This is a genomic window from Neobacillus sp. S1227 (assembly GCF_055385255.1).
In genome coordinates this window covers 2495770-2726455 of the sequence record NZ_AP038276.1, presented here as the reverse complement: position 1 = coordinate 2726455, position 230686 = coordinate 2495770, and the positions used below count along the sequence as shown (strand labels likewise).

The following is a 230686-nucleotide window of genomic DNA, read 5'->3' as shown; positions in this document are numbered from 1 at the left end:
GGCATCAGCACGCAAAAGTTGCATGCACGCGGACCAATGGGTCTTAAAGCCATCACGACTTCAAAAGCAATTGTACGCGGAACTGGACAGATCCGAGCCTAAAACGCATTTTTTACATTTGGAAACAGAACTAGACAAATTCTCAGACCATGGGGGAAAACCCTGGTTCGGGCTCCAATGACAGGCTATTGGCGACCCTAATTTGTTTGGATTCTTGGTTTCGGGCTCCAATACAGGCTATTGACGACCCTAACTTGTTTGGATTCCCGGTTTCGGGCATCAATACAGGCTATTGACGACTCAAGCTTGATAGAATCGCTGGTTTCGGTCGTCAATACAGGTTGTTGGCGACCCTAACTTGTTTGGATTCTTGGTTTCGGGCTCCAATACAGGCTATTGGCGACCCTAACCTGATTAGATTCCTGGTTTCGGGCATCAATACAGGCTATTGGCGACTCAAGCTTTATAGAATCGCTGGTTTCGGGCTCCAATACAAGTTGTTGGCGACCCTTACTTGTTTGGATTCCTGGTTTCGGTCGCCAATACAAGCTATTGGCGACCCTAACCTGATTAGATTCCTGGTTTCGGGCTCCAATACAGGCTATTGGCGACTCAAGCTTTATAGAATCGCTGGTTTCGGGCTCCAATACAAGTTGTTGGCGACCCTTACTTGTTTGGATTCCTGGTTTCGGTCGCCAATACAAGCTATTGGCGACCCTAACCTGATTAGATTCCTAGTTTCGGGCTCCAATACAAGCTATTGGCGACCCTTACTTGATTAGATTCCTGGTTTCGGGCTCCAATACAGGCTATTGACGACTCAAGCTTGATAGAATCGCTGGTTTCGGTCGTCAATACAGGTTGTTGGCGACCCTTACTTGTTTGGATTCCTGGTTTCGGGCTCCAATACAGGCTATTGACGACTCAAGCTTGATAGAATCGCTGGTTTCGGTCGTCAATACAAGTTGTTGGCGACCCTAACTTGTTTGGATTCCTGGTTTCGGTCGCCAATACAAGCTATTGGCGACCCTAACCTGATTAGATTCCTGGTTTCGGTCGCCAATACAAGCTATTGGCGACCCTTACTTGATTAGATTCCTGGTTTCGGGCTCCAATACAAGTTATTGGCGACCCTAACTTGATTGGATTCTTGGTTTCGGGCATCAAAACTGGTTTCGTATATAACTTTTTAAAGCAACTAAACTTATAAAATTTTTTTCCAAAAGCAGTATGCTTACCTCCTTTCATAATAGACCATTATTACACTCAAGTTTTTATATTCCTCAACTCTTCGATATTTCAAATTATTAATCCTTTGTTACAAAACAACAATGTTTACATAAACCTACTTTTGTTATAATTAGTAGTACAAACATACATTCTGTTGTTAAAAGGCCGGTGATTCCGTGGAAGAAATCCATATATCAGTTAGAGCCCTCGTCGAATATGTCTTTCGCAGCGGCAGCATTGATTTGCGGTTTCGTTCGACATCAACGCTATTAGAGGGGACAAAAGCTCATCAAAAAATACAAAAGACATATAAGGAAGGCGACCAGAAGGAAGTCTATCTTCGTGCCGAGATTCCTTTCGAAGAACTAAAATATGTTATTGATGGACGCTGTGATGGGCTGCTTTTCAATGGTGAAGAGGTAACCATCGATGAGATTAAATCATTTTCCCGCCCTATTGAAGAACTAGAAGGCGAGGGCTATCCAGTCCACTGGGCACAGGCAAAAATGTATGCCTATATGTACTTAATGGATCACCAGCTAACGGAAATTGATGTACAGCTTACATATGCCCAGGTAGATACCGAAGAAAAGAAACATTTTAAAAGAAGATACATGTCAGAGGAACTAGAGACATTTGTCTTCGACGTTATAAAAAGCTATGCACCATATGCAAGCTGGCAAACAAAACACCGTTCAAAAAGGAATGAAACCAGCAAAGAGCTGCGGTTCCCATTCCCATCTTACCGGGAAGGCCAGCGGAAATTAGCTGGTGCTGTTTACAAAACCATTGCTGAAAGGAAAAATCTGTTCGCCAAAGCCCCCACCGGAATCGGCAAAACCATTTCAACCTTGTTTCCGTCCGTAAAGGCCATAGGTGAAGGTCACCTTGATAGGATCTTTTATTTAACAGCTAAAACGATAACCAGAACAACAGCTGAAGAAGCCTTTGCACAAATGCGCAAAGGTGGTCTATCCGTGAAAAGTATCACGATTACGGCAAAGGACAAAGTTTGTTTTAAAGAAGAAACCAATTGCCAAAAGGAATTTTGTGAGTTTGCCAATGGTTATTATGACCGGATTAATGATGCCATTCTTGATATTTTGACGAATGAAAACGAAATGACTCGAGGTGTAATAGAAGCTTATGCCCGCAAGCATAAGGTTTGCCCATTTGAATTTTCGATTGACCTAACCTATGCTGCTGATGCTATTATTTGTGACTATAATTATATTTTTGACCCTCTGGTTTCCTTAAAAAGGTTGCCTGAAGAGCAAAAGAAATCCACCGCCATCTTGGTGGATGAGGCTCATAATATGGTTGACCGCAGCCGGGAAATGTATTCGGCCTCGATCAATAAAGACATGTTTCTGCAATTAAAAAGAGATTTCAAAGGTCTGAATAAACCTATTTACGATGCAGCCAATAAAATTAACGCCTGGTTTATTGCCTTAAAAAAAGAAAATAAGAATGAATTCGTGCTAGAAAAGCTGGATGAACCCTTCTCAGAACTGTTGGAATCATTCGCAGCGGAAGCGGAAAAGGTTTTGGCGACAGGGAGCACCCCTCCTTTATTAGATGCATACTTTCAGGTGCAATCCTTCCTGAGAATCCTCACCCAGCTGGATGATCACTATGTCATCTATGGTGAGAAGAGTAAAAACGATGTAATCATCAAGCTGTTTTGCATCGATCCTTCAATACTGCTTAAACAAATGGGAAAAGGATTTCGTTCCAAGATATTCTTTTCAGCAACTCTCGAACCAATGACCTATTATCAGGAAATTCTTGGCGGGGAAGTGGAGGACTATAAGATTTCTGTGCCATCCCCATTTTCCAAAGTACAGACCGAGGTTTATGTCAAACCATTATCAACCCGATACAAAGACAGGGAGCAAACCTCTGAAGGGATTAGCTCGTTAATCCATTCATTAGTACAAAGCCAGCCGGGAAATTATCTTATCTTTTTTCCTTCCTATCAATATATGATAAACGTTTATGAACAATTTCAGCGGGCAGGCGGCGAAACCAAAACCCTTGTGCAAACAATGGGCATGACAGAAACGGAAAAGGAGGAATTTTTGGCTTGTTTTCAACCAGAATCATTAGATACATTAGTAGGCTTTGCCGTTCTTGGCGGCATTTTTTCCGAAGGCATTGATTTAAAGGGTGACCGGTTAAATGGGGTGGTCGTTGTAGGTGTTGGGCTGCCACAGTTATGTTTTGAACGGAATCTCATAAAAGATCATTTTTTCAAAAAAAATAAAAATGGCTATGATTATGCCTATGTTATCCCGGGGATGAACAAGGTCCTTCAGGCAGGCGGGAGACTGATACGTTCAGAAACGGACCAGGGTACCATCGTCCTTGTTGATGACCGTTTCCTTCAGCGGAAATATCAAGCGCTCATGCCGGAGGAATGGCTTACGTATACGATTATTTAAAGCACTTTTTGCCAGTTATGGAAAAGGTGCTTTTTTTATTGTGGAATTTTTGCAAATTTGATGACAAAATTAGAATCTTTATCATATAATTAACAAAAAGTTGCACGAGGTAAAAACTTTGAAGGTGGTGCAATAGTGATGGATGAGCCAAAACTTGTTAAGTTGGTTAATGGTGAAAAAGGAAATATTATAAGAATTACTTCTATAAATCTAGATGGTGTCATGCGAAGAAGATTATTAGATTTAGGGTTTGTTGCGGGTGCATTGGTTGAGGTTGTTCGGAAAAGTCCGCTTGGCGACCCGATTGCCTTTCGAGTCAGTCAAACAACCATTGCCCTTCGCAAAGAAGAAAGTGCGAAAATTGAAGGGGAGCTGGTTTCCAGTGGGAAATGAATATCGAATTGCTTTAGCAGGTAATCCGAATACTGGTAAAAGCACATTGTTCAATGCCTTGACTGGCCTTAGACAGCATACAGGAAACTGGGCTGGGAAAACCGTCTCAATGGCCCAAGGAAGTGTCCCATTTAAGGATAAAGTGTTTCAGTTGGTTGACTTGCCGGGAACGTATTCGCTTTTTTCCAATTCCAAGGATGAAGAAGTGGCCAGAAATTACATCGTCTTTGAAAAGCCGGATGTTACTCTGGTAGTCTTGGATGCGACTTCTCTTGAGAGAAATTTGAATCTTGCTCTGCAGGTTTTGGAAATGACCGAGAATGTTGTTATTTGTATAAATTTGATAGATGAAGCAGAAAAACAAGGCATCAAGATTAATGAAAAATTGCTAATGAACCGTTTGGGAGTACCAGTGATAAAAATTTCTGCCCGTAATAAAATCGGTTTTCCTCTGCTTTTGGATACAATTGACCGAATTATTACAGGTGCAATTGAATGCCATCCGGTACAAATGAAATACTCTGATGAAATTGAGGAACAAATTCAAAGAATAGAACCAAAAGTCCGAGAGATGGTTGGCGGCCGCATTTCGTCGCGCTGGGTATCATTACGTCTCCTTGATGGGGATGAAGCCCTCTTGAATGAATTAAATAAACGGTTCGTGCCGGAAGGAGTGAGGTAAATGCGCATTCAAGAGCTTTATAATGAAGCTCAGCAGCTGTCGACGGCAAAGATGCGGGACGATATCGTGCAGCAGCTTTATGATCGAAGCCAACAATTATGCCGTGAAGGGGTTTCTTATACCAAATCCGATCGAGACATCAGGACGGAAAAATTGGATGCCATTTTCACCTCGCCGATTCTTGGGTTTCCGATTATGATTGTCATGCTTGGCTTGGTGTTTTATATCACGATTGCAGGGGCCAACATACCTTCTTCGATGCTTGCAGAGTTCTTTGGCTCGCTTGAAAAATATATAACTAGCTTTTTTACATTTATTCATGCTCCTGCATGGGTGAATGGGATTCTGGTTCTTGGGTTATACCGCGGCACAACTTGGGTAATCAGCGTCATGCTGCCGCCGATGGCCATCTTTTTTCCAACGTTTGCATTATTGGAGAATTACGGCTACCTGCCGCGCGTTGCCTTTAATATGGATCGGTTGTTTAAAAGGGTTGGGGCCCATGGGAAACAGTCACTTACAATGGCGATGGGCTTCGGCTGCAACGCGGCAGCCGTTATTTCTACGAGAATCATAGAGTCTCCCCGGGAGCGGATGTTAGCTATCCTGACTAATAATTTTGTTCCTTGTAACGGGCGCTGGGGAACGCTGATTGTTCTATCCTCGTTGTTTATGGCAGCCAGTTATACAGGAGGAGTGAAATCCCTTGTAACAACTGGGGTCCTGATAGGAATTGTTATGTTTGGGATCATTGTTACCTTTTTTGTCTCTTGGGTTTTATCCAAAACAGCTTTAAAGGGGGTTCCAACACATTACACATTGGAATTGCCGCCATACCGCAAGCCGAAAATTTTTGATACCGTTATTCGTTCCTCGGTGACAAAATCCTGGTCGGTATTGGTGAGAGCAGTAAAGGTCGCTGCTCCAGCAGCAATCTTAACCTGGGTTTTTGCCAATATTTATATTGGTGACACCAGTATATTAATGTATGCCGTACAGTTTTTAGATCCATTTGGAAAGCTGCTTGGGCTGGATGGCTATATCATGATGGCCTTTATCCTCGGACTGCCGGCCAATGAAATTGTTTTTCCAATTTTACTGATGGGTTATTTATCTACCGGTTCCTTAACAGAGGTTGATAGTCTAGTTGCTTTAAAAAAGATTTTAGTGGACCATGGCTGGACCTGGCTGACGGCTTTAAATATGATGTTATTCTCTTTACTTCATTATCCATGTGGTACAACGCTGTTAAATGTCTATAAGGAAACGAAAAGTAAAAAATGGACTTTCCTATCGTTCCTTATTCCAACTGTCATTGCTATCATTGTTCCATTAGTTATTACCCAAACTGTTAGATTATTGGGTCTAATATAAAACTGTTTAAAATCCATCCTTATCTGAGATAATGAATAAGGATGGATTTTTTTATTGGGAGGAGACTTAAGATGAGTAAAGTAGAAGTAGGCGAAATTTTTACAATCAGTGATGATGAGAACCAAGAGGAACAGGAAGTCGAAGTTCTCGGAGTCATGACACTTGAGGGAACTGATTATGTGGCTGTGGGATTTGTAGAGGATATTCTCGAAGCCGGAGATGAGGATATTGATATCTTCTTCTTAAAAGTAGATGATGAGGGCGATTTTTCAGCCATTGAAAGCGACGAGGAGTTTGATAAGGTTGTCGCTGCTTTTGAAGAAATGATGGAAGCTGAAGAGGAAGATGAGTAATTTTTGATCTAAAGCCTTGTTAGGGAGTTATCTGTAGTTCATAGCGACCTTAACAGGGTTTTAATATTTTGTTCAGTCGTTAGGAATGGATTATAACTCCCGTAGACAACTTTTGAAGATGGTTCAGTAGTTATAAAAAAAACATACTCTTAGGAGGAATTTGTTTTTGGAAAAATTATGTATGAATAAAAAAATACTTGGCATAATGTTAGGGAGAATAAGATTCAAAGGAGAGACGAAATGCCTATTGAAGAAGGTGCCAAGTTTCAAATTTCTCAAGGTGCACAAGGTTTGTTTAACTCCGCAGATTTATTAACGGTCATTTCAAATAATGGCGTAACCGTTCAATTTACACTGGGGGAAGGAAAGGGTTATGGGGCGATGCCCGTTGACCATATGAACTATCTTCTTAAGAGATCAAACCTGACAAAAATTCAAAATAAACGAGCTTTATTAAGTCCAAGCGAAGGCACTGAAGAACATATTAGTTAGATGGAGAGGGATAAATAATCTCTCTCTTTTTTATTTTACAGGGGTAGGAAATGAACTATAAATCCAGAATATTTAATGGGATAAATATACAAAAAGGAAAGGTGAAAACTGATGAATTTAAAAAAACATCGATTAAATGAATCTACACTAGCATACATAGACGAAGGCGCTGGGAATCCTGTTGTACTTCTGCACGGTTTCTGCGGAAGTTCCCTGTATTGGGAAAAAGTAATTCCTGAACTAACGAAACAATTTCGTGTCATCGCCCCTGATTTTCCAGGTCATGGGAATTCTTCACCACTAAATCCCGGATTTTCAATAGACGACCTCGCAGAAAAAATAAAAGAATTATTAAATGCGTTAAACATTGAGAAGGTGACGATGTTCGGCCATTCCTTAGGGGGTTACATAACGCTTGCCTTTGCCGAAAAATTTAATTCTTATTTAAATGGTTTTTCCCTTGTACATTCTACTGCCTTTCCGGATACAGATGATGCGAAAAAGGGAAGAGAGGCAGGTGTTTCAAAAATAAAGGACGAAGGCATTCATACTTTTATTGATGGGTTGGTTCCGAAACTTTTCTCACCGGAACATCTAAATGAGAACTATGTTGAAAATGCTAAACAAATTGGCTACACCACTTCACCACAAGGGGCTATGGATACACTCTTAGCAATGAAAAATCGTCCTGACCGCAATCATGTATTACAAAATACCGAGGTACCTGCCATATTAATTGCGGGAGAACAGGATCAAATTGTCCCAGTTGAAAAAACATTTTCGGTTACACAAACAAACATTAAGCATGCAGTAATAAAAAAGGCAGGGCATATGAGCATGTACGAAAATCCAGAGGAGCTTATTAGACTCATCACGACATTTTCTTGACAATCCCGACAATTCGGTAATACTTAAAGTTAGATATATATTTTTTTTGGAGAGAGGAGTTACGTATGAAATTACTAACCTTTAAAAAAGACAATGAAGTCAAGCTTGGTATAAAGATAGACAATGGCATCCTTGACCTAAATCAAGCAGGGCTCGATTTAAATCTCGAAGATTTAGTAAAAAATGAAAACGGACTGTCACTTGTTAAAGAAATCATCCATAACACGGAGTCAGGAAACTACTTAAGTGAGGCAGAAATCGAATTTCTGCCGCCATTACTGAACCCGGAAAAAATTATATGTGTGGGCCTTAATTATCAAAGCCATGTTGAAGAAGCTAAGCTGGCAAATGTACCTGAAAACCCTGTTTTATTTAGTAAATTTAACAATGCTTTAGCAGCACACAGTGAAAATATTCCACTGCCTAAAGTTGGGGAAAAATTTGATTTCGAAGCAGAGCTTGTAATGGTGGTAGGGAAAGAGGCAAAGGATGTTTCAGAAGAGGAAGCTCTATCCTATGTTTTCGGCTATACAGCAGGAAATGATCTATCGGTCCGTGACCTGCAATTTTTGACAGGCCAGTGGCTGATTGGAAAATCACTAGACGGATTTGCTCCGATAGGGCCGTATGTTGTCCCATCAGAAGAAGTTGATCCGTTCAATTTAAACATTGAATGTAAGGTAAACGGTGAAGTCCGCCAATCATCCAATACAAAACATATGATCTTTAATTGTGCAAAAATAGTAAGCTACATATCAAAGCATATGACCTTGAAACCTGGTGATTTAATTTTCACTGGAACACCTGAAGGAGTTATTTTGGGATTGCCGGAGAATGAGCAGGTATGGTTGAAACCTGGTGATAAAATGGAAGTCACAATTGAAAAAATTGGGACATTAAGGAATATCATAGCCTAATTCATTTATATTACAGAAAAAACAAACCTCAAGATTTTATGATCCTGAGGTTTGTTTTTAATAAATACTATTATGTTCAGAATCAGTAGAAGTTGCAATCAGGATGACTGCTTTTTGCTCTCCAATATTTTTAACAAAATGCGGGACACTCGCATTCCAGCTAAAGGAATCACCTTCCTCCAGCATGTAGGAATCTTCGCCTTGTTCAGCAAGAACCTTGCCTTCCAAGACCAAATGAGATTCTTCACCCTCATGGGCATTTGCTTCCCCCATTGATGCTCCGGGTGGAAACTCCACACTCATCAATCTTAATCCGCCAATTGATGCGATATGCTCAATTTTTAATTCATTAAAAGAAGAAAAGGTCCGCTCATTTTTTTTGACAACTCGCATGTGCTGTTTTTTTTCTAATAATAGATACGGTAATGGGACTTCTAAATAATTAGCAATTGTTTGCAAAGTATTGATCGATGGAGAGGTGTTATTATTTTCAACATTGCTAATAAATCCTTTTGAAAGACCGGTGCCTTCACACATTTGGGCAATTGTTATTTTTTTCCTGTTTCGAATGGCGCGTATTTTCGATCCAATATCCAAGTTTTTCACCTCTTATGTTTTCTTATATAGAACTTATTTATATATTAGCAAAAAAACAATTGACAATCCACATAGTCTGTTGTTATCTTATAAATAACAAAAGTTCATATTTAGAAACAAATTTCTTTTTTTGTCTATGTGTATTCTTATATGAATCTTTGTTTATTATTTAAATACCGTAACACTTAATTCTTTCGGGATTAGTATTTACTTCTATAGATAACCTATAGATACCAATAATTAAATTTATTAGAAAGGGTGATAGATTTGAAGTCATCATTGACTTACGCACTTCTTAAGCCAGAGCAAGTTGATCCCGATAAATCATATCCAGCATTATTTTTGATGCATGGTATGGGCAGTAATGAACAAGATTTGCTGCCGTTGGTCACTGGTTTGGAAGAGAAATTCTTCATTTTCAGTATCCGTGGTCCATTAGTACAGCCACCTGGATTCGCGTTTTTTACAATTGAAGGCTTTGGAAAACCGCACCGCGAAGTTTTTGATGAGACAATAGGGAAGATCTCCCATTTTATTGATGATGTTTTGACAGAATACCCAGTAGACCCAAATAAGTTATATTTAGCCGGTTTTAGTCAGGGAGCAATTCTTTCGATGTCCCTCGGAATAAAGCTGGGTACCCGTATTAAAGGCATCGCCGCTTTAAGTGGGTATATTCCTGGATTTGTGAAAGAAGAATATGAAAAGAATCCGGTAGATGAACTTTCGCTTTTTATTTCTCACGGTGAATTTGACCAGATCCTGCCATACCAATGGGGTCTTGAAAACGAGGAATACTTTAGGAGTTTAGGTGCAAAAGTCCATTTCCAAACGTATCCGGCAGGACATACTGTCACATTGAAAAATCAACAAGATTTCACAAGATGGTTAGTAAACACACTAGAAAAATAAAAATATATAGGAGAGATGAGAAATTGTTGAAAAAATACGAGGTTAGTACATTCATTTTACGTGTAGTTCTAGGATTGACATTCTTTGTCCACGGATTTGTTAAATTTCAAGGCGGAATCGAAAATATTGCCGGTTGGTTTGCAAGTATTGGTCTGCCAGGTTTCATGGCATACGCTGTAGGGCTGCTGGAAGTAGTCGGAGGAATTGCCTTAATTGCCGGATTTGGAAGCAGAATCGTTTCCGCTTTATTTGTATTGTTAATGGCTGGTGCCATTTTTAAAGTAAAATTAGCAGGCGGCTTTCTAGGTAATGGGCAAGGTGCTGGCTATGAATTAGAACTAGCGTTTATGGCCATGTCATTATTAATTGCCATCAATGACAGCAAGATGTTCGCTCTCGACCAGCTATTATTTAATAAAGAAAAGAAAGACACTACTATTAGAAAAGCGGCTTAATTAAAGGAGGAATAGTTATGCTTCCATCATTATTTATTGCACATGGCGCTCCATTACTGGCAATTGAAAACAATGAATACACACAGTTTTTAAATCAATTAGGAAAAAATCTTCCTCGCCCTAAGGCGATTGTGATTTTTTCAGCCCATTGGGAATCCCGTTTGCAAAAAGTAAGCGATGTTGAACAATATAGTACCATTTATGATTTTGGGGGATTTCCTCCTGAATTATATACAATTCAATATCCTGCACAGGGAAATCATGGACTTTCGCAAGAAATAATGGATTTGTTTGCTGCAAATGAGGTTCCATTTGAAACTGAAATGCAGCGCGGCCTCGATCACGGCTCATGGGTTGTCCTTCGAATGCTGTATCCGGACGCTGATATTCCGGTGATAGCGATGTCGGTAAATCCCCAACTGTCACCTGAGGAACAGTATAAAATCGGTAAAACCTTAACCAGCCTAAGAGAAAAAGATATCTTAATCATCGCCAGCGGGGGAACATCTCATAACTTAAGAGCTGTCAATTGGGCCGACAGCGGAGTGGACCAATGGGCTCTTGAATTTGAAGACTGGCTTGCCTACCATTTGAACCATTGGGATCTAGACTCTTTATTCCAATATGATACTTTAGCTCCAAATGCGGAATTTGCCGTTCCTCCATATGGAAGAGAACACTTTATCCCGCTGTTTTACGCAATGGGTGCAGCCGACAATGAGAAAAAAGCAGCCTTGCTGCATAGAAGCTTTCGATATGGAAACCTGACACATAGTGTTTGGCAATTTGGATAATTGGTAATAAAACAAATGCATTATCTAGCCGACAGTATAATGACTATGAAAAAAATAGGTCATTTCACTGTCGGCTTTGGTATTATATAGGAAGTATACATATCAGTTTTTTGGAGGAGAGTTTTATGGCGAAGACTATCTTCACAAACGGAAAAATCTATACGCTAGATGAACGGCAGCCCACGGCAGAGGCGGTTGTTGTTGAGAATGGAAGAATTGTTGATTTGGGTCCTCATGATGAAATTATCCTTCAATGGGGACGAGGTGGGTCTCGTGTCGTTGATTTGCAAGGGAGGATGGTTACCCCTGGACTGATTGACAGTCATCTGCATCTATCAGGCGTAGCATTTCATTTCTTAGATTTGAATTTAACAGGTGTAAAATCAAAACATGAAATGCTCGATAAACTAAGGGAAAAAGCAAACAGCGTTCCGCCAGGTAAATGGCTTTTGGGAATGGGCTGGGATGAGAATTTGTTTACCGATGGCGGAATACCGACTCTTGAAGAGCTGGATTATGCTGCACCGCATTGTCCGATTTATTTAAAACGGATTTGCCACCATGCCTTTCTAGTAAACAGTAAAGCTCTTGAAGTGTCCGGTTATCAACCTGCCATTGAGGTTCCTGTCGGGGGAACGGTTGTATTAGATCCTAGTACGAAAAAACCGACAGGAATGATTTTGGAATCAGCATCTAAACTGTTTACCAAACATATTCCGGAGAAAAGCTATGAAGAGTTAAAAAGCGGTTTAGAGAAGGCAATGAATTATGCAGTGAAAAAAGGTTTAACAAGTGTCCACACGAATGATCCAGCCTATTTTGGCGGATTAGAGCAAACCTATAGAATGTATGATGAATTAATTAATCAGGAAAGTAATGCATTACGCTGCAATCTATTGATCGATTATCCTTACCTCCAAGCATTGATAGATAAAGGAATGTATGCCGGTTATGGGAATGAGAAATTGCAAATCGGCGCTATCAAAATCTTCGCAGACGGCGCGTTTGGCAGAAGAACAGCGTTATTATCTGAGCCATATCATGATGAACCTGATGCGTATGGGGATGCAATGCTTAGCCAAGAAAAACTATATGAAATCGTGAAAAACGTAAGAGAACATGGCATGCCAGCTGCCATACATACAATTGGTGATCAGGCATTGGAAAATGTTTTGGATGTCCTGGAGCAATTCCAAGCGGTCAAGTATCGTGACCGGATTATCCATGTTTCTTTGGTAAGGCCAGATTTGATTAAGAGATTGGCGGTGCCAAGCCGAATTGCTGATATTCAACCAAGATTTGTGGTCGGAGATTATCCATGGATTAAGGAAAGATTAGGGGAGAAGCGGGAGCAGTATTTGTATGCTTGGAAAAAGCTGCTTTCTGCTGGTGTAATATGTGCCGGGGGTTCAGATGCTCCTGTTGAACCAGTGGATCCTCTGTTAGGCATTCACGCTGCCGTTACCCGCAGAGCACCAAGGGATTCACATGAAGGCTGGAATGCCGGAGAAAAGCTATCTATTCAAGAAGCATTAAGATTGTTTACGGTTGGTGGTGTCTATGCTACCAACGAAGAAACTCTAAAAGGAACAATTTCTAGAGGAAAGCTAGCGGATATGACAGTTTACTCGAAAAATCTATTCGAGCTTGAAGACCCGGATGAACTGCTGCAAACTGCGGTTGAAATGACGATTATTGATGGAGAAATACAATAATAACCCCACGAATTCAAAAAATCTATAAAAAGTCAAAACTCCTCCCCAATTAAAAATGGGGAGAAGTTTTTTAACGATCTCCATGTTCTCCATCAACTGAAGTAATCCATACATCTTTTCCATCAATAAAGAAAGCAATCATTACCGATCCACTTTTATCAAAAAATGGCACCATGGCAACTATATGTCCTTCATAAATAAAGTCAGTGACCTCAATCGTATTTGCGCCATTCCAATTGTATCCATCATTTTTCAACTGGAACTTTGTATCCTTAAATAATTGGCTGCTAATAAGGTCTGCTACTAATTTATTTCTATCTGCTCCTTGAATTAATGGTACGCCGCATCCGCAATCCTTATCAGGTTTTGCTGCATTTGCAGTATTTCCTGATGCCGAAAACAAGGAAAGTGAAATCAATGCAGCACAAATAATTGTAAAAAATTTCTTCATTAATTTTTCCTCCCTTTATAAAATCTCAATTACTATCTTTCTATATATTTCGACAATCTCCTTCAAAATACCTGATGATATTTTCTACACATACCAACATTTATGCCAAAATTGTGTCCGTCACCCTAATAGTTGTCAATTTATCCTAAATAAGGTCTAATAGAATTAGTATGTTCGTATTAAAGGGGAATCGTGTGTGGTTTTTTTTACAGGAGTATTAGTCATCTATAATTTACTTTTGTTCTATATCGGATGGAATGGCTGGAAGTGGCTGAAAACATTTATTGTTGGAAAAAAACGTTTATTGTTTTTCTACTGGCTGGTCCTTATTTTTGTTGCCTATACCTTTGTGTATGCTCGTTTTTTAGATGATAGTGCTGTATTTACTTGGCTTGGCGGAATTTGGCTGGGTATTTTTTATTATTCAGTTCTCCTGCTTCCATTTGTAAATCTTTTTGTATTTTTAACACGGTTTACCCGTTTTCAAAAAGAAAAGGTTGTAAGATGGTCCGGTTTTACCACAGTATTGATAATTACCGGATTATTTGCATTAGGCTTATACAATGCCTTTACTCCTGTCGTAAGAACCTATGAAATCGACATTCCAAAGCATATGGAAGGGGTAAAAAATCTTAACATTGTCATGGCATCCGACATGCATTTTAGTGAGATGTCGGGGGCAAACCATGCAAAAAATCTCGTTAAGCACATCAATGCTTTGAAACCTGACCTTGTGCTGTTTCCAGGGGATATTATTGATGATGATGTGGATCCTTTTCTCGATAAAGGTATTCCGGATATTTTAAAAAAGATAAAGGCACCGGTTTATACGTCTATGGGGAATCATGACCGGGAGGACCCTGGGATTGACCTGATTAAAATTTTTAATAACAGTGGTATGAGGTTAATGGCAGATGAAGTAATTGTATTAGATAACGGAATTACCTTGGTTGGCAGGAAAGACCGCGGTTATCAGGATGTGCTTAGGATGAAGCTTTCCTATTTAATGAAAAAGGTGGATTTATCAAAACCAGTTATTCTCCTTGACCACCAGCCGTATGATTTGGATGTTGCCGAAAATAACGGAGTAGACCTGATGGTGTCCGGACATACTCACCGTGGACAATTGTTTCCGGCTAATTTGATAACAAATAAGATTTATGAAAATGATTGGGGCTATCTAAAAAAAGGACAGCTACATTCGATAGTCACGTCCGGATATGGTTTCTGGGGAACGCCCTTAAGAATTGGTACTCAGTCTGAAATTGTTCAACTAAAAGTGAAGTTTACAAAATAAAGAAGAACCAAATTGGTATTTTTTCTAAAAAACCCCAATTTGGTTCTTTTTCTATTTATTATCGGGCAGGAATTTTTCATTAGAATAAAGAAAATATTGTTGGAGCCAAATTGGTGTTCTTAGGATGTTTGATTTGGAGGAATTTATGATTTTAGACGATTCGGTTGTCCATTTTTTGCGAAAAACAGAACCACTTTATATACATTTCGCTGTCGCCAATTCTGAAGGGCGTTCCTATTCCGTTCGGGGGTTTGGTGTGCAAACAAATGAAGGGAAGGACCAACTTAAAATTTTCATACTTAAATCACAAGCAAAGAAGGTTCTATCTTTTATTCATTCAGGTTCTGGAAAAATTTCGTGCTTATTTACGGATGGTTTTACGAATGAATCCTATCAAATAAAAGGGAGATTTATAGAATCAAAATTGGGGGTAGAAGAGGATAATGAACTATTATCAAGCTATCGGAATGGCAGCCTTAAGCTCTTTCCAAAAATGTATGCCAAATTTCCCTTGTCTGCATCACTTTGTGACTCCATTACGTATTATCCAGAAGAAGTTTTTGTTCAAACACCCGGCCCATATGCAGGGAGAAGGTATTTAAAAGGAGTGGACACCCATGATTCCTGAGGAAATGTATCCTGCCTTAATGGGGGTAGTACCTGCAACCATTATCACGAGCAATCAAGAGGGAGCTCCCAATATCACAAATATTGCTAGAGTGTGGTTTGTTGATTCTCATCATGTGGCTATCGCTAACCATATGTTAAACAAAAGCATTCAAAATTTGTACGACAATCCATATGCCTTTATTCGGACCATGGACACTAATACATTTACGACCTGGGAGCTCGAAGTGGAATACGAGGGTTCGAATTCCGATGGGGAAATTTTTTTGGAAATGAAGAAGCAGTTTGAGGTTCTCTCAATGATGCTGGAATCTGGCAATCCCATCACTTTAAAAAGTGCTGAGGTATTCCGGGTACTGTCAGTCCATAGTTGCGACGAAGAAAATAGTCATTTGATTTCAAATACCGATTTATTTAATCCCTTACTTGAACAATTAGAGAAAAAATTAGGCTGGGATTCCTTGGGAGTATGGATAGTGGATGAAAATTCTGATGAACTACTTCTTGTTACAATGCGCGGATTGGATGAGGAATTTGCAGCTACAGTTCTGAAACGGGTCGTGCAGTTGTCTCTTCAACAAAAAAAGCCACTACGGATTTTAAATATCCGATCACAGTTTCAATATGCGGCTACCACCTTTCTTCGTCTTCAGGCTGGTCAAGAAAATTTTACTAGCCAAGACTATCGTAACATCCATCAACATTATGTTGCTATTCCGCTTATAGGTGATGACGGGACAGTCAAAAAAGCTGTCATCGGCAGTCAAAGTAATGAACCGGAAAAATTTCGTATTTTTGATGAAGAGGTCTTAGAGATCTTTTCGAAAGGATTGGAAAAATTAATTAAAAAAACTAGTGGAGTTACTGACATAAACGAGCGCTTGAATGTTATTGTACAGGAGCTTGAACATGTTCTTCTAATGGTTTCAAAATATACTTCTGTAGTGAAGATTCCTTTAAGTCCAAGGGAAACCCAGGTTGCGATACAGGTCGCAAAAGGACTTTCGAATGACCAAATCGCTCAAACTTTGTTCATTAGTAAGAGGACGGTCACCACCCATTTGGAGAGGATTTATCAAAAATTAGAGATAAGCTCCCGTGCTGCCTTGACAAAGTATGTTCATGAAAATGGTCTAACAGACACCTCCGCTTAAAATTACGTATTTTAACCGATATTTTTCATTTGGCTAACCACTTATAATAAGTTCAAGACTTATGAATAGGTGGTGTTTTTTTATGGAATGGATTGTTTTATTACATGTTGTATCGGCAGTTGTCGGGCTTGGCCCAGCTTATGCCTTTCCTTTGATTTTAAGGAAGGAAAAATCACTGGAGGAAGTAAAATGGATGGCGGACCTGGTGACAAGGTTAGAGATCCTTCCAAAAATATTTGGTGGGTTAACATTGCTAACCGGGATAATATTGGTATGGCTTGGAGATTACGGCACGTTTTTTACGATATGGATTGTGGCCGCGCTCATCTTATTTATATTAGCAGAAGTGGTCATCATTGGATTTCTTACTCCTGCAGCTAAAAAACTTGCCTTGACTCTCACCAAATTAACCGAACAAGGCGAATCCGAAACAAATCCAATAAGTTTAGACCTTTTATCAAAAGTGCGAAACTACCATATTACCTCCTGTGTGATTGTATTGGTGATTATTGCTCTGATGGTCTTAAAACCGGTATAAGGAGAGGCGAAAAATGGATCAATGGACAAAAAAGTATTTATCAATATTAAACGTTGAGGCAGCTGGACCAAGCTATCAATTTTTGCAGCGCTTAGTAGAGGCTCATTTGCATCGCATTCCATTTGAAGTATGCAGTAAATATTATTATTTCTCCACTAAGAAAAGAAATGAGTTTATTCCATCTAAGGAAGAGTTCTTGGATAATTTTCTTAAACGAGGCTTGGGAGGAAACTGTTATATTTTAAATATTCATTTCGGAGAGCTGCTACTATCTCTGGGATTTGAGACAAAATATGTCCGTGCTAGAGGCGGGAATAACCATTTAGCATTGATGGTGACGATCGAGGGTAAATCCTATTATACAGATGTCGGGTACATGGCCCCGTTGTTTGAACCGCTATTTATTGAGAAGGAGCCTTATTTGGTTCGCTGCGGTGAAGAAATTATTATAAAAAAAGAAAACAAGTATGAATATCTGCTTGATAGGAGAACTGGCGAGCAAAGCTTTGTCAAGAAAACGATAGAATGGTATCCCGTACAGCTTGAGAGTTTCATAGAAGATATCATCCATTCTCATCGGGATGAGGAGGAAAACCCATTTATGCGCAGGATCGTGGCCACCATCTTTAAGGAACGAGTAAGCTATGCAGTCATGAATTCGAGACTAATCATCAAATCGGACCAGCATATCCAAGTCCAGGACTTCGCAGATAAGGACGAATGGTTCAACATGATGCAATCAACCTTTAACCTACACAAACAAGACCTTGAGTTTGCGCTAAATTTCCTACAAGAACGTAATGTCCTGATTTTTAATTAGATATAAACTATAAGGAGGTGTCAAGCGATATGAAAAAATTACCATATTTCTTGACACTTTTCTTTTTCATAGATTAATATGTAAACGCATACACTTTTTTCTATATGCCTATTTTTCTGAACAATAGAATAGGGAGGGGTTCATTGTTGAATATTAGTGAAGTTTTGTTTCAAACAGCAAAGGAAATGCCCAATCATGCTGCTATTGTATTTCGGAATGAGAAAATTACCTATCGGGAGTTATCTGATTGGGTAAAGGAAAAAGCAGCAGGACTGCGAAAATATGGAATTACAAACGGTTCTCATGTTGGTTTGATGATGGCCAATAAGCCGGAGTATGTAATTGCCTATTTTTCCTTGCTGGCAATTGGCGCCACTGTGATCCCTCTTAATCCTACCTTCAAAGAAAATGAAATAACCTATATTCTAAATGATTCCGATGCAGTTGCCCTAATTGTTGATGAAGTTGGCTTTGGGGAAGTGCAAAAGGCTCACAAGTCTCTCTCGTCGGTAAAAACTATCATCACATTAACCAAAACAGAAACCTATGTCTCGTGGGAAGAGGTCTACGGTGAAACAACAGATTTCTTCATAGAACCAAAAAATCAATATGATAATGCCCAAATTATCTATACTTCAGGGACTACCGGCAAGCCGAAAGGGGCATTGATTACACACGGAAATCTGGGCTGGATGTCAGAAACGAGTGCTGGGCTTTTGGAGCTGACGAAGGAAGACCGGGTTCTTGTCGTTCTCCCATTATTTCATGCGTATGCAAAGCTGCAGGGCCTGCTTATCTGCGTGTTAAGAGGAGCTACGATCTACTTAGAAGAACGCTTTATTCCAGATCTTATCCTACAGAAGCTTGCAGACAACCAAATTTCTATTTTCCTCGGTGTTCCTACCATGTACACGATGTTTATCCATTCACCAAAAATAAAAGAATTAGATTTTTCCAGCCTAAGACTTGCAGGTTCAGGCGGTGCCAGCCTCCCTGTTGAAATTCTAGAAAAAGTGGAGGAGGAAATGGGTGTTCAAATCGGCGAAGGATATGGCCAGACCGAAAGCACGGTCATGATTAGCTGTTTCCCTAGCGATATTGAAAAGGTCGCTGGGTCCGTCGGAGTACCCGTTCCTGGTATCGAACTGCAAATAGTCGACCCTAATGGCAGGGAAGTCCCTGTTGGCGAAGTAGGGGAAATTATTTTTAAAGGGCCTAATGGCATGAAAGGCTATTATAAAAAGGAAGAAGCAACGAACGAGACAATAAAAGACGGCTGGGTCTATACCGGAGACCTTGGCAGGAGGGATGAGCGGGGATACCTTTATATTGTCGACCGAAAAAAGGACATGATCATCCGCGGCGGCTATAATGTCTATCCGCGTGAAATAGAAGAGATACTGTATACTCACCCAAATATAGTAGAGTGCGCAGTAGTTGGCGAATCAGACCCTATTTTTGGAGAAGAAGTAGCCGCTTACGTTGTGACGAAATCGGAAATCACACCAGACGAGATCACTAGTTTCTGTAAACAGCAGCTGGCTCATTACAAGATTCCTAGAAAAATTTATTTTATGAAAGAACTTCCGAAAACAACAACTGGAAAAATTCTTAAAACACCGTTAAAAAAGTAATAAATCTCCAATAGTTTGTTCTTTTTTCAATAGGACAAGGAATATCCTCTAAGGTAAATACTCAGGAAATGAATGGTAAAAAGTTTGGGAGGGAATTTATTTGAGAGCTGCACAAATTATTGAGCAAAAACAGCCATTAAGAATTGGAAATGTCGTTGATCCATCACCCGGTCCACATGATGTGATTGTCAAGGTAGAAGCAAGCGGTGTGTGCCGCAGTGACTGGCATGCGTGGATGGGAGACTGGGCATGGCTCGGCCTGAGTCCAGTGCTGCCGATTATACCAGGCCATGAATTTGGGGGAGTTGTCGAAGCCGTCGGAAAAGAAGTAAAAAACTTCAGGCCGGGCGACCGCGTGACGGCACCCTTTCATGAAGGCTGTTCACACTGCCCAAGCTGCTTAGGCGGGCATTCTAACCGCTGTGATAACCTGCAAATTTTTGGATTCGCCCATGATGGTGCCTATGCGGAATATGTAAAGGTTCCGAATGGTGATTTCAATTTGGTCCCACTCCCGGATGAAGTTGATACAGTTACAGCTGCTGCGATTGGCTGCCGCTACATGACGGGCTTCCATGGTGTGGTGCGTGCCAACTTGAAGCCAGGAAATTTCCTGGTGGTCCACGGGGCAGGCGGTGTAGGGTTGTCATCCGTTCAGGTTGGAAATGCGATTGGCGCCCAAGTCATTGCGGTAGATGTGGATGATGCCAAGCTGGAAATGGCCCGTAAAGAAGGCGCGGTTGCTACGGTTAATGCCCGAGATGAGAATGTGGTGGCAGCTGTAAAGGAAATCACCAGGGGCGGTGCCCATGCATCTATTGAAGCGCTGGGAATTCAGGAAACAATCCTTAATTCTGTCCTTTGCCTGCGAAAGGGTGGCCGCCATGTCCAAATTGGCTTAACAACCCATAATGAACAAGGAATTGCCGGTCTGCCGATAGATGCAATTACGGCGATGGAATTAGAAATCGTTGGAAGCCTTGGGAATCCACGGTCGGAGTACGATGGATTATTGTCATTGATTGCCCAAGGCAAATTAAATCCACGTTCCCTCGTATCAAGGGAGATTGCTCTAGACCAAGTGAATGACGTCCTCAATGATATGACAAATTTTAAAACATATGGGTTTAATGTCATAACAAAATTTAAATAAGTTTTGATTTCAATAAAAATGGCCTGGTGTCTGCCGGGCTATTTATTATGTGAAAATCAGCAGGGATATTGCATTCCTTGTTGAAATAGTTTAATAGGTACTGAAAATTTTAAAAGGAGGGACAACATAATGATTTCAACCTTAAGATTCCCCAAAAGATCATATACCGGCTGGGGATCCATTGCAAAGCTTTATGAAGAACTGGAGGAAATGAAACCTAGCCGTATTCTAGTAGTTACCGACCAAACCCTTGTTAAAATTGGATTGGTCCATCAATACTTATCTCCTTTAAATGAACAATATGATGTCAGCCTTTATACTGATGTTGAGCCAGAACCATCACTCGCTTGTGCTGAAAGATTGGCGGCGTATGCTCGCGAAGGCGGGTTCGATTGTGTTATCGGTTTAGGCGGCGGCAGTGCATTGGACTTGGCAAAAATCGCTGCCGTCATATCGCAAAATGAGGGGAATACTGCAGATTACCTTAATCTCTCTGGTACGCGGAAGCTAAAAACTAGGGGCGTCATGAAAATATTAATCCCTACAACTTCTGGAACTGGCAGTGAGGTAACCGATATTGCCGTTGTTTCGCTAGTAGGGACAAAGGATGTTGTCACTCACGATTTTTTACTAGCTGATATTGCCATAGTCGATCCCCAATTAACCCTATCTGTTCCAAAAAGAATAACTGCGGCTACCGGAATTGATGCCTTAACACATGCTGTTGAAGCCTTTCTTTCTGTTAATGCAAACGAGGCAACAGATGCACTTGCCATTAAAGCTGTCGAAATAATCGGCGGATCATTAAGGAATGCAGTTGAGAATGGGGATGACCGGGAAGCAAGAACTGCGATGAGCTATGGCAGTTATCTTGCTGGACTGGCCTTTTTCAACGCAGGTGTCGCCGGTGTTCATGCACTTGCCTATCCGCTCGGAAGCCAATTTAAGTTACCACACGGTGAGTCCAACGCTGTGTTACTTCCGTATGTCATGAAAATGATTTCTCCAAGCTGCCGTAACAAACTGAATCGAGTATGCAACATATTAACCGATCACATTGAAGAACGGTCTGAAGAGGAAATTTTAACGTTATTTTATAAACTGGTTGAAAGCGTCGGGCTTCCAACGACACTAAAAGAATATGGCATACCAGAATCCAGTCTTACAAGCTTAACTGAAGATGCAATCAAACAAAAAAGGCTTCTGGCCCGAAGCCCAAAACCTCTTGGCAAAGATGAAATCTATCAAATTTATCATATGGCTTTTAACGGCTTAAAGTAAAGGTGGTTTTTTCATGTATTTGACCGTGATCGAACCAAGGGTTTCTGAAACGGACGGTGTCGGCCATATCAATAATACGACGATCCCAATTTGGCTGGAGGCAGGCCGAAATAAGCTTTTTAAATTATTTAACCCGGATCATACATTTCATGATTGGAAGATGATTATTTTAAAAATAAATGTCGAGTACGTCGCACAAATTTATTTTGGAAAAGACGTAGAGGTAAAAACGTGGGTGAAGAAAATCGGTAATTCCAGTTTGGAGCTATACGAGGAAATTCATCAAGAGGGCAGGTTATGCACGATTGGTACTGCAGTATATGTAAATTTTAACCTCCAAACGCAGAAATCCGAACCAATTCCTAATGATATCAGACAGGAACTGGAGCTTCATTTATACGAAAGTATTTAATCATGAGGGGGAATTTAAGAGTGACACCTCGTAAAATGAAATTTTGGGGATGGGGCTATGAAGATGGCCTGTCCCCTCAGGTTCAGAATCAAGTGGAAGCAGCAATGGCAAAGCGGTTTGGAGTAAGTGAATGGAAGAAGACGCCGCCGCCAGCTATCAACGAAATATCTCTAATGCAGCCTCGCATAAGCATCCCACAATCTCTTCAGCATCTTTGTACGAATGATACCCACGAGCGCTTATCGCACACTTATGGAAAATCCTACCGGGATGTCGTGAGGGCTTTTCGCCGTGATTTTACGAATGCCCCAGATATTGCAGCATTTCCCCGAACGGAAAATGAACTTATTAATATTCTAGACTGGTGTAACGAAATACAGGCTGCCGCCATTATTTATGGCGGTGGAACAAGTGTTGTAGGAGGGGTAGAACCTGAAATCAATGACCGATATTCGGGTTCAGTATCGATTGATTTAAGGAATTTTAATCAAGTCCTTGAGGTTGACAAAATTTCGCGGGCTGCACGTATGCAGGCGGGAATTCGCGGACCGGCTATAGAGAAGCAATTAAAGGAGCAGGAATTAACTCTTCGCTTCTTCCCACAGTCGTTTGAATTTTCCACGTTGGGAGGTTGGATTGCTACCCGTGCAGGGGGCCATTTTGCCACCCTGCACACACATATCGATGATCTGGTACAATCGCTCCGTGTCATCACTCCAAAAGGCGTGATTGAAACAAGAAGGCTTCCCGGTTCTGGTGCAGGACCAAGCCCTGACAGGATGTTTATTGGCTCCGAAGGTACCCTTGGAATCATCACAGAGGTGTGGGTCAGACTGCAGGACCGTCCTGTTTATCGAACCGCGGCATCAGTACGTTTCCCGGATTTCCAATCTGGAGTGAAAGCCGTCCGGGTCCTAAGCCAATCTGGCTTATATCCTTCCAATTGCCGTTTGCTTGATGCAGGAGAGGCGCATGACTCTGGGGCGGGGGACGGACAATCTGCTGTACTTATGCTAGGCTTTGAGTCGCATGATCATCTTCTGGACGTTTGGATGATTAGGGCCTTGGAATGCTGTAAGGAATTTGGGGGAGTACATGGACAGGATGTTATAAAAACTAGAAGGGATTCTTCCGTTGGCAAGGAAGGAGACGTAGGTACTTGGCGAAATGCCTTTATCCAGGCGCCGTATCTAAGGGATGTCCTTGTCGGCTTAGGGATTATCGTGGAAACTTTCGAAACAGCGATAACATGGGACCGTTTTGAGGCATTTCATACCGGCGTAATGGAGGCCGCGCAAAAGGCAGTTAGAGAGATTTCCGGCCATAACGGATGGGTTACATGCCGAATCACACATGTGTACCCTGACGGACCGGCACCATATTACACCGTTAAGGCTCTCGGGAAGCCTGGCGGTGAACTGGAGCAGTGGGACGAAATCAAAGCAGCTGTGTCTGAGGCCATCATCAGTCTCGGCGGCACAATTACCCATCATCACGCAGTCGGCCGTGATCACCGGCCTTGGTATGACAAACAGCGGCCGGACCTGTTTGCCTCTGCATTAAAATCCGTGAAACGCACACTGGACCCTGGATATATTCTAAACCCGGGAGTGCTCATAGATTAGGTTGCATTTAAATGGCTCTATGCTACCGAAATGATGATTTTTTCAAGCATTCGAGCTCATATAAAGCCCCTCTGCTACCGAACCGATAATTTATTCAAGCATTCGAGCTCATAAATAGGGGCTTTGCCCCAATGTAACGATAGGATAGAAATACTTTTGATTATAAAATAAAAGTGGCCCGCCCCCGGTGCTCAAAAGCAGCAATGCAGCAGGGTCAGGCCGTTTTTCCTTTTATTTTACAGTGTAATATTTTATCGGGTCCTTTTCGGATTCCTTTAAGACTTCTGAGATTGTGTTAGTGATGCTTTCCGGTCCTTGGGCATCAAGACCGGTCTCCCACATCATCATTCCACCCATGCCATGTTCAAGGGCCAATCTCGTTTTCTTCTTCATTGTCTCTTCACCATTATAATAGTAGGTTGTTCCGTTCATTTGGACTGTATCAGCTCCAGCATTGGCAGGATTTTGATTTAAAATTGCTCCGAACGAAACCTGCTTGATTTTTGGATCCTCAGGCTGTGCATAAAGAGGAACTCCTAAAACCAATTTCTCTTTGGAAATATTATATTTATCAAAAAGCCCTGTCCAATAGCTTACGATTTTTTCAGTAAATGGATATGGGGATAAGTTAGCAGCATGGTAGCCGTCATCCCATTGTCCGTCATAGGCCATGATGTTAACGTGGTCCACGTATTGAAACATTTCAGGCTCATATTTAATAAAGCCAATTTCAGATAACGTTACTGTATGAATCATAGAATAAACTGCAATTGAAAGCTCTTTGTTTTTAGGGTGAAGCTGTTCGCTTAATTCTTTCGCAAACTCGGACAGATATTGAGCATCTTCTGCAGAACGAGGGTGTTCAAAATCGATGTCGATCCCATCCAAATTTTCTCTATCCGCAAATCCAGTAAGCTCATTTACTAGTTTTGTCCGCGAGTCCGGATTAGAAATGGCCGTTTTGAAATATTCATACGATTCCCCGCCTCTAATGTGATACCATCCACCAATGGCTAAAATCGCCTTCGTATTATGTTTTTTCGCATTTGTGACCATTCCCCGCAAGTTTCCAAGTGCTGTATCGCCGTTAAGCAAAATCCCGCCATCCTTGGTCGGATGAACAAATGAGAAAATTACATGGGACAACTTGTCATATTCGACCGTATTTGGGTCACGAAAATCTTGTACATATCCAATGAGAACTTTTGAGTGCGCTTTTTCCACTTCAGGAACTGCTTTTTCTTGTGGTTTTAAAGAAGATTTGGGTGATTGATCTATTTTTACTACTTTTGAATCATGATGATTTGCGGAAAAGAACAATCCAGCTGCAATTCCTCCAATAAAGGTAAATAAGATTACCAATGCAAGGAGGATTTTTCGTTTATTCATCGCTAACCTCCTCCTATAAAAATATGACATTAAAAGTTTAACAGATTAGGAGGAAGGAGTGGATGGTAATATCTTGTAGGTCATAAGTCCAGAAAATTCTTATTACACAACACGAATTATGTTGCAATTTGTAAATGTAAGCCATTTCCAAAGAAATAAATAGACTGGTGCCAATTGGAGTGAAACGTAAACCAGCCTACAAAGTTGAAGAGTTAAAAGTTTGATCCATTGAAGAAAAAAATTATAGATTGTTTCAAATTAAATCAATGGGACTGGTTGGCTGGTTTATGAATAGGGAGTTCGTGCAAAGTAATTTAGGAGGAAATGAAAGAAAGCAAAGAACAGATGCTCTCTGCTTTCTAAATAATTATTTTGCAGTGTCCCATGGTGTTAAATCATAAGAACGTCTAACGGTAGTAAACTTGCTGCCAAAGTATGGATCTGCTACCGCGGTAGGATTCAGGATATCATCACCATCTGGTTTTTGACCCTTTTCCGTCCAATTAACCAAAGCATCAAATGCATTAATTTGTTCTTCGTTTGTAAATTCACAGTGTCCAATACCACGAATCGCGCGGGATACCAGCAATTCCTCCTTGCCTTTTTCTGCAGCCCTCTTCGCGTATATCTGCTCCATAGAGAAAGGCACATAAAGGTCACCAAGTGTATGCAAGGAAACAGTAGGAACCTTTAAGTCGCCTGTAACCTTAGGAATCGCAGCTAAACCATTATTATGACGTCCACTTGGATCATTTGAAATCCTAATTACACTTTCATTCAGAGCCTTTTCTTCAGGTGTTAAATTAGGATCACTGTCAAGTTGATAAACAGAGTCCGTATTGTTGATAACATTACCTGTGGCTTCTCCATAAGCAAGGTTTGTTGGCATACGTTGAAGTAGAAAATCGTCAAACATATGCTCATAAGCAACTTCAAACAATGGGCGATCTCCGCCGGATAGGTTCTCGGTTACTTTTTCTAATTTAAAACCTTTTTCGGTTAAATTTTTAAATACATATGATCCTGATGGGTCCTTTACTAATCCTTCCCCTAATATTGTTCTTAGTTGTGGAACCGTGACATTAAAGTAATTATCATCTGCCACAAACTGTTGTTCAGCTTTTGATTTTCCTGCCAATGATTGTGCCACAAGCCCATAATCAGTAAAGAAATCAAACAACTCCGAGTCTCCCAAAACCCCGCACATTGGCAAGGCGCCATCGACATCGCCGTACTGCTCAGCATAAACCCCTGTTACATGCCCACCCATCGAGTGACCCATGATGTAAGTACTTGTAGGATTACCGACTAAATTCCTAAACAAACCATTCAACGCGTGGGTGTCCTTTACACCGGATTCAACATCATAACCATTCGTACTATAGCTTGATGCCGCCCAAGCATATCCTTCTTGAAGTAGTTCTGCACGAATAGAAGGTGCACTTACCGTCAAAGCTGGCCCCGTTCCCCGATACCCATGCGCATATAACACAAGCTTCCCGTTCCAGTTTTTCGGCACTTCAATCCAATACCCGGCACCATTATGTATGCCTTTGAAAATTTTCGCATCCTCAAATCCCGCCACTGGTTTAATCGAATTTAGTTGCTCCTTATCAACATAAAAGTTTTTCTTATTCTGCCCATTAGGAACAAAAAACTCTGGCGGTTTAATATTCAATGAAGTGGATGAATCAGATGGTGAAGGCTGGTCTGCAAATGCGACGGAGCTAAGTACAGATAGAGAGAGAGTTGTAGATAAAACGGCTGCGAATCCTTTTTTTCTTTTTTTCATGAAACCACCCCTAGACATTAGAATTTTGGGAATATTACGACTAATATTCAACCATTCTGAGTATAAGACAAGCCTTTTATTTCGTATATTGAAATATTTCTACACGAAATAACAGCAGGAAACAGGTTATGATAAAAAAAAATAAATTATGATAAGTAAAATTTTATTTTTGGTGAAAGAGGTAGAAAATTCAAGCCATTTGGATTATTTAAAAAATAGGGATATTATCCCATGACGGAATGTTCCGAAAATATATAATGGTAAGTAAGTATTCACTAACCGAAAGAAAGGGTGAAGAATTTGGGATCGCAATCGGGTACCAAAAAGAAAATAATCCAGGAGGCACGCAAGCTCTTTGCCGAAAGAGGTTACAACGGTGCAACGACCGCCGAAATTTCCAGACGTGTTGAAGTTTCGGAAGCTGCTCTATATAAGCATTTTAAGAGCAAAAAAGATATTTTCCTTGCTTGCATAACTCCGTCTGTTTTTGTACCCCCCAAGATGAATTCTGATCATAATCCTGATCTGGTCAGAGACGTCATCAAAGCAAGGATAGAAGTAATCCGGAGCAATCTGGACAGCTTCAATATCCTTTTCAGGGAATCGCCCAACCATCCAGAGCTTGCAAGGATGTTTATGGAGCAAATTTATATTCAGGACAAAAGCATGGAACAGCTGTTGCAAAAGATATCCAACGGAAATCTCACCCCAGTCCAAATCCTTCTATTTGAATTAGGAATCACTAGCGCTATTTGGTCCATTCTCAACTTTGAAAAACTCCAGGAAGAAATCATCTCAGAAAAATTACCACTCGATCATATCGATTACGAAATCGCCGATGTTGTTTTATACGGTTTAATAGGTAAAAGGTGAGTAATTAACAGAGAGGAGCTTCTTATGGAAAATTATATGCGGATTCCGCAGCCAAAAACGTATGGCCCTTTAGGAAATATACCATTAATCGATAAAGATTCACCGACGCTGTCATTTTGGAAAATCGCCGATGAATATGGACCGATTTTTCACTTTGAAGCTTTTGGTTTTAACATGCATTTTGTATCAGGTTATGAATTAGTTGCCGATGTCTGTGATGAATCGCGGTTTGACAAAAGTCTCTCAGGAGGGTTGCATTTTCTGCGTGCTTTAGGAGGAGACGGCTTATTTACAAGTAAAACAAAAGAGCCGAATTGGCAGAAAGCCCATAACATACTAATGCCAGCCTTCAGCCAGCAAGCAATGAAGGGGTATCATGCGATGATGGTTGACATCGCCCAGCAGCTTGTACAAAAGTGGGCTCGTTTAAATCCAAATGAGAGCATTGATGTACCCGATGATATGACGCGTCTAACCCTTGACACGATCGGTTTATGCGGATTTAATTACCGCTTTAACAGTTTCTATCGGGAAACCCATAATCCATTTATCATTAGTATGATCCGGGCACTTGACGAAGCAATGCACCAAAGCACAAGGCTTCCTATTCAAACCCAGCTGATGGTAAGAACCAAGCGGCAATTTGAACGCGACATTAAGTCAATGTTTTCTCTGGTGGATAAAATCATCGCTGAACGCAAAGAAGGCGGCGACCAAGGGGAAACTGATTTGCTGGCCAGGATGCTGAATGTCAAGGATCCGCAAACAGGAGAGCGGCTTGACGATGAAAATATCCGGTTTCAAATCATTACCTTCTTGATTGCTGGACATGAAACCACAAGCGGTTTGCTTTCTTTTGCCCTATACCTGATTCTAAAACATCCAGAAGTACTGAAGAAGGCATATTTGGAAGTTGACCAGGTACTAGGCGATTCTATTCCTTCGTATCAACAGGTCCTCGACCTTAAGTACATTCGGATGATTTTAAATGAAGCTTTACGTCTTTATCCTACTGCGCCACAATTTACTTTGTACGCAAAAGAGGATACGGTCATTGGCGGGAAATACCGGCTCAAAAAATTCGACCATGTGTCCGTCATTTTACCAAAACTTCATCGCGATAAGGATGCATGGGGGGAGGATGCTGAAGTATTTCGTCCGGAGCGGTTTGCAGATATGACGAATATTCCCGCACATGCTTATAAGCCATTCGGAAATGGGCAGAGAGCGTGCATCGGTATGCAATTCGCTCTTCATGAAGCAACACTTGTGTTAGGTATGATTCTGCAGCGTTTTGACTTGATCGATCATATGAATTATCAATTAAAAATTAAGCAAACCTTAACGCTGAAACCGGATAATTTTAAAATTCGCGTAAAATTGCGCGAAAATAAAAGAATCGATACATTTGCTTTATCTGCCCAAAAAGTGGCATCCCCTAAAAATGAACAAGAAGCTCCATTGTATTCACTTGTTGGCGTGAATAATAGACCGTTGCTTGTTTTATATGGTTCCAATATGGGAACAGCGGAGCGGGTTGCACATGAACTTGCTGGTATTGTCCGTTTGCATGGGGTAAGAAGCGAGGCTGCTCCCCTAAACGAAAGAACTGGCAAGTTACCAACTGAAGGTGCCTGTATTATTGTCACCTCCTCCTATAATGGGAAACCGCCGCGAAATGCCCGCCAATTTGTCCAGTGGCTGGAACACCTGGAAACAGGTAGTTTAAAAGGTGTCCAGTTTGCAGTATTTGGGTGTGGCGATCACAACTGGGCGAACACCTACCAAGATGTGCCTCGTTATATCGATGAACAGCTTGCCCTTAAAGGAGCTATCAGATTTTCAGAGCGGGGGGAAGGTGATGCAGGCGGTGACTTTGAGAAGCAATTGGAAGAATGGAAAAAACGGATGTGGCAGGATGCCTTCAGGACTTTCGGAATTCAAATGGATAAAAAGGCTGACAAACAATCCAATACAATCTCTTTACAGTTTGTGAATGCTGTAATGGCTTCACCACTGGTTAGTAAGTACGAACCCGTACAATCTTCAGTTATTGAAAACCAATTACTTATTGATGCGGAAAGTGTAAGTAGCATTAGACAAATTGAGTTTACGTTGCCTGTAGGGGTAACCTATCAGGATGGGGATCAGCTCGGAGTTTTTGCATGGAATCGCAAGGAAGTCGTTGGGCGAATTTTAAAACGGTTTGGATTAAACGGGAAGGATCATGTGATTATCACCTGCAGCGCACGAACAACTTCCCATCTTCCATTAGATAGACCAGTGAGAATCTTTGATCTTCTAAGTCAAAGCGTGGAAGTGCAGGAAACTGCAACTCGAGCACAAATTAGTGAATTGGCCGCCTACACAGTTTGCCCTCCGCATAAGCGGGAATTAGAAGCATTATTAGCAGATGGGGTATTTGAAGAACTTGTTTTGAAAAATAAAGTTACTATGCTCGACTTGCTAGAAAAATATGAAGCCTGTGAATTACCGTTCGAACGTTTCTTAGAGCTATTGCCTTCACTTAAACCAAGGTGGTTTTCGATAACAAGCTCTCCAAAGGTAAGTCCGAATCAAGTAAGCATTACTTTAAGTGTTGACCAAGTGGCTCCAAGACAGGAGGGGGTTGAAGCCCAGAAAATAGATTCTGCATTCTTATCGGATTTAATGCCAGGTGAGGAAATCTTCTTGTTTATAATGTCCCGTGAGGTAGGCAACCACTCTATGGAAACCGGCAATATCAATTAGATTAAAAAAATGTCCCTGAATTCTTTAAGAGAACCAGGGACATTCTTTCTTCATCGCATTTGTCTATAGGGAGCCTTCCTATGGACATTTCCTCTTCCTTTCCCAGCGGTTTTGTCCGTAGGGAGCCTTCTTCCGGACATTTCCTCTTCATTTTCGCCATATTTTGTCCATAGAAACAATTTAACAAGTGCTCAAGTCTGGCAGTTTATTTCAAAAACATCCTCAACATCTTAAGCCCATTCTTAAAGTTCGGATAGCGAAACGGGATATCAAAAAGGGTGGTTTGCTTTAGGACGCTTTTCTTATGGGAGAAGGTATCAAAGCTGCCTTTTCCGTGATAAGAGCCAATCCCGCTCGGTCCGACACCACCGAAGGGCAGGTGAGGAGAGACAAAGTGATAGACAGTGTCATTCACACAGCCGCCGCCAAACGATACGCTGTTAAGAACCGTCTGCTGGACCTGGTTATTTTCCGTAAAAATATATAGGGCTAGCGGTTTTGGATGATTATGGATGCCATCAAGCACTTCTGATAAATGGCTGTATTCCATAACAGGAAGAATCGGGCCAAAAATTTCATCCTGCATAATTGGAGCATCCCAGCTTATATTCGTTATAACAGTCGGCTCAATCGCTAGCGTTTCCGAATTTGTTTTACCCCCATAATATAATTGACCATTATCCAGGAAGCCTTCCAGCCGCTTGAAATGACGCTCACTAACAATATGGGTGAAATCGGGGTTACGTAACGGATTATCTCCATATAAATCTTTTATTGTATTTTTAAACTCGCTTAGAAATTTGTCTTTGACATTTTTATGAACATAAAGATAATCGGGGGCAATACAAGTCTGGCCGGCATTCGTGAATTTGCCCCAGGCAATCCGTTTGGCAGCTACCTTAATATTGGCATCATCATGAACAATACAGGGGCTCTTACCGCCCAGCTCCAACGTAACTGGTGTTAAATGTTTCGCCGCAGCCTCCATGATGATTTTCCCAACGGGTACACTTCCAGTAAAAAAGATATAATCAAATTTTTCTTCTAGGAGCGCTGTGCTTGTTTCCACACCGCCTTCAACCACTGAAATATATTCTTCAGGAAAAAGTCCATTGATCAGTCTTGCCAATACCTCAGACGTTTTGGGTGTTAATTCAGAAGGTTTTAATACAGCACAATTCCCCGCTGCAATCGCACCGATTACTGGTGCAATGGCCAATTGAAATGGATAATTCCACGGGGCGATAATCAACGTCACACCATATGGTTCGGAATAAATGTAGCTCGCAGAACCAAAATGTGTCATTGGCGTTTTGACACTTTTTACTTTAACCCAAGTGCTTAGGTTTTTAATTGTAAAGCTCAACTCAGCAAGGACAAATCCAATTTCTGCAGCATATGCATCAAGCTCGGATTTATTTAAATCCGCCTTTAGCGCTGACATAATCTCTTTTTCATTTTCTTTAATGGCATCTTTTAATTTTTTCAAGGCAGCCAATCGGAAAGAAACATTCTTTGTTTGTTCCTTACGGAAAAAGGCCTTTTGTTTATTTACTAAGTAACTGTAATTTTCTTTAGTACCGGCTTCATTTAATAGGGGGGAGGAAATACTCATATTCACATCTACTCCTTTATCAGATGATAAAGCTTTAATAAATCATTTTTATAAAGAATCTTTGGAACAGGATAAAGAGGATTTGCTTCTTTGAAAGACCGTTCCACCATGAGCGGAATATCCTTTTCGATGATTCCGTTAACCTTGGTCGGGATCGCCATTTTTTCATTAAGCTCTTTAATGGCATCAATAAATTTCCGCGCTTTTTGTTCAACCGTATCGGAAGGTTTTGTTATTTTAACCAAATCTGCCAATTCTGACAACGGCTTATGGGCGGATTCCCCATAATACTCCAGTACGTATGGGAGAATAATAGCATTCGCCAAACCATGGGGAACCTGATAAAATCCGCCTAAGGTATGGGCGATAGCATGGACGTAGCCGACATATGCCCGGGTAAAAGCGATTCCGGCCAAATAAGCAGCCTTTTGCATGTTCGTTCTAGCCTGAATGTTCACACCGTTTGTATAACATTCATAAAGATTTTCAAAAATTAACTGAACCGCCTCAATACTGCACTGTGTTGTTTCTTTCGTATTGCTTTTTCCAATATACGCCTCTACCGCATGCGTTAGTGCGTCAATTCCGGTTGCGGCAGTGATATGGGGAGGAAGCTTAACAGTAAGAAGCGGATCTAATACAGCATAGTGGGGGATAAGAGCTGTGTCCATTATCGCGTACTTTTCATGTGTTTCGCTGTTAGAGACAACGGCTGCAAGTGTCGCCTCACTTCCCGTTCCTGCTGTCGTCGGGATGGCGAACAGCGGGGGGATTCTTTTCAACACCTTTAGGACGCCCTTCATTTGTGGGATGCTTTTTTTAGGCCTTGCCACACGGGCCCCGACACCTTTTGCGCAATCCATTGGCGAGCCGCCGCCAAATGCAACAATTCCCTGGCAGTTGTTTTCCTTGTACATTTGAAAGGCTTCTTCAATATTTTCTATTGTCGGGTTTGGGACTGTATTATCATAGATGAAAAATTGGACACCCTCATTTTTTAAAGCTTCTAAAAAAGGCTCCATCAGGCCAACGGATACAATCCCTTGGTCGGTCACGATTAAAACGCTTTCAATTCGCATACCTTTAATAAAGCTTGGAAGTTTACTTAGGCTATTTTCTCCTTCAAATAATTCGGGTTTTCGCCAAGGAAGTATATAAGAGGCCGCTTTCATTCCACCCTGATACGTTCTGCAGTATAATTCGTACATCAAAAATCCCCCGCTTTCAATAAAAAATATAAGACCCAAAATACCCAAAAAACCAAAAAATATATACAAACTATATATCGCAAAAACGAAGGGAACGTCAAGAGAATATTAAAAAAATTCTGAAATATACTACCTTTGCAGTATATGGACTGAGATTGATATTAAACCAAAAAACTATCTATGAAACTAAAAATCAGCCAAAATCGGCTGATTTAACTTTTTTCAATGAAATTAATTAATAAACTTAATTCGCCAGCATTAAGCTCGCTAACATTGTCAATGAATTGCTGAACGAGTCTCACCATATCCGGACTTAATTCCTCACCAACAGATTGAATTATCATACCAACAACAGCGCCTGTAAAAACCATTAACTGCACCTTAGCTTCCTTGGATGCATTGATTAAGTTTACCGTTAAGTCCTTTACGTTTTTTCCCAGTGTATTCAAGTACAGTAGCAAAATACTAAGAAAGTAGGCACAAAACTCCAGCTTAACTTCTACATGTTTCATGAGCGTAATGATTTGATGAATTGCTGCCCGTAATGGCAGATTTTGCGGATTTTCCACTAATTTGATGACCTCTTGAAGGATGGATTCCCACTCTTCTGCATTCGATAGCTCTCTACGGTCTTTTTGAAAAAAGCTTTCTGCAATTTCGGTGGGGGAGAAGACAACGAGTGAACGGCCAGCTTCATTCTTATTCGTGGAATACGTTCTTTTTACAAGCCCCTGGTTTTCCAATTCTTTTAAAACATCATAGGCTGTCCATTTGCTTACTCCGATAGCTTCAGCAACCTTAGAATAATGGACAGGGTTGTTTGTTTTCTTATATTGACGGTAGATATGATCAAGGAATTCCTGACGCCTTTTTGTTAGAGACAAACTTTTTTTCACCTCAGATCTATAGATGGTAACTTATGTAATTAAATTTCATGATAACATGTATTATACCATTCACACCTTATTATAATGGACAAGATTTATTAATTATCATGGTTGACATTTTCAAAAAAAGGAGTATAGTTACTATCTTGTGAGCAGGTATATTACGTTTTTTCTTGTTTTGTTCATAGTTTGTTCATATTTACCATTTAAGATAATTACTAGGCTAAATAGTATTAATCACATATAGGAAAATAAATAAGAGTATGCAATAATGATTAGCTAAAAGGAAGGTGTTTAATAATGAAACTAAAAGGTCAAGGTATTTCTCAAAAATATATTGGCTTTTTCTTTTTGGCCGTCATTCTTCTTTGGATTAAAACATATATTACCCAGTTAACTCAATTTGACTTAGGGATCCAAAACTCTATTCAGAAGTTTTTATTATTTTTAAATCCATTAGGGTCGGCGTTAATATTTTTAGGAATTTCAACATTATTTAAAGGCAGAAAAAAATACATTTCACTGATTGTCATTGATTTTCTATTATCGTTCTTATTGTTTGCCAATGTAGTGTACTATCGTTTCTTTAATGATTTCATCACGTTGCCAACATTGACGCAAACACAGAACTTTGGCGATGTCAGTGGAAGTGTGTCATCTTTATTGAAACCATATGATTTCTTATTCTTTATAGATACAATTCTATTAATTGCCTTACTTGTTTTTAAGATTGTAAAAGTCGAGAAGAAAGATATGAGCCGTCCAAAGGTTGCTGCCTTGTTTTCGTTGGCACTTGCTATTTCTTGTGCGAACCTGTCATTAGCAGAGGCAGACAGACCACAGCTGCTAACAAGAGGCTTTGACAGAAATTACATTGTTAAATATCTTGGTATGTACAATTATACTATTTATGATACGGTGAAAAGTACGACAGCTTCGGCTCAACGGGTAATGGCAAGCACTGACGATGTTACTGAGGCAAAAAACTATACCAATTCCAATTACGCTGCGCCAAACCCAACATATTTTGGTGCTGCTAAAGGTATGAACGTCATTTATCTGCACCTTGAATCAACACAAAACTTCCTAATTAATTATAAGCTTCACGGGGAAGAGGTTACACCGTTTTTAAACTCATTAACACGAGACCAGAATACCCTTTATTTTGATAACTTCTTCCATCAAACAGGACAAGGTAAAACCGCTGATGCTGAGTTTATGCTGGAGAACTCATTGTTCGGCCTGCCGCAAGGTGCCGCCTTTACGACAAAAGGCATGAACACATTCCAATCAGCACCCGCAATTTTAGGCCAGCAGGGTTATACATCTGCAGTATTCCATGCGAACTCAGGAAGCTTTTGGAACCGCAATGAAATTTATAAATCTTTTGGCTACGATAAATTTTTTGACGGAAAATATTATCACGTAAATACTGAAGATCAAGCAGAATATGGAATGATGGATAAACCATTCTATGAACAATCAAAACCAATGTTGGAAACATTACCAGAACCGTTCTATACGAAATTTATTCCAGTTGCTAACCACTATCCTTATAAAATGGACCAAAGCTTAGCAACGATTGCACCGGCAGAAACTGGCGATGCATCAGTTGATGATTATTTCCAAACAGCGAGATATGAAGATGAAGCTTTAAAAGACTTCTTCGACTATTTAAAGCAAACAGGATTACTTGACCGTTCTATTATTATTATGTACGGTGACCATTACGGAATATCCGAAAATCATAACAAAGCAATGGCACAAGTATTAGGGAAAGACATCACCCCATTTGAAAGTGCTGGCCTGCAGCGTGTTCCATTATTTATTCGTGTCCCTGGCATCCAAGGGGGAATTCATCATGAATATGGCGGCCAAGTCGATATCCTTCCTACACTGCTTCATTTGTTAGGAATTGATTCAAAACAGTATGTCCAGTTTGGTACTGATTTATTGTCAGAACAGCACGACCAGCTTGTTCCATTCCGAAATGGCGATTTTGTAAGTCCAACAATTACAGCTGTTAGAGATAAATATTACGACTCTACAACAGGGTTAGAACTTTCACAAGATAAATTGGATGAGGCTAAGAAGTACCACGAGATCGTGGACGAAAAGCTGGCAGAATCGGATAAGGTCGTAAATGGAGACTTATTGCGTTTCTATACACCTGATGGCTTTAAACCAATCGACAGAAGTAAATATAAATATAGCAAGGATCAAGAAGGTTCTTCTAAATAAAAGACGCTCTCCGGGTTTTGGCTCGGGGAGCTTTTTTGCACTCGCTACTTGTAAATTTTTGCACATTTTTACACTTATTAGACAATAGTAATGTTAAAATAATTCTTGTAACAATTAAATTAGGGGGGATTTTAGATTGGATTCTAAGTTTTCAAAGCCGAAAGGATTCGGAGAAATACTCGATCATACATTCAGTTTAAGTAAAAACAGATTTAAGGATTTCTTTATGATATTTCTCTTGCTTTTAGGTCCTGTTTACTTGTTACAAGCCATCATATTATTAATATCAGGAACAAGCTTCTTTAGGGAAGCGAAAGGCAGCGGTGATTGGTTTGAACAATTCATGACCAGCTTTGAAAACCAAGGAACCTTTGACGCTGGAAGCTTTGGGGCTGACATTGGAATGGCGGTGATTGGACTAATCACAGTTATTCTTGGTCCAATCACTGAGGCAGCTATTCTTTTTGCCGTGAATCATATCCGCAAAAATGAGGGGTTTACTGTCAAGTCGGTTATCAAGCAAGCCCTATCACGGTTCTGGCCAATGCTGGGCAGCAGTATTTTATTCGGATTGCTTGTCTTTGGTATCATGCTCGTTCCTATTTTACTCATCGTCTTTTCAGGAGTAATTGGCTCCTTGGCCAATCCTGTTTTAGGCATATTATTAGCTATCGGATTATTTCTAATCTTTGCACCAATAATAGCTTACTTATTAACGCGCTGGAGTTTTTATTTCGGGTCGGTAGTTCTTGACAGACAGTCACCAGGATTCGGCAGAAGCTGGAGATTGACCAAGAAACGTACATGGCCGCTTATGGGACTTTATATAATTTTTTATTTAATCATTAGTATTATCAGCTTCTCAGTGGAAGGGACAATTGGGCTAGCTTTAGGAAATAGCGTATTGTTTACCATAATTTCAAATCTTGTGACCTTAGTTACAACAATGATTTTCTCTGTTGGATATGCCGTGATGTACCTAGATTTAAAAGTGCGCCACGATGCCGATGATTTAAAGGAAATGATTGAAGACTATGATCGTACCTCTTTTTTTAATTAGGTGATTGAGATGCTTACTACTGAAAAAGCACGTAATCAACTAGAGAAAATTTTGAACGAAAAGGAATATCGGGTTTATGACAAAGCTTCTAAAGGACTTTTCGCTGAATGGTGGGAAAAGGCTAAGCAGTGGATTGCCGACAAGTTAGCAGGTTTGTTTCCATCAATTAACTCCGCCGATAACGCCGCAAGCTCTATTTTAATCGTAGTCATTATTGTGGTCATCGTTTTATTGGTTTTAGCAGTATTTTTTCTGATTCGTCATTATAAAAGAGAGCGGAATCTCCGAAGCAAAAAACCGCTTCAATCTTTAAAGGAACTAAATTGGACTTATCAAAAGCATTTAAAAGAAGCAGAAAAGCTGGAGACTGCAGCCGATTATTCAGGTGCAGCACGACACTTGTTTTTGGCCTTGCTTCTTTTCTTTCACGATAAAGGATGGCTTGAAGCAAGAAAATGGAAAACCAATTGGGAGTACTATGAGGAGCTTAGAAAAGAGAACAAAAATCGGGCCGGTCAATTTTTCTATCTTGCACATTTTTTTGACGAAGTGACATATGGCGAAAGAAAGGCATCCAAAGAGGAATACCGGCAGTTTCAATCTATTGCTTTGAGTTTGTTGCCGGAAGTACACAAGGAGGGAGGGGGAAACGTTGCACAAGGCTAGAAGGGGTTGGTTATGGTTATTTATATTAGTGGCTGTTTTTGTGCTTTTTAGCTATTTCACCTATACTCCAAAGCCAAGAGTATATCCAAATTACGTAACTGAATCTCCTTCCCCAACTGGGACAAAGGGCTTTTATACATATTTAAAAAAGGAAATGAGTGCAAAAAGCTGGAACCATTCGCCTTCTTTATTGCCAAAGAATAAAGAGAAGCAGCTATTAATCATAGTGGAGCCTGGGGATTTTACTGAAAAAGACGAAATCGCCGCCTACCTCGATTTTATGAAGGGGGGCAATTCAGTTCTTTTGCTCGCTCGGGATCCCGATGGTCTGTTTGATTTAAAGACAAAAGCAGTAGAAGAAGTTCCACTACCTTCAGAAGCCTTGAAAATCTACGGACAGGAAGCCAAAGCGCAAAAGGCAGAGGTCCTATCCGACGTTCGGCTAAAGCCCCGAAACGGTGAGGATATTTTATTGCATGATAAATTCGGACCTGTTGCATTGAAACGTTCTGTTGGTAATGGCCAATTAATCGTCTCAATTACACCAGAATGGATGACGAATGGCAAAATTTTAAAAAACGACCATATACCACTTCTGATTTCGCTGGTTAATGAAACCAACTCCAAGACAGTTCTGTTTGATGAATATGTTCATGGGGAGCAAACAACTTCAACATTTGTATCTGCTTTTCCAAAGTGGTTTGTACTGTTGATGCTTCAGGGAATATTGATCACTTTCATTTGTCTTTGGAAAAAGGGTAAACGGTTTGGCCCCATTGTGGTACCACGGGAAGAGATGGTTCGTTTTAGTGATGAAGGAATTCGCGCGGTAACAGCATGGTATCTTCGGGGAAGACGCTTTCAGGATTCATTGTTGATTCAAGCTGATTATGTGAAGCAGCTACTTCAAGAACGGTGGCGGGTTCCGTATCACAAGGACTGGCAGGATATGGCGGAAGAATTAGAACCCAAGTGGACGGGAATTCAAACTAAAGAGATTCGCTCATTTCTGCATGAATTGGCGATGATTCTCGATAAAAATAAAATCACTAAACAGGAATATTTGCTATGGTCCAGAAAGTTAGACCAGTTGCAGAAAGAGGTGGAACAAGGGTGAGGACAGAACTTACATCCCTATTGGAACAGTATGAAAGGCGAATTTTAGGACAAAATCTCAATTTACGATTGTTATTATCCGCGATTCTAACAGGCGGCCATGTCCTGCTCGAAGGGGTGCCTGGCACTGGGAAAACTCAAATGGTCCGTACTATTGCAGGACTGCTTGGCGGGGATTTTAACCGAATACAGTTTACACCGGATTTGCTGCCAAGTGATATCACCGGCAGCATGATTTACAACATGAAAGAAAGCTCCTTTCAAACATTGAAAGGTCCTATTTTCACCAATATTTTATTGGCCGATGAAATTAACCGGACACCTGCAAAAACACAAGCCGCCCTGCTTGAGGCAATGGAGGAAAAACAGGTAACCATTCAAGGGGAAACCTACATTCTTCCAGACGTTTTTTTTGTGGTTGCGACACAAAACCCACTCGAATTTGAGGGAACCTATCCGCTGCCAGAAGCCCAGCAGGACCGTTTCTTATTTAAACTTCAAGTTAATTTTCCTACCTTTGAAGAAGAGAAAAATGTATTAAAACAAGTGATTGAGAACAACATGGACAAGACTCTAGTTTCTCAAATATTGGATTTAGCCACCTTTGTGGCGATCAAAAGAGAGATTGAAGGTGTGACAATAAGTGATAATGTCCTTGATTACATAATGAAAATCGTCAGGAAAACGCGGGATACGGATATGATTCGCTTCGGTGCCAGTACCAGGGCTGCGATTTCGATTGGGAAAGCTGCACAGGCATGGGCCTACTTGTCAGAACGAAATTATGTGACTCCGGATGATATTAAGATGGTTGCGAAGCCAGCTTTGCGTCATCGGATTCAGTTATCTCCTCATGTGGAATTGGAGGGAGCAACCGTTGACCAAATCATCGAAGAGCTTGTGGGCTCGGTTCCTGTTCCAAGATAGAGGCATACTCCCGACAAAGCGGCTGATTCTGACTTACCTTGTGCTGACTATTTTTTTAACACTGGGGATAGTAAGGGATCTATCATGGTGGTTTGTCATTATGGTTAATATTGTTGTCTTATTCATTAGTTTGGCTGATTTATTATTCTCAGCGAAAAAAACACAGCTTTTCTTCAAGCGGACCATAACGGAGGAAATGGAACGGGGACTTACCTATCCGATTACTATTGAGGTTCGCAATAATTCTCCATATTTACTTATCTACCGATTCCTTGATGGTCTGCCGCAAACCTTTTCAAAGCCGTTTCCTATATCCGGAAGGGTACCGGCGGACTCAGCCAACGTCATTACCTATGAAACGGTACCTGCTGTGAGGGGAAAATACGATATCAAAAGGCTGTACTTCCGTTATCGAAGTGTAATCGGCTTGTGGGAAAAGCAAGTAACAGTAGATTTAAATGATTCAGTGAAAGTAATTCCCGATCTGACGGAAACAAAGCAGTATTTAGAAAACGCTCAGCATTATTTATTGCATGAAGGCTTGGAAATTCGAAAGCAGCAAAGCGGTGTTGGGGAATTTTCGAAAATCAGAAGCTTTGTCGTTGGTGATGATCCGCGGAAAATTAACTGGCGGCAAACCGCTAAGCTTCAGGAAGTGATGACAAACGAATATGAACCGGAACATGGTAAGTACATTACGATTTTGCTTGATTGCGGACGTATGATGGGGGCAGAACTGAAAAAAGGCAACCGCTTAGAAAAAGCCCTAGAAGCTGCCATAACTGTTGCCGCTGCTGCTCTTCAAAAAGGGGATTATGTGTCCGTTCTAGCTTTTTCAAATGAAATTAAAGCTTTTGTTCCGCCGGCAAAAGGGATGGCCCATCTGCAAACCATTCTCCAGTCCATATATCATCTAAAAGTTGATGCAGTAGAATCCAATTATGCAGCGGTTCTTCAATATTTGGAAATGGTGCAAAAGAAACGAAGCCTGCTTTTATTATTTAGTGATATACAGACATTTCTACATGAAGAAAACGCCCTTGTCTACCTTAAACAGCTTCGAAAGCGGCATTTATTTTTCATGATCGGGGTTGAGGACCGAACTCTGTTGAACAGAACAAAAGCGGAGCCAATTGATGTTCAAGCGGCCATGTTAAAAAGCATTGCCCAGCAGCAAATGCTCTTCAAAAAGCGGGAGAAAAGCAAATGGGAAAAGCAGGGCCTGCCAATGATAGAGGCCCGCGAGGAAAAGTTAGCAGTTACTGCTGTCTCCCATTATATGGAGATAATGAATAAGAATCTTTTATAGCATGACTGAGTTTCAGTTTTCCAAATACAATATAAAGAACTAAACCCAAAATAGTCAAAATAGCCACTATATATTTAGTTTCAAGCGAGATAGCTGCCGGTGTAATAAAACCTTCAATGATTCCGGCGATGACGAATAAAGGTATCGTTCCAAGCAGCAGCTGAACAGAGCGTTTTCCGTGTTCCTTCAATTGGTACCCTCTTGAAAACGGGCCTGGTACAAAGAGCTTATAGCCCATTAACAGCCCAGCCCCGCCGGCAATAAATATGGCTGTAAGCTCAATCATTCCATGGGGAACAATATAGGCCCAAAAATCATAGGCTTTGCCGTGATGCCAGAAAAGCGCTGCAAGTGCTCCAATGATAATGCCGTTGTAGATAAGCAAATAAATAGTTAATATTCCAAAGGTTATACCACCAGCGAAAGCTAGTATGGCAACTTTTATATTATTCGTCATGATACTAGCCGACATGAGTGAGGAATCGACTGCACCATCCCTGCTTCCGAGCTGTTCTGGGTCAACGCCTCGGGCAATTTCCGGAGAGAGAATGGAATAAATATGGAGTGGGTCATTCAAAATGGAAAGGAAGCTTCCAATCGCGCCTATTACAAACAAGATCATCGCCGCCACAAAGAATTTCCATTGTTCTAGTAATAAGCCGATAAACTTGGCGGAGAAAAAATGACGAATTTGTTTGATGCTTGATACTTGGTCTTTGTATAAAAGATTATGCGATTTTGAAACAAGTCCATTCAAATATTGCGTTACTTCGTCATTAGGATAATACGTTTGGCTGTAAGAAAGATTTTGCGCCGCTTTCTGATATAGGCGTGAGAAGAGTGTAATGTTTTCTCCGCTTATCGTCTTCCTGCCCTTGCTTAATAGTCCGATTAACTGTTCAAGCTGTTTCCAATCTTCGCGATGCTGCTTTATAAATTGTTTAACATTCATTTTTTCACCATCTTTTACCGTATACTTTTCTTCTATTCCTTATTATAGTAATTTTGTAGAAAAATAGAAAACTTTATCATCTAGAAAGGGGAGTACCCTGTTGAATCATGAACAAATGGATATTAAAACACCTGAATACGTCTCACTTCAGTTTAGCCTTGCAGGATTAGGCAGCAGAGCGGCAGCATTTATCATAGATCAATTAATCTTAATGGTGTTTAATATTTTGTGCATTATTTTGGTTATATTTATCATGAGGGGATTGTCGTCATTCCCATTTTTTTTAGAAGAGAATACTGTCCCTTTTGCGATTGCGATTATTGTCATATTTATTATTAATTGGGGCTACTTTTTTGCCTTTGAATTTTTCTATGGGGGCAGAACCCTGGGCAAGAAATGGATGGGCATCAGGGTTATTCAAGAAAATGGACACAGCATTACCTTGCTTTCAAGCTTTATCCGCAATCTAATCCGAATTGTAGATTCTCTGCCAGCGGGGTATTTTCTTGGAATGCTGATGGTGTTTTTTCATTCCAAGCATAAGCGGCTAGGTGACCTAGTTGCGGGGACGATTGTGGTACACGAACGGGGTACTAAAGCTAAGAAAAAGCCTTCTGGAATTGAAAAAGAAATTCAAAACAGAGGTCTTTCCAAAGACGATTTAATCTTAGATGAATGGGCGCTAAGATCGTTAGGAATGAAGGACTGGAAGTTGATTCGAACATATGCCGATCGCTTTGTCCAGCTGCCGGTTATAGAGCGGAAACAACTAACCGGACAAATCGCTGAGATTATGCTTCCAAAAATCGGTGTGGAAACAACTGGACACAGTGATATAGAACTTGAAAACTTACTCCTATTACTTTATTTACATTTGCGTGAGGAATGGGAGTTTGATCTTTAAAGTTAATTGCTGAGAGCCTGCATTCTATTCATATTAAGAGGAGTAACAAAACGGGCAGTGATTACGCTGCCCGTTTATTGTTATCGGTGACTATTTTATTGAATTGGGTACGGAAACTGGCTAGAGTAATTGCTAAATTGTTGATGGGCTTGATTGATCTTCTGCTGTTCCTCTGCCTCAAGTTTATACCATCCATTTTGGAACATGAGTTGGAAAAACTCCCGGCTGCTCTGATGAGTTTCATTTAACATTTGCAATAGATCGGCATGCAGCTGCTGATGGCTTGCTTCACGTACAGCGATATTTAAACTGTCTGTGATATATTTGCAGGTGCTAAGTGCATCATTTAAAAAATCACGATCGTTCATTTCTGGCCCTTTTACTTTTGGCAATTGACCTGTTGGTGGATTGGCTATCTGGTTAGGTTTCTGAGATTGCTGCATTTGCTGGCCTTGGCCTTGCTGCATTTGTTGATTCTGTTGCATTTGCTGGTTTTGCACTTTTAAATACCTCCATTCTAATGCATTTGCTGTTGCTGGGCGTTTTGCAGGCTTGATAATACAGCATTATTATTTACTTCTAGATGAGACAATAATTTTTGATAGTGTTGCTGATGCATTTGACCCGCATTATCAAGGGCTTGTTTTACCTGTGGATTAGTTGCATGCTCGGCTAGAAAATGTAATTTCTTAAATGCCAGAAGCTCCCAGGACATAGCATCTTTTAAGTACATAAGATCTTTGGTTGTGATCGCCCGAGGCGGTTCAGGAAACGGTACTTGATTGGTTTGCACCTAAAAAAACTCCTTTCATGATTTCATTCAATTCATGTTTATAATGAACTATTTTCCTTTTTATTATGTAAATATCATTTTCATGGCGCTTTTTGTCAAATCCATGCGACTTTTGTTGTGTTTGAAAAATAAGAGTCGAAAAAAATAGGTTTGGGATGTATAATAATAACTTGTGATACTAATAGAATGTGAAAGGAGACTGTCTTAATGGAATGGACATTAACCATTTTGTTTGTTGTATCCATTTTGCTGCTGATATTCTCAATCCTGAAAGAACGTCAAACTGCTAAGAAAAACCATAAAGAAATTGACCTTGTTCATATATCTGTGATGAAAGAAATAAATGGGATGCAAGAATCACTTCGCAACATGGAACTTGATTTGGAAATCGTCACAAAAGAGACGGGAGTTCAGCTATCCACAGAGGAAAAAATATTAAAGCGTGAAGTACTTGACTTGTACAGACGCCAATACTCTATTGATAGCATTGCTCAAGAAAAACAGGTTTCGGAAAATGAAGTCAAGCAGATTATCGCTGTCTACCAATCATCACAAACTGAAGGGAGACTGGCTGCAAATGAGGGTTAACCTAATCAGCAGTTTTTCAGCGGGTCTTTTATTGGCGACAGGTATCTGCACGATTGCTTATTTTTCAAGCGACAGCAATATTTCAAAGGCGGCAGGACAGCCAGCATCAAATCAGGCTTCTGTATCAAAGGATGCAATGAAAAAGCAGCTGACCGACGCTGGATATATTGTGCAAACAAAAGAAGAGTATAACAAAAATCTGGATGCCGCAAAAAACGGTACGGCTCAACAAGAGGCTGCCCCTCCAGCGGATACACAGCAGCAAAATGTATCACAAGCAGTTATTAATGTTGCAGACGGGATGACAAGCATTGATGTCGGGAGAATGCTAGTATCAGCGAATCTTGTTCCTGATGCTTTCCAATTCTCAAAAGATATCGAGGCGAGAGGACTGCAAAACCAATTACGACCTGGTACATATACCGTTGACAGCGGGATGTCATATGACCAAATCATCGCGGCAATTTTTCATTAGAAAGAAAAAGACACTTTCATCGGAAGGTGTCTTTTTTCAAGACTATTTTTCGATGGCACGCCCGGCATCACCAAAGGAGGCCTTTCCTGATCTGACGAACGTGAAAGTGAGGGGCTTTACCTAATGGCTGATGGCTTGGGTAATTCGGGGATAGCCGCGAAGTTAAAAATAAGCGGTAAAACAGTATCCAATTATGTCACAAACATCCTAAATAAACTTCAGGTGGCTGACCGGGAGGAAGGCAATCGAATTGGTAAAGGAATCACGTCTAGGGAGAGATGACGAGGATTAAGATACAAAAAGACACTTTTCACCTGTTGGAAAAGTGTCTTTTTGTGGCTAACGTAATTTATTTACATATTCCTGTACCATATCTGGTGTAACATTTTTTCTAATCGATATTATCCGTAAATTTATCTTATTCATTCTATTTGTCACTTCATTGATTTTATCCGTAGAAAAGGGTTTACCTTGTTTGCATAATTCCACTGCTTCTTCAATATACATTTCACGCTGCTGATCCAGAGCCAAAAACTCCTGATACGATTTATTTTGATTTTCTGCATGCTTGATTAAATCCTTATGTACACTCATGTTTTCACTCCTAAAAAGACGATATATTAATAATATCACCCTTTTGGACGCTAAACTAGTATTTTAGCTGAGTGTACTTTTTACCTCAGAAAAGCTATTGCTTCACGCTGTAGTGACAAATACCATGTTGTTTCTTCATTGTTATTTTCTTTTTCGCTTCCAAATAATCCAGATGGCCGATAATTTCCGACATAACTAAAGAAAATTGTTCATTATAGGTATTTTTATATAACGCCTGTGCAATTTCATTGGCTGTAGAATGACCTGATTGGATATATTTCAAGATGAGCCCAGATTTTTCTTCAATCCTCTCTAATCTCTTATGAATTAATACTTTCGGATTTTGAATGACCGCTCCATGGCCAGGGTAAACAGAATCAATATGGATAGCAGCACATTTTTTTAAGGAATCAATCTGCTGCTTAATGGTTGGCAATCTATTCCCGTTTTCATCAGGCTCAACAATAGCATTACTTGAAATGTGTTCAATCAATAAATCGCCGGCAAATAACTGCTTTCTTTGTTCATCCAAAAATGCCAACTGATCAGGGGAATGTCCAGGCACTTCCAAAATAGTGAAACCAAGGAATTGATTGTCTGTTATTGCTGTAATTTCTGCACGCATTGCTTTACCCTTATTACGCAGTAAGGATTTCTTTAAATAAGCAATTTGTTTCTCACCAGTTTCCCCGCATCCCATTTCATTATAAAGATTTGCAAAAAATTCAACCCGCATTTCCATAAAATCTTTGTCTCGTTTTAAGCGGGGAATGGAAAGGGGAGAGGCATATACAGGAATGGGATGGGCATCGACAATTTTGTCTACTAAACCAACATGATCAATATGATGGTGTGTTAAAATTATTTCGGTTAAATCCTGTAACACCAAGCCATTTTGATTCAGTGCCCGGTTTAGTGCCTCCCAATGGGAGTCGGTATTATACCCAGCATCGATTAATGATAACGATTTTTCTTGTTTAACAAGAAAAAAATTGACTGTTTTTAACCCTCCAAGCTTCTCCGGAATTGAAATCGGTATGACCAAGCTGCAATCCTTTTTTATATCTAACAAAATGTACACCTCACTAGTCTCAATCAAATTTTATATATTTTTTGAACGTTTGTTTAAAACAATAATATTCATATTATACAAAAAATTCTAAAAGATGTATAGTAAATGTATCGTAAATATTAATACCGATTTAAAAAAGCGCACTTTCTCCCTGAAAGAGAATGTTCGTTTTTTTAAATTAATACGTTGACAGTATACCCATTAGGGTATAGAATCAATATTGTTCGAAAGCAAATATGAATTTTAAAAGGGTTAATGCCCTCTTTTATTTTTCAAAAAATTATACCCTTGTGGGTAATTTAATAGACAATAGGGAGGAATTCTTAATGAATATTACAAAGCTTTTAGATGCAAAAGGACTGGCATGTCCAATGCCGATTGTGAAAACAAAAAAGGCAATGAAAGAGCTGGAATCAGGCCAAGTGTTGGGAATCCATACAACTGATAAAGGTGCAAAAAATGACTTAACCGCATGGGCCAAGTCTGGTGGACACGAAGTAGTAAATTTTGAAGAAGAAAATGGCGTCTTAAAGTTCTGGATAAAAAAAAGATAAATTTTTTATCCAATAATATACCCTTGCAGGTATAAAACAGGAGGATTACAATGGCAGAAAAGAAAAAAACAACGATTGTCTTGTTCAGCGGTGATTACGATAAAGCAATGGCAGCCTATATTATCGCAAATGGTGCTGCTGCGTATGATCATGAAGTCACCATTTTCCACACATTTTGGGGACTGAACGCTCTTCGCAAGGATGAAAACCTTCCCGTAAAAAAAGGCTTTATGGAGAAAATGTTCGGGAAACTAATGCCTCGAGGCGCTGACAAAATGGGCCTTTCTAAAATGAACTTCGCTGGATTCGGTCAGAAAATGATCAAGGATGTTATTAAGAAACATAACGCCTTGGAACTGCCGCAATTAATTGAAATGGCACAAGAACAGGATGTAAAACTGGTTGCCTGTACGATGACAATGGATTTATTGGGTCTTAGAGAAGAAGAACTTATGGATCACATTGATTATGCAGGAGTTGCGGCGTATTTGGCAGATGCCGAAGATGGTAATGTAAATCTGTTTATATAGGAGGATGCACGATGAGAGAAATAACTTCAAAAGAAGTAGAGAACTTATTAAGCGAAGGAAAAAAAATTAAACATTATTGATGTTCGTGAAGTAGATGAAGTGAAAGCCGGAAAATACCAGGTGTTATCAATATGCCATTAGGGCTGGTTGAGTTTCGTATGCATGAGTTAGACAAAACAAATGAGTATATCATGGTATGCCGTTCTGGAGGAAGAAGCGGCCATGCCAGTCAATTTCTCGAAAGCTGCGGTTTTAACGTCATTAACATGACAGGCGGAATGCTGGCTTGGGAAGGTAAAGTAGAATAATTTTTTCAAAAAATACCCTTGCAGGTAAAACGGGAGGACAATCATGAAGGCAAATTTCGTATTAGATGCTAAGGGCTTGGCATGTCCAATGCCCATCGTGAAAACGAAAAAAGCAATGAACAACCTTGAAGCAGGGCAAGTTATCGAAGTTTTAGCAACCGATAAAGGCTCAAAAGCGGATATGAAAGCTTGGGCTGAAAGCACTGGCCACCAATATTTGGGGACTATTGAAGAAGGTGAAGTATTAAAACATTATCTGAGAAAGTCTTCAAACGATGAAACACTTGAGAAAAAACATCCAAATGTCATAAATAACGAGGAACTTGAAAAGAAACTTAAATCTGCCAATGACAACATTATTTTACTTGATGTAAGAGAATCGGCAGAATACGTGTTTAATCATATTCCAAAGGCATTATCAATTCCTTTAGAAGAATTAGATGAGCGTTTATCTGGGTTAAATAAAGAAGATGAAATTTACGTGATTTGTCGGACTGGCAACCGCAGTGATTTTGCTGCACAAAAATTAGCGGAACAAGGCTTTAAGAAGGTAATTAACGTTATACCCGGTATGAGTAAATGGACAGGAAATACCACCGGATTAAATAATTAATTTTTTTAGGATAAAATATACCTTAGGGGGTAATAAAAGATGGCAGTAACTGTGATGACAGCAAAGGAAGTAACGAAAAAAGTCTTTTACAAAGAAAAACTGTTTATTTTCGATGTCCGTAATGAGTCTGACTTTCAAGATTGGAAAATTGAAGGTGACAACTTCCAGTACTTAAATATTCCATATTTCGAATTACTTGATGGTGTAGAAGAAATTCTAGACAAAATCCCGACTGATCAAGAAGTATTAGTCGTTTGTGCGAAAGAAGGGTCTTCCGTTATGGTGGCGGAAATGCTATCTGATGCTGGTTTGGATGTATCTTACCTACAAGGTGGCATGAAAACTTGGAGTGAGCATCTTGAGCCTGTTAAAGTTGGAGACTTAACTGATGGTGGCGAACTATATCAATTTGTTCGAATCGGTAAAGGCTGTTTGTCTTACATGGTAGTTTCAGGCGGCGAGGCAGCGCTGATTGATGCAACAAGGATGACGGATATTTACCTTGATTTCTCCAAAGAAATTGGGGCAAATATTACTCATGTATTTGATACACACCTCCATGCTGACCATATTTCCGGCGGCCGCAAAATTGCCGAAAAAACAGGTGCTGCGTACTGGCTGCCCCCAAAAGATGCAACTGAAGTTACGTTCGAATATCAAGCACTTGAAGATGGTAATCATGTTACAATTGGAAATACTACGATTGATATTAACGCCCTATATTCTCCAGGGCATACAATTGGTTCCACTTCCTTTGTTGTGGGCGGCAAATTCCTACTCTCGGGTGACATCTTATTCATAGATTCAATCGGCAGACCGGACCTTGCCGGAAAGGCAGAAGATTGGGTTGGCGATTTAAGAGAAACTCTGTATAAACGATATAAAGAGCTATCAGAAGATTTGGTTGTTCTTCCAGCCCATTTTATGATTATTGATGAGCTAAACACAAATGGCAGTGTATCAGAGAAATTAGGGGAATTGTTCGCCAAAAACCATGGTCTTAATATTGAGGATGAAAATGAATTCAGAAAGATGGTAACGGAAAACCTGCCGCCACAGCCAAATGCGTATCAAGAAATCCGTGAAACCAATATGGGAAGAATAAATCCGGATATCGACCAGCAGCGGGAAATGGAAATCGGTCCTAACCGTTGTGCGGTTCGATAATGAGGAGACTTAACAATGGCTAAGGCTTCATTTTTTTTATAAACTAAAATACCCATGTAGGTATAAATCGTTAGGAGGTTTCCATGCAATATTTTAATTACATCATCATTGCTTTATTTATAATTTTTATCATTAGACGGTTCCTGCCAATAAAAGGTGTTACGAATATTTCAACTGCGGAGTTAAATTCAATCTTAAATGATAAAAACAAACAGTTTGTTGATGTCCGAACACCAGGAGAGTTTAAAGGAAACCATATTAAAGGATTCAAAAATATTCCCCTCCACCAACTTGCACAGAAAGCTGAGAAAGAACTGTCTAAAGAAAAAGAAGTGGTTCTGATCTGTCAAAGTGGCATGAGAAGCCAGAAAGCAAGTAGCCAATTAAAAAATCTGGGTTATAAAGTAACTAATGTTAGAGGCGGTATGAGTGCCTGGCATTAACAATAATGGGTTCCGATTAGAGGTCACTTTCCTAAAAAGGAGGACATCATGGATATCAGTTTACTCATAACGCTTTTCTTAATTGGCTTCGTCGGCTCTTTTATATCAGGGATGTTGGGAATAGGAGGAGCCATAATCAATTTCCCGATGTTATTGTATATTCCTGCACTTCTTGAAGTTGGCCATTTTTCAGCACATGAGGTTTCCGGAATAACAGCCATTCAGGTTTTCTTTGCCACAATAGGCGGTGTTATGGTATACCGCAGGGGTGGATTTTTGAATAAAACTCTTATAGCTTATATGGGAATTAGTATTTTATTAGGAAGTTTTATCGGGGGATTCAGTTCCACTCACATGCCGGAAAGCGGAATCAACATCGTATATGGTATTTTAGCGTTAATTGCAGTGATTATGATGTTTGTACCTAAGAAGGGCGTAGATGATATTCCGCTCAGTCAAGTGAAATTTAACAAATGGCTTGCTGCCATGTTTGCTTTCATTGTAGGAATTGGGGCAGGTATTGTCGGTGCAGGAGGGGCATTTTTATTGGTGCCGATTATGCTTACCGTCTTAAAAATACCGACGAGAATGACGATTGCCTCATCTTTAGCGATTACACTTATTTCTTCAATCGGTGCAGTCACCGGAAAAATATCAACGGGTCAAGTGCCAATTGTACCAGCAATCATCATGGTTGCAGCCAGCCTCCTTGCCTCTCCGATAGGTGCAAATGCCGGAAAAAGGGTGAATACGAATGTTTTGCAGATAATCATGGGGATATTAATCTTGGCAACTGCAGTGAAGACTTGGATGGAAATTTTATGATAAAAGGGTCAATTTGGCCCTTTTAATATACCCCTTGTAGTATAATAGGTAAAAGCCTAAAAAGGAGGGCCCATGCAAGTAATACAAATTGGTTCACTTTCTATTTCGCTTAAATGGCTGCTGCTTGGGGTCTGGATATTGATCGGCCTCTTCGTCACCAAATTTTGGGTTAGAAAAACATATGAAGGAGTCAAAGCTCAAAAGTTCTGTTGAAATTGGAATAAAAGAAGGAAACAAAGCTCCAGATTTCCAATTTAAAAATATAGAGGGACAAGAAGTACAATTGTCTGACTGTAAAGGGAAGAAGGTAATTTTAAACCTATGGGCAACTTGGTGTCCGCCATGTAAAGCAGAAATGCCTCATATGAAAGATTTCTATCAGAAACAAAAAGGGAAAGATGTTGAAATTGTAGCTGTAAACTTAACCACAACTGAGAAGAAACCTGAAAGCGTTGAACAGTTTGTGAAGGAATACGGTTTAACCTTTCCTGTCTTACTTGATGAAAACGGAGAAATAGGTGACGTGTTTAAAGCCATTACGATTCCAACTAGTTATTTCATCGATGCAAATGGTATCATTCATGAAAGAATTGTTGGCCCAATGGATAAAGAAATGATGAAAGATTTGATTAATGGTATGAAATAAATAGGCGGCTAATCTTTTAAGCATTTTATTACTTTCTAACCCCACGATAGGTTAAAATAAAAGGTGATTATTAAACAGGAGGCATTGAACATGAACATCACTGACCAAGCTCGTGATCTGTTAAAACAAGTGTTCAAAGGAGAAAATGTCAACAACATTCGAATCTTTTTTGAAGGCTATGGCTGAGGGGAGCCAAGAATTGGACTGGCTCTGGATGAGCCGGATGCAGACGATATAATCGTCACAATAAATGGAATCACAGTCGCAATTGACCCTATCATTGAACCTAATATAGAAGGCCTAACCCTTGACCGAAGCGGAGATGGAAAAGGCATTTCTTTAATTGGCAATACGGGTGCCTGCTGTTAGTAAAAAAGACCTTTCTTGGTCTTTTTTGTTTTTATCGACATGAATTTGGAAAAGAATGTTTAGGAGCGGGAGATAAGTTGATACACTGGAGAGAAGGGAGGAGAAATAAACGCGTATGGAGATGAATACGAATGAAACATTTGCTAAGAAAATCCTTACAGCGGCAAATGGGTATTTGGATGTTGGGTTTACACATTCATTGAATCCATATAGCGGCTGTGCCTTTTCGTGCAGGTACTGTTACGTTAGGGAAATGCCTATCCAACGATTTAAAGGAATTCCATGGGGAGAATGGTTAGACATTAAAACAAATGCAGCGGAGAATTACCGGAATGAAATGATAAAACTTCGCAAAAAAAACAAACCGGTGAATATTTTTATGTCTTCTGCAACAGATCCGTACCAGCCAATGGAACGCAAAGCAGGGATTACACGGGGCATACTGGAAGAAATGCTGGAAAACCCTCCTGATTTTCTTCAAATCCAAACACGGAGCCCACTCATCACAAGAGATATCGATTTATTGCTAATATTAAAAGACAAATGTAATACCCTCGTTTCCATGACGATTGAAACAGATAGGGAGGACGTAAAACAAATTTTCGCACCACATGCACCTGGAATTAAATTGCGGTTAAAAGCGTTAAAAGAAATACACGATGCCGGAATATCCACCCAAGCCTCAATTTCTCCCGTTTTGCCATTTACCCCGAATTTTCCAAAAGTTTTGGATGGCATCGTAGATCATATTTGGCTTGATACGCTTAGTATTGGTGATGGTTCGATGGGAAAGCGCTCGGCAAGGTTAGGAATGCCGGCAGTGTTTGAAGAGCACGGATTATCGAAATGGTATCAAAAAGATTTACATGTAAGGGTCGAAAAATTTTTGAAAAAATATTTTCCTAGTGAAATGATAAGAGTTTCTAAAAGTGAAGCTTTTTTAAAATAAATAAGACCGCCCATTTTCTGGGGGGTCTTATCGTATTATTGAACTGCAGCTTTTTTGGACCCTATTGGCCAGAAATAGCCGATAACCGCACCAACTACTGCCGGTAATATCCATCCTAGACCAATACTATAAAGCGGCAAATAGTCAATATACGAAGCTTTAATGGCTTCGAATATAGAAATAGCTGCCCCAGGCAAGCTCCCAACTAACGTGCTGTATCCATCGAAGAAACTTACACAAAAAGTAAGGAACATAGACGCAGCATATACACTTTGCTTATGTTTAAAAAATGATGAACTAAGCGTCAACAAAATTAGAACAATCGCCAAGGGATATAAGAGCATTAATACTGGAACGGCATATTGAATAATATTGTTTAAGCCAAAATTGGCGATGATAAATGATACAAGACATAGAATCAGTACGAACATTTTATAACTTACTTTAGGAAAAACACTATTGAAAAATTCACTACAAGAGGTAATGAGTCCAATGCTGGTTTTTAAACAGGCTAGAACAATAATAACTGCAAGGAGGATTGCACCGAATTCCCCAAAGTAATGATTAGCAACCTTTGCAAAAATTAACCCGCCATTATCGAATGTACCGATCGAAGATACGCTCGATGCCCCCATATAAGTAATGAGGCCGTATATCAGCATCATTAGAGCCATGGCGAAAATGCCTGATTTCCATGTTGCTTTTGCAATTGTCTTCCTATCGGTAATCCCTTGTCCTTTAATAGCATTGATGACAACAATACCAAATGCTAATGAAGCAAGGGCATCCATCGTGTTATACCCCTCTTTAAAACCAGTTATAAATGCCAATTGACTGTAATCACCCGTTGGCGTTCCAAAGTGGCCCATAGGTTTAACAATCGCGATAATTATTAATAAGAATAAAAATACTAAAAATGCAGGTGTTAGATACTTTCCGATATAGTCAATAATTTTTGCAGGATTTAATGAGAAATAATAGACAATAGCAAAAAATACGAAGCTAAAAAGACCAAGATATAAACTTGCCTGCTCTGGATTAATATATGGTTCGAAACCGACCACGAAAGGTACTGTTGCTGTTCGTGGAATCGCGAAAAAAGGGCCAATGGTTAAGTATAGGGCCATTGAGAAGACGACTCCAAATTTCGGATGGACCCGTCCAGCTAATTCACGAAGTCCATTACTTCCGGATAGCCCGAATGCTAAAATCCCCATAAACGGCAAACCAATTGCTGTTACAAGAAAACCAATTAAAGATGGCCAAAAGTTAGTACCGGCTACCTGTCCCATCTGAATAGGGAAGATCAAATTTCCTGCCCCAAAGAACATACCAAACAGCATTGTACCGATGACTGCGTATGTAGAGAATGATATTTTTTGATGCATACATGTTGCTCCTTCTTGATGAATTTTATTTATTTTAACACCATTTAGACTTGTTGGCTATCTTGAAATGACTGCTTGAAAGGGGGATTAAACATTTTTAAAAGATCAACAGTTACATTTGCTGAATAGGTGAAGAAAGGGGAGCTATAGTTAGAAAAGTTAATCGATAGGGGGATTAGCTTTTTAAAAGATTGAGCTCTTTTTAGGATAATATTTCTTTGATTAGGTAATTGTAATAATGTCATTTATTCACACTTTGGAAGGGTGTTTTTTTATGGAAAGAAAACTCTTAAATATACTCACAGCCTTATGTTTTATTTCTTTGCCATTTCTATTTAAAGGACCAAAAATGAGAGAAAATCTCCTAATTCTTTTCGCGAAAGGAGTACTTGCAACTCTTGTTGATGCTTATGTTGTTGGAACGAAAAGAGTGGAATATCCAGTTCGGCCTTTTCCAAAAATTTTTAAAACTAATATTGTTTATGATATATTGTTTTTCCCGATTTTGAGTGTTATTTGGGTTAAGATTTCATACAATGATAAATTTCCGAAGATTTTACTTAAAAGTTTAATTTTTAGTATTCCTATGAGTTTTGCCCAATGGTTTATGGAAAAGAACACCAGATTGTTTAAATGGAATAATTGGTCCCCATTCCATACTTTTGCGAGTGTTAATTTTACTTTATTTACAATTAGAGGTTTTCTTGGTTTATTAAAGAAAATTGATCAGTTTAAAGGAGGGCAAAATATAACCAAATTAAATTAGTTTCGTATTTGTGAGAGCCTTATGTGTTCCACACCCTGTAGTGAGTGCTTTACAATCTAAGTAATATTGTTCGGTAGTAATTTTTATTAACATTAAACCCCTGATTTCCTAAATAAAATAGGAGAGCAGGGGTTTTTATAGTTATTGGTTTTTATGGTTATTGGGCTTTTATAGATAAAAGGGGACTTAATTTTATTCAAGTTCCCTCTTTTAATTTAAACAGGGGAGAATTATTTTAAAGTTTTCAGCCATGCTGCCATTGCTGGCGCGTCCTCTTTGGATATCAAGCCAGATGGCATACCGCCTCGGCCATGTTGGATGATGTCCTCGATTTCCTTACCTGATAAACGGGAACCGACCCCTTTTAAAGAAGGCCCAACTCCGCCTTGGTATTGATCTCCGTGACAGCCGGCACAGGTGTTCTTATAGATGGCTTCACCGTCCACTTTGGATACCGTTCCTTTTCCTTCTTGGCCTTCATTTTTTGCAGGCGTTTCATGTGCCTCTTCTTTCTGTTCTTGCACATTACTGAGTACAAAAAATCCGCCAATTCCTATCACTAAGATGGCCAGGGCAATCAAAAAAGTTTTCATAAAATCACCTTCTAATAATATTTTTTTGGTACAAGAAATGAAATTTTGCACAAACTTAATCTAACCAGTCATTCGAAAGCATATTTGCTGAAATACCCTTTGATATAAGTATGGGCAGTTAAATAGAAACTACGCATGAAATAAGAATCCTTTGCATCAAAATCCCCAATTCTTTTACTATTCTGCTGTCATTTACCACTATGGGCAAGAGTGGCTCGACAATGCGAAGGGAAGGAAGAAGTGTATAGAAGTCAAAAGACCGCTATATACGATGTATCCATTTTGGAATTTCCTTGTTTTTTTCGGAGTTTCTCATCGTTATTTTAAGACTTGCATGTAGCTGGACATTTAAGAGGGAAGAGCCGGATATGCGATGGTGGGCTATTTTTATTTAATTACGTAAAATATAAATTTGACGAAATAATCCTTAGGAGGTAAAATATTGTAGAGGTGTTATTATGGTAAATCCAGCAAAACAGGAAAATTTCAAAAAACTCCAGGCAATGCTTAATGAACTCCCTTGGTATGTTGAAGAATACATAAATCATAAATTACGAAAATTATCTACTGCATCGTTGTTCAACTATTGTCACGACTATAAAATCTTCTTCAATTGGATGATTAGCGAGCAATTATGGACCGGGAGCATCAAAGATATCCCGTTGGAACGCCTTGAAAAAATGACAGTCATTGAAGTTGAAGGATTTTTAAATTTTCTTCATTACGAATTAAATAACAAAGAATTAACCGTTAACCGTAAATTATCTGCGTTGAAATCCCTGTTTAATTACCTGCAAAACATCGCGGAAACACCGGATTTGGAACCATATATTAGTCGGAATGTCATGGCGAAAATAGAGTTTAACGAAGTTAAGGAAAGTTTGGAAACGAAGGCAAATAAAATGGAAGGCAAAATTCTTCTTGGGGATGAATATGAGCGATTTCGTCTCTTTGTCGCCCATGAATATAGCGAAATCAATAAAGAAAACAAAAAAATCTTCAATTTTCATCAATTAAATAAAGAACGTGATACTGCAATTGTATCACTGATTTTAGGTTCTGGATTACGGCTTTCTGAGCTAATTGGGTTAGATCTTGAAGATATTGATTTCAGTAAGTATTGTGCACGAGTGATTCGCAAAGGAAATAAAGAACAATTTGTTTATTTTAGCCAAACAGCCATGGATGATTTAAAGGAATACTTGGCAATCAGGATTCCTAAATACCAGGTTGATAAAAATATGAAAGCATTATTTGTGGCTGCTCCGATAGGTCCAAAAGGAAAAACAAGAAGGCTGACAGCGCGAGCGGTGGAAAAATTAATTGAAAAATATGCAACTGCGTTCGGTAAACCATCATTATCAGTCCATAAATTACGGCACTCATTTGCAACCAGATATCATGCGGAAATCAATGATGTGCCAAAATTACGCCGGCAATTAGGTCATTCATCGATTCAAACTACGATGATTTATACGCATATTAAGAATGATGACTTAAAAGTTGCTGTTGATAAGATGGATATGCCGAAGGAACAAATAGATTAAAATGATATGAAGGCTGTATTAAATAGCAGCCTCCCCCTTTTTTAAATTCATTTTACCAGTTTACATAATATATTTATAGTAAATTTTATTTGTGGTATCTCAATTCCAGAGTATACTTAAGATAGTGAGACAAAACAAAATTTTTAGTTATTATTTTTTCAGCAATTAATTTATTGATAATAGATTTGCTGAATATACCTTCATATACTCATATTTCTTTCCTTGATTCGCAGCATAAATTAATAATCATCTAAATCACTTTAGCCCCCTAATAAATAATAAATTACAATAAAATTGACTTTATGTTTGAACTTATATTTTGCTTATTTGGTTTGCCTCTTCCCTAAAAATACTTAGTTAGTTTCGTCCGAAAATCCAACAATTGTATAATTGTTGAGATCTTGCTAATGCACTTCCATCAGCGATTTGAAAAATGCCTCCCCTCCTCCCTCTTTGTTTTTGGCTCTTTTCGTAAAGTTTTTGTTTTTGGGAATAACACTGTCCGTTCCTTTCCGCTACAGGCGCTCAGCAAACCGGCGGGGAGGAAGTCGAGCCTCCTCGACGTTCCGTCTGCGGGGTCTCGACCTTTCCTCTATTTCCCGCAGGAGTCAAGCGCCTTTCGCTCCAATCCACTCGCTGTTTTCAATATAGTTAAAAGCAACAATCTCTTAGAAAAGAGCCTTGTTTTTTCTCTAAGGAATGATTACAACATCTATCTCTAAAATTTAGAATGTTATCTCCAGTACAACAAGTCAGCTGGTTGTTGTAAAGTAGCTTAGGAAACACTCTGCCGCTATAGTAAGGCGGTGTTCTTTCTGATAAACAATTGCAGGTTCTACAAATAGGGAGAAATCCTCAATTTCCAGTGTCGTAAGATCCTGATGAAAAGAACCGTAAATTTCCGACTTCGGAATGATATAAATTCCTATTTCTAAAGTGACAAAACTCAGCAAAGTTGATATATCCATGCACTCGATGACAATATTAGGAGAAAATTGATGCATATGGAATTGGTTTAATATAGTCTCATACATTGTATACCCTTTCATAAGACCAAACATTACAAATGGATACTGAATAAATTCTTCCAATCTCACATTATGGTTAGAGAATTTAGTTTTCCAGTTTGTTGGAATCACCACAACAAAAGGACTATTAGGCAAACGTCTCACATAATACTCCTGAAAATTCATAGGAAGCAGCATAATGGAAAGATCAATTTCACCTTTTAGCAATAAATTTTGAAGGTTTGATGAATCCCCTTTCAAAATTTTTATTAATACCATCAGGATAATTCTCTCAAAAATCTCGAATATTTTTCGGGAGAAAATTAACATAGCTTGAGGCTACACCTATAGTCAGGGTTCCGCGAATTCCCTCTTCCATTTCCCTTATTTCTTGTTTTATATCTTTGATATCCCGCAATATATTTAATGCATGATAATATAAAAATTACACTATTTATTGTTCGGAAAAAAACTGCCTCACAAAAAGCAGGTATTTCTGCAGTAGAAGCAAATTCTTCAATAAAATAATGTATACTTAAAAACATAAAAAAAATAAATATATTTATTGGGGATGATCCTATGTTCAATCGGATTCTTGTAGCCATAGACGGTTCCAAAATGAGTGAAAAAGCATTACAAACCGCTTTAAAATTTGCTAATGAAAGATATACTAAAATTGGTGTTATCCATGTGGAGAAAAATTTGCAAATCGTCGATGGGATTCCAATAAAAACTATTGATAATATTTATACTGACCAAGAGACTAAAGGCCGTGATCTTTTACAACAAGCGGTTACTCTCGCAGAAGAAGATGGAATTGAGATTGAAACCCATTATGTAATGGGGGAACCGGCGATTCAAATTGTTAAAAAAGCAGATGAATTAAACTATCAGCTGATTGTCATAGGAAGCAGAGGGTTGGGGAATATTAAAGGGTTAATGCTCGGAAGCGTAAGCCAGAAAGTTTCCCAGCATGCGCATTGTCCTGTTTTAATAATTAAATAGTAGAATAAAAGCGCTGCACAAAACCGTCTTGTGCCAACAGTTCTTGATGATTCCCTCTGGTCTATTCTCTGCCTACTCTCACTTTTTAATAATGAATTATTACGGGAATCAGCTATCAACTTATGTGGAAATTTAATATAGCAATGAAATAAAAAAGGGCTGCCCCTTAAAGTTACACTTTTGGGACAGCCTCTTTTTTATTATCGTATTTTTTGTAAAAAATTGCAAAAGGACAAAAAATTTATCATATCGTAAGACCTTTTTAAACTAACTATTTCTTTAATATAATCATTGCGGTGTATTTTGTATCTGGGTAAACCCCATATTCTGTATGTGCGCTTACAGCAAGAGGAACAGAATTGTATTTAACATCAATAAGCTTTCCTGCCTCTAATGTGCCAAGAAAATCATTAACAAGCAGAATAAGTTCTGCAAAGTCTGTACTTTGAAACCCTTTTGCCTCGTACAATTATTCTCCCTCCCCTTATATAAATTTCAACTGTATACTTTAATAAACATAAGAAAAAATCCCTTTCTAACAAAAGGGGTTTCATAAAGAATAGGTGTGAAGGTAAACCTTTGAAATAATGCATTTATCCTACCTTGTTGGTTAATAAATCTATTGCTTGATTTTCAGTTATACCTCTAATTAAACCAAGTTCACTAATAAAAATCTTTCGTGCACTCTCCAGCATCTGCTTCTCGCTAGAATTAAGCGATTTATTTTTGTTTATTCTCATTAAGTCCCGTACAACTTCTGCGCCTTCTTGGATATTACCTGATTTAAGTTTTTCCATATTAATTTTGTATCTTTCTTTCATCGAAAGGGTTGTATCGGTCGCACCATAATAAAAAATATCCAGTACGTTTTCAAGTGTAATCATATCAGTAGCTAAACGAATTCTTGATTTTTCTACTTTTGAAATAGGAATCATGACTTGCATTTTATTGATTCGCATATTTATTATATAATACTGCTGCTTTTCACCTTGAATTTCCTTTACTTCTATTGCTTCAATAACTCCTGCTCCCTGCATTGGGTAAACGATGCAATCACCAACTTGAAACAAGTAACCACCTCCAAATTTAGTACATCTTAAGTATAGCACACCACCCTCAAATAACAAAATTTTTAATTATATCATCTATTTTAAGTCGATGTCAATACTTTTCCCCTGGACTATTAGTAAAAAAACAATGGGCTAGATGCCCATTGTTCTGTATTTAGTATTTTGAATTAATGATTATTTTCCATTTCTAAAATCAAAGTTTCAATTTGTTCCTGTGAAAGCTTTTCACGTTCAATTTCAACATCGTTACCGCATCCAATCAAAACTAGATCATCATGATTTGATAATGGTTTTCTTCCTCTTGGTACTGATTCTGTGTATTTTTTCCATTCACCATTAATCTTAGCTAGTGAAACATCACCTCTTCTCATCATCAAGCCATCTATACTTTTCGGCATCTTTAAACCTTTAATAAATTGTTTTTTTGAGAAATAAAATTCTTCTTCCATTTTTTCATCTCCTTAAGGTTAATAGTATATGTCAATTACGCCATAAACCATTTATGAATATTTATCGTTCGGTTACTAAACTGCTCGGCTGCTTCAATAGGTTCCAAAATAGCCGGCTATTTCAATTTAAATGCACAAAAAAAGCGCTAAGGCAGCTGCTTCACTAGGAAAGCAGTCCTTAGCGCTTTTTTAACATTTATCCTGCATCTTTCATTCGTCCACCAGAAAACTGACTATTATATAAATCTGCATAGAACCCGTCTTTTTCCAACAATTCTTGATGGTTTCCCTTTTCAATGACTCGGCCATTGTTCATGACTAGAATGATATCTGCATCGCGGATAGTTGATAGTCGGTGGGCAATGATAAAGCTTGTGCGTCCCTTCATCAAATGATCCATCGCCTTTTGAATCTGGACTTCGGTCCGGGTATCGACGCTGCTAGTGGCCTCGTCAAGGATTAACATTGCTGGATCTGCAAGAATTGCCCTTGCAATCGTTAAGAGCTGCTTTTGTCCCTGAGAAATATTCGAAGCTTCCTCATTTAAGATGGTATCATAGCCATCAGGCAATGTACGGATAAAGTGGTCTGCATTAGCAGCTTGTGCAGCGGCAACAATTTCCTCTTCTGTTGCTCCATCCCTGCCATACGCGATGTTGTCACGAATTGTGCTGTTAAATAGCCATGTATCCTGCAGCACCATTCCAAATAAGCCGCGCAAATGCTCTCTCTTCATATCCCGTGTATCAAGCCCATCGATCAAAATATTACCGGAATTGATTTCGTAAAAACGCATTAATAGATTAATTAGTGTTGTTTTACCCGCTCCGGTCGGACCAACGATAGCAACCTTTTGCCCTGGGCTTACTTCAATGGTCATATCCTCGATTAATAATTCATTTTCTTTATAACCGAAACAAACATTCTCGAATTGGACCTCTCCCTTTGGATCCGCAAGCTTTTTTGCAGTGGCAGCTTCCGGAATCTCCTCTGTTTCATCGAGAATTTCAAACACCCGCTCTGCGCTCGCCACCGTTGACTGAATCACGTTGGCAATCATTGCGGTCTGGGTAATCGGTTGGGAAAATTGTCTGGCATATTGGATAAATGCCTGAATATCGCCAATTTCAATCGCTTTTTTGGTAACCAATATCCCGCCTGCCACAGATACAAGTACATAACCGATATTGTTTATAAATGACATGAACGGCATAATCATTCCTGACATAAATTGTGCCTTCCAGCCAGCCTGATAGAGTCTTTCATTGATTTCTTCAAATTGTTCAATCGACTTTTGCTCCCGGCCAAATACCTTAATAACCTTATGGCCGGTATACATTTCTTCAACATGTCCGTTCAGCTGGCCAAGCGCCTTTTGCTGTCCCTTGAAATAGGTTTGTGAACGTTTGGCAATATTTGCTGTCGCAATAAAACTAAGCGGCAGTGTCACCACCACGATCAATGTCATTAGCGGACTAATCGAAAGCATCATAACAATTACACCAATTAGGGTAACAACTGAGGTAATCAGCTGGGTTAAGCTTTGCTGCAAGGTGGTACTGATGTTATCGACATCATTTACCGCCCGGCTTAGGATTTCACCATGGGTGCGTGCGTCAAAATATTTTAATGGCAGACGGTTCAGCTTTTCTTCTACTTCCTTACGAAGCTGGTAAACTGTTTTTTGTGCAACTCCTGCCATTATATATTGCTGAATGTATGCAAAAACAGCACTTATAATATAAAGCCCTATTAATAATACAATGATATGCCCGATGTATTCAAAATCAATTTTTGCTCCAGGCACACCACGAAATTTCATCATCAAGCCTTCAAACAACTTGGTTGTCGCTTTCCCCATAATTTTTGGACTGACAATGGCAAATATAGTACTGATGATGGCCGTGATGAGAACCGCTATAAGCTGTATTTTAAATGGAGTTAAATAGGTAATTAACCGCTTCAATGTTCCTTTAAAATCTTTTGCTTTTTGAACAGGGGCACCCATTCCCATAGGACCAAATCCGCCGCCAGGGCCCCGAGGACCAGGTCCTTGTTGAGGTCTATGATTCTGTGAATCTTTACTCATGCGATTTCCTCCTCAGAAAGCTGAGACATGACAATTTCACGATAAACTTTGCTGTTTTCCATCAGCTCTTTATGTTTGCCAATTCCAGCAATTTCGCCATTATCAAGGACGATAATCTGGTCCGCATCAATGATGGTGGTAACGCGCTGGGCAACAATTAACACAGTAGAGTTCTGTGTTTCATCTTTTAATGCAGCCCGAAGCTTGGCATCTGTTTTAAAATCTAAAGCGGAAAAGCTGTCATCGAAAATATAGATTTCCGGTCTTCGGACAAGCGCCCGAGCAATGGATAAACGCTGTTTCTGTCCGCCCGAAACATTTGTTCCACCTTGGGCAATCAGCGTATTGTAGCCTTCAGGCATTTCATCAATAAACTCTGCGGCTTGGGCAATTTCAGCAGCATGACGCACTTCTTCATCTGTTGAATCTTCTTTGCCGTATCGAATATTTTCCGAAATAGTCCCAGTAAAAAGAACGGCTTGCTGCGGGACAAAACCAATTTTTTTACGAAGTAAATCCTGATTCATTTCTTGTACATCGATTCCGTCAACCAACACTTTGCCGCTGCCAGCGTCATAAAAGCGAGGAATCAAATTAATAAGCGTTGATTTACCTGAGCCGGTTCCGCCGATAATCGCGGTGATTTCACCTGGTCTCATTTTAAAAGAAATATTCGAAATAGCAGGCATTTCAGCTCCTGGATAGGAAAAGCTGACATTCTGAAATTCAACCTCCCCATTGCTGCTTACTGGGATACGGGGAGTTGAAGGATTTTTAATATCAGCCGTTGTATCTAGCACCTCAATAATTCTTACTGCTGATACAGAAGCTCTTGGGATCATTACAAACATCATCGATAACATCAGGAAGGAGAACATGATTTGCATTGCGTATTGGATAAAGGCCATCATGTCGCCCACTTCCATGTGTCCATTACTGATGCGGATGCCGCCAAACCAGATAATCGCTACTGTTGTCAGATTTAGGATAATCATCATCGTCGGCATCATGACGGCCATCAGTTTATTGACTTTTATCGCGGTTTGGGTAAGATCCCAGCTGGCTTCGTCGAATCGCTTCTTTTCATGCTCAATTCGGTTAAAGGAACGAATCACACGAATTCCAGTTAAATTTTCCCGTAAGACGCGGTTAAGGTTATCAAGTTTTACCTGCATCGCTTTAAATAATGGAATGGCATTTCTTTGTACAATTAAGATTATGAGGATTAATATCGGAATAGCCACAGCAAGTACCAAAGAAAGTTTTGAGTCTTTGGATAAAGCCATGATGATGCCGCCGATGCACATCATCGGAGCCATGACCATCATTCGGAGCATCATGATTAACACTTGTTGTATTTGCGTAATATCATTGGTTGTCCTCGTGATGAGTGATGCTGTTCCAACTTGGTCAAATTCCTGTAAAGAAAAATCCCCGACATGGGAAAAGATTTTGCTTCGCAATAATTTTCCGAAACCTGAAGCGGCTTTGGCGGAAAAAAAGCTGGCACTGACAGAACAAATCATGCCGCCCGCTGCGACGAGGAGCATAAACCCGCCAATTTTCCAAATATAATGCGTATCGCCGGTTACTACACCCTTATCAACGATATCCGCCATTAATGTCGGCAGATACAGTTCAGACAAGGATTGCAGAAGCACTAATACTAAAACAAACATAATAGGAAACTGAAATGGTTTTAGGAATTTTGCTAATTTAAGCATTTTGGGTCATCTCCATTTCTTATTGACGATAGGTATGCTCGAAATAGGTAAAAACTTTAGTGAGAAGCTCAGCAAGCTTCTCACTATCGTCTTCCCCTAAATAATCAATTAAACCTGCAAAGGTTTCGGTAAAAGCTTTTCTTGCTTCGTTGGTTACCTCGATGCCTTTTTCTGTTAGGTGAATATTAACAGCTCGTCGGTCAACTGGATCGGTGTTGCGTTTAACAAGGTTATCCTTTTCAAGTTTATTGACAATCTGAGTAACTGTTGGAGACGTAACCCTAAGAATACTGCTAATCTCTGAAACCTTCATATCTGATTTTTCCTCGTTTGTTTCATGCCTTATTGCCAAAAGAACCTTGATTTCACTGGGATTATAACCGGCTATTTGCCGATCATGCCATCCAGATCTTCTAAACTGTGAAAACGCCCTCAGAAGTTTTTGCGTGGTATTTGCATTATCATCTGTCATTTTTTCCACCTCCCGCAAAATAGATAGGTTACTAATTTATTTACCAACCTAAGTATAATTCGTATACAATTTCACGGTCAATCAAAAAACACAGGGATTCCTGTGTTTTTATCCTAAACCTCTTCTTTTTTTACTTCCACCTTAACTAATTGCCAATTTCCATCTGAGTAAGACCAAATAGACTCCACAAATGCAATGGTATCTGCATTCGCAATTCCGGTAACTCTCTGAATACCTTTTAACCCCAATTTTCCCGCATCTAATTGGATCGGTTCAAGACTGTTAAAAGGATTCACCATTAATTCGGTTGGTTCATTTAGTTTCCCTTTTCGATAAAGCCCCATTTTTTTATAATAATCCTTTCGATCTCTAAGGTCGAAAAGATATGATTTACCTGTAGCGTTAATTTTGATTTCTGCTTTATAGCCATCTAAAAAATGGGTTTCCATATCAAGAGGCTCAGATACTGTTAAATCTTTTTTTTGAAAATCTTTAACGGTAAATAAAAATGTATCAACGATTCCTCCACTGCCGCCAGTATTTACAGTGGCAAATACATCCTTAACACCATCATGATTAATATCTGCCAGCAGCAGTGCTGCCTTTTCTCCACTTTCCAATGGAATTGTTATAGTTTTCCCATCAGAACTATTTATGTCAATGAAAATTTCTTTTAGGTAACTATTTTCATCATCCTGGTAGGGTTCCCCCTTTAATTGGATGACCTCGTTTTTTCCATCACCTGTAATATCTTCTTCCTCTTTCGATATCGTAATCACCTTTGCACTTTCTTCAATGGCATAAACAACTGTAATGGCAGAAAGCGAAACCATAAAAAAAGCAAAAACAGCTAAAAGCGTTTCTTTTTTCACTTTAATCCCTCCCCATACTGATTATTATCAGTATGCCCAAGAATGGAAAAAAGATGAAAAAAAGGACCCCCTTTTTTAAGAGAGCCCTTATGAAAATATTATTCACCCGGAATTACTTTACCTTCGACCTTCCAAACTCTTGTCACCTTTCCATTTTCTCCTTCATCTAGAATGAAAGAACCATTGGAGTAGCGGTCACTGAATTTTATCTCAGAGGTTATTATTGACTCAATATAGCCTTTCTCTGTCTGTATATATATTTCATCCTGATCCTTAGCGGCAACATAGCCCATTATTCGGTGAGGGTTGGCTTTTAATTCACGAAGAATCACAACACCCCGCTTTGCACGGGTTGCTTTATCAAATTCTCGCAGCTTCATTCGTTTCAATGCACCGCGCTGAGTAGCAACGACGATTGATTCGGTACTGTTTGGCTCAAGAACCTGACCGCCAACCACGTAATCACCATCTTTGAGATTTATTCCTTTCACCCCGGCGGCCCGCTGTCCAACAATGCTTATTTCTTCCTCGTCAAACCATAATGCATAACCTAAATGCGAAATAAGGAATAATTCCTTTGTACCATCTGTTAAATGGACATTAATTACCTGATCATCATCTTTCAGATTCACGCCCACCAGCGGTTTGGAATAGCGCTGGGCATGATATTGCTTCAATTCGGTTTTCTTAACCATACCGTTTCTGGTAACAAAGATAAGGAACGCGTTTGTATCAAAATCCTTTACCGGTATAGCTTGGACAATATCTTCATCCCGGTCAATTGGAATAATGTTCGCGATGTGCTGGCCCATGTCCTTCCAGCGGATATCAGGAAGTTCATGAACTGGGCAATATAAGTAATTCCCTTTATTCGTGAACAAGAGTAGAACATCCTGTGTATTCATATCAAGCTGTGCTAAGATACGGTCTGATTCCTTCATGGCAAAATCCTGACCATTGGAAGCGGCATAAGAGCGCTGGCTTGTCCGTTTAACATAACCATGTTCCGTAACCGTTACAATGACATCCTCACTAGCCACCATAACTTCCAGGTTGATTTTCAGCTCTTGAATTTCTGCTTCAATTTTCGAACGGCGTTCATCAGCAAAGCGTTTTTTCAATTCTTTTAACTCTTTTTTAATAACGGAAAGAAGCTTTTTCTCGCTTTCTAATATGCTAGTCAGTTCTTCTATTTTTTTGGCCAATTCTTCCGCTTCATTTCTTAAAGCAGTAATATCAGTATTTGTTAAGCGATAAAGCTGTAAAGAGACAATCGCTTCTGCCTGAATCTCTGTGAACGAGTATTTCGCGATTAAGTTATCCTTAGCATCACGCTTATCTTTAGAAGCACGGATAGTGGCGATTACTTCATCAAGTATAGATAAGGCCTTCATCAAGCCTTCAACAATATGTTGACGTTCCCTTGCTTTGTTTAAATCAAATGTCGTTCTTCTGGTCACAACTTCTTTTTGATGTTGAATATAGGCATCGAGCAGTTCGCGAAGCCCCATTTGTTTTGGACGTCTATTATGGATAGCAACCATGTTAAAGCTGTAGGAAATTTGCAGGTCGCTGTTTTTATATAAAAAGTTCAAAACTCCCGCTGCATCGGCATCTTTTTTAAGTTCAATGACGATTCTAAGGCCGGTTCGGTCTGTTTCATCACGAACTTCTGAGATTCCTTCGACTTTACGGTCGAGGCGGAATTCATCGATTTTTTTCACGAGATTGGCTTTATTGATCTCGTACGGAATTTCCGTGACAACGATTTGCTGCCGGCCGCCGCGGACATCTTCAATTTCCGCCTTCCCGCGAACGATGGTTTTTCCTTTACCTGATTCATAAGCTTTTTTAATCCCATCGACTCCTTGGATAATTCCGCCGGTTGGGAAATCAGGTCCTTTGATCACTGTCATTAATTCATCAACGGTGATGTCTGGGTTATCCATTTGCATGATGACACCGTCAATGACCTCACCCAGGTGATGGGGGGGAATATCTGTCGCATAACCTGCTGAAATTCCTGTAGATCCATTAACAAGGAGGTTCGGGAACGCTGCTGGCAAAACGGTTGGTTCCTTAGACGTATCGTCAAAGTTCGGGATAAAATCAACCGTATCTTTTTCAATATCACGCAAAAGCTCAGCAGCTATTGCCGACAGACGTGCTTCGGTATAACGCATTGCTGCCGGCGGATCCCCGTCAACACTACCGTTATTTCCATGCATTTCCACTAGGACATTGCGAACCTTCCAGTCCTGGCTCATGCGAACCATTGCTTCATAAACGGACGAATCGCCATGCGGGTGGTAGTTACCAATAACATTACCTACTGTTTTGGCGGCTTTACGAAAGCCTTTGTCATGGGTATTGCCCTCGACATGCATCGCATATAAAATTCTTCGCTGTACCGGCTTTAATCCGTCTCTAGCATCTGGCAGAGCGCGGTCTTGAATAATGTATTTACTATAGCGTCCAAAACGGTCGCCGAGGACATCCTCTAGAGGTAAGTCGCGGAATTTTTCGCTTGCACTCATCCTTCAACCTCCTCCTCTATTACAGTGATGTTCTCATTTTCTAAAATCGTATCATCTTCTTCCAATCCGAAAGCCACATTGCTTTCAATCCATTTCCGGCGGGGTTCAACTTTATCGCCCATCAGTGTGGTGATCCGGCGTTCTGCTCGTGCGGCATCGTCGATTTTTACGCGAATCAGTGTCCGTGTTTCTGGGTCCATCGTTGTTTCCCAAAGCTGATCGGCATTCATTTCGCCAAGACCTTTATAACGTTGAATGATATAGCCTCTGCCAACCTTTTTGATAGCTGATTGCAATTCATCTTCATTCCAAGCATATTCGATGATTTCTTTCTTACCTGTCCCGCGGCTGACTTTAAATAACGGCGGAAGGGCAATAAATACTCTGCCCGCTTCTACAAGCGGCTTCATATAGCGATAAAAGAACGTCAGCAGGAGCACCTGGATATGCGCTCCGTCCGTATCAGCATCCGTCATGATAATGATTTTGTCGTAGTTGATATCATCAATATTAAAATCAGCCCCAACACCGCCCCCGATGGCGTGAATAATCGTATTGATTTCTTCGTTCTTAAAAATGTCGGAAAGCTTGGCCTTTTCCGTATTGATGACCTTTCCTCTTAATGGCAATACGGCCTGAAAACGGCGGTCACGCCCTTGTTTCGCAGAGCCGCCGGCAGAGTCACCCTCCACCAGGTAAAGCTCATTTTTTTGTGGGTTGCGAGATTGGGCAGGTGTCAATTTCCCTGACAATACCGTTTCGGAGCGCTTGCGCTTTTTCCCGCTTCGCGCATCTTCGCGCGCTTTCCTTGCTGCTTCCCTTGCTTGATAGGCTTTAATCGACTTTTTAACAAGCAAGGAACTGATATCTGGATTTTCCTCTAAAAAGTAAGAAAGATGCTCTGAAACAACAGAGTCAACAGCAGATCGTGCCTCACTTGTACCTAATTTTCCTTTTGTCTGCCCTTCAAATTGTAATAGCTCTTCAGGGATCCGAACGCTAACAATTGCTGATAGCCCTTCACGAATATCAGCACCATCAAGGTTTTTATCTTTTTCCTTTAGCAAACCAACCTTGCGTGCATAATCGTTAAACACCCTAGTCATGGCCGTTTTTGCGCCAACTTCGTGAGTACCGCCATCCTTTGTGCGGACATTGTTGACGAATGACAGGACATTTTCAGAATAGCCATCATTAAACTGGAAGGCAAAATCGACTTCAATTCCATTTTGTATGCCTTCGAAGCTGGTAACCGGATGAAGGGAGTCCTTCTCCTCGTTTAAGTAGGCTACAAACGCCTCTATTCCATTTTCGTAATGGAAAACTTCATGAAGATTGTTTCGTTCATCGATGATTTCTATTTTAAGCCCTTTTAGTAAAAAGGCTGATTCGCGTAATCGTTCACCTAAAGTTTCAAAATTATACGTGGTTGCCGAAAAGATGCTTGGATCCGGCTTAAAATGAATTGTCGTTCCACTTTGATTAGTTTTGCCGATTTTTTCGAGTGTTGTAACAGGTTTGCCGCCATTTTCAAAACGCTGTTCATAGACAAAGCCGTCTCTTTTGATGGTGACAGTTAACCATTCTGACAATGCGTTAACGACCGAAGCACCAACCCCATGTAAACCGCCGCTTGTTTTATATCCGCCTTGGCCGAATTTTCCCCCGGCATGCAGTACCGTTAAGATTACCTCTGGTGTTGGTTTCCCCATTTTATGCATACCCGTTGGCATCCCGCGGCCTTTATCGACGACACTTATCGAATTATCCTTGTGTATTTTGACAATGATGTGTTCCCCAAAGCCTGCAAGCGCTTCATCGACAGCGTTATCGACAATCTCATAAACGAGATGATGCAGACCTCGCGAATCCGTACTGCCAATGTACATTCCAGGACGCTTCCTGACTGCTTCGAGCCCTTCAAGTACCTGTATGGCATCATCGTTGTATTCAAAAGCTTGTTGATTTCTTGCCACTAAAAATACCCCTTTCATCCCTACAAAAAGAAAACAATTCTAAAACACATTCCTGCTATCTATAAAAAATGTATTTTTCTTTCCGTAATCCATACTAGAACAAATGTTTTGTTACTTAATTTTACCATAAGTTCATTTGGCGTCTATGCTTTATTTTAGCGATTTATTTCGATTTAGCAAATAAGTAATTTTAAACAATCGTTTTGTGTACGGTTAAATTCCCTATATATTGGGCAGAAAAAAATAAAAAGCTGCCAGTAATGTTAGCAGCTTTTTTTCATGTTATCTTGATCTAGTTAAAGCATGGATAACCTTAATGCACCGGTCCATAATGACAGTGTAGCCCTTTTCCTTTAAAAATTCATAGGCTTCTTCATTCTCGAGGCCTTGCTGCGCCCAAAATACGTCAGCATCGATTTCGACAAATTCCTTCGCCACATCGAATAGTTGCTCGGAGCGGCGGAAAACATTGACAATATCAACATGGCCTTCAATATCCTTTAATGACTTTACAGCCTTTACACCGAGCACCTCATCGACCGTCGGGTTTACGGGAATAATCTCGTAGCCCGCCTTTTGCATAACCTCGGACACTTGATAAGAAGTCCTGTCAGGTTTATCGCTTAAACCGACCACAGCAATCCTTTTCGCTTTTTTTAAAATTGCACCCATTTCTTCAAGGCTTGGATATTCTAGTGCCATTATCTTCACTCCTACAAACATTATTTTCCTTATTGTATCTTTATTTACTAAAATTATAAAGAAAACTCGCCTAAGGGCGGTTCATGAGGCGTAGATTCACTTATACTTATTAGCTAAAATGAAAAGCTTCCAACAAATTAGAAGCCAACTTAAATCGGGTTCAATTCAAGTCTGACAGCGGAAGTAACCTTAGGTACCGAAATGGATACACTGACCCCCTCACCATTATTTTCAATAGAAATATTGCCATTCATATTTTCCAGCATGGTTTTTGACATATAAAGCCCAAGTCCAGTTCCGTTCCTTCTCGATGTAAAATATGGGTCAAATACCTTAGCTAGCAAGAAAGGTTCAATTCCTCCTGCGTTATCTTTAAATTCTGCCGAAATATACCTATCTGTTTCGCAAATTTTTATGATAATTTTTCGATTTTTAATGTCCTTCTCCACAAAAGAGTCCCTAGCATTCATTAAGAGACTTAGGACAATCTGACTGAAATCATTTGGGTACCCAAATGCCATTTGCTGTCCCCTGTACATAAAGTCCACTTGGATCCCGTGGTTTTTGAGACAGATGGAAAAGATTGACAACGCATCCTCAATGGCTTCACTGACTGAGAACAGATTTTTCTCAAGATTAGGCTTATAGAATTTCCGAAAATCATTAAATGTTCTCGACATATTTTCAAGCTGAATCATGCTTTCTCTTGTAAATCGATCGACATATTGACCGTTTATTTCACCGTATTCCAAGGCTGCTCTAATATCTTGAATTAACATTAATAAACTGTTGACAGGCTGGCGCCATTGACTGCCGATGCCTGCAATCATTTCGCCCATCGCTGCCATTTTTGCCTGCTGGATTAAAATAAGATCTTTTTCTTTATTCTTGGCGATTTCCTCTTGTAACCGGTTTTCTAACATTCTGTTGATTGCTTCATATTGTTCCGCCAACTCTTGATAGTTTGTATTTTCCTTTTCATTTCTCATGTTTTTTCACCCCTTAGTGAACATGGAAGATATGGTAAAACCGACCAAGTTGATTACTATTGGCCGGTTATTCTTTCAGTTTCTATATTTATTTTAGCTAAATTGTAGAAAAACAGATACATACCTTACCACGAATTAACAAATGGTTTGAAAATTCTCCATATTTCTGTAAAGAAATTGCCTTTAAATCTTCCTAATTTATTGGATAAAAAAACAAAAAACCGGCACATGCCGGTTATTCGTTTTTGGTGATATTTTTTTCAGAAAGGATGTTAAGAGCAGTCCATGCAGTTTGGTCAGCGAAAGTTCTTGACCAGCTTCCGACTCCAGCTAAGTGATATTTCACTGCCAACTCAGCCCGCTTCTTTAAGGACATTTCATCTTCAATCCAAATTTTATAATTGGCCTTCTCTGTTTCAACATAATACTCGGCATAATTTTGCCCGCTTTCCTCATCATAGGCAGGCTGCAATTCCCGTTCGGCGAGCCACGCCTTCACCTTCTCCATAGAAAGAGCCTGAGCGGTGACCTTTATAGTTCCATCAGCATTCGTTTGTTCTTTCCATAGCCGTGCATACAATGGAACCCCTAATATAAGTTTCTCCTTCGGTACCTCAGTCAGCAGGTTTTGCAAATTGCGCTCGACCCATGGAAAACTCGCTACACTGCCAGGACCGGTAGCTGCGGTATGTTCATCATATGCCATGATCATTAAATAATCCGCAATGTCGGCAAGCTTTGGCCTTTCATAGAAAGAGGACCAATTGTTATTCTCGCCTGCGGCAAACGTAATATCCATCGATACCGTTAATCCCGCTTCATGCAAATATGGGGCTGCTTCCCGTATTAATTGTGTAACCAATGGTCCGTCCTCAGGATTTACATTTTCGATATCAAAATTGATTCCTTGCAGCTGATACATTTGGCTGAAATAAACCAATTGTCGAATGATCTTCTGTCGGGTTTCAAAATCTTTGAAAGCTTTGTTCGTCAATACCGGGTCAAAGGAATTAGAAAATACACCCCACACTTGGATTCCCTTTGCCTGAACCCACTTGCTATATTCCAATGATGCTAGGTTTTTGATGGAACCATCTTCGCCCGCTAATGAGAACCAAGTTGGAGAAACCACATTAATTCCCGCCATTTCAGAAATCGCAGCGGCAGTTGGATTCTTTGTATAAACGGCTTCCCATGTTAAATGGATCGGCCCGTCTATTTTCGACAGTTGAAATGATTTACTTTCACGGACAATCGAAATTATCCCGGATTCTTCTTTTTTCACATACTTTTTCTTGATATAGCCGCTGATACCGTTTGCCTTCCTGACAAGATAAAAACCTTCCTTTTCTCCCTCGATTGAAACAGCTTCCTTTTTGTTCATTTCGGCGGTATAAGGGGATTGCCACGACGCTTCTGTCCGTAGCCTGAGTTTTTCCCCTGTGATATCTTTATCTATAATTCTTCCTGTTTGATATGTTTCCCCGTCCTGCTGTATCCAAATGGCTCCGGTTTGTGGAAGCCTGAGATACTGAATCGGGTAAAAAGCAATAATGGAGTCAAGATTCAGATAAATATCGCCGTCCATCGATTTAATAGGCGAAAGCTGTAAAGAAACAGGCTTTTCATTAACAAAATACGTTAACGAATCTGTCGGCATTTGCACGACTTTATCTTTAGTGGTGATAATGACGGATTTCGATTTTTGATCATAGGTGATGGTGTGGTCAATACTCTCTTTAAAAAAATGGAATGGAACATAGATATTGTTCTCTTCGATTAAAGCATTGCCTTGCTGTGCTCCCTTAAATAAAATAGGGCTGCTTCCGTTAAAATAGACTTTTTTCTCTTCTGATACAAAAGGATAGAAAAATAAAAAAATCGAGGAAATGATGAGGATTATACTTCCCGCCAATCCTCCCATCAGCCACCTTGATGAAGCTGGCTTACCTTTTTGATATTCTATTCGAGCCATAAATATTGTTCCTCCCCAGGTACTATCGTACGGTATGAAATATCAAATGGGAAGACATTTTTATAGGAGTTTTGACTTATAAACTATGTAAGAGATAGTGTTTTTTCAAAATAACATGGTAAAATAGAAGAACTGGATTCTTTTTTTGGAGGAGAAATAGTTAATGATTCAAATTATCGTAGTTTTAGTCCTTGCCTATCTGCTTGGCTCCATCCCCTCTGGCCTAATTGTCGGGAAAGTTTTTTATAAAACCGATATTCGCCAGCATGGCAGCGGCAATTTAGGGGGAACCAATACATTTCGAACACTTGGAGTGAAAGCCGGATTAGCCGTTACCCTTGCTGATATTTTAAAAGGGACTTTAGCAGCAGCACTGCCCTATCTGATTCATGTTGATATGAACCCACTGATTCCAGGTGTACTGGCTGTTATTGGACATACATACCCAATCTTTGCTGGGTTCCGAGGCGGTAAAGCGGTTGCTACATCTGGCGGCGTCATTTTGTACTGTGCCCCCATCTTGTTCGCGGCTATAGTAGTTGCTTTCTTTATAAGTCTTTATATTAGCAAATATGTTTCTCTATCATCAATGATCGCCGGAATTATCGGTATTCTTTATGTCATTACAATGGGGTTTATACAGGAATGGGACATTCCATTGCTTATCGTAATTACTCTGTTAACATCGTTCGTTATCTACCGGCACCGTGCTAATATTCGCAGAATCGTGAATAAAACAGAACCGAAAATAAAATGGCTGTAAAGGAACCTCATTGGTTCCTTTTATTAATTGGCTCTTTACTCATATATTGTTGCTTTTAACTATATTGAAAACACCGAGTGGATTGGAGCGAAAGGCGCTTGACTCCTGCGGGAAATAGAGGAAAGGTCGAGACCCCGCAGACGGAACGTCGAGGAGGCTCGACTTCCTCCCCGCAGAAAGCAAGTGCCTGTAGCGGAAAGGAACGGACAGTGTTATTCCCAAAAACAACAAACTTTACGAAAAGAGCCTATAATTTTCATATAAATTTCATATTCCTTCCATTCAGTAAGTAATTTATAAAGTAAAATAAAAATAGGAAGATAGCTTACTGACTGGAGGGAAACAAGATGAAAAAATCTGCCCAGGACTATATTTACACAACTGTTGTTTCCAATAGCAATGACGTAAATGAGTTTATAATTGAATTTTTATCTGGTGAAATGAGTGAAGGTTCTCCCGTAAAGGTCACGAGAAATTTTGAAGAATTAATCGAGTTTTTTGAGAAAATGGAAGATTAAATAAGACAGCGGAGCCAGTATTTTGGGGCTCCGCTTTTTTTGATATTAAAAAAATTCAACTACACCCTATGAACCGTCCAAATGGACTCGCCAATCGACCTAGTTTTCATTTATACCCTTAATAATTGAAATTTTTTATTGCCCATTACATCTTCAACATAATCGAGCTTTGTATGATCAAAATACACATAATCCTTTTCATGTATGATAACAATCAGATCCTCAAATTCAAACGTGAGGTCTCCTTGAATTTTCCGCTCCTCCAGAGACAGATTTAACTTTGGCCCCCCTCAGCCGATCCCCATACTTAAACGCAGATAAAGTTCCTCATCTACCGTTTTCTTCTCGTTTTTAACGTTTTTAATTAACACTCGGTAGGCCGCTTCCGTTACTTTAAACAATTTAATCACATCCTGTAAAAAAATGTTGTCAAAATATGTTTTAATTTGCCAGATAATAATTTATAGTATTATCAAAGAATAAAAAAGATACACAGAACAATTACACCAAATTAATAATAGGAGAAGAATATGACGAAAAAATCCATTATTCCGTCCTTGTTGATTATTATTGGCTGTTCTCTCCTTGCCACTGTCCTTCTGATTAAACAACAAAGCCAATCTAATCATACCGCAAAAGTTTACGCTACAACAATTCACAAGTCCCGGCCCATGGAAAACCTTCAGCATTCGTTGACTCAAAAAATAACGGTTGGTGCAATCGGGGATATTCTAATTCACAGCCCTGTATATCAGGATGCCTTTAACGGGGCGAGCTATAATTTCGATCCAATTTTTGAAAATGTGAAAGCGTTTTTAGAAAAACCCGATGTGCTTACCGCTAATCAAGAAAGCGTTCTTGGCGGCACAGAACTTGGTCTTTCCAGTTATCCGACCTTTAATAGTCCACACTCGGTTGCCGATGCCTTAGCCATGAATGGAGTTGATATTGTATCCAATGCAAACAATCATTCATTGGACAAGGGTGAACGTGGGATTCAGTCCGAAGCGGCTTATCTAAATGCAATTGGTCTCCCCTATGTCGGCAGCTTTGTTGATGAAAAGGATAAGGAAACATTGAGAATTATTGAGAAAAACGGGATTAAACTCGCCTTTCTTTCTTATACATACGGAACCAACGGAATTCCTGTACCAAAAGGAAAAGATTATCTAGTCAACTTGATTAACCGCGATCATATGCAAGAAGAAATTCATCGTGCCAAAGACAAAGCAGATGTGGTAGTTGTAAGTATTCATTGGGGTAATGAATACCAGCGAATCCCGACCACCGACCAAAAGGATCTGGCCCGCTTTCTGGCAGGAGCAGGGGCTGATATCATCTTCGGCTCTCATCCGCATGTTCTTCAGCCGATGGAATGGATTAATAATCCAGACGGCAGAAAATCATTTGTAGTTTATTCGTTAGGCAACTTCATTTCCGCCCAATACGGTGATTATAAAGATATTGGCGGAATGGCCGAAGTTGAAGTTACCAAACAGACGATGGACCAAGGAAGTTCACTTGTCCTTTCAAATCCTAAATTTTATCCTACATTTGTAACGAGGAATCCGAATCGTGATTATCGTGTGGTGCCTCTTGAGTCAGCTGGGACGTTTGGTCTTTCGAACGCTGAGCAAAAATATCAAGAAATCCAGCAGCATATGGTACAATGGCTCCGATAAGTCGGGGCCTTTTTATATAAGTAAAAGGCGTATGGGGGGTTTTATGGTGCTGCAAAAAAATGCCATTGGCAGCATTTTAGGCTTTATATTTATGATCATGACTTTTCTTTACACCAGAAGCATGTTTACTCAATTTTTTGCTTTCATGATCGTATTGCTGCTGTTCATTGCCTTTTTGAAGGAACAAAGCAGATTACTCACGTGGGTCCTGATAACGTTTTTTCTTGGAAATCTGATAGTCGGTTACGCTAGCCAATTTCTTGAACATTTTCGATTGTCTGCCTTTTCTTTTGTAATGTTTAATCAACTTTTAATGCTGATCCCAATCTTCATGATTCACTATGTTTCAATTAAATTTAAGCGAAAAATGTCCATCTACTTTGGGAGGCCTTCTGTTTCTTCTTCCACCCAAGTTTTTTATTTGATACTTTCTATCGTTATTTTATTTAGCTTTCCCATCCTTTTTTATATGAAAAAAGTTCCCTTCAATGGGCATTCCTTTTTAAGTATCCTAGTATTCTCGATAACCTATGCTATATTGCAAGAAGTATTGTGGAGAGGGCTTCTCCTTCCCCATTTTAGGCTCAGTTCAGGCAATAAAATAGGGGTCATCATGACAAGCATCGCTTTTGGCTTCAGCACTTCATTATTTAGCCAAACCTTTACAGTAACCATCCTGTTTATTTTAATCGGATTACTTTTTGCTATTATTACGGTAAAAACAAAAAGTATTTACCCTGCTATTTTTCTTCATGCATCGCTAATTGCCTTACTATTAGTCAGCGGGTTGATGGTGCTTCCTGTATAAATGAAAACTCGCCGATTGGCGAGTTCCATAGGATAATGAGGTGTAGTTGAATTTATACTTATTCGCGAAAATAAAGGCCCACTTACAATTCAAGTGAGCCTTTTTCATGTTCCCAAATATGATCTAGCTGTCCTTCTTGTCTTAAAATATCTTTTTGCCGAGGGCCAATTAAATCAAAATGAGAATAGCCATCCTTGCGGTGATGGATCCATTCCTTCTTTAACCCATATTTCGTTCCCCAGTCAGCGAGCTTATCCAAATCCTCGCAGCCGACCTTTGTGACAGTATTATAGCCGGGGAAGCGGTCATCAAGCCAATAATGAGTAAGAAAGGCGATTTCTCCAGAATCGATTTTTCTTTTCCATTCATCAATGTCCCGTTTTTTAATGCCAAACGCCAATCTTATTACCTCCTGGGTCTGTGATTAGTCCCGCTTCTTTATTTCCTCGTATTTCAAGTACCATTCTGGAAATGCTTTTTTAAATGATGTCGGCCGGAAATTTTCTTTTTTTACAATAATGTGGGTGGATGTACCCTCAGCGCATACTTCCTCATTTCCATTTATGATTATATAGCCGTAAATTGTCTTAATTCCATCGTTATGGGCGACCCATGTTTTTACGAATGCTTGATCGCCGTAACGTAATGGTTTTTTGTAGGTGATTTGAATATCATAAACCGGCGCGTAGTAGCCGGCTTCCTCCATGGATAAATAGTTGTAGCCAAGGTCTTCAATTAACGCTGTCCTTCCCAATTCAAAGAACTTCAAATAATTGGCGTGGTAAATAACGCCCATCATATCTGTGTCCGCATAGTACAGATGTATTTCCCTTTTAGAAATAAAATAGTTCTCCATTTCTTTCTCGTCCCCTTCATCGTATCTTTTACTTTATCTTTTTAAGCGCCGCCTCTACATCCTCCTCTTCAAGGAACTGTGCTTTTTCCAATAAATCTTCGCTGTGTTCTAAATTGATTAATCTTTTGGCCTGTGCCTGAATCATTTCATCCACCAGGTTTTCTGCCATCCGTCCGTTTCCTTTATAAGCTTCCTTCTCAATAGTCTGTATCAGCATACCCTTAGCTTTTTCTGTAACTTTGTATTGATAATTTCCGGCATAGGAAACGATAATCTCCAGCAGTTCCTCAGGTGAATAATCAGGGAAAAAGAAAAACTTTTTAAACCGTGAACGGAGCCCCGGGTTGCTTTCTAATAATTCATTCATTTCAACAGGATAACCTGCTAAAATAACAACCAAATTATCATTATGCTTCGTCATTTCATCAACAAGCGTATCGATTACTTCTTTTCCAAAGTCTCCTGCTGTAAACCCAAGCAGGGTATAGGCTTCATCAATGAACAGGACCCCGCCAAGAGCCTCCCTAATTTTCTTCTTTGTCTTACCGGCCGTTTGCCCTACATATCCTGCAACAAAATCCGCTCTGCTCGTTACAATTAAGTGACCTCTTTTTAAAATGCCGCATTCCTTTAATAGCTCCGCATAGATTTTAGCTACAGTAGTTTTTCCGGTTCCCGGATTGCCGGTAAAAACGGAATGTAGTTGAATCGGTACGGTCGGAAGGCCATTGTTACGGCGGAATTGCTGCATTTTTACAAATGAAACTAATGAGCGAATTTCTTCTTTTAATGGCCCAAGACCTATCAAGGCATTAAGCTGATCCTGCGCTGACGCTTTACCCTCAGGCTGATCTAAAAGAAAATCTTCTTTTGTTAAAAGGATAAATTTCAAAATTCCATCTTCACTCTTGTTTTCTGATCCTTTTTTAAAAATGGCATCCAACACGAGATTACGAGCTGCTCTTGCATTTCCGAATGACTCGTCCACCCGCTCGCGGTCAAGACGATGATTGATTTCCACTTTTGCTTCGTCTGTTAACAAATAGTCATTATCAGCAGCCGCCATTTCTGCGATTTGGATTAACTCTTCATTCGAATAATTTGATAAATGAATCATATTAGATTGTGGGAAACGGCTGCGAAGTCCCATATTGGCCTCCAAAAAGCTGCGCATTTCTTCAGTATATCCTGCTAAAATTACCGCAAATTTCCCGCCAAACTCCTCACTTGTCATCAAGGCAACCAAAGTGTCGATGGCTGCTTGTCCATAGTCATTTCCAGTCTGGCCTTCCCGCTTCAGACTATAGGCCTCGTCAATAAATAACACGCCGCCTTTTGCCCGTTCCACCACAGCTCGGACGTTTTCTTCGGTTTGGCCGACAAAGGATCCGACAAGCTGCGAACGGTTGGTCTCAACCACTTTTTCCTGCGGGAGGACGCCCAGTTCATGATAGATTTTAGCAAACAGCCGGGCTACCGTTGTTTTTCCAGTACCTGGATTCCCAGTTAAAATCATATTTAGGCTGAATTCATCCGTTATTTTAAAGCCAAGCTCTTTCCGCTGTTTTTGGTACTTTAACACTTGATAGAAATCATTAACTCTTTTTTTAACCGTCACCATACCAACCATATCATTCAGCTGATCTAGCGCCTTTTTTTCTGACAAACCTACAGGATTATTTTCAACAAATAACTCCTGCCATTTTACTTTAATATTTTCGACGTTGGCTAAATGATTTTTTAAATCCTCATAGTAGACGGAGGTATGGAAAACACCAGTAATCGATTGATCATATTCTTCGGCAGCCTTTAATAATTGGGCGGTCTCTCCAATGGCCGAGGATAATAATATATAAAGCTGATGATACGGTTCAGTCTGATCCATCTGTGAAGGGGTTCCAGACTTTGATTCAAGGTCATTCAGTGCGTCCTCTGCTTCGGTTAAAAAGCTTTTACATATCTCTATGTATTCCTCAGCTATTTTCTTTTTTGCGGTTCGGTTATCGGTTTCCCTTATTGGCGGAAAGATGAGTGGAGCGATTATATCCCTCATTTTTTTCCAGTCAGCTTGAAAAAGATATTCCGCTGCTTTTTTATTCTTAGGGTCCAACTGGATAGCTTTTTTAAGCATTGGGACGGCTATGCTGTCCTGCTTATTTCGTCCAAGTCTTGATAATGCTGCTGTGGTCAAAAGGTCCGATAAGATTATAGGATTTCTTTCTTTTTCCAAGGCAGCAATAATTGACCCCTCATCCTTGATAGTTCCGTTTTGCTGAAGTTCCATCTTCCAATTCTTTATTTGGTTCATTTCATGTTTCAATAGGATCAACTCTTCATAAGAAATTCCCTTCTATCTTAACATATCAGGCTTGATAACTTAAAATTTGGGAACTAATTGAAAACTCGCTGATTGGCGAGTCCGTGAGGACAGTTCATGAGGCGAAATTGAATTTGAATTTTATACTATCTCATTAGCAATAAAAAGGACCGTCCGTAATGAACTGGTCCTTCGCTTTTTTATCCCTGTGTGTTATTAGCTTCATCCTTAATTTCTGAACGGAAAGATTCGATGCTTTCCTGTCTGCGCTGATTTTTTTCCTGAATTTGCCGGCGCTGTGTTTCACTGTCAGTAAAAGACATGGACTCTTCAGCCGCTTCCATATTTTGAATCGTATTTTCAATCATGTTTTGCAGTTTTTCAACATTATCGCTGCGATCATCCGGGTTTGGTTTGTTGTTATAAGGCATGTTAATTCCTCCTAAAAAGATTGTTCATGTTACAAATATAGTTTGTATCGAAGGCTAAAAAATATCACAGAAAAAATTGTTTGATCAAAATAAAAGACCCTGCGCAAGTGTGCACACGGGTCTTGGATTTCTATATTTATTCGCCTTTTGTTTGCATAACCTGGGCGTGTTGGCCGGATGTATCGCCCATTTGATTACCCTTATTAGCATTTGAACGTCTTGGCTGCGTCCCCACATGTGTAGGACGGAAGCGTTTTGTTTGATAACCTTTACCCATTCTAATCCCCCCTTACTAACATTTTGTCCAAAGGGGGCAGATGAATGAATGGTAAACTTTTTTAATTACTCAGCTTTACCGAGGCGCTTTTCTTCAATGCGCTGTTCAATTTTTTCCATTGCAGCACTGTCTTTTAAAAGTTGTGATTTATTTTCAGATACTAGTTCTGCAAAAGAACGTTTTCTTGGCTTTCTCATTTGTATCACCTTCCTTATGTCCTATTCTAACAGTTATTATCACCAATAACGGTTTAAATTATTACAACTTTTTGAAAATTTAATTCTTTATTTTTTTTATAAAGAAAACTAACCGATTGGGTATCCTCCTAAGGGCGAAAAACAGAGGCGTAGTTGCACTTATGCGTTAAGAATGTTAATACATTCTTATTAACCAAAAAAAAACGCTGGATGTTTAATCCAGCATTTATTTCAACTTGCTTATATATTCTTTCATTTCCTCAAGCTTCATGGAACCAACGAATTTATTTTGAATGACTCCATTGCTATCAATAAAATATGTCGATGGAATTGATAGGACTTGATATTTTTCATTTACTGCATCCTCAGCGTCAAGCAGGATTGGGAACGTTATTTTATATTCATTCACAAATCCTTGAACGTCCAATTGCGGATCGATATTTACCGCTAGGATGGTTATATCGTCACCCGCTTCTTTATGAAGCTGTTCCATATCAGGCATCTCTGCTTTACATGGCGGACACCATGTCGCCCAAAAATTCAGCATGACTTTTTTACCTTTTAAATCAGTTAGCTTGACAGTTTCTCCAGTCAATGTCTTTAGTTCAAAATCAGGTGCTTTGGCGCCGATTGCCGGGCCGTTTTGAGCAGCTGCTGTCGGGCTAGCGGTTTCGGGTTTCTCTGCCTTTTTATTTACTGCTTGGACAATTGCTACGGTTAATAATGATATCAATAACACGGCAGCAATGACTTTCTTCATCATCCCGAATCTCTCCTTTATACATAATCCAATTACCCTGATTTTACACTATAAACTCAGTTGAAACAAAGCTTACATATTTCGATTTTGTGACAGTTAAGGGAAGAGCCCTGAAGCCCTTACCCAATTAAATTCCTTTTCTGTTTTATCAATTCATTAAATTCTTTATCTAATATAGGATATTTTGGATCTTGGCGGTCAATAAGTGCTAACTCCCCAAGTACTGCGGCAGTTTTGTTTTCAATTACCATTAAGATTTCTTTTTGGTTTCCTTCAACTTTTTCATTTTCTTTTTGAAGAAACTCCTCCGGTCCCATTTCAAATCGTTTTATTTGCTGATCCTCAAACACCAAAAGCTGATTACAAAGTTTATTAAAAAAATAATAATCATGAGAAACTGTGATAATTGTCCCAGTAAACTCAGACAATGTTTTTTCAAGCTGTTCTCTGCTGGGCAAATCTAAATGATTAGTCGGTTCATCTAGAATTAGGACATCATAGTCCTTCAATAACATGTCAACAAGCTTAACCCTGGTGCGTTCACCAAGACTTAACGTTCCAATGGGTTTTGTAATGAATTGTTCCTTAAGCCCCAGGTTGGCAAGCATGGTTCTTGCTTTAAAAATGTGATTTCGGTCGGATAATTCCAATACTTCGATTACAGTTTTTTCAACAGGTAGATCAGCGACATCCTGGCTTAAGTAGGCAATTCTTAACGAATCGCTCTTCCAAAATTCTCCGTCAGTCCGTGAAACCAATCCCATAAAAATTTTGATTAGTGTGGTTTTCCCACACCCGTTTTCGCCTAGGAGTCCAATCCGCTCCCCATAATTAATGTAAAATTGAGAATTTCGGAAAAGGTATCTGCCTTCAAAAGCCATGGACAGTTTTTTTGCCTCAATGATACGCTTCCCTCTTTTTCCGTGGCTGTCAAACTCAAATTGAACCTTTGCTTCTTCTAGAGGTTTTTCTACCTTGTTTTTGTCTAGTTCACTCTGCAGTCGTTTCATTTTTGACTTTATTTGTGCTTCCCGCTTCTTTGCTTTGACCCGGTGATATTCCTTAAAACCTTCCTCTTTTGTGGAGTTTCTATGCGCTTTATCCGACCAGGATTTTAATTGATCCATTTGCTCTTCTACCCGCTCAATCTGGCGCTGTTGCATTTCGTACTGATGCTTTTGGTTTGCTATTTTGCGCTCCTTCTCCTTATGGTATTCACTATAATTACCTTGGTAAAACTGAAGCTTTCCAGCCTCCAACTCAAAAACCCGGTTAACCGTTTGATCAAGAAAATGTCGGTCATGTGAAATAATCAAAACAGAACCCGGGAATTTTTTTATTTCAGAAATTAACCAATTAACGCCTTTAAAGTCTAAGTGGTTTGTCGGTTCATCCAAAATTAATAGGTCCGGTTTTGAAGCCCATATACTTGAAAGAGCAAGTTTTAGCTTTTCTCCGCCACTTAAATTCTCCAGCCTTTCGTCCTGCCAATTTTGAACCTTTTCCAACCCTAACTTGCTGGCGTACTGAAAAACCTCAACCTCACATATTTTTAAAGATTCCTGAAAATCATTTACTTCATAATCAATTGATTGGGAAAGGCAGCCGATTTTCACATCAGGTAATTTTTCTACGTGGCCCTGATCCGGAACCTCTTTCCCCAAGATGAGATTGGCCAATGTTGTTTTGCCGCTGCCGTTGTAACCAACAAGACCTATTCTATCGCCAAATTTTATTTCAAACTGGATATTATCTAAAATTCTTCGTATATGAAAACTCTTTTCTAATCCTTTTACACTTAAAATAACCTTATTTTTATTCATAAAAAAACTCCCTCCATGAACCTGAAGAGAGAGAAATGTCTTATTAAAAGCAACAAAAAATAAACCTATGTGAAGGTTATTAGGAGCTTATAATCAGGACATTAAAAAGGACAGACTTATCCTATTCTTCAGGTTCAACATTTTTCGTTTATTCGAATCATGCTCTGAAAAATAAGATTAAAACTTCATCGGTCCCTTGTTCATTCCTTTACGATTGATTACTCCAATTTTAAGCAAGTATAAGCAGGATTGTCAACAAAAAACAAAAATGGATTACTTCTGATTTTTGTTATTATTCACTCGTTGTGCTCGATTTTGATCTTCTTGATTATTTAAATTGTCTGGTTGCCTTCTAGAAACTTTTCTTTGATTAGGCGAATAATAATTTACATTATTGGGTCTTACTTGTCTAGATGACTTGCCGCAGCCACATCCCATATTACTCACTCCTCTTTTATGGTATTCAAAAAAAGTATTATGTGTTATTATATGACGCTAATATGTGAGATGCTTGGACAGATATTCCATTTTGAGGAAAACACAAAAAACACCATGCGCAATCACGCATGGTGTTCATCATCAAGGATTAACCTTGTAATCTTTCACGAAGTACCATTTGCAGGATACCGCCGTGACGGTAGTAGTCGATTTCAACTTCTGAGTCAAAGCGTACGACAACTTCAAATTCTTTCTTGCCGCCGTTTTCATCAGTAGCAGTAACTTTTACTAGGTCACGTGGTTTTACATTCTCGTCCACTTGAACTTCAAATGTTTCCTTACCAGTTAAACCAAGCGATTCAGCGTTGTCGCCCTCTTTGAATTGAAGAGGAAGAACACCCATCAATACAAGGTTTGAACGGTGGATACGCTCAAAGCTTTCAGCAAGAACAGTTTTGATGCCTAATAGGTTTGTACCTTTAGCTGCCCAGTCACGGGAAGATCCCATACCGTAGTCTTTACCGGCAAGAACCATTAAACCAGTTCCTTCTTCTTTGTACTTCATGCAAGCATCATAGATAGACATAACTTCGCCTGTTGGCCAGTAAGTAGTGAAGCCGCCTTCTGTACCAGGTGCGATTTGGTTACGGATACGGATGTTTGCAAATGTACCTCTCATCATGACTTCGTGGTTACCGCGACGGGAGCCGTAAGAGTTGAAGTCACGAGGCTGAACGCCTTTTTCTAATAAATATTTACCAGCTGGAGTGTTTTTGCCGATTGCTCCTGCAGGTGAAATATGGTCAGTTGTAACAGAGTCGCCGAACTTACCAACGATGCGAAGACCAGTTAATGGCTCAACTTCTCCTGGATCTTTAGATAAACCTTCAAAGAATGGAGGATTTGCAATATAAGTTGAATCTTCATCCCAAGTATATAAAGGCTCGTTGCTAGTTTTGATTTCATTCCAGCGCTCGTTATCACCAAACACGTTCTCGTATTCTCTACGGAACAGTTCAGGTGTAACAGTTTGTTTTACTACTTCATTTACTTCAGCAGTAGTTGGCCAGATATCCTTGAAGAAGACGTCATTACCGTTTTTGTCTTTGCCGATAGGGTCTTTTTCAAAGTCAATGTTGACAGTACCAGCTAATGCATAAGTAACTACTAACGGTGGTGATGCTAGGTAGTTAGCTTTAACAAGCGGATGGATACGTCCTTCAAAGTTACGGTTACCTGAAAGGACAGAAGTAACTAATAGGTCGTTTTCCGCGATTGTTTTTTCAATTTCCTCTTTTAATGGACCGGAGTTACCGATACATGTTGTACAGCCGTAACCAACAAGGTTGAAGCCAATTTGCTCAAGGTATGGAAGCAAGCCGGAATCACGCAGGTAACCTGTAACAACTTTAGACCCTGGTGCCAAAGAGGTTTTAACAAACTTCGGAACTTCCATGCCAAGTTCAACAGCTTTCTTAGCAACTAAACCTGCACCCACTAGAACATATGGGTTGGAAGTATTTGTACAGCTAGTGATGGAAGCAATTGCTACCGCACCTGTTTTAATTTCAGCTTCGTCACCATTGTTGAACTTAATAGTTGCAGACTTTTCAAGCTCATCAGAACCTAAACCGAAGCCTTGGTTTCCTTGAGGAGCAGAAACTGCCTTCACGAATTCGTCCTTCATTTTTGAAAGTGGAATCAAATCCTGCGGACGCTTAGGACCGGAAAGGTTTGCTTCGATTTCAGCAAGGTTGATTTCGATTACATCTGTGTATACTGGCTCTTCAGCAGCATTGAAGAATAAGCCATTTGCTTTGCAGTATTCTTCGACCACTTTGATCGCTTCTTCATCGCGGCCTGTTAAGCGCATATATCCAAGGGATTCGTCATCAATTGGGAAGAATCCGCAAGTTGCGCCGTATTCTGGAGCCATGTTTGCGATTGTTGCACGGTCAGCAAGCGGCAGTGTTGAAACACCAGAACCGAAGTATTCTACGAATTTCCCTACTACACCATGCTTACGAAGAACTTGAGTAACTTTTAAAGCAAGGTCAGTTGCAGTTGCACCGTTTGGAAGTTCGCCGGTTAATTTAACCCCAACAACCTCTGGTACTGGGAAGTAAGAAGGCTGGCCAAGCATGCCTGCTTCTGCTTCGATACCGCCAACGCCCCAACCAAGAACGCCGAGACCATTGATCATTGTTGTATGAGAGTCAGTACCTACTAGTGTATCTGGATAAGCTTCAAGTTCGCCGTCAACTTCAGCAACATGAACAACATCAGCCAAGTACTCAAGGTTAACTTGGTGAACGATACCAGTTGCAGGAGGAACTGCGCGGTAGTTATTGAATGCTTTTTGCGCCCAGCTTAAGAATTGATAACGCTCAGCATTACGTTCAAATTCTAAATCCATGTTAACTTTTAATGCATTTTCGTTACCATATGCATCAACCTGTACAGAGTGGTCGATAACAAGGTCAACAGTTTTTTCAGGATTGATTTTGTCTGGATCGCCGCCAAGGTCTGCCATTGCTTTTCTTAAGGAAGCAAGGTCAACGACTGCAGGAACACCAGTGAAGTCCTGAAGGATTACACGGGAAGGCTTGAAAGGTACATCCACCTCTTTAAGCTCATTTGTTCCCCATTTTGCAAGATTTTCAACATGCTCTTTTGTAATAACACGTCCATCATATTGGCGGAGCACGGATTCAAGTAATACTTTTACGGAATAAGGCAATTTGGACACGTTGCCAATGCCTGCTTCTTCCAATGCGTTTAGACGGTAATAGTGATAAGTCTTGCCGTTTACGTCAAAGGAAGAACGTGCGTTAAACACATCATTTTTCGCCATGGTAGTAACCCCCTTATACGTCATAAAAATACAAAAATCGAAAAGTTGAAAAATCCCCATCCGGCTTTTACTTTTCTCACAAAAATAATCTTAATACAACCGATTACATAAGTAAATAACAAGAAAGTTATTGTGATTGATAAGTTTTTCTTATAGTTTTTTATGTAATTTATTCGGAATATTTCAAAAAAACTATCATTACCTATGTAAAATTATCTTTTGCCATCCGAAGGATTCCCTCTTACATTATGGCAAAAAAACTTTTATTTGTCATTAATTTCGTCCAAATGGAAATAGTAATTTTATCAGGAGGTGAAGGTTAATGGCAAAAAGAAAGGCGAAGCATGTCATTCCAGGTATGAATGCATCAGATGCACAAGGTATGGGTGCAGGCTATAATGAAGAGATGGCCAATGAACCCCTTACAGAAATGGAAAGACGGAACAATAAAAAACGTAAAAAGAATCAGTAATGATATGCATAGTAATATGACTCAAAAAAGCGGGACGGGATTCCCGCTTTTTATTTTAATTGAAGTCATTAACTTCAGTAACAATTTGTTTGAGGTCCTGCTGGAATCTCTCAAGCTGGGCCTTTTGTGTTTCAGAAGCCACTTCGAGCGCGTTCTCAATTTGCTGATAAGCCTCATTTACTTCGTTTTTTAAATGCTTTAATTGATGTCCATAGTTAGCACTGTCGCTGACAATCGTTTCGAATAGTCCCTGTGCATTCTCGAACCCCTGCTGAGCAGCTTGAAAAGCTTCCTGTTTATTCTTGTTATAAGGATTTCTTTGCATCTTTAGGATTCCTCCTTAAATTGTTTACCCATTAAACTGTACAGAACGAAAAAAAATATTCAGCACATAAAAAGAAGGATTGACCGCATCCTAACTGATGAGGAGGGATAATAATGACTAATAAAAATGACGGGACAGATATGCGCAGAAATGCCCCAAAACAATCCGGCCAGCCGGAGCCTTTAAGCGGGTCGAAAAAAGTGAAAAATCGCAACCATACACGTCAAAAACATAATTCAAGCCATGATATGTAATATAACGATTAGCTAAATCGAAAAAAGCATCGATTCAGAATCCACTGAAACGATGCTTTCGTTTTTCTCAAATATGTTTTAATGTATCTAGCAGCTGCTTCTCTTCCTCCTCAGTAACAGTCCGTAGATCAATTAAAAATTCATCCTTTTGAATTCTGCCAATTATAGCAGGCTTCGATTCCGTTCTCAACTTTTTAGCAAGCTGCTCGGCCGTTAAGGATTCATGCCTTAGGGCTATAACTCTTGCAGGCAATTCCACATCTGGCATAGTGCCTCCTCCGACCTGACTTATGGCTTGAAAAATATTTGCCTGAAAAGCAGTTGTCCTTTGTAACAAATTTGTAACAAAGTTTGCTGCCCTTTCGTCTAATTCATTGACAGAAATTAATAAATCACGGATGACCGGAATATTTTTCATTGTCTTTTCACCACGGGCATAATCTAGTAATGTACCCTCAAGTGCCGCAAGTGTCATTTTATCTACCCGCACCACCCGCGCAAGCTGGTGTTTTTTCAATCTTTCAATAATGGCCTTTTTCCCAGCAATAATTCCTGCCTGCGGGCCTCCTAACAGCTTGTCACCACTAAATGTAACAACATCCGCACCCATTCCAATTACTTCTTTGACTACCGGCTCATCCCCAATTCCATGGTTTCTTAGGTCAAACAACGCACCGCTTCCTAAATCCTCATAGAAAAGGACATCGTCCTGGGTTTTTGTAAGCTGAATTAATTCCTCTGACTCAACCGACTTAGTAAAACCTATTACCTTAAAATTGCTGGTGTGGACTTTCATGATAATAGCCGTGTTGGGTGTAACTGCATTTTCATAATCATAAAGGTGAGTTTTATTAGTTGTCCCAACTTCGATTAATTTCGCACCGCTCTCTTCCATAATAGAAGAAATTCGGAAGGATCCGCCAATTTCTACTAGCTGTCCTCTTGAAACAATGACCTCTTTATGTTTGGCCAGAGCTCTTAAGACGATGTAAACCGCAGCGGCATTATTATTCACGACCATCGCCGCTTCGGCCCCAGTAATCTCTTTAATCAAGGCTTCAACATGACTGTGGCGGGACCCCCGTTCCCCCTCAGCAAGCTTATATTCTAAATTGGAATAGTTTTGCGCTACTTCCACTACATGTTGAATTGCTGCATTGCTTAACCTGGCCCTGCCAAGATTGGTATGTAAAATCGTGCCTGTTGCATTAATAACTTTTTCTAATGTATAAGAAAGCTGTTTGTTAATTTTATCATGCAGCTGTTGAAAAATTTCATCTATAAACTGTTCCGTTCCAGGCAATGGACTTTGCCACTTTTGGCGGATAATTGCTTGTCTTGTCTCATCCAGAATATCTTTTAAATGACTAGTCAGGGCTGCTGCATCAAGCTGATTTTGTTCAATCAGCTTTTTAAACAGTGGGTGATGTTGAAGCTCATGTACAGGTGGAATGCGTCGCAAGGTTTCTTTCATTGCAATAAAATCTCCTTAAAATCCTTCTTTTGTCCTATTATAACATTTTTAACATTTTTCGGCTCCTTGAATAAAATGAAACGTGTAAGGAGGAATACTATTTTGAAAAAGAAAAACCTGCCTCGAAATTCTGTTGTAGATTTTGAGAAGATGGAAAAATGGTTAACAAATTATTTTTTGGACCCATTTACAACCCATTGCGATTTATCTCAATTTAGAATTGATATCTACGAAACCGAAACGGATTGGATTGTGGAGGCTTCATTAGATGAATATGTCAGTTCGGAGATTAAAGTAAAAACTGATAATACACAGCTTATCATTACAGCACAAAAACATTCTTACGCTTTCCCATCACGACACAAAAAAAAGACCCGCACAATTGACTTTCCTTTCTTTATTATCAATCATTGCATAACCGCTTCCTTTCAAAATAATGTTTTAGAGATCTTTATATCAAAATTAAATAATGGTTCAGGAAAAAATCGGTATATTACGTTGCCTTGATTTATTTTTTTATATTACAGTTTACATAATAAAATTACCGGAAATAAAAACCCTCACGTTTGTGAGGGTTTTTATTATTTTGACTCCATGATTTTAATGATGTCCTCTGTATCTGGGAATAATCCTATTTCATCCTTTGAGTAGATTTTTTCCCCGTTCACGGTAACTTCGAAGATGCCCCCCGAGGCTGGAATCAATTCCACTTTTGAAATATCACGCCGGAAATGCGTGATTAGTTCCTCCGCGAAACTCGCGGCTTTTGGTGCATAGTTTCACTGCATGCAAAATTCTACAATTACGTGAAAGTTTTTCATTGATGACCTCCTGCTTTCAATTATGTATATGGTTATGGTAGAAACATTTTACCTTTTCAATTATTATTCCGCAAATGTTTTGCACTCATTAATATAATCGGTATACTATTTAATGGGAGGTGTACATAATGAGTGAGCAGGAAAAGATTCGCCTTACCTCTTTATCATCTAAAGCTGGTTGAGGCTGTAAAATTGGTCCAGAGGACCTGACGCAAGTTTTGCGTCTTTTACCAAAACAAGACCCTGTTCCCGAATTGCTTGTCGGGAATGAAACAAGCGATGATGCAGGTGTGTATCAATTAACAGATACGATTGCCCTGATTCAAACAGTAGACTACTTTACTCCAATTGTGGACGACCCATATATGTTCGGCCAAATTGCAGCCGCAAATTCATTAAGCGATGTGTACGCGATGGGTGGCGAGCCGAAGACTGTATTGAATATCGTCGGCTACCCGATTAAAAAACTCGGAGCGGATATGCTTGCAGATATTTTACGCGGTGCTGCAGATAAAGTTAAAGAAGCTGGGGCCCTCACGGTAGGCGGCCATTCCATCGATGATCAGGAACCTAAATTTGGGTTATCCGTGACAGGAATTGTTCATCCGGAAAAAGTTTGGAAAAATGTCGGCGCAAAGCCAGGAGATATCCTTATATTGACAAAACCAATTGGCGTTGGAATTTTGACAACCGGGATTAAAAGAAATGCTGTAACTCAGGAGCAAGAACAAGCCGTGACGGAAACAATGGCAATGCTGAATAAAACCGCTGCTGAAGAGCTCTTCCCATATACTCCAAGTGCTGTGACCGATGTGACCGGCTTTGGCTTGTTAGGACACGGAAGCGAAATGGCACGAGGCAGTGATGTGAGCTTTGAAATTTCATTTGACCAAGTGCCTATTCTTGAGGGAGCCATCGAATTAGCGAAAAACGGTGTCGTCCCTGGCGGCACTAAGTCTAATCATAAATGGATAGCTGATGACGTTGTGTACGAGGACATTCTTCCTGAAGAGCAGCTTGTTTTATGTGATGCCATTACCTCTGGGGGATTGCTAGTCTCAATTAGCGAAAGGGATGCAAAGCATTATATGGATAGCTTACATTCACGTGGATTGGCAGATGCCTCTATCATTGGACGAGTAATGGAGAAAAAAGAAAAATTAATTTATGTAAAAAGGTAACAGCGAAGCAATTTGGGCTTCGCTGTTTTTTGATTAGCTTGAGATTTTCAATTGAAATTTTTTGCTTAATTTATCAAGCATATCTTTGGTCATTTTGTCTAAATCATAGTCGTATTTGAAGCCCCATTCTTGCTTAGCAGCGCTGGAGTCGATAGAATTTGGCCAGCTGTCGGCAATTTTTTGACGGGCTGGGTCTACATTATAGTATATTTTAAAACCAGGGATATATTTTCTTATACTTGCCGCAATTTCCTCAGGGTCGAAGCTCATCGCGGACACGTTAAAGGAATTGCGGTGTATTAACTTAGAACCATCCGCTTCCATTAAATCCACGATGGCATTCAATGCATCTGGCATATACATCATATCCATATAGGTTCCTTTATCGATATACGATGTATACCGTCCATTTTTTACTGCTTCATAATAAATTTCCACCGCGTAATCGGTAGTCCCGCCTCCAGGGAGTGCCACATAAGAAATTAATCCAGGGAAACGCAAACCGCGTGTGTCAACACCAAATTTTTCAAAGTAATAATCAGCCAAGAGCTCGCCAGCTACTTTATTCACACCATACATGGTGGTAGGTCGCATAATCGTATCCTGTGGCGTATTGTCTTTCGGTGTGGTTGGACCAAAAGCACCGATTGAGCTTGGCGTAAAAAATTGTGCATTCATTTCGCGTGCAGTCTCTAGCGCATTTAATAGTCCGCCCATATTTAAATTCCAGGCAAAGACTGGTTTCGCTTCGGCAGTAGCGGATAACAGCGCTGCTAAATGCATGACCGTATCAACTTTATATTTCCGGGCAGTCTCCAACATAGTTTTCCCATCTGTCACATCAACAACCTCAAATGGACCGCTTAATGCCGCTTCGCTGTTGTTTTTCTTAATATCGGTGGCGATGACATTGTCAGCCCCGTAAATATCTCTCAGCTTTAAGGTTAACTCTGAACCAATTTGACCTAAAGCACCTGTTATTAATATGCGTTTCATCTATATCATCCTCTATCCGTAAAATCTTTAAATAATTCCTAAGTCCTTACCAACTTTTGCATAAATGGCGATGGCCTTATCAAGCATTTCTTTCGTATGGGCTGCTGTCGGCATATTTCGGACCCGCCCTGTCCCGCGAGGAACAGTCGGGAATACGATCGCCTTGGCATAAACCCCTTCTTCATTTAACCGTGTGCTAAAATCCTGGGTTAATTTTTCATCGCCGATAATACATGGAGTAATTGGTGTTTCACTGTTTCCAATATTAAAGCCTAAGTTCTTTAAACCTTTTTTCAAATAGTTTCCGTTTTCCCAAAGCTTTTTATTAAGCTCAGTACTTTCCATTAAAATCTCAATTGCACGTTTGCTTGCGGCCACATCAGCAGGTGTTAAGGAAGTGGAAAATAAGAACGGACGGCTGCGAACCTTCAGCCAGTCAATTAAGTTTTGCTTTCCAGCAACATAACCACCGACAACTCCGATTGCTTTTGATAAAGTACCGATTTGAAAATCGATTTTATCGGAGAGTCCAAAATGTTTGACCGTCCCTGCACCATCACCGAGAACACCTGAACCATGGGCATCGTCTACATAGGTAATCAAGTCAAATTCCTCAGCAATTTTCACGATTTCCGGCAACAGCGCGATATCCCCGTCCATCGAAAAAACACCATCAGTAATGACCATTACTTTGTTATACTGACCGGATTCCACTGCTTCTTTGGCTTTGGCGCGCAAATCATCCATATCAGAATGGTTGAAACGGATTATCTTTGCTCTTGACAATCTGCAGCCGTCAATAATAGAGGCGTGGTTAAGTTCATCAGATAATATTGCATCATTTTGATCCATGACAGCGGAAATAGCAGCCATGTTACAATTAAAACCTGATTGATATGCTATGGCTGCTTGTGTATGTTTAAACTCAGCTAATTTTTCCTCCAGCTCCAGATGAAGCTTGAGAGTTCCATTAATAGTCCGAACAGCTCCTGCTCCTACTCCGTATTTTTCAAGCGCTTGTGCAGCAGCTTTTTTCAACCGTTCATCGGTTGCTAATCCTAAATAATTATTGGAAGAAAGATTGACAAGTTCCTTGCCGTTAATCGTAATCACCGGTCCATTTGGACTTTCTAGCGGATCAATGACATTATAAAGGCCTTTTCCCTTTAAATCTTCAAGATTTTCGTTTAAAAAATGCTCAAGCTTTTTACTGGACATATCATATCCTCCTTTATCATGCGAAACGATGTTTATGTATTTTCAAAAAATACAATTGTCCTCCTGAGGTGGACATTCAAATTCCATATAAACCCTGTTATAAAAGGATTCATTTACTATACTTTATCACATTCCCACAAGAATGTTCACCCCAGGTGGACATTTTTTTAAAAATTATTTTTTATTATATTGCCCAATTGGCCCGTAAAAAAAAGAACCCTTCCACGTTGGAAAGGTTCCATAAGTTTATATACCTGTCGGCCAAGTCGCTAGCAGCCTCTCGCTTTTTTCACGCTTTGAGGTTAATAAGTATTCAAGTGACTGGCAAAGGAATTTCCGCGTTTCATTTGGCTGAATAACATCGTCAATCAAATGCTTAGCTGCCGCTTTGTATGGTGAACTATCGAATGACCAAAGTTCCAAAAGTTTTTTCCGTTCTTCGCTTGGATTTTCAGAACGGGCCAATTCGCGGCCAAACACGACATTCACCCCGACTTCTGGTCCGGTAAAGTTAATTTCCGCGCTAGGCCAAGCGACGACTAAATCACCGCCCATTCCCGGACCGCACATATTCCCGTATGCAGCACCGATACTTTTACGGATGACAACCGAGATTTTCGGTACAGTCGACAAAGCCAACGCCTGATTCCAGACCATAATTTTTGTCGGCATTTTCGCCTTCTCCGCCTCACTGCTAATGCGGAAACCCGGGGTATCGTGCAGAAAGATCAGCGGGATATGATAGGAATCACAAAGGCAAATAAACTCAGTCGCCTTTTGACACTCATGCGGGCCAGGTGCTCCGGCAAATTGGTTTGGCTGGTTGGCGATAATTCCCACTACATGCCCGTTCAAATGAGCGAACGATGTAATCAAGCCTTTGCCGAATTTCCGTTGATATTCGTAAAAGATGCCGTCATCCACAATCGTTTCAATAATTTTTTTCATATCATAGACGCGGTTGTTTTGCTGCGGCAGTATATTGAATACCTCATCCACCAAGCGGTATGGATCATCATTCGTCTTTCGCATTTGCGGGCGTTCACCGCTGTTTTGCGGCATGTAGGAAAAAAAGGTTTTCATTTGGTCAAAGCATTCTTCTTCCGTCGCCCCATCATCATCAATTTGCCCAGTAAAGCGATTATGAATATCGACTCCGCCTAAATCTTCCGGTATCATCCTTTGCCCGTTTGCGAGTTCTAGCATCCTTGGCCCTGCAATCGCCATACAGGTTCCTTGCAGCTGGGTGACGAAATCGGAAGACACAGCAGTCCAAGTAGGACCGCCAAAGCTGTCTCCCAAGATGGCTGTCATCGTCGGCACTTGGCGGTGAACTGTCAGCATCTCACGCGGGAAAAGTTTATCGCTGAAACCGTCTGAACCCATTCCATCTGGCATCCGCAAACCGCCGCCTTCGTGCAGCGCAATCAACGGAAGGCCGTTTTTAACCGCAAACTCATGGATGCTTTTGGATTTTCGCATGTGAACGGCACCTTCCGTCCCGGCAAAAACTGTCTTGTCCCCGGCCTGAATGACAGCTGATCTGCCATTCACTTTACCGACACCTATGATCAGTCCATCCCCATAGCTTTTATGTTCGGTTCCCTTAACATCGGATGTATTTAACATGCCAAGCTCCATAAAGCTGCCGGCGTCAGCAAACTTTTCAATTCTTTCGCGTGCAGTTAATAATCCACGTTCGTGCTGGGCAGCGATTTTATCATACCCACCACCTAAAAGTGCCGCTTCTTTTCTTTCCTGTAAATCCTTTGATAATTTTTGTAATAACTCCATTGTATATTCTCCTACTCTTCTTTTAATAATTTTCTCAATACCTTTCCGGATGATGTTGCTGGCAGTTGATCAATGAATTCTACATAACGTGGATATTTATACGCAGCCATGTTTTCTTTTGCCCAGGAGATTATCGCCTCAGGAGTCAAGCCTTCCTTATTCGAATCCTGCAGCACGACAAATGCTTTGACAACCTCCCCTTTTACAGGATCAGGAACGCCGATTACCGCTGATTGGCGAATAGCCGGATGCAAATTAAGAAGTGCTTCGACGTCTTCCGGAAAAATACTATAGCCTGAGCTTTTTATCATTTCTTTTACTCGTCCCATGAAATACAAATATCCATCCTCGTCAAGGCGTCCGATATCACCGGTATGAACCCAACCGTCCCTAAGTGTTTCGGCTGTTGCTTCCGGCCGGTTTAAATACCCCTTAAAGACCCCGGGATTTTTAACGACAATTTCACCCTGCTCGCCAGAAGGCACTTCCTCACCTGTTTCGATATGAAGGATACGAATTTCAGTATCGAAAGTAGGGATTCCACAGGAACCAAACTTCACCTTATCCTTTGGCATGAACGTGTCACATGTATGGGTTTCACTTAAGCCATAGGAGGCCTCGTATAACGGACAGCCCTTCGTAACCGCTTTCCATTTTTCCGAAAGCTCTTGCGTGACCTGAACTCCAAAGCTAGTGGCCAGATTGGTTGTTAAACTGGACAAGTCTCTCTTAGCAATGCCTGGAATTTGTAAAATTGCCCAATTCATTGGGGCGATGCTATACCAATAGGAAACACGGTACTTTTCTATGGCATCAACCGTTGCAAGCGGATCAAAACGAGTAAATAAAACACAAGGCCTGCCTGAATAAACGGTTGAATTTAGCCCCATCAACATTCCGGCAATATGGCATAATGGAGCACTTGCCAATAAGATTTCGTCGTCCTTCATACCACTTGAATGGACAGCGGATGCAGATTTAAAAAGGGCATTACCAAATGTGAGCATAGCTCCCTTTGGGCGTCCGGTAGTTCCGGAGGTAAAGACCATTAACCCAATATCATTCCACAAATCAACTTGCTCAGTTTGTTCGTAAGGATTTTCAGTTTGAAGGATCGTGGTGAAATCATCTGTTTCTGTGAGGTGCTGTTTTGGTACAAGCAATTCTTCTGGAAACTTCCATTCTGGCTGGTCTGGGAGAAAATCTTGATAGTTAGCTGTCACAATAAAGCTCAGGTTGCGGGACTTTTCCATTGCTTTTTTGACAAGAGGGTAAATTTCTGCACCAGTTACAATCCCTTCGATTGGTGCTTCTTCGAAATAATAGGCCAGTTCGTTTTCTTTAAACATTGGGTTCAGCGGCACAACCGTTCCACCCAGTTTTTGTATGGAGAAATGAGCGATTATATATTGCGGACAGTTTTGCAAATAAATGGCGACGCTGCTGCCTTTCTTAACCCCTTTTTTATGTAAATAGCAAGCCAAACGATTCACGTAATCCAAAAGTTGTCCCCAAGTGACTACTTGTCCATAAAAAATATAGGCTGTGTCATTTGGGCGCTCGTTCCCATGTTGCTCTAAATAAGAATAAAGCGGTTTTTCACCTTGTAAATAGGTAAAGTTGGCAGGTACATCAGCTGGCCAATATGGGCGGATTTTTTCAACCATCTTTCATTCCTCCAATTATTCTTTATATGAAAATTATGACTGGGTCCAAACATCCTAACCGTTCAGTATCTTTTAGAGATATTATTTACCTTTTCATAATTTTCTGATATATACGTACATTTTAATAGTAACTGAAATAGGTTAATTGTTCAATCCTTCTATTCTACTTACGAAGCAGGTTCATTAAAATACGAACAAAACGAAAAAAATATTAGCACAATATTCGCTTTTTGCGAAAAAAGTGATTGATTTCTCATTTTACCGTGATATAATTTGAAATGAATTCAATAAGGCTTCACTCATATAATCGCGGGAATATGGCCTGCAAGTTTCTACCGAATTGCCGTAAACAATTCGACTATGAGTGGGTAATGAGAACGGATGCTTTTCTTACTAAGCGTACTTCCATTCTATTCCTTTCGGACACCAAGCCCAAAGGCCATTACCTCACTCAATTTGATGTGGGGACGGCCTTTGGGTTTTTATTTTTAATAAATGGGGGTACATCATGAGACTATTACAGGAAAAAATCAAAAATGACGGGCAAGTTTTATCCGATCAAATCCTAAAAGTTGATTCATTTTTAAACCATCAAATTGACCCAGAATTAATGCTCGAAGTCGGAAAAGAGTTTGCCGAGCGATTTAAAAATGATGGTATTACCAAAATTGTCACCATTGAATCTTCGGGTATTGCCCCTGCAGTCATGACCGGCCTGCAGCTGAACGTTCCAGTTGTTTTCGCCAGAAAAAGAAAATCACTCACCTTAACCGAAGGATTGATCACTGCTTCTGTTCATTCCTTCACGAAGCAGGAAACTAACGAGATTTCGATTGCGCAAAAGTTTTTAAATCCACAGGACAAAGTCTTAATCATTGATGACTTCCTTGCCAACGGCCAGGCTGCCCTAGGCTTAATTAACATAGTCAACCAAAGCGGAGCCGAAGTGGCTGGTGTAGGAATAGTCATCGAAAAGTCTTTCCAAGACGGTGCTAAAATGCTAAGCGACCAAGGAGTAAGGGTTGAATCTTTAGCCCGCGTTGCTTCCCTCGCAAACGGTGAAGTTACTTTTAAATCTGATAAAGTAGAGGAGCTAGTATAATGAAAAATTCATCACTTAAAACAGCCTCCCTTGGAATTCAACATGTACTCGCTATGTATGCTGGAGCAGTTATAGTTCCGCTTATTATCGGCGGTGCTCTTAATCTTTCGAATGAACAGCTTGCCTATCTAGTTTCACTTGATATATTAACAAGCGGTATCGCTACATTATTACAGGTATGGCAGAATCGCTATTTTGGGATCGGTCTTCCGATTGTCCTCGGCTGTACATTTACGGCAGTAGGCCCAATTATTGCCATCGGAAATCAGTATGGCATGTCCTCTATTTATGGTTCGATTCTAGTTTCGGGATTAATTGTCATGTTGATTGCGAAATACTTTGGTAAACTGATTCACTTCTTCCCTCCAGTCGTAACAGGTTCTGTTGTGACAATCATTGGAACGACACTAATTCCTGTTGCAATGAATAATGTTGCCGGTGGTCAGGGCAGCCCTGATTTTGGTTCGATTTCCAACATTGTGCTGGCATTTGGTACGTTATTATTTATCATTATTCTTTATCGTTTCTTTAAAGGTTTCATACGTGCTATTTCTATATTATTAGGCTTGATAGCAGGTACAGTTGCTGCAGCGTTCATGGGAAAAGTTAATTTTTCTGCAGTTGGTGATGCATCCTGGTTTCATATGGTAACGCCTTTACATTTTGCAACTCCTTCTTTTGAACTGGCACCGATCATTACTATGACAATTGTAGCGATTGTAAGTCTTGTAGAATCAACTGGTGTTTATTTTGCCTTAGGTGATATCACAGGCCGAAAATTGACAGAAAAGGATTTAGTGAAAGGATATCGTGCAGAAGGATTAGCGAGTGTGATTGGGGCTTTCTTTAATTCCTTCCCGTACACCACCTACTCGCAAAATGTCGGCCTAGTCCAGTTTTCCGGGGTAAAAAATAAGAGTGTTATTTATACAATGGGCGGAATATTAATTTTTCTAGGGTTTGTACCGAAAATCGCGGCATTAACAACAGTAATCCCGACTGCTGTTCTTGGCGGAGCAATGGTTGCTATGTTTGGGATGGTTATTGCTTCTGGAATCAAGATGCTTAGTAAAGTAGACTTCTCTTCGCAAGAGAATCTATTGATCATTGCTTGTTCTGTTGGAGTTGGTTTAGGTGTAACTACGGTTCCGGATTTATTTGCACATCTGCCTGAGAGTGTTAAGATTCTTACGAATAGCGGGATTGTCGCTGGCAGCTTAACAGCAATCTTTCTAAACATTGTCTTCAACGTCATCAAACCCGTCAAGAAGCCGCAAGTGCAAACAGCAAATAACTTAAAAGTTTCATAAAAATGAAAGACGGGGCAAAATTTAGCCCCGTCTTTCATTTCTCACCGAATTATTACCTTTGTTCCCTTCACTTCCTACTCTCGATTGTCCCCTCTTTCCTGATCTCGATAATCCTTGATTACCCGCAATCGATTGAAGCATATTACTTGCCGCAGTTAGTGCCGAATTACCTGAACCACCACTATCAGTATTTCCTGATCCTGAGCCCGAAGCTGTATTAGTAATGGAAATAGGTGAAATATACACTGCCCCGCCAAAGTTTACGATTCCACCAGAAATCGTTCCGATACTGATGCCATCCTGGAACACGCCTATTGCCTCCCTCCTTTTGCAGATGCCGTTTTTATTAGACTATGTACAAGCAACCATGCCTGTTTATACAATTTCATTAGTAAAATAAAAAAAGAGAGAGCTTTTCCCTGCCCCTCTTATGCGATCCTATTGTTGGGAGGTCGACCTTTTCTCCAACCGGCATATCCATTTATAATACCCCAATATTATTAAAAGCAAAATGGGGTCTAAAATGGCAGCATGCCAAAGCTTCCACCAGCCGTAATGGAAGTAGCCCCAAGGTTCCGGAAATAAAGTAATCATCTCGTAACCTAAGATTGCAATCACAAATAAAATGATATAGGATGCTTTTTTAACAAGAGGTCCTTTATAAGGAAACCAATTTAAAAAAATCATATTAACAGGTGGTACCACAAACAAATGAGGAATTACGCCAGCCCAATCCACTTCTTTATTGAAAAACCAATAGGCTTGGTATTTCAATTCTACAAAAATATCGAAGGTCGTTTGAAAGGCAATTGTAAAACACCAAATGTGAACGATTTGATTGGCAGTAAAAACCCTGTTGCCTTTAAAAGCAATAAAATTAAAAATGAGGATGGCGATAATTAATCCGATCATAATTTTATCCTTTTTTTCGTTAAGTTGCCCCCATGGCCAAAACCTATTCATAACTGTTTACAATATTTATGGTCAGTGAAAAATTTACAAAAATCTAGTAGAATGTAGAAGAATGGTCAAGCAAACTGTATAGAATCAAATTTAGTGCCTCTGTCAAACCGACAGGGGCTTTGTCTATTTAAATAACCGATACTAACCTATTGAATAAATCGATAAATTGAATTTATTATGTACTAACATTTCCTTATAATTAGTAAGGTTCAATATTTTATTCTATTCATTTTTAGTAATTGACAATTGAGGTGGGTTTCTTTTATGAAAAAGTGGTTTTCTGTGATGATCCTGGTGATGATGGTATTTTCATTAGCCGCCTGTGGTCAAAGCAATAATGAAAAATCTAGCGAAGGCAAGAAAGAACAAAATAAAGATCAAGTGTTTAAAATCGGGGCCATTCCGGACCAAAATGCTGCTGACTTGCAAAAAGGGATGGACTCAGTGGCTAAATTCTTAACCGAGAAAACTGGTGTAAAGGTTGAGTTCGTTCCTTCTGTTGATTATGCCGCTTTAGTAACAGGATTCCAGCGTGGTGAAATCAGTATGGCTTGGTTTGGCGGACTAACAAGTGTACAGGCTAGAAACCTTGTACCTGAGGCTAAATCCATCGTTCAGCGGCCGCGGGATGCTGAATTCCAATCAGTGTTTATAACCCAGCCGAATTCCGGGATTAGTTCCTTGAAGGATTTAAAAGGAAAATCCTTTACGTTTGGCAGTGAAAGTTCAACATCCGGCCACTTAATGCCACGTTATTTTCTATCCGAAGCTGGCATTGACCCAAACAAAGACTTTAATGGTAATCCTAATTTTTCCGGCTCACATGACACAACCTATAAGCTAATCGAATCCGGTTCCTTCCAGGCTGGTGCATTAAATATTTCCGTTTGGGAAGCAGCTGTTAAAGAAGGGAAAGTGGACACAAATAAGGTAAAGGTATTCTATACAACCCCTCCTTACTATGACTATAACTGGACTATTAATAAAGAGATCGACAAGAAGTTTGGCAAAGGCACAGAACAAAAAATTAAGGATGCCCTCCTTTCCTTCAATGGCGAGCCAAAAGAAATAACCGATTTGTTCCAAACTGACAAATTTGTCGAAACGAATAACGATAACTATAGCAAAATCGAAAAAGTAGCCAAAGAACTAAAGATTATTAAATAGTAGGTGTTTTCATCTATGACTTCAAAAATCATGATTGATGTAAAAAATTTAACAAAACATTTTGAGCGGAAGATAGCCTTATCTTCCCTTTCTTTTACCATTAAACAAGGGGAAATGGTGGCATTGGTTGGCCCGAGCGGTGCCGGAAAATCGACGCTGTTAAATTCAATTGCCCGCCTGGTACCTTTAGAAAGTGGTGAAATGCTCATTGACGAGCAGAACATCTCTTCTTATAAAAAAGGAAAAGCCTTCGCGAAAAAGGTTGGAGTTATGCGTCAACAATTTGATCTAATCGGTCCACTAGCAGTGATCCATAACGTATTGGCGGGAAAATTAGCGGAATGGGGAACCTTGAAATCATTGGTTTCTCTGCTTGTCCCACAGGAAAAAGATACGGCACTTATGGCGCTTGAACGTGTCGGTCTCGCAGATAAAGCTTATGAAATCACCACCACCCTTTCCGGTGGTGAGCAGCAGCGTGTTGCGTTGGCAAGGCTATTGGTTCAAAAACCGGAGATTATTTTGGCAGATGAACCAATTGCCTCCCTTGACCCGGCACGAGCTGATGACGTTCTGTCGATGCTGACTAAAATTGTTTCGGAGAATAACCAAACACTAGTTGCAAGCCTACATTCAGTTGAATATGCACGGAAATATTTTAATCGAATTATTTCCTTAAAAAATGGTGCGATCTTTTTTGATTTGCCGACAGAAAAGGTAACAGATGAAATGTTAGCTGAATTGTACAGTCTAAAGGAGCATTCTAGTCATGCATAAATGGAAAACCTCCTTTCGGCTCCATAAACGTTTTATTCTTTCATTGATTTTGCTGGCAGTTTTCGTATGGAGTTTGTTTGCGGTCAAATGGGATGCGGATGAGGTGTACCATGCTGGCGGGATTCCAACATTGGGGCATATTTTTAAAGCTCTCTTTCATCCGGATTTGAGCCCCGAGGTTTTATCGGTAGGTCTTGAAGCCGCCTGGATTACTTTAGCTTATGCCGTAGCAGGAATGTCTCTAGCCATTATTTATGCTTTTATTGTCGGCGTCCTCGCATCGGGTACGTTAACAACTTCACGGGCATCTAGACTGGCTAATAAAGTATTTTTCAGAGGAATATTAGGATTTACCCGTTCGATTCATGAGCTGGTGTGGGCGTGGCTGTTCGTGGCTGCCATCGGTTTCTCTCCGTTTGCTGCCATATTTGCCTTAGCAATTCCTTACGGCGGGATTCTCGGCCGAATTTTCGCCGATATGCTAAATGATGTACCCAAAGAGCCGATAAAGGCTTTATGGGCAGCAGGAGCCTCCAAACTTGAGGTCCTCTTTTACGGGTATTTGCCGTTAGTTTGGGCTGATATGATCAGCTATACAATGTACCGCTTTGAATGCTCGATTCGTTCTTCGGCAATTATGAGCTTTGTCGGTCTCGGCGGTCTTGGCTATCAAATTCAGCTTTCACTTGCCGATTTGAAATATGACCAAGTCTGGACCTATGTGTTTTATTTGATTGCCTTAGTTGTCCTTGTAGATATTTGGAGTAATTTTATCCGCAAAGGCTTAACAGATCGAAAGCGAAGCCGCGGTTTCAGTTCAGGATGGCGTGCCTCCCTTTTGGCAGCATTGCTGATTGCTGGCTCGTGGATATATATTTATATTATCGACCATGCCGATATATTTGATCTTTTCTCCGATCAAAATGCGGAATACGCTGGAAAGTTCTTCGGTGGATTAGTTGGTTTAAATGAAGATAATCCTGCGTTTTTCGATGCTGGAAGCTGGGCTTCTGCGTTAAAACTGACCTATGAGACGCTGGAAATGAGCATAATGGCGATTGGATTTTCGACCATCGCAGCCTGTTTAACGGTGATTCCAGCGGCGCGTAATATTGCGAGCGGTAACCTAACCATTTCGAAAAAATGGTACAATTGGCCGCTATACGGCCTTGTGCGTCTCGTTTATATTTTTTCCCGTTCCGTTCCGGAATTGGTTTGGGCGATGATGATTATTTTCATTTTAAAACCGGGTATTTTGCCTGGCGCACTTGCCCTTGCTTTGCACAATTTCGGAATTCTAGGAAAGCTTTGGGCAGAGGTAATTGAGGATATGGATCCACGGCCAATTCGCAACTTGGCAGCATCTGGTGCCTCTAGGATTGAGACATTGTTTTACGGGATTCTTCCCATTGTTATGCCAAGGTTTTTGACCTATGTGTTGTATCGCTGGGAAGTAATTATGAGAACCACGATTGTCGTTGGATTCGTTGGTGCAGGCGGTCTAGGAATGGATTTTAAACTAGCAATGAGCTATTTTCATTACACGCAGATTACACTGTTACTACTTTGCTATATGATTCTAGTTGTCATCGCAGACTTTGCATCGGAAAGTACGCGAAAAACAGTGAAATAGAGGGAATATTATTTACAAAAAAGGCCGCTCGATCATTGGATCGGCGGCTTTTTTGGTTAATAACAACCATATTCTATCGCTTACGCACCTAGCTAAACATCTGCTAAAAATAATCCATCATTCTGCTAATCAACAGCTAGCATTACTCAGCTTGGTTTAAGGTCTGAATTCTTCGGCTGCTGTGCCTTTCTCACTAGCTTGCCGCCATCAAAATGTCGCCCATAGGTTGTTACGATTTCTGCCGCTTCTTCATAAGTGGGGATTTGTCCATTCGCTTTCCATGTTAAAAAGTAGGATTGAACCTTTCCACTGTAAAATACCCAGCTAAAAAACTTCCTTGCAAAGTTATGCATACCACCAGTTCGGAAGGAATTCATTTCTTTGCCTGCTTTCCAGACAGTCAATGTCTGGCCGATACCACCTTCTAATTGCCCTCTCAATTCCGCATACAGCAAATTGTCGTTTTTGCTCATCGCCTTCATGATCAACTGGTTTAAAAATCCATTGATAATTAGACGCGGTATGTTGAAATGCTCTCCCCTAGTGACTGAAGCCACTGCTGTTTCAGGAATTTCAATGTTCTTGCCACCTAATATAAATGCTCCACCGTATTTATTATTAGGATCAATCAGTTTTTCCCACTTTTTTTGCATGGTCCCTCATCCCCATTTTTTAAAATAGAAACATTTGTGCACAATAATCATACCAAATTTATTAAATATTAAGAATTGAAAAAACACGACTTTTCTCCTATCAATAAGATAATTTTTCCAAACCAATCCTTTATTTGTTTAATAGATTTATATGGAAGGGGTGGAATATCTTGTTAAAGGTTATGTTTGTAGAGGATGATCCAAAAATAAGCGATATTATTTCTGAACACCAATTGAAATGTAGGTTTGAACTTAGTAAGAAAGCAAATTTGAGAACCTGGATGAACAGTTTATGGATATCAAACCCCATCTTATTTTGCAGGATATTAATAGTCATTTTTTCTAAAATGAATCCTTACGATAATTAAAGTGAACCTTACATTTTTATATGGACCACCAAGAAATGATGGTTGCATTATAATAGCATGCTGGGTGATAATGGGTATTAGGTTTCATTTAGTGGAATTTGGATTTATTTGAAGGAGTTGACATCCTTTGCAGACAAAGACTGCTTTACCAATTCTATTTGTTGTCATGTTTTTAGTGATGGTCGGGTTTGGCATCATCATCCCGGTCCTGCCGTTTTATGCAGAGGAAATGGGGGCGAATCCTACAGAACTTGGGCTGTTAATGGCGGTCTATTCCTTGATGCAACTGATCTTTGCACCAATGTGGGGACGCCTGTCTGATCGTATTGGCCGAAAACCGGTCATGATGATAGGGATTACCGGTCTTGCTTTTTCATTTTTTATCCAAGCGATTTCAACCGAGCTTTGGATGCTGTTTGCCGCAAGAATATTAGGAGGAATGCTATCATCCGCTAATATGCCAACAGCAATGGCATACGTTGCCGACATTACAACAGAAGAAAACCGCGGAAAAGGAATGGGCATTATCGGTGCTGCGGTTGGCCTTGGCTTTGTTTTTGGACCAGCAGTCGGCGGTATTTTTTCTAAAATTAGCTTGAGCATGCCTTTTTTCATTGCTAGCGGATCAGCAGCCCTCACCTTAGTGCTTGTATTTCTTTTATTAAAGGAGTCAAAACACGAAACAGGACAGACTTCTGAAGAAAAAAGATCAATCTGGAAAGCCTTTAACCGTGATGTTTCCGTCTTATTTTTCGTGCAGTTATTCATTTCCTTATCCCTTTCAGGTTTGGAAGCCACATTTGCCTACTATGCTGCTGAAAAAGCGGGTCTTGATTCAACACAGTTGGGCTATATCTTTATGATTATGGGTTTTGGCGGTGCGCTAGTACAAGGAGGACTTGTAGGCAGGTTAACAAAGAAATATGGAGAGAGTGCCGTCATTCAAGGTGGCATGATTGTTTCGGCCATTGGATTTGGACTTATATTACTCGTACATAACTTTACGACAGCAGCAATCTATTTAACCATTTTTGGGTTAGGAAATGGCGTGATCCGGCCTAGTGTATCTTCACTTCTGACGAAAACATCAACCGCAGGACATGGAAGTTCAACCGGGCTGTTGTCATCTTTCGACTCGTTGGGACGCATTATTGGGCCACCGCTTGGAGGCTGGCTGTTTTCGCTGGCGATTGGTCTACCTTATATTTCAGGCGCAATAATCACCATCCTGGCATTTATCCTGTTTCTATTATTCCGGCCGCGTGTGAAACCGGAAAACATTTAAAAGCCAAAGGCATATGTTCATCGGACGAGCATAAAATGGGTTACGAGAATTCATTATTAAAGGAGCTCGAGACCCATGAAAATAAAAACCTACTTAACTGCCTGCGGTTTGCTAATTACTATTGGTTTAGGTGCCTATCTGGATTCACCATATTCTTTTATAAACAAAAAATTGTCCTATTCTGCTGATCAGCCGGTCCATGCGGTTCAAGCCAGCGTAGAACCGCCGGAGGACATGCCGGAGATGGTAGAAAAACTGGTGAAACGTGAAAAAAAGGGTGGTTATATTCTTGAAACTTATCAGGAATATGAGGTTTATAAAGACGAGGATGGAAATATAACCGAAGAAGTACCCACCTCCAAGACAGAGACATTAAAATATTATGATTATAAATGAAATCTCGCCGATTGGCGAGCCCATTAGGATGAAGACAAAGGCGAAGTTGAATTTATGCATGAAGAGGCTGACCCAAAAGGTCGTTGAATAACGACTCTATTGGGTCAGTTTTTTATTTTCATTCTATTTTTGGCCCGTTTTCTGGGATTTTCATTCACAGATCGGGGTTATCCCCCCTTTATTCTCGGCCTACTTTTACATACCTTTTGGCAATGGAATCCCATTTTATAAGATTATGGGCAACACAAATAAGACCCCATTCCGTGATATTTTTGGAAAGGCCTCTTAATGAAAAGCGGTTGAAACCACGACTGTGCTTAATATGGCCAAAGACTGGTTCAAAATCTATTTTCCTTTGTCTATACTTATTTTCCTCTTCTTCAGTATATAAAAGTTCCCTGACTTCCTTCCTCTGTTTTTGGTTTTCCATTGAGACCTTTATACTTTTGGTTTCTTTCCCTTTAGCACAAGTGTCTTGAAAAGGACAGTTTGGGCACTCCGTAGAAAGATAGGTCCTTTTAATAGAATTTGACGGGATGAGTAAATTCGATTTACATAAGCATAGATGATAATTTTTAACATCATTTTAGGGTGATAAGGTGGTCGTCCTCCACCAGAATGAAGGGAGGATAGAATGTTTGGATTCATTTTTTCAACAGCCTAATCTACAATTCGGCACAGATGCTGTTCGGGGATACGGACCTCAATTTCAATAGGTAGAACTAATTGTCCTGTTGCGTATAATTCATGTACATAAGAAAATCATTCCTTTCTGGTGTTTGTGGTTTGGTAACTTCATTTTACCAAATGGAATGATTTTCTTATTTTTTGTACAATGTCGTTTATTAATTTTTACACTCTGTTGATTGGAGAGGAAGGGGCGAAGACTCCTGCGGGAGTACGGGGCTGGGGAGACCCCGCAGGCGCTTTAGCGCCGAGGAGGCTTCCCGGCACGCCCGCAAACTGCTCGCCCCTGGAGCGGAAATCAACAGACAAATTTATTAGAGCTATACATAAAAAAGGGGCTGCTCCTAAAAGTTACACTTTTGGGACAGCCTCTTATTTTTTATATTTTTATGCTGCTTTTGAATTCAGTCTTAGGCTTGGTGAATTCCACATTTCAATCCATTTTTTTATAGCTGTAACCATGATGACAATACCAAGGACAAGCATAATGATGGATAATATCCCGTTTAATACACTGTAACCTGCGGCAGCTGGGTTAAGATAAACATTTTTGACCATCCAGTAGCCTGCATAGTTAACGGTTACAAACAAGTAAGCCAGCGGCACTAGGCAAGTAAACATATACCAGCGTTTATCAGCAATCTTAAGTATTACTGTTGCACCAACAATAAGGCCGATAGACGCCATCAACTGGTTAGAAACACCGAATAGGGCCCAAACAGAACCGATGTCCCCTGAGAAAAGTAAATATCCCCACATAAAGCATGCCAATGCACTTGCAAAAATCGAACCTGGAAGCCAGTCTGTCTTTTTCAACGGCTTATATAACTCCCCAAAGAAATCCTGAATTAAGTAGCGTGCAACACGAGTTCCAGAGTCAATGGCAGTTAAGATAAATACTGCTTCAAACATAATCACAAACTGGAAGAAATAGGATGATAGTTTCGCAAACCACGGAATACTTGTGAATACATAAGTCATACCAACGGCTAATGTTACTGCACCGCCAGTTCTGCCCTCAAGATTGATGCCAATCTCCTCTGCCAACTTTGGTAATTGGTCAACGTGCATTCCTAATGTTTTAAATACCTCAGGTGAAGAGTTAATCGCAAAATAATCAGCAGGCTGAAGAGCTGTCGCCGCAATCAATGCCATAATCCCTACTACACATTCAACTAACATTGCGCCAAAGCCCACTACCTTAATGTCTGACCAGCGATCTAACATTTTTGGGGTTGTTCCTGAACCAACAAAGGCATGGAAACCGGAAATCGCACCGCAGGCAATCGTGATAGAAATAAACGGCCATACAGGACCTGAAAGAACCGGACCTCCGCCATCGATAAATTTTGTAAATGCTGGCATTTCAATCGAAGGATTGATAATAAAAACACCAATAATCAAAGCGATAAAAACACCAATCTTCATAAAGCTGCTCAGGTAATCCCGTGGAGCAAGCAACAGCCATACTGGCAGCGCCGCTGCAAAAAAAGCGTAAATTGGTAAAATAATTGCTAATGTTTTCGTGTCTAATGTTAACCATTCACCTAAAACCGTATGCTGTACCCATGGTCCGATGAAAACACCTACCATGACAAGAATGAAACCAACGGTTGATGTTAATTTCAAATTGCCTGTTTTCTTATAGAATATCCCTACGCCCATTGCAATTGGAATGGTAATTCCCACAGAGAACGTGCCCCATGGATTGTTTTCAAGAGCATGCAGAACAACCATTGAAAGACCTGCCATGGTGATGGTGATGATAAACAGCATTGCAAGACCCGTACAAAAACCGGCCACTGGGCCAAGTTCTTCTTTTGCTACCTCTGATAAAGATTTTCCTTTTTTACGCATGGAAGCGAAAAGGACAACTGCATCGTGAACTGCTCCTCCAATTACGGCCCCAATCAGCAGCCAAAGCAGTCCTGGCAAATACCCGAATTGGGCTGCAAGGATTGGACCAACAAGCGGACCTGCTGCTGCAATTGCGGCAAAATGGTGGCCGAAAGTCACCCATTTATTGGTTGGAACATAGTCCTTGCCATCATTTAATTCATGAGCAGGGGTCGGTTTTGAATCATCTAACTTCAAAACTTTTGCTGCCATGAATGTTCCGTATAAGCGATAGGCAATCATTAAAATACAAATAGAGCCGATCACAATTGAAACCGCATTCATTTCTATATACCCCCTTGGTTCATTTTGCTTGTACCACTATTTTAATAAATGAAAACGCAATCATTTGATTTTCAAAATAAAACGCAGAATCAGACCGTTAAAATGTAAAAATGAGTGTATGAAATACAAAAAACAGCTGCTTAAAAGCCAAGCAGCTGTTTTAAATCTTTTGTGTAGGTTCTACTGACAGGTACCTTTTCGCCGTCTATCATTGTTAAATTATAAGTAGAATTAAACCATGGCTCAATTTCTATGATAGCATTTACATTTACCAGGTATGCACGATGAACCCGAAGAAAGGAGGAATGCTGCAGCCGTCTTTCCAGATTGATGAGTGGTTCATTTATCGTATACTTTTGCTTCTCGGCAGCAATCACAGTTTTCCCTTCATTCGTCCCTACATAAAGAATTTCGTTCGTGTTTATTAGGATTATCTTTTCATCCATCGAAATAGCCAGCTTTTCGGTCCGATCATTCATCTTCGAGCTTATTCCGGCAGTCATCGTCAACTTTGGTCCTTCAATTCCTATAATTTTATATAGCTTTTCAGTCGTTTGCTTAATTCTTTTCTCGTCAAATGGTTTTAATAAATAATCAACAGCATCTAGTTCAAACGCTTTTAATGCATATTCATCAAAAGCTGTAGCAAATATAATCAAAGGAGGATAGTCCAACGAATTCATCTTGGCGGCAAGATCCATTCCGCTTTCACCCGCAAGCTGAATATCCAAAAAAATAACATCAATATCAAGATTCGCAAGCTGCTCCATGGCAGATTCGATACTATCTGCCTCACCCATGATTTCCACTTGTTTGCTTCGCTTTAACAAATAGGCTAACTCATCCCTTGCCAATGGTTCATCATCGACAATAAAAGCTTTTAACACTTTGCTCACCCCGCGTGCTGCCTTTTAATTGGCAATGTAATCCATACTTTTGTTCCTTTGCCGGGTTCACTTTCAATTTGAAACGACCCTTCTGCTCCATAAAGCTCTTCTATCCGCTTTTTAATATTCCATAAAGCAGTCCCTGTACCGCTTGAAGAGTCCACTGTTTGGTTGCCTATCAACCCTAATTGTTCAATTGGAATACCATTCCCATTGTCTTCCGTAAGCAGCACCATTTTCCCCCCTTCCTGATTGGCCTTAACCCGTACAATCCCCTTTTTTATTTTTGGAAATGCGTAACGAATGGCATTCTCAATAAGAGGCTGCAGAGTAAATGGAGGAATAAGGACTTTTTCCAGTGCCGGATCTATCTCAAGATTTACCTGGTAACGATCAGGAAATCTAGCCTGCTCAATTGTCAAATAGGCCTGTACATGCTCAAGTTCCTTCTCTAGAGGAATAAGCATTTGTCTTGCCCCTTGAAGGTTACTCCGGAAAAAAACACTTAGCTGGAGCAATAAATTCCTAGCCTTATCAGCATCAATGCGAATAAGACTGGAAATCGTGTTAATTGCGTTAAATAAAAAATGGGGATGTACTTGAGCCTGCAGTGCTTTAATCTCTGCATCCTTCAGCAGGCGGCTTTGCATTTCCAGCTCTGCCATTTCCAATTGGACGGAAAATAACTTGCCCAACCCTTCCGCAAGTTCCTGTTCAACACGGTCAAGCTTGTCCGCATCGATAAAGTACAGCTTCATTGTACCTACAATTTTGTCATCGACCTTTAAAGGCAGGACAATGGCAGCTTTTAAAAGGCATTTAGGATGAAAGCATTGTATTTCCTCTGCTGTTCTTGCAATCGTAATCTGGCCGCTTTCTAATACTTTTTTCGTTAACTCTGTAGCCATACTTCTTAATGGAAAATGATGATCGGAAGAAGCACCTTCATGGGCTAATACTTGGTGCTGGTTGGTTATCGAGATAGCATCCGCATTCGTCCATTTAAGAATAATTTCCGCTGCCTTAGTACAGGAGTCCACATTTAGGCCCTGCCGGAAGAATGGCAGTGTTTGGTTGGCGATATATAATGCTTTATGGGTTTGCAGGGCACGCGTCCGTTCTTGTTCTTGAAAAATGCCCTGAATAATCCAAATAAATATAAGGGTCCCAAAGCCATTCATCGTAATCATTGGTAGGGCAATAGTTTTGACAAGATATATAGCTTCTTCATAAGGTCTAGCGATTAAAAGAATAATTCCCATTTGGACGCATTCCATCAAAATCCCCATTACAACAGCCTTCCATGGAGAGTTTTCTTCTTTAATCCTAAAGCGCCTGCCTAGGATTCCAGTTACAATTCCCGCCAGAATTGTTGATACTGCACATGCTGTTGCCGTGAATCCTCCAAGGGTTAACCTATGAAGACCGGCAATTAAACCCGCTCCAATGCCGACGATTGGGCCGCCTAGCAGGCCCCCGATTGCAACTCCCATGATTCTTGTATTGGCAATCGCACTCGTACTGTCCATACCTGTCAGCCATTCTTCCGAGGTAATGACTCCATGTCCAATCTCAATGCCTGTATAATTACTGATGACCCCAAACGCCCCAAAAATGGCAATCATCGCAGCCTTCGCAGAAAATCCGTGTTCATTATTAATCACCTGTCGAAAGGAATTAATCCTAGACAGGATAAACGCTGCAATGATAAGAACTCCAACACGCTCAAGCATTAGCGGTAATAATTCCAGCATATAAATCTTCCTTTTTTTTAATAAATGAAATAGAATACGTAATTACTATACCAGAAACAGAAAAATTTCAACTTTAAAGGATAAAAAGCCAAGAGTTCTCACTCCTGACCTTATTTTTAAAGAATAATATCCACCCAAACTTTCACAGCTACCAAGAAAATTAATATCCCCATAATCATTTGCAGAACTTTTGTATTCATTCTCTTCCCTGCATTAGCACCAAGCGGCGCCGCCAGCAAACTGGCCACAACCAGTATCAGCGCAGGTAAAATGTCGATGTGGCCGGTAGTGATTTTTCCGGTAATCGAACCAATAGAGGAAATAAGGGTAATCGCCAATGATGAGGCAATGGTCATCCGGGTCGGTATCTTTAATACGACAAGCATGATAGGTACCAAGAGGAAAGCACCACCAGCCCCCACAATGCCCGCTCCAATTCCGACGATAAAGGCCAATGCTGCCCCCAGCCATTTATTAAATTGCACTTGATCTAGCGGGATATTATCAATCCCTTTTTTCGGGATAAAAATCATAATGACAGCAATTAAAGCAAGAATACCGTATACAATATATATGCTGCTCTCGGGTAATTGTGAAGAAACGAATCCTCCAATAAAACTTCCAAGCAAAATACTGATCCCCATATAGGCAATAAGCGTTTTATTTAAATAACCACCCTTCCGATAGGCTAAGACACCCCCGATTGTGGCAAAGAAAACTTGGATGGCCGTTATTCCTGAAACCTCGTGTGCTGTAAAATGGCCGACACCCAGCGCCGGGGGGATATACAAAAGCATCGGGAAATTTATGATGGCCCCGCCTATTCCCAACATACCCGATAGAAATGCACCTAAAAATCCAATAACAAAAACTGTGATGATAAAACTAATAGCCATGACTCCCCCCTAAAAGTAAGGAACAATTTAGTCCCTTCCCACAATAAATATTACAGGTTGATGCCCAGTTGCACAAGAAATGTCTGGTTAAACATCAATACTCATATGGGTTTTTTGCAAAAAAAAAAGAGGGCACCTCCACTCTTATTAACGGCTTTTCACGAGTAGATTTACGGCCTCTTTTACTAGTTCTTCCATGTTTTTATCCCCATGCTCTTCTGCTTTTTGTACGCACTCCACCAAATTGGAGCTTACAATAACACCAATTGTGCGATCAATCGCAGTTCTAGAAGCAGATAGCTGGGTAATAACATCTTTACAGTCCTTATTTTCTTCCATCATTTTTAATATCCCGCGTAACTGCCCTTCAATACGTTTGACTCTATTTTTAATTTGATCATTATAGTCCAAATCACTTACCTCCAAATAAAACAAGCATTGCCATGATTTATATTATACCCGCAAAGGTATATTGTCAACCAACTTAAGACTATTAGCATTTCTCCGCGATTTAGCTCTTCCATATTCACCTAATCTTTATGACCCCCATATGATAAAAATAAACGGCTAACTATTGATATTTAAGGGAGATACTGTATAATTCATAGTATAAACATAGGAATTAGCGGGATAGGGAGGCTAAAGAGTGATGCGTTTTATTAAAAACCTTTTCGTTGAACATTGCCCGAAATGCAATAAAGTATTGGAAACAAACAAATCCAATTTATTAAGCTCAGTTGTCGTAAAATCCTGTCCCGAACAGCACTATCAAAAAGAATATCACCCAGCTTTTGAGACATTTATTGAAAGCGACACCGTATCCTAAAAGGCGGAGCTTCACAGCTCCGCTCATTATAGTTTTTATTACATATGAATTTTTCGTTTTATTTAGAGACAATGTAGAGTTCTTTTTGGAATTTTTCTAATATCTCTTCAAACAAGGAATTAATTAAAAGAGGAAACAAATCTTCGAGGGCTTCATAATAGTCCTGACCTAATAACTCGCGCAAAATCACATATCTCTGAAACAGCAGGGCTATTTCGAAGTCAATGCCCATGTCATATAACCCATTAAACAAGTCTTCTTTCGGTAATTTTCTTATTTTCTTCAGAATCTTTTCATTTTTTTCGATAAATTTTTCATTGAGATAATGGGTTACATAGTCTGTATAAATCATTTGCCCGATTTCATTTGTTCCTTTTTCGGAATGATTAAAACCGATGACACGGTCTTCCTTTTTTTCCTGAAGGATAAATGTTTTATTGCCGCTTAAATGGGTGATGAAATTCTTCACGCTTTTATCAAAAATTTTATCAAACTCGATGATTTGATGCAGTTTGACAGCAAAATCCTTATGTTCCTCCCCCACGACGAATAACCGGTCTACAATTGGCAACAGCTTTAAAACCCCTTCAGAAAGCTTGCTAGAAGCATCATAAATAATAATATCATGTTTTTTCTTCATCGCTTTGACTCTTCGTTTTTGTTCCGTTAATGTCAGCTTGGCAAATTCATGGATTAATTCGTTTGAACAATCTTCTTTTTCTAGAGTCCCATATGATATAAAAGCAACGGATAATTTTGTGTTTGTCTTAAGCCAGTTATATATCGATAATGACAGTTCCGTGACACCAGATTTTGCTTTAGGGGAATAAAAACCAACCAAATACATGTTTCTCACCTGCCTTATAGTTATTCATATTCAGGTATGAAACTATTTGGTTAGACAAACTCCCATACTTACAAAACGCTTTCTTGGCCCGCCTCCATATATAAACACCCCCGATAAAAATTTTTCAAAAGACAATCCCATTTTCCTACGGTTTGCATTTACTATACCTGAGAGGAGATGAATAGACGAATGAGCGATAAAACATTTCATCACTTTGCCCATGAATTAGTAAATGAAGAAGTGAATGTTGTTACAACTCAAGGAAATTTTGAAGGAAGGCTGCTTTTAGTCGGTTCAGATATTATTGTCCTGCAAAATAGAATGGCAGCTCGACGTAGAATTATCATTAGGATTCTCGAAATCGTTGCACTGTTTCGGGCAGAAATAAGGCCAACAGGTCCATTTGGATTTATGGGCGCCGCTCCTGAATTTGAGGAATCCCATGAAAGCCGTGATCACGAGCACAACTAATCATGTAAAAATCCGCATTAAAAATACATGTTTGTCTATACGCCCCAAAACCTCCAGACATACCCTGTAGTAAAGGATGTTGGAGGTGAAATGCATGAGCGGCGGCGGCGGAGCAGGATTTGCTTTAATCGTAGTTCTGTTTATTTTGTTGATTATTGTTGGTGCAAGCTTTATGGGCGGTTACTTTTATTAATAAATACCGTTAATATGGTAACCCACCATAAAAGACGATCTATTTGCAAAAAATAGATCGTCTTTTTCATTCTTTAAAGGCTAATATTTTAATATCTTTTTTGTTAATATGAAAATAATTAAGATAATAGATGGCAGGGTGATAAATTTGGACAAAGCGAAATTCCTTACTGAGTTAAAAAATCATGAGCTTTCGCTGTTAAATCAGCTTATTAATTATCAGGAAGTATTTTGGCTGAATGGTAAACTTGACCAAAATCAGGAAGGAGTCGAAAAGTTAACTTTAACATTGGCGGATATTAAGGAAGCGGAGAAACGTTTAGAGCGTCTTGCCCCCTATATCGCCAAAGTGTTTCCTGAAACACAAGAAACTGGCGGCATAATTGAATCTCCGCTCGTAAAAATTCCAAGCATGAAACAAAAAATGGAAAAAAGATTTGGACTGACTATTCCTGGTGAGCTTTGGTTAAAATGTGACAGCCACCTTCCTATTTCGGGGTCTATTAAAGCACGAGGCGGAATATACGAGGTTTTGAAACATGCTGAAAAATTAGCCTTAAACCAAGGGCTTTTTACAATAGATGATGAATACTCCATTATAGACAGCGATGAATTTCGCAGTTTCTTCTCGGGTTATTCAATTTCAGTCGGTTCGACTGGAAATCTCGGTTTAAGTATCGGAATTATGAGCGCAAAGCTTGGCTTTAATGTTACTGTACATATGTCTGCGGACGCCAAACAGTGGAAAAAGGATCTGCTGCGTTCAAAAGGAGTAAAAGTGGTTGAATACGAATCGGACTACAGCAAAGCGGTTGAGGAGGGCCGACGTCAGGCAGAGGCTGACCCGTCCTGTCATTTTATTGATGACGAAAATTCCCAAGATTTATTTCTGGGTTATGCCACTGCTGCATTGCGGTTAAAAAATCAATTACGAGAATTAAAGTTAGCGGTGGATGAAAATCACCCGTTATTTGTATACCTGCCATGCGGAGTTGGCGGAGGACCTGGCGGTGTAGCTTACGGTCTAAAGCTACTGTTTAAAGATAATGTTCACTGTTTCTTTGCCGAACCCACTCATTCCCCATGTATGCTGCTGGGAATGATGACAGGCCTTCACGACCAAATTTCCGTGCAGGATATTGGCCTAGATAATCTTACCGACGCGGATGGGCTCGCTGTCGGCAGACCTTCCGGCTTTGTTGGGAAAATCATCGAGCCATTTTTAAGAGGGATTTATACGGTAAGTGATGAGAAGTTGTATAAACTGCTGAAGGATTTGGCAGACTCAGAAAAAATTTATTTAGAACCCTCTGCATTAGCCGGTATGCTTGGTCCAGTGAGGCTTGCTGGCGAAGGTGAGGATTATTTGAACAGGCATCATTTATCTAAAAAATTAGGCAAAGGTACGCATATTGTTTGGGCGACCGGAGGAAGTATGGTGCCGAAGGAAATAATGGAACAGTATTATCAAAAAGGTTTACAGCTGTCTTTAAATTCATAAGGTAATTGGGCCACTGTCTGGTAATGGCAGCGGCCCTTTTTATAGTATCCCAAATTGGGCAATATGTTTTCTAAAAGTTATATCTTTCCTAGGAAAATCTGACTCTTCCTTTAGCAGTTTATTCAGCATGATTAATGCTTCATTAATAAAAGGACCTTTATTAAGCATGACGCAATCAGCCCTCTTCGCCTGAGCCGCATCAGTAATTTCCGAGCGCGCCGTCATTCCTTTTTTCGTCAGTTTTTCCAAAACACCGGTTGCCCAAATAACTGGTATATACGCGGCTGAACATATTGATATAATTTCCTCTTGAACAAAAGATAGATTTTCTGGCCCCACTTCTACAGCCAGATCTCCCCTTGCAATCATAATTCCAAATTTCTTAAAATGTAACCCCTCGAGAATAATTCTTGATAATTGATGAACAGCCTCCTTTGTTTCTATTTTTGCTACAACAGCCAAATCTGGAGCTGATTGTTTTTCCAATTCCTCTTTTAGTTTTTTCAAATCCAGCGGTGAATGAACAAAGGATATTCCAACAATATCAGCATGTTTTGTAATAAAGGCCAGATCCTGGATATCCTTTTCCGTTAGAGCTGGAACATTTAAGCTTAGGAGGGAATCAGGTAAATTTAATCCTTTCCCTTGTTTAACCTGCTGTGGAATATTGGAAGGTGATTGGATTTCTACTTCTACATAATCTTTTGCGATACGTTTAACAATACCCAGGATTTTTCCATCGTCGATGAAAATGCGGTCCTTGATTCGTACATTCCGAAATGCCTTTGCAAGAGTTACTGGGACCCCTGCAGGACCATCTGCTGATGCGGGGTGGCCTGTATAATGTAAATCAAGATATAAGCGCAAATAATCTCCATTTTTAACAAAAATATCAAATGGCTGCAGCTTGCCAATCCGCACCTTCGGACCAGCCAAATCCATAAAAATTTTACAGTTCTGATTCGGGTAATTTTCGTCTTTTAAAAGCTTTTTCTCCGTCCTCCGTAAAGATTCAATAATTTGTTCCCACACTTCTTGATTATGATGAGCACAATTTATTCTGGCAATATTCATCCCATTTAAAAGCAATTGCTCCATTAATGCTGGTTCCTGGATGGATTTTGCATCAAGAGTAACCATGACGGTGGACTGGAGGTTATGACTTCTTTTACCAAGGAGTTCAAGAGACCGTTCCATGGCAATTTGTTTTGATTCTAGCGGAGAAGAAATATGGAGGCTTGTAGATGGAATGACTGATACATCTAAATTTTCTAAAATTTTCTCAAGTGTATATAAAACATGCTTCTGAGATAGATCCAGCGATGCAAAACCTTTGACTTCCAATTGTTCTGACAACTGGTAATTGATTTTTTCCCTTAAAGACAGATAGGCAACTAAATTATCCCGATTAGGTATATTATGGGATAAAGGGAAGTTTATAATGGCATGTTCACATTCCTGCTTCACTTGATAATCTATGCTCATCATTGTTTGAATGAAATCTTGAGGATTTATGGTACCCACTCTAATTCTCTCCCCATTAAAAATTAAATTAAGGTTTGTTGGGTTCATGCCAAAACGTTTCTCCATCATAAAATTTTATGCAACAACAGTAGTTGTGATGTATGTACGGCTTATTACCGATGTTTTATAAATACAAAAATTGACAACGAAAAGAAGCGGTATTGCCCAATATAAAATATGCCAAAAAAAGTACACGCACTAGGCATGTACCATATTAAATCCTTTTAATTAGACAAAAACCAGCAAGAGCCAGAGGTATAAACAGATTAAGGTAAAAATTAATGTTGGTGGAATCACTAGAATGGTTACTTTAATATACTCTATCCAGGAAATATGAATTTTATTGTTTTTGAGGATGTGCATCCATATGAGGGTCGCCAAGGTTCCAATCGGTAATATGAGCGAGCCGATGTCACTGCCAATAATGTTAGCGAGATAGACAGTTTTCATGGTTAATGGATCTAGTCCCATTTCCGTCAACGCCAAGGTTGATATCATTAAGGCTGGATGGTTGTTAAAAATATTAGAGAGCAGTGAGGTGATCACACCCATCGTTAAGTTTGCATGAAATAAACTGTCATTAACTATCGATTTTAAATGCACAAGTAATAAATTTGTTAAACCGATATTATGAAGCCCATAAATGATGACATACATTCCGAAAGCAAAAATTAAAATATGCCATGGTATCTTACCGAGTACATCTTTGGGACTGATTTTTAAATGAATCCATCTCCAGATCAGAAGGATAATGGACCCTAGTACTGCCACCAACGAAACTGATATCCCAAGATAAGAGGCAACGAATAAACTAATTCTCACTAAGAATACAAAGATTAGCATATTAATCATCAGCTTTTTCTGTTGATCAAATAAACTATCATTATTTTTCTGCAAAGGATGATAGAGACGATTTTTTTGAAGTGGAATACAGTATGAATGGAAGCGGATTTGTTGAGGAATATCTTTCCGAAATACAAGGAAAAGCAAAAATGATAAGAATACAAGCCCTATGACTCCTGGTATGAACATCATTTCTGTCTGCAAATAAAGGTCCATTCCGATAAGCTTCAATGCAATTAGATTAACGATATTGCTGACCCCGATAGGCGCACTTGATGCTGTTGCAATCAGGGCGCCGCTCAATAGATAAGGAATCATTTGGCGAACCTTTAAACCCAAATTTTTTAGAATTAAGATTAATATTGGTGTGGTAATCAGGATGCTTCCATCATTGTTAAAAAATAGTGTCATTAAAAAGCAAAGTAACAAGGTGTACCAATATAGCCGTATACCAGACCCTTTTGAAACTTTTAACATAAGAGCTGCAGTCCAGCTAAAAAAGCCAAAGCTCTCAAGCACGATCGCCATTACTATTGTGGCAATGATTGTGATGGCTGCCCCTGTTACTTTTGAACTAATATCTATTAAATCGCCAATTGAAACACTGCCGCTTAAGAAAACAACGAATGCTCCAACTGTTACGGGTATTGCTTCGTTCATATTTTTTGGACGGATAAAGATCATTGCCATTGTCAACAGAAAAGTAATAATGGTGATGACTACCGTCGATGTTTGATACATAAAAATTTGTACTCCTTTCAATTCATGCACCGATTTTTTAAATCCTACCTCTTGTCCCTTGTATATAGTACGTCCTTATGTACAGGCCGGGACTAAACGGATATAACGACTTCTGATAAATCAGCAAAAATCTATAAAATTATTTAAGGGTTATAGCCCCTGTTTTGATTAACTGGACTGTTATCATAAGCCTTATTAACTAGGTGTTTGTACCATTTTTTTATAAAACAAAAACCGGCACTGTTAGAAAAGTACCGGTTTAAATCAAGATATTTTTAAGTTACTGTTTGCTTTAAATGCTTTCTGTTATCTGCCTATACCTTAATCACCGCTGCTGCCTGACCCATTTCCTGAGCGGCCTCTCCTTCGGCGTCTTTTTCCGCCTTTTCTTTTGCCACCGCTGCCTGACCCACTTCCGCTTCCGGAACCGCTGCCACCGCCTGATTGGTGTTTTCTTCCGCCTTTTCTTTTGCCACCGCTGCCTGACCCACTTCCGCTTCCGGAACCGCTGCCACCGCCTGATTGGTGTTTTCTTCCGCCTCTTCTTTTGCCACCGCTGCCTGACCCGCTGCCTGACCCACTTCCGCTTCCGGAACCGCTGCCACTGCCTGATTGGTGTTTTCTTCCGCCTCTTCTTTTGCCACCGCTGCCTGACCCGCTGCCTGACCCACTTCCGCTTCCGGAACCGCTGCCACTGCCTGATTGGTGTTTTCTTCCGCCTCTTCTTTTGCCACTGCTGCCTGACCCGCTGCCTGACCCACTTCCGCTGCCTGACCAGCTGACACTGCCTGAATAACGTCTTCTTCCGCCGCTCCTTTTGCCACTGCTGCCTGACCCGCTGCCACTTCCGGAACCGCTTCCTGAGCCACTGCCACTTCCGGAGCCGCTGCCACTTCCTCTACCTTTATGTCTTCGTCTTTTTCCTTTGCTGCCTGACCCGCTTCCGGAACCGCTGCCTGAACCACTGCCACTTCCGGAGCCGCTTCCCGAACCACTGCCGGAGCCGCTGCCACTTCCTTTACCTTTATGTCTTCGTGGTCCTTTTCCTTTGCTGCCTGACCCACTTCCGGAACCGCTTCCCGAACCACTGCCTGACCCGCTGCCTGACCCACTGCCTGAATGGCCACTACTGCCGCTTTTACTGCCATGTCTTCCTGCGCTGTCAGCGCTCTCATTCTTTCTCCTTCCCCGCTTGCCTTTTCCAACAGGATTATTATGCATAAATGCTACAACCCCATTTTCTTCTGCTTCTAAAAGTAATTGTTGAACGTCAAGCTTCAACATTATATAAATCACCACTTTCATTAACATTTATTTTCTTTTCCAATGTATGAAAAATAGGACCTATTTGATATAGACAAATATATATTTTTATTATTAATGCTTTTTAGTTTCATACACCCCTTGGGAGCGAAATGCATATATCTAGAAAAAAATATTGTATAGGGGTATTCATGTGTTAAAATATGAAATTTTTATTAATGCAAAATGGTTAAGAAGATTGGATAACGACATTTGGAATGATGATTTGGTACCAGCTGTATTAAAAATCGGGGAAAATCAATATAGAATAAGCCTTTCGTATCGAGGAAATGTGATAAGAGAGAAGAAAAAAAAGTCCTACCGTATTGTATTTGATAAACCGGAAACGGTTAACGGCGCTCATGAAATACACCTTAATGCTGAATTCTCTGATATATCTTTGTGCCGAAACAAACTATCCCTTGATTTTTTTGATCGTATAGGCGTAATTTCTCCTCATTCACAGCATATCCTTTTGTTCATAAACGGAAAATGTAAAGGAATCTATTTAGAAATTGAATCATTCGACCAATATCTACTTAAAAAAAGGAAATTGCCTAAAGGTGCTATTTTCTATGCCACCAACAATAAAGCAAATTTCTCCTTAATAACTAAGAAAAATGAACTTAAAACCCGTTTAGATCAGGGATATACATTAAAATATGGCTTAAAAGAAGACGGGCTGGAATTGCAAAACTTCATTGCTATGATAAATACATTGAAAAATGAAGATTTTGAGGAGGAAATTCAGAGAGTTTTAGATGTAGATAAATATTTAAAATGGCTTTGCGGAGTAGTTTGTACACAAAACTATGATGGATTTATCCATAATTATGCCCTTTATAAAAATGGAGAAACCCAATTATATGAAATCAGCCCTTGGGACTACGACGGGACATGGGGCAGAAACCTGCATGGCCGGATGCTTGATTATGATTACGTACCAGTCACTGGATACAACACCCTTTCTGGAAGGCTTCTCCACAATCCAAATTTTTTGGGCAAATATAAGGACATCCTTTTAAATGTATTAGAAAATGACTTTACAATGGATGTCCAAGAGCCTATCATAAATGAACTTTTTGAAGGACTTAAGCCTTATATTTGTCTAGATCCTTATATAACTATGAATGAGGTTACATTTGATAAAGAAAAAAATGTTTTCTTTGAGTTTATTCGTAAAAGAAATGACTATTTAAAGAAACAAATAACGATACTTGTCTAGATAAAAAGTATATGATGTCCAATCATATACTTTTTTTGCCTATTTTTCGAGTCATTGCCAAAAAAAGGCTACTTTATTAGTACAACATCATCCCATGATACATATAGATGCAGTGTAAAAGTTTATTTTATTAAAAGGAGGAAAAACTTTTTATGAATAGAGATATGATGAAGTCGATGATCGGTAAAATCATTAAAATTGATCGAGGTGGCCCTGAATCAAGAATTGGAAAATTAATGGATGTTTACGATGACCATCTCGTGCTTCTCACTGAAAATGATGGAGTGGTTTATTACAACACACATCATATCAAAAGTGTAACGGAGAATGCCAAAGAGCAGCTGGAATTCAACATCGAAGTTCCAGAGGATTTCGAGTTCAAAAAGGCAGATAGTTTTCAAGGACTCTTGGATTCTCTTAAATTCCAATGGGTAAAAATTAATCGCGGGGGTCCAGAAAAACTGGAAGGTGTATTAAGCGATGTGAGCCACGATTTCGTTTCCCTAATCAATAAGGAAGAAGTAGTTCGTTTATCCATGTTCCATATTCGCAATATTAGCTACGGATTAAAGATTGAAAAGGCAGAAGAAGAAAAGTCCGATGACCAAACACAATCACAAGCACAATCTTCGGCTCAATCTGATAAAGACTCTTCACGTCAGCGGGTGGTCAAATCGCAGTCTTCTTCTAAACAAAATACAAAATAACACAATAATTCTTTGAGGTCGCTTCTCTTAAGGAGAAGCGACATCATTATCAAAAAGGAGGAAACTTAATGGGTTCTAATAATTTTTCAACTGTATTAGATTCGATGTTAGGATATTATGTGAATCTATATGTAGGTGAAGACATTCGTAATGGAAAATTAATTGGTGTTGAATCAGATTACGTTACATTAGAAGACGAAAATAACTATGTCTATTATTATAGTCTTGATAAGATTCAAGCCATTACCAAGAATACCAAACAATTTCAAAGTGATGAAATCACTACAGATTTCCTAAAAACACCAAGCTTAACTGAAGTGCTTAGTTCCTTAAGAGAATCTTGGGTAACCATCATTTGTTCGAATAATGTAAAGTTTAATGGGATTTTATCCCATCTGGACGATGACTTCGCAACATTAATTAGCGGCGAAGAACGAATTGTGATTAGATTAAACAATATTGCTAATGTTTTTAAAGGATATCTCAAAGATGAAAATAATGAAGAAGACAATTCAGACTCCAATACAGCGGAAAATATAGCTAAAAATAGAAAAGGGGAAGGACAAAAAGAGAAAACTGTTGAAGAAACGCCGGAAGCCGCCAAAACAGTAGTTGTAAATAAATCAGCAAAAGATGAAATTGTATGGTCACAATCCATTAAAAATGCTAAACAAAAATATGCTGCAGATACTCCAAAAATGAGGGTTGAGGAAGAAAACAAGAAGATCACTGATACTATCAATATAAAAGAAGAAGTAAAAGTTGAAGATGAACCAGGAACAAATATAAAAATCTTTAAAGGGGAAGATGAAAAACCTGCAAAAGTTTGGTCCCAACCTGTTAAAAACTTTTCAGGTGAACTTCATGAAGCAACGTCTGAAATAAACACTGAAATGAAAAAGAAAAAAATCGAGGCAGCTACTGAGGAAATAAACACTGACATGGAAAAGAAAAAAGTCGAAACAGCTCCAGCAAGTCAAAAGCAGGAAAAGAAAGAGGAAAAAACGGTTGTAACTCGAGTTAACCAAATTCAGGATACGAAAAAAGAAAAGGTCTCGCTGGAAAGTAAAAATACCCGTAAAAAAGATGAAAAGAAAATGGTTTTTCATGCATCAAATGAGTCTAGGTCTTCAGAAAAACAAAAGGCCATTGTACAAAAGAAAGAAAAAGAATTGGTGCAATTTTCCTCTATAAAGCAAACTTCGAAGGAATTGAACAATAAAAAATATGATGATAAACCGAAAGAGCAACCAGCAAATCCGTTCCGTTTTCTAGGTGAACCCGTAAATTCACGGGAACAAGAAAGAGATCCAATTTTTCGCGGATGGCCTATCATTCAAAATCCACGATTTTAAACTGATTTGAATTTAACACGATGATAAATTCTATTTTTCTAACTCATTCTGTTGAGACTTATAGCATCCTATTAATATACAAATATGAGTTGGGCAATTAATAGATGACTGTCATTAATACGACAGACGTGTTGGCCCTTCTCATTTTGTATAGTGGGATTCACAGAAAGGATGTGAGCAAATGTTCCTTAAAGACAACATCGGAAAATATATAAAAATAGAAATTTCCGGCAAGAAAATTTTAAGCGGCAAGCTGGTTGATATGGGCAGTGATATATGTGTACTTTTCAATGGTTATGATTACCTATATATCCCCACCGTTCATATTCAAAACTGGCAATTTTTAAAACAGTATGAAATTGATGAAATTACCATTAATGATGAACCTACTCCACTCTATAACCATAATGAGGAAATTTCCTTACGAAAAACATTGACAACAGCAAAAGGTATATTTACAGAAATTTACGTTACAAGTAAACAAGCATTACATGGTTATATAATAAGCATCATGAATAACTACTTTGTTTTTTACTCTCCTATATACAAAACAATGTTTATCTCCCTTAACCATTTAAAATGGTTAATACCTTACACTAATAATCAACGGCCATACGGCCTGAGCAACTCTAGTCTTCCTGTTAACCCGAGCAATATAACCTTTGCAAGATCGTTTGAAGTCCAAATCGAAAAATTAACGGGCCAATTAATTGTTTTCAATATCGGCGAAAACGACAATGTAATCGGCAAAATACAAGGAATCAAAAACAACTTCATTGAACTCATCACCGCAAAAGAAGACCCAGTCTATCTAAACCTGCAGCACATCAAGACCATGCACATTCCATAGACTAAGGAAAACTTGTCATGTTGGTAAAGTAAACAAGCTTTTTTCAGGTGTCAGGCACCGCTCATGGACATTTTACTTGTTTGTTCACGGGAGGTGGACAATTGGCTCCAAAAAAGGGCTGAGCAGTTTCTGTATAAAGAATCTGATTCAGCGCTTTTTTTGGTTTTAGTGTGTTCATTCTGCTTGTTTTACAGGCATTTTTTTAAGTTTTGAGCTTCTGAAATAATTTTATCTATTAATTCACTTACGGATAAGGATCGTGCTAATCTTGGGCTTTGGCCGGACCATAATGACATATAATCGTGATTACCTTGTGCAGCAGAGGCTTTCCTTATTGCTTTTGTCAACTCGTTTTGCACTGGATAGTCAGGGAGTTTATCCTCAATTTCTTCATGGATTTCGATAAACTGATTTTTTACCCCCCTTGCCAATTTACCGGAAAAAGCTTTAGTCAAAACGATTTCGTCCTCATGAGCGCTAAGGACTGCATGTTTATGTAGTCGATTGGCACCGCTCTCTTCACAAACCAAGAAAGCAGTCCCCATTTGTACCGCTAAAGCGCCCAAACATTTAGCTCCCATCAATCCTCGTCCGTCCATGATTCCCCCCGCTGCAATTACAGGAATCCCTACCCTATCAACGGCTTGTGGAATTAGTGACATTAACCCAATTAAACTTTGTTGATCATCATCTAAGAAAGTCCCACGGTGCCCACCTGCTTCCATTCCCTGAACAACAACAGCATCCATCCCGGCCTCTTCGTTTAATATGGCTTCTTTAACAGTAGTGGCAGTCCCAATCACAATGACGGAATGTTTTTTTAGCATGGTCGTGATTTCTGCTGAAGGCAGCCCAAAGGTAAACGAACAAACAGGAATTTTCTCTTCAATGATGATAGTAACCTGTTCCTGGAACGACTTGAGGTCATTTTCAAAGTTAGGGAGCTTTGGCCCGTCTGTTATCCCTAATTTTTCGTGCAGTGGAAATAAAATAGATTTGGCTTCTCTTACCTTATTCGCTTCTGCAGAATATGGACTTGGAACAAATAAATTAACACCAAAATTTTTTGAGGTTAATTGTCGAACTTCATGAATTTGCTGCCTCAATTGACTAGGACTTAAATAACCCGCGCCGACCATTCCAAGTCCGCCACTATTTGAAACCGCAGCCACTAACTCAGAAGATGTAACCCCACCAGCCATTGGTGCCTGAATAATCGGATACTCGATTTCTAGCATTTTAGTTAAAGAATTTTCCCACATAATATACCTCCTAGCTTTAGTATCGTTCATAGGAACGGTAATTTAACTATAACGATTAGCTTCTTATTCCCACAAGAAAATAATGATATTTTGTGCAGTATAAAAAGAAATCGATTCGAAAATTATGGTAAACTTACAGATGAATATACTGTAAATTGTAGAGCAGGTGAATAAATGGAACGCATTATTTTATTTGATGGGCTATGCAATCTTTGCAACAATAGCGTCCAATTTATATTAAAAAGAGATCCCTCAGGCCGATTCAAATTTGCTTCCCTTCAAGGTGAAGCAGGGCAAAACTTACTCAAAAAATTCGGATTATCCAATGATGTTAAGAGTTTTGTTTATATTGAAGATGAAAAAATCCATCTTGAATCAACAGCAGCTCTAAAAATTTGCAGGGAACTTTCCGGCCCTTTGAAGCTGCTCAATGTCCTGCTCATTATCCCCCGCCCTATTCGCGACTTTTTATATAAAACAATTGCCAACAACCGCTATAAATGGTTTGGAAAATTAGAAAGCTGCATGCTGCCAAGGCCGGAATGGAAAAAAAGATTCTTAGATTAAAGGAGATGTCTAGATACAAAAAGCACCATCTTGGTGTTTCTGTTATTCAAATTAAGACTTAGGATGATTTAAATCGCAAACAACCCCATATAAATCTTGAATTTAGCAAATTTGGCTCCCCAGAATGTATCCTGCAATTCCATATAAACATTCCCACCATCAGATATGAAATACTGTGTAATAGGACTTCTCAATCAAAACACTCCTTAAAAAACCATCAGTATTATTTACCGCACAATCCAGCTTGAATCCTAAAAAAATAATTTTTCAAGAACCGGTAAACGACTTTTTATGGAAGGCACCAATGTACGTAAAAATTTCCTCTCCGCTTTCAGGCAACGCTGTGTCCGGCACCAGTTTTAAGAACATTGCCCGATACGGTTCTGGTACCCATATATAATGATGGATGTAATCAGTTATGGTAAAGCCGCATTTTTCCCAAAACTGAATTCTTGCAAGGTTTTCTGGGGTATGGTCGGATTCAACCTCTATAACAAGACTCTCACATTGGCCTTCATGTGTTGCCCATTCTTTAACATAAGTAATCATGTTATGACCAATTCCCTGGTTTTGAAATGCTTCTTGTACAGCAAGATAATCAATTAATAACGCAGATATTCTACTAAGTTTTCCGCTAATCGCCATGACCACAGCCTGATTGTTCAAAAACCCCACATGCAAAAAACAAAGCTTTTTCCGGAACATGTTACCGATGATCTTTTCCGGCTTTGCCCCTTTTCCGGCAAAAGCCTCCTCATAGATAGGATAAACTCTGCTCCATAAAGCCTCATCCCAGTAGTCAATTGTTATAAATTCCAATAAAGGACAACCTCCATAAAGTGCTTTGTATCATCATACCCATAAATCCAAATAAAAAAGACCCTAAACAAAGTCAAGGGTCAAAGCGAGAACTTAGCGGTCACAACTAAGCCTCAAATTAGGAGGTCTAAACTCAGAAGAATTTAAACATCTATAGTGTAACATTTTCTAAAAATTCATTCAATAGTTTAAAGTGCTAAAGACTAAAAGTATTTTAAAAATTCAGGAAAACAAACTGTTTTTTGCCCCAAAAATCCCTACTATTTAACGACCTTTTTCAAAAATAATTTCTTTGTTGACAAACCTGTATATACAAGTCATAATGAAAACGTAATCAAAACTTGTATATACAGGTTATCCAAACAAACTAGTAAACCGCATACAAAACCTGTATAAAAATAAGGATTTGATAAAAATATAGGAAACAAATGGGTATCACCCATTTCGTTAGGGGGAAATCAGATGAGTAAATACACAGATCCTTCAAAAGAATTACTCAAACATATTGGCGGTAAAGAAAACATTGCGGCCGTTACTCACTGTGTAACCAGAATGAGGTTTGTTTTAAATGATCCATCTAAAGCCGATGTAAAAAGTATTGAATCAATTGGACTTGTAAAAGGTACATTTACCCAAGCTGGTCAATTTCAAGTCATTATTGGAAATGAAGTTTCTAGTTTTTATAATGAATTTGAAAAAATTGCTGGTGTTGAAGGTGCTTCAAAAGAAGAAGCACAAATAGCAGCAAAGAAAAATCAGAACTGGCTGCAGCGTATGATGGGGCATTTAGCTGAAATCTTCACACCATTAATCCCGGCCCTTGTAGTTGGCGGTTTAATCCTTGGATTCCGAAATATTATTGGCGACATTAAACTATTAGATGAAGGAACAAAAACCATTGTAGAAGTCTCTCAATTTTGGGCCGGTGTCCACTCATTCCTTTGGCTGATTGGTGAGGCGATTTTCCACTTCCTCCCTGTCGGCATCACTTGGTCCGTAGCCAAGAAAATGGGCGCATCGCAAATTCTTGGTATCGTTCTCGGAATTACCTTAGTATCACCGCAATTGCTAAATGCTTATGCCGTTGCTGGAGCAAAAGAAATTCCTACTTGGGATTTTGGTTTTGCCCACATTAAGATGATTGGTTATCAAGCTCAAGTAATCCCTGCTATTCTAGCTGGCTTAACATTAGGCTTCCTTGAAACAAAATTACGTAAAGTGGTGCCAAATTCAATCTCGATGATTGTTGTGCCATTCTTTGCACTGGTTCCAACTGTATTAATTGCTCACACAATTTTAGGTCCTATCGGATGGCAAATAGGTTCAGGTATTTCTCATGTGGTTTATTCAAGCTTAACATCTTCATTCGGCTGGTTATTTGCAGCAATCTTTGGATTTGCTTATGCTCCACTAGTTATTACAGGCTTACACCATATGACAAACGCAATTGACCTTCAGCTGATGAGTGAGCTTGGCGGTACAAACCTATGGCCAATGATTGCTTTATCCAATATCGCTCAAGGTTCAGCCGTTCTTGCTATGATTTTCATCAACCGCAAAAACGAAGAGGAAAAGCAAGTTTCAATCCCGGCAACCATTTCATGTTACCTAGGGGTGACTGAGCCTGCAATGTTTGGTATTAACCTAAAATATGGTTTCCCATTCTTGGCAGCAATGATTGGCTCCATGGCAGCTGGCGTTGTATCAGTAGCAAGCGGTGTTATGGCTAACTCAATTGGTGTTGGCGGACTTCCTGGCATCTTATCGATACAGGCAAAACATATGGCGATGTTTGCAGTATGCATGATTATTGCTGTTGTAGTTCCATTCCTATTAACAAATATCTTTGCAAAAACAGGAATGAATAAAATTTCTTTGAAAAAATAACTCCAATCAAGGAGGGAGAACAGCTCCCTCCTTTTCACATTAAATACATTAGGCAGGTGCAAAAAATGTCAACAGCTTGGTGGAAAAATGCAGTCGTTTATCAAATTTATCCAAAAAGTTTTAAGGATACAAACGGTAATGGAACCGGTGATCTTCAAGGCATCATTGATAAACTCGACTATTTGAAAAATTTAGGTGTCGATGTTCTATGGCTCACCCCTATATATCAATCGCCACAGCGGGATAATGGGTATGACATTAGTGATTATTACAACATATATCCCGAATATGGCACAATGGAAGATTTTGAACGACTGCTGAATGAAGCCCATAAACGCGGTTTAAAAATCATGATGGATATTGTCATTAATCATACCTCAACAGAACATGAATGGTTTAAGCAGTCAAAATCCTCAAAAGATAACCCATACCGTGACTTCTACATTTGGAAGGATGGTGTAAACGGAGCAGCGCCTAACAACTGGCAGTCCAAATTTGGCGGTTCAGCTTGGGAGTATGACAACTCGACTGGCCAATATTACCTTCACCTTTTCGATGTGACCCAAGCGGACCTCAATTGGGAAAACGAAAAGGTCCGCGAAGCCTTATATGAAATGATGCATTTCTGGCTTAAAAAAGGCGTCGATGGCTTCCGTCTTGATGTCATCAATCTAATCTCAAAAAACCAGCAATTCCCGCAGGATGAAACGGACGGACGCAAATTTTACACAGATGGACCAAGAATCCATGAGTTTCTGCATGAGATGAACGAAAAGGTCTTTTCAAATTATGATTTAATAACGGTCGGAGAAATGTCCTCTACCTCTATTGATCATTGTATCAATTACACAAAACCCGAACGGGAAGAATTAAATATGGTATTTAGCTTCCATCACCTGAAGGTTGATTATCCGAATGGAGAAAAGTGGACAAAAGCGGATTTTGACTTCCAAGCGCTGAAAAAGATTCTCTCTGGATGGCAGATAGAAATGAATAAAGGAGGCGGCTGGAATGCTCTATTCTGGTGCAATCACGATCAGCCTCGGGTAGTATCGCGATTTGGTAATGATGGCAAATACCATAAAGAATCAGCGAAAATGCTGGCTACTGCAATCCACATGATGCAAGGCACCCCTTATATTTACCAGGGGGAAGAATTCGGAATGACCAATCCTAACTTTAATTCCATAGAGGACTACCGTGATGTAGAATCCTTGAATATTTTTGAAATCAAGAAAAACGAGGGAATGTGTGAACAAGAAATACTTGCTATCTTGAAGCAAAAGTCACGGGATAACTCAAGGACACCGGTGCAATGGGATGCCAGCCGCAATGCTGGGTTTACGGCAGGTACTCCATGGATTAAGACAGCGGAAAACTCCTCTGTTATCAATGCCGAAAATGCCATGCAAGATCCCAATTCTATCTTCTATTATTATCAAAAACTTATTCAGCTTAGAAAACGTCACGATATCATAATAGACGGAGATTTTGAATTAATTTTAGATGACGACAAAGAGGTTTTTGCTTATGTTCGTTCTAATAGCGCTGAAAAAATGCTTGTTTTAAATAATTTTTACGGAAAAGAAAAGACGGTCACTCTCCCATCTCACTTACATCTTGATGATGAACATTGTGAAATGTTAATCTCTAATTATGAGGATTCAGCTGCACTTAGGAGACAAATTAAATTGCGGCCTTATGAGTCCATCGTTTACCTTATGAAGAAGTGACTGGTGATTTCTTTATGACAAACAAATATTTAACCATCTATAATACAATTGTTGAGCAAATTAAAAGCGGGGACATTCCTCCACAAACACTACTGCCTTCCGAAAATGAATTAACGGAACAATTCCAGACTTCAAGGGAAACCATCCGAAAAGCGTTAAATTTGCTGTCGCAAAATGGTTATATTCAAAAGGTTCGCGGCAAAGGATCAATCGTAATCGATGTCTCTAAGTTTGATTTCCCTGTTTCCGGTCTGGTGAGCTTTAAAGAGCTTGGGCAAAAAATGGGCCGTAAACCTAGAACCATCGTGAATGAGTTGGAATTAATGAAACCAGATGGCTATATTCGTCAGCAGCTCCAGTTGTCCGGGAAAGATCAGGTTTGGAAGGTAGTGCGGACACGAGAAATTGGCGGAGAAAAGATCATTTTAGATAAGGACTTTCTGAATAAAAAGTTTGTACCTGAATTAACGGAAGAAATCTGCGCAGATTCTATCTATGAGTATTTGGAAAAAGATTTGAATCTTACGATTAGTTTCGCGAAAAAAGAAATAGTGGTCGAAGAACCGACTGATGAGGACCGTGCCCTTCTTGATCTTGACAGTTTTCATAACATCGTTGTTATTAAAAACCTTGTATATCTGGATGATGCCAGTCTTTTTCAATACACGGAATCCCGGCACCGCCCCGATAAGTTTCGATTTGTTGACTTTGCTCGAAGGACACATTGAATATGAACGGAAATCTCTTGTAAAAGAGGTTTCCTTTTTAATTTATTGCTACAATAAACCTAACTTAAAAACCTGAGGTGAAAAGTATGTGCGGGCGATTTACGTTAACAGCAACGATTGATCAGATTCTTAACCGGTTTGATATACAAGCATTCCTTGACGAGGAAAATTATTTGCCCAGCTTTAACATTGCCCCCTCTCAACAGGTTTTGGCCGTCATCAACGATGGAACGTCCAACAGGATGGGCTTTTTAAAATGGGGGCTGATCCCTCCCTGGGCCAAGGACATGTCGATTGGTCATAAAATGATCAATGCTCGGGCAGAAACTTTAACGGAAAAGCCAAGCTTCCAAAAGCCCTTCCAGAAAAAGCGATGCCTTATAATTGCCGATAGTTTCTACGAGTGGAAACGTAATAATGATAAAACGAAAACACCAATGCGGATTAAACTGACGGATGAAAACCTTTTTGCAATGGCCGGACTTTGGGAAAAATGGAAATCCCCCGAAGGGCAATCTGTCTTTTCCTGCTCTGTCATAACGACAGCCCCTAACGATTTGATGAAGGATATTCACGACCGAATGCCGGTCATTTTAAAACCGGAGGACGAACATGTATGGCTTGACCCCTTTATTACCGATACGAATTTCCTTAATCAATTCCTGGTGTCATTTGATAATGAACAGATGGAAGCATACGAGGTCTCTACGCTTGTAAATTCGCCAAAAAACAACTCGATTGATCTCATTCAAAAAATATGCTAACGCACATTTTTTCCGACTATGGACAAGTTGCCTATATGCAAGTCCACATACTTTCATATGATGTACTAACCCATTAAGTTTTTCCTTCTTTTAAGTGGCCGGAAGCCACTTTCTTTTTTTGCCTTGACCCCGGTGGATGAAGATGGTCTGATTCAGTCAAACCTTGAATACAATTTAAAATATCATCTTAAATTACGCGGGAACTCTAACAGGTGTTAAATATTGAAATTATTTTTGAGGTGAGGGCGTTGGTTTTTATTCCTACAAACGTTAACATTAGTTATTTAAAAGTCGGAAGCCCTGATCATAAAAGTGCCGTTTCCTTAGGCCAAAATTTTTACTTAGGCATTAATACAGCCGGGAAGAAAAATCAGGGATTCGGCCAGCAGATTGCCGATGATTCTACATCCGTTTTTCCTATCGGAATCATATTTGATGATGAAATCATTGATAATCCTTCGATTAAAAGCGAACCCAAGCCGGGACCGCACGCCTAATAACTTAAACGGGAGTGATTGGTTTGAATATTGCACCTATGGCTATTAATTTCATTGGTTTTAAGGTTAACACAGTGGATAATACCTCTATCATTAACTTTGGACCGAACCAATTTATTGACCAGTTTCTTTCCTACAAGAGGAACCAGGGGGTTGGCGAACAAAACGGTGATATCTCCCCTGTCAACATTCCGATTAACTATGTCATTGATCCGGACATTAATGATAGTGGAACAGTGAAAAACAGTGTTATATAAAACTTTATTGAGAGAAAAACTTAATCGACAATGAGGTGAACCTATTGATCTTTGCACCAATGAACATTAATTTTGGTGATATAAAAATTAATGTTTTCGACCACGCCTCCGTCATGAACATGGGTCCCAATCTATTTATCGACCAATTTGTTTCCTATAAACGCAATCAAGGCTATGGAGAACAAAACGGCGACTTTGTTCCGCTTTATATTCCGATTTGTACGGTATATGATCAAGATATCAGTGACAGTTGGACAGGAAAGAGCAGTTTTATATAGTATCCATTTGGCCGTCTGGCTTTTCTGCAGGCGGCCATTATTATGTTCTTCTCAACTTATGATTTCTTAATATTCAAATTTATTAAAGTAGTAGTATAATTAAGGAAACTTACATAAAGGAGAATCGCTGTATGGATAACTTATTAAACGAATTTAAGAATCTGCCGACAACCTGCATTTCCGATGGAATGGATGGCTTAAATAACCTCCACCCTTCCATTAAACCTCTTAAGGAAGAGTACAAGCTTACAGGGCGGGCTTTTACTGTTAAAATACCAGTTGGTGATAATTTGGCCGTTTTAAAAGCGATTCGCAACGCTCAGCCAGGTGATATCTTGGTTGTCGATGCCAAGGGAGACCAATACCGTGCTATTGCCGGCGATTTTGTTGTCGGCATGATGCAGACCCTCGGAATCGGCGGCTTAGTGGTTGATGGTGTCATCCGTGATATTTTGGGTATTAAAGAATTAAACTTCCCTGTTTTCTCCCGAGGAACGGCGGTCGCTGCAAGCGGCAAAGCAGGTGTCGGCGAAATCAATGTGCCGGTTTCCTGCGGCGGAGTCACTATAAACCCTGGTGACATCGTTGTTGGAGATGCTGATGGAGTAGTTGTCGTCCCACAAACAATTGAACAAGAGGTTTTAACTAAATCTCAAAACAAATTGAGGAAAGACCAGTTAAGAGAAGAAAAGATTTCCGGCAATCGTGAAGCGATTATTAAACATTTGGATGAAATACTTTCCAAATAAAAATGCCCCCCTTTTCCTGTAGAGGAATTGGGGTATTATATTTTTTTAACCTGCTTTAAAATGGTGCCTGACCGTTTTTAATTCTTATACTTATTTGGCGAAGTTTGGGAAATATAAAGATTATAAATGAAGTTTTTTGGGCTGGGATGGTTGCTTGTGGGGATGAAGATTAAAAAGATTCTTTATCATTTGGTCATGCTCAGGGATAAAATATTGGTCCCTTTTGTACTATTATACATATTATTGGCGGCACTGGGAATTTTTTGGATAGAACCAAAAACCTTTAAATCATACATTACCTCAATCTATTGGGTATTAACCACGCTGGCGACTGTAGGTTTCGGTGACTATGCCCCAGTTACGAATGCCGGAAAAATTTATACCATCTTCCTTTATATAACCGGCATTGGCCTAATAAGTGTATTTGTTGGTAAAGTCATTAATACGGTATATGTAATTGATAAGCTTAAGGCTGGAGGTAAAATGAAATATACAGGGAAACATCATATTATCCTGATTGGCTGGAGCCCGAAAACAAAATTAGCCGTAAAGGAAATTCAAAAGACAGACAAAAAAACGGATATTGTCATTATTGATAGTTTAGAGAAAGCTCCCATTTCCGAGGAACACCTGTTTTATATCCGCGGTGATGCGACCGAAGAGGAAACACTTTTGAACGCCAACCTTCCAAAAGCTAAGGGTGTAATTATTTTTGCAGACCAGTTTGCGCAGGATAACTTATTAACAAAAGACCCTCTCCTTGTAGACGGCAAAACCTTATTGGTGGCGACCGCAATCACAACGCTTGAGGAAAAATTTAATGAAGATATTCATGTCACGGCGGAAGTTATCAATGAAAACCATATCCAATTGTTCAAACATGTTCAGGTCGACGAGTTTATTCCAACCCAGGAAATGATTTCGCATGCTGCCGTCCGCTCTTTATTCTCACATGGCGTTACCCATATGTATTCAGAATTAATGAGTACACAATATGGTGATTCCATGTATGAAATTCCGAAAAAAAAGGAGTGGAAAACGTACCGTGATGCTTTTTTTGAACTGCTTAATCAAGGGGCAACGTTAGTAGCCGACCGAGGAGACATGCACATTAATCAAAAGCTGGACCAACTGATCCCTGATGATGCCCAGCTGTTTGTCATTTGTGATAAAGAGACCATCAGCCAATTAACTACAAGTGTTGAAAAAAATTATTAAAAAGGGGGGGGGAAAACACCACCCCCTAAATGGAAAAATAATAAAAGTAATGTGTTTCTCTTTTGAAGCCAATTTTTTCGTAAAGACCTTGGGCAGAAATATTGTCAGAGGCTGTCTCAAGCAGTACACCTTTTGCTCCGGTATCCCGTGCCATTTCAATTGCCTTATCGATTAATTTTTCACCGATACCCTTACCACGGTTTTCCTTTTTCACATACAAATCATTTAAAATCCAGGACCGCTGCATGCTAACGGATGAAAAGGTCGGATACAGCTGCGTAAAGCCAACCGCCTCCCCTCCCTTATAAGCTACAAAAATAACCGATTCCTCATTTAATATTCTCGTCTTTACAAACTCCCGTGCGCCTTCAGTATCAGGCGATTGCTCGTAAAATTGTCTGTATAAATCAAAAAGCTCCGTTACCGCATCCAGGTCATTTATTGTAGCTCTGATAAGGTTCATTGATGCACCTCTCCCCCTTTTATTTCCCGTTATTCCTATTTATGGTACACTTTATTGTACTTCAATTCGATTCATTTTTAATAGTCTTTTTTATTCCCCAAAAATGAAAGTTTCTTTTGTCAAAAAATAAGGATATATTTTTTGTTAAAGGATTTCTTAAAGGTTCACACACCATATTTGGGTAGTGATCATCATTTCTACTATTATAAAAAGGCGAATTTTAAGGAAAAAACCGAACTCTAAATTGGCACACCCTCAAATGACATAAAAATGTTAAAAAACTCCGGTTTATAGTTCCGGACTTTTTTTACTTCTTATGATAAATTTAGAATATATTCATTCATCCAATTGTTACTTTTCCATTCTTTAGAAAGAATATCAATAATGGCAGGTGGATATGGACTTATTCTAATATGCTCATGAATCCTGGCGAGTACGTACTCGTAATCTAACTCTGCACAAACGCAAAACCATTGCTGAACCGTTTCATTTTTTGCGGCAAAGAGAGGATATACCCGTTCAATCAAGACAATCAGTTTAAACGCTTCTTGTTTGGTCAATGAATTTTCTCCTTGGCAATCCTTAGGAATTATGATTATTCTGTAGTCCGCCCCGTAATTGAGTCACGCCAAATTCCAGGTAGGCTTTTAAACAGGTCAGCATAAATACCCAACCTTCTTTATTGTCCAGGATATTATATATAAATGCAGCATCATTCTCCTGAAAGCCTTCTTCCATTATTTCAATAATTGTGCTGGACGAATCCATTTCTTTTAAGCTGATGGTCACTGTATGTTCGTCCTCGGACGGCCCCCAAAGAAAGACAATTTTATTATTCTCCTCTACTTCAACCACTTTTATTTCTAATTCAGCATTGTACAAATCATATTCCAATTTGATGGTCTTTCCTGATTCCCATCTTTCTGAACTCGAAGAGAACCAAAAATTCCCGATTTTCGAAGGATCGACAAAGGCCTCAAATACATCTTTGGCTGGCTTTTTAATTTGAAACTTCGTTAAATTATTCATTTCTCATCCACTCTCTTTCATGTATAAACATATTCAGGGTAGTCTCATACGGACTATTTAATACCAATATATCTTTGTATTAGTCCACTATCTGAATGTATTCGCCTGGATTGCTCCTGATTTTTTCTCCAATAGCCTTTAACGTCTTTGGACTAATTTCAGTAAAAGCACTATTAAGCGGCGCGATAGATTTCGTCAGTTCGGGGTCCTTTTTAATATCATTATAGGAAACATTGAAATCCTCTAAACTCCTAGAAAAATTCCCTGCTTTAAAAAGCTGTTCCAATTTTACAAAGAGACACAGCATTTCACCTGCCCCAAAATACTCCAATCCTTTTTTAATTGCCCTCCACGCATCGGGCTGAGCATAATAATATGCCCCCCACCAATAAAATTCTTCTACTGAATGTTTAGCATGATTGAAATAAGCATAAAACATGAATAAAGCCTTTTGCCCAGTAGTCAATTTTTGATAAAGCTCTTCCTTTACTTTCATTTCCCTGCCGCGAATTAAAGGGATATACGGCTCGAAACATGCGCCGCCCAGTGCTTCATCCTCAAGCGAATCAAAAAAATGTCTTTTCAAATCGTTCCCCACCTTTTTTAATTTTCAAGGAACCGCTCCCATGTTATTAAATTCTTTTGATTGTTTCGGTTTCACCTTCACACCAAAAATCCATCTCATAATGGCTATCCGCTTAATGATAAACTCATATATTAGCCAAGAAATAAGAAAAGTTAGGAACATAATGACGAAAAACGACAGAATCATACCAAGATTGATTTTTAAAATATAGTAACCTATGACAACTAAAACACTCTGGTGAAGAATATAGATAGGAAATGCCGATTCATTCATGTAAGGGATTGCCTTATGAGGAAAATTCAAAAATTTGTGACCGAAACCCAAAATCACCGCAAGCGTTAACCAAACATTGAAGGTTCTTAAAATAGATATAAGTATATCCACACCTGGGAAAATCAGCCCATCCCGATTCATTTGCAGCAAGACAACCCATGCCGGAACTAAAACGACCAGTGCTGCCAACCCCTTCACGCGAATTCGATTGAACATATTTTGATAGCTTTGATGAGAACAAGTAACGAAGCCCATAATAAAAATGACCAAGAAAAAGAATGGATTTTGACCGCCTGGTGCAGGAAGTGCCTGTGTCGCAAACAAACCAACGAATAGCAGTAAAAATACAGTTGGTCTGCTGCATACTTGATTGAATTTTTCTATTTTGCTTTTTCTCATGGGGTTTTTAACAAAGATGAAAATCGGCAGCGCCACTAGCGAAAGGACAAATAAATAGAGAATAAACCAAAGATGGGCCGGTGTAAAGGTGCCAAAATAGCCGGATAAATCACTGAAATCAGTAAAAAATGTTTTCAACAAAGCGAAATAGTTCCCTGCTTGTCCTGTGTGGTGTAATTTCGCAAAATAGCCCTGCGGCGGAATGATAAACAAAACGCCAAAAATTAAGGGAATCAACAATCGATTCACGCGATCTTTTATGTATTCCTGGTTCGACCTCCTCATGAGGGCGAACCAACTCGCTGAACCTGCCAGCCAAAAGAGCAGCGGCATAAACCAATAACTGGTTACAGCAATGAACCAACTAAACCCCCAGCTTAACTCCCCACTTTTCACATAAAACGGATCCCAATAATCAAACACTCTGGCGGAATGAAAGGGAAATAACAGCAGGATTCCCAAATTTCTCAGCCAATCAATATCATATCTTCGATTTTCACTCAATCAGACTCCCCCAGCCTAAAAACCAATTTTTTCCTATATTTATTGTAGTAATTCCCACTGTTTCTTACAAGGGAAATTTTCCATTTAGCGAAAGAAAAAACTCCCTGATTTCGGGAGTTTTTCATAAAACTTTTGGCTGGTTTACATTTAGAGTTCCTATAATTCACAACTTGATTAGGTAAACAGAGATATGCAGCCCATTTTCCAATGAAAGTGATAACCAATATTAATAAACCAATACCAGATAACGGGACTGGAAACAAATAACCAACCTGCTGATTAATAATAAAAGCTTTTTAGTTAACGTACCGTCCCGTTTTATCTTTTGAGCTCCAGTATTCATTACGAAGGTGGACCTTTTGGATTTTTCCTGAGGCAGTCTTCGGAAGTTCCTTTACAAAGGTGACGCCTGTAACCGCTTTAAAATGAGCCAATTTTTCACGGGAAAACGAAATGATGTCCGCTTCGCTGACTTCTGCACCCTCACGCAATACAACGTATGCATGTGGAGTTTCTCCCCATTTTTCATGAGGAACTGCAATGACGGCAGCCTCTAATACAGCTGGATGGTCGTAAAGCGCCCCTTCCACTTCGATAGATGAAATGTTTTCTCCGCCGCTGATAATAATATCCTTTTTCCGGTCAACAATCTCGATATTACCGTATTCATCGACCGTTCCCATGTCGCCCGTGTGGAGCCAGCCGTTACGGATTGTTTCCATGGTTGCCTCCGGGTTTTTCCAATAGCCTAGCATAACACCATGGCTTCTTGTGACGACCTCGCCAATTTCCTGACCGTTATGGGCAACCTCTTCCCCATGCTCGTTTACTACTCTTACATCAGAACCAATCATTGGATAACCCGCTTTTGCTTTGATGCGTGCTTTTTCCTCTGGCGATAATTGTGCCAATTGGGACCTGATAGTTGAAACCAAGCTCAATGGCGTGGATTCAGTCATTCCGTACACCTGAATAAACTCCCAGCCAAGCTCCTGTTCCACACGGGTCACGAATGCCGGCGGCGGTGCAGAGCCAGCTATTACTACCCGAACATCATGCTCTATAACCGGTTTATTTTTTTCATAGTATTGCAGCAGTGAATTTAACACGGTCGGTGCCATATGCAACACTGTCACCTTATGATCCTGAATTGCTTGAAAAATTGTTTCAGGAGAAGCCTTTTTCAAGCAAACATGTGCAGCACCGTTCGCCGTATAATAAAATGGCGAGCCCCAGCCATTCACATGGAACATTGGAAGAACATGAAGATAGACATCTCGGTCACTGACGCGCAGGTGGTGCATCGTGCTTAAGGCATGAAGATAATTATTGCGGTGTGTCAGCATAACACCCTTAGGGTTTCCAGTTGTACCGCTCGTATAGAGAAGGCTGCAGACATCGTTCTCATCAAGCTCAGCTCGTTCAAATGTTGATGCTGGAAAGCTTTCCAGCCATTTCTCATAATCTACTTCTTCGGTTCGATCATCTTTATATTGAACAATAATGTATTCGACTGTTTCCAGCATATCTTTGATTGGAGTAATTAAATGGTACAAGTCTTGGTCAACTAGCAGCACTTTGGATTCACTATGGTTTAAAATAAACAAGTAATCCTCAGGCTTTAAACGGATATTTAACGGCACCATGATGGCACCAAGCTGGAAAGTGCCATAAAAGCCTTCGAGCATTTCTACGGTGTTTGGTGCTAAATAGGCAACTCGGTCCCCTTTTTCTACGCCTAGTTCCCTGAGCCCGTGAGAAAGCTGGTTTACTCTGCCATTCAGTTCGGCATATGTAAATTGGCGTTCCCCGCAATAAACAGCCTGCTTGTCTCCGTAAAGAGAAACGGCACGATCTAAGAATTCCGGAAGTATTAAAGGTACATTCATTTTTTCACCTCTTTTTAAAATTTGGAATATTCAAACATAATATTATTCTATCATACAATTTTTAAATAAAAATACAAAAATTTGTCTAAAAATAAATAATTGCACCTAAGTACTATTCAAGTGGAAAACCTCATAGAATAGAATATACGTTCGTAAAGGAGGACGGGGAAATGCTTAAAAGCAACGATTCCTTGATTACAGGTGAGATGTTAGTCAAATATTACGAACTAAACAAAATGAAAAAAGAAATCGAGCTGGAAATGGATGAATTAAAGGAAGTATTTCAAAGCTATTTTAATAATTTAGTAGGAAAGGACATGAAGGGCGAAATTACGGTGAGCGGTTATAAATTGCAAAGGCAAATTCGCAAAATGGAGAAATTCCATGAGGTGGAAACGGTGAAAAGGCTGGAGGAAATGCAATTGAACGAACTTATCCAAGTTATTAAGAAGCCCGATGATTCAAAAATAAAAGCGGCGCTCGAGCTAGGATTAGTAAAACCAAGTCAACTAGAGGGCTGTATCGTTACTTCTTTTTCCCCTGCTATCTCTGTAAAACCAGTTACACCTCGATAAATACATGTTAGCTTGAAAATCTGGGATGAAATGTGACACGTTTTCCAAACTTCAATATTATATTACCGAAGGGCAGCAGGCAATTGACGAAATCGGGGAGATTGTGGTTAAGAGAATAGGGTAATTTTTGACTTTTTGAAAAACGCCTGGTTTTTTTTCAGGCGTTTTTACGGTTTTGTCTAATCACCTTCATGAAGGACATTTCTACTTGGATTCCCTTCGTTTTGGTCTCATCGGCTCCATGAAGGAGATATTTTACTCCTACCCCCTACGTGCTTTGTCCTCTAGAAGTCCCCATACCTCTGAAAGAATCCGTATCCCTTCTTGAATCTGACTCTCAGAAAGCCCGCCGTACCCAAGTAAAACCATCGAATCCACCCCGTCAACCAACTCTGCATGATAGACAGATAATGGATACACCTTTACTCCAGCAGTCATCGCCCGGTGAACCAACTCTTCCTCTCTCATTCCATTCCTAACGTCCAAAACAATATGCAAACCCGATTTTTCACCGATCACCCTCACCCAATCACCCATAAAATCATGAATCGCTGAAATCAGAGCAGCTTGCTTTCTCCGGTAAAGTGTCCTCATTTTATTTAAATGGGTCTGCCAATGGCCTTCGTGCATAAAACGATAAAGCGTATCTTGATGTAGTCGGGAGACAGTTTGTTTATAAATGGTGAAATGCTCCCTGTACCTTGCCAGCAGCCCTTCAGGCAGGACGATATAACTAATTCGTAAAGATGGTATCAAAGATTTGGAAAAGGTGCCTAAATAAACAACTCTTCCGGATGAATCCAGTCCTTGCAAGGCTGGAATCGGTTTACCTTTATATCGGTATTCCCCGTCATAATCATCCTCAATAATGTATCCGTCCCTTTCCTCTGCCCATTTCAACAATTCCATTCGTCGAGCAATTGGCATAACCATTCCCAGCGGGAACTGATGGGATGGAGTGACATACACGACACGGGCGCCGCTCCCGCGCAAACGATCCAAAGCAATCCCTTCCTCATCCAAAGGAACCGGAACAGTTCTGACACCCCAATCTTGCAAAACTGCCCTTGTCCGGTGAAATCCTGGATTCTCCAAGGCATAAGTTTCATCCCTTCCAATCACTAAACAAAGCAGTCCCATCAATACCTGTGTCCCCGCCCCAATAACAATTTGCTCTGCTGTGCATCGAACACCTCTAGACTGAAATAAATACTTGGCAATTTCCTCGCGAAGCAGCCTTTCCCCTTGGGGATTGCCGGTATAAAACAAATCCGCCTGATCCTCATACAAGGCATGAACTGAAAGCCTTCTCCATATACTGAATGGAAAAGATTCCAGGTCGACCATTCCCGAATTAAAATCTATTTTTACAGCAGGATCCTTCAACACCTCAGCCATCCCAACAGGCTCTGATTTATCTGGATTGACGATTAAATCCTCCAGTAATTCAACTACAAACAATCCTGAACGCGGCCGGCTTTCCAGAAACCCTTCCGCACAAAGCTGATCATAAGCAGACTGAACTGTATTCAGACTTAGTCCTAAATATTTTGCCAAATTTCGTTTTGATGGCAATTTTTCCAGAGGTTTTATATTACCATTAAAAATTTCATCTTTGATAAAGTTCACAAGCTGCATATATAAAGGCGTGGGGCTTTTATGATCCAATACAGGCATTATCTCAATCATTCCAATCCCCCCAAAACGGCCCCTGCCAAAATCAATTAATCTGATATTTTTGATTATACCAGTTTGGAATTATATTAGGTTCATATATATGAATTTTTCATTGTGAATCTGTAACCCCAAAAAACAAACATGATTGCCTTTATTTTTAAAACCGTTTGTCACTGGAAATTGCCAAATTCGGTAATTGTGGTGCCAACATTATGATCAAAAACAGCTGGCTAGAACAACCACCCGGGACGAAAAACAAAGAGATGCTGTCTAAATAGATAGGAAGGTTAAGTACAATCTGAACTCATAATTTTTCCAGTATATAGTTTTATCAATATTTATTGAAACTGGCTGCCCAATAAATATCCCAAGTAAGCGAGAAAAATTCCGATTATGTAGGTTAAAAAGGTATAAAGGTAAAATTTCAATTTTTGTTTTTTCAAAAGGAATTGAAGCATTTCCAATTTTAACGTAGAAAAAGTGGTAAAGGCTCCCATGAACCCGGTTCCAAATAATAGGGCGAGCGTTGGGTCAGCCTTTACCCCAACTATTATTCCTAGAAGAAATGCTCCAGACAAATTAACAGTTAAAGTACCAAGCGGAATCGCCGCATTTTGATTTAATTGCTTGCTAAGGGAAAACCGGGCAATTGCGCCAAAAAATCCCCCAAATCCGACCAGTAATAGATGTTCAATGGTCATGATATTTGCACCGTCCCACTGTACTTAAATCCTAATCGACTCATTATTAGACCACCGATAATACTAATTGCAACATATAAAATGCCTAAAACAATATTTCCATCTTGAAACAATTGGATTGTTTCGACACTCACCGTGGAAAATGTGGTAAATGAGCCCACGAATCCTGTTCCAACCGCAGTTGTAATCATAGGAGGCAAAGAAACCCGTTTAAACAAATTGGTTGTTAACCACGCAAGTAGAAAACTCCCGATTAAGTTAATTGTTAGGGTGGGAAAAGGAAAAGAATGATCTATTAACAGCGAAAGCCCAATCCAATACCTAAAGATTGCACCTAGCGCACCGGCAATGCCCACTAAAAAATAAACCAAACAAAAGGCCCCCTTCGCAGCGATATAAAAAACTCCTGCAAGGATCATGGCCTGCAGGAGAGAATAACAAATTTATTATATACCCTGATGATTGAAAAAGAAAGATTTCCCTTTTTATTAGCTGCGTGCTGCTACCTTATCCGGAAGCTCTGCCACTTCCCATTCTTTGCAAACATCAACCCAATCCTTTGCGGCGGAATATTCAAAAATTTCATCACAGGTCAACTCGATTGCAGAATTTGCGCTCCCGCAAGCTGGAAAGAGGGTTTCAAAACGTTTCATGGAAACATCTAAATATACATCTAGATCATTTTTCAAACCAAACGGACATACACCGCCTACAGAATGCCCCGTTTGTTCCAATACATCTTCGGCAGATAACATACGGGCTTTCATGCCAAATGTTTGTCTAAACTTTTTATTATCGATTTTTGCATCTCCAGCCGCCACAACCAGAATAGCTTTTTCATCTTCCCCTCTGAAGGACAATGTTTTAGCAATACGTGCCGGAATAACGCCGATGGTTTCAGCAGCAAGATCCACTGTTGCACTCGACGAATCAAACTCCATCACATACTGTTCGCGTCCCCATTGCTTGAAATGAGCTTTCACACTTTCTAAAGACATCTTATTCCATCCTTTCCCATCAGTTTTATGAAGTATAATAACAATTTTCATTCCACAAAACAAATCAAACGCTTATCTTCGAAGCTTTTCAACACCTTGGATACTGGCAGCCTTAATGATAGATGCTGCTATCATTTATCTACATAAAAAATATAAAATTGATATACAGTTGCAACCACACTTAGATTAGGGACATTTTCCTATTTTTGTAGTTTCTCCGTCGCTACCTATGATTTAATAGAAATAAGTACATAAATAGGAGGTTAAATAAGTGAATTCATTATTTAGTAAAGTTTTAGAATTAGACATTGCTTACTTGGATACCTTTACGAATAGAATTGATACATCCTGGGGGTATTTGTTTTGTAATGAAAATCAGCCAGTCTATTATGATGCCAATCATGCACATATCCATGCAGCTCCTTCTGACCCAAAGTCAGTCATTGAAGAGGTACTGGATTTCTATCAAAAAAAAAACTTAACACCAAGATTCTATATCTTTGATATTGAAAACCAAGGCCCATTAATTGAAGAATTATATGCCAGCGGCTTTCGTTACGAAGAGCTGGTCTCCCCTGTCCAAATTTGGAATAAAGAACTAACATCTCGACAGCAAAATAACAGAATACAAATAGAGACAGTTACAGAGGCCAATTATACAAAAGCACTAGAAATCGAATGCCAAATTAAAGAATTTGGCGGCCGGGGGGTTCGGGAAAAGGCCTTTGCCGAAGAGTTTAAACACCCAGCATTCAGCCGCTATCTGCTAAAGTTGGATGGCACTGCCTGCTCCACTGCCTGTTTGTTCGAGCATGGGAATCAAGTCCGTCTCGAACACGTTGCCACACTTGAAGAATATCGCGGAAAAGGCTTAATTGGCGATCTGATTTATTTTGTTCAAAAAGAAGTAAAGAAAAAAGGCTTGGAGAACTTGTGGGTTTTTCCAATCAATGAGCGAGTGGAAAGTGTTTACGCCAAATACGGATTTCAATCACTAGGAAAATTTATTACTGGGCATGCTTTTTTGTCTGGAAAAAGTGTAATGGAAATCAGGGGCAGCTAATGGGGTTCCCTAAGGTTTAATTAGTTTATACGAAGTTAGGTAATGACAAATTCCCTCTTTTAAACCGTTAGAATCTTTTGTAATATTAAGAGATTGAGAGCTTAGAAACACCTTTGGGGGGATGCAAATGAATTCGCATGGTGCAGTTTTGCCATATCCACGGGCAAAGGGAATTATATTGGTGATTATTGCAGCTGTCTGCTGGGGAGCTTCCGGCACAGTTGCGCAATATTTATTCCACAATAAAGGCTTTAACACGGGGTGGACCGTAGTGGTGCGGCTGCTTTTCTCTGGGGCCGGGTTATTATTTTTTGCACAAACTGTGGCGAAACAAAATATTTGGAATGTCTGGAAACATAAACATGATGTTTTCCAGCTTATCCTCTTTGGAATCTTTGGCATGCTTGCTTGTCAATATACCTATTTTGCAGCCATTTAGCATAGTAATGCTGCTTCTGCAACAGTGCTTCAATACCTGGCACCGGTCATGATTGCTTCCTTCCTTTGTCTGAAGGCAAAAAAATTCCCTGCGAAGTATGAAATAATCGCCATTTTGTTCGCTTTAGGCGGCACATTTCTACTTGTCACAAAAGGGAATATTCATGCCTTAGCCATATCGATTCCAGGCTTTGTCTGGGGTATACTATCAGCATTTGCGCTCGCTTATTATACACTATATCCAGGCCGCCTGCTTGCAAAATGGGGCTCACTTATAACGGTTGGCTGGGGCATGATGATTGGTGGGATTGGCTTCAGTTTTGTCTATCCACCTTGGAAGTTTCAAGGTAATTGGTCAGGAACTTCCTTTTTAGCAATGGTGTTTGTCGTCATCTTTGGCACAATTATTGCCTTTTTCTGTTATATGGAGAGCATGAAGTATATTAATGCATCAGAGGCGAGCTTACTCGCTTGTGCTGAACCGTTGTCGGCCGCTTTTTTATCTGTGACCTGGCTTCAGGTTTCGTTTGGTCTTGCAGAATGGATTGGCTCCATTGCCATCATTGCAACAATTTTTATTTTATCGGCTGTGAAAAAATAATAAGGCTGGTCCAAAAGATCGTTAATGACGATTCTTTTGTACCAGCCTCTATTTTTGCTAATAAGAAAGTATTAACTTTCTTAACGCATAAATTTAACTACGCCACTGTCTTCGTCCTATCGGAGTAGCCAATCGGCGAGATTCATTTATTATTCACCTAAATCTACGTTATGATAAACCTGTTGAACATCCTCAAGATCTTCAAGTGTATCGATTAACTTCTCGAACTTAGCTGCCGCGTCTTCCGGAAGCTGAACTTCATTTTGTGCGAGCATGGTGAGCTCCGCAGTAGTAAACTCCGTAATACCCGCTGCTTTGAACGCTTCCTGCATAGCATGGAATTGGTCTGGTTCAGCATACACAATAATCTGATCTTCTTCTTCAACCACATCACGGACGTCTACATCTGCTTCCATAAGAATTTCAAGAACTTCTTCTTCGGATTTTCCTTCGACGCCAATTACAGCAGTAGCATCAAACATATATGCAACAGAACCGCTGACCCCCATATTTCCGCCATTTTTGCCAAATGCAGCACGGACCTCTGAAGCAGTCCGATTAACATTATTAGTTAAGGCATCAACAATAATCATGGAGCCACTCGGACCAAATCCTTCATAACGAAGCTCGTCAAAGCTCTCGTCAGAACCGCCTTTTGCCTTGTCGATTGCGCGGTCAATGATATGCCTTGGGACATTGTATGTTTTGGCACGTTCTAAAACGAATTTCAAGCCCTGGTTGGCCTCTGGATCTGGTTCGCCGCGTCGTGCCGCCACGTAGATTTCACGGCCGAATTTAGCATAAATACGACTCGTATTAGCGTCCTTTGCTGCTTTTTTATCCTTGATATTGTTCCATTTACGACCCATATGAACACTCACTTTCTGGTTTGAATCTATCCAAAACTATTTATGAAAAAGTCTTTATGATTCATCCTTTTCAAAAATAGCTTTTGGGAGTCCATTTTCTAAATATACACAGATAATATTATACCTAATTTGACTCATTTGTTAAGAGTTTGATTTTCAAAAAGAAAGAAAGTTCATTAAAACATGATCATTATCTGTCACTTTAGCAGGTGCTACCAACAGTCCCTACCAAAAATAATAACGAGATATCCATTGGACCACCAATAAAATGATACTAAGACAGATGTTTATCCATCCTAAAAAAAGGGATGCGATTTTTTCCTTTTTCATATTCGCATTTTTATATGCTTTTCGGTCGGTTAAGAGAATTAGAGAGCCTGTTATTACAAGGATGACGATGACATAGCCCAAGAACCCAATATACATGCATTACACCCTCCAAAATTATTTTGCTTTCATTCCGACACGATGGATATGGGTATTTACCTGGACATCATAGGTAAGGTATTTATATTCCTCTTCCCATTTATCTTTGGTTTTTATCTTTTTATTCCAATAATTTGGAAGTTTTGCCCGAAAATGCTCCCCAAATCCAAATACATCTGATTCAGCTTTTTGTGTTTTGGCAATCAATTTTCGAACAGAATTACCGACTCCTTTAGAAGCCTCATCTTCTATTTTCTTTATCATTTGAGAGTTTGTTAACATAATCTTCGGACCTTGCTTTTCATCAATTTCACTTTCATATCGAATTTTGATAATGATATGTGGTTTTCCATCCTTAAGACTAACATTTATTTTCGTTTTCCGGTTTATGGCCCTGACGATTACCATTTCATTAGTGTCCGGGACTTTTACGTAGGCTGCATATCCTCCTTTTCCGATACCGAGGACGGCCATATAAATGCCAATTTCTATTGGTGTTGTCTTACCTGCCATCTTATCCCCTTTGAAATAGGCTAAACCATTAAGTTGGATATTTTCTTTACTTTTAATAGCCAAGTAGGGCAAGTAAGGATCTTGTCCTTTGCTTGATTGAACCGTCCAAAACAATCCAATAAAGCTGGGCGGAAATCTCCCCAACGCCGTTAAATTATCAACCATATCTGCCAAATAAAGGGATGGGACCCGTTCAAGCTCCGGTGACATCTTCATATAGGTTGCAGCAGGCTCTTTAGAAACAACAAGGGAAGCGGTTCTTCGAATTTCTGGATTACGCCTAAGAAAATCATTAAACCGCAGCGTTCCTTTCTTTGCCACTTTTTCATTCAATACAATAATCCGCAAGTGCCCTAAAAACAATTCATTGGCAATCTCCTGCTGGAGATTGAGCATTGCATCTTCGAATGTATGTCCAACCACTTTAACAACCAGAACAGAACTTCCTGAACTTTTCGTTTGTTCAGGACCTAATGGGATTCGGCCGGGAACTGCAACTTGAGCCGTTAATTTGATGATTTCATCCCTTGGAATGGGGAATTTATCTTTTAGATGGGCTACCGCATCTTCTTTATTTTTTTCGCTTTCATCTGCTTCATCTATTCCAATTGCCAAAACATTGGCACGTTTTTCAATCTCCTGGCTATCCCAACAGCCCGTGAGGAAAGGAATGACTAAAATAGCTGCAAGCAGTATTTTTAAAAAGCAGTTACACATTTTTTTTCTGCCTCCATCCCTTAAAAAGGTCAATACCCAATAACAAAAGCGGGTATATGATGGTAATCGCCAGTCCAGCTCTGCCAATATATTGGATTATCTCATACATATGTAAGATGTTTTGAGGCAGCATGGCCAAGAAAAACACAATTGGCAAAATAAAATAGGACAGGGCTTTATGGTCCTTCAGACTAAAAAGTTCTTTTATAGAATGAATGGTGAAAAAATAGCTCGAAAACAGAGTTGTAAAAACAGCAGTTACCCATACCGCTAAAAAAACAACATCCAGACGCTGTAATACGTTTCCTGGCAAACTCGTTGTTCTTGCCAATTCCAAAGTTGGCCAAAACAAGTGTTTGATTTCCTCCGGGCCAAAAACAGAGACAGTCGCAATGACAATTAATAGGTATAACCCTCCTGAAACGAAAATCCCCCAAAAGCTCGCCTTCATGGCTTTTTTTGGATTTTCCATTGCTGGAATAATCATGGTAATAATAAAAGAACCTTGAAATAATGCTGAAATAGTTAGTATACCTGCCAAATTATCCTTAAAATCTCCCCCAATTACTGGGCGTAAATAAAGGATGTTTGCATTTTTTAGCGAAAAAGCTACGACAATTAAAACCGGCGCCAATATCATCGGAAAATAAAAATTATGAATGTAGGAAAAAACATTGATATTGTTACGGCAGCTTATACATGCAAGGGATAACATAACGATGACGGTAACTTCGAGAGGCGTTTCCCTCAATACAGCCGTCACAACAACTGCTCCAAATTCTCTCGCGGCTAAACCTGTTAATACTAAAAAGAAGAAAACAACGAAAAAGCTGCAGATCTTCCCAAGCCACTTGCCAACTATATCCTCACTGTAGTTAATAATCGTTTTGTCTGGATGACGTATTCCGAGAGAGGTAAGGATAAATAAACCGAGGGCTGCCAAACCAACCCCTAACAATGTGACTAAAGGCGCCCCAGTTTCGCCTGCCCGAACAGCAAACAATGGCAATGGAAGAACTCCCACTCCGATAATGGTACTAATTAAGGTCGTTGTTGCCTGAAGAGTTGTAATCTCCTTTGGATCCCCCATTATTCGAATCCTCCCGCTGTTCATTTCCTACATTGTTATGTTTTAAAATTGTATTTTCATTTTTCCCAAGTCTATTTCGATTTGCTGGATTTAGAAACTCCGGTCTTTTAGGCATCCACCACAATGGGCTGCGGATTACTACATCCTTCATGCCTTGATAGTTCTCCGGTGAGACAGGTGACATATACGGGACACCAAAAGATTTTAAGGACAACATATGATTAAATATAAAGATGATTCCAATGACGACGCCATATAATCCCAAGATGGAAGCCATGATCATAATTGGAAATCTAAGCATCCTCAAAGCGAAAGCAGCTGTATAGGCAGGTGTCGCAAATGAGCCAATCGTAGTTAATGCAATCACGACTACTGTAATAGGACTTGATAGCCCCGCCTCAACTGCTGCCTGACCAATAACCAATACGCCAACAATCGATAAAGCTCCACCCACTTGTTTTGGCAAACGAACGGTCGCTTCCCGTAAAATTTCCATCGAAATTTCAATGATCAATACTTCAATTACAGCAGGATAAGGGACACCCGCACGTCCACCAGCTACCGCTACAGCAAACTCAGTCGGCAGAAGTTCGGGGTTAAATGAAATTAGTGACACATATAGGGACGGAAAAACAAGTGAAAATACCAGAGCTATAATCCTGGCGAGCCTGACAAAACTGCCCATTAAGAATCTAGACGAATAGTCCTCAGTTGTTTGGTAGAATTGATTAAAAACAACAGGGACCAACAAAGCAAAAGGGGAGCCATCGACAAGAATGGCGACCCTCCCTTCAATTAAATTGGCTACTGTCCTGTCAGGCCTTTCTGTAGACTGCGTTTGTGGAAATGGTGAGAAAGGGTTATCTTCAATAAATTGTTCCAAATAACCCACATCCAAAATGGCATCTATATCAATTTCAGACAGTCTTTTTTCCACTTCGTTAACGACCTGCTCATTTGAAATTCCTTTAATATAGCAAATGGCTACAGTTGATTTTGTCAATCGGCCAATTTTCATCGATTTCACTTGGAAATCAGGGGTTGGCAGACGATATCGAAGCAGCATTATATTTGTTGAGATATTTTCTATAAACCCTTCCCGTGGTCCTAAAATAACCTGCTCCGTCTCCGGTTGGTCAATGGAGCGTTTTTCAATCCTCTTTGTTCCTATATGAATTGCTATAGGAATACCGTCAATTAAAACAACGGTTTCTCCGCGTAAAAGAGCTTCAATTAATTGTTCAGTATTCCTCCCAGTTTCGGCAAGGCTATGATATAGAGTTTCATTCATAATGATTTCAATCAAATTATCAGCCTGTATTTTCCGCCCTAACAAATGATCGGGTACATACATAAGTGGTTTTAAAATATCCTTATTTATGGCATCTTGATTAACGATATTGGAAAAATAAAATAGCACCGCTTGAAATTGCCCAAAAATTTTAAATGGCTTTATAGTGAAATCATCATTATTTCCTAAAATTTGCTTAATATATTCCTCATTTTCTTTAAGTGTGCTACTGATGGGTCGGTCACCTTGTTCCTCCTCCATTTCGTTATGAAACTTCATAAATGTATTTTTTCTATTTTTACTCTTTCGATTTTTAAATAAGGTCACTTCACCACCACCTTACCGATAATTTTTGTCATTTTTCGGTAATTATTCCTCCCTGTCTAACTCTGCAATAATAAATATTTTTACATATAAAAAAAGCGGTCCACTATTTAAATGAACCACTTTCAACATTGCTTATATTAATTTTGGCGCCTTTCAACATTTTTTCGGTGATTTTACACCAACATTTGAAATAGCGTACTGTCCTTATTCACTTCCCTGCAGTTAAAGCCTTTCGTCTTGATTCGTTCAATTAAAGGAAAATAGTCTTCTCTATCTTTCAGCTCTATTCCAACTAATGCCGGTCCCGTTTCACGGTTGTTCTTTTTCGTATATTCAAAATGGCTGATATCGTCGTTTGGTCCAAGGACCTCTAATAAGAACTCCCGCAGTGCGCCTGGGCGCTGTGGAAAATTAACGATAAAATAATGCTGCAGTCCTTCATAAAGCTTTGAGCGTTCCTTGATTTCCTGCATCCGGCCAATATCATTGTTTCCGCCGCTGACGATACATACAACAGTTTTACCTTTAATCTGTTCCGCATATGTATCCAATGCAGCAATTGATAAAGCACCTGTAGGCTCAACAACGATGGCATTTTCATTGTATAAAGATAAAAGCGTCGTACAAACCTTTCCTTCAGGTACCTCTACGAAATCATCGATAAGCTCTTTACAGATATTAAAAGTCTTAGTGCCGACAGTTTTGACCGCCGCACCATCAACGAATGGATCGATTTTATCAAGCGAGGTAACTTCCCCCTTTAAAACCGATTCCTTCATCCCAGGAGCGCCTTCAGGCTCAACACCGATTAATTTAGTTTCTGGAGAAAAATGTTTCAGGTAGGTTCCCACACCAGCCATTAGACCGCCGCCGCCAATTGCCCCAAATAGATAGTCGATTTTTTCATGACAGTCATTTAGAAGCTCGACACCAACTGTACCTTGCCCAGCGATGACGTCAAAATCATCAAACGGATGGATAAACGTCCGGTTTTCTTCGCGGCAGCATTCTATTGCTTTTTCGTAAGCATCATCAAAAGTATCGCCTACCAAAACGATTTTGACACTGTCCTTGCCCCAAAACTTCACTTGGTTTACCTTTTGTTTTGGAGTAGTATTCGGCATAAAGATTTTCCCGCTAATGTTTAATAAGTGGCAGGAATAGGCAACCCCCTGTGCGTGGTTTCCTGCGCTTGCACAGATAATGCCATTCTCTAAATCCTCTGGACTCAACCGCTTAATACGATTGTAGGCTCCCCGGATTTTAAAAGAACGGACACTCTGCAAATCTTCCCGTTTTAAATAAATTTGGCAGCCATAGCGTTCAGATAATAAATGATTGTATTGAAGCGGAGTTGGCGAAATCACATCCTTGATGGTGTGACTGGCAATGATGATATCCTCCACATTAAATGTTTCGACCTGTTGACTCATGGTCAATTTCCCTCCTCAAGTTTGAAAAAATCTTAGCTTTTATAAACAATAAAAAACCCGTCCCCATTGGTATAGGGACGAGTTAGCTCGCGTTACCACCCTACTTCCACAACATCCATAAACACTTTGCTGCGGCTCTCGATCTCCGTACATTATAATATACGTGTTCCATTGTAACGGCGGACTTCCCGGTGCGGCTTACTGGAAATATTTCAGCAGCACATCTCAGAGATGATTTTCAGATAAGGCCTGACATCAGCTTCCACCAACCGCTGACTCTCTTAAGACAAACAGCAAATCCTACTCTTCTCTTCATCGATTTTATAAATCAATTTTTAATAAGGTTAACACCGATAAAAAGGTCTGTCAATATTTTTAGACTATTTATATTATTTAGACAATTATTAAAGCGCTTACATTTTCATTTTAATACTCAGATGTCTATTATTAAAAGTCAAGCTTGATTTGAAAGGACGTTACCCCCGTATTTCCACAAATTATGTTATAATAAAAAATAAAAAAATTCTGAAACTTAGAGGAGAGGTAAAAATGATTATTCCCTACCATGGCAAAACCCCTTCTGTTCATGAATCTGTATTCGTCGCTCCTGGCGCTTATATCGTTGGCGATGTTACCATCGGCAAAGACTCCACCGTTTGGTTTAACGCTGTTCTCCGGGCTGATGACGGCCCTATAATTATCGGAGAACGCTGCAGTATCCAGGATAATTCCACAATACATATGTTTGAATCATGTATCATCGAGGATGATTGCACGATTGGCCATAATGCCATCCTCCACGGCTGTAAAATAGGCAAGAAGACAATCGTCGGAATGGGCTCTACCATATTGGACAATGTCGAAGTTGGCGAGGAATGTATTATTGGAGCAAATACCCTGCTCGCAGGCGGAATTAAGATACCGCCCCGCTCCCTCGTGTTAGGTTCACCGGGAAAAGTGGTCCGCGAGCTGACCGAGAAGGACTTGCAAATGCTGCAAATGTCGAGTGTCCACTATGTCCAGAAAGGGAAAGAATTTAAGGATATATTAAAATAACGTAATTAAGGGCACTTGCTAAAGCTGTGCCCTTGAGATAAAACTCTTAGTTTACATAATATAATTACAATAAATATTATTGTAATGATTTAATATCCTTAATAATCTGCTCATATGGTACATCCGCTGCACCTTCGTACTTCCGAACCACAAACCCCTCTTTGTTTACTAAAATAAAACGAAGTGCTGTGCACATATTGATTCCGTACCGGCGTATGGAATGGATGCTGGAAAAATTGACGAGGAGTTTACTCCGGTAAATCCGGACGTCAGGAGTTCTGACGAGAATAAGTAGGAAAAACTTAATTAGGAGCATGGCTAACTTTTATAAAAAAAGTCCTCATGGAACAATTCATGAGGACTTTCGCCACGTAGTTTACATAATGTTTTTATATGAAATTTGATTATCTAGTTATTTGTTCTTATCCCTCAATCAGTTCTGCAGTATTTGCAGGAATGAAGAAGCTTAGCACAACCGTAACCAAACTTAAAATTAAGGCATAGAGAAAGACATTCTGCATGCCATTTACAATATTTGCAGTATGGTTAATTATCAACCCCATCACGGTAACGCCAATCGATGTACCGATATTCCGCAAAAACATCTGCAACGAGGTGGAAACCCCTTTAATATTGGCTTCGGCGAACTCTTGAGAGGCTATTGTTCCGACTGCAAACAATAACCCAAATGATATGCCCTGTACTGTCAAGATTAAAAACAAACTAGTATACGACAAATCTTTAATAAACAAAAAAAGTGCCAGTCCGGATATCGCCGTAATAAAACTACCGATTATAAATAATATTTTATATCCGAATCGGATAATCCACTTTCCAGCAGGTGTACTGCCAAACATCCAGCCGACTGCAATACTTAATAAAATCAAGCCGCTCTTATAAATACTCATATGGGCGCCTTCCTGTAGAAACAGCGGTATATAATTAGATGTGCCAAAAAACGATAAACAGTACACTAACATAAATACATTCGTCATCAGGATGCCTTTATTTTTAAAAAGAGAAACAGGTAAAAATGGATGGATTTCCTTTCTTTCTACCAAAACAAAAATAATGATACCAATTATACCCCCAATAACATACCAGATGGCGTTGCCTACATTGGTAGATAATAATAGAAGGCTGACCGAAGCCCCGAATAAAAAGAAACCTTTATAGTCAATATGAGTCTTCTTAAATTCTGTTTGTTCTTTATAAGGAAGCAAACATAACACAGTTGCAATTCCAATTGGAATATTTATAAAGAAAATCCATCTCCAAGTCAAAGCCTCAACGAAAAAGGAGCCCATCACTGGCCCGACAATTGAAGAAATAGCCCAAATACTGCTAAAAACCGCTTGGATCTTGCCGCGCTTTTCAATCGTGAACAAATCTCCGACAATAATCATCGAGAGTGGAATCATGCCGCCTGCCCCAAGACCTTGAATACCTCTATATATAACTAAGGAAACCATTGAGTTCGCCATTCCGCATAAAATTGAACCTATTGTAAAAATTCCAACGGCAATCATCAACAGTTTTTTTCGCCCATACATATCCGATAGTTTTCCGTATAGAGGTACGGTTACTGTACTTGCCAGCATGTAGACTACAAAAATCCACGCAAACAGCTCCATTCCGCCTAGCTGTTTGACAATGGTAGGACTAGCTGTCTGCATAATATTGGCGTCAAGCGCCGAGATAAGAGTTGTGATAACAAGCCCCCAAAATACATATTTATTTTTCCCCATATAAACCTCCGTTAAAAAAGCCAAATATAACTTTTCCTATTTTTTACATATATATAAATTCAGACTAAATTATTATAACAAAAGGTTTACTAACTTTTTATTTTTTAATAAATTAGATTAATCGGCTCCAGGACATATGCTGCAAAAGAACCTCCACTATCCTCAACAAAAAAATCAGTTCTCATGCAAATGACGCACAAGAACCGACTCCATGTTTCATTTCTTTAATAATGGCTGGGTAATTGTTGGGAGGATGACTTCTACGGTTGTTCCTTGGTGTACTGCGCTTGAAAATTTGATTTGGCCGCGATGGCCTTCGACTATTTTAAAGCAGGTCATTAGTCCGAGACCAGTTCCTTTTTCCTTTGTTGTATAGAATGGCTCTCCAAGTGTTCGAATCCGTTCTTTAGGAATACCGACCCCTTCATCGGTAATCCGGATGGATATTTTGCCTTCTTCCTTTACCCCTACCGTTACAAAGATATTGCCGCCTAGAGGCATGGATTCAATTGAATTCTTCAAGAGATTTAAAAAAACTTGCTTTAACTGATTTTCTTCACCAGATACCATCGGCAGCACTTCAGCAATTTCAGTATTGATCTGAACGTTGTTGATGATAGACTGAGTATTTATTAAGGTAATAACATCATGTAATAAATGTTCAATATTTTGTTCCTTGAAAACAGCCGCGGATGGTTTGGCCAGAACCAAGAATTCACCTACAATGGCATTAATACGTTCCAGCTCTGATAATACGATATCATAATATTCACCTTGTTCACTGTTTGCTTTGAATAATTGGATAAATCCCTTAATAGACGTAAGCGGGTTGCGAATTTCATGAGCAATTCCTGCCGCCATTTGGCCGAGCAAAGCCAATTTTTCGGATTTTTGCAGAAGTCTTTCAGTTTCCTCTCTTTTGGCTGTGACATCCTTTCCAACAACGAGGATCGCTTCTTTTTTTCCAAAAACAATCGATAAGGGAGTAACTTCAAGAAAAAATTTCGTTCCGTCGGTCCGTTTAATTTTATATTCAATAGCAGCTAGAGGGCATTTTTCTTTCTTAATTTGCTTGATTCGTTCTTCGAGCCGTTCTTTATACTCGGGATCGATAAATTCAAATATAGACTTCCCCAGAACTTCTTCCAAGCTTTTAGAGCCAATCATACTGAGGGCAGCCCGATTTCCATAAACAATTTTCGTATCCTGATAAATAAAGATAGATTCAGGGAGGGAGTCAAGTAATCTCTTATAGCTTTCTTCACTTTCACGTGCTTTTTTTTCAAAAAATCGGGCCTTATCGTATTGCCAGCCTACAAACCAAGCAATCAAAGTAAAAAGGAGAAAGTCAAATGTAAAGAAGGATTCATGATACATAATCTTTTGGTAGGCAGTAAAAATGAGTGATAGCAGCAGCAAAATGATTTGTCCTGATTTATTCATGTCGATTCCTCTTTGAGTATGTATGATAATTGATATAATTCGACGAAATCTCAAATAATCCTTTATCATTCCCCAACTTTTTCATCTCAAGGCAGAAAGGTCCAATAAAAAACATCTATTTTCACCATGACTATAAATTAATAATTCCTTTTCCAACAAGGGCATTAAGAAGAAAAAAACCACCTAAAAAAACTCCGGCGGTTCTTATAAACCATCAACCCATTGCATGAATTCCCCAACAACTCGTAAAAATTTATCCGGTTCCTCAATATATGGCATATGGGCGCTGTTTTCAAATTCATGAAATTTCGAGCCGGGTGTTAAACGGCTATAATGCTCTGTTGTTTCCGGTGTAGCCTCATCGTACCTGCCACACGTATATAAAACAGGGCATGTGATATCCTTCAATTGTAAGGTGCAGTCAAATTCTTTTAAATTCCCAAGTACCGTAAATTCGGATGGGCCCCACATAATATTGTAAATTTCGGAGTTTCGGTATTCCGGGTGCGCTTTTAGATGCTCAGGTTTTGGAATCCGGCAGACAAATTCTTTGCTGAATACCTCAATAGCTGCCTGAAACTCTTCTGATTCCGTGGTTCCATCTTCTTCACAGCGTTTAATGGTCTTTTGCACTTCATCCGGAAGCTTTTTCAAATTTCGTTTTTGATCCTGTTCCCATAATGGCGCACTCAGGCATGGGCTTGAAAAAATGACACTTTTTACCCCGCTCGGCTTCGTTATACAATAGGCTGCCGCTAATGTGGTTCCCCAGGAATGACCAAGAATATGGATTTCATCAAGGTTCAATGCGGCGCGAATTTGTCCTAATTCCTCCACGAATCGATCTAACTGCCAAAGAGAAACATCTTGTGGCCGTTCTGACCTGCCGCATCCTAGTTGATCGTATAAAATGACGGGGCGGTCTGCCGCTAGCTCCTTCACCCCCTGTAAGGAAAAGCACGATGAACCTGGCCCGCCATGCAAAACAATTGCCGGTGTGTTCCCCGTTCCATGATCATATTTCTCGTACCAAACTTTCCCTCCAGTTACGTCTATGTATCCTTCTGTCCGCATTAAAATTTCCCCTTTTAATATGTATCATGATTCTATTAAAGACTATTTTACATCATTTATCTACAACGGAATATCAGAGACCTATGAATAATTTCAATTTTAATTCCCACTCTATATGATGTCAGGGAGGTGAAAATCATTATGGGACAATCGCCAGGTAGCAAGCAGCAAAAAGGAAAATCGCTGACGAGCAGTCAGAATTCAGGAACACAATATCATGAGGAACATGCCGGAAATTTGGAAGGGTACGGCCAACCTCACCCTATTACCAACGGCATAGAGACAGAATCGAATAATACAAATGGATAAGAGAATGGATAAGAGACGGCCAAGAGTGAAGTTTTCATTCACTCTTTTTTTCCGACCGTATTATAGGAACATTCGCTGCATTATGAAATTATACCAATAAGATTGTAATTGAGGGGGGATTTTTCCTAAAAGCAGGAGATAATCTCTTTTCGCATAATAACTTGATAATACAAAAAGAGATTGGTTGTTGCTCTCTGTTTTGCTTTTAAAATCAGGAGTTAGGTTTTAACCTGATTTTCTGACAACAATCTTCCGCTTCAAAGAACTATTTAACACACCTGCATTCCAATATGCCATGCTCATAGCAATTAAAAGAAGGACACCGGTTGCCAAGAACACACTTTGAACCGGTAAGATTCCACCCAAGAAGCCGCCAATCATCGGACCTGTCATGCCTCCAATTTGATTGGCGGTTTGGTTTAATCCAAAGGCACGACCGCGGAATTCGTCCGGCGTGGATTTTACGACCAAACCGTTTAACGCTGGATAAACCGCGCAGAAGAAGACGCCAAACAGGAAGCGGATGATGGAAAATCCCCATATTTGCGAGACAAGCACCTGGGCTAACATACCGATGCCACCGCCCATCAAACCTATGAATAAAACCCGCTGAAAACCTACTTTATCGGCCCATTTTCCCCAATACGGGGCAAATAAAGCACTGGCGATGCCTGGCAATGAAAACATGATACCGGCAATTAAAGAAGTGTTATCAGAAGACCCGCCTAATTTTACAACATATAAAGGCAGCACTGGTTCAATCGTCATGATAGAACAACTTGTTACAACTGTTAAAATGAGCACAAGCAATAACGGCCGGTTGGTCATTGCTGTCTTAAAATCGTTTCTTACAGAGCCCCCGCGCTCTTTGTTAGGCTTGAAATTTTCTTCCTTCACCCAAAATATAATCAGCAGCGTCGAAAGGAATACCAAAACTCCTCCACTGGCAAAGGCCAGCCGGTTACCGACAAGATGTGCAATACCCCCTCCTAATAGCGGACCAAGTATGCCCCCTGATGCCGATGCTGAAGAGATCATGGACAAGGCATACCCGACTTTTTCATTCGGAGTATTGGTTCCAATCAAAGCAATCGCACCTGGAATAAACCCGCTGAGTAACCCCTGTAAAATCCTTAATACTAAGATTTGGTACGGATTGGTAACAAATGCCATTAACGTATAAATAACAAAAAGGGCAACTCCGGCCCTAATAATCATTGGTTTTCTTCCATATTTATCGGCAACACGCCCCCAAAACGGTGAAGCGAAAGCACCCGCAAAGAAAGCAGCACTAAAGAGCACGCCTGACCACATTTCAGCGTGATCATGTACCCCTAATTGCAGTAGAAATATTGGTAAAAAAGGAATCACCATGGAAAAACTAGCTGATGTAAAGAACACGCCAACCCAAAGCACCCATAAATTTCGTTTCCACATTAGCACGTTTTCCATCTCCTAAAATAGTACTTTTTTTCCAAAAATATAAATTTAATAATGTCATAATATCATAAACTAAAGTTATTTTCACTCCCGAAATATCCGTTTATTGAAATAAAAATATCCCAAGCATTTTTAACTTGGGATACTTTAATCAACCTATTGTAGCGGAAGAATGATCTCAATAATAGTTCCCTTTTTGTCACTCCAAAATTGAACGGTGCCGTTTTTTATACTGAAACAGCAGTACGTTTGTATCGATTTCCGCTGCCAATAAGCGCATCTATTGTCGTTATTTGAAAGATGTTCTATTTTCGCCGCCAATCCTGAATGATTCTGCCGATATTTGGTGATAAGTTTTTCAAGTTGCCTGCAGGAAAAAAACAGTCTTTTCTAAAATTTATTAAAAAAGACGAAAATCATTGTCTAACGAAATTAGTTGAAAGGTGGTTTTATTCATGGATTTAACCCTACAACAAATCGTCGAAGGCTTACCGAAGTCCCTTTTAAACGCGACTGACAGAGATTTGGAAGGTTTCCAAAAGATTATAGAAGAAGCAATTAAGTTAAGAGATGGCCACAGAAATTTGCAAAAAATGATAAAGAACTTCTCTACCTCAACCATTCGCACCTAAAACAAATGAATCACAAAAAAAGGGAGGTGCCAGATTACACCTTCCTTTAGTCTAATTTATTTTTTCAAATGATATGGGACTGTTGTGACAATTACGTTCCTACGGTACAGCAAAAAGGATCGGATCAGCAGGCTGGATTGATTATGAAGAATGTTTTCCCAACTGTGCTTTGGCAAAAATTGCGGAATGACCACAGTAACACGGAAATTGGCATCGCTTGCTTTATGTTCAACAGTATCCACAAACTTCGTTAGTGGATTAATGATACTCCTATAATGAGAATGCAGCGTCACTATTCGGATATCCGGCTGCCATTTCTTCCATTTCTCTTCGAATTTATGCTCGTCCTCTCTTTCAAACGCGACATAAACAGCAATAATTTGATCGGGCTTCAGCGATTTTGCATAATTGATCGAATTTTCTACAACATGAGTAATACCCGCCACCGGCACGACAATGACATTCCCTTCAATCGGAACTGCAGGCTCGCATGTCGAAATCCTAAGCTGTTCCCCGACTGCATCATAATGTTTTTTAATCCTGTGGAACAGGAGGATAATCAATGGCAGAAAGATTAAAATCGGCCAAACCCGAGAAAATTTTGTAACGAAAAAGATGAGTGTTACAGTAAAACTGATCAGGGCGCCGGTGGTATTAATAACAAACTTTAATAACCAGCCATTCGGTTTTTCTCGAAGCCATTTGACCATCATTCCTGTTTGTGACAAGGTAAACGGTACAAACACTCCGACGGCGTAAAGTGGAATGAGATGCTCAGTTTCCGCATGAAAAGCTAAAATTAAGATGATAGACGCCGCGCCAAGAATGATGATTCCATTTGAGTACCCTAACCGATCTCCTCTAATTAGAAACATTCTTGGGATAAATTTATCTTTTGCCAAATTGACCGCTAGTAGTGGAAACGCAGAATACCCCGTGTTTGCAGCCAAAATTAAGATTAAGGCAGTTGTTCCTTGAATAAAGTAGTACATGAAACTCCGCCCAAAAGTGTGCTCTGCTATTTGTGAAACAACTGTTACCTCAGCCCTAGGGGCAATACCGTAATAATAAGCCAAAAAGACAATTCCCGAAAATAGAATTGCAAGCAGAAGCCCCATTGCCATTAAAGTTTTCGCGGCATTTTTCGGTGCTGGATCTTTGAAGTTTGGAATGGCGTTCGAAATCGCTTCAACACCTGTTAAGGCAGAGCTTCCAGAAGCAAATGCCCTTAGTAAAATAAACAAACTAATCCCGGCTGCTGGCGCTCCAATCGGAGTATGCAAGGCAGGCGAAATATGCCCAGTCATAATCTTAAATAAACCCACACCTGTTAAAATAAACAATGCCAAGACAAAAAGGTATACTGGATAGGCTAAAATGGACGCGGATTCCGTCACTCCCCTCAAATTTAAAAGGGTAATGAATAGAACAAATAGTATCGCAATCCCCACATTATCACCATGTAAATCAGGAAACGCTGAAGTGATGGCATCCGTTCCTGCGGAAACACTTACTGCAACAGTTAAAATATAATCCACTAGCAGAGAGCCACCGGCCACCAGCCCAGGATTAACTCCTAAATTACTCTTTGACACCACATAGGCTCCACCGCCTTGCGGATAAGCAAAAATGATTTGCTGATATGACAAAATAAGTGCAGTTAACAGAATCAATACCCCGGCGGCGATCGGAATGGAATACCAAAATGCTGTCGCTCCAACTGTCACCAGGACAATCAAAATTTGTTCAGGACCATAAGCCACTGACGACAACGCATCCGATGAAAGAATCGCCAATGCTTTTGTTTTACTAATTTTTTGTTCTCCTAGTTCATGTGATTTCAAAGGTCTTCCTATCAAGAACCTTTTTACGGAAGATAACATTCATGTCACCACCAAATTTTATGAGATATAAGTAAGTTTCCCTATTTTACACAAAATAAAAAGTGCCTCCAGGTCATTACGAATAGACCTGTAGACACATCATTTCTTTTGCATCACAAGCTCCACCTTTCTTCTCAATATAACGCTTGCGAGGTTAGCTGTCGGGTTAGGGCATTTGAGTAGCCCCGCCTGAAAGGATTCACCCCTAGGATTATCAATTAATCCAGAACAATGGTTCCCCCGCACCTATCGGTTTCAGCGATTTAGAAATTTGAAACTGTGAATATCATACTCCCCTGTCCTGTTGTTGTAAATGATTTTTTTATAGATAAATGGTTATGCTAAGTATCTAGACTACATTTATTCCATAAAATAGTCAAAAGGAGGATTTTCATGCGAAACGAAAAAAATCCTATCATATCTGATGAATTCTTAAACGAGCTAGTACAGGAAATTAATGAGGAATTTGGATGGGCCACGGTTGAACAAAATGTCGAGCGTTATGACCATGGACATAAGAATTCAGATGTCTAATAAGGATGCAAAAAAAGACTACGATACAATAAATCGTAGTCCATTAGTTCCACAGTAGTAGTTATATATTTTGAGTTACTATTAGAGGCCGCGAACCGGATGAGGAACATAAGGTTCTTCCAAATAGTCCACTTCTTCCGGGGAAAGTTTAATAGAAAGTGCTGCAACTGCATCTTCAAGATGAGCCATTTTCGTGATCCCAATAATTGGTGCTGTGACAGGCGCTTTTTGCAGCACCCACGCTAGTGCAATTTGTGCCCGGGGAACCTCCCTTTTTGCGGCCAATTCCGCTACACGTCCAACGATTTTACGATCCGCCTCTATTGCAAATGTGTAAAGTGTTTTGCCGAATTCATCTGTCTGGGAACGGGAAGTTGTTTCTACCCAATCGCGTGTCAGCTTCCCTCTTGCCAGCGGACTCCAAGGTATAACACCTATTTTCTCTTCCCGACAGAGCGGCAGCATTTCGCGTTCCTCTTCACGATACATAAGGTTTAAGTGGTTTTGCATAGAAACAAACCGAGTCCATCCATTCCGCTCAGCGATATTTTGAGCTTTCATAAACTGCCATGCATACATAGATGAAGCTCCAATATATCTGGCCTTTCCAGCCTTCACCACATCATTCAGGGCTTCCATCGTCTCTTCGATTGGTGTATTGTAGTCCCAGCGGTGAATCTGATACAGGTCGACATAATCGGTGCCAAGACGCTTCAGGCTATTATCGATCTCCGCCAAAATTGCTTTTCTAGAGAGTCCAGCTCCATTCGGCCCTTTATGCATACGCATGTACACTTTGGTTGCAATGACAACCTCATCCCTGTTTGCGAATTCTTTCAGGGCGCGGCCGATAATTTCCTCGCTCGTACCGTCTGAATATGCGTTTGCCGTGTCAAAAAAGTTGATGCCATCATCAAGTGCCTTTTTAATAATCGGGCGGCTTAGTTCTTCGTTAAGTACCCACTGGTGAGTGCCTCGTTCGGGAACACCGAAACTCATGCAGCCAAGACATAACCGTGAAACATCTAATCCTGTATTACCAAGCTTAACGTAATCCAATATGTATGTACCCTCTTTCAATTTAGTTTTATTATAACTATAATATATTTTGGGTAATTTTTACATAATACATTTTTCGCAAATTTAATTGATTGATGAAAATGATACATAAGGAGTCTTTATGAATGGGTGAATTAAATATTTTCTTCCGCAAAAGAATTGGATACCCGCTAGACGAAATTGTTACCTTTGAAAAAATAGACGCCATTCTTGAAAAAACAGCAAAATCCATTCCCTTTGAAAATTTATGCATCATCGCTAATCAAACTGCTGAAATTACAAAAGAAAATTTAATAAACAGAATCCTTTTAAAAAATAAAGGCGGACTTTGTTATGACCTTAACACCATTCTCTACTATTTTTTTATTGAAAATGGTTTTAATGTCTCACTGGTTCAGGGTGTAGTATACAATCATAATACCAAGGAATGGAGTTCTACCGGAAGAACTCACGTAGCGATTGTCATCACTCACAACGAGTACCGTTACCTCATCGACACAGGTTTTGGCGGGAACCTTCCATTGAAGCCTGTCCCATTCAGCGGGGAAATTGTAACTTCGAAAAATGGGGAATTCCGCGTCGAACATTCTGACACAGAGCATGGAAATTACATTTTGCATATGAAACTAAAGCATAAAGACCAAGAGTGGAAAATTGGCTATGCTTTTGACGCAAGGAAATCCATCAACGAATCAGATTTAAATGAGATACAAAGAATCATTATCGAGCACCCAGAATCCTCATTTAATAAAAAGCCATTAATCACCAGATTCACCGACAGCGGTAACTTAATCCTTACTGACACTTCTTTAACAGAGTGGGCGGAAGGAAAAATGGCCAAAAAGGATATTAATCCACATCAGTTCAAAATAATTGCAAAAAAACAATTTGGAATTTCAGATTAAAATACAAAGGCTTGGTTGTAATTAGCCATGCCTTTTAGTTTTGATTTTTAATAATACTGCCGCAAATAAACCATACCTCCCATGCATCAATTTCATGCATATCAACAATTAGAAGTTATGTAAAAAGAGGAGTATGATAGTACTATCAAAACCATAAGAGGGATTATGATGGAATGGGATCAAATTAATTATTTTCAAACAGTAGCCAAAGCCCAGCATATTACACGTGCAGCTGAGCAGTTATCTATTTCGCAGCCTGCACTTAGCCGCTCAATCGCAAAGCTCGAGGACGAATTAGGTGTGCAGCTATTTGACCGCAAAGGCCGGAATATTTTTTTGAATCGATATGGAAAAATCTTTCTAAGTCATGTGGAGCAAGCCATCCAACAAATCGAGATTGGTAAGCAGGAAATTTGGGATGAAATTCACCCGGATAACGGGACCATCTCACTATCCTTCCTCCCTTCGCTTGGGATGAGTGTGATTCCTAATATCCTAAGTCATTATCAAATAGAGCACCCTAATGTGAAGTTTCAATTAAACCAAGCTTCAAATCGACAGATTGTGGAACAATTAAAGTCCAGAAAGGTGGATTTGGCCCTAATCACGCTGTTTCATGATGATAAAGAAGTTATTTGCGAACCACTTCTAACGGAGGAATTATTTCTTATTGTTTCAATCGATCATCCTCTTGCCTTCAAAAATGAAATTGATTTAAACATGATCAAAGACCAGCCTTTTATCTCTTTTAAAGATGTAAATGAACTGCAGACCATTATTAATCAATTATGCCAAAAAGCTGGTTTTTCCCCCAAGGTTGTGTTCGAAGGAGAGGATCTTGGCACAGTTTCCGGTTTAGTTGGAGCAAAATTAGGTGTATCATTAGTACCTGATACCCAAGTCCTTGATAGAAGCAAAATCAAGCTCATTCGTGTAAAAAATCCTATCTGCAAAAGAGACATTGGACTTGCTTGGTTGAAGGATGGATACTCATCCCCAGTAGTCGAGCGCTTTATAGAATTTGTTCAGCATCTAGTTAAAACAAAATAAAGGAGTCTTCAAAAAATGAGTTACATCCAACGTGGGACACGCACATTTACAATGGTAAACTTAGCATTATTTGCGGGCGGTTTTAGTACCTTCGCAATCCTTTGGGGAACACAGCCCCTGCTGCCGGATTTTGCTCAGGAATTTCATATTTCTCCGGCAGTTTCCAGTTTAAGCTTGTCTTCCACTACGATTGCTTTATCTATCAGTCTTTTAATAGCGGGGTCTTTATCTGAGGTATTTGGACGTAAATCTATTATGACAATTGCATTATTTACCTCGTCCATATTATCCATATTAACGGCTTTTACACCAAATTTTCATTTACTGATTATTAGCAGGATCCTGCAAGGCATTGCGCTTGCTGGCCTGCCGGCTGTTGCGATGGCCTATTTAGGCGAGGAAATCGAAGGCAAGAGCTTAGGGATGGCAATGGGGTTATATATAAGCGGGAATTCCATTGGCGGAATGGCAGGTAGGATTATCAGCGGCATTTTAACCGATTATTTCAACTGGCATATCGCCTTAATTGGCGTTGGCATTATTAGTTTATTGGCAAGCTTTGTTTTCTGGCTGATTTTGCCCAAATCCACACATTTCACGCCGCAAAAATTAGCCATTAAAAAACTGTCATTTTCATTGTTCAGCCAATTTAAGGAACCGGGTCTTGTCTATCTATTTATCATTGGATTTTTATTAATGGGCAGTTTTGTCTCATTATACAACTATATTGGCTTTGAGCTCATTAAACCTCCTTATTCATTAAGCCAAACACTAGTTGGATTTATTTTCATCGTGTATTTAGTAGGAACTTTTAGCTCCACTTGGATGGGTATGCTTGCAGACCAGCATGGGAAAAAGAAAATTTTACAGCTGTCTTTGGTCATCGTATTGGTTGGTGCATGCATCACCCTAAACAGCCATTTATGGATCAAAATCTTGGGGATTGCCATCTTCACTTATGGATTTTTCGCCGGCCATTCGATTGCCAGCGGCTGGGTTGGCAAAACCGCCACACACGATAAAGCACAAGCAGCATCATTATACTTATTTTTCTACTATGCGGGTTCGAGCATTGGAGGAACAGCGAGTGGAACAATGTACAGCCAATTCGGATGGCACGGTGTTGTCTACATGATTGCGATTCTTTCGATTATTTCAATTGGAATTTCGATTCGGTTAGGGATGTTGGCTACCAGAAAATTAATATTATCTACCATTAAGGGATTAAAGCATAGCAGTTAAGAACAACAATTGATGGCACAACTATTTTCATCGATTGGCCAACCGTTTTTTTGCCTGATAAAGAAGGCAGCTAATTACCCATATTAAAAGAGAAAAAGTTAAGGCAATGCTGGAAAAAGCTAGGACATAGGCATTATATTCCGCCAGTTTGGAAACGGCCCGGTACATATACGTATCAAAACCAAAGCTTCTGGCCGTTACATTCCATAGGACAAGCAAGAAAAAAATCATCCCAAGTCCTCTGGCGGAGCCTTTAATATCTGCCCAGCTTAAAGCCATATGCGAAGAAATACAAATGGCCAACACAAAATAAACCCAAAATAACGGGTTCAGGAAATTTTCAAAGGTAAATAAATTCTTGCTAAAAACGACCACAATCTCCCAAACGGTCAATAGTATCGGGAAATCCACTTTTTCAAAGGTTATATGCTGTGCAACATAAGTATCAAATGTTACAAAAGATTCCGGAACTAACAAATACATTCCTAATAACATAGACCCAATGCCGCTAAAAATAGGCCCCAACCCAATAAAAAAATTCCCCGCCTGCTGAAACATACTATTCGGGTTATATTGATGGCGCACGAAACCAAGCGTTCCATCTGAGCTATTAAGCTGAAGAAGCTTCACCTGAGTCACCCTATGTCCCCATAAAAAGCACTGCAGCAGATGCCCAATTTCATGAATTGGAACACCAATCCATGCCGTAGCGAGCACCCCTTTTGCTCCAAACGTCCGAAACAAAAAGGAATTAGAAGACCGTTCCAGTACACCCAAAATCAAGCCTGCCAAAATGATAATTCCGAAAAGATATACTAGTTCAAGCAAACTTATTAGCATTATATTGAAAAAGGATGCCAGGATGCTCATCGTACTGCCCCTTAAAGGTTATATCCACATTATACCAAATGCAGGCACACTTTAAAACATTCGAAAAAATTCCCGGATTCATGAACAGCTCAATAATTTTCATCTTGATGGTTTTCTTTAACTCATGAATAGTTTCATATATAAAATAACGCTTTCCATTTTTACAATTGCTGTATATATAGAAATGAAATAAAATGAATGAAAGAGTAAAATTTTACTAGATTACAAGGCTGGTGAGGATTTTGTACGAATTCAAGCTGCGCAATATTCTGAGACAAGTGAAAAGCCAAAATCCGCAGAAACGGTATGAAGCCCTTGGGCAGCTATTTGAATATAAACAGGTGGAAGGGCTAGAGGTACAGATTGATCTGTTAAAGGATATGATTAAAACGGCGGCGTCCAAATTTCCCGAGCGAGTCGACCACCATTGGGATAACCCTTCCTATTTCCTCATCGACTTCGTTTGCGATTTTTCAAGACCAGAAATAACCGAGGGACTTATCAGGCATTTTGATAGTTTTGACATCCAAGCGAAAGAGCGGGCAATTGACTTCCTGATTTTAACGGAAGACGAAGAGATTTTTTATTTTCTTGAGGAAAAAATTGTCCAACTAATCAAGGCGAATGATTTTATTATCCCTTACCGGCAATTGGCACCTTATCCCGCGTTGCTGAAGGGTATACTTGATGCCTCGCTGGACATGCTTCAATCTCAACGGTATAAATTTTCAACCTATGACATGCTGCTGTCGTTGAATGCCTCTGGTTATGAAAAGGGTTATCAACAAGATGTAATTCTTCCTGCTCTGTTGGAAGACTACCAGGCCGAAAAGTGGGAATATTTAAAATTTGATCCGGATTATACCACGAAATATGTGTACACAGCTTGGAAGGACAGTTATTTCATTGTTCGTAATCGGATGAGGTTGTTTATGAATTTAATGGAATACTATTTTACCCCAGAGGTAGAAAAAGAACTACTTCAGGCGTTGAAATTTCGTGATCCTTTTTTAAAGACGGAAGCTTTACTCATATGCATTGCAAAAAGACTTCCCTACAACGAAAGTACCCTAATAGAGTGTGCGCAGCATATTGAGACGGCAGAAATGCTCTACTGGAAATTGAAGAATCAGAGTTTGGAGCACCTCTACCCTATTCAAGAGAGCAAGCAGCCTCATTTGGCCATGACCCGGCTTTTTACCACCATTATCAATTTGCCGGAGGAAGAAGGTGGGCTTGTCCATTATCCGGAAAACATCCAGGTTCAACATAAATTGGAGATGGAAAATTACTTTGGCCAGCCGGTTCGATACTATTTAATGAGCTTTGATGAGCATGACTGTATGTATGCCGGCTGGGTCGGTGCGTATGCCCTTGAAGATGGAGATGATACCGCCGTTCTTTGGAACGATTCCTATACAGATTATGTGGAATTTGATTCAGCCCCGATCGAAAAGCACAAGCAAGACTTTTTCAAGGAACGGGCCAAAGAAAAGCAGAATTATGATAGTAGTGTATACTTCCAAAGCTCTCCAAAGCTTAGCAGAGGTGCATGGTTCTTTATCGCCCTTGCAATAATACATTGGATACGCGAAATATTAACCGGATTTGAGGAAATCTCCCTCTTTATTTCGATTCTCTTCACCGTTGTTGGCTGTGCGCTGTGTTATTTTCAATTCTATAAGAATAAAAAAAGAAAAGTATTGATAATCGGCCAGCAGCTGGTAAAGCAGGATGGTGCCAAGCAACAAAGCATTGGCATTCATGAAATCAAAAAGGTTGAGTATGACAAGAAAAACGTGCTCATCTTCAATAAGAAGAATGAGCTGGCCTTCAAATTCCCAATTAGATGGGTCCGCTACGAATTGTTTTATATGTACATGAAGGAGCACTCTGGGCATTTGAAGAACCGGCCGTTTATACAGGGATAGCTTACCTGCAATAGGCATTTAATAACGGTTAGCCATGGAACGATAATGATTGAAAGGTTAAATACCATATGCGTTTTTTAAACAATAGTCTTATCAACTTACCCAAATTATTTTTGTTCTATTTATCGTAAACAAAAAAATTCTAAATATAAACCGCTAATTAAACCCCAAAAAAAAGGATTCCCTTGGTGCATTAAAACACCAAGGGAATCCCTATAAATCATGCAGGTGTGGCCTGCGGTTCTAATTTTTCAATTTCCAAAGTTTTAATATGGTAGCCGTCGACTTCGAGGACTTTAAATGCAAAGTCTCCGTATTGTATTTTGTCACCTTCGCTAACATCAATTTTTTCGGATAGAATCCAGCCTCCGATGGTATCCATTTCAGAATCATCGAGGTCGAGCCCGAATAAATCGTTAACTTCTTCAATCAGCACTTTACCATCCACGATGGTTTTGTTTTCGTTGATCTGATTGATTTCAGGCATTTCGTCAGCGTCAAATTCGTCGCGGATTTCACCGACGATTTCTTCCAAAATGTCCTCAACAGTAACCAATCCTGCCGTACCGCCATATTCATCCATTAATATAGCCATATGAATCCGTTCTTTTTGCATTTTTACCAAAAGCTTATCAATATCAATCGATTCAAACACCTGAATGACAGGACGAACATATTGGTCAATCGTTGCGTCCAAATGATTACCGGAGATAAAGTCCGTTAAGACTTCCTTCATATTCACCATACCGACGATGTTATCTTTCTCCCCATCAATCACTGGGTACCTCGTATAATTCTCTTTCTTCAAAATCTCGAGACATTCAGCTACAGTTTGCGATTTGTCAAATGCTGCAATTTCGGTCCTAGGTACCATGATTTCTTTAGCAATTCGATTATTAAATTCAAAAATATTGTTTACATAATGATATTCTGATTGATTAATTTCCCCGCTTTTAAAGCTTTCGGAAATAATGATTTGCAGTTCTTCTTCGGAGTGTGCCTGCTCGTGTTCTGAAGCAAGCTTCAATCCAAAGAGTCCTGTAATAAAACGCGCTGATCCGTTTAACGCTTTTACAAACGGATATGCAAGTTTATAAAAAAGAATCATCGGCCTTGCTAATATTAAGGTAACTTTCTCAGCTTTTTGAATGGCCAAAGTTTTCGGTGCTAGTTCACCAACAACCACGTGAATAAACGTGACCAATGTAAAGGCAATGACAAACGAAGCAAATGTCGTCACTGATTCCGGAAGGCTTAAGCTAGTGAACAGAGGATGTAATATATGTTCCACTGTTGGTTCTCCCAGCCAACCTAAACCTAAAGCTGTTACGGTAATACCCAATTGACAGGCTGATAAGTATTCATCAAGATTTGAAATAATATTTCTTGCAGCAATGGCACTTTTATTTCCCTCGGCCACAAGCTGATCAATCCGCGTACTGCGGACTTTTACAATAGCAAATTCGTAAGCTACGAAAAAAGCAGTAAAAGCTATTAAAATAGCAATTACAAATAAATTAATAATGGTCAATAGAATCCTTACTTACAAAATGTAAGCAAGGAATACACCTCCTGTTTATTAAAAAAATTAATTTAATAGTAATAACAATGTTTGGGCCAACGTTACACCCTGCGGTGACAGCTTACTGACAACCATCTCTTTTTCATGTTCGTTTAATTTTTGCAGAAATGGTTCGATGATTTTAATTTCCTCTTTCAAATGCTGCATGATGTTGGCAATCTGTTCCACGTGTTTTTCAACTTTTTCTTTGTCAATGCCGCAGTCCGCTTTCATCAGTTCAATCATTGACTTGATTTCTTCAAGCGGCATATTCAAATTTTTGTAATGCTCCACTAATTTTAAGACTTGAACGCTCTCTTCTCCGTACAATCGATAATTTGAATTTGCCCGCACAGGGTTCAGTAAGCCTATTTGGGTGTAGTAATCGATTGTTCGTTTGGAGAGGTTCATAACTGCTGCTAGTTCACCAATTCGATACAACTTCCCAACTTACTCACCCCTTCCTATTTTATGTATACTATATCACATTTTGAACTATACAGTCAACGTGATGGTTTTTAAACAAATGTTTTTGGACAAATTAGTTGAAACTACTCTTATGGTTGAAACGTACAAACATTAGTAAATTAAATTGGGAGTTGATCTTTTTGACAGCAATTGAAGCTGCTGATTTTTTAAAAAGTGAATTGCAAAAGATTGAAAAATGGGAGAAGGATCAAAAGGGCTTATGGTTCTGGGAGAAAATCGGCCGCCTGCCGTTTGTTTTGCTTGATAAACTTACCCCGAAATCAATTCAGGAAAAGTTGGGAACTGCCATTGATGAATTGGGAGGATACATACAAACGGGCGGACAATACTTGATTAATGAGGATGGTATTTTAAAAAAGTTTGACTGTGATGTGGTAAGTTTTAATCAAGTACAAGCTATGCCAATTAGCAAAATGGATGCTGCAGCCGAGCAAATTCGAAATTCGCGAACCAATATGGCTACAGTTCAAGGTGCCACAACCGGGATTGGCGGAATATTTACGCTTGCAATCGATATTCCCCTATTAATCGGTATGTCCCTAAAGGTACTACAGGAAGTTGCTATGTGTTATGGATACGACCCTAGGGAGAGATCGGAGCGAATCTTCATTGTGAAATGCTTGCAGTTTGCTTCCTCTGATATTGTTGGGAAAAAGGCCATTCTAGATGATCTCGCCGCATTTGAGTCGGAGAAGCAAAACGCCCAAATTTTTTCGCAATTGCAGGGATGGCGTGAGGTTGTCATGACCTATCGTGACAACTTTGGCTGGAAAAAGCTGTTTCAAATGATCCCGATTGCTGGGATTATTTTTGGGGCATTTGTTAATAAATCCCTTATTGGGGATGTTGCGGAAACCGGGATAATGATGTATCGGAAACGGAGAATAAAGGAGCGGATGCATCAGTTGGAACGAGCTTATTAAGAATCAAAAGAAGTTTTTCCTTCTTCCTTTGTGTTATTATTAAGTAAACTTAAATCAAATGAGGAGTGAATTTATGATAAATATTTTAGGTCAAGTTATGGTGTATGTTAACAATCAGGATGAAGCGGTTAAATTTTGGACAGAAAAGGCAGGATTTACGGTTATTTCAGAGGAAGATAACGGTCAAGGCATGCGTTGGATTGAAGTCGCGCCGAGCAATCAGTCTGAGACAAGCATCATTCTGCACAATAAAGAGTTCGTTTCTAAAATGGCACCTGAGTTAAATCTTGGCACACCCTCTTTAATGTTTTTTACAAAAAATCTTGAACAATTACATAGCGACTTATCAAACAAAAACGTTACAGTTGGAGAAATTGTTAATATGCCTAATGGTAAGGTGTTTAATTTTGCTGACAGCGAAAATAACTACTTTGCGGTGATGGAAAGAAACAGGTAATAAAAAGAAATTGGCGAAATTCCCAATGTCAAATAGAAAAATGCGGGTCTTTGTTTGATAGGACCCGCTTTCTTTAGTGATTTGCATGCCCCATTCTCATTTTTCCTCAATATTCTATCGAAACTTACCACGACACCCCCAAGAAATCCAATGACCGCGCCAATAGTTTCCATAACTAGAAAGGACTGCCAGGTTAGTTGAACTACAAGTACAGGCTGCAGGTACACGTTGCTGCTCCATCTTACAATGTCCCCAAACTAACTCTGTATTTTCACAATACTGAAGGTGAAAACATTTATTGGACATTTCCATTCTAACACCTTTTTCAGAACTTTGACTTAACTCCACTTTTAAAGCCTCAAAAATAAATATGACATGTTATCACTTTTAAGGTTGACTCATGACATCGTGTCATATATAATTTTTCCTGCGAGCAATTGTGACATCGTGTCATATGTAAGTAAGGAGAATAGATATGCCAAAACAAACGTTTTTTCATTTATCTAAAGAAAAACAAGACACTTTAATTCAATCTGCCAGGAAAGAATTCTCAAGGGTTCCATTACACGAAGCTTCCATTGCCAACATTATCAAAGATGCTGGAATACCTAGAGGCAGTTTTTATCAATATTTCGAGGATAAAGAGGATTTATTTTATTATTTGCTTAGCCAGTTATCGCAAATCAATCATGAACGATTTATTTCAATTTTGAACGCGAATAATGGGGATTTATTTAATACATTTATTGACTCATTTCAACTAATGGCTAAATATCTTAGAAATCCGGAGCACCAAAATCTTTTCAAAAATGCATTTTTAAATATGAACTATAAAATGCAAAATACTCTAGCCAATAACATTTATGAAGAGGATCAGAAAAAACGGTATTTAGATATGGTTAACTTAATTAACACAAGTAATTTAAACATTAAGAATGAACAAGAGTTACATCAAGCTATAAAAATTATTAACGCAGTTACTTTCCATAACCTCGTGCAAATGTTTGTAAAGGATTTATCGAGTAAAGAAGCTTTTCAAAATTTTATTAGCCAGCTTGACCTGTTAAAACGTGGGTTAATTAATGAAGAACACTAATTTTTCCTTAAAGGGATATAAAGGAGAAAAATATATATGGATTCAGCAGTACAACAAAAGAAAACACCTTATTTAATGCTAGCGATTTTATTCGTCGGTGCATTTGTATCCTTTTTAAATAATTCGCTTTTAAATGTGGCACTGCCATCAATGATGACAGATTTAAATATTAAAGATTATTCTACGATCCAGTGGCTTGCAACAGGTTACATGCTGGTCAGCGGCGTATTAATTCCGGCATCAGCATTTTTATTAACACGCTTTTCTAATCGTCATTTATTTATAACATCACTCGCCATTTTCACTCTAGGTACTGCTTTAGCAGCGTATGCTCCAAATTTTGGTGTATTACTCACCGGACGATTGGTTCAAGCAGCAGGTTCTTCCGTAATGGGGCCTTTATTAATGAATGTTATGCTGATAAGTTTTCCAAGAGAAAAACGCGGGGCAGCAATGGGTGTTTTCGGATTAGTTATGATTACAGCTCCTGCAATCGGCCCGACATTATCTGGTTATATTGTAGAAAATTATGACTGGCGTTTACTGTTTGAAATGATTTTGCCGTTAGCTGTGATTAGTTTAATATTAGCCATTTGGAAGCTTGAGAATGTAATGGAGCAAAATAAAAATGCGAAACTGGATTATTTCTCTGTCGTATTATCTTCTATCGGCTTTGGCGGTTTGTTATATGGTTTCAGTTCTGCGAGCTCAGATGGCTGGACAGATACAATCGTCTTAACTACTTTAATCATCGGCGCTATTGCATTAACTGCCTTTATCGTCCGGCAATTAAAAATGGCTGAGCCATTATTGGATTTACGTGTTTACAAATATCCAATGTTTGCACTAGGCTCCGTTATCGCAATTGTCAATGCAGTGGCGATGTTCTCCGGCATGATTTTAACACCGGCATATGTACAAAATGTTCGTGGCATTTCCCCGCTTGATTCAGGTTTAATGATGCTGCCTGGTGCGATTGTGATGGGGATTATGTCGCCGATTACAGGGAAATTATTCGATAAATTTGGTCCTCGCATTCTTGGTGTAACAGGACTTATCGTTATGGCCATTTCAACTTATATGCTGGCAAACCTGCAAATCGACTCAAGCCACACCTATATAATACTTGTTTACACTCTCCGTATGTTTGGGATGTCAATGGTCATGATGCCAATTATGACAAACGGACTTAACCAATTGCCAACGCGCTTGAATCCGCATGGTACAGCCGTAAATAACACCGCACAGCAGGTGTCAGGTTCAATTGGTACAGCGGTTCTTGTTACCATTATGAATTCCGTTACTAAAACAGAAGCTCAAAGCCTGGTAGCAGGAGTAGATCCAACAACTATTACAGCTGCTTCAAAAGCGCTATTAGCACAGAAAGCTTTATTAGCAGGCATTCAGTATTCATTCTATGTAGCACTTGGCATTAATATTGTCGCCCTGATCTTAGCGCTATTTGTTAAACGGGTAGATACTAGCAAAGAGTCGTTGAGACAATTAGAACAGAAAAAAAATAATCATACCAAAGCGGTAGCACATTAATGTTTTATGGGGACGGTTCTTGCATCATTTGATGCGAAAGAACCGTCCCCCATGTTTCATTCTGCTCTCAACATGCCAGCCAATTCTTCTAAAGCGGTTTGCTGGTGAATGCGGTAGTAGCGCCCTTCTTTTTTCAAGTAGCCTTTTTCGCAAAATTGTCCGAGAACGTGCAGCAGGTGGCGGTAGGAGACGCCTAAAAAGTCACAGACTGATACATGTCTTTCTCTGTATACGCCTTCATCAGCAGTCTGTAAAATAAATTCGGCAAGCCGGTTTTCAAGCGGGAATGCCAGGCTTTGCGAATATTTTGCGGCCATTTGTGTTGCTTTGGCACTTAATAACTTTGTCAATTCACGCAAGAATACTACATCTTCAAGCAGTTGTGCGCGGAAGCGATGAAAAGGAAGGGCAAAGCAAACCGTCTTTGTAGTCGCTTGAATCCCTTTTGTATAGTACACATCGTTTAATAATTCCATTTCTCCTATATATTCGTTCTTATTGATAAAGTTAATTAACGAAACTTTCCCGTTTAGATGCGTTAAATATATCTTCGCTTTGCCTTCAATGACATAAAATAAAAAATCCGGCCGCATTCCCTCTTGAATAATCCACTCATCTCGTTTATATTCACGCACCTCTACTAACTCGTCAATCGGAAAAGAAAATAAATGGGCAATCGAGTGTTCTTCCAAATATCGTTTCCTTTTTTCATTTTTATAAATTTCCATAATCCACCTCAGAATATGAGATATCTCATATTATTGTACGGTTCCACATGATATCATGCAAATCATGAGGTGAAACAAATTGAACACACAAAGCTGGATGAGCAGTCAGTTTTTTACTTATTATTTTACATGGGGCATCTTCCTCCCATATTGGACAGGGTGGATGGTTCATGTTAAAGGAATTTCCATTTCAGAAGCAAGTTTGATCATGAGTTTAGGGATGATTCTAAGGGGCCTTTCTACGTTAGTTGTGTATCCCTATTTTTCTAGGAAGTTTAGCAGTAAGACCTTATTAAATGGGATGGCAATTGGGACATTAATTTCGATTCTATGTTATATTCCTGCGAATTCTTTTTCGGGTGTACTAATCGTTACTCTGCTTATTAACTTTTTTTATCCTACATTGATGCCCGCATTGGATAGCGCGGCAGGCGTTCTGGTACAGTATAAGCAATTAAAGCATTATGGGAAGAGCCGCTCTTGGGGGTCCATCGGTTTTGTTGCATCCGGAATGGTCTTAACCGTTTTTACAGGGGCACTTGGGGATGTAGTTATTTTATGGGCGCTCTTAATCGGTACTATGGTGTTCGCAGGACTTGGCCTAATGCCAGCACCATTAGTTTTGTCTGAAAAACCACAACCGAACCAAACAAAAAAAGCCAGAATGCTGAACTTATTTCACATCAAACACTTTGGTTTGGTGCTCGTAATTGTGATCTTACTGCAGGCAGCCCATGCAACTTATTACACCTATGGGTATATATTTTTACAAGAAATCCATTCACCTAAATATTTAATCGGAGTAATTCTAAACATTGCTGTGATTGCAGAAATCATTTTCTTCTTAATTGCCGATCGGTATTTTCAGCGATTTTCAGCAGGGTCTTTACTAGCACTTTCAGCTTTAGGTTCAACTGTACGCTGGATATTAGTGTTTATTTTTCCAAATGTTCTGGTCTTCTCTATCTCGCAAGTTTTGCATTCACTTTCGTTCGCCATGGGTCATTACGCCTTTATGAAATACTTGATCAAAAATATACCGCACCAGCAGATAGCAAATGCACAAGGCATGTATTCAGCACTTGCACTAAGCTGGAGTACAGCGGTATTCACTATATTTGGCGGCTATTTATATGAAATCGAGCCGCGATTTGCCTTTATCGGCATGATTATTTGTTCCATCCCATCGATGGTACTTGCTCTTGTATATCGAAAACTAGAAAAATAGGGACGGTTCATGTGAATCCTATGATGCACATGAACCGTCCCTTTGCATTCACCGAAACTAGTTAAACAACATTTTAATCTAATCCTGAATTCGTAATATCAGCCTCAATCCTGCTCATGAACTCTTCTGCGGCGCTATAACCTTGCTGTTTCAAATACCAGTTATTTGCAGCTGCCTCGATTAACCCTGCTACATCACGTCCTGGCTGAAGCTGGATCTCAATGGAAGGAATCTTAACACCCATATAATCTGTTGAGTGAACTTCTTGATCCAAATCATTATACAAGGCATCTTTTTCCCATCTGGTCAAATTAATATCCAGCGCTATTCGTGTTTCGTCCTGAAAAGCCTTGCGTCCATATAACCGAACCACATTCAGAAGCCCAATACTGCGAAGAGCCAAAAACTCTTTGGTTTTCTCGTCATGTGTACCAAGAATAGTTTGATGACTAAGCTTTTTCAGAACAACAATATCATCCGCTACCAGCCGGTGTCCCCGGCGGATTAAGGTGTGCGCTGTCTCGCTTTTTCCGACCCCTGAATTTCCCCGAATTAAGACACCAATACCGGATACATTCATACAAACTCCATGCACAGCAATTTCCGGTGCCAATTCTTTCACTAGATATGCATCCAATTTAGGAATAAACTCTGAAGTAATCTCAGGTTTATTTGTCAACAACAAAGGGATGCCCTGTTCAACACAATGTTGATTCAAATAGGTAAGTCCTTCTTCACCACAAGTTACAATAAAACATGGCGGATGATAATGGACAATATTCCCAATTCTGATTTTACGTTCCTCTTTACTTAAACTATGTAAATAAGTAACTTCTTTTTTTCCTAAAATTTGAACTCGCTCTGTTGGAAAAAAGTCAAAATGGCCAACAAATTCCAAGCCTGGACGATGCACCCGTGATTGTGTTATCACATTTTGAAGCTGACTTTCACCAGCAAGTACCTTCAATGAAAACTTCTCAACCAAGTTTTCAACTGTTATTTTCTTCACTTCTAAACTCCCCTCAATTAGTCTTTCCTTGTCCATGTAGAATACTTCTTCGGTATTTCTGATATAGGATCATGGAACATAAGAACAGTCCCAATAAATCACTTTTCCTTTAAATAAATAATCAACTCAGAACGGCTTTTGAGTTCTAGCTTATCCAGAATACGGGAAACATAATTTTTTACTGTTCCTTCTGTTAAAAATAATGTCGTGCTGATGGTCTTATTGCTTTTTCCTTGCATAATTTGTTCAACAACTTCTATTTCTCTTGGTGTAAGTATTTTGGACAAGTCTTTCTTTTCTGCGGTATGTGCCTGCTGAGATTCGGGAACATTCCGGAGGGCGCTGATTAGTTTACTTGTTACATCTGAATGAAGTAGCAGCGTTCCTTCGTGTGCGGCTTTTATTGCTTTAATAATCTCTTTTAGGTCAGAGTCCTTTAAAATAAAACCGTCTGCCCCATTCTTCAGTCCGTTAAAAATATACTCATCTTCATTAAAGGTGGTTAAGATGATTACTTTCACATTTGGATATTTTTCCTTAACTGCTTTTGTAGCCTCAATGCCATTCATAACAGGCATTCTGATGTCCATGAGGATCACATTAGGAGTCATTCTTTCCAATATTCTAAGAAGTTCTTCCCCATTCACTGCTTCCCCGACGATCCGAATCTCTTCATTTAAGCTAAGCAACATTTTTAGACCATCCCGGACAATTCCCTGGTCATCTACAATTATCACGTCAATCAATCTTCATCACTCCGCATTTGTCACAAATGGAATTTCCGCTTCCACCGCAAAACCGTGTCCCTTAGCCGACACAAACTGAATACTCCCGTTCAATGAATGGATTCGTTCCTCCATTCCCCGCAGGCCGTGGGATTTTTTAATACCAGTACACCCTTGTCCGTCGTCCTCTACTTTCACCAGCACCTTTTTTTCGTTTACAAAAATATCTATATGAAACGTATGGGCATTCCCATGCTTAATCCCGTTTGTAATGGCTTCCCTCACTGTTTCAAAAATTCCATTTTGAATGTCGCGGCTTGAGAACTCAACGGTGTCATCAAAAAATAATTCAAATTGCAATCTGCCGGCGGTTTGCAAGCTATCTATTAAATCCTCTATTGAGTCACGCAGCTTAACCTTATCTTTCCATGCCTGATTATCCTTTAAAACGTCAACTGCTTTACGAAGATTTGTTATCGATGTTTGTGAAATGACCAAGGCTTTCTTCATGACATCCTGTGCTTTTTCAGGATCTGAATCCATCATATTATCGGCAAATTCTAGGTGCATTTTTAAGGCGATCAGTGCATGGCCAATAGAATCGTGGAGCTCTTGGGCAATTCTAGTACGCTCTTTTATAATCGTGATTTCCTTCAGTTTGGCATTTGCCTCCATTAATTCAGCATTGAGCATATTCCCCTTCTCCCTTTCCCTGCTGTTGCTCCGAACAAGGTAGATTAGAGCCATCAAAGCAAAGTATGGGATTAATGCTTGTTGAATTCCTGCGTTAAGAGTAAACATGCCAATTACAAACATGAAAATATGAAGTAAAACAAGACCAATTTGTATTGTCGGCAGATAAATAAAAATCTCTACGATTGGAAAAATAAAATAAATATTTAGCGGTATGTTATCAAATTGAATCACATATAACCCGATCGCTATAATACTTACCGACATCGATATATAGTAAATTATACGATTTTTTTCATAAAGTTGGTAATAATTTCTGTAAATATCATTTAAATGCAAAATAACCAACCCTATAATGAAAGCCGCCTTTATAGGTATCGAAGAAGGCGACTGCCCCAAAATATCGATTGAAGCCATGATGAACAGGATGATTCGAAAAATCATCATGACCGAGGTAGTTTTACGTTTTTCCATGACATGACATCACATCCATTAATTAGTTTTTTCTTTTAGGCTCTTTTCGTAAAGTTTGTTGTTTTTGGGAATAACACTGTCCGTTCCTTTCCGCTACAGGCGCTCAGCAAACCCGCGGGGAGGAAGTCGAGCCTCCTCGACGTTCCGTCTGCGGGGTCTCGACCTTTCCTCTATTTCCCGCAGGAGTCAAGCACCTTTCGCTCCAATCCACTCGGTGTTTTTCAATATAGTTAAAAGCAACAATCTCTGAGAAAAAAGCTTTCTTTTAATTGAATTATACTATTCTGTTAAATAACTGAATAGTTATCAAAAGTCATTCAAATAGTGATTACTAAAGTCACATGGATCTTATGACTTGGGATTCATGATTTTTAATACAAACATACATGGATGTTTTAAGACGATGAAGGCAGTCTGGGGCTTGTTTTAGGGGACAATAAAAAAAGGGAATGGTTCTTCTGCAATCTGAAAGCAGAAGAACCATCCCCCATGTACTTAAACTGATATAGGTTCTTTTTCTACACTACGTTGCTCTTTCGATAAATCCTTCTTATTGTTAATAGGTGTGCGGCCTTTACTTAAGCCAAGTGAAAATGCTGTTGAAGCATGAATTTCCTCGAAAAGCTCTGGGTTGTCCACTAATGAAACGCCGTAAGATGGAATCATTGCTTTTATTTTTGGTTCCCACTCTTTTAGGTGCTGCGGGAAACATTTTTTTATGATTTGAAGCATTACGGAAACAGCTGTTGATGCACCTGGTGAAGCACCAAGCAATGCTGCAACTGAGCCATCTGTTGCGGTTACAACTTCCGTACCAAATTGAAGTGTTCCTTTACCGCCAGCTTCCGTATCTTTAATTACTTGTACACGTTGTCCAGCTACCACAATATCCCAATCTTCGCTTTTTGCATTTGGAATAAATTCGCGCAGTTCTTCGATCCGCTGTTCCTTCGATAACATTAATTGTTGGATCAAGTATTTGGTTAATGGAATGTTTTTGGCACCTGCCGCCAACATCGTGATGACATTATTTGGCTTTACAGAACCTATTAAGTCCATATTTGAACCAGTTTTCAAAAATTTCGGTGAAAAACCTGCAAAAGGTCCAAACAATAGTGATTTTTTGTTATCAATAAATCTTGTGTCAAGATGCGGCACAGACATTGGAGGAGCACCAACCGCAGCCTTGCCATATACTTTAGCATGATGCTTTTTTACAACCTCAGGATTGTTACATACTAGGAATAGTCCGCTTACTGGGAATCCTCCAACATGTTTACTTTCAGGAATACCGGTTTTTTGCAGTAGGGGCAATGAGCCTCCGCCGCCGCCAATAAAGATAAATTTTGCAGTATGGCGTTCAATTTCACCGGTTTCCATATTCCACACTTTTAATTCCCAGCGGCCATCCTCTGTACGTTTAATATCTTCAACTTGATGTTTGTATTTGATATCAACGTTTTGGTTCTTTAAGTGGTCAGTCAACATCCGTGTTAGTGCACCAAAGTTAACATCTGTGCCAGAGTCAATTTTTGTAGCCGCTATTGGTTCTTTCGAAGTCCGGCCTTCCATAATAAGTGGAATCCATTCTTGCAATTTTTTCGGCTCGTCAGAAAATTCCATCCCTTTGAACAATGGATTGTTTGAGAGTGCTTCAAAACGTTTTTTCAAGAACTCTACATTATTTTTCCCCTGTACCATACTCATATGTGGCAGCGGCATAATAAAATCATGTGGATTGCGGATCAGATCACTGTTGACAAGATAAGACCAAAACTGTCTTGAAACCTGAAACTGTTCATTAATTTTGATAGCTTTGTTAATATCTACTGTTCCGTCTGGTTTTTCTACAGTGTAGTTCAACTCGCACAGTGCAGAATGTCCAGTACCTGCATTATTCCATTCGTTTGAGCTTTCCTCGCCTGCTTTTTCAAGCTTTTCGAAAACTGTAATTTTCCAATCCGGTACTAATTCCTTCAAGAGTGTCCCTAAAGTGGCACTCATGATTCCTGCACCAATTAAGATAACGTCTGTTTCAGTTTGTCTGCTACTCATTTTTCCCATCCCTTATATGCTATGATTTGCAGAAAGGATGCTGGCGCCCATGCCTAAAGCAAACAGCAAGCTAAGGCGCGACTAGTTACACACCTTTTCTGGATCAATTGTTTCCTAGGTATAGTGTATCACTAATATCGATAGATTTAAATATTTATTACTATAATAATAGTTAGTAAGCTTTTTAAAAGCTGGTAAAAGTGAGAAGTTCAACCACAATGCCCTATTTTTTTCTTTCTTTTTGGCAATCACTAACATTTATATAAAATCCTTACCATATAACTTATCTTAATACAGCTGGTGACAACTTTTTCACTTTAAAGGTGGCGTGAAATTACCACCTTTAATCGTTAGTATGAATTCTTTTTCAATTATCCGATTAATATCTTTTCTTCAGCAAATCTAATTCTTGCCTCATGGCGCTTCGACATAAGCGCGAATGCCATAGTTAATGGCCCGAGGCGGCCGATAAACATCATTAACGTTATTAAAAGTTTTCCATAAGGTGATAAATCCCCTGTGATACCTGTTGACAATCCGACTGTTCCGAATGCCGAAATGGTTTCAAAAAGCAGCGTATTCATCGGCATATCCTCTGTGTAAGTCAGCAAAAAGAAAATCGCAAAGATAAAAATGATGGCTGACACCCCAATGGATAAGGATTTATTGACCAAACTCCAGGAAATTCTTCTTTTAAAAATATTCACATCGCTTCGATTCGTCAACACTGTCCAAAAGGCAAATATGATAATGGCAAAGGTCGTAACCTTAATTCCTCCGCCAGTAGATCCAGAAGAAGCGCCGATAAACATCAATGCCATCGTAAAAACTTGCGAGGACAACGTCATTTGGCCAATATCAATAGTATTAAAACCGGCTGTTCTTGGTACAACACCTTGAAAATAGGAAGCCCAGAATTTATCGTTCCAGCTTAGGTTCCCAATTGTTGCGGGATTATGAAATTCAGAAATTAATATAATTAATGTTCCTAGAACATTAAGGATTAATGTCATAAGCAGCGCCACTTTGGAATGAAGGGACAGTTTATGTAAAGATTTTTTCTGCCAGACATCCAATATAACGGTGAAACCAATCCCACCGATGATAAATAATGAAGTGATAGCTAAGTTGACAGTCGGATCCCCGATCCATTTACTGAGGTTGTCTGGTTCGAGGCCAAAACCGGCATTGTTAAAAGCGGATATTGAATGAAAAAATCCGTAATACAAAGCTTTGGTCCATGACATTTCAAAAGACCAGCGGATGGCTAAAATAAGCGCCCCTGTTATCTCTACTATTAAAGTTATCAAGATGATTCTGGAGACAAGTTTTACCACACCTGAAAGAGTAAATAGGTTTAGCGAATCTTGCAGTAGCAATCTTTCTTTCAAGCCAATTTTCTTTCCAAGGATGATAAACATGAATATGCCAATCGTCATAAATCCCCATCCGCCAATCTGAACTAAGAAAAGCAATACCAACTGGCCGAAAATGGTAAAGGTTGTTCCTGTATCCACAACCGCGAGACCTGTTACGCAGACGGCTGACGTTGCCTCGAATAAAGCGTCGACAAAATGGAGGCCCCTTCCCTCTTCATAAGTCGAAATGGGCAGCATTAATAAAAGTGTACCTAGTAAAATAAGTACAGCAAATCCGATAACCAAAATTTGCGCAGGATGCAGCTGGATAAACTTCCCTTTTTTCTTGATTAACCCCACAAATACTCCCCTTTGTTTGATAAAATATAAATCTGTGAAAATTGGATAAATTTATGCATCATATCTTACTCTCGGGAGTTGGATTTGTAAATAAAAATTTTATTAGTGCAAGCTTAACGTGAGGGATACAGCGTAAGTTGCCTAAATTAGAAAAAGGATTCCTCATTTTGAGGAAATCACTTTATTATTTTTCTAATATTTCTTTTATTTTTAGAAGATCCTTAATGTTTGCTTTTTTCATCATTGTTGAAATAAATAGGGTAAATAGTTTAGAGAATCCAGTTGGTTACCTTTGTTGCGCAATGTCATTCTAGTCAAATTCTCATCTATTTTCTCCCAAGTATAAGTTGTTTCCATTGGAAAGGGACCATTTGCGGTTCTCATCACAAGCTTTTTTCCTGGAGTGAGTTCCGCGATTTCATAGACATATGATAGGTCCCTGCCCAAGAATTTAGCCTTAAATGCAATTTTGGATCCGAATCGCAACGGTTTGGGCGATCGCCATTCTGCTGAATCGATATTTACGTACCATTCGGGAGCCTTATCCGGATTGGCCGCATAGTCCGCGACTTTTTCTATGGGGCAATTTATTTTGACTGTCAAAACATCTACCAAAGTTATTCCTCCGCATCAAATTTAGGACTTTTTACCCTCAACATAATTTTTCAACAAAGTTCCTAATAGATAATTCCATCCTTCGGTATGGCTAGGTTCCCAATCATCCTGGATGATGCCGGAGGCGGTATGGGAAAGCTGAAGCAATGTTCCGCCATCCTTTTCAACAAGGCGGTACGAATAAGCGCTGTGAACAGCTCCTTTCATACCAAGATGGCCAATCAGACGAATTTCTTCAAATGCGTTCACATAGTAAACTGTTCCCCAAACGGCACCATCATTTTTGTGGTATTCTCCTTAAAAATTAAAAAACTTCACGATGAAGGCTATTTCAAAAAATTTTTTTATAGTGCAGTTGTGCTATTTGCCCGAATTGTTGTATCTGGGTTAGCTTTAAACGAACTTCTGGATTATTTTTTTTAAACAAAGGAATTCCACTGCCCAATATGATGGGGATTATAGCGATAATAAATTCATCTACCAAGTCAGCCTTCATAAATGCATCCAGTAGTTCTGCACCGCCGACAATCCATATTTTTGAGCCTTCTTGCACTTTTATTTTTTGCAGGAAAGTCGGTATTTCCTCATTTATAAATTGTACATTTTCATCATGGCTTTCCTTTTGCCTTGAAAAAACAATGCACTTTTTGCCCTTATAAGGAAATTCATCAGCAAGGATTTTGGTGTGCTGATATGTTTTGTTTCCCATAATGACAGTATCGATTGATTCATAAAATGCGCTGTAACCATTATCTCCTTCATCTTCTACTGCTTCCAGCCAATCGATGGTGCCGTCTTCTCTTGCGATAAAGCCATCTAAACCGGCAGCAATATACAAAACGGTTTTTCTCATAATTTCATCCCCTGCATAAGCGATACTCTGTACCGGTGCAATTCACAGCTCATAATTCCCTCGACCGCTGCCGGATCATTAAACATGATTTGTTCTGCTGCTTCCCATGATTCCGCTCTAAGTACACAAATGCCGTATGCACCATCCAAACATGGCCCTGCCAGGATTAATTTTTCCTCGCGCAGTAATCCTTTCAGATAGTCAAAATGGCGCGCCATGACGGCGGATTCCTCCTCCGTCATTGTTTCCACAAATTGTTCACGCTTTGGCTGGATTAAATACACAAATTCTTCCATTGTCTTTCTCCCTTTCATTATTAACGCCGCATACGTAACAGGGGGTTAAATGGTATTTGCTTAAGGCCCCAATCTTTGTCAAAACAGGAATTACTCACTAGCTTTGGTCCATATATTTATAAAGCAGCAAATTCAGTAATCAACTGCTTAAACCGTTTCAGAGCATTATCAATCGGCTCCGGTTTAGATAAATCTACCCCTGTTTTCTTTAACAACTCAAGTGGATAATCGGAGCTGCCGCTCTTCAAAAATTCCAAATACGCCTTAACAGCCAACTCGTCCCCGCTTAAAAGCTGTTCAGCAATATGAATCGCAGATGCAAAGCCAGTTGCGTATTTGTACACATAGAACGGGCGGTAGAAATGTGGAATCCGCGACCAGCCGTATTTCACTTCCTCATCAAACACCACTTCGTCCCCATTATATTGCCTAAACAATGATTCGTAGATTTCACTAAATACATTGGCGTTTAAAGGTTTTCCGCTTTCAGCGTATTCATGGGTGATTTTTTCAAATTCTGCGAACATAACCTGTGTAAAGAAAGTTCCTCTAAATTGGTCAATAAAGTGATTGAGCAAGTATTTCCGAATCTCTTGATTGGTTTCTTTTTCTAACAAATAATGAATCAATAATACTTCGTTCACCGTTGAAGTCACTTCCGCTACAAAAATGCTGTAGCCGGCGGAGATTCTGGGCTGGTGCTTGCTTGAATACCAGGAATGCATCGCGTGACCGAATTCGTGAATCATGGTGAACATACTATCCAAATCATCATGTTGGTTTAAGAGCACAAATGGATGAACCCCGTAAACCCCCAGGTTGTATGCACCCGAACGCTTACCTGGCGTTTCCCGGACATCGATGTAGCGGGCATCTTTAAAAGTTTTCAGCGTATTAACGTAATCCTCGCCCAGTGGTGCCAAAGCTTTTAAAATCGTTTCATACGCTTCTTCATAGGTAATTTCTAATTTCACACCAGGAACCAGAGGGACGTTCAGATCGTACTGGCGCAGGTCCTCCAAACTAAGCAGTTTTTTTCGAATAGAGCCATATTGATGCAACGGTTCAATATTGGCTTTTGTTGCCGTTATCAGATTTTCATAGACCTCTTTTGGAACCATATCACCGAACAAACCTTTTTCCAAAGCGGATGGGTAGTTCCGCAAGCGGGCCAACGTCGCATTTGTTTTAACGTTTGCAGACAAAGTCGAGGCAATCGAATTTTTCAATTGCAAATACGGCTGATAATAAGCCTTGTACGCTTCCCGCCGCTTATCTCGATCCTCATCTTCAATTAATTTGGAGTACATGCCGCGCGTTAATTCAACTTTCATTCCTTCATCATTCGTCACTTCACCGAATTTGATATCGGCGTTGTTGAGCATACTGTAGGTGTGGCTTGGCGCAGAAAGTGCCTCGCCCAAGTTTGATAAAATCTCCTCTTTCTCCTTGCTCAACACATGTGCTTTATATCGAAAAGCTTCAAAAAGGTCCTGTTCAAAGTATTTTAACCGTGGTTCTTGCTCGATATATTCTTTTAATGTACTTTCCTCTAAACTTAATAAAAACGGCATGAAAAATGACGACGCTGCGCTTATCTTTACAGAAAGCTGCTTAGCACGGTCAACTAACGATTGCGCCAAGGCATCGCGAGTGTCCACATCGGCTTGGAGCATGCCGTACACATAGACAAGATTTAATTTACTGGAAACTTCCTCTTTTTCGGATAGATAATCATAAAGCGACTCTCCACTGTCAATCGCACCATCAAATTTTTTCAATTCGTCAGTCTTATTTTCAATCCAAAGATAATCATTTTCCCAGTCTTCAAGATTTTTGTATAGGTCCTCGAAATTCCATTTTTCTTTTTCAGGCACCTCGACCCTTGACTTATAGATAATGGTCATGTGAATCCTCCTCGCAATTGTAAGTTACTTAATTTTACCATTTAATTGAATGCTGTTATAATCAAAACAAAAAAATTCCCATGGGTGAGTTTATGAGAAAAAGATACTCGAATCTCGAAGATGTGAAAAACAACAAGTCTTTTAAAGATATGATGAAGTGGAGCAAAGAAAGACGAAGCAAGGTAAAAGATTTAACGATTAATATTCCACAATGCCAGGATAAAATGATTGAAAAAATTAAAGAAAACCGAAGCATGACTTCTTATACCTGGATTGGCCACTCCACCTTTTTGATTCAAATGAATGGGATTAATATTTTAACTGATCCAGTCTGGGCAAAGCGGATGGGCTTTCAAAAAAGATTAACTGAGCCTGGGATTCCACTCGAAGATCTTCCTGAGATTGATATAGTAGTTATTTCTCATGGCCATTACGATCATTTAGATTTTCCAACCATTAAAAAATTAAAGGGGAATCCTCAATTTTTTGTTCCAATTGGTTTAAAACCGATTTTTAACAGGAAGGGATATCAAAAGGTCTGCGAAATGGGCTGGTGGGAAAGCGCTGAAATCAGAGGCATCCAGATTCATTTTGTCCCCGCCCAGCACTGGACAAGAAGGACGCTGACGGATATGAATACATCACATTGGGGAGGATTTATTTTTCAAACTCAAAAAGAAACGTTGTATTTTGTCGGAGATACGGGCTATTTTGCGGGATTTAAGCAAATCGCTGATCGTTTTAACCCCATAAATACAGTATTTATGCCAATTGGTGCTTACGAGCCGGAGTGGTTCATGAAGGATTCGCATATTTCACCGGAGGATAGCGTGAAGGCATTCTTGGAGTTGAAAGCAAAAAAATTTGTTCCTATGCACTACGGGGCCTACCGACTGGCAGATGACACCGGACCGGAAGCCCTTGAACGGCTTTATCGTGAATGGGAAAAACAACAGCTGCCAAATGAACTATTAAAGGTTTTGACGATTGGTGAAACGATGATAGAGGAAAAGAATAATACTAAATAAAGGTATATCACTACATGAAGTGACGTACCTTTTTTTGTTTATTAAATCACATATTTAACAAATGTAAGCCTTTTATAATCACTTATTATTTTCCAAGACCTTCTCGAAAATGTTATCACTTTTCGTAGGGGATTCTGTCTGGCCTTTCCCCATTATTTTCATTAATGCTTCCTGTGTCAGAGGTTTTGCATGCGGCATAAGTTCAAATCCGAATTCGCCATCTGTTTCAATCGTTCCAATTTTTACATCTGAAAGATAAGAAATTCCTTTTTGTCTCATCCGCATTTCTAATTGCCCTTGGGTAATCCGCAATTTCTGCAGATTTTCTATTATGATTTTTCCATTATTAATGACCAAGGTAGCTTCACCAATGACATAACGCTCAATGATACTCGACTTCAATTGGAGCTTTTGAAGAACAAATAATAATACACCGAAGAAAATCAAAATGAGGATTACCTGCCAAAATTTATTTTCCTTAATGGCATGGCCCATGGTGGTCCCAACTGCCAAAATGACAACTGACTCCAAATTAGTCATTCTCGAAACCGATTTTTTACCGACAAATCTTAATATAACGATACTTGTAATTAATAAAATGGTTGCTTCATAAATGAAGTAGAATTTCAACATTACCACACCAAACATAGCTTATTTAGGGTTATTTTATCCAAAGTTCATTGGAAGCCATCCACTAATTTCTTTTTCGGATTTGCCTGTTATAATAGGAGAATTAAGGAGTGGTAACGTTGAAACTGATTAAATTCCTAGTTATTTTTGTCTTGCTTATTGGTCTTTGTGTATCAGCCTGGATTTATTACCCCAAATATCAAATTCACAAAATAAAAAAACAGTCTGTGGAAGTTAATGCAGATGTCCATAAAATCTCCTATCTTGATTATTTTCGAAACATGAAAAAAGATGAAATTTATCATCTGGCAATTGGCGACTCTGTCATTCGTGGTGTCGGTGCAGGGCAAAATGAAGATCTTGTCAATCAATTTTCGATCAAGTTGGGAAACCAGATTCAGAAAAACATACAATTTCAAAATGAAGGCATTAACGGGATTACAAGCAGCGAGTTAAGGGAAATGGTTCTTGATGGCCGGTTTGATGAAGAAATGAAGAAGGCCGACATCATTACCATCAATGTTGGTGGAAATGATGTACTAAGGGCTGCTAAGGGTCAGGACCTGCAAAATTTATTTCAAGCGTTTAGTGAGCTGCAAACCTCTTTTACAAAAAACTTAACTGATATCGCATCGCGAATTAAATCGGTGAATCCCGATGCCACCCTTGTATTTTTGGAACTATATAATCCGTTATCACCAACCGACAAACTGTATCCTCTTGCAGATCAATTGCTGCCGAAATGGAATCTTAAGTTATATGAGACTGCCAATCAGTATTCACCAACCCTAGTTATCGAAACCACTAAGGTAATAAACGGCGGCAGAATGGACAATTTATCACCGGATGGTGTGCATCCAAATTCGAACGGATATTCCGCTATATCAGAGCTAATGATTTATCAATTTAAGCATCAGTATCGCGAAGATTCAGTATAAAAGCGAAGGAGCCGTATTGGCCCCTTCGCTTTTTATTGTCCATCTGCTCCGTTTTGCGTCACTCTACGGACATGGTCATCTTCAAAATTATTGGCTCTCGCTTGCTTTACTTTATCATCAAGCAATTTCTTTTGGTCAACCTGCGGCGAGGGGGACTGCTTTTTCTTGGCCATGAAAAATACCTCCATTTGTTTGTAATACCCAACCCTTTTATTTTGCATTTTTTTATGAATATCATTCTACATCGGCCTTTTTGTACTGGGTTTTCCCATGTATTCTCTTTCACTATCCTCGTATTCCTTTTCTAATTCACTTAAGGACCATTCATATAGATGTTTTTCATTAATTTTAAAGATACCCAAGTTAATTAGCTCTTCAATGAGAAATTGTCTTTTTTCCTGAACAGTTTCGTTAAGAAGATGTTCCATTAAAAGCTCCCCCAATCTCTAAGCTAATAACATTTTTCCTCACCTTCCACTGCTATTATAAAAAGTCCAATTCAAGGAAATTGTCGAAAAAACTAATTTTCATCCAATTGTTTTCTATTTTTAATAAACTAGTGTGATAGTCACAAATATTTTTAATGAAAATGTTAAAAATTAGGGGGGACAGAAGTGTCTTTTTTGCCATTTATAAAAATAAAATAAAGCCGGAATAAGTTATAGTCCGGCTTTTACGAATTATTAATATTTCCGCCTTTGCAGTTCTGCCAATATGGCCGGATATTCTTTGTCAATTTTAAAAAACAGCAATAGGATAATCTGGAGAACAGCTAATACAAGGGGTATTTGTATATTAACCGCTTTAATCATTTGAATCGCCAAAGCTGGCTGTTCGGCAGCCCCTCCTGCATATCCGCCAATCCCAAGCAGCCATCCAACTACCGCAAGACCCAGCCCTGTTCCGAACTTCATTCCAAAGCTAGCGGCACTATTGACTAATCCCTCTGTCCGCATTCCTGTTTTGTACTCGCCGTATTCCACGGTGTCGTTGACCATCGCCAAGAGCAGCCCGAGAGTTGGCATGACACCCAGTCCCGCTAAAGCTGTACCAACCAAAAAAACGGGTAAATTGCTAGGATCTGACCATTTTATTATTTGACCCACAATTGCTGCCAGTGAACCGATGATGGCCACGTTCCGTTTCCCAAACCTCGCCACCAAAGGCCCAATGAAAAATAACCCCAAAATCATTGGTGCGGTTAACGTAAGGCCAATGATAGGAAATTTATTGATATCACCTATGACCCATTGCGCGTAGTATAGCCCCGCACCTTGCACCAGACAAATGGTAGTGTAAAAGGTGACGCAAAATAGAGTAATTATAATCCAGTATTTATTTTGTAAGATGGACTTAAAGCCAGCAGAAAAGGGAATTTTATCTTGTTGTGATGTTATAAATCCCACTCTTTCTTTGACGAATCGGAAGGTAATGTAAAGAGCAATGATTGACAACAAGCCATAGAAACAAGCAAGCCCCACCCATCCGATGGCGGCCGTCAGCGGTTGGGTAAAGGTCATGACAATTAAGGTTCCGGACATGGTGAAAATGGTGGCGTAAATGTTTGATAATGAACGGCTATGCTGGTGTTGCGTCATGACTCCGAGCAATGTTTTATACGGAATTGAAACAGCGGTATATAGGAGAATAAATAAAATGTATGTGATGTAGGCATAAATGATTTTGCCTGAATGATCGAGGTCTGGGACCGAAAATAACAATACAATTGAGATACCAAATGGAACAGACATCCAAAGCAGCCATGGCCTGGCTTTTCCATGTTTAGATTTCGTCATATCAACTAAAGAACCCATTCCGATATCGGTAATTCCATCAAACAATCTTGCAATCAGTATCAAGGTTCCGACAATCGCACCAGCAATACCGACCACATCTGTGTAATAAAAGGTTGAAAATGAACTAATCAGGGTATTTACCGAAAAAATCCCAAAGCTTCCGACTCCGTATGCCCACATTTCTTTTTTCCTTGGTTTCTCTATATCGTGTGTTGGTTCAACCCATGGCCCTTCAATAATCGTTTGCCCAACAGAATCCCTCTTTTCAAATTAAAATCGTTTAATGAGATTGATCAGCACGTGTATGCGCTCACATAGTATGAGACAAACTGTGGGATTAGACTATGTTCGTGGTAAAAACCAGCAAATGGAGGCCCACAAAAAAAGCAACGGAATAATCCATTGCTTTTTCTGGGGTCCCATATTTTTATTTCGCCGCTGCCTTTGCCGCTTCCAAAGCAGCTTCATAATTCGGATGGTTTGTCACTTCGGATAGATACTCGACATACGTAACAATGTTTTCAGCATTTACCACGAAAACAGCTCGGCTGTTTAAACGGTGCTCCTTCATATACGTCCCATAAGCTGTGCCAAATGACATTTGGAGGTGGTCAGACAATGTCTGGACGCCGCTGATACCAGCATCCCCGCACCATCTGCTTTGGGCAAACGGAAGGTCGGCGCTGATGGTCAGTACTACAACATAGTCGCCCAATTCAGACGCTGCTTGATTAAAACGCCTCGTCTGCTGGTCGCAAACTCCTGTATCAAGTGAAGGAACCACACTGATCAGCCGGACCTTTCCATTTGAATCAGCAAGAGTAATTGGCGAGCGGTCATTTGCCAAAACCGTAAAGTCAGGTGCTTGATCGCCCACTTTAATTTCCGGCCCCAACAATGTAACGGGATTACCCGCCAATGTTGCGGTACGTGTCTGTTCTTGAATCATTTCTTTTTCTCCCCCTCTAACCATACATATCTATCTACAAATCAGCTGCCACGATATGTGCTATAGCCTCCCGGTGCCACTAACAGTGGAACATGATAATGGGAATCGGTGTCAGCAATACCAAACCTAATTGGTACTTTGTCTAAAAAAGGCGTTTCGCCAACTCCTACACTTTGCTCCCGAAAGTAATCCGCTACATAAAAGACTAATTCATATTCCCCTAATTCTACCTGTCCTTCAGCAAGCAAGGGGGCATCTACCCTGCCATCGCTGTTTGTTACAACTGTTTTTAAAAGTGACCGCTCAGGTTCTAACCGCCATAGTTCTATTTTTAAATTTTTTGCTGGAATGCCCTTGGCTATATCAAGGACATGTGTGGTTAATTTTCCGCTCATGCTTCTACACTTTCAGTTGGAGATTCTAAACCTTCATTTACAAGATCTTGGCGGTTAACCACAAATCCCTGGAAGCCGTATGGAGGTCTTGGTTCAGTGAACACTGCACCCTCGGAATCCGGAATCTCCACAATTGTTTCCCACGTACGATTATTTGATAAAAATTGAACTTCAGCAAGCTGCGGGAAACGCTGCAATGTGCGCAGTCCTACTCGATAAATTAAATCTTGAATTGATAATGTTTCCGCTTCATGGAATACAGATGCTGCAATATCGCGAACTTGCTCCGCCGGCACATAGACCTCCGGATTATCAGAAACGGCGTCCTCTTTATTATTATAACGGTAGAAAATATCAAGATAGATATAAAGCGGGCGATCCTTGGCTTCTGGCAGCGTTGTATACTCATCACGGATGAAACCATAGAAGGAGCTGCCTGTTACCTTAATCAAGTGGAGGTTTTTAATGCCGCTCTCATGCTTCACGAGCTGGTTGCCATTATCTGTCCGCTCGACTTTGACAGTTGTTGTAATTAATTCATTTCTTGAATGACGATATACAACTGGACTTGCCTCAAGACCATTTTGTCCAGCCACTTGCACTGTTTCGAAAGGAACTTCATCTGCGGTGATTTCTACGGATGTAATGTGTGGATAGGTATTCAGGAATCGGTTACAAACGAATGTTAAAAATCCTTCAAAGGTTGGACCATGATACTGTGCTGCTTGACGGAGAATAAAATTTTTCATAGAATCCGTTGCGACTACGCAGCTGTTATCAGCCTTTGTAAAGGAATGAAGGAAGTCTCCTTCAAGGGCAATTTTGGCATTCATTCCAAAAATAACATTGTTACGGCCGGTAAAATTAGACTCTGGAATAGTCTTGATTCCTTCTAGCGGGGTTTGGTACGTCCGGAAAACAAAAACATCACCTTTACCATAATAGCAAACTCTCTCTTGTGAACTCATTTAAATTCCTCCCTAAAATTTTATTATTTTAACCCTGAATCGCCGAAGTGCTGCTCCTGCGTTTCAAGATATAGGAACCAAAAATGATACAAACTTTAATTCGCCAGGTCTTTTACTTGATGATAAAATCCTCTAGGCGGAAGAAGGCGATTTTATAAATCTGAGTAAGTGCTTCCTGTAGTTCCTCTGCCGGATTGTTATTCACCCGTTCCTTCATATTGCCTCGAATCGTGCCTTTTGTTTGTCCTTTTACTGCCATGATGAAGGGGAATTGAAATTTTGATGTGTATGCATTGTTGAGAGATAAAAATTCTTCGTGTTCTTCTTTGCTGAGCTGATTTAGACCGGCACTTGCCTGTTCTTTGACAGAGGCGTCTGCCATTTGAACCCGTGCCGCCAGATCTGGATGTGACCTTAACAAAGCGAGCTTTTCTTCCATTGTTGATTCCTTTACCACTTCCACCATTGCTTGGTGAAGATCAGCGACGGACTCGAATGGACGCTTCACCCAGGCGCGTTCTGCCACCCATGGTGAATGTTCAAATACCCAGCCAAGAACTTCTGTGAACGCCTGCTGATCTAAACTATTAAGCGTTTCGAGCTTCATAGTCATTTTGATTCCTTCCTTTCCTCTCTATAACGCCTTCCAAAATAGCCCGTGAAAATTACTCTTTCACCTCTTGGATTAACTTTATTTTACCTTCAATTTTGGGGGAAGGTCATTAGCCATAAGTGACAAATATCACGCAAATGGAGTGTGCTTTGTGCACACCGGGTTAAATACCACTACCCAACAGCAAGTAAAATAAACGAATTGTGTACTAAGCACATCATAAGGTAAACTACTATTAAACAACTAAAAAAAGGAGGGAACGACACCATTGAAGCTGACTTTAGCAGAAGCATTAACAATTCCACCACTTCACCAATGCGAAATGATAGCTGGTACAAAAGGTCTAAGCCGGTACATTATGTCAGTAAATAGTTTTGATGCACCTGATGTGATGAGATGGTTAAAGTCTGGGGACTTAGTTTTAACAACAGGATATATTTTTTTAAATAATGAACAAGCATTAACTAGTTTAGTGTATGATTTGGCAGAGAGAAATTGTTCCGGTTTAGGGATAAAAACAGCTCACTTTCCAAACTCCCTGCCTCAAGAAATGATCTTGGCTGCTAACCAGCTTGCATTTCCCATTTTCCGAATCCCTAACAAATTATCGATAGCCGACCTAATCCAAACCGTACTGCGTGAATTACTTACTCCACAAAAGAATACAGAAACCTGCCTACAAAACAAAACCATTAATGAAAGTCCTGATCTTTCAACCTGTTCCGTTCTGAAGCATATTCCTAAAGAGATTCTAAAAGAATACTATACTGCCTTTTTATCACCATTAATTTCTTACGATCAAGTAAATCATTCGGAATTATTAGATACTCTCGAAGTCTATCTTAATTGCGGTGCAAAGACAACCGAGGCAGCACAAACAATCGGCGTTCATCGAAACACCATCCACCAGCGAATCGGCAAAATAAAAGAACTCCTCGGGACAGACCTGAACAATGGTAAAACAAATTTCAGATTACAATTAGCTATAAAAATGTTTCATCTACATAAACACTAAAAAGGGCCCGATCTGGGCCCTTTACATAAAATTAATATTGAGTTGACCTTAACTGCGATTCCGAATAATCCGTCAGCATTCCCAACATTCTGGCTATTCGCATCGCCAGCAGCAGACGAAATTGAACCTGATTATCTGATAAATCCAATCCTAATAATTCCTCAATACGCACAATCCTAAATTTTACGGTGTTTCTGTGAACAAAGAGGCGATTGGCCGTGTCTAACAGTTTCCCGCCGCATTCCAAATATGCTTCTAATGTGAATAGCAAATTGGAGCCGTTTTCTTGATCATACTCTGAAAGAGATTCCAGCATACTATGAAAATAATTTTTCAATGTTAGTTCCGGTAATTGCTGCAGTAACCCCTCCGGTGCATAGTTCCTATATTCAAAAACGGGATCCTTTACTTCCTTTGAAAGCTTATTCCCTAACGAGATTGCCTCAACTGCCTCCTTATAGCTTTGCCCAACTGATCCGAGTCCTGCGCAAGGTAAACCAACCCCAATCTGGACCTTTTGTTTAGGGAATTTTTTATGTATTTGATTAGCCAAATAACTGGCCGCTTTTCTAGCAAGATTCGCTAACTCATTTGTTTTCGGAGCCATTAATATCACCGCAAATGCCTGCGGAAGAGGAATGCTGATTAATCTGGCATTTACTTTCGTCTCCGTTGCATTGACAAGTTGGCAAAAAACAGAGTATATCGTCTTCTGTTCCTCTCCGCTAAAAATTAAAATGACAAAGTGGTTATCATGTCTTATCTTAAGCTCATCAGCAATCGAACGGACCTTCTCTTCATCCATTCTTTCTCCCATTAGCAGTATTTTTAAAGCTTCATCCTTATCACATGATTGTCGTTGTTCACCTTGAAGTATCTCTCTTGTAATAGATAAAAGCGTATCAGACAAGACATTTTCATACGGGAGCTCGATTAAAGGCAGACCTAAACGGTCTGCCTCCTCAAGCATACAAGCGGGAATTTCGGTCAAATAACGTTTAACTTTAATGGCCAATCCCGAGCAGTTACGTTCAGCTAGGTCATTGAGCAATTTTATTTGAGTAGCTTGATGATCTTTAAAGACATAACCCGTTGTCAGGAGCAAATCCCCCTGTTTTAACCAAGAGGTATCTGGCTCATCCATGATACTGACAGAGCGAATATTGCGGTTTAACCCACGTGCTCCTGCCAATACACGACAGCCGGGAATCAGCTTCGTCTTTAAAATATCAGATACCATAAATGCCATTGCTCAACGCCTCCATTTAATAAATAGTATTAATGGGATTCCTTCGCAGCAGCCATTTCTGCATTTTCAATGCCATGACCTGCATGCTTCACCTTAGATGATGTGCCATTTAAAATCATGTTTAAGACAACTAGAACAAGCGAACCCATAACTACACCATTTCCTAATAATAAGCGGGCAGTATCGGGAAGGTCTACGAATGCACCTGGAACACCTTTAATCGCCAAACCAATTCCCACACCTACAGCAACAATGAGTTGATTGGCTGGAGAAGCCAAGTCTTCCTTCGCGATAATTTTCAGCGCTGCGGAAATCAACATCCCAAACATTGGAACCATTGCTCCTCCAAGCACAGCTGGAGGAATCATCGTTGTTAAAGCACCAACCTTTGGCACAAGACCAAGCACAATCAGGATACCGCCAGCGGCAGTCAATACCCTTAAATTGGTTACCTTTGTCAAAAGAACAAGACCAACGTTTTGCGAAAAGGTCGAATGGTTAAAGGAATTGAGAAATCCGCTGATAAATCCTCCAAGACCTTCAGCACGCAATCCCCGTTTAATATCATCTGATTTAATGTCTCTTCCTGTAATATCACCAAGCGCGAAAAATACACCAATACTTTCAATTGCAATAATAAAGGTGATAATGGTCATCGTAATGATTGAAGAAATATCGAATGTTGGTGCACCGAAATAAAATGGCTGAGGCACATTAAACCATTTTGCTTCTAAAAAGACGTTAAAATTCACCATTCCGAAAAAGCTTGCTACAATCGTACCGGCCACCATCGCTAAAAGAATGGAGATAACTTTAATGAATCCCTTAAACATGGTGTTGAATAATAAAAAGCATAATAACGTAAAGAGTGCTATCAGCAAGTGTTTCGGGTCACCAAACGTTTTAGAGCCTGCCCCGCCTGCAGCATTGTTCATTGCCACTGGCATTAACGAAATACCAATGATTAAAATAACCGAACCAGATACAATGGGGGGGAAAAACCTTACCAGTTTCCCTATGAATGGGGCACAAAGGGCCACAAGCAATCCGGCTATAATAACGGCACCAAAAACCCCCGTTATCCCATGAATTTTTCCGATCGCAATGGCTGGTTCAACATTAATGAAGGAAACGGCCATAAGAGCCGGTAATTTGATTCCAATATGCTTTCCGCCCATAACCTGGAGCAATGTTGCAAGACCACATGCCAATAAGTCAAATGAAATTAGATATACAAGTTGTGCCTGCGTCAGACCTAATGCACCAGCCACAATAATTGGTACTGCCACTGCGCCGCCATACATAACGGCAATATGCTGGAACCCTAATGCCAGCGTTTTCCCTGTTCCTAATCTTTCCATCTATATTCCTCCCAAATTCCAAAGTTTTTTGGTTGTGGAACCGCTTCTGTTCATTCATGAAGAGCTTGAGGGGTTTTGAAAAAACAACACCTATTCTGAATATAGTTAATTTTCAGATATTTTTCTTCGTACTGGGATGAATGTGTCTATATAGAAGTTAGTTCTTTTGTGGGATGGTTTCAGTGTTTTCTTGTGGCAATATTTCTCCATTTCGATAAACAATAGATCCTTTTACAATGGTGATTCTATTTTTCCCCCTAAACGTTTTTCCAATATAGGGAGAATGAGCGTGGCGGTAATAGAGGTCCTCTGCTTTCAACGTAAAGGATTCATTTAAACTAATCAATGCCATATCGGCATCACTTCCCTCGGCAATTGCCCCCTTTTGCGGATAGAGGCCAAATCGTTTCGCAGGGTTGGTGGACATGGCGGCAGCAATCTTTTGCAATGATATGTTTCTTTTCCAGTACCCTTCTTCCAAAAGAACGGATAAACTGGTTTGGGCACCACTTATCCCCCCCCATGCTGCAAACATATTGCCGTCTTTCAATCTCTTCATTTCTGGCGGGGCAGGAGAATGGTCAGAGCTAATTACATCAATCTCACCATTCGCAAGCGCTTTCCATAATGCCTCTACTTCTTCTGAGCTTCTTAATGGCGGTGCGCATTTTGCGATTGGTCCCAGCCTCACGAAATCATCACTAGTAAGTGATAAATAATGCGGGCAAGTTTCAACGGTTACATCAATTCCCTTATTCTTCGCTTCTGTTATTAACTCAACAACTTTACTGCTGCTTGCATGAACAATGTGAACCTTGCAGCCGGTCAATTCAGCATAGGATAACAGCCTTCTGACAGCCTCCATTTCCGATATAATCGGACGGGATTTGCAGTAATCCAGGGCTGAAAGCTTTCCTTCTTTAATATTAGCGGCAGCTAGTACCTCCGTCATAACTGTGCTTTCTGCATGTACAGCTAAGATTGACCCAAGTCTTGCAATTTCACCCATTCCTGCCATTAGCGTGCCATCATCTGAATGATGAAATTCGTCAATTCCGCTTGGTGACATAAAGGCTTTAAATCCAATTACACCGGATTGAATTAGTTCCTCAAGCAATTGGACATTTTCCGGGACAAGGCCTCCCCAAAGCCGAAAATCTGTCACAGATTTCTTTATCGCTTGCTCCTGCTTTAATCGGAAACCATAAGCATCAATCGTTGGCGGGCTGCTGTTCAACGGCATATCAAAATATGTTGTCACTCCCCCTGCCACAAGACTTTTACTTCCGGTCAAGATGCCCTCCCAGTCCGTTCTTCCGGGTTCATTAAAATGGACATGGGTGTCGATTAACCCAGGAAAAATGTGAAGGCCGATGGCATCTATTTCCTCTTTAGCTTTCCCTTCTATAGGAATTTCTCTTGTTATTTTAATTATTTTTCCATTCTTGATCCCAATTTCTCCTGAAAAACTGTCCTCAGGACCAACAACCATACCATTACGGATAATTAGATCATATAATAGCATATTAGACTAATACCCTTCCTCTCTAAACCAAGGTCCGCATAGTGAAAACGCCGCCATTAATATAAATTCTTTGTTAACCCAGTAATTCCTCCCATATTTTAATATAAAATTTAGAAAAGTTCTTATTAAAGAACTTTTCTATTTCTTCCTCTCCCGAAAATGTATGAATACGGGAGAGGAATCATTCCAAATAAAATTGATAGATTTAGAGCCTTGCCCAAGCTTGGATTAAGGTTCGCTTAGATTGTGCGATAATCGCATCGGAGTCCTCATTTCCAACCGGTTTTACCTCAAATGCTACAACATTTTTGGACCCTTCTCTGATATAACCTATTTCTAATAGCATTTTTAAATATTCCGTTAATTCCTCGACGTCATTCTCGCTACCCGGATAGCCGAATCGAGGATGCTGGTCACCATAGGCAGGATCATTTTTATCCTTAATATAGCAATTGCCGATGTGAGCGTGGTTAATATAATCACGGGCAATGGTTAAAGCATCCTTTGAGGTTTCCCGCTGCATCGGAAGATGGCTCAAATCAATCATTAAGCCAAAGCTTGGGTCTACTTTTCTTACTTCCTTCGCAATTTCAACTGCCAAATGATTTGGCCCAATTAGGCATTTTTTATCGGTTTCATCATCAAAGGTTTCTAATGAGAGTACTAGATTACCCTTCTGTCTAGCATACTGGGACAACTCAATTATCGAATCAGTAAGCAATTGGAGTGCTCTATCCACATCCTGATCCGGTTTTGGACCGCTTAAGAAACCTAATTTCGCTGCATTCAACTCATAGGCTTGGTCGATCCCGGCTTTTACAAGATCAATAGCCGCCTTCCGTTTTTCCGGATCAAACGAGTTCAAATCGCCTTTATTGCTAAGCAGTATTGGCTGAGCACCAAAACCAACTGCCATCCGTCCTGATTGCAGCAAAGAGGCAACCTTTTGTCTTTCTGCAGGATTATTGACCCTCGTTACTTCAATTCCCGAGAAAAAGTCATCTGTGACAATTTTCTTCACCGTTTCGGAAATATTCCCATCACCCTTCATAGATTCTGGGTATGCCATAAAGTGAACAATACCAACCTGCATGTAATGTTGAAGATCTGTTTTCATATGCAATACCGGAATAACTCCGGAACTTCCTCCTTTCATAAAGGAAAAAAGAGAACTTTGCTCTTTTTTCCTTCTTTAATAGAATGATTATTTATTAGAATATTCAAATCCAGTTAATGTTCCGTTATTGGAGAAACCGCAAACTGCTGTTGGGTCGACCACCACTTCAATCAAATATGGTTTGCCACTTTCAACTGCACGCTGCAAGGCTGGCTTAATATCGTCATAGTGTGTTACCAGTTCCCCGCGGACGCCCATTCCGGCAGCCGTTTTAACAAAGTCAATACCGCGTTCTTCATTGTCGCAAAGTTCATTCTTGTAAATTAGGTCTGTGGAGATATCCCGCTCATCATAGAACCAATTTTGTTGCTGGCGAATCAAACCAAGTAGTGAATTATTCATAACGAATACGATGACCGGAATATTATGCTTTGCTGCTGTGGCAAGGTCCTGCAGTGACATTCCGAGACTTCCGTCGCCAAGAATATTGACGCTTTGACGCTCTGGGAACGCAAGCTTCGCTGCCATCGCAGCCCCTAATCCCCAGCCCATTGTACCTGCACCGCCTGTTAATAAATAGCTGCGTGGAACATAAGTTTCAAACAACTGACAGGACCAAATTTGGCTGATTCCGCAGTCATGCGAGGCAAAAGCATCACGGTCTAAGAATTCGCGAAGCTCTTTCAGGGCACGTTCCGGACGAATCGGAAGTGTATCATAATCCTGTTTACGGGCATACTTCTTTCTTTCCTCGGTTAAATCAAGCCTCTTAATTTCTGGTTCAACGGCTGCAGCGATGCCTGCATCCAAGGATTTATAAACCTCTATTAAACCTGCCATGAAGGATTTCACATCGGAAACGATTCCAAGCTCCGTCTGTACTGTTTTGCCAATCTCTTTAGGATCCAGGTTAATGTGGATGATTTTCGCATCGCGTTTAAAAACATCCACTGCACCAGTACTGCGGTCTGCAAAACGACCGCCAAGGTTAATGATGAGATCCGAATTTAAGATCGTCATATTTCCATATGGTGTATCAAGCATTGTTCCCATTCTTCCAGCAAACAGCGGATGATCGTTCGGGAATGTATCCATACCCATGCCAGTTGTCACTACTGGGATTTGCAATGTTTCTGCCAGTTCCTTGAGCTCTTTGGTGGCATTTGCAAGGTTTACTCCGCCTCCGGAAATAAGAACAGGTTTTTTGGCATCCTTTAATAGGTTTAGAACTTCATAGAGTTCCTCCTGAGACGCAGAAGGCATTACCTCTGGCTCATCCACAAACTCATCCCAATCCACTTCAAGTTCAACCTTTTGCGTATTGATAGGAAGATCAATTAAGACCGGACCCTTTCTTCCGGTTGTTGCAGTGGTCCATGCTTCATGAATCATTTTTGCTGCGTCTTTACCGTCTGTTAATTGATAAACCGCCTTACAGACCGGCTTCGCCATTTCACAAATTGGCGCTTCCTGGAACTGCATTGTTCCAATCAGAGTAGACTTTTGCTGTCCTGTAAATGCAATCATTGGGATGGAATCCATCCATGCGCTGTATAGCCCAGTAAGGAAGTTTGTTCCCCCAGGACCAGAAGTGGCCGCACATACACCAACCTTGCCAGTTGCCCGCGAATAGCCGTCTGCCATAAACGCTGCGGTTTGCTCGTGACGGACCACATAAGATTTTATGTTTGTCTTCTCACGAATCGCATCATACAATGGAAGAATCGCGGCCCCTGGTACACCATATAATTGATCTACGCCTTTTCGAACTAGATAAGCTGCAATTGCTTCTGCAGCGGTCATTTTTTGCTTTGCCATGTTAATCCCCCAGTTCACTATCGATTTTTTTAAATATTTCCGTTATCGTGTTTTTCTGACCTACATTCCCTGGAAACACAATATAAGTTGTATTTTTAATTCTCGCTTCTTCTCCTGTGAGTAAAACAGGAACCCCTGCAGCCGCCTGGCCGAGTATTTTAGCCTTCTTGATTCCTAAACCGCTAGTGGCAATATCACTGGAGGTGATTCCTCCTTTTGCCATAATGAATTTTGGTTTTACCGTTAAGGAATGGACTAAATCTACTAGTGCTTGGGAGATGGTTTGACTATACTGTAAATTCTCCTCCTTGCTTACCGCTTTGACGACAGTTCTGCTAGTAAAGAGAACTGTATTGTCTCCATTTTTAATGGAGGCTTCTAGTAATTTAGCGGCTCTATCGATTTCGCCTTGTCTTTGGTCCTTTTCTAAAATCATTTCTACATTCAATTCAATTGGTCTTATATGAACCTCCGAAACTAAGTCGGAAAGCTGCTCTGTGGTCAATTTTGTATGGGAGCCAACTACCAATAATCCGCCAAAATTCTTACCGTCAGTTCCTCGAGCCATTTCCTTTGCTTCAAGATATGGTTTATGGGAAAACCCGCCTAATGACTTTACTAAAGAAGCGGCGGTCCTAAACAGGAAGTGCTTCCCTCCTTCAATGGCCTTTAACAGTGCCAGGGAAACGACATCCAAATCCTGATAATTGATGGCGTTCACAACGATGGGCACATTTCCGGAAGCTTTATTTAAAATGGATAAGACTTGGTTAACACCGCCGGAGCGAATGTCTTCGATGGAAATGGATAATACCTGGTCCGAAGTAAAATATCCTTCCGATTTCTCTTCGACATAATCTGGCAGATAAGCGGTTGAGTAGCCAAATACTGCATCCTTGGCGAATTCTGTATTGTTCACCGGAACCAGATTTTGATTGACCAAAAGATAATGAGTATTATCGACTGTATAGCGATTCCCTTCGAAAAAGGCAGGTATAATGAGGTGGCCATCAATGCACCAGTCCAGCTTTTCGGTCAGTGCTTTTTCCAAAACCGAAATTTCTAATGGATAATGGCCGCGTAGAGTTGAGTCGCTCCGGCTGATGATCGTAAACGATACATTCAATTCTTTTGAAACAGCTGCTAAGTTTTCAATAATTTCTGTATTGATTCTTGTGGCTTTTTCCGGCTCATAGCTTCTTGTATTTGTTAAAATATAGAGAACTTGTGTATCCTCCTCGAGGCCTTTACGAATCCAGTGTTTATCCCAATCTGTAATAACGGAAACATCATGGACTGTCTGGACTCCTGTTGGGTCATCATCTAGAACAATTAGCTTATGATTTAATTCTTTCAGCTTTGAAAAGATGGTTTTCCTTAACGGGGTTTCCCCCTGTATGGTGGAAGAATTGCTGATAATTTCTTGAAAAATGATATCGGTTTGTGTTGTCAAGGCCGACGCCACCTCCTAGGTCTATTTGATTAACGCTGAATCGACCAGTTTTTCTGCAGTTGCAGTAATGCGTGCTGCTCTTAGTTCAAAGAAATCCAAAAGCTCATGCATTTTTCCGGATACTCCAAAGCGGTCCTGTGTGCCAATCCGTTTTAAAGGCACTGGGCAATGTTCAGAAAGGACCTCCGCCACAGCGCTTCCTAATCCTCCGATAATCGAATGCTCTTCTATTGTTACGACCCGTTTTGTCTTAGCCGCAGAGGTCGCAATCGCTTCAACATCAATTGGTTTGATGGTGTGGATGTGCAGGACATCTGCTTGAATCCCTTTTTTGCCAAGCTCTTCTGCTGCCTTAAAAGTTTCATCAAGCATGATACCTGTACTGATTAAAGTGACATCGTTACCGTCACGGTATTTTATTGCTTTTCCGATTTGGAAACGGTCTTCCTTTTTCGTGACAATTGGAACAGGCAGCTTTCCAACCCGCAGGTAAACCGGACCTTCATGGTAATATGCTGCTTCGACCGCCTTTTCCATTTCCAGGGAATCAGCTGGAACAATCACAGTCATTCTTGGTAAGGACCGCATAAGTGAAATATCTTCAAGCGGCAGGTGTGTCGCACCTTCCTGTGCAGCCGATGTTCCTGCATTATGGCCGACAATTTTCACATTGTTGTTCGAGTAGCATACTGAAATCCGCATTTGATCATAAGCACGGCCTGTTAAAAAGTTAGCATAGGCATTGGCGAAAGGGATTTTTCCGCCTATTGCCAATCCCGCTGCCGTCCCTACTAAGTCGCATTCAGAAATCCCGACGTTAAAGAATCGGTTTGGAAATTGATCCTTGAATAAATTTGTCATATTGGATTTAGCACAGTCTGCATCAAGTACTACCAAATCTTTATGTTGATGCCCAAGTCTTATTAGTGCTTCACTAAAGCTTTCGCGCGGTGCTTTTTGTTCTGCCATTTAAACCAACTCCTTTAGTGCCAATTCTAGTTCCTCGTCATTCGGTGCTAACCCGTGCCACTTGTGGGTATTCTCCATAAACGAGATTCCTTTGCCCTTTACCGTGTGCGCCAGGATGGCTGTCGGCTTCCCTTTCACCAACTTTGCCTGTTCAAACGCGGTATGGACCTCTTCAAGGTTGTGGCCGTCAATTTCTATCACATGCCATCCGAATGCTTCCCACTTGGCTTTGAAATTCTTCATGCCTTTTATGTTTTCTACGTAATCATCGAGCTGGATTTTGTTCCAGTCGATAATCGCGCAAACATTATCCAAATTAAAGTGGGCAGTTGTCATTGCTGCTTCCCAAACCTGCCCTTCCTGTGACTCGCCATCACCAATCATCACGTAGGATCTTCTTGGCTTACCATCAAGCTTGGCAGCCATGGCTACTCCGTTCGCTAATGAAAGCCCTTGCCCGAGTGAACCGGATGATGCATCCACCCCTGGGATATGCTCTCCGCATGGGTGGCCATGAAGGCGGCCATCGACATCACGGAAGGTCATCAGTTCTTCAACTGGGAAGAACCCTTTTTCGGCCAATACCGAATAATAAACTGGTGTACAGTGCCCCTTGGATAAAAAGAAGACATCTCTCTCCTCCCAATCAGGCTCATTTGGATCGACATTCATATGTTCAAAAAATAAATCTGTTAATAATTCGGTTGCTGATAAAGAACCACCTGGATGTCCGCTACCCGCATGATGGGTCATTTTTACAATGTGACGACGGATCGTTTTCGTTAATTTCTGTAAGTATTCTTTACGGTCAGATGCAAGTTGCATTAATTCTTCCTCCTTTGTTGCCTATTATGAAACGCGGTTTCTTTTAATCATCAAAAAAATAACTATCCTATCTTTTTTTGGTCATTCCACTTCTTTGTTGCTTATTGTGAAACGACGTTTCCATCTATGATTAAAAAAAAGAGCAGTTAATTATTTTTTGACTTCCTAACTAGTTGTTGCTTATTGTGAAACTGCGTTTCTAAAATGTTTTATTTAAAGAAATCATAACACCGCTTTCAAATGATTTCAATAATCTTTTTATGAATTTTCTAATTATTTTTTCGACAAAAAAAGCCATGTTCCTCGCAAACCAACTCTTTTCACTCTTATGTAAAAAGACATGCCCGCCAGGAGTCATGTCTTTATTGCATTTATTCGCCTTTATACCCAAGGCGTCTTGAAATCGATGAACCAACTTCAATTAACTTGTCCTTAAGTTCATCCAGCCTAGCTTCTGTCATTCTCATAGAAGGACCGGAAATACTTACGGCACCAATCACATTTCCAAGATGATTAAAGATTGGGGCAGCCATACAAGTAACACCGGGTTCATTTTCTTCCCGCTCCACTCCATAGCCCTTTTTGCGGATTTTTTGCAGATTTTCCAATAATTCGTCTTGGTCCGTTATCGTATTGTCTGTGTGTCTTGGCAGCCCTTTTTGCTCGATCATATCCATGACCTCTTCAGTCGGCAAATAGGCCAATAATACTTTCCCTGCACTAGTGCAATGCATCGGAACACGTCTGCCAACCTGCGAGTGCATTCGCAATGTTTCACTGCCCTCTAATTTTTCAATATAGACAGCTTCTTTTTGTGAATAAATGATTAAATGAATCACTTCATTTGAAAGATCTACCAATTCTTGCAAAAATGGCTTTGCTTCTTTTCGGATATCAATGGAATCTAACAGTTTGGCGCTCAATTCCAAATATTTATAACCTAATTTATACTTCTTCGTATCTGGGTCCTGTTCAATGTAGCCGTGGGATGCAAGGGTGGATAAAATCCGAAATATAGAACTTTTATTTAATCCTAATTTTTCGGCCAGCTCCGTTACACCTAAACCACCCTTCTGTGAACTGACATAGTTAACAATGGTTAAGGCTCTATCAATCGATTGTACCATGTTCCGATCCCTCTATCTTTGCTATTAATATTTATAAGGAAAATCAAATGCTGTAGTTTCCATAGAATCTATTCTGTTCTCATTATATCACTATATTTTTAAACGACGAAAGGATATTCTCAAATGAAGAATACCCTTTCAATATCCCTATTATTTTTGAGTTAGTAAATCATATAAAGCTAATGTGACAATTTTGGTCGATTTTAACAGATCATCCACTTTAATATGCTCGTCAGCACGATGTCCATTAGCCTCGAGGAGTGTACGCGGACCGGCCCCAAAGAGAACGACAGGAATGCCTGCTTCATAAAAATGACGGGCATCCGTATATAAAGGCACTCCGTTCACCGGAAGTTCTCCACCCATAATTGTTGTCCAGTTAGTAGAAATGGATTGTACTAATGGCGAATCAACAGGGACCGGCCCGAAAGCGCGCGCCAGCAGAATTTGATTGATGTCTGCCTCCACCCCTGCATAGCTTTCCAGTGCTTCAGCGATGACGTTACGAATTTCAAGCTCAGCAACCTCAGGATTTTCCTCAGGAATAAGCCGTCTGTCAATACGGATTGTCGCCTCATCAGGTACAACGTTGGTATTAATGCCTCCAGAAATTAACCCCACTACGAGATTAGGAGAATCGATCCCAGGGACATTTGACTTAATTTTTGAAAAACCTTTTCTGTATTCGTATAATGCGCTCAATACGCCGGTCATAGCTTCAAGTGCGTCATGGCCATATTGCGGTTCAGCCGCATGGGCAGATTTCCCCTTCAATTTCACTTCCAAATGAAGACAGCCGTTATGGGCATTCACCAACGAATAAGTGAATCCTGGACAAATCGCCATATCCGGGTTGATTAGCCCTTTATCAAGCAGCCATTTTGGCCCGATGTCCCCCCCGGTTTCTTCATCAAAGGTGAACGCAAGAGAAATTTTGCCCTTTAGGTCAGCCTGCAGCTTCCTTAAAGCTAGAACAGCAAATGTATAGGAAGCAATGTCCGATTTTGACACAGCAACGCCTCGCCCATACATTTTTCCATCGACCACGTTTCCACCATACGGATCTTGAGTCCAGCCAAGTCCTGGCGGCACTACATCACCATGAGAATTAAGGGTAATTTCAGGACCTTCGCCGCTTCCGAACGTGGAGTATGCGACCACATTCGATGCTCTTATCATTCCAACTGCCTTCACTTTTTCTTCTTCTACTTCATTAAGTGAGACGTTTTCCAATCCAAAGCCATCGAGGCGCTTATAGATATGTTCAGCAATAGCTTGGCAATCTCCTGGTGGATTATCGGAAGGGATTGAAACAAGCTCTTGCAAAAACTTAATTAGTTCAGCCTGGTTTTCTTCAATATAATTGATTAATTGCTGCTTTTCTGCGCTTAATGTGTTTGTTTTCAATTTACTTTCTCCCTTTCCATATTTGAGTTTTTAACTGTTAATTGGATCACTGTATCCAGCAAGACTTTTGCACCCATTTCGATGTCTTTTACAGATGCGAATTCAGCAGGGTTATGACTGATTCCTTCTTTGCAGCGGACGAATATCATTCCTACCTTTGTAAGGTCTGCCATCGCCATGGCGTCATGACCGGCTCCGCTAATTAAGGAAATGGCCCTCATCCCATTTGAGAGAATAGAAGATTCGATAGCAGCGATAATTTTTGTATCACAAAGTGTTGGGGCAGTTTCCATTATTTTTTCAACCTGGAAGGAGAGATTGCGTTTTTGGCAGATGGTGTTCGCGGCATGAAGAATTTCGTCAATCACCCTTGATTTTCGGACTGAATCGGTATCACGAATATCAAGCGTTCCGGTCACTTCCCCCGGGATGACATTGCTTGCCCCCGGATTTACCTGCAGCTTTCCGACTGTTGCAACAATCGGCGCGTTTTCTTTAGCTAAATTTTCTATTTCTAAAATGATTTCTGCTGCCCCAGAAAGAGCATCCCTGCGAAGGGCTACCGGCACGGTTCCAGCATGGCCAGCAAAACCGGTAACTTTAAAAGAAAACCTGGAGGCACCAGCTATTCCGGTTACCACTCCACATGGAAGACCTTCTTTTTCTAATACAGGACCTTGCTCAATATGAAGTTCTATGTAACCAAGAACGTCATTTGCGGGTCTTGCGGCTGATTTGTATTGATATGGTTCTAAGCCCAATTCCTCAAGAGCACTTGCCAAGGTTTTACCTGTTTCATCTGTAAGCTCTAATGTTTGTGGAGAAAAGGTTCCGGCGATGGCCTTGCTACCAAGGAAGGTAGAGTGAAATCTGACCCCCTCTTCATCGCTAAAGCCGATGACCTCGATTGGATGGTCCAGTCGTGTGTCATTTTCATAAAGTACCTGAACAATTTCGATTCCGGCAATAACACCTAACATCCCGTCATATTTTCCACCGTTAATAACGGTATCAAGATGGGAGCCAATCATTAACGCTGGTGCATTTGGTTTTGCTCCTTCGTAGCGGCCAATTATATTATTGAGATTGTCGACACGAACTTTCATGCCGGCATTACTCATCCATTTTTTCACCAAATCTTGGCCTCTTTGAAACTCTTTTGTAAATGATAGTCTTGTTACCCCATTTTTTGTTTCAGAGATTTCAGCTAATTCCTCCAGCCTTTGTGATATTCTTTGGCCACAAATCTGTCCTTTTTTTACCTCCAAACAAATCCCCCCTTGTCTGGTATTTTGTTGCTTATTACAAAACCCCGTTTCAAATTGCTCGTGACTTTATTTTATCATCACAAAATTAAAATAGCAAGATTTTTCAGATTACTAATTTTATATAAAATATGTGTCTAAATATTAATATTATTATTCTATTTGATTCCATATTTTCCTTTTTGCTACAGAAAAATGCGGTTGTTTTTTCATTGAGATCTATTAACCTTTTAGCAAAAAAAAACACCGCCATCATTGACAGCGGCATTAAAGTTTATGCAATTTTCGTTTCAAAAACCAAAAGCTTAAGTTTTTTTCTGGCCCGGTAGATCTTTGTTTTTACCGTATTGGGATTCAATTGGAGAACATTTGCGATTTCCTCTTCTTTTAAACCTTTTGTAAACTTAAGCATCAGTAACTCCTGCTGCTCATATGGCAGCGTCCCGATTGCTTCATTGATCTCTTCAAAAAGCAAACAAGTCTCTACTTCCTGCTCAACATTTTGTTTTGTTTCTTTGCCCAACACTTCCAGCAAATCGTGTTCAAAAGGGACAGCTTTTTTTCTTTTCTCACGTCTGATAAAATCAATGGCAGTTCTGGCTGCAATCACCGATAGCCAGGCTCCCATTTTTCCTTGCTCCTCAATCGTTCCCGCCTTATTCAACGCTTTAATAAACGTTTCTTGAACGACATCTTCGGCGTGAAACCGGTCCCTAGTAATGGAATAGCTAATCACAAACAACCGTTTATAATAGAGCGAATAAAGCTCTGTGAAATCTAGCTCCATCTCCATATCCTTTCTAACTCCATTTTTTCCTGTGCTTAATCCGCAATCCGCAAAGTGATAATGACCTTAAATAGATCGCCGTCCGCTTCAATATCAAATTTCCCATCATGCAGGTCGATAATTGATTTGACAATGGCAAGACCGAGACCTGACCCTTCGGTATGGCGGGAGGTATCCCCGCGTTTAAAACGCTCAAACAGTTCATCGACGTTGTCGCTTAACTCATATTTGGAAACATTTTTAAAAGTCAGAATAGCTTCTTCATCTGCTGTTTTAATCGAAATATAAACACGAGTATTCTCTAATGAATATTTCAAAACATTGCCAATCAGGTTGTCAAAGACACGCCATAGCTTTTGACCGTCTACAAGAGAATAAACCGGATGACCTGCTTGGGTGACTCGGAAATGCAGGCTGGATTCACGGATCGATTCATCATATTCGGCAAGGGCCTGCAGCAGCAGCTGATTAAGGTCCACTTTATCCTTTACTAGCTCAATATTGCCACTTGCCATTTTCGATACCTCAAAAAGATCATCAATCAGCACCTTTAAGCGCTTAGACTTTCTGTCAATTATTTCGAGATATGCTGATTTTTCCTCATCGTTTACATCGGTTCCCTTCAATAATTCTGTATAGGTGATTATCGAGGTTAACGGTGTCCTGAGATCATGGCTGACATTGCTGATAAGTTCTGTTTTTAACCGCTCGCTTTTCGCCTGTTCTGACTGAGAGTGCTTTACACCCCGTTTTAGTACATTAATATTACCCGCCAATATGGCCAAAACGGATTTCCCCGTTACATCAAGGTCCTCCCCAAGTTTTCCAGCCGACAGCTCATTGGTTTTTTGGACAATCCGATTAAAGTAACCCACTTTTTTAAACAAAAACATTCCAAGTGGAAACCCTGCAACGGCTAACAGCAAAATATAAAAGACGACAAAAATAGGATGGATCACCACCATCAAAGCTGCTGCTCCGATGAAAAACACGGCGGCAATCAGAATAAACATCTGCATTCCTGTGCTTTGATCAAGAAATGCTTCAACTAAGGTCGTGCGGACGCTTTTGAGTGCCGTCTTACCACTGCGCCATGTTTTAACCGATAAACTCTTCTGCCATTCGACCTTCACGTCGGTCCAACTTTTCAAATCTTCCTTTAAAAATTTACGCTGCACATGTGCGACAGCCACAAAAACGGAGGTCCCAAGCAAGGCGAATACGATTTCGCTTGCTAATATATATAGATTGTTATAGATATTATAAAAATTGTCATTGACTAGAAAGATAAATATTACGGACAATACGGCGGTTAGCAGAAAAAGACCAATTCTAATATCAATCGGAAGCTTGTTATAGAAATGCCGCCAGCTTTCCAATCGCGCATCTACAGCCCTCATTTTTTTTGAAAAATAAAAGCTTAACAGCAAGCCGAGGATGCCTGCCAAGCAATAGCTCAGAACAATGATCTGATTTCGTTTATAATCTTGGAACTGCTCCATCAGAGGGGACGATGCGGATAGCGTTTTGGCAATTCCGATTTGTCCTTCCAGCGTCGTTTGAGAGGTGGCATTTAACACATCGGCCAAGTCCTCATATCCACCGGGACCATAGTTAACGAAGTAATCACTCGAAATGCTAAAATCGGTTAGATACAGCATGTCTTTTGGTTTGAGCGGATTTTCATTTTTTTGATTGCTATAAACTTTTCCTGTTTCCGGATCTTTAAAATAGTAGGTAAATTGTTTTTGGTATCTTAGAAAATCATGCTTGAATTGTTCCCTATTCTTAAAATACTCGTCAATTTTCGTTTCTTTTTCTTTGACCACCTTGGGCCTTACCCAGTCATCGCTGGCAAAATTGTTGCTTATGTCCTCGATTTTTGTATCTCTTTCTTTTATTAAGGCATTGGCAACCTCTTCATTTTTCACTGCTTGAGCGTCTTGAATGCGAGATTCATATTGAGCCCTGATGTTAGAGATTTGTTGATCTAAACCGCCATATCTGTACCGATGTTCATCTATTTCGTCTTTCGAAACAGTGATGGCGGCTTTCGCCTCTTCAGGAGTAGTCTCGTTTAGCTCAAACATGCTTAAATATCCTGCGAATTGATCAACCTCACTGTGAAATTCCGGTGTATGGAAAAAATCGCGGTTCATGTATTTAGTTCCCGTGGAAAATAGAGCCAGAATGCCGCTCAACGAGAAGGTTAATAGAAAAGCCCAGAGGTAAATCAAGATACTACTTTTCCATTTTGTAGCCAATGCCCCACACCACCTTTAAAAACCTTGGATTCTTCGGATCAATTTCAATTTTTTCACGGATTTTCCGGATGTGAACAGCCACTGTATTTTCCGCGTTGTAGCCTGGTTCCTTCCACACCCGCTCGTAAATTTCATCAATAGAAAAGACCCGTCCGGCATTGGTCATTAACAGTTCGACAATCTTATACTCTATCGGAGTCAGCTTGACCGGCTCCCCATGTACCGACACTTCCTTCGCCGCTTGGTCAAGGGTAAGACCATTTAAATCGATTACTCTATTAATTCCGCCATATGTACCTAATGTGACATATCTGCGCAGCTGGGATTTCACGCGGGCGACAAGCTCCATCGGGTTAAAGGGCTTAGTTACGTAATCATCCGCCCCGACCTGAAGGCCCAAAATCTTATCTGTATCTTCGCTTTTCGCGCTTAAAATAATAATGGGAATATTTTGCTTTTCGCGGATTTTAAAGGTTGCGGAAATCCCATCCAGCCGAGGCATCATGACATCGAGGATAATCAGGTGCACGGTGTGTTCATTTAATATTTCGAGCGCCTCAATTCCGTCCTTTGCCTTTAGGACGGTGATCCCTTCGTTTTTGAGGTAAATTTCGATTGCATCGCGAATTTCCTTTTCATCATCCACGACCAGCACAAAATAATTGTTCATATCTCTCCTTCTTTCTTGCTTCAACATGTCTATATCGTAAACAACAAATCTTAAATTCAAGTCAGGATAAATCTTAAGAATTTCTTAAGGTCTTAGGATTATTCCTATTTAGGGAATATCTGCAAAATCTATCATTCTTAGAATAGCAGTGTTCGTTCAAAGAATAAACCTGTACTTTGTTGCAGACTTTGATCCAATAAAAATACCACAGTCGGAATAACTGTGGTATTTTTGAATTTATTTTTGAAATAATTTTTGAAATTCACCGTAACCCTCCTCCTCCAGCTTTTCCTTTGGAACAAAACGGAGGGCTGCAGAGTTTATACAATACCGCGCCCGGTCCGGTCCTGGCCCGTCATCAAACACATGCCCTAAATGGGAATCGGAGGTTTTCGTGCGGACCTCAATCCGCCGAAGTCCATGGGAAGTATCAAACTTCTCCTCAAGTTCAATCCGACGCAATGGCCTGGTAAAGCTTGGCCAACCGCAGCCTGCATCATATTTATCTATGGAGCTAAAGAGCGGTTCTCCCGAAATGATATCAACATAGATTCCATCCTCTATATTATCCCAATATTCGTTCTGAAATGGTGGTTCTGTAGCGTTATTCCTGGTTACCTCGTACTGGAGCGGCGTTAACACTTGACGAAGTTCTTTGTCACTTTTACGCCTTTTCCAATTTTCACGAATGAAATTAGCCCGTCCTGAAGCTTCAAAATAATGGTTATAGTGAAAAGGTATTTTCTTATAATAGTTCTGGTGCTTTTCTTCAGCCGAATAAAACGGACCTGCAGGCAGAATTTCAGTGACAATCGGCTTTAAAAAGCGGAGGCTTGCTTCTAGTTCAGCCTTTGAGCTTTCAGCCAGTTCTCTTTGTTTATCATTATGATAAAAAATTGCCGTCTTGTACCTCTCTCCTCTATCGCTGAATTGCCCACCGGCATCAGTAGGGTCAATTTGCCGCCAAAAAATATGGAGCAATTTCTCATAGGGGAAAATTAACGGATCAAACGTAATTTGAACAGCTTCATAGTGTCCGCTCGAATCTGAGCAAACATCTTCATAAGTGGGATTTTCCTTGTTCCCGCCCGTGTAGCCGGAGATGACCTCTTTAATCCCAGGCTGTTCATCAAACGGCGATACCATGCACCAAAAGCAGCCGCCAGCGAAGGTTGCCTTTTCGAGTTGTTGAGACATTTGGATTTCCCTCCTCTAGTTTATTACTATGACTAAATGCAGCAAAAGGACAGACAGTTTTTAATCTTGCCATTTTTACCAAATACTTTCCGAATATGTAGAAAAACTTTCCGTATTAGGGTTTTTACTTCCTATAAACTAACCACTTTACTTTACACTTTTAGCAAATACATTCCAAGCGCTAAAAAACAAAGAAAAGGCACCTTAACCAAAAAGGTGCCTCCAAACTTAAATAGCCTTCTTTTCCTGTTCCTGACCGGTGCTCATTTGCCCCCGATTGGCTGGTCTCTTCGACCAATATGTAGCTAGAATTGGACCTGTAATATTGTGCCAAACGGCGCCGCAAACACTTGGGATAGCAGCTAAGGGTCCAAAATGGGCAGTTGCAAGTGCCACTCCCAATCCAGAGTTTTGCATACCGACTTCAATTGAAATTGCCCTTCGGGTCCCTTCATCAAGCTTCAAGACAAAAGCAGTAAAATAGCCAAGAAGCAAACCAAATGCATTGTGCAGTATTACCGCTGTGAAGATTAAAAATCCAGCGGATGCGATACTGTCGGCACTTCCTGAAACAACTGCAGATACAATCAAGATAATCGCAACAACTGAAATCAACGGCAGTACAGAAATACTTTTCTCCACCATTCCAGGAAGGAACTTCCGAATCACAATCCCTAAGATGATTGGAAAAATAATAACCTGAACGATGGACATAAACATCGCCATCGGATCAACCGGCATCCATTTACCGCCAAACAACAAGAAAATTGCCGGCGTTGCGATCGGTGCCAAAAGTGTGGAAATGGATGTCATCGTAATCGAAAGTGGAACATTTCCTTTTGCTAGGTAAACCATGACGTTTGATGCCGTTCCGCCTGGGACGGACCCTAGAAGAACAAGCCCTGCAGCCAATTCAGCTGGTAAATTCATGAAATAGGCAATTAAAAAAGCGGTAATTGGCATGATAACAAATTGCGCACAAACCCCAATAATGACCGGAATAGGATTGGTGATTACCAGTTTAAAATCAACTGCTTTTAATGTCAAACCCATTCCAAACATAACAACGCCCAATAAGATAGTGATATATCCTTTAAAAACTAAAAACGGAGCAGGTACAATAAATGCAATAACCGCAATTAAAATCACCCACACAGCAAAATATTTTCCAGCAATCGAACTAATAGATTCCAAGATTTTCATCAGCCTAACTCCCTCTTCACTTTGATAAGTTTATTAGGATTCAAGAGGTTTTCTGGGTCGAGTGCTAGTTTGATTCTTTCCATCACCTTTAGTGCTGGACCGTGCTCCCGCTCCTGATATTTCTGCTTCCCTACTCCGACTCCGTGTTCTCCAGTACAAGTACCACCTCGTTCAAGAGCATCCATCACAATGACTTCATTGAATTCTTCTGATTTTCTAATTTCTTCAGGGTTATTCATATCAATCATAATGAGAGCATGAAAATTGCCATCGCCGACATGCCCCACAATGCCTCCTGGCAAATCTAATTTATTTAAGGCCTCTCGAGCGTTATCAATGGCTGCTCCCAAATTTGAAATTGGTACACATACATCTGTTGTCATCATTTTTTTACCAGGAAAGCCGTGAATAAAAGCATAGGCCAAATTATGACGCGCTTCCCATAGCTGGTTTAATGCCGCCTGTTCGGTTTCATATTCTATACCTTCGCAATGATAGTCGGTGACGATTTCCTTCATAAATTCCACGTCCTGTTTTAAGCCTGCCTCGTTTCCGTGAAATTCCATAAACAATGTTGGCTGTTCCTTATAATTCGTATCGTTAAACAAGTTTACTTGCTTCATAGAGGGCTCGTCGACAAGCTCCACTCGTGCAACAGGAATTCCTGCCTGTAAAATACCAACCACCGCTGAGACCGCATTTTGGACGGACGGAAATGATGCTCGCGCTGCCATCACATATTCTGGAATACCGTAGACGCGCAAGGTTAACTCAGTAAAGCAGCCTAGCGTTCCTTCAGACCCGACAAACAATCCGTTTAAATGCAGGCCGGATGAAGATTTTTCCGCTAAGTTTCCCGTATGTATCACCGTGCCGTCCGCAAGAACAACCTCTAAATCACGGACTTGGTCGCGCATTACACCATATTTGACTGCTGTCGTACCGCTTGCATTCGTTGCTGCCATACCTCCCAAGGTTGCATCTGCTCCCGGGTCAACGGAGAAAAACAGCCCATATTTTTTGAGTTCTTTATTTAACTGTGTGCGCGTAACTCCCGGCTGTACTCTCACCAGAAAATCATTTTCCCTTACTTCTAAAACCTTGTTCATAAGAGAGAAATCTATCGTAATTCCGTGTTCATATGGTATGACGTGACCTTCTAAGCTGGTTCCTCTTCCAAATGGCACAACAGGTACTTTGTATTCACTGGCCAATTTCATTATCTTGGATACTTCTTCTGTAGAAGCAGGAAAAACAACTACATCCGGCAAGCTTGGGGTATGATACGATTCATCTTTGCCATGTTGCTCTCTAATCGTCTCATTGATGGATACTTGTTCTGCCGGTAACACATTTTTAAGTTCAGCTGCCAATCCTTCAATTGTTAACATTACTTTCACCTGATTCCTTTAAATTTCCAACCAATTGGTTGGACCAATTTTGCGAATAATTAAAATTGGTCCAACCTTTATTTTATTATAGGGAATAGTCTGAAAAAATCAACCATTTTGAATTATGAAATTGTATCTTCCGGAAAAATTTTTGTATGATAATATCATGATAGGTTGGTCATATTGAGGGGAATGAAACTGACATGCAGCAGCCAAGGAAAAAAGCATATGAGGTTATCACTGATAAAATAAAAGATTCCTTTTTAAATGGGAAACTTCCTCCGGGAGAAAAATTGCCTACAGAGAGAGAACTGGCGAGTCTTCTCAATGTTAGCCGAACATCGGTAAGAGAGGCATTGCGGAAGCTGGAGGTTGAAGGATTAATTGAAATTAGACAAGGCAGTGGGACCTTTGTAAGAACAGTCCCTACACCAGGTATGATGAATGATTTTTCCCATTCAATCGTAAATAATGAAAAAAAATTAATATATGAGATGCTGGATCTTCGCCGCGTTTTGGAGGTAGAATGTGCTTTTCTGGCGTCACAAAGAGCAACAACCGATGACCTCGAACGAATCAGCGGAGCACTGGAATTAATGCGGAATTCCAACGATGATGTGGAGCTTGGCCTCGAAGCAGACGTCAAATTCCATACGAATATAGTCCGAGCATCCCATAACTCTATCTTTTTACATTTAATTCAGTCTCTTAGCGAACGCTTGGAGGACACCATCAGGGCCACCCGGAAACTGCGCCTGACTAATCCCGAACGTGTTGAGGACACGTTTGATGAACATAAACAAATTTATATAGCCATCGCAACAGGGGATTCCCTTCACGCTAAACAATTGATGGAAAAACATATTTCTAAAATACGAAAAGAAATGACAGAATTTTTCCTGGAACATAAGACGAATTAATGGAAATAGTGCAGGCGCATGAAAAATTCATGCGCCTACTCCATATTATTGCTTCCACATGATCATAAGTATCTTATTAATGACCACTGTGCATCCAAGAACCCAAGCAATCTCTGTTTTCCCCAGAGAAAAGAGTAATATTACAGGCAACCCAAATACCACTATTTCCAAAATAGAATGAAGAGGTCCAGACAATTGAATCGGCGCTTTAGGTGAACCCATTGCTCCCCACATAACCGCCATCATTAAAGGGGCACCAATAGCAAATATCCATTGAAGCAAAGGGCCATTTCCTGTTTTATACCCCCAATATCCCATTGCAAATAATGAGCAAAGCTCCAATAAAAATCTTAGTATAACATTGATAGACTTTAGCCCAGCAAGTAAATCCATCAGCCGATCTCCCCTATTCCCTCATTAACTAACCATAATACCATAATAACTAATACAATTAGTTTTAACAAGTGCTTAAATAAAATTTTTTCCAAAAAATAGCCCCGGTTTCCCTGACAGGACTCTACTAAAAGGGAATTTGTTAAACGGATATCTATTATGATACTGTCGATTCCCAAATAGACATTCTATTAAATGACCAACCGAAATTGATTTCTAGCAGGGTCGTTAGTCTCCTCAACAATTCCATCCTCTTCTCTAACTGGGGCACCCATCTCCTTAAGCTGTTTTACAACTCATTCCCTTGCACCACCATCTGGGAACACAAGGGTATACCCATTTAACCCAGCACTATTCCGCGGCGGCGTCGGTGCTCCTATCTTTTATAGAATTCACCACTATGGCCCTTTTTTTTCGAAAAGAAAGGACTTGTATTAAAAAACAGGCTATTTTATTAGGACAACATCATTCCATGACACATATAGATGCAGTGTTAACAAATTAATTCAAATTTAGGGGGAAACACAAATTATGGGTAAAGACATGATGAATTATATGGTGGGTAAGGTTGTCAAAATTAATCGCGGCGGTTCTGAATCAAGAATTGGTTTACTATTGGATGTTTATAACGATTATATCGCTCTTTTGACTGAAGATGATGGAGTCGTTTACTACAACACTTATCATATTAAAAGCATTACTGACAACGTAAAGGAAAGCTTGAATTTTAATCTGGAAGTACCGAAGGATTTGGAATTTAAAAAAGCTTCGGATTTCCAAGCTCTCCTTGACTCCCTGAAATTCCAATGGATTAGAATTAACCGCGGCGGTCCTGAAAAGTTAGAAGGTGTCCTTAGCGATGTAAATAAGGATTGTGTTTCACTCATCAGTAAAGAGGAAATCGTTCGTGTTGCCATGTTTCACATTAAAAATATTAGTTATGGTGCGAAAAGTGAAAAGGCAGAAGAATCTAAAAATCAGAATTTGGGCCAGTCAGATAAGTACCAAAACAATGAAAAGCAGTCTCGCCAAAGTGTAGTAAAATCTAGCGATAATAATAAAAAAAGGAGAAACAGAAACAAAAGAAACCAAGAAGAATTCTCTACAGTTGAGGGAAATCAGTCAAGTCAAGAATTTGATAATCCTGTGCCATCGTCAGAGAGGAAGGCTAATGAACCTGAAAATATCTCCCAACTTATAAACACCGTGGAAAAGCTGATTCGAAATTTGTCAAATACAAATTAATTCTTTTAACAATAGATTTGCAACCTTGCATGACATTTCATATATTTAAAGAGGCTGACTTTATCGCAAATGCTCCGATCGATCTTTCAGACAGTTTGAATCACTTAGAAATAAATCTCAAAACAAATAAACAGCCAAAAAAAGCCAGTCAAAATGAACTGGCTTTTAAATATTAATTAGAATGAACTATTAGGCTCTATTATAAAAAGTGATTTATCTTATCCTTCATCCATTAGGATAAATACTCTATTTTCTTCTATTATCGTCTGATAGTTTTTCACACATCCGATATCAGGCTTTTGGACTTTTCCATCTTGCAAACATATTTTCCAATCATGCATGGGACAATAGACAAATTCACCGCTTACGATTCCTTCGCTTAACACGCCGCCTTTGTGGGGGCAGCGATTTTCAACCGCTCGTATATGCCCGTTTGATAATTTGAAAACCGCCACTTCTTTATTCCCGATCCGAACCGTTTTACCTAAACGCTCTTGGAAATCATGAACAGTGCCGAGCGGAAATTTTGAGATACTTTTTTTCATAAAATTGATACACTCCCTCTTTCAGCTATTCATTTTCCTTACGACATGACTACACTTTCAAAAAGCTCTTTCCTTACCTGTTCATCCTCAGTAATTTCCTTCCAAGGATCCCTTATGACCGCCAAAGCCTCTTCCATTCTGGCATTTAATTCTAAACGTTTATCTTTATCATCAAGGACTGAACGAACGTGTTCCAAACCAAAACGCTCTATCCAAGCCGATGTTCTTTCTAAATAATTTGCTGTTTCCCGATAATATTGTAGGTAGGCACCGGTTATCTCCATCACTTCCACATCAGTTTTTACTTTGTACAATAGGTCCCCGCCGCGGACGTGGGTCCCTCCATTGCCCCCAACATAAATTTCCCAGCCGCCGTCGATTCCGATAAAACCAATATCTTTGAATCCGGACTCAGCACAGCTTCTAGGGCATGCGGATACGGCCATTTTTACTTTATGAGGAGTTTGCAGACCTTCAAATTTCTTTTCCAGCATTATTCCCAAGCTAATTGAATCCTGGGTGCCAAATCGGCAAAATTGATCTCCGACGCAGGTTTTAACAGTCCGAAGCGATTTTCCGTAGGCAAACCCTGACGGCATGTCCAAATCCTTCCATACTCTTGGCAAGTCTTCTTTTTTGACCCCGAGCAGGTCAATTCGCTGCCCACCAGTTAATTTGACTAATGGGATATCATATTTATCAACCACGTCTGCAATCCGTCTTAGGTCATGTGAATTCGTCACTCCTCCATACATCCTTGGAACGACTGAATATGTTCCGTCTTTTTGAATATTCGCATGCATACGCTCATTCACAAAACGCGATTGCTTTTCATCTTCATAACCGGTTGGATTAACCATTCCTAAATAGTAATTCAGAGCAGGACGACATTTTGAGCATCCTTCTTCTGTGCTCCACCCTAGAACAAACATAATTTCTTTTATGTGGGTCAACCCTTTTGTTTTAATTTCTTCAATCACTTCATCTCTTGATAGTGATGTACAGCTGCACATCGGTTCTTTTTGTAAAGAGACATCAGCCTCGCATCCTAAGGTAATCTGTAAAATCTCTGCTACAAGTGGTTTGCAGCCTCCGCAGGAACGCGATGCACTCGTACATTCCTTAATAGCATTGACTGTCGAGCATCCTTTTTCCTGAATCGCTTCGATGATAGTACCTTTCGACACTCCATTACAGCCGCAAATAATTTCTTCATTGCTCATCGCAGCTGTCAAACTGTCTCCATGACCTTCACCTGTTTGGTTTAAAATGGACACTTTTGTTAAATCGGAAATGTCCGTTTCCTTTTGAATCATGGAAACTAAACGGTTTCCTTCGCTGCTGTTACCAAATAGGACAGCACCGACAATTTGATCTCCTCGTAAGACAATTTTCTTATAAATGTTATCTTGTTCATCAAAGACTTTGATGGCTTTTTTGTCTTCCTCCTCATAAAAGTCTCCGGCTGAAAAAACTTCAACACCCGAAACCTTTAACTGAGTAAATAAAATAGAGCCTTTATACGGTTCCGTTCTAACCCCAGAGATTTGTTTGGCTAATACTCTTCCTTGTTCATACAAAGGTGCCACTAAACCATAAGCAATTCCGTTATGTTCTGCGCACTCGCCAACCGCATAAATATGAGGGATATTCGTTTCCATATAATCATTGACAACAATGCCGCGATTGACAAGCAGCCCGCTTTCTTTTGCCAGCTCAACATTCGGTTTAATCCCAACTGCCATCACCACTAAGTCCGCTTCAAGCTCCGTCCCATCACTGAATCTCAATCCATTTACCCGTTCTTCTCCTAAGATTTCCTGTGTTTGTTTTTCTAATAAAAAGTTCACGCCTTGTTTTTCTAATTCTGTTTGGAGCAGTTTCCCGGCTGTTGGGTCTAATTGGCGTTCCATCAGATAAGGGGCAAGATGGATGACCGTAACATCCATTCCTAAGTTTAATAGTCCCCTTGCCGCTTCTAGCCCGAGCAGGCCGCCTCCAATTACTGCTGCCTTTTTAAATTGTTTGGATGCCTCCAGCATGACTTCTGTGTCCTTGATATCACGAAAGGCGGTTACCCCTTCTATATCTTTTCCGGGTATTGGAAGGATGAAAGGTAGTGAACCCGTTGCCAAAATTAATTCATCATAAGGCTCTATCCTGCCTTTATCTGTAATGACTGTTTTCCTGCAATGATCAATTTTGATTACTGATTCTCCTGTATATAATTGAATATTATGATTACTATACCAGGCCCAGTCATTTAACGTTATATCTTTAACACTTGTATCGCCCTGCAGAACCTTTGAGAGCAAAATTCTATTATAATTCGGATGCGGCTCACTTCCGAAAATAGTAATCTCAAACAATTCATTTGAAACACGTAGGATTTCTTCAATGGTCTTAATACCAGCCATGCCATTCCCGACTAAAACGAGCTTTTTCTTTTCCACCTGGCATTCCCTCCTTGTGTAGTTTTTTAAAATATATCACACCCTTTTCAACTTGTTACCATTCATGTGAGGTTTTCTAACGCAGTTTTTGAATTAAATCTTTCATTCAAACAAGCGGACTAACTCGAACGGCACTCACTTTATAACCTGGCATTTTGCAAATCGGATCCAGTTCCTTTGATACGAGTATGTTCACATTTTGTGAATCCGCCCAATGGAAAGGAACAAACACCGTATCCGGACGTATTGTTTCCGACCATTTGCTTCTTACAACGATACTCCCCCTTCTAGATTCAATTTTCACCAACCTTTCATCGCCAATTCCGTAGGCCATCGCAGTTGAAGGATGTATTTCCAGAAAAGATTCAATGTTTCTGGCCGCTAATGCCGGGCTTTTTCTTGTTTGCACACCTGTTAGATAATGCGAAACGACTCGTCCTGTTGTTAGATATAAGGGATACTCTTCGTTTGCCTTTTCTTTAGAAGTTGCCAATTCATTCGGCACTACCACCATACCCGCTTTGCCATCAGGATGGGCAAAAGCAGTTTCAAACAATCTATTTGTCCCATTGCTTGATTCATCCGGACACGGCCAAAACACACCGCCTTCCTGTTTCAAACGGTCATATGTTATCCCGAAATAATCAGCGATTCCGCCGCGGCTCGCGATTCGTAACTCATTAAAAATATCTTCCGGTGATGCATAGGAAAAATAATTCCCTTTGCCTAGAACTCTAGCGATTTCACAAATAATCTCCCAATCATGTTTCACCTCTCCAGGACACGGAAAGCTCGCTTCCCTTAACATTACCCGGCCTTCTACATTCGTCATTGTCCCTGTATCTTCAAGATAAGAAGAACTTGGTAAAATTAAATCTGCTAATCTTGCAGTCTCGGATACAAATAAATCTACTGCCACGAAGAATTTTAATTTTTTTAGAGCTTCTTTTACGAAAACGGCATTCGGATTAGAAACAATCGGGTTGGAACACATGAGCAGCATTCCCGTTATTTCACCTTCATGAATTTTTTCCATCATTTCATAGGCTGAAACTCCCTTTCGGGGCAATTCATCCACAGGGATACCCCAGACGTGGGCCATATATTCGCGGTGCTCCTTATTCTCAATCGAGCGGTAACCGGGCAGCTGGTCTGCCTTTTGACCGTGTTCTCTTGCTCCTTGGCCATTTCCCTGACCAGTAATCGCTCCATAACCGCAATTCGGTTTTCCGATTTTCCCTGTAACAAGCAGAATATTCAGGAAATTACGAACAGCAAAAGAGCCGTCCGTTTGCTGCTCCACCCCTCTGGCGGTAAAAATCATTCCTGATTCTTCTTTTCCAAATTTTCTCGCCGCTGTCCGAATTTGCTCGACGGATACACCCGTCTGTTCTGCAATTCGGGCCAAGTCCAAGCTGAGGACATAGTCTTTAACAGCTTCAAAACCATTTACCCGCTCCTTTAAAAACCCATGATCCAAATAGCCATCTTGTATGATGACCTTTAATAATCCGTTGGCCAGTACGGCATCTGTTCCCGGTTTTAGCTGTAAATGTAAATCAGCCAATTTCGTTGTCGCTGTTTCCCGCGGGTCAATAGCTATGATAAATGCACCATTTTGTTTGGCCTTATCAAAATACGGCATTATAGTCGGCTGACATTCGGCAATGTTTGTCCCTGCCAAAATAATGCACTTTGTTGACGGAATTTCGGACAAACTGTTAGTGAAGCCTCTGTCCATTCCAAACGTTTGGTTGGCGGCGGAAGCTGCAGCAGACATGCAAAAACGGCCATTATAGTCAATGTATTTGGTTTTTAACGCTACCCGTGCAAATTTCCCCAGCAAGTATGCTTCTTCACTAGTGATGGACGCGCTCCCGTAAACGGACAAGGCATTCAGACCATCCTCCGCCTGAATTCGGGTAAACTTTTCTTTGATGTGGTTCAATGCTTCCTCCCAGGATATGCGGACAAATTCCCCGTTAACTTTTAATAACGGGTATTTCAACCTGTCGCGATGGAAAGCATGTTGATGGGCATTTGAACCCTTCATGCATAAGCGGCCCTCGGAGGTTGGATTATCTTTCCCGACGGTCATATATTTTTTCCTTGAAACAATCGATTGTTCAATCAGCTGCATCTTACATTGCATGCTGCAAAATGGACATTGTGTATCGTACCTTTTTTCCTTTTCCACTTCCTGCTGCTTCGTTCGAAAATACTTTAATAATAACTCAGTCATGGACGCCCACCCTTTTCTTCCCTCTCGATTCATCCTCACTCAGCCTTTTAAGCAGTTGGGAGAGAAGCTCATCTTCAAACAATACTTCTCTTACATGCATTAAGCCCGCTCGTTCTAACCATTGCCATGTCCGCTCACGGTAATTGGCTGTTTCTCTATAATATTGGATAAAACCAGAAACCATATCAATTGCTTCCTCCTTGGTTCCTGCAATACATAATAATTTTCCGCTTCGAGGGACGCCCCCACCGCTGCCGCCTACATAAATTTCCCATCCCCTGTCAATTCCAATCAGACCAATATCCTTGGTTACTGGAACCTCCACATTATGCATACATGGGGTAATGTCGATTTTTATAGGATAGGGTGTTAATAGCCATTCGAATTTCATTTGAAGGCCATCCGCTATTTGAGGAGCGGGATGCCAGTCGCAGTTACATATTTTTTCACTGATAAAAGTTTTGATGTTACCTTGCATGTTGGTATGTTTATTCTCATATTGCGGATCTATCATGCTTAAATAATATTGAATCGCTGGGGTACAGGTTGCACAGCCAGCTGCATTTTTCCATTTGAGATCCGCTCTTACCTTTTGGACAGAAGTTAATCTCCTCAATTGCATCTCCTTAACCACTTCTTCTTCTGTTAGTGATGTGCAAGAACAAAAGGGTTTTAAAAGATTTTCTTCAACAAATGGATCACCCTGAATGAAAGAAAGCAGACCCTCCACTAGCGGTTTACATCCTCCGCAAGAACTAGTTGCTTTTGTGCAAGTTTTTATTTGTTCAACGGTTGTTAACCCATTCTTTTGAACAGCCTCCAAAATAGCCTCTTTCGTTACTGTATTACATCTGCAAATGATTTTGTTTAGAGGCATGGCAGCTGCTTTAGAACTAGCTTTAGCCATTCTTTTGCCAACTAGGGCTGGTCTTTCCATAACCATAAAACACCTCCACTAATGATGAAATAATCGAATATCCCTCATTATTCCATAAAAAACGAAAAAATAAATTGAATATGTTACATTTTCTAACATGAAAATTTCCATGTCAAATGACCTTACAGATTTTGAGACAAAACAACATTTACCTATTATTCTTGAAAACAGCAAGGGAATTACGGAAAGTACATAAGGAGGAATGGAGGAATGGAGATGAAAAAAGTAATTGGTTTTTTTACGTTTACTGTATTGATGGCTAAAGTGATTTTCTCAAAAAAACAAAATATCGGATGGTAGATTCCGTTAGTCGGACAATGCGCAAGGAAGGTGTGAGATAAAATGAGATTAATAGAATTAAGAAAAAGCGGGCATGCCCCCTCACTGCTGTCATCGTTTTTATACTTTGATGTCAGCTTCATGGTATGGGTAATG

The 230686-nt window shown here is 39.9% G+C and carries 223 protein-coding genes, 6 pseudogenes, 2 riboswitches and 1 other annotated feature (2 of these 232 running past the window's edge); of the genes and pseudogenes, 102 read left to right on the top strand and 127 right to left on the bottom strand.

The window, feature by feature from the left end; all coding sequences use genetic code 11:
* The 9 genes from ACZ5AE_RS13820 to ACZ5AE_RS13780 all read left to right on the top strand — a co-directional run.
* Positions 1 to 102, top strand: the final stretch of a protein-coding gene (locus ACZ5AE_RS13820; RefSeq protein ID WP_464573205.1) for a glutamate-5-semialdehyde dehydrogenase. Its footprint begins 1140 nt before the window's first position; only the last 102 of its 1242 coding nucleotides appear in the window; its start codon lies beyond the left edge, outside the window; its stop codon occupies positions 100 to 102.
* Between the two features lie 1304 nt (positions 103 to 1406).
* Complete coding sequence (locus ACZ5AE_RS13815) at positions 1407 to 3674, top strand: helicase C-terminal domain-containing protein (protein ID WP_464573203.1); 2268 nt, start codon at positions 1407 to 1409, stop codon at positions 3672 to 3674.
* A 138-nt stretch (positions 3675 to 3812) separates the two neighbouring features.
* Positions 3813 to 4067, top strand: coding sequence for a FeoA family protein (locus tag ACZ5AE_RS13810; protein ID WP_464573201.1), 255 nt, complete (start codon positions 3813 to 3815; stop codon positions 4065 to 4067).
* The gene (locus tag ACZ5AE_RS13805) at positions 4057 to 4749 is read left to right on the top strand and encodes a FeoB small GTPase domain-containing protein (RefSeq protein ID WP_464573199.1); all 693 of its coding nucleotides are present in this window, start codon (positions 4057 to 4059) and stop codon (positions 4747 to 4749) included. Before ACZ5AE_RS13810 ends, ACZ5AE_RS13805 begins: the two co-directional genes overlap by 11 nt.
* Entirely contained in the window at positions 4750 to 6123 is a 1374-nt protein-coding gene (locus ACZ5AE_RS13800) for a nucleoside recognition domain-containing protein (protein ID WP_464573197.1), read from the top strand. It abuts the gene before it with no gap.
* Between the two features lie 71 nt (positions 6124 to 6194).
* A complete protein-coding gene (locus tag ACZ5AE_RS13795) occupies positions 6195 to 6476 on the top strand; it encodes a DUF1292 domain-containing protein (RefSeq protein WP_464573195.1) in 282 nt (93 codons plus the stop codon).
* 240 nt (positions 6477 to 6716) lie between these two features.
* The gene (locus ACZ5AE_RS13790; RefSeq protein WP_464573193.1) at positions 6717 to 6968 is read left to right on the top strand and encodes a hypothetical protein; all 252 of its coding nucleotides are present in this window, start codon (positions 6717 to 6719) and stop codon (positions 6966 to 6968) included.
* Between the two features lie 111 nt (positions 6969 to 7079).
* Positions 7080 to 7856 carry an alpha/beta fold hydrolase gene (locus ACZ5AE_RS13785; RefSeq protein ID WP_464573191.1) on the top strand — a complete coding sequence of 259 codons (777 nt, stop codon included), beginning with the start codon at positions 7080 to 7082 and terminating at the stop codon, positions 7854 to 7856.
* Positions 7857 to 7921: 65 nt separating this feature from the next.
* Positions 7922 to 8773, top strand: a complete 852-nt coding sequence (locus ACZ5AE_RS13780; protein WP_464573189.1) for a fumarylacetoacetate hydrolase family protein — start codon at positions 7922 to 7924, stop codon at positions 8771 to 8773.
* Between the two features lie 57 nt (positions 8774 to 8830).
* Here ACZ5AE_RS13780 and ACZ5AE_RS13775 read toward each other — a convergent pair whose 3' ends face one another.
* Positions 8831 to 9370 carry a helix-turn-helix domain-containing protein gene (locus ACZ5AE_RS13775; protein ID WP_464573187.1) on the bottom strand — a complete coding sequence of 180 codons (540 nt, stop codon included), beginning with the start codon at positions 9368 to 9370 and terminating at the stop codon, positions 8831 to 8833.
* 258 nt (positions 9371 to 9628) lie between these two features.
* On the opposite strand from ACZ5AE_RS13775, the gene ACZ5AE_RS13770 reads away from it, so the two are divergent.
* From ACZ5AE_RS13770 to ACZ5AE_RS13755, 4 genes are all read left to right on the top strand, one after another.
* The gene (locus ACZ5AE_RS13770) at positions 9629 to 10282 is read left to right on the top strand and encodes an alpha/beta hydrolase (RefSeq protein ID WP_464573185.1); all 654 of its coding nucleotides are present in this window, start codon (positions 9629 to 9631) and stop codon (positions 10280 to 10282) included.
* A gap of 23 nt (positions 10283 to 10305) precedes the next feature.
* The gene (locus tag ACZ5AE_RS13765) at positions 10306 to 10737 is read left to right on the top strand and encodes a DoxX family protein (protein ID WP_464573183.1); all 432 of its coding nucleotides are present in this window, start codon (positions 10306 to 10308) and stop codon (positions 10735 to 10737) included.
* 17 nt (positions 10738 to 10754) lie between these two features.
* Positions 10755 to 11531, top strand: a complete 777-nt coding sequence (locus ACZ5AE_RS13760; protein WP_464573181.1) for a dioxygenase family protein — start codon at positions 10755 to 10757, stop codon at positions 11529 to 11531.
* A gap of 125 nt (positions 11532 to 11656) precedes the next feature.
* The gene (locus ACZ5AE_RS13755; protein WP_464573179.1) at positions 11657 to 13246 is read left to right on the top strand and encodes an amidohydrolase; all 1590 of its coding nucleotides are present in this window, start codon (positions 11657 to 11659) and stop codon (positions 13244 to 13246) included.
* Positions 13247 to 13316: 70 nt separating this feature from the next.
* Here ACZ5AE_RS13755 and ACZ5AE_RS13750 read toward each other — a convergent pair whose 3' ends face one another.
* Positions 13317 to 13697, bottom strand: coding sequence for a hypothetical protein (locus tag ACZ5AE_RS13750; RefSeq protein WP_464573177.1), 381 nt, complete (start codon positions 13695 to 13697; stop codon positions 13317 to 13319).
* 196 nt (positions 13698 to 13893) lie between these two features.
* Between ACZ5AE_RS13750 and ACZ5AE_RS13745 the strand changes: the two genes are divergently transcribed.
* The 10 genes from ACZ5AE_RS13745 (at position 13894) to ACZ5AE_RS13700 (ending at position 24238) form a co-directional block, all read left to right on the top strand.
* On the top strand, positions 13894 to 14994 hold the full coding sequence (locus tag ACZ5AE_RS13745; protein WP_464573175.1) for a metallophosphoesterase: 1101 nt from the start codon (positions 13894 to 13896) through the stop codon (positions 14992 to 14994).
* 124 nt (positions 14995 to 15118) lie between these two features.
* Complete coding sequence (locus tag ACZ5AE_RS13740; protein ID WP_464573173.1) at positions 15119 to 15622, top strand: hypothetical protein; 504 nt, start codon at positions 15119 to 15121, stop codon at positions 15620 to 15622.
* Positions 15612 to 16775, top strand: coding sequence for a LuxR C-terminal-related transcriptional regulator (locus ACZ5AE_RS13735; protein WP_464573171.1), 1164 nt, complete (start codon positions 15612 to 15614; stop codon positions 16773 to 16775). Before ACZ5AE_RS13740 ends, ACZ5AE_RS13735 begins: the two co-directional genes overlap by 11 nt.
* 82 nt (positions 16776 to 16857) lie before the next feature.
* Positions 16858 to 17313, top strand: coding sequence for a DUF2269 family protein (locus ACZ5AE_RS13730; protein WP_464573169.1), 456 nt, complete (start codon positions 16858 to 16860; stop codon positions 17311 to 17313).
* Positions 17314 to 17326: 13 nt separating this feature from the next.
* Positions 17327 to 18133 carry an arylamine N-acetyltransferase gene (locus ACZ5AE_RS13725; protein WP_464573167.1) on the top strand — a complete coding sequence of 269 codons (807 nt, stop codon included), beginning with the start codon at positions 17327 to 17329 and terminating at the stop codon, positions 18131 to 18133.
* A gap of 146 nt (positions 18134 to 18279) precedes the next feature.
* Positions 18280 to 19767, top strand: coding sequence for a class I adenylate-forming enzyme family protein (locus ACZ5AE_RS13720; protein WP_464573165.1), 1488 nt, complete (start codon positions 18280 to 18282; stop codon positions 19765 to 19767).
* A 100-nt stretch (positions 19768 to 19867) separates the two neighbouring features.
* Positions 19868 to 20920 carry a zinc-dependent alcohol dehydrogenase family protein gene (locus ACZ5AE_RS13715; protein ID WP_464573163.1) on the top strand — a complete coding sequence of 351 codons (1053 nt, stop codon included), beginning with the start codon at positions 19868 to 19870 and terminating at the stop codon, positions 20918 to 20920.
* A gap of 126 nt (positions 20921 to 21046) precedes the next feature.
* Positions 21047 to 22201, top strand: a complete 1155-nt coding sequence (locus ACZ5AE_RS13710) for an iron-containing alcohol dehydrogenase (RefSeq protein WP_464573625.1) — start codon at positions 21047 to 21049, stop codon at positions 22199 to 22201.
* Between the two features lie 13 nt (positions 22202 to 22214).
* Positions 22215 to 22613: an acyl-CoA thioesterase gene (locus ACZ5AE_RS13705; RefSeq protein WP_464573161.1), complete on the top strand. Its 399-nt coding sequence runs from the start codon at positions 22215 to 22217 to the stop codon at positions 22611 to 22613.
* A gap of 20 nt (positions 22614 to 22633) precedes the next feature.
* Entirely contained in the window at positions 22634 to 24238 is a 1605-nt protein-coding gene (locus tag ACZ5AE_RS13700; RefSeq protein WP_464573159.1) for an FAD-binding oxidoreductase, read from the top strand.
* 231 nt (positions 24239 to 24469) lie between these two features.
* Here ACZ5AE_RS13700 and ACZ5AE_RS13695 read toward each other — a convergent pair whose 3' ends face one another.
* Both ACZ5AE_RS13695 and ACZ5AE_RS13690 read right to left on the bottom strand, forming a co-directional pair.
* Entirely contained in the window at positions 24470 to 25627 is a 1158-nt protein-coding gene (locus tag ACZ5AE_RS13695; protein ID WP_464573157.1) for a glycosyl hydrolase family 18 protein, read from the bottom strand.
* A 367-nt stretch (positions 25628 to 25994) separates the two neighbouring features.
* Positions 25995 to 27419 (bottom strand): alpha/beta fold hydrolase, encoded by a 1425-nt coding sequence (locus tag ACZ5AE_RS13690; protein ID WP_464573155.1) that lies wholly within the window; start codon positions 27417 to 27419, stop codon positions 25995 to 25997.
* A gap of 291 nt (positions 27420 to 27710) precedes the next feature.
* Between ACZ5AE_RS13690 and ACZ5AE_RS13685 the strand changes: the two genes are divergently transcribed.
* On the top strand, positions 27711 to 28292 hold the full coding sequence (locus ACZ5AE_RS13685) for a TetR/AcrR family transcriptional regulator (protein ID WP_464573153.1): 582 nt from the start codon (positions 27711 to 27713) through the stop codon (positions 28290 to 28292).
* 24 nt (positions 28293 to 28316) lie between these two features.
* A pseudogene (locus ACZ5AE_RS13680) lies at positions 28317 to 31004 on the top strand (cytochrome P450); the annotation flags it as partial.
* Positions 31005 to 31248: 244 nt separating this feature from the next.
* Here ACZ5AE_RS13680 and ACZ5AE_RS13675 read toward each other — a convergent pair.
* The 3 genes from ACZ5AE_RS13675 to ACZ5AE_RS13665 all read right to left on the bottom strand — a co-directional run bounded on the left by ACZ5AE_RS13675 (position 31249) and on the right by ACZ5AE_RS13665 (position 34750).
* Positions 31249 to 32658, bottom strand: a complete 1410-nt coding sequence (locus ACZ5AE_RS13675) for an aldehyde dehydrogenase (protein ID WP_464573151.1) — start codon at positions 32656 to 32658, stop codon at positions 31249 to 31251.
* 8 nt (positions 32659 to 32666) lie between these two features.
* Complete coding sequence (locus ACZ5AE_RS13670) at positions 32667 to 33866, bottom strand: iron-containing alcohol dehydrogenase (protein ID WP_464573149.1); 1200 nt, start codon at positions 33864 to 33866, stop codon at positions 32667 to 32669.
* Positions 33867 to 34078: 212 nt separating this feature from the next.
* Complete coding sequence (locus ACZ5AE_RS13665; protein ID WP_464573147.1) at positions 34079 to 34750, bottom strand: helix-turn-helix domain-containing protein; 672 nt, start codon at positions 34748 to 34750, stop codon at positions 34079 to 34081.
* 303 nt (positions 34751 to 35053) lie between these two features.
* Between ACZ5AE_RS13665 and ltaS the strand changes: the two genes are divergently transcribed.
* The 6 genes from ltaS to ACZ5AE_RS13635 all read left to right on the top strand — a co-directional run bounded on the left by ltaS (position 35054) and on the right by ACZ5AE_RS13635 (position 42072).
* Positions 35054 to 36994, top strand: a complete 1941-nt coding sequence (gene ltaS / locus ACZ5AE_RS13660; protein WP_464573145.1) for a lipoteichoic acid synthase — start codon at positions 35054 to 35056, stop codon at positions 36992 to 36994.
* Positions 36995 to 37130: 136 nt separating this feature from the next.
* Positions 37131 to 38054: a DUF7847 domain-containing protein gene (locus ACZ5AE_RS13655; RefSeq protein WP_464573143.1), complete on the top strand. Its 924-nt coding sequence runs from the start codon at positions 37131 to 37133 to the stop codon at positions 38052 to 38054.
* A gap of 9 nt (positions 38055 to 38063) precedes the next feature.
* Entirely contained in the window at positions 38064 to 38720 is a 657-nt protein-coding gene (locus ACZ5AE_RS13650) for a DUF4129 domain-containing protein (RefSeq protein WP_464573141.1), read from the top strand.
* Positions 38707 to 39837, top strand: coding sequence for a DUF4350 domain-containing protein (locus ACZ5AE_RS13645; protein ID WP_464573139.1), 1131 nt, complete (start codon positions 38707 to 38709; stop codon positions 39835 to 39837). The genes ACZ5AE_RS13650 and ACZ5AE_RS13645 overlap by 14 nt, the downstream gene beginning before the upstream one ends.
* Positions 39834 to 40763 (top strand): AAA family ATPase, encoded by a 930-nt coding sequence (locus ACZ5AE_RS13640; protein ID WP_464573137.1) that lies wholly within the window; start codon positions 39834 to 39836, stop codon positions 40761 to 40763. Before ACZ5AE_RS13645 ends, ACZ5AE_RS13640 begins: the two co-directional genes overlap by 4 nt.
* Positions 40714 to 42072, top strand: a complete 1359-nt coding sequence (locus tag ACZ5AE_RS13635; protein WP_464573135.1) for a DUF58 domain-containing protein — start codon at positions 40714 to 40716, stop codon at positions 42070 to 42072. Before ACZ5AE_RS13640 ends, ACZ5AE_RS13635 begins: the two co-directional genes overlap by 50 nt.
* Here the strand turns inward: ACZ5AE_RS13635 and ACZ5AE_RS13630 are convergent.
* The gene (locus tag ACZ5AE_RS13630; RefSeq protein WP_464573133.1) at positions 42023 to 43024 is read right to left on the bottom strand and encodes a stage II sporulation protein M; all 1002 of its coding nucleotides are present in this window, start codon (positions 43022 to 43024) and stop codon (positions 42023 to 42025) included. The genes ACZ5AE_RS13635 and ACZ5AE_RS13630 overlap by 50 nt on opposite strands.
* Before the next feature lie 100 nt (positions 43025 to 43124).
* Here ACZ5AE_RS13630 and ACZ5AE_RS13625 point away from each other — a divergent pair, with 100 nt between their 5' ends.
* Positions 43125 to 43928, top strand: a complete 804-nt coding sequence (locus ACZ5AE_RS13625) for an RDD family protein (protein WP_464573131.1) — start codon at positions 43125 to 43127, stop codon at positions 43926 to 43928.
* 95 nt (positions 43929 to 44023) lie between these two features.
* On the opposite strand, the gene ACZ5AE_RS13620 is transcribed toward ACZ5AE_RS13625, so the two are convergent.
* Positions 44024 to 44371, bottom strand: coding sequence for a spore coat protein (locus ACZ5AE_RS13620; protein ID WP_464573624.1), 348 nt, complete (start codon positions 44369 to 44371; stop codon positions 44024 to 44026).
* 74 nt (positions 44372 to 44445) lie between these two features.
* The gene (locus tag ACZ5AE_RS13615; protein ID WP_464573623.1) at positions 44446 to 44661 is read right to left on the bottom strand and encodes a ferritin-like domain-containing protein; all 216 of its coding nucleotides are present in this window, start codon (positions 44659 to 44661) and stop codon (positions 44446 to 44448) included.
* A 267-nt stretch (positions 44662 to 44928) separates the two neighbouring features.
* On the opposite strand from ACZ5AE_RS13615, the gene ACZ5AE_RS13610 reads away from it, so the two are divergent.
* The 3 genes from ACZ5AE_RS13610 (at position 44929) to ACZ5AE_RS13600 (ending at position 46066) form a co-directional block, all read left to right on the top strand.
* Entirely contained in the window at positions 44929 to 45309 is a 381-nt protein-coding gene (locus ACZ5AE_RS13610; RefSeq protein WP_464573129.1) for a hypothetical protein, read from the top strand.
* Entirely contained in the window at positions 45299 to 45784 is a 486-nt protein-coding gene (locus tag ACZ5AE_RS13605) for an aminodeoxychorismate lyase (RefSeq protein ID WP_464573127.1), read from the top strand. The genes ACZ5AE_RS13610 and ACZ5AE_RS13605 overlap by 11 nt, the downstream gene beginning before the upstream one ends.
* 123 nt (positions 45785 to 45907) lie before the next feature.
* Complete coding sequence (locus ACZ5AE_RS13600) at positions 45908 to 46066, top strand: response regulator transcription factor (protein ID WP_464573125.1); 159 nt, start codon at positions 45908 to 45910, stop codon at positions 46064 to 46066.
* Between the two features lie 57 nt (positions 46067 to 46123).
* Here the strand turns inward: ACZ5AE_RS13600 and ACZ5AE_RS13595 are convergent, their stop codons facing one another.
* Both ACZ5AE_RS13595 and ACZ5AE_RS13590 read right to left on the bottom strand, forming a co-directional pair.
* On the bottom strand, positions 46124 to 46378 hold the full coding sequence (locus ACZ5AE_RS13595; RefSeq protein WP_464573123.1) for a DUF2533 family protein: 255 nt from the start codon (positions 46376 to 46378) through the stop codon (positions 46124 to 46126).
* Between the two features lie 94 nt (positions 46379 to 46472).
* Positions 46473 to 47459 (bottom strand): MBL fold metallo-hydrolase, encoded by a 987-nt coding sequence (locus ACZ5AE_RS13590; protein ID WP_464573121.1) that lies wholly within the window; start codon positions 47457 to 47459, stop codon positions 46473 to 46475.
* A gap of 317 nt (positions 47460 to 47776) precedes the next feature.
* Between ACZ5AE_RS13590 and ACZ5AE_RS13585 the strand changes: the two genes are divergently transcribed.
* The 9 genes and pseudogenes from ACZ5AE_RS13585 (at position 47777) to ACZ5AE_RS13545 (ending at position 53854) form a co-directional block, all read left to right on the top strand.
* The gene (locus tag ACZ5AE_RS13585) at positions 47777 to 48004 is read left to right on the top strand and encodes a sulfurtransferase TusA family protein (RefSeq protein WP_464573119.1); all 228 of its coding nucleotides are present in this window, start codon (positions 47777 to 47779) and stop codon (positions 48002 to 48004) included.
* A 50-nt stretch (positions 48005 to 48054) separates the two neighbouring features.
* The gene (locus ACZ5AE_RS13580) at positions 48055 to 48534 is read left to right on the top strand and encodes a DsrE/DsrF/DrsH-like family protein (protein ID WP_464573117.1); all 480 of its coding nucleotides are present in this window, start codon (positions 48055 to 48057) and stop codon (positions 48532 to 48534) included.
* An 11-nt stretch (positions 48535 to 48545) separates the two neighbouring features.
* Positions 48546 to 48842, top strand: a pseudogene (locus ACZ5AE_RS13575) (rhodanese-like domain-containing protein).
* A 43-nt stretch (positions 48843 to 48885) separates the two neighbouring features.
* Positions 48886 to 49455 carry a sulfurtransferase TusA family protein gene (locus tag ACZ5AE_RS13570; RefSeq protein WP_464573115.1) on the top strand — a complete coding sequence of 190 codons (570 nt, stop codon included), beginning with the start codon at positions 48886 to 48888 and terminating at the stop codon, positions 49453 to 49455.
* Between the two features lie 39 nt (positions 49456 to 49494).
* Positions 49495 to 50622, top strand: a complete 1128-nt coding sequence (locus ACZ5AE_RS13565; RefSeq protein WP_464573113.1) for an MBL fold metallo-hydrolase — start codon at positions 49495 to 49497, stop codon at positions 50620 to 50622.
* A gap of 83 nt (positions 50623 to 50705) precedes the next feature.
* Positions 50706 to 51065 carry a rhodanese-like domain-containing protein gene (locus ACZ5AE_RS13560; protein ID WP_464573111.1) on the top strand — a complete coding sequence of 120 codons (360 nt, stop codon included), beginning with the start codon at positions 50706 to 50708 and terminating at the stop codon, positions 51063 to 51065.
* 48 nt (positions 51066 to 51113) lie between these two features.
* On the top strand, positions 51114 to 51890 hold the full coding sequence (locus tag ACZ5AE_RS13555; RefSeq protein ID WP_464573109.1) for a sulfite exporter TauE/SafE family protein: 777 nt from the start codon (positions 51114 to 51116) through the stop codon (positions 51888 to 51890).
* Between the two features lie 181 nt (positions 51891 to 52071).
* Positions 52072 to 52536, top strand: coding sequence for a redoxin domain-containing protein (locus ACZ5AE_RS13550; RefSeq protein WP_464573107.1), 465 nt, complete (start codon positions 52072 to 52074; stop codon positions 52534 to 52536).
* A 490-nt stretch (positions 52537 to 53026) separates the two neighbouring features.
* Positions 53027 to 53854 (top strand): SPL family radical SAM protein, encoded by an 828-nt coding sequence (locus tag ACZ5AE_RS13545; protein WP_464573622.1) that lies wholly within the window; start codon positions 53027 to 53029, stop codon positions 53852 to 53854.
* Between the two features lie 35 nt (positions 53855 to 53889).
* On the opposite strand, the gene brnQ is transcribed toward ACZ5AE_RS13545, so the two are convergent.
* Entirely contained in the window at positions 53890 to 55242 is a 1353-nt protein-coding gene (gene brnQ / locus ACZ5AE_RS13540) for a branched-chain amino acid transport system II carrier protein (protein WP_464573105.1), read from the bottom strand.
* A gap of 274 nt (positions 55243 to 55516) precedes the next feature.
* Here brnQ and ACZ5AE_RS13535 point away from each other — a divergent pair, with 274 nt between their 5' ends.
* Complete coding sequence (locus ACZ5AE_RS13535; RefSeq protein WP_464573103.1) at positions 55517 to 56008, top strand: CBO0543 family protein; 492 nt, start codon at positions 55517 to 55519, stop codon at positions 56006 to 56008.
* A 230-nt stretch (positions 56009 to 56238) separates the two neighbouring features.
* Here ACZ5AE_RS13535 and ACZ5AE_RS13530 read toward each other — a convergent pair whose 3' ends face one another.
* Entirely contained in the window at positions 56239 to 56601 is a 363-nt protein-coding gene (locus ACZ5AE_RS13530; protein WP_464573101.1) for a c-type cytochrome, read from the bottom strand.
* Between the two features lie 458 nt (positions 56602 to 57059).
* Here ACZ5AE_RS13530 and xerS point away from each other — a divergent pair, with 458 nt between their 5' ends.
* A complete protein-coding gene (xerS, locus tag ACZ5AE_RS13525) occupies positions 57060 to 58148 on the top strand; it encodes a tyrosine recombinase XerS (protein WP_464573099.1) in 1089 nt (362 codons plus the stop codon).
* A 752-nt stretch (positions 58149 to 58900) separates the two neighbouring features.
* Here the strand turns inward: xerS and ACZ5AE_RS13520 are convergent.
* Positions 58901 to 59434 (bottom strand): LysR family transcriptional regulator substrate-binding protein, encoded by a 534-nt coding sequence (locus ACZ5AE_RS13520; RefSeq protein WP_464573097.1) that lies wholly within the window; start codon positions 59432 to 59434, stop codon positions 58901 to 58903.
* Between the two features lie 300 nt (positions 59435 to 59734).
* Between ACZ5AE_RS13520 and ACZ5AE_RS13515 the strand changes: the two genes are divergently transcribed.
* The gene (locus ACZ5AE_RS13515) at positions 59735 to 60160 is read left to right on the top strand and encodes a universal stress protein (RefSeq protein WP_464573095.1); all 426 of its coding nucleotides are present in this window, start codon (positions 59735 to 59737) and stop codon (positions 60158 to 60160) included.
* 271 nt (positions 60161 to 60431) lie between these two features.
* On the opposite strand, the gene ACZ5AE_RS13510 is transcribed toward ACZ5AE_RS13515, so the two are convergent.
* The 12 genes from ACZ5AE_RS13510 to ACZ5AE_RS13455 form a co-directional block, all read right to left on the bottom strand.
* Positions 60432 to 60629, bottom strand: coding sequence for a sporulation protein Cse60 (locus ACZ5AE_RS13510; RefSeq protein ID WP_464573093.1), 198 nt, complete (start codon positions 60627 to 60629; stop codon positions 60432 to 60434).
* Positions 60630 to 60753: 124 nt separating this feature from the next.
* Positions 60754 to 61230: a CarD family transcriptional regulator gene (locus ACZ5AE_RS13505; RefSeq protein ID WP_464573091.1), complete on the bottom strand. Its 477-nt coding sequence runs from the start codon at positions 61228 to 61230 to the stop codon at positions 60754 to 60756.
* 167 nt (positions 61231 to 61397) lie between these two features.
* Positions 61398 to 61679, bottom strand: coding sequence for a hypothetical protein (locus ACZ5AE_RS13500; RefSeq protein WP_464573089.1), 282 nt, complete (start codon positions 61677 to 61679; stop codon positions 61398 to 61400).
* 196 nt (positions 61680 to 61875) lie between these two features.
* Entirely contained in the window at positions 61876 to 63768 is a 1893-nt protein-coding gene (locus ACZ5AE_RS13495) for an ABC transporter ATP-binding protein (protein ID WP_464573087.1), read from the bottom strand.
* Complete coding sequence (locus tag ACZ5AE_RS13490; protein WP_464573085.1) at positions 63765 to 65492, bottom strand: ABC transporter ATP-binding protein; 1728 nt, start codon at positions 65490 to 65492, stop codon at positions 63765 to 63767. The genes ACZ5AE_RS13495 and ACZ5AE_RS13490 overlap by 4 nt, the downstream gene beginning before the upstream one ends.
* Before the next feature lie 19 nt (positions 65493 to 65511).
* Positions 65512 to 65964: a MarR family winged helix-turn-helix transcriptional regulator gene (locus ACZ5AE_RS13485; protein WP_464573083.1), complete on the bottom strand. Its 453-nt coding sequence runs from the start codon at positions 65962 to 65964 to the stop codon at positions 65512 to 65514.
* A gap of 113 nt (positions 65965 to 66077) precedes the next feature.
* The gene (locus ACZ5AE_RS13480; RefSeq protein WP_464573081.1) at positions 66078 to 66836 is read right to left on the bottom strand and encodes a hypothetical protein; all 759 of its coding nucleotides are present in this window, start codon (positions 66834 to 66836) and stop codon (positions 66078 to 66080) included.
* Positions 66837 to 66934: 98 nt separating this feature from the next.
* The gene (gene parC, locus ACZ5AE_RS13475; protein WP_464573079.1) at positions 66935 to 69373 is read right to left on the bottom strand and encodes a DNA topoisomerase IV subunit A; all 2439 of its coding nucleotides are present in this window, start codon (positions 69371 to 69373) and stop codon (positions 66935 to 66937) included.
* Positions 69370 to 71349 (bottom strand): DNA topoisomerase IV subunit B, encoded by a 1980-nt coding sequence (gene parE / locus ACZ5AE_RS13470; RefSeq protein ID WP_464573077.1) that lies wholly within the window; start codon positions 71347 to 71349, stop codon positions 69370 to 69372. Before parE ends, parC begins: the two co-directional genes overlap by 4 nt.
* 282 nt (positions 71350 to 71631) lie before the next feature.
* Positions 71632 to 72051 carry a CoA-binding protein gene (locus tag ACZ5AE_RS13465; protein ID WP_464573075.1) on the bottom strand — a complete coding sequence of 140 codons (420 nt, stop codon included), beginning with the start codon at positions 72049 to 72051 and terminating at the stop codon, positions 71632 to 71634.
* 149 nt (positions 72052 to 72200) lie between these two features.
* Positions 72201 to 73040, bottom strand: coding sequence for a sensor histidine kinase (locus ACZ5AE_RS13460; protein ID WP_464573073.1), 840 nt, complete (start codon positions 73038 to 73040; stop codon positions 72201 to 72203).
* 235 nt (positions 73041 to 73275) lie between these two features.
* A complete protein-coding gene (locus ACZ5AE_RS13455) occupies positions 73276 to 75015 on the bottom strand; it encodes a glycosyl hydrolase family 18 protein (RefSeq protein ID WP_464573071.1) in 1740 nt (579 codons plus the stop codon).
* A gap of 163 nt (positions 75016 to 75178) precedes the next feature.
* Between ACZ5AE_RS13455 and plsY the strand changes: the two genes are divergently transcribed.
* The 4 genes from plsY (at position 75179) to ACZ5AE_RS13435 (ending at position 78786) form a co-directional block, all read left to right on the top strand.
* A complete protein-coding gene (gene plsY, locus ACZ5AE_RS13450; protein ID WP_464573069.1) occupies positions 75179 to 75778 on the top strand; it encodes a glycerol-3-phosphate 1-O-acyltransferase PlsY in 600 nt (199 codons plus the stop codon).
* Positions 75779 to 76125: 347 nt separating this feature from the next.
* The gene (locus ACZ5AE_RS13445; RefSeq protein WP_464573067.1) at positions 76126 to 76296 is read left to right on the top strand and encodes a hypothetical protein; all 171 of its coding nucleotides are present in this window, start codon (positions 76126 to 76128) and stop codon (positions 76294 to 76296) included.
* A 530-nt stretch (positions 76297 to 76826) separates the two neighbouring features.
* Positions 76827 to 77978, top strand: a complete 1152-nt coding sequence (locus tag ACZ5AE_RS13440; RefSeq protein ID WP_464573065.1) for a CapA family protein — start codon at positions 76827 to 76829, stop codon at positions 77976 to 77978.
* A gap of 43 nt (positions 77979 to 78021) precedes the next feature.
* Positions 78022 to 78786: a CPBP family intramembrane glutamic endopeptidase gene (locus tag ACZ5AE_RS13435; protein ID WP_464573063.1), complete on the top strand. Its 765-nt coding sequence runs from the start codon at positions 78022 to 78024 to the stop codon at positions 78784 to 78786.
* An 82-nt stretch (positions 78787 to 78868) separates the two neighbouring features.
* On the opposite strand, the gene ACZ5AE_RS13430 is transcribed toward ACZ5AE_RS13435, so the two are convergent.
* The 9 genes from ACZ5AE_RS13430 to acnA form a co-directional block, all read right to left on the bottom strand.
* Entirely contained in the window at positions 78869 to 79186 is a 318-nt protein-coding gene (locus ACZ5AE_RS13430) for a hypothetical protein (RefSeq protein WP_464573061.1), read from the bottom strand.
* Positions 79187 to 79210: 24 nt separating this feature from the next.
* Positions 79211 to 79642, bottom strand: coding sequence for an acyl-CoA thioesterase (locus tag ACZ5AE_RS13425; RefSeq protein WP_464573059.1), 432 nt, complete (start codon positions 79640 to 79642; stop codon positions 79211 to 79213).
* A 28-nt stretch (positions 79643 to 79670) separates the two neighbouring features.
* On the bottom strand, positions 79671 to 81950 hold the full coding sequence (locus ACZ5AE_RS13420; protein ID WP_464573057.1) for an AAA family ATPase: 2280 nt from the start codon (positions 81948 to 81950) through the stop codon (positions 79671 to 79673).
* Positions 81951 to 82159: 209 nt separating this feature from the next.
* Positions 82160 to 82390, bottom strand: coding sequence for a small acid-soluble spore protein Tlp (tlp, locus tag ACZ5AE_RS13415; RefSeq protein ID WP_464573055.1), 231 nt, complete (start codon positions 82388 to 82390; stop codon positions 82160 to 82162).
* Between the two features lie 136 nt (positions 82391 to 82526).
* The gene (locus ACZ5AE_RS13410; protein WP_464573053.1) at positions 82527 to 82667 is read right to left on the bottom strand and encodes an acid-soluble spore protein N; all 141 of its coding nucleotides are present in this window, start codon (positions 82665 to 82667) and stop codon (positions 82527 to 82529) included.
* Positions 82668 to 82732: 65 nt separating this feature from the next.
* Entirely contained in the window at positions 82733 to 82864 is a 132-nt protein-coding gene (locus tag ACZ5AE_RS13405) for an FbpB family small basic protein (RefSeq protein ID WP_464573051.1), read from the bottom strand.
* A 226-nt stretch (positions 82865 to 83090) separates the two neighbouring features.
* A complete protein-coding gene (locus ACZ5AE_RS13400) occupies positions 83091 to 83627 on the bottom strand; it encodes a TlpA family protein disulfide reductase (protein WP_464573049.1) in 537 nt (178 codons plus the stop codon).
* Between the two features lie 116 nt (positions 83628 to 83743).
* Positions 83744 to 85447, bottom strand: coding sequence for a ribosomal protection-like ABC-F family protein (abc-f, locus tag ACZ5AE_RS13395; RefSeq protein ID WP_464573047.1), 1704 nt, complete (start codon positions 85445 to 85447; stop codon positions 83744 to 83746).
* Between the two features lie 586 nt (positions 85448 to 86033).
* Positions 86034 to 88739 (bottom strand): aconitate hydratase AcnA, encoded by a 2706-nt coding sequence (gene acnA / locus ACZ5AE_RS13390; protein ID WP_464573045.1) that lies wholly within the window; start codon positions 88737 to 88739, stop codon positions 86034 to 86036.
* Between the two features lie 322 nt (positions 88740 to 89061).
* On the opposite strand from acnA, the gene sspO reads away from it, so the two are divergent.
* Positions 89062 to 89211, top strand: coding sequence for a small acid-soluble spore protein O (gene sspO / locus ACZ5AE_RS13385; RefSeq protein ID WP_464573043.1), 150 nt, complete (start codon positions 89062 to 89064; stop codon positions 89209 to 89211).
* A gap of 55 nt (positions 89212 to 89266) precedes the next feature.
* Here sspO and ACZ5AE_RS13380 read toward each other — a convergent pair whose 3' ends face one another.
* Positions 89267 to 89536 (bottom strand): hypothetical protein, encoded by a 270-nt coding sequence (locus ACZ5AE_RS13380; RefSeq protein ID WP_464573041.1) that lies wholly within the window; start codon positions 89534 to 89536, stop codon positions 89267 to 89269.
* A 113-nt stretch (positions 89537 to 89649) separates the two neighbouring features.
* Here ACZ5AE_RS13380 and ACZ5AE_RS13375 point away from each other — a divergent pair, with 113 nt between their 5' ends.
* Complete coding sequence (locus ACZ5AE_RS13375) at positions 89650 to 89790, top strand: small acid-soluble spore protein P (RefSeq protein ID WP_213115690.1); 141 nt, start codon at positions 89650 to 89652, stop codon at positions 89788 to 89790.
* Between the two features lie 67 nt (positions 89791 to 89857).
* On the opposite strand, the gene selA is transcribed toward ACZ5AE_RS13375, so the two are convergent.
* Positions 89858 to 91264, bottom strand: coding sequence for an L-seryl-tRNA(Sec) selenium transferase (gene selA / locus ACZ5AE_RS13370; protein WP_464573039.1), 1407 nt, complete (start codon positions 91262 to 91264; stop codon positions 89858 to 89860).
* 102 nt (positions 91265 to 91366) lie between these two features.
* Here selA and ACZ5AE_RS13365 point away from each other — a divergent pair, with 102 nt between their 5' ends.
* Positions 91367 to 91771: an Hsp20/alpha crystallin family protein gene (locus ACZ5AE_RS13365; protein ID WP_464573037.1), complete on the top strand. Its 405-nt coding sequence runs from the start codon at positions 91367 to 91369 to the stop codon at positions 91769 to 91771.
* 74 nt (positions 91772 to 91845) lie between these two features.
* On the opposite strand, the pseudogene ACZ5AE_RS13360 reads toward ACZ5AE_RS13365, so the two are convergent.
* Positions 91846 to 92031, bottom strand: a pseudogene (locus ACZ5AE_RS13360) (Rdx family protein); the annotation flags it as partial.
* Positions 92032 to 92213: 182 nt separating this feature from the next.
* On the opposite strand from ACZ5AE_RS13360, the gene selD reads away from it, so the two are divergent.
* A complete protein-coding gene (selD, locus tag ACZ5AE_RS13355) occupies positions 92214 to 93266 on the top strand; it encodes a selenide, water dikinase SelD (RefSeq protein ID WP_464573035.1) in 1053 nt (350 codons plus the stop codon).
* A gap of 33 nt (positions 93267 to 93299) precedes the next feature.
* On the opposite strand, the gene ACZ5AE_RS13350 is transcribed toward selD, so the two are convergent.
* The 4 genes from ACZ5AE_RS13350 to ACZ5AE_RS13335 all read right to left on the bottom strand — a co-directional run bounded on the left by ACZ5AE_RS13350 (position 93300) and on the right by ACZ5AE_RS13335 (position 98941).
* A complete protein-coding gene (locus ACZ5AE_RS13350; RefSeq protein WP_464573033.1) occupies positions 93300 to 94262 on the bottom strand; it encodes an L-threonine 3-dehydrogenase in 963 nt (320 codons plus the stop codon).
* Positions 94263 to 94289: 27 nt separating this feature from the next.
* Positions 94290 to 95480: a glycine C-acetyltransferase gene (locus ACZ5AE_RS13345; RefSeq protein WP_464573031.1), complete on the bottom strand. Its 1191-nt coding sequence runs from the start codon at positions 95478 to 95480 to the stop codon at positions 94290 to 94292.
* A 246-nt stretch (positions 95481 to 95726) separates the two neighbouring features.
* On the bottom strand, positions 95727 to 97274 hold the full coding sequence (locus tag ACZ5AE_RS13340; protein WP_464573029.1) for an acyl-CoA carboxylase subunit beta: 1548 nt from the start codon (positions 97272 to 97274) through the stop codon (positions 95727 to 95729).
* A gap of 11 nt (positions 97275 to 97285) precedes the next feature.
* Positions 97286 to 98941 carry an AMP-binding protein gene (locus tag ACZ5AE_RS13335; RefSeq protein WP_464573027.1) on the bottom strand — a complete coding sequence of 552 codons (1656 nt, stop codon included), beginning with the start codon at positions 98939 to 98941 and terminating at the stop codon, positions 97286 to 97288.
* 279 nt (positions 98942 to 99220) lie between these two features.
* Positions 99221 to 99322: riboswitch (purine riboswitch) on the top strand.
* A 127-nt stretch (positions 99323 to 99449) separates the two neighbouring features.
* Here ACZ5AE_RS13335 and ACZ5AE_RS13330 point away from each other — a divergent pair.
* Both ACZ5AE_RS13330 and ACZ5AE_RS13325 read left to right on the top strand, forming a co-directional pair.
* Complete coding sequence (locus tag ACZ5AE_RS13330; RefSeq protein ID WP_464573025.1) at positions 99450 to 100043, top strand: xanthine phosphoribosyltransferase; 594 nt, start codon at positions 99450 to 99452, stop codon at positions 100041 to 100043.
* Positions 100043 to 101353, top strand: coding sequence for a nucleobase:cation symporter-2 family protein (locus ACZ5AE_RS13325; protein ID WP_464573023.1), 1311 nt, complete (start codon positions 100043 to 100045; stop codon positions 101351 to 101353). The genes ACZ5AE_RS13330 and ACZ5AE_RS13325 overlap by 1 nt, the downstream gene beginning before the upstream one ends.
* A 21-nt stretch (positions 101354 to 101374) precedes the next feature.
* Here ACZ5AE_RS13325 and ACZ5AE_RS13320 read toward each other — a convergent pair whose 3' ends face one another.
* Positions 101375 to 101662: a hypothetical protein gene (locus ACZ5AE_RS13320; protein ID WP_464573021.1), complete on the bottom strand. Its 288-nt coding sequence runs from the start codon at positions 101660 to 101662 to the stop codon at positions 101375 to 101377.
* Between the two features lie 129 nt (positions 101663 to 101791).
* Positions 101792 to 102316: a hypothetical protein gene (locus ACZ5AE_RS13315; RefSeq protein ID WP_464573019.1), complete on the bottom strand. Its 525-nt coding sequence runs from the start codon at positions 102314 to 102316 to the stop codon at positions 101792 to 101794.
* Between the two features lie 264 nt (positions 102317 to 102580).
* Here ACZ5AE_RS13315 and ACZ5AE_RS13310 point away from each other — a divergent pair, with 264 nt between their 5' ends.
* The 3 genes from ACZ5AE_RS13310 to ACZ5AE_RS13300 are packed head-to-tail and all read left to right on the top strand — an operon-like array spanning position 102581 to position 105893.
* Positions 102581 to 103483 carry a putative selenate ABC transporter substrate-binding protein gene (locus ACZ5AE_RS13310; RefSeq protein ID WP_464573017.1) on the top strand — a complete coding sequence of 301 codons (903 nt, stop codon included), beginning with the start codon at positions 102581 to 102583 and terminating at the stop codon, positions 103481 to 103483.
* A 15-nt stretch (positions 103484 to 103498) separates the two neighbouring features.
* Positions 103499 to 104260, top strand: a complete 762-nt coding sequence (locus tag ACZ5AE_RS13305; RefSeq protein ID WP_464573015.1) for a phosphonate ABC transporter ATP-binding protein — start codon at positions 103499 to 103501, stop codon at positions 104258 to 104260.
* The gene (locus tag ACZ5AE_RS13300; RefSeq protein ID WP_464573013.1) at positions 104253 to 105893 is read left to right on the top strand and encodes a PhnE/PtxC family ABC transporter permease; all 1641 of its coding nucleotides are present in this window, start codon (positions 104253 to 104255) and stop codon (positions 105891 to 105893) included. The genes ACZ5AE_RS13305 and ACZ5AE_RS13300 overlap by 8 nt, the downstream gene beginning before the upstream one ends.
* 146 nt (positions 105894 to 106039) lie before the next feature.
* On the opposite strand, the gene ACZ5AE_RS13295 is transcribed toward ACZ5AE_RS13300, so the two are convergent.
* Positions 106040 to 106546 carry a hypothetical protein gene (locus tag ACZ5AE_RS13295; RefSeq protein WP_464573011.1) on the bottom strand — a complete coding sequence of 169 codons (507 nt, stop codon included), beginning with the start codon at positions 106544 to 106546 and terminating at the stop codon, positions 106040 to 106042.
* A 495-nt stretch (positions 106547 to 107041) separates the two neighbouring features.
* Here ACZ5AE_RS13295 and ACZ5AE_RS13290 point away from each other — a divergent pair, with 495 nt between their 5' ends.
* Positions 107042 to 108199 carry an MFS transporter gene (locus ACZ5AE_RS13290; RefSeq protein ID WP_464573009.1) on the top strand — a complete coding sequence of 386 codons (1158 nt, stop codon included), beginning with the start codon at positions 107042 to 107044 and terminating at the stop codon, positions 108197 to 108199.
* A 75-nt stretch (positions 108200 to 108274) separates the two neighbouring features.
* Positions 108275 to 108595: a hypothetical protein gene (locus ACZ5AE_RS13285; protein ID WP_464573007.1), complete on the top strand. Its 321-nt coding sequence runs from the start codon at positions 108275 to 108277 to the stop codon at positions 108593 to 108595.
* A gap of 178 nt (positions 108596 to 108773) precedes the next feature.
* On the opposite strand, the pseudogene ACZ5AE_RS13280 reads toward ACZ5AE_RS13285, so the two are convergent.
* The 7 genes and pseudogenes from ACZ5AE_RS13280 to ACZ5AE_RS13250 form a co-directional block, all read right to left on the bottom strand.
* Positions 108774 to 109121, bottom strand: a pseudogene (locus ACZ5AE_RS13280) (transposase); the annotation flags it as partial.
* A pseudogene (locus tag ACZ5AE_RS13275) lies at positions 109121 to 109204 on the bottom strand (transposase); the annotation flags it as partial. The pseudogenes ACZ5AE_RS13280 and ACZ5AE_RS13275, both read right to left, overlap by 1 nt.
* A 465-nt stretch (positions 109205 to 109669) precedes the next feature.
* Positions 109670 to 111463, bottom strand: coding sequence for a carbon starvation protein CstA (gene cstA / locus ACZ5AE_RS13270; RefSeq protein ID WP_464573005.1), 1794 nt, complete (start codon positions 111461 to 111463; stop codon positions 109670 to 109672).
* A gap of 140 nt (positions 111464 to 111603) precedes the next feature.
* Entirely contained in the window at positions 111604 to 112350 is a 747-nt protein-coding gene (locus tag ACZ5AE_RS13265) for a LytR/AlgR family response regulator transcription factor (protein ID WP_464573003.1), read from the bottom strand.
* A gap of 5 nt (positions 112351 to 112355) precedes the next feature.
* Positions 112356 to 114104 carry a LytS/YhcK type 5TM receptor domain-containing protein gene (locus tag ACZ5AE_RS13260; protein ID WP_464573001.1) on the bottom strand — a complete coding sequence of 583 codons (1749 nt, stop codon included), beginning with the start codon at positions 114102 to 114104 and terminating at the stop codon, positions 112356 to 112358.
* A 116-nt stretch (positions 114105 to 114220) separates the two neighbouring features.
* The gene (locus ACZ5AE_RS13255; RefSeq protein WP_464572999.1) at positions 114221 to 115000 is read right to left on the bottom strand and encodes a sulfite exporter TauE/SafE family protein; all 780 of its coding nucleotides are present in this window, start codon (positions 114998 to 115000) and stop codon (positions 114221 to 114223) included.
* Between the two features lie 147 nt (positions 115001 to 115147).
* Complete coding sequence (locus ACZ5AE_RS13250) at positions 115148 to 115411, bottom strand: metal-sensitive transcriptional regulator (protein WP_464572997.1); 264 nt, start codon at positions 115409 to 115411, stop codon at positions 115148 to 115150.
* 235 nt (positions 115412 to 115646) lie between these two features.
* Here ACZ5AE_RS13250 and ACZ5AE_RS13245 point away from each other — a divergent pair, with 235 nt between their 5' ends.
* A complete protein-coding gene (locus tag ACZ5AE_RS13245) occupies positions 115647 to 115826 on the top strand; it encodes a hypothetical protein (RefSeq protein WP_464573763.1) in 180 nt (59 codons plus the stop codon).
* A gap of 58 nt (positions 115827 to 115884) precedes the next feature.
* Here the strand turns inward: ACZ5AE_RS13245 and ACZ5AE_RS13240 are convergent, their stop codons facing one another.
* On the bottom strand, positions 115885 to 116673 hold the full coding sequence (locus ACZ5AE_RS13240; RefSeq protein WP_464572995.1) for a hypothetical protein: 789 nt from the start codon (positions 116671 to 116673) through the stop codon (positions 115885 to 115887).
* A 189-nt stretch (positions 116674 to 116862) separates the two neighbouring features.
* Between ACZ5AE_RS13240 and ACZ5AE_RS13235 the strand changes: the two genes are divergently transcribed.
* The 3 genes from ACZ5AE_RS13235 to ACZ5AE_RS13225 all read left to right on the top strand — a co-directional run bounded on the left by ACZ5AE_RS13235 (position 116863) and on the right by ACZ5AE_RS13225 (position 118837).
* Positions 116863 to 117144: a hypothetical protein gene (locus tag ACZ5AE_RS13235; protein ID WP_464572993.1), complete on the top strand. Its 282-nt coding sequence runs from the start codon at positions 116863 to 116865 to the stop codon at positions 117142 to 117144.
* Between the two features lie 94 nt (positions 117145 to 117238).
* Complete coding sequence (locus ACZ5AE_RS13230) at positions 117239 to 117337, top strand: YjcZ family sporulation protein (RefSeq protein ID WP_241113772.1); 99 nt, start codon at positions 117239 to 117241, stop codon at positions 117335 to 117337.
* Positions 117338 to 117445: 108 nt separating this feature from the next.
* Positions 117446 to 118837: a D-serine ammonia-lyase gene (locus ACZ5AE_RS13225; protein ID WP_464572991.1), complete on the top strand. Its 1392-nt coding sequence runs from the start codon at positions 117446 to 117448 to the stop codon at positions 118835 to 118837.
* Between the two features lie 39 nt (positions 118838 to 118876).
* Here the strand turns inward: ACZ5AE_RS13225 and ACZ5AE_RS13220 are convergent, their stop codons facing one another.
* From ACZ5AE_RS13220 to ACZ5AE_RS13210, 3 genes are all read right to left on the bottom strand, one after another.
* Entirely contained in the window at positions 118877 to 120361 is a 1485-nt protein-coding gene (locus ACZ5AE_RS13220; RefSeq protein WP_464572989.1) for a pyruvate kinase, read from the bottom strand.
* 228 nt (positions 120362 to 120589) lie between these two features.
* Positions 120590 to 121945, bottom strand: a complete 1356-nt coding sequence (locus ACZ5AE_RS13215) for an arsenic transporter (protein WP_464572987.1) — start codon at positions 121943 to 121945, stop codon at positions 120590 to 120592.
* A gap of 314 nt (positions 121946 to 122259) precedes the next feature.
* Positions 122260 to 123150, bottom strand: a complete 891-nt coding sequence (locus ACZ5AE_RS13210) for a hypothetical protein (RefSeq protein WP_464572985.1) — start codon at positions 123148 to 123150, stop codon at positions 122260 to 122262.
* 251 nt (positions 123151 to 123401) lie between these two features.
* On the opposite strand from ACZ5AE_RS13210, the gene ACZ5AE_RS13205 reads away from it, so the two are divergent.
* From ACZ5AE_RS13205 to ACZ5AE_RS13190, 4 genes are all read left to right on the top strand, one after another.
* Complete coding sequence (locus ACZ5AE_RS13205; RefSeq protein ID WP_464572983.1) at positions 123402 to 124472, top strand: CotH kinase family protein; 1071 nt, start codon at positions 123402 to 123404, stop codon at positions 124470 to 124472.
* A 152-nt stretch (positions 124473 to 124624) separates the two neighbouring features.
* A complete protein-coding gene (locus ACZ5AE_RS13200) occupies positions 124625 to 125179 on the top strand; it encodes a hypothetical protein (RefSeq protein WP_464572981.1) in 555 nt (184 codons plus the stop codon).
* A gap of 68 nt (positions 125180 to 125247) precedes the next feature.
* Positions 125248 to 126534, top strand: coding sequence for a hypothetical protein (locus tag ACZ5AE_RS13195; RefSeq protein WP_464572979.1), 1287 nt, complete (start codon positions 125248 to 125250; stop codon positions 126532 to 126534).
* Between the two features lie 181 nt (positions 126535 to 126715).
* Entirely contained in the window at positions 126716 to 127384 is a 669-nt protein-coding gene (locus tag ACZ5AE_RS13190) for a DUF2642 domain-containing protein (RefSeq protein WP_464572977.1), read from the top strand.
* A gap of 188 nt (positions 127385 to 127572) precedes the next feature.
* Here the strand turns inward: ACZ5AE_RS13190 and ACZ5AE_RS13185 are convergent, their stop codons facing one another.
* Entirely contained in the window at positions 127573 to 128646 is a 1074-nt protein-coding gene (locus tag ACZ5AE_RS13185; protein ID WP_464572975.1) for an NAD(P)H-dependent flavin oxidoreductase, read from the bottom strand.
* Positions 128647 to 128820: 174 nt separating this feature from the next.
* On the opposite strand from ACZ5AE_RS13185, the gene ACZ5AE_RS13180 reads away from it, so the two are divergent.
* Positions 128821 to 129213 carry a thiol-disulfide oxidoreductase DCC family protein gene (locus tag ACZ5AE_RS13180; RefSeq protein WP_464572973.1) on the top strand — a complete coding sequence of 131 codons (393 nt, stop codon included), beginning with the start codon at positions 128821 to 128823 and terminating at the stop codon, positions 129211 to 129213.
* Between the two features lie 68 nt (positions 129214 to 129281).
* Here ACZ5AE_RS13180 and ACZ5AE_RS13175 read toward each other — a convergent pair whose 3' ends face one another.
* Both ACZ5AE_RS13175 and ACZ5AE_RS13170 read right to left on the bottom strand, forming a co-directional pair.
* Positions 129282 to 129407: a hypothetical protein gene (locus ACZ5AE_RS13175; RefSeq protein ID WP_464572971.1), complete on the bottom strand. Its 126-nt coding sequence runs from the start codon at positions 129405 to 129407 to the stop codon at positions 129282 to 129284.
* Between the two features lie 73 nt (positions 129408 to 129480).
* Positions 129481 to 130032: a GNAT family N-acetyltransferase gene (locus ACZ5AE_RS13170; RefSeq protein WP_464572969.1), complete on the bottom strand. Its 552-nt coding sequence runs from the start codon at positions 130030 to 130032 to the stop codon at positions 129481 to 129483.
* 462 nt (positions 130033 to 130494) lie between these two features.
* Here ACZ5AE_RS13170 and treP point away from each other — a divergent pair, with 462 nt between their 5' ends.
* The 9 genes from treP to ACZ5AE_RS13125 all read left to right on the top strand — a co-directional run bounded on the left by treP (position 130495) and on the right by ACZ5AE_RS13125 (position 138143).
* Positions 130495 to 131919: a PTS system trehalose-specific EIIBC component gene (treP, locus tag ACZ5AE_RS13165; protein ID WP_464572967.1), complete on the top strand. Its 1425-nt coding sequence runs from the start codon at positions 130495 to 130497 to the stop codon at positions 131917 to 131919.
* Positions 131920 to 131984: 65 nt separating this feature from the next.
* On the top strand, positions 131985 to 133652 hold the full coding sequence (gene treC / locus ACZ5AE_RS13160; protein WP_464572965.1) for an alpha,alpha-phosphotrehalase: 1668 nt from the start codon (positions 131985 to 131987) through the stop codon (positions 133650 to 133652).
* A gap of 14 nt (positions 133653 to 133666) precedes the next feature.
* Positions 133667 to 134380 (top strand): trehalose operon repressor, encoded by a 714-nt coding sequence (gene treR, locus ACZ5AE_RS13155; protein WP_464572963.1) that lies wholly within the window; start codon positions 133667 to 133669, stop codon positions 134378 to 134380.
* 86 nt (positions 134381 to 134466) lie between these two features.
* Positions 134467 to 135144 (top strand): SOS response-associated peptidase, encoded by a 678-nt coding sequence (locus tag ACZ5AE_RS13150; protein ID WP_464572961.1) that lies wholly within the window; start codon positions 134467 to 134469, stop codon positions 135142 to 135144.
* A gap of 212 nt (positions 135145 to 135356) precedes the next feature.
* Complete coding sequence (locus ACZ5AE_RS13145) at positions 135357 to 135641, top strand: hypothetical protein (protein ID WP_464572959.1); 285 nt, start codon at positions 135357 to 135359, stop codon at positions 135639 to 135641.
* 14 nt (positions 135642 to 135655) lie between these two features.
* Positions 135656 to 135898, top strand: coding sequence for a hypothetical protein (locus ACZ5AE_RS13140; protein WP_464572957.1), 243 nt, complete (start codon positions 135656 to 135658; stop codon positions 135896 to 135898).
* Positions 135899 to 135957: 59 nt separating this feature from the next.
* Positions 135958 to 136176: a hypothetical protein gene (locus ACZ5AE_RS13135; protein WP_464572955.1), complete on the top strand. Its 219-nt coding sequence runs from the start codon at positions 135958 to 135960 to the stop codon at positions 136174 to 136176.
* A gap of 131 nt (positions 136177 to 136307) precedes the next feature.
* A complete protein-coding gene (locus tag ACZ5AE_RS13130) occupies positions 136308 to 136925 on the top strand; it encodes an RraA family protein (protein WP_464572953.1) in 618 nt (205 codons plus the stop codon).
* Between the two features lie 162 nt (positions 136926 to 137087).
* Positions 137088 to 138143, top strand: a complete 1056-nt coding sequence (locus tag ACZ5AE_RS13125; protein WP_464572951.1) for an ion channel — start codon at positions 137088 to 137090, stop codon at positions 138141 to 138143.
* A gap of 25 nt (positions 138144 to 138168) precedes the next feature.
* Here the strand turns inward: ACZ5AE_RS13125 and ACZ5AE_RS13120 are convergent, their stop codons facing one another.
* From ACZ5AE_RS13120 to ACZ5AE_RS13095, 6 genes are all read right to left on the bottom strand, one after another.
* Positions 138169 to 138606 (bottom strand): N-acetyltransferase family protein, encoded by a 438-nt coding sequence (locus ACZ5AE_RS13120; protein ID WP_464572949.1) that lies wholly within the window; start codon positions 138604 to 138606, stop codon positions 138169 to 138171.
* 314 nt (positions 138607 to 138920) lie between these two features.
* Positions 138921 to 139166 (bottom strand): hypothetical protein, encoded by a 246-nt coding sequence (locus ACZ5AE_RS13115; RefSeq protein WP_464572947.1) that lies wholly within the window; start codon positions 139164 to 139166, stop codon positions 138921 to 138923.
* A gap of 22 nt (positions 139167 to 139188) precedes the next feature.
* Positions 139189 to 139635, bottom strand: coding sequence for an SRPBCC family protein (locus tag ACZ5AE_RS13110; RefSeq protein ID WP_464572945.1), 447 nt, complete (start codon positions 139633 to 139635; stop codon positions 139189 to 139191).
* Between the two features lie 79 nt (positions 139636 to 139714).
* Entirely contained in the window at positions 139715 to 140221 is a 507-nt protein-coding gene (locus ACZ5AE_RS13105) for a hypothetical protein (protein WP_464572943.1), read from the bottom strand.
* Between the two features lie 24 nt (positions 140222 to 140245).
* Positions 140246 to 141397, bottom strand: coding sequence for an acyltransferase family protein (locus ACZ5AE_RS13100; RefSeq protein ID WP_464572941.1), 1152 nt, complete (start codon positions 141395 to 141397; stop codon positions 140246 to 140248).
* Positions 141398 to 141693: 296 nt separating this feature from the next.
* Positions 141694 to 143286, bottom strand: a complete 1593-nt coding sequence (locus tag ACZ5AE_RS13095) for a long-chain-fatty-acid--CoA ligase (RefSeq protein WP_464572939.1) — start codon at positions 143284 to 143286, stop codon at positions 141694 to 141696.
* A 170-nt stretch (positions 143287 to 143456) separates the two neighbouring features.
* On the opposite strand from ACZ5AE_RS13095, the gene ACZ5AE_RS13090 reads away from it, so the two are divergent.
* Entirely contained in the window at positions 143457 to 143861 is a 405-nt protein-coding gene (locus ACZ5AE_RS13090) for a hypothetical protein (RefSeq protein ID WP_464572937.1), read from the top strand.
* 261 nt (positions 143862 to 144122) lie between these two features.
* Here ACZ5AE_RS13090 and pdxR read toward each other — a convergent pair whose 3' ends face one another.
* The 4 genes from pdxR to ACZ5AE_RS13070 all read right to left on the bottom strand — a co-directional run bounded on the left by pdxR (position 144123) and on the right by ACZ5AE_RS13070 (position 147237).
* Positions 144123 to 145550, bottom strand: a complete 1428-nt coding sequence (pdxR, locus tag ACZ5AE_RS13085) for a MocR-like pyridoxine biosynthesis transcription factor PdxR (protein WP_464572935.1) — start codon at positions 145548 to 145550, stop codon at positions 144123 to 144125.
* 326 nt (positions 145551 to 145876) lie between these two features.
* Positions 145877 to 146239 carry a fluoride efflux transporter CrcB gene (gene crcB / locus ACZ5AE_RS13080; protein WP_464572933.1) on the bottom strand — a complete coding sequence of 121 codons (363 nt, stop codon included), beginning with the start codon at positions 146237 to 146239 and terminating at the stop codon, positions 145877 to 145879.
* Positions 146236 to 146658 carry a fluoride efflux transporter CrcB gene (crcB, locus tag ACZ5AE_RS13075; protein WP_464572931.1) on the bottom strand — a complete coding sequence of 141 codons (423 nt, stop codon included), beginning with the start codon at positions 146656 to 146658 and terminating at the stop codon, positions 146236 to 146238. The genes crcB (ACZ5AE_RS13080) and crcB (ACZ5AE_RS13075) overlap by 4 nt, the downstream gene beginning before the upstream one ends.
* 69 nt (positions 146659 to 146727) lie before the next feature.
* Positions 146728 to 147237: a YbaK/EbsC family protein gene (locus ACZ5AE_RS13070; RefSeq protein WP_464573621.1), complete on the bottom strand. Its 510-nt coding sequence runs from the start codon at positions 147235 to 147237 to the stop codon at positions 146728 to 146730.
* A 271-nt stretch (positions 147238 to 147508) separates the two neighbouring features.
* On the opposite strand from ACZ5AE_RS13070, the gene ACZ5AE_RS13065 reads away from it, so the two are divergent.
* Together ACZ5AE_RS13065 and ACZ5AE_RS13060 are read left to right on the top strand one after the other, a co-directional pair.
* Positions 147509 to 148300 carry a GNAT family N-acetyltransferase gene (locus ACZ5AE_RS13065; protein WP_464572929.1) on the top strand — a complete coding sequence of 264 codons (792 nt, stop codon included), beginning with the start codon at positions 147509 to 147511 and terminating at the stop codon, positions 148298 to 148300.
* 121 nt (positions 148301 to 148421) lie between these two features.
* Positions 148422 to 149339: pseudogene (locus ACZ5AE_RS13060) on the top strand (DMT family transporter).
* Positions 149340 to 149488: 149 nt separating this feature from the next.
* On the opposite strand, the gene ACZ5AE_RS13055 reads toward ACZ5AE_RS13060, so the two are convergent.
* The 6 genes from ACZ5AE_RS13055 to ilvA form a co-directional block, all read right to left on the bottom strand.
* The gene (locus tag ACZ5AE_RS13055) at positions 149489 to 150208 is read right to left on the bottom strand and encodes a YebC/PmpR family DNA-binding transcriptional regulator (protein WP_464572927.1); all 720 of its coding nucleotides are present in this window, start codon (positions 150206 to 150208) and stop codon (positions 149489 to 149491) included.
* Between the two features lie 225 nt (positions 150209 to 150433).
* Complete coding sequence (locus ACZ5AE_RS13050) at positions 150434 to 150634, bottom strand: CLC_0170 family protein (RefSeq protein WP_464572925.1); 201 nt, start codon at positions 150632 to 150634, stop codon at positions 150434 to 150436.
* An 18-nt stretch (positions 150635 to 150652) separates the two neighbouring features.
* Positions 150653 to 151864: a Ger(x)C family spore germination protein gene (locus ACZ5AE_RS13045; RefSeq protein ID WP_464572923.1), complete on the bottom strand. Its 1212-nt coding sequence runs from the start codon at positions 151862 to 151864 to the stop codon at positions 150653 to 150655.
* Complete coding sequence (locus ACZ5AE_RS13040; protein WP_464572921.1) at positions 151857 to 152954, bottom strand: GerAB/ArcD/ProY family transporter; 1098 nt, start codon at positions 152952 to 152954, stop codon at positions 151857 to 151859. Before ACZ5AE_RS13040 ends, ACZ5AE_RS13045 begins: the two co-directional genes overlap by 8 nt.
* Positions 152902 to 154524: a spore germination protein gene (locus ACZ5AE_RS13035; protein ID WP_464573620.1), complete on the bottom strand. Its 1623-nt coding sequence runs from the start codon at positions 154522 to 154524 to the stop codon at positions 152902 to 152904. Before ACZ5AE_RS13035 ends, ACZ5AE_RS13040 begins: the two co-directional genes overlap by 53 nt.
* Positions 154525 to 154745: 221 nt before the next feature.
* Complete coding sequence (gene ilvA, locus ACZ5AE_RS13030; RefSeq protein ID WP_464572919.1) at positions 154746 to 156005, bottom strand: threonine ammonia-lyase IlvA; 1260 nt, start codon at positions 156003 to 156005, stop codon at positions 154746 to 154748.
* A 70-nt stretch (positions 156006 to 156075) separates the two neighbouring features.
* Positions 156076 to 156330: a binding site (T-box leader), on the bottom strand.
* A gap of 224 nt (positions 156331 to 156554) precedes the next feature.
* On the opposite strand from ilvA, the gene ACZ5AE_RS13025 reads away from it, so the two are divergent.
* Entirely contained in the window at positions 156555 to 157061 is a 507-nt protein-coding gene (locus ACZ5AE_RS13025; protein ID WP_464572917.1) for a gamma carbonic anhydrase family protein, read from the top strand.
* A gap of 76 nt (positions 157062 to 157137) precedes the next feature.
* Here the strand turns inward: ACZ5AE_RS13025 and ACZ5AE_RS13020 are convergent, their stop codons facing one another.
* The 4 genes from ACZ5AE_RS13020 to ACZ5AE_RS13005 all read right to left on the bottom strand — a co-directional run bounded on the left by ACZ5AE_RS13020 (position 157138) and on the right by ACZ5AE_RS13005 (position 161326).
* A complete protein-coding gene (locus ACZ5AE_RS13020; protein ID WP_464572915.1) occupies positions 157138 to 157377 on the bottom strand; it encodes a hypothetical protein in 240 nt (79 codons plus the stop codon).
* Positions 157378 to 157483: 106 nt separating this feature from the next.
* Positions 157484 to 158809, bottom strand: coding sequence for an MDR family MFS transporter (locus tag ACZ5AE_RS13015; RefSeq protein WP_464572913.1), 1326 nt, complete (start codon positions 158807 to 158809; stop codon positions 157484 to 157486).
* A 216-nt stretch (positions 158810 to 159025) separates the two neighbouring features.
* Positions 159026 to 160252, bottom strand: coding sequence for an ATP-binding protein (locus ACZ5AE_RS13010; RefSeq protein ID WP_464572911.1), 1227 nt, complete (start codon positions 160250 to 160252; stop codon positions 159026 to 159028).
* 204 nt (positions 160253 to 160456) lie between these two features.
* The gene (locus tag ACZ5AE_RS13005) at positions 160457 to 161326 is read right to left on the bottom strand and encodes a proline iminopeptidase-family hydrolase (RefSeq protein ID WP_464572909.1); all 870 of its coding nucleotides are present in this window, start codon (positions 161324 to 161326) and stop codon (positions 160457 to 160459) included.
* Between the two features lie 141 nt (positions 161327 to 161467).
* On the opposite strand from ACZ5AE_RS13005, the gene ACZ5AE_RS13000 reads away from it, so the two are divergent.
* Positions 161468 to 161635 (top strand): hypothetical protein, encoded by a 168-nt coding sequence (locus ACZ5AE_RS13000; RefSeq protein ID WP_464572907.1) that lies wholly within the window; start codon positions 161468 to 161470, stop codon positions 161633 to 161635.
* A gap of 225 nt (positions 161636 to 161860) precedes the next feature.
* Here the strand turns inward: ACZ5AE_RS13000 and ACZ5AE_RS12995 are convergent, their stop codons facing one another.
* Positions 161861 to 163078: an MFS transporter gene (locus ACZ5AE_RS12995; protein ID WP_464572905.1), complete on the bottom strand. Its 1218-nt coding sequence runs from the start codon at positions 163076 to 163078 to the stop codon at positions 161861 to 161863.
* Positions 163079 to 163530: 452 nt separating this feature from the next.
* Between ACZ5AE_RS12995 and ACZ5AE_RS12990 the strand changes: the two genes are divergently transcribed.
* On the top strand, positions 163531 to 163707 hold the full coding sequence (locus ACZ5AE_RS12990) for a hypothetical protein (protein ID WP_464494106.1): 177 nt from the start codon (positions 163531 to 163533) through the stop codon (positions 163705 to 163707).
* Between the two features lie 56 nt (positions 163708 to 163763).
* On the opposite strand, the gene ACZ5AE_RS12985 is transcribed toward ACZ5AE_RS12990, so the two are convergent.
* Positions 163764 to 165590 carry an APC family permease gene (locus ACZ5AE_RS12985; protein ID WP_464572903.1) on the bottom strand — a complete coding sequence of 609 codons (1827 nt, stop codon included), beginning with the start codon at positions 165588 to 165590 and terminating at the stop codon, positions 163764 to 163766.
* Positions 165591 to 165718: 128 nt separating this feature from the next.
* Positions 165719 to 165861: riboswitch (cyclic di-AMP (ydaO/yuaA leader) on the bottom strand.
* Between the two features lie 122 nt (positions 165862 to 165983).
* On the opposite strand from ACZ5AE_RS12985, the gene ACZ5AE_RS12980 reads away from it, so the two are divergent.
* The gene (locus ACZ5AE_RS12980; RefSeq protein ID WP_464572901.1) at positions 165984 to 166124 is read left to right on the top strand and encodes a bacitracin ABC transporter ATP-binding protein; all 141 of its coding nucleotides are present in this window, start codon (positions 165984 to 165986) and stop codon (positions 166122 to 166124) included.
* An 81-nt stretch (positions 166125 to 166205) separates the two neighbouring features.
* On the opposite strand, the gene ACZ5AE_RS12975 is transcribed toward ACZ5AE_RS12980, so the two are convergent.
* Entirely contained in the window at positions 166206 to 167183 is a 978-nt protein-coding gene (locus ACZ5AE_RS12975; protein ID WP_464572899.1) for an aldo/keto reductase, read from the bottom strand.
* 125 nt (positions 167184 to 167308) lie between these two features.
* Between ACZ5AE_RS12975 and ACZ5AE_RS12970 the strand changes: the two genes are divergently transcribed.
* The 3 genes from ACZ5AE_RS12970 (at position 167309) to ACZ5AE_RS12960 (ending at position 170380) form a co-directional block, all read left to right on the top strand.
* Positions 167309 to 168088: an arylamine N-acetyltransferase family protein gene (locus ACZ5AE_RS12970; RefSeq protein WP_464572897.1), complete on the top strand. Its 780-nt coding sequence runs from the start codon at positions 167309 to 167311 to the stop codon at positions 168086 to 168088.
* 168 nt (positions 168089 to 168256) lie between these two features.
* Positions 168257 to 169138, top strand: a complete 882-nt coding sequence (locus tag ACZ5AE_RS12965) for a LysR family transcriptional regulator (protein WP_464573619.1) — start codon at positions 168257 to 168259, stop codon at positions 169136 to 169138.
* 15 nt (positions 169139 to 169153) lie between these two features.
* Entirely contained in the window at positions 169154 to 170380 is a 1227-nt protein-coding gene (locus ACZ5AE_RS12960) for an MFS transporter (protein ID WP_464572895.1), read from the top strand.
* 27 nt (positions 170381 to 170407) lie between these two features.
* Here ACZ5AE_RS12960 and ACZ5AE_RS12955 read toward each other — a convergent pair whose 3' ends face one another.
* On the bottom strand, positions 170408 to 171250 hold the full coding sequence (locus tag ACZ5AE_RS12955; protein ID WP_464572893.1) for a hypothetical protein: 843 nt from the start codon (positions 171248 to 171250) through the stop codon (positions 170408 to 170410).
* A gap of 233 nt (positions 171251 to 171483) precedes the next feature.
* Here ACZ5AE_RS12955 and ACZ5AE_RS12950 point away from each other — a divergent pair, with 233 nt between their 5' ends.
* Complete coding sequence (locus ACZ5AE_RS12950) at positions 171484 to 173181, top strand: hypothetical protein (protein WP_464572891.1); 1698 nt, start codon at positions 171484 to 171486, stop codon at positions 173179 to 173181.
* A gap of 220 nt (positions 173182 to 173401) precedes the next feature.
* On the opposite strand, the gene ACZ5AE_RS12945 is transcribed toward ACZ5AE_RS12950, so the two are convergent.
* Positions 173402 to 174712 carry a hemolysin family protein gene (locus ACZ5AE_RS12945; RefSeq protein ID WP_464572889.1) on the bottom strand — a complete coding sequence of 437 codons (1311 nt, stop codon included), beginning with the start codon at positions 174710 to 174712 and terminating at the stop codon, positions 173402 to 173404.
* Positions 174713 to 174769: 57 nt separating this feature from the next.
* Positions 174770 to 175183, bottom strand: coding sequence for a MerR family transcriptional regulator (locus ACZ5AE_RS12940; protein ID WP_464572887.1), 414 nt, complete (start codon positions 175181 to 175183; stop codon positions 174770 to 174772).
* A 176-nt stretch (positions 175184 to 175359) separates the two neighbouring features.
* Here ACZ5AE_RS12940 and ACZ5AE_RS12935 point away from each other — a divergent pair, with 176 nt between their 5' ends.
* The 4 genes from ACZ5AE_RS12935 (at position 175360) to ACZ5AE_RS12920 (ending at position 179255) form a co-directional block, all read left to right on the top strand.
* Positions 175360 to 176154, top strand: a complete 795-nt coding sequence (locus ACZ5AE_RS12935; protein WP_464573618.1) for an EcsC family protein — start codon at positions 175360 to 175362, stop codon at positions 176152 to 176154.
* Positions 176155 to 176227: 73 nt separating this feature from the next.
* On the top strand, positions 176228 to 176611 hold the full coding sequence (locus tag ACZ5AE_RS12930) for a VOC family protein (RefSeq protein WP_464572885.1): 384 nt from the start codon (positions 176228 to 176230) through the stop codon (positions 176609 to 176611).
* A 475-nt stretch (positions 176612 to 177086) separates the two neighbouring features.
* On the top strand, positions 177087 to 177707 hold the full coding sequence (locus ACZ5AE_RS12925; protein ID WP_464572883.1) for a TetR/AcrR family transcriptional regulator: 621 nt from the start codon (positions 177087 to 177089) through the stop codon (positions 177705 to 177707).
* Between the two features lie 36 nt (positions 177708 to 177743).
* Positions 177744 to 179255: a DHA2 family efflux MFS transporter permease subunit gene (locus ACZ5AE_RS12920; RefSeq protein ID WP_464572881.1), complete on the top strand. Its 1512-nt coding sequence runs from the start codon at positions 177744 to 177746 to the stop codon at positions 179253 to 179255.
* Positions 179256 to 179311: 56 nt separating this feature from the next.
* On the opposite strand, the gene yeiL is transcribed toward ACZ5AE_RS12920, so the two are convergent.
* A complete protein-coding gene (yeiL, locus tag ACZ5AE_RS12915; protein ID WP_464572879.1) occupies positions 179312 to 179983 on the bottom strand; it encodes a transcriptional regulator YeiL in 672 nt (223 codons plus the stop codon).
* A gap of 79 nt (positions 179984 to 180062) precedes the next feature.
* Here yeiL and ACZ5AE_RS12910 point away from each other — a divergent pair, with 79 nt between their 5' ends.
* Positions 180063 to 181211: an MFS transporter gene (locus tag ACZ5AE_RS12910; RefSeq protein ID WP_464572877.1), complete on the top strand. Its 1149-nt coding sequence runs from the start codon at positions 180063 to 180065 to the stop codon at positions 181209 to 181211.
* A gap of 73 nt (positions 181212 to 181284) precedes the next feature.
* Here ACZ5AE_RS12910 and hprK read toward each other — a convergent pair whose 3' ends face one another.
* From hprK to pepF, 10 genes are all read right to left on the bottom strand, one after another.
* Positions 181285 to 182220 (bottom strand): HPr(Ser) kinase/phosphatase, encoded by a 936-nt coding sequence (hprK, locus tag ACZ5AE_RS12905; protein WP_464572875.1) that lies wholly within the window; start codon positions 182218 to 182220, stop codon positions 181285 to 181287.
* Between the two features lie 98 nt (positions 182221 to 182318).
* Positions 182319 to 182963, bottom strand: a complete 645-nt coding sequence (locus tag ACZ5AE_RS12900) for a response regulator (protein ID WP_464573617.1) — start codon at positions 182961 to 182963, stop codon at positions 182319 to 182321.
* Between the two features lie 9 nt (positions 182964 to 182972).
* The gene (locus ACZ5AE_RS12895) at positions 182973 to 184112 is read right to left on the bottom strand and encodes a sensor histidine kinase (RefSeq protein ID WP_464572873.1); all 1140 of its coding nucleotides are present in this window, start codon (positions 184110 to 184112) and stop codon (positions 182973 to 182975) included.
* A gap of 495 nt (positions 184113 to 184607) precedes the next feature.
* Positions 184608 to 186167, bottom strand: coding sequence for a malate:quinone oxidoreductase (locus ACZ5AE_RS12890; RefSeq protein WP_464572871.1), 1560 nt, complete (start codon positions 186165 to 186167; stop codon positions 184608 to 184610).
* Positions 186168 to 186538: 371 nt separating this feature from the next.
* On the bottom strand, positions 186539 to 187885 hold the full coding sequence (locus ACZ5AE_RS12885; protein WP_464572869.1) for a TrkH family potassium uptake protein: 1347 nt from the start codon (positions 187883 to 187885) through the stop codon (positions 186539 to 186541).
* 240 nt (positions 187886 to 188125) lie between these two features.
* Positions 188126 to 188500, bottom strand: a complete 375-nt coding sequence (locus tag ACZ5AE_RS12880; RefSeq protein ID WP_464572867.1) for an SRPBCC family protein — start codon at positions 188498 to 188500, stop codon at positions 188126 to 188128.
* 21 nt (positions 188501 to 188521) lie between these two features.
* Positions 188522 to 188749 (bottom strand): hypothetical protein, encoded by a 228-nt coding sequence (locus ACZ5AE_RS12875; RefSeq protein ID WP_464572865.1) that lies wholly within the window; start codon positions 188747 to 188749, stop codon positions 188522 to 188524.
* 82 nt (positions 188750 to 188831) lie between these two features.
* A complete protein-coding gene (locus ACZ5AE_RS12870) occupies positions 188832 to 189356 on the bottom strand; it encodes a dihydrofolate reductase family protein (protein WP_464573616.1) in 525 nt (174 codons plus the stop codon).
* The gene (locus ACZ5AE_RS12865) at positions 189350 to 189649 is read right to left on the bottom strand and encodes a YciI family protein (RefSeq protein WP_464572863.1); all 300 of its coding nucleotides are present in this window, start codon (positions 189647 to 189649) and stop codon (positions 189350 to 189352) included. The genes ACZ5AE_RS12870 and ACZ5AE_RS12865 overlap by 7 nt, the downstream gene beginning before the upstream one ends.
* A 116-nt stretch (positions 189650 to 189765) precedes the next feature.
* Positions 189766 to 191556: an oligoendopeptidase F gene (gene pepF, locus ACZ5AE_RS12860; protein ID WP_464572861.1), complete on the bottom strand. Its 1791-nt coding sequence runs from the start codon at positions 191554 to 191556 to the stop codon at positions 189766 to 189768.
* 92 nt (positions 191557 to 191648) lie between these two features.
* Here pepF and ACZ5AE_RS12855 point away from each other — a divergent pair, with 92 nt between their 5' ends.
* Positions 191649 to 192584, top strand: coding sequence for an MBL fold metallo-hydrolase (locus ACZ5AE_RS12855; RefSeq protein ID WP_464572859.1), 936 nt, complete (start codon positions 191649 to 191651; stop codon positions 192582 to 192584).
* Positions 192585 to 192662: 78 nt separating this feature from the next.
* Here the strand turns inward: ACZ5AE_RS12855 and ACZ5AE_RS12850 are convergent, their stop codons facing one another.
* Positions 192663 to 193217 (bottom strand): DUF421 domain-containing protein, encoded by a 555-nt coding sequence (locus tag ACZ5AE_RS12850; protein ID WP_464572857.1) that lies wholly within the window; start codon positions 193215 to 193217, stop codon positions 192663 to 192665.
* A 116-nt stretch (positions 193218 to 193333) separates the two neighbouring features.
* Between ACZ5AE_RS12850 and ACZ5AE_RS12845 the strand changes: the two genes are divergently transcribed.
* On the top strand, positions 193334 to 194152 hold the full coding sequence (locus ACZ5AE_RS12845) for a GDSL-type esterase/lipase family protein (RefSeq protein ID WP_464572855.1): 819 nt from the start codon (positions 193334 to 193336) through the stop codon (positions 194150 to 194152).
* A gap of 32 nt (positions 194153 to 194184) precedes the next feature.
* On the opposite strand, the gene ACZ5AE_RS12840 is transcribed toward ACZ5AE_RS12845, so the two are convergent.
* The 7 genes from ACZ5AE_RS12840 to uraD form a co-directional block, all read right to left on the bottom strand.
* Complete coding sequence (locus ACZ5AE_RS12840) at positions 194185 to 194325, bottom strand: hypothetical protein (protein ID WP_464572853.1); 141 nt, start codon at positions 194323 to 194325, stop codon at positions 194185 to 194187.
* Between the two features lie 66 nt (positions 194326 to 194391).
* Entirely contained in the window at positions 194392 to 194580 is a 189-nt protein-coding gene (locus ACZ5AE_RS12835; protein WP_464572851.1) for a Fur-regulated basic protein FbpA, read from the bottom strand.
* 255 nt (positions 194581 to 194835) lie between these two features.
* Positions 194836 to 196128, bottom strand: a complete 1293-nt coding sequence (locus ACZ5AE_RS12830) for an MFS transporter (RefSeq protein ID WP_464572849.1) — start codon at positions 196126 to 196128, stop codon at positions 194836 to 194838.
* 247 nt (positions 196129 to 196375) lie between these two features.
* Positions 196376 to 196897, bottom strand: coding sequence for a thiol peroxidase (gene tpx / locus ACZ5AE_RS12825; RefSeq protein ID WP_464572847.1), 522 nt, complete (start codon positions 196895 to 196897; stop codon positions 196376 to 196378).
* A gap of 41 nt (positions 196898 to 196938) precedes the next feature.
* A complete protein-coding gene (uraH, locus tag ACZ5AE_RS12820) occupies positions 196939 to 197292 on the bottom strand; it encodes a hydroxyisourate hydrolase (protein ID WP_464572845.1) in 354 nt (117 codons plus the stop codon).
* A complete protein-coding gene (gene pucL, locus ACZ5AE_RS12815; RefSeq protein WP_464572843.1) occupies positions 197289 to 198260 on the bottom strand; it encodes a factor-independent urate hydroxylase in 972 nt (323 codons plus the stop codon). The genes uraH and pucL overlap by 4 nt, the downstream gene beginning before the upstream one ends.
* A gap of 112 nt (positions 198261 to 198372) precedes the next feature.
* Positions 198373 to 198873 carry a 2-oxo-4-hydroxy-4-carboxy-5-ureidoimidazoline decarboxylase gene (uraD, locus tag ACZ5AE_RS12810; protein ID WP_464572841.1) on the bottom strand — a complete coding sequence of 167 codons (501 nt, stop codon included), beginning with the start codon at positions 198871 to 198873 and terminating at the stop codon, positions 198373 to 198375.
* Positions 198874 to 199141: 268 nt separating this feature from the next.
* On the opposite strand from uraD, the gene ACZ5AE_RS12805 reads away from it, so the two are divergent.
* Positions 199142 to 199888: a PucR family transcriptional regulator gene (locus tag ACZ5AE_RS12805; RefSeq protein WP_464572839.1), complete on the top strand. Its 747-nt coding sequence runs from the start codon at positions 199142 to 199144 to the stop codon at positions 199886 to 199888.
* Between the two features lie 31 nt (positions 199889 to 199919).
* On the opposite strand, the gene ACZ5AE_RS12800 is transcribed toward ACZ5AE_RS12805, so the two are convergent.
* The 17 genes from ACZ5AE_RS12800 to ACZ5AE_RS12720 form a co-directional block, all read right to left on the bottom strand.
* Entirely contained in the window at positions 199920 to 201137 is a 1218-nt protein-coding gene (locus ACZ5AE_RS12800; RefSeq protein WP_464572837.1) for a PucR family transcriptional regulator, read from the bottom strand.
* A 29-nt stretch (positions 201138 to 201166) separates the two neighbouring features.
* Positions 201167 to 202498: a nucleobase:cation symporter-2 family protein gene (locus ACZ5AE_RS12795; protein ID WP_464572835.1), complete on the bottom strand. Its 1332-nt coding sequence runs from the start codon at positions 202496 to 202498 to the stop codon at positions 201167 to 201169.
* Positions 202499 to 202655: 157 nt separating this feature from the next.
* The gene (locus ACZ5AE_RS12790) at positions 202656 to 204023 is read right to left on the bottom strand and encodes an allantoinase (RefSeq protein WP_464572833.1); all 1368 of its coding nucleotides are present in this window, start codon (positions 204021 to 204023) and stop codon (positions 202656 to 202658) included.
* Between the two features lie 205 nt (positions 204024 to 204228).
* Positions 204229 to 205140, bottom strand: a complete 912-nt coding sequence (locus ACZ5AE_RS12785; protein ID WP_464572831.1) for a sugar phosphate isomerase/epimerase family protein — start codon at positions 205138 to 205140, stop codon at positions 204229 to 204231.
* Positions 205141 to 205227: 87 nt separating this feature from the next.
* Positions 205228 to 206958: a thiamine pyrophosphate-binding protein gene (locus tag ACZ5AE_RS12780; RefSeq protein ID WP_464572829.1), complete on the bottom strand. Its 1731-nt coding sequence runs from the start codon at positions 206956 to 206958 to the stop codon at positions 205228 to 205230.
* Position 206959: 1 nt separating this feature from the next.
* Complete coding sequence (locus ACZ5AE_RS12775; protein WP_464572827.1) at positions 206960 to 208411, bottom strand: four-carbon acid sugar kinase family protein; 1452 nt, start codon at positions 208409 to 208411, stop codon at positions 206960 to 206962.
* Positions 208412 to 208432: 21 nt separating this feature from the next.
* Positions 208433 to 209380: a transketolase family protein gene (locus ACZ5AE_RS12770; protein ID WP_464572825.1), complete on the bottom strand. Its 948-nt coding sequence runs from the start codon at positions 209378 to 209380 to the stop codon at positions 208433 to 208435.
* The gene (locus tag ACZ5AE_RS12765) at positions 209381 to 210205 is read right to left on the bottom strand and encodes a transketolase (RefSeq protein WP_464572823.1); all 825 of its coding nucleotides are present in this window, start codon (positions 210203 to 210205) and stop codon (positions 209381 to 209383) included.
* Between the two features lie 371 nt (positions 210206 to 210576).
* Entirely contained in the window at positions 210577 to 211332 is a 756-nt protein-coding gene (locus tag ACZ5AE_RS12760; RefSeq protein ID WP_464572821.1) for an IclR family transcriptional regulator, read from the bottom strand.
* A 150-nt stretch (positions 211333 to 211482) separates the two neighbouring features.
* Positions 211483 to 212739 (bottom strand): ArgE/DapE family deacylase, encoded by a 1257-nt coding sequence (locus ACZ5AE_RS12755; RefSeq protein ID WP_464572819.1) that lies wholly within the window; start codon positions 212737 to 212739, stop codon positions 211483 to 211485.
* Positions 212736 to 214007 carry an allantoate amidohydrolase gene (locus tag ACZ5AE_RS12750; RefSeq protein ID WP_464572817.1) on the bottom strand — a complete coding sequence of 424 codons (1272 nt, stop codon included), beginning with the start codon at positions 214005 to 214007 and terminating at the stop codon, positions 212736 to 212738. Before ACZ5AE_RS12750 ends, ACZ5AE_RS12755 begins: the two co-directional genes overlap by 4 nt.
* 271 nt (positions 214008 to 214278) lie before the next feature.
* Positions 214279 to 214797, bottom strand: a complete 519-nt coding sequence (locus ACZ5AE_RS12745; RefSeq protein WP_464572815.1) for an RNA polymerase sigma factor — start codon at positions 214795 to 214797, stop codon at positions 214279 to 214281.
* Between the two features lie 29 nt (positions 214798 to 214826).
* Positions 214827 to 217055, bottom strand: coding sequence for a sensor histidine kinase (locus tag ACZ5AE_RS12740; RefSeq protein ID WP_464572813.1), 2229 nt, complete (start codon positions 217053 to 217055; stop codon positions 214827 to 214829).
* On the bottom strand, positions 217033 to 217725 hold the full coding sequence (locus ACZ5AE_RS12735) for a response regulator transcription factor (protein ID WP_464572811.1): 693 nt from the start codon (positions 217723 to 217725) through the stop codon (positions 217033 to 217035). The genes ACZ5AE_RS12740 and ACZ5AE_RS12735 overlap by 23 nt, the downstream gene beginning before the upstream one ends.
* Before the next feature lie 237 nt (positions 217726 to 217962).
* Entirely contained in the window at positions 217963 to 218922 is a 960-nt protein-coding gene (gene msrB / locus ACZ5AE_RS12730) for a peptide-methionine (R)-S-oxide reductase MsrB (protein ID WP_464572809.1), read from the bottom strand.
* A gap of 228 nt (positions 218923 to 219150) precedes the next feature.
* Complete coding sequence (locus ACZ5AE_RS12725; protein ID WP_464572807.1) at positions 219151 to 220125, bottom strand: bile acid:sodium symporter family protein; 975 nt, start codon at positions 220123 to 220125, stop codon at positions 219151 to 219153.
* Positions 220125 to 221516 carry an FAD-binding oxidoreductase gene (locus ACZ5AE_RS12720; protein ID WP_464572805.1) on the bottom strand — a complete coding sequence of 464 codons (1392 nt, stop codon included), beginning with the start codon at positions 221514 to 221516 and terminating at the stop codon, positions 220125 to 220127. The genes ACZ5AE_RS12725 and ACZ5AE_RS12720 overlap by 1 nt, the downstream gene beginning before the upstream one ends.
* A 203-nt stretch (positions 221517 to 221719) precedes the next feature.
* On the opposite strand from ACZ5AE_RS12720, the gene ACZ5AE_RS12715 reads away from it, so the two are divergent.
* Positions 221720 to 222436, top strand: coding sequence for a FadR/GntR family transcriptional regulator (locus tag ACZ5AE_RS12715; protein WP_464572803.1), 717 nt, complete (start codon positions 221720 to 221722; stop codon positions 222434 to 222436).
* A 45-nt stretch (positions 222437 to 222481) separates the two neighbouring features.
* Here the strand turns inward: ACZ5AE_RS12715 and ACZ5AE_RS12710 are convergent, their stop codons facing one another.
* Positions 222482 to 222829, bottom strand: coding sequence for a YrdB family protein (locus ACZ5AE_RS12710; protein ID WP_464572801.1), 348 nt, complete (start codon positions 222827 to 222829; stop codon positions 222482 to 222484).
* Positions 222830 to 223360: 531 nt separating this feature from the next.
* Here ACZ5AE_RS12710 and ACZ5AE_RS12705 point away from each other — a divergent pair.
* Positions 223361 to 224074 (top strand): hypothetical protein, encoded by a 714-nt coding sequence (locus ACZ5AE_RS12705; protein ID WP_464572799.1) that lies wholly within the window; start codon positions 223361 to 223363, stop codon positions 224072 to 224074.
* A 218-nt stretch (positions 224075 to 224292) separates the two neighbouring features.
* Here the strand turns inward: ACZ5AE_RS12705 and nirD are convergent, their stop codons facing one another.
* The 4 genes from nirD to ACZ5AE_RS12685 all read right to left on the bottom strand — a co-directional run bounded on the left by nirD (position 224293) and on the right by ACZ5AE_RS12685 (position 230257).
* The gene (gene nirD, locus ACZ5AE_RS12700; RefSeq protein ID WP_464572797.1) at positions 224293 to 224619 is read right to left on the bottom strand and encodes a nitrite reductase small subunit NirD; all 327 of its coding nucleotides are present in this window, start codon (positions 224617 to 224619) and stop codon (positions 224293 to 224295) included.
* Positions 224620 to 224657: 38 nt separating this feature from the next.
* Positions 224658 to 227072 carry a nitrite reductase large subunit NirB gene (gene nirB, locus ACZ5AE_RS12695; protein WP_464572795.1) on the bottom strand — a complete coding sequence of 805 codons (2415 nt, stop codon included), beginning with the start codon at positions 227070 to 227072 and terminating at the stop codon, positions 224658 to 224660.
* A 106-nt stretch (positions 227073 to 227178) separates the two neighbouring features.
* On the bottom strand, positions 227179 to 229314 hold the full coding sequence (gene nasC / locus ACZ5AE_RS12690) for an assimilatory nitrate reductase catalytic subunit NasC (protein ID WP_464572793.1): 2136 nt from the start codon (positions 229312 to 229314) through the stop codon (positions 227179 to 227181).
* The gene (locus ACZ5AE_RS12685) at positions 229307 to 230257 is read right to left on the bottom strand and encodes a (2Fe-2S)-binding protein (protein ID WP_464572791.1); all 951 of its coding nucleotides are present in this window, start codon (positions 230255 to 230257) and stop codon (positions 229307 to 229309) included. Before ACZ5AE_RS12685 ends, nasC begins: the two co-directional genes overlap by 8 nt.
* Before the next feature lie 336 nt (positions 230258 to 230593).
* On the opposite strand from ACZ5AE_RS12685, the gene ACZ5AE_RS12680 reads away from it, so the two are divergent.
* A protein-coding gene (locus tag ACZ5AE_RS12680) for a nitrate/nitrite transporter (RefSeq protein ID WP_464572789.1) crosses the window boundary here: on the top strand, positions 230594 to 230686 show its 5' end (the start). The gene runs 1113 nt beyond the window's last position; only the first 93 of its 1206 coding nucleotides appear in the window; its start codon is at positions 230594 to 230596; the stop codon falls past the right edge of the window.

What these genes read in the sequence shown, in the direction of transcription:
- ACZ5AE_RS12970 (WP_464572897.1), top strand. Translation starts at nt 167,309, where the DNA reads ATGGGTGAATTAAATATTTTCTTCCGCAAAAGAATTGGATACCCGCTA.
- ACZ5AE_RS12835 (WP_464572851.1), bottom strand. Translation starts at nt 194,580, where the DNA reads ATGGAACATCTTCTTAACGAAACTGTTCAGGAAAAAAGACAATTTCTC.
- ACZ5AE_RS13570 (WP_464573115.1), top strand. Translation starts at nt 48,886, where the DNA reads ATGAAGGCAAATTTCGTATTAGATGCTAAGGGCTTGGCATGTCCAATG.
- ACZ5AE_RS13490 (WP_464573085.1), bottom strand. Translation starts at nt 65,492, where the DNA reads ATGCTTAAATTAGCAAAATTCCTAAAACCATTTCAGTTTCCTATTATG.
- ACZ5AE_RS13630 (WP_464573133.1), bottom strand. Translation starts at nt 43,024, where the DNA reads ATGAATGTTAAACAATTTATAAAGCAGCATCGCGAAGATTGGAAACAG.
- ACZ5AE_RS13070 (WP_464573621.1), bottom strand. Translation starts at nt 147,237, where the DNA reads ATGTCTTTAGAAAGTGTGAAAGCTCATTTCAAGCAATGGGGACGCGAA.
- ACZ5AE_RS13230 (WP_241113772.1), top strand. Translation starts at nt 117,239, where the DNA reads ATGAGCGGCGGCGGCGGAGCAGGATTTGCTTTAATCGTAGTTCTGTTT.
- ACZ5AE_RS13330 (WP_464573025.1), top strand. Translation starts at nt 99,450, where the DNA reads ATGAGACTATTACAGGAAAAAATCAAAAATGACGGGCAAGTTTTATCC.
- acnA (WP_464573045.1), bottom strand. Translation starts at nt 88,739, where the DNA reads ATGGCGAAAAATGATGTGTTTAACGCACGTTCTTCCTTTGACGTAAAC.
- ACZ5AE_RS12920 (WP_464572881.1), top strand. Translation starts at nt 177,744, where the DNA reads ATGGATTCAGCAGTACAACAAAAGAAAACACCTTATTTAATGCTAGCG.
- uraD (WP_464572841.1), bottom strand. Translation starts at nt 198,873, where the DNA reads ATGACTATGAAGCTCGAAACGCTTAATAGTTTAGATCAGCAGGCGTTC.
- ACZ5AE_RS13800 (WP_464573197.1), top strand. Translation starts at nt 4,750, where the DNA reads ATGCGCATTCAAGAGCTTTATAATGAAGCTCAGCAGCTGTCGACGGCA.
- ACZ5AE_RS13500 (WP_464573089.1), bottom strand. Translation starts at nt 61,679, where the DNA reads ATGGAAGAAGAATTTTATTTCTCAAAAAAACAATTTATTAAAGGTTTA.
- ACZ5AE_RS12980 (WP_464572901.1), top strand. Translation starts at nt 165,984, where the DNA reads ATGCGAAACGAAAAAAATCCTATCATATCTGATGAATTCTTAAACGAG.
- ACZ5AE_RS13095 (WP_464572939.1), bottom strand. Translation starts at nt 143,286, where the DNA reads ATGAATGTACCTTTAATACTTCCGGAATTCTTAGATCGTGCCGTTTCT.
- ACZ5AE_RS13410 (WP_464573053.1), bottom strand. Translation starts at nt 82,667, where the DNA reads ATGGGTAAAGGTTATCAAACAAAACGCTTCCGTCCTACACATGTGGGG.
- ACZ5AE_RS13050 (WP_464572925.1), bottom strand. Translation starts at nt 150,634, where the DNA reads ATGTATATTGGGTTCTTGGGCTATGTCATCGTCATCCTTGTAATAACA.
- ACZ5AE_RS13040 (WP_464572921.1), bottom strand. Translation starts at nt 152,954, where the DNA reads ATGGGGGATCCAAAGGAGATTACAACTCTTCAGGCAACAACGACCTTA.
- xerS (WP_464573099.1), top strand. Translation starts at nt 57,060, where the DNA reads ATGGTAAATCCAGCAAAACAGGAAAATTTCAAAAAACTCCAGGCAATG.
- ACZ5AE_RS13455 (WP_464573071.1), bottom strand. Translation starts at nt 75,015, where the DNA reads ATGGCTCGAATAGAATATCAAAAAGGTAAGCCAGCTTCATCAAGGTGG.
- ACZ5AE_RS12850 (WP_464572857.1), bottom strand. Translation starts at nt 193,217, where the DNA reads ATGTTGAAATTCTACTTCATTTATGAAGCAACCATTTTATTAATTACA.
- ACZ5AE_RS13035 (WP_464573620.1), bottom strand. Translation starts at nt 154,524, where the DNA reads ATGAAGTTTCATAACGAAATGGAGGAGGAACAAGGTGACCGACCCATC.
- ACZ5AE_RS13750 (WP_464573177.1), bottom strand. Translation starts at nt 13,697, where the DNA reads ATGAAGAAATTTTTTACAATTATTTGTGCTGCATTGATTTCACTTTCC.
- ACZ5AE_RS13690 (WP_464573155.1), bottom strand. Translation starts at nt 27,419, where the DNA reads ATGAAAAAAAGAAAAAAAGGATTCGCAGCCGTTTTATCTACAACTCTC.
- ACZ5AE_RS13620 (WP_464573624.1), bottom strand. Translation starts at nt 44,371, where the DNA reads ATGCAGCAATCTCAGAAACCTAACCAGATAGCCAATCCACCAACAGGT.
- ACZ5AE_RS12710 (WP_464572801.1), bottom strand. Translation starts at nt 222,829, where the DNA reads ATGGATTTACTTGCTGGGCTAAAGTCTATCAATGTTATACTAAGATTT.
- ACZ5AE_RS13000 (WP_464572907.1), top strand. Translation starts at nt 161,468, where the DNA reads ATGGGACAATCGCCAGGTAGCAAGCAGCAAAAAGGAAAATCGCTGACG.
- ACZ5AE_RS12745 (WP_464572815.1), bottom strand. Translation starts at nt 214,797, where the DNA reads ATGGAGATGGAGCTAGATTTCACAGAGCTTTATTCGCTCTATTATAAA.
- ACZ5AE_RS13295 (WP_464573011.1), bottom strand. Translation starts at nt 106,546, where the DNA reads ATGCAAAAAAAGTGGGAAAAACTGATTGATCCTAATAATAAATACGGT.
- ACZ5AE_RS13795 (WP_464573195.1), top strand. Translation starts at nt 6,195, where the DNA reads ATGAGTAAAGTAGAAGTAGGCGAAATTTTTACAATCAGTGATGATGAG.
- ACZ5AE_RS13150 (WP_464572961.1), top strand. Translation starts at nt 134,467, where the DNA reads ATGTGCGGGCGATTTACGTTAACAGCAACGATTGATCAGATTCTTAAC.
- pucL (WP_464572843.1), bottom strand. Translation starts at nt 198,260, where the DNA reads ATGAGTTCACAAGAGAGAGTTTGCTATTATGGTAAAGGTGATGTTTTT.
- ACZ5AE_RS13735 (WP_464573171.1), top strand. Translation starts at nt 15,612, where the DNA reads ATGATTCCTGAGGAAATGTATCCTGCCTTAATGGGGGTAGTACCTGCA.
- ACZ5AE_RS13595 (WP_464573123.1), bottom strand. Translation starts at nt 46,378, where the DNA reads ATGAGTGTACATAAGGATTTAATCAAGCATGCAGAAAATCAAAATAAA.
- ACZ5AE_RS13335 (WP_464573027.1), bottom strand. Translation starts at nt 98,941, where the DNA reads ATGGTTGAAAAAATCCGCCCATATTGGCCAGCTGATGTACCTGCCAAC.
- ACZ5AE_RS13520 (WP_464573097.1), bottom strand. Translation starts at nt 59,434, where the DNA reads ATGGTATTAATAAAAATTTTGAAAGGGGATTCATCAAACCTTCAAAAT.
- tlp (WP_464573055.1), bottom strand. Translation starts at nt 82,390, where the DNA reads ATGCCTTATAACAACAAACCAAACCCGGATGATCGCAGCGATAATGTT.
- ACZ5AE_RS13535 (WP_464573103.1), top strand. Translation starts at nt 55,517, where the DNA reads ATGGAAAGAAAACTCTTAAATATACTCACAGCCTTATGTTTTATTTCT.
- ACZ5AE_RS12720 (WP_464572805.1), bottom strand. Translation starts at nt 221,516, where the DNA reads ATGTTAACAATTGAAGGATTGGCAGCTGAACTTAAAAATGTGTTACCG.
- ACZ5AE_RS12715 (WP_464572803.1), top strand. Translation starts at nt 221,720, where the DNA reads ATGCAGCAGCCAAGGAAAAAAGCATATGAGGTTATCACTGATAAAATA.
- ACZ5AE_RS13315 (WP_464573019.1), bottom strand. Translation starts at nt 102,316, where the DNA reads ATGAATAGGTTTTGGCCATGGGGGCAACTTAACGAAAAAAAGGATAAA.
- cstA (WP_464573005.1), bottom strand. Translation starts at nt 111,463, where the DNA reads ATGAATGCGGTTTCAATTGTGATCGGCTCTATTTGTATTTTAATGATT.
- ACZ5AE_RS13670 (WP_464573149.1), bottom strand. Translation starts at nt 33,866, where the DNA reads ATGTACGAATTATACTGCAGAACGTATCAGGGTGGAATGAAAGCGGCC.
- ACZ5AE_RS13135 (WP_464572955.1), top strand. Translation starts at nt 135,958, where the DNA reads ATGAACATTAATTTTGGTGATATAAAAATTAATGTTTTCGACCACGCC.
- pdxR (WP_464572935.1), bottom strand. Translation starts at nt 145,550, where the DNA reads ATGATTGAGATAATGCCTGTATTGGATCATAAAAGCCCCACGCCTTTA.
- ACZ5AE_RS13790 (WP_464573193.1), top strand. Translation starts at nt 6,717, where the DNA reads ATGCCTATTGAAGAAGGTGCCAAGTTTCAAATTTCTCAAGGTGCACAA.
- ACZ5AE_RS13760 (WP_464573181.1), top strand. Translation starts at nt 10,755, where the DNA reads ATGCTTCCATCATTATTTATTGCACATGGCGCTCCATTACTGGCAATT.
- ACZ5AE_RS13255 (WP_464572999.1), bottom strand. Translation starts at nt 115,000, where the DNA reads ATGGCTATTAGTTTTATCATCACAGTTTTTGTTATTGGATTTTTAGGT.
- ACZ5AE_RS13755 (WP_464573179.1), top strand. Translation starts at nt 11,657, where the DNA reads ATGGCGAAGACTATCTTCACAAACGGAAAAATCTATACGCTAGATGAA.
- ACZ5AE_RS13010 (WP_464572911.1), bottom strand. Translation starts at nt 160,252, where the DNA reads ATGAATAAATCAGGACAAATCATTTTGCTGCTGCTATCACTCATTTTT.
- ACZ5AE_RS13605 (WP_464573127.1), top strand. Translation starts at nt 45,299, where the DNA reads ATGAGGGTTAACCTAATCAGCAGTTTTTCAGCGGGTCTTTTATTGGCG.
- msrB (WP_464572809.1), bottom strand. Translation starts at nt 218,922, where the DNA reads ATGTCTCAACAACTCGAAAAGGCAACCTTCGCTGGCGGCTGCTTTTGG.
- ACZ5AE_RS12960 (WP_464572895.1), top strand. Translation starts at nt 169,154, where the DNA reads ATGAGTTACATCCAACGTGGGACACGCACATTTACAATGGTAAACTTA.
- ACZ5AE_RS13225 (WP_464572991.1), top strand. Translation starts at nt 117,446, where the DNA reads ATGAAAATAATTAAGATAATAGATGGCAGGGTGATAAATTTGGACAAA.
- ACZ5AE_RS13545 (WP_464573622.1), top strand. Translation starts at nt 53,027, where the DNA reads ATGAATACGAATGAAACATTTGCTAAGAAAATCCTTACAGCGGCAAAT.
- ACZ5AE_RS13695 (WP_464573157.1), bottom strand. Translation starts at nt 25,627, where the DNA reads ATGAATAAACGAAAAATCCTCCTTGCATTGGTAATCTTATTTACCTTT.
- ACZ5AE_RS13565 (WP_464573113.1), top strand. Translation starts at nt 49,495, where the DNA reads ATGGCAGTAACTGTGATGACAGCAAAGGAAGTAACGAAAAAAGTCTTT.
- ACZ5AE_RS13740 (WP_464573173.1), top strand. Translation starts at nt 15,119, where the DNA reads ATGTTTGATTTGGAGGAATTTATGATTTTAGACGATTCGGTTGTCCAT.
- nirD (WP_464572797.1), bottom strand. Translation starts at nt 224,619, where the DNA reads ATGAAAAAAAGTATCTCAAAATTTCCGCTCGGCACTGTTCATGATTTC.
- ACZ5AE_RS12765 (WP_464572823.1), bottom strand. Translation starts at nt 210,205, where the DNA reads ATGCAACTTGCATCTGACCGTAAAGAATACTTACAGAAATTAACGAAA.
- ACZ5AE_RS13580 (WP_464573117.1), top strand. Translation starts at nt 48,055, where the DNA reads ATGGCAGAAAAGAAAAAAACAACGATTGTCTTGTTCAGCGGTGATTAC.
- ACZ5AE_RS12985 (WP_464572903.1), bottom strand. Translation starts at nt 165,590, where the DNA reads ATGTTATCTTCCGTAAAAAGGTTCTTGATAGGAAGACCTTTGAAATCA.
- ACZ5AE_RS13400 (WP_464573049.1), bottom strand. Translation starts at nt 83,627, where the DNA reads ATGATGAAGAAAGTCATTGCTGCCGTGTTATTGATATCATTATTAACC.
- ACZ5AE_RS13675 (WP_464573151.1), bottom strand. Translation starts at nt 32,658, where the DNA reads ATGAGTATTTCCTCCCCCCTATTAAATGAAGCCGGTACTAAAGAAAAT.
- ilvA (WP_464572919.1), bottom strand. Translation starts at nt 156,005, where the DNA reads ATGAGTCAACAGGTCGAAACATTTAATGTGGAGGATATCATCATTGCC.
- ACZ5AE_RS13325 (WP_464573023.1), top strand. Translation starts at nt 100,043, where the DNA reads ATGAAAAATTCATCACTTAAAACAGCCTCCCTTGGAATTCAACATGTA.
- ACZ5AE_RS13615 (WP_464573623.1), bottom strand. Translation starts at nt 44,661, where the DNA reads ATGTACTTAAAAGATGCTATGTCCTGGGAGCTTCTGGCATTTAAGAAA.
- ACZ5AE_RS13530 (WP_464573101.1), bottom strand. Translation starts at nt 56,601, where the DNA reads ATGAAAACTTTTTTGATTGCCCTGGCCATCTTAGTGATAGGAATTGGC.
- ACZ5AE_RS13350 (WP_464573033.1), bottom strand. Translation starts at nt 94,262, where the DNA reads ATGAAACGCATATTAATAACAGGTGCTTTAGGTCAAATTGGTTCAGAG.
- ACZ5AE_RS13495 (WP_464573087.1), bottom strand. Translation starts at nt 63,768, where the DNA reads ATGAGTAAAGATTCACAGAATCATAGACCTCAACAAGGACCTGGTCCT.
- ACZ5AE_RS13260 (WP_464573001.1), bottom strand. Translation starts at nt 114,104, where the DNA reads ATGCTGGAATTATTACCGCTAATGCTTGAGCGTGTTGGAGTTCTTATC.
- ACZ5AE_RS12800 (WP_464572837.1), bottom strand. Translation starts at nt 201,137, where the DNA reads ATGGCATTTATGGTATCTGATATTTTAAAGACGAAGCTGATTCCCGGC.
- ACZ5AE_RS13600 (WP_464573125.1), top strand. Translation starts at nt 45,908, where the DNA reads ATGGCTGATGGCTTGGGTAATTCGGGGATAGCCGCGAAGTTAAAAATA.
- ACZ5AE_RS12795 (WP_464572835.1), bottom strand. Translation starts at nt 202,498, where the DNA reads ATGGAAAGATTAGGAACAGGGAAAACGCTGGCATTAGGGTTCCAGCAT.
- pepF (WP_464572861.1), bottom strand. Translation starts at nt 191,556, where the DNA reads ATGACCATTATCTATAAGTCAAGGGTCGAGGTGCCTGAAAAAGAAAAA.
- ACZ5AE_RS12735 (WP_464572811.1), bottom strand. Translation starts at nt 217,725, where the DNA reads ATGAACAATTATTTTGTGCTGGTCGTGGATGATGAAAAGGAAATTCGC.
- ACZ5AE_RS13180 (WP_464572973.1), top strand. Translation starts at nt 128,821, where the DNA reads ATGGAACGCATTATTTTATTTGATGGGCTATGCAATCTTTGCAACAAT.
- treC (WP_464572965.1), top strand. Translation starts at nt 131,985, where the DNA reads ATGTCAACAGCTTGGTGGAAAAATGCAGTCGTTTATCAAATTTATCCA.
- ACZ5AE_RS13485 (WP_464573083.1), bottom strand. Translation starts at nt 65,964, where the DNA reads ATGACAGATGATAATGCAAATACCACGCAAAAACTTCTGAGGGCGTTT.
- ACZ5AE_RS13125 (WP_464572951.1), top strand. Translation starts at nt 137,088, where the DNA reads ATGAAGATTAAAAAGATTCTTTATCATTTGGTCATGCTCAGGGATAAA.
- ACZ5AE_RS13650 (WP_464573141.1), top strand. Translation starts at nt 38,064, where the DNA reads ATGCTTACTACTGAAAAAGCACGTAATCAACTAGAGAAAATTTTGAAC.
- ACZ5AE_RS13420 (WP_464573057.1), bottom strand. Translation starts at nt 81,950, where the DNA reads ATGAACCAAATAAAGAATTGGAAGATGGAACTTCAGCAAAACGGAACT.
- ACZ5AE_RS12895 (WP_464572873.1), bottom strand. Translation starts at nt 184,112, where the DNA reads ATGGAAAAACGTAAAACTACCTCGGTCATGATGATTTTTCGAATCATC.
- ACZ5AE_RS13560 (WP_464573111.1), top strand. Translation starts at nt 50,706, where the DNA reads ATGCAATATTTTAATTACATCATCATTGCTTTATTTATAATTTTTATC.
- selA (WP_464573039.1), bottom strand. Translation starts at nt 91,264, where the DNA reads ATGAAAGAAACCTTGCGACGCATTCCACCTGTACATGAGCTTCAACAT.
- ACZ5AE_RS13460 (WP_464573073.1), bottom strand. Translation starts at nt 73,040, where the DNA reads ATGAGAAATGAAAAGGAAAATACAAACTATCAAGAGTTGGCGGAACAA.
- crcB (WP_464572931.1), bottom strand. Translation starts at nt 146,658, where the DNA reads ATGATCCTTGCAGGAGTTTTTTATATCGCTGCGAAGGGGGCCTTTTGT.
- ACZ5AE_RS13305 (WP_464573015.1), top strand. Translation starts at nt 103,499, where the DNA reads ATGACTTCAAAAATCATGATTGATGTAAAAAATTTAACAAAACATTTT.
- treP (WP_464572967.1), top strand. Translation starts at nt 130,495, where the DNA reads ATGAGTAAATACACAGATCCTTCAAAAGAATTACTCAAACATATTGGC.
- ACZ5AE_RS13300 (WP_464573013.1), top strand. Translation starts at nt 104,253, where the DNA reads ATGCATAAATGGAAAACCTCCTTTCGGCTCCATAAACGTTTTATTCTT.
- ACZ5AE_RS12930 (WP_464572885.1), top strand. Translation starts at nt 176,228, where the DNA reads ATGATAAATATTTTAGGTCAAGTTATGGTGTATGTTAACAATCAGGAT.
- crcB (WP_464572933.1), bottom strand. Translation starts at nt 146,239, where the DNA reads ATGACCATTGAACATCTATTACTGGTCGGATTTGGGGGATTTTTTGGC.
- abc-f (WP_464573047.1), bottom strand. Translation starts at nt 85,447, where the DNA reads ATGAATAAAAATAAGGTTATTTTAAGTGTAAAAGGATTAGAAAAGAGT.
- ACZ5AE_RS13550 (WP_464573107.1), top strand. Translation starts at nt 52,072, where the DNA reads ATGAAGGAGTCAAAGCTCAAAAGTTCTGTTGAAATTGGAATAAAAGAA.
- ACZ5AE_RS12890 (WP_464572871.1), bottom strand. Translation starts at nt 186,167, where the DNA reads ATGAGTAGCAGACAAACTGAAACAGACGTTATCTTAATTGGTGCAGGA.
- ACZ5AE_RS12705 (WP_464572799.1), top strand. Translation starts at nt 223,361, where the DNA reads ATGGGTAAAGACATGATGAATTATATGGTGGGTAAGGTTGTCAAAATT.
- ACZ5AE_RS13435 (WP_464573063.1), top strand. Translation starts at nt 78,022, where the DNA reads ATGGTGCTGCAAAAAAATGCCATTGGCAGCATTTTAGGCTTTATATTT.
- ACZ5AE_RS12990 (WP_464494106.1), top strand. Translation starts at nt 163,531, where the DNA reads ATGGATTTAACCCTACAACAAATCGTCGAAGGCTTACCGAAGTCCCTT.
- ACZ5AE_RS13235 (WP_464572993.1), top strand. Translation starts at nt 116,863, where the DNA reads ATGAGCGATAAAACATTTCATCACTTTGCCCATGAATTAGTAAATGAA.
- ACZ5AE_RS13345 (WP_464573031.1), bottom strand. Translation starts at nt 95,480, where the DNA reads ATGTCCAGTAAAAAGCTTGAGCATTTTTTAAACGAAAATCTTGAAGAT.
- ACZ5AE_RS13045 (WP_464572923.1), bottom strand. Translation starts at nt 151,864, where the DNA reads ATGTGTAACTGCTTTTTAAAAATACTGCTTGCAGCTATTTTAGTCATT.
- ACZ5AE_RS13425 (WP_464573059.1), bottom strand. Translation starts at nt 79,642, where the DNA reads ATGGAGAACTATTTTATTTCTAAAAGGGAAATACATCTGTACTATGCG.
- ACZ5AE_RS13055 (WP_464572927.1), bottom strand. Translation starts at nt 150,208, where the DNA reads ATGGGTCGTAAATGGAACAATATCAAGGATAAAAAAGCAGCAAAGGAC.
- yeiL (WP_464572879.1), bottom strand. Translation starts at nt 179,983, where the DNA reads ATGGAAATTTATAAAAATGAAAAAAGGAAACGATATTTGGAAGAACAC.
- ACZ5AE_RS13120 (WP_464572949.1), bottom strand. Translation starts at nt 138,606, where the DNA reads ATGAACCTTATCAGAGCTACAATAAATGACCTGGATGCGGTAACGGAG.
- tpx (WP_464572847.1), bottom strand. Translation starts at nt 196,897, where the DNA reads ATGATTCAAGAACAGACACGTACCGCAACATTGGCGGGTAATCCCGTT.
- ACZ5AE_RS13020 (WP_464572915.1), bottom strand. Translation starts at nt 157,377, where the DNA reads ATGCTCCTAATTAAGTTTTTCCTACTTATTCTCGTCAGAACTCCTGAC.
- ACZ5AE_RS13585 (WP_464573119.1), top strand. Translation starts at nt 47,777, where the DNA reads ATGAATATTACAAAGCTTTTAGATGCAAAAGGACTGGCATGTCCAATG.
- ACZ5AE_RS13025 (WP_464572917.1), top strand. Translation starts at nt 156,555, where the DNA reads ATGATTATTCCCTACCATGGCAAAACCCCTTCTGTTCATGAATCTGTA.
- ACZ5AE_RS12725 (WP_464572807.1), bottom strand. Translation starts at nt 220,125, where the DNA reads ATGAAAATCTTGGAATCTATTAGTTCGATTGCTGGAAAATATTTTGCT.
- ACZ5AE_RS13705 (WP_464573161.1), top strand. Translation starts at nt 22,215, where the DNA reads ATGTATTTGACCGTGATCGAACCAAGGGTTTCTGAAACGGACGGTGTC.
- nasC (WP_464572793.1), bottom strand. Translation starts at nt 229,314, where the DNA reads ATGACTGAGTTATTATTAAAGTATTTTCGAACGAAGCAGCAGGAAGTG.
- plsY (WP_464573069.1), top strand. Translation starts at nt 75,179, where the DNA reads ATGATTCAAATTATCGTAGTTTTAGTCCTTGCCTATCTGCTTGGCTCC.
- ACZ5AE_RS13190 (WP_464572977.1), top strand. Translation starts at nt 126,716, where the DNA reads ATGTTCCTTAAAGACAACATCGGAAAATATATAAAAATAGAAATTTCC.
- ACZ5AE_RS12685 (WP_464572791.1), bottom strand. Translation starts at nt 230,257, where the DNA reads ATGGTTATGGAAAGACCAGCCCTAGTTGGCAAAAGAATGGCTAAAGCT.
- ACZ5AE_RS13110 (WP_464572945.1), bottom strand. Translation starts at nt 139,635, where the DNA reads ATGAATAATTTAACGAAGTTTCAAATTAAAAAGCCAGCCAAAGATGTA.
- ACZ5AE_RS12925 (WP_464572883.1), top strand. Translation starts at nt 177,087, where the DNA reads ATGCCAAAACAAACGTTTTTTCATTTATCTAAAGAAAAACAAGACACT.
- ACZ5AE_RS13725 (WP_464573167.1), top strand. Translation starts at nt 17,327, where the DNA reads ATGGATCAATGGACAAAAAAGTATTTATCAATATTAAACGTTGAGGCA.
- ACZ5AE_RS12855 (WP_464572859.1), top strand. Translation starts at nt 191,649, where the DNA reads ATGAGAAAAAGATACTCGAATCTCGAAGATGTGAAAAACAACAAGTCT.
- ACZ5AE_RS13405 (WP_464573051.1), bottom strand. Translation starts at nt 82,864, where the DNA reads ATGAGAAAGCCAAGAAAACGTTCTTTTGCAGAACTAGTATCTGAAAAT.
- ACZ5AE_RS13240 (WP_464572995.1), bottom strand. Translation starts at nt 116,673, where the DNA reads ATGTATTTGGTTGGTTTTTATTCCCCTAAAGCAAAATCTGGTGTCACG.
- ACZ5AE_RS13780 (WP_464573189.1), top strand. Translation starts at nt 7,922, where the DNA reads ATGAAATTACTAACCTTTAAAAAAGACAATGAAGTCAAGCTTGGTATA.
- ACZ5AE_RS13785 (WP_464573191.1), top strand. Translation starts at nt 7,080, where the DNA reads ATGAATTTAAAAAAACATCGATTAAATGAATCTACACTAGCATACATA.
- ACZ5AE_RS12785 (WP_464572831.1), bottom strand. Translation starts at nt 205,140, where the DNA reads ATGAAAACAGATCTTCAACATTACATGCAGGTTGGTATTGTTCACTTT.
- ACZ5AE_RS13515 (WP_464573095.1), top strand. Translation starts at nt 59,735, where the DNA reads ATGTTCAATCGGATTCTTGTAGCCATAGACGGTTCCAAAATGAGTGAA.
- ACZ5AE_RS12760 (WP_464572821.1), bottom strand. Translation starts at nt 211,332, where the DNA reads ATGGTACAATCGATTGATAGAGCCTTAACCATTGTTAACTATGTCAGT.
- ACZ5AE_RS13015 (WP_464572913.1), bottom strand. Translation starts at nt 158,809, where the DNA reads ATGGGGAAAAATAAATATGTATTTTGGGGGCTTGTTATCACAACTCTT.
- ACZ5AE_RS13375 (WP_213115690.1), top strand. Translation starts at nt 89,650, where the DNA reads ATGACTAATAAAAATGACGGGACAGATATGCGCAGAAATGCCCCAAAA.
- ACZ5AE_RS12840 (WP_464572853.1), bottom strand. Translation starts at nt 194,325, where the DNA reads ATGGCCAAGAAAAAGCAGTCCCCCTCGCCGCAGGTTGACCAAAAGAAA.
- ACZ5AE_RS12965 (WP_464573619.1), top strand. Translation starts at nt 168,257, where the DNA reads ATGGAATGGGATCAAATTAATTATTTTCAAACAGTAGCCAAAGCCCAG.
- ACZ5AE_RS12770 (WP_464572825.1), bottom strand. Translation starts at nt 209,380, where the DNA reads ATGGCAGAACAAAAAGCACCGCGCGAAAGCTTTAGTGAAGCACTAATA.
- ACZ5AE_RS13005 (WP_464572909.1), bottom strand. Translation starts at nt 161,326, where the DNA reads ATGCGGACAGAAGGATACATAGACGTAACTGGAGGGAAAGTTTGGTAC.
- ACZ5AE_RS12830 (WP_464572849.1), bottom strand. Translation starts at nt 196,128, where the DNA reads ATGTGGGCATACGGAGTCGGAAGCTTTGGGATTTTTTCGGTAAATACC.
- ACZ5AE_RS13090 (WP_464572937.1), top strand. Translation starts at nt 143,457, where the DNA reads ATGCTTAAAAGCAACGATTCCTTGATTACAGGTGAGATGTTAGTCAAA.
- ACZ5AE_RS12865 (WP_464572863.1), bottom strand. Translation starts at nt 189,649, where the DNA reads ATGGAAGAATTTGTGTATTTAATCCAGCCAAAGCGTGAACAATTTGTG.
- parC (WP_464573079.1), bottom strand. Translation starts at nt 69,373, where the DNA reads ATGAGTGCAAGCGAAAAATTCCGCGACTTACCTCTAGAGGATGTCCTC.
- ACZ5AE_RS13555 (WP_464573109.1), top strand. Translation starts at nt 51,114, where the DNA reads ATGGATATCAGTTTACTCATAACGCTTTTCTTAATTGGCTTCGTCGGC.
- ACZ5AE_RS12780 (WP_464572829.1), bottom strand. Translation starts at nt 206,958, where the DNA reads ATGGCAAAGCAAAAAATGACCGCTGCAGAAGCAATTGCAGCTTATCTA.
- ACZ5AE_RS13195 (WP_464572979.1), top strand. Translation starts at nt 125,248, where the DNA reads ATGGGTTCTAATAATTTTTCAACTGTATTAGATTCGATGTTAGGATAT.
- ltaS (WP_464573145.1), top strand. Translation starts at nt 35,054, where the DNA reads ATGAAACTAAAAGGTCAAGGTATTTCTCAAAAATATATTGGCTTTTTC.
- ACZ5AE_RS13810 (WP_464573201.1), top strand. Translation starts at nt 3,813, where the DNA reads ATGGATGAGCCAAAACTTGTTAAGTTGGTTAATGGTGAAAAAGGAAAT.
- treR (WP_464572963.1), top strand. Translation starts at nt 133,667, where the DNA reads ATGACAAACAAATATTTAACCATCTATAATACAATTGTTGAGCAAATT.
- ACZ5AE_RS13730 (WP_464573169.1), top strand. Translation starts at nt 16,858, where the DNA reads ATGGAATGGATTGTTTTATTACATGTTGTATCGGCAGTTGTCGGGCTT.
- ACZ5AE_RS13200 (WP_464572981.1), top strand. Translation starts at nt 124,625, where the DNA reads ATGAATAGAGATATGATGAAGTCGATGATCGGTAAAATCATTAAAATT.
- ACZ5AE_RS13340 (WP_464573029.1), bottom strand. Translation starts at nt 97,274, where the DNA reads ATGGAGTTATTACAAAAATTATCAAAGGATTTACAGGAAAGAAAAGAA.
- ACZ5AE_RS13185 (WP_464572975.1), bottom strand. Translation starts at nt 128,646, where the DNA reads ATGTGGGAAAATTCTTTAACTAAAATGCTAGAAATCGAGTATCCGATT.
- ACZ5AE_RS12955 (WP_464572893.1), bottom strand. Translation starts at nt 171,250, where the DNA reads ATGAGCATCCTGGCATCCTTTTTCAATATAATGCTAATAAGTTTGCTT.
- uraH (WP_464572845.1), bottom strand. Translation starts at nt 197,292, where the DNA reads ATGAGCGGAAAATTAACCACACATGTCCTTGATATAGCCAAGGGCATT.
- ACZ5AE_RS13610 (WP_464573129.1), top strand. Translation starts at nt 44,929, where the DNA reads ATGGAATGGACATTAACCATTTTGTTTGTTGTATCCATTTTGCTGCTG.
- ACZ5AE_RS13445 (WP_464573067.1), top strand. Translation starts at nt 76,126, where the DNA reads ATGAAAAAATCTGCCCAGGACTATATTTACACAACTGTTGTTTCCAAT.
- sspO (WP_464573043.1), top strand. Translation starts at nt 89,062, where the DNA reads ATGGCAAAAAGAAAGGCGAAGCATGTCATTCCAGGTATGAATGCATCA.
- ACZ5AE_RS13215 (WP_464572987.1), bottom strand. Translation starts at nt 121,945, where the DNA reads ATGTATCAAACATCGACGGTAGTCATCACCATTATTACTTTTCTGTTG.
- ACZ5AE_RS13465 (WP_464573075.1), bottom strand. Translation starts at nt 72,051, where the DNA reads ATGGCACTAGAATATCCAAGCCTTGAAGAAATGGGTGCAATTTTAAAA.
- ACZ5AE_RS12790 (WP_464572833.1), bottom strand. Translation starts at nt 204,023, where the DNA reads ATGCTATTATATGATCTAATTATCCGTAATGGTATGGTTGTTGGTCCT.
- brnQ (WP_464573105.1), bottom strand. Translation starts at nt 55,242, where the DNA reads ATGCATCAAAAAATATCATTCTCTACATACGCAGTCATCGGTACAATG.
- ACZ5AE_RS13440 (WP_464573065.1), top strand. Translation starts at nt 76,827, where the DNA reads ATGACGAAAAAATCCATTATTCCGTCCTTGTTGATTATTATTGGCTGT.
- ACZ5AE_RS13310 (WP_464573017.1), top strand. Translation starts at nt 102,581, where the DNA reads ATGAAAAAGTGGTTTTCTGTGATGATCCTGGTGATGATGGTATTTTCA.
- ACZ5AE_RS13380 (WP_464573041.1), bottom strand. Translation starts at nt 89,536, where the DNA reads ATGCAAAGAAATCCTTATAACAAGAATAAACAGGAAGCTTTTCAAGCT.
- ACZ5AE_RS13285 (WP_464573007.1), top strand. Translation starts at nt 108,275, where the DNA reads ATGAAAATAAAAACCTACTTAACTGCCTGCGGTTTGCTAATTACTATT.
- ACZ5AE_RS13130 (WP_464572953.1), top strand. Translation starts at nt 136,308, where the DNA reads ATGGATAACTTATTAAACGAATTTAAGAATCTGCCGACAACCTGCATT.